Source organism: Sporosarcina saromensis (assembly GCF_054901285.1).
Window position 1 is genome coordinate 775,515 of record NZ_CM142738.1, and the last position, 230,686, is coordinate 1,006,200.

The 230,686-nt window shown below is 43.3% G+C and carries 232 protein-coding genes, 2 riboswitches and 3 other annotated features (2 of these 237 only partly in view); of the genes, 155 read left to right on the forward strand and 77 right to left on the reverse strand.

Annotated features, from left to right (window positions below; all coding sequences use genetic code 11):
* Positions 1 to 251, reverse strand: the beginning of a protein-coding gene (locus tag ACVHUV_RS03710) for a DUF4358 domain-containing protein (protein ID WP_462086152.1). 313 nt of this gene lie to the left of the window's left edge; the window shows 251 of its 564 coding nt (coding positions 1–251); its start codon is at positions 249 to 251; its stop codon lies beyond the left edge, outside the window.
* A 170-nt stretch (positions 252 to 421) separates the two neighbouring features.
* Here ACVHUV_RS03710 and ACVHUV_RS03715 point away from each other — a divergent pair, with 170 nt between their 5' ends.
* Positions 422 to 580: a DUF3784 domain-containing protein gene (locus ACVHUV_RS03715; RefSeq protein WP_462086153.1), complete on the forward strand. Its 159-nt coding sequence runs from the start codon at positions 422 to 424 to the stop codon at positions 578 to 580.
* 192 nt (positions 581 to 772) lie between these two features.
* On the opposite strand, the gene ACVHUV_RS03720 is transcribed toward ACVHUV_RS03715, so the two are convergent.
* Positions 773 to 1,306 carry an ECF transporter S component gene (locus ACVHUV_RS03720; RefSeq protein WP_371390735.1) on the reverse strand — a complete coding sequence of 178 codons (534 nt, stop codon included), beginning with the start codon at positions 1,304 to 1,306 and terminating at the stop codon, positions 773 to 775.
* 512 nt (positions 1,307 to 1,818) lie between these two features.
* Entirely contained in the window at positions 1,819 to 2,403 is a 585-nt protein-coding gene (locus ACVHUV_RS03725) for a LysE family transporter (RefSeq protein WP_462086154.1), read from the reverse strand.
* A gap of 110 nt (positions 2,404 to 2,513) precedes the next feature.
* On the opposite strand from ACVHUV_RS03725, the gene ACVHUV_RS03730 reads away from it, so the two are divergent.
* Complete coding sequence (locus ACVHUV_RS03730; RefSeq protein WP_371390734.1) at positions 2,514 to 3,068, forward strand: helix-turn-helix domain-containing protein; 555 nt, start codon at positions 2,514 to 2,516, stop codon at positions 3,066 to 3,068.
* Positions 3,069 to 3,130: 62 nt separating this feature from the next.
* On the opposite strand, the gene ACVHUV_RS03735 is transcribed toward ACVHUV_RS03730, so the two are convergent.
* Together ACVHUV_RS03735 and ACVHUV_RS03740 are read right to left on the reverse strand one after the other, a co-directional pair.
* Positions 3,131 to 3,775 (reverse strand): VC0807 family protein, encoded by a 645-nt coding sequence (locus ACVHUV_RS03735; protein WP_462086155.1) that lies wholly within the window; start codon positions 3,773 to 3,775, stop codon positions 3,131 to 3,133.
* Positions 3,772 to 4,506: a MerR family transcriptional regulator gene (locus ACVHUV_RS03740; RefSeq protein ID WP_462086156.1), complete on the reverse strand. Its 735-nt coding sequence runs from the start codon at positions 4,504 to 4,506 to the stop codon at positions 3,772 to 3,774. The genes ACVHUV_RS03735 and ACVHUV_RS03740 overlap by 4 nt, the downstream gene beginning before the upstream one ends.
* A gap of 173 nt (positions 4,507 to 4,679) precedes the next feature.
* Between ACVHUV_RS03740 and ACVHUV_RS03745 the strand changes: the two genes are divergently transcribed.
* Positions 4,680 to 4,868, forward strand: coding sequence for a hypothetical protein (locus ACVHUV_RS03745; protein WP_462086157.1), 189 nt, complete (start codon positions 4,680 to 4,682; stop codon positions 4,866 to 4,868).
* 207 nt (positions 4,869 to 5,075) lie between these two features.
* Positions 5,076 to 6,104: a spore photoproduct lyase gene (splB, locus tag ACVHUV_RS03750; RefSeq protein WP_462086158.1), complete on the forward strand. Its 1,029-nt coding sequence runs from the start codon at positions 5,076 to 5,078 to the stop codon at positions 6,102 to 6,104.
* Between the two features lie 51 nt (positions 6,105 to 6,155).
* Here splB and ACVHUV_RS03755 read toward each other — a convergent pair whose 3' ends face one another.
* Entirely contained in the window at positions 6,156 to 6,830 is a 675-nt protein-coding gene (locus tag ACVHUV_RS03755; RefSeq protein ID WP_462086159.1) for a YjjG family noncanonical pyrimidine nucleotidase, read from the reverse strand.
* 33 nt (positions 6,831 to 6,863) lie between these two features.
* The gene (gene ytvA, locus ACVHUV_RS03760) at positions 6,864 to 7,646 is read right to left on the reverse strand and encodes a YtvA family blue-light photoreceptor (protein WP_462086160.1); all 783 of its coding nucleotides are present in this window, start codon (positions 7,644 to 7,646) and stop codon (positions 6,864 to 6,866) included.
* 322 nt (positions 7,647 to 7,968) lie between these two features.
* On the opposite strand from ytvA, the gene ACVHUV_RS03765 reads away from it, so the two are divergent.
* On the forward strand, positions 7,969 to 8,307 hold the full coding sequence (locus ACVHUV_RS03765) for a DUF378 domain-containing protein (protein WP_317943300.1): 339 nt from the start codon (positions 7,969 to 7,971) through the stop codon (positions 8,305 to 8,307).
* Between the two features lie 71 nt (positions 8,308 to 8,378).
* On the opposite strand, the gene ACVHUV_RS03770 is transcribed toward ACVHUV_RS03765, so the two are convergent.
* Positions 8,379 to 8,729 carry a carboxymuconolactone decarboxylase family protein gene (locus tag ACVHUV_RS03770; RefSeq protein WP_317943302.1) on the reverse strand — a complete coding sequence of 117 codons (351 nt, stop codon included), beginning with the start codon at positions 8,727 to 8,729 and terminating at the stop codon, positions 8,379 to 8,381.
* 171 nt (positions 8,730 to 8,900) lie between these two features.
* Positions 8,901 to 9,545 carry a hypothetical protein gene (locus tag ACVHUV_RS03775; protein ID WP_462086161.1) on the reverse strand — a complete coding sequence of 215 codons (645 nt, stop codon included), beginning with the start codon at positions 9,543 to 9,545 and terminating at the stop codon, positions 8,901 to 8,903.
* A 520-nt stretch (positions 9,546 to 10,065) separates the two neighbouring features.
* Here ACVHUV_RS03775 and ACVHUV_RS03780 point away from each other — a divergent pair.
* A complete protein-coding gene (locus ACVHUV_RS03780; protein WP_462086162.1) occupies positions 10,066 to 12,036 on the forward strand; it encodes a methyl-accepting chemotaxis protein in 1,971 nt (656 codons plus the stop codon).
* 54 nt (positions 12,037 to 12,090) lie between these two features.
* On the opposite strand, the gene ACVHUV_RS03785 is transcribed toward ACVHUV_RS03780, so the two are convergent.
* On the reverse strand, positions 12,091 to 12,585 hold the full coding sequence (locus tag ACVHUV_RS03785) for a DUF1648 domain-containing protein (protein WP_462086163.1): 495 nt from the start codon (positions 12,583 to 12,585) through the stop codon (positions 12,091 to 12,093).
* A gap of 138 nt (positions 12,586 to 12,723) precedes the next feature.
* On the opposite strand from ACVHUV_RS03785, the gene ACVHUV_RS03790 reads away from it, so the two are divergent.
* The 4 genes from ACVHUV_RS03790 (at position 12,724) to ACVHUV_RS03805 (ending at position 16,101) form a co-directional block, all read left to right on the forward strand.
* A complete protein-coding gene (locus tag ACVHUV_RS03790; protein WP_462086164.1) occupies positions 12,724 to 13,665 on the forward strand; it encodes a Gfo/Idh/MocA family protein in 942 nt (313 codons plus the stop codon).
* A gap of 189 nt (positions 13,666 to 13,854) precedes the next feature.
* Entirely contained in the window at positions 13,855 to 14,604 is a 750-nt protein-coding gene (locus ACVHUV_RS03795; RefSeq protein ID WP_462086165.1) for a methionine ABC transporter ATP-binding protein, read from the forward strand.
* Entirely contained in the window at positions 14,597 to 15,259 is a 663-nt protein-coding gene (locus ACVHUV_RS03800) for a methionine ABC transporter permease (protein WP_462086166.1), read from the forward strand. Before ACVHUV_RS03795 ends, ACVHUV_RS03800 begins: the two co-directional genes overlap by 8 nt.
* 14 nt (positions 15,260 to 15,273) lie before the next feature.
* Entirely contained in the window at positions 15,274 to 16,101 is an 828-nt protein-coding gene (locus ACVHUV_RS03805; RefSeq protein ID WP_371390721.1) for a MetQ/NlpA family ABC transporter substrate-binding protein, read from the forward strand.
* Between the two features lie 150 nt (positions 16,102 to 16,251).
* Here ACVHUV_RS03805 and ACVHUV_RS03810 read toward each other — a convergent pair whose 3' ends face one another.
* From ACVHUV_RS03810 to ACVHUV_RS03820, 3 genes are all read right to left on the reverse strand, one after another.
* Entirely contained in the window at positions 16,252 to 16,560 is a 309-nt protein-coding gene (locus tag ACVHUV_RS03810; RefSeq protein WP_462086167.1) for a type II toxin-antitoxin system RelE/ParE family toxin, read from the reverse strand.
* Positions 16,550 to 16,837 (reverse strand): type II toxin-antitoxin system Phd/YefM family antitoxin, encoded by a 288-nt coding sequence (locus ACVHUV_RS03815; RefSeq protein WP_462086168.1) that lies wholly within the window; start codon positions 16,835 to 16,837, stop codon positions 16,550 to 16,552. Before ACVHUV_RS03815 ends, ACVHUV_RS03810 begins: the two co-directional genes overlap by 11 nt.
* Positions 16,838 to 17,111: 274 nt before the next feature.
* On the reverse strand, positions 17,112 to 18,305 hold the full coding sequence (locus ACVHUV_RS03820) for a coenzyme F420-0:L-glutamate ligase (protein ID WP_462086169.1): 1,194 nt from the start codon (positions 18,303 to 18,305) through the stop codon (positions 17,112 to 17,114).
* Between the two features lie 108 nt (positions 18,306 to 18,413).
* Between ACVHUV_RS03820 and ACVHUV_RS03825 the strand changes: the two genes are divergently transcribed.
* Complete coding sequence (locus tag ACVHUV_RS03825; RefSeq protein WP_462086170.1) at positions 18,414 to 19,295, forward strand: LysR family transcriptional regulator; 882 nt, start codon at positions 18,414 to 18,416, stop codon at positions 19,293 to 19,295.
* Positions 19,296 to 19,324: 29 nt separating this feature from the next.
* On the forward strand, positions 19,325 to 19,870 hold the full coding sequence (locus tag ACVHUV_RS03830) for a GNAT family N-acetyltransferase (protein ID WP_462086171.1): 546 nt from the start codon (positions 19,325 to 19,327) through the stop codon (positions 19,868 to 19,870).
* A 71-nt stretch (positions 19,871 to 19,941) separates the two neighbouring features.
* Here ACVHUV_RS03830 and ACVHUV_RS03835 read toward each other — a convergent pair whose 3' ends face one another.
* The 3 genes from ACVHUV_RS03835 to ACVHUV_RS03845 form a co-directional block, all read right to left on the reverse strand.
* Complete coding sequence (locus ACVHUV_RS03835) at positions 19,942 to 20,313, reverse strand: cytochrome-c oxidase (RefSeq protein WP_371390718.1); 372 nt, start codon at positions 20,311 to 20,313, stop codon at positions 19,942 to 19,944.
* 136 nt (positions 20,314 to 20,449) lie between these two features.
* Positions 20,450 to 22,123, reverse strand: coding sequence for a ribonuclease J (locus ACVHUV_RS03840; RefSeq protein WP_462086172.1), 1,674 nt, complete (start codon positions 22,121 to 22,123; stop codon positions 20,450 to 20,452).
* A 118-nt stretch (positions 22,124 to 22,241) separates the two neighbouring features.
* Positions 22,242 to 23,912 carry an ABC1 kinase family protein gene (locus tag ACVHUV_RS03845; protein WP_462086173.1) on the reverse strand — a complete coding sequence of 557 codons (1,671 nt, stop codon included), beginning with the start codon at positions 23,910 to 23,912 and terminating at the stop codon, positions 22,242 to 22,244.
* Between the two features lie 160 nt (positions 23,913 to 24,072).
* On the opposite strand from ACVHUV_RS03845, the gene ACVHUV_RS03850 reads away from it, so the two are divergent.
* Positions 24,073 to 24,387: a hypothetical protein gene (locus tag ACVHUV_RS03850; protein WP_462086174.1), complete on the forward strand. Its 315-nt coding sequence runs from the start codon at positions 24,073 to 24,075 to the stop codon at positions 24,385 to 24,387.
* A gap of 19 nt (positions 24,388 to 24,406) precedes the next feature.
* Entirely contained in the window at positions 24,407 to 24,883 is a 477-nt protein-coding gene (locus ACVHUV_RS03855; protein WP_462086175.1) for a hypothetical protein, read from the forward strand.
* Positions 24,884 to 24,932: 49 nt separating this feature from the next.
* Here the strand turns inward: ACVHUV_RS03855 and ACVHUV_RS03860 are convergent, their stop codons facing one another.
* Both ACVHUV_RS03860 and guaC read right to left on the reverse strand, forming a co-directional pair.
* A complete protein-coding gene (locus ACVHUV_RS03860) occupies positions 24,933 to 26,858 on the reverse strand; it encodes a DUF2207 domain-containing protein (protein WP_462086176.1) in 1,926 nt (641 codons plus the stop codon).
* 126 nt (positions 26,859 to 26,984) lie between these two features.
* Positions 26,985 to 27,968: a GMP reductase gene (gene guaC, locus ACVHUV_RS03865; protein ID WP_317943331.1), complete on the reverse strand. Its 984-nt coding sequence runs from the start codon at positions 27,966 to 27,968 to the stop codon at positions 26,985 to 26,987.
* A 208-nt stretch (positions 27,969 to 28,176) separates the two neighbouring features.
* Here guaC and ACVHUV_RS03870 point away from each other — a divergent pair, with 208 nt between their 5' ends.
* Positions 28,177 to 29,754, forward strand: a complete 1,578-nt coding sequence (locus ACVHUV_RS03870; protein ID WP_462086177.1) for a sensor domain-containing diguanylate cyclase — start codon at positions 28,177 to 28,179, stop codon at positions 29,752 to 29,754.
* 53 nt (positions 29,755 to 29,807) lie between these two features.
* Positions 29,808 to 29,984, forward strand: coding sequence for a hypothetical protein (locus tag ACVHUV_RS03875; protein ID WP_317943334.1), 177 nt, complete (start codon positions 29,808 to 29,810; stop codon positions 29,982 to 29,984).
* Positions 29,985 to 30,048: 64 nt separating this feature from the next.
* Here ACVHUV_RS03875 and ACVHUV_RS03880 read toward each other — a convergent pair whose 3' ends face one another.
* The gene (locus tag ACVHUV_RS03880; protein ID WP_462086178.1) at positions 30,049 to 31,008 is read right to left on the reverse strand and encodes a hypothetical protein; all 960 of its coding nucleotides are present in this window, start codon (positions 31,006 to 31,008) and stop codon (positions 30,049 to 30,051) included.
* Positions 31,009 to 31,481: 473 nt separating this feature from the next.
* Between ACVHUV_RS03880 and ACVHUV_RS03885 the strand changes: the two genes are divergently transcribed.
* The 3 genes from ACVHUV_RS03885 to ACVHUV_RS03895 all read left to right on the forward strand — a co-directional run bounded on the left by ACVHUV_RS03885 (position 31,482) and on the right by ACVHUV_RS03895 (position 34,628).
* Positions 31,482 to 32,039: a GNAT family N-acetyltransferase gene (locus ACVHUV_RS03885; RefSeq protein ID WP_462086179.1), complete on the forward strand. Its 558-nt coding sequence runs from the start codon at positions 31,482 to 31,484 to the stop codon at positions 32,037 to 32,039.
* A gap of 221 nt (positions 32,040 to 32,260) precedes the next feature.
* Positions 32,261 to 33,016: an ABC transporter ATP-binding protein gene (locus ACVHUV_RS03890; RefSeq protein WP_462086850.1), complete on the forward strand. Its 756-nt coding sequence runs from the start codon at positions 32,261 to 32,263 to the stop codon at positions 33,014 to 33,016.
* A complete protein-coding gene (locus ACVHUV_RS03895; RefSeq protein ID WP_462086180.1) occupies positions 33,009 to 34,628 on the forward strand; it encodes a hypothetical protein in 1,620 nt (539 codons plus the stop codon). Before ACVHUV_RS03890 ends, ACVHUV_RS03895 begins: the two co-directional genes overlap by 8 nt.
* Positions 34,629 to 34,833: 205 nt before the next feature.
* Here ACVHUV_RS03895 and ACVHUV_RS03900 read toward each other — a convergent pair whose 3' ends face one another.
* The 4 genes from ACVHUV_RS03900 to ACVHUV_RS03915 are packed head-to-tail and all read right to left on the reverse strand — an operon-like array spanning position 34,834 to position 38,299.
* Complete coding sequence (locus ACVHUV_RS03900) at positions 34,834 to 35,712, reverse strand: metal ABC transporter permease (RefSeq protein WP_462086181.1); 879 nt, start codon at positions 35,710 to 35,712, stop codon at positions 34,834 to 34,836.
* Positions 35,709 to 36,626: a metal ABC transporter permease gene (locus ACVHUV_RS03905; RefSeq protein ID WP_462086182.1), complete on the reverse strand. Its 918-nt coding sequence runs from the start codon at positions 36,624 to 36,626 to the stop codon at positions 35,709 to 35,711. Before ACVHUV_RS03905 ends, ACVHUV_RS03900 begins: the two co-directional genes overlap by 4 nt.
* Positions 36,627 to 36,629: 3 nt before the next feature.
* On the reverse strand, positions 36,630 to 37,358 hold the full coding sequence (locus tag ACVHUV_RS03910) for a metal ABC transporter ATP-binding protein (protein ID WP_462086183.1): 729 nt from the start codon (positions 37,356 to 37,358) through the stop codon (positions 36,630 to 36,632).
* On the reverse strand, positions 37,358 to 38,299 hold the full coding sequence (locus ACVHUV_RS03915) for a metal ABC transporter solute-binding protein, Zn/Mn family (protein WP_317943348.1): 942 nt from the start codon (positions 38,297 to 38,299) through the stop codon (positions 37,358 to 37,360). The genes ACVHUV_RS03910 and ACVHUV_RS03915 overlap by 1 nt, the downstream gene beginning before the upstream one ends.
* 725 nt (positions 38,300 to 39,024) lie before the next feature.
* Here ACVHUV_RS03915 and ACVHUV_RS03920 point away from each other — a divergent pair.
* From ACVHUV_RS03920 to ACVHUV_RS03940, 5 genes are all read left to right on the forward strand, one after another.
* On the forward strand, positions 39,025 to 42,126 hold the full coding sequence (locus ACVHUV_RS03920) for a DEAD/DEAH box helicase (RefSeq protein ID WP_462086851.1): 3,102 nt from the start codon (positions 39,025 to 39,027) through the stop codon (positions 42,124 to 42,126).
* An 11-nt stretch (positions 42,127 to 42,137) separates the two neighbouring features.
* Entirely contained in the window at positions 42,138 to 42,602 is a 465-nt protein-coding gene (locus ACVHUV_RS03925; RefSeq protein ID WP_462086184.1) for a hypothetical protein, read from the forward strand.
* A gap of 22 nt (positions 42,603 to 42,624) precedes the next feature.
* On the forward strand, positions 42,625 to 43,026 hold the full coding sequence (locus ACVHUV_RS03930) for a hypothetical protein (protein ID WP_462086185.1): 402 nt from the start codon (positions 42,625 to 42,627) through the stop codon (positions 43,024 to 43,026).
* 315 nt (positions 43,027 to 43,341) lie between these two features.
* Entirely contained in the window at positions 43,342 to 43,761 is a 420-nt protein-coding gene (locus tag ACVHUV_RS03935) for a MarR family winged helix-turn-helix transcriptional regulator (protein WP_462086186.1), read from the forward strand.
* Positions 43,762 to 43,773: 12 nt separating this feature from the next.
* Entirely contained in the window at positions 43,774 to 44,967 is a 1,194-nt protein-coding gene (locus ACVHUV_RS03940; RefSeq protein WP_462086187.1) for an MFS transporter, read from the forward strand.
* 37 nt (positions 44,968 to 45,004) lie between these two features.
* Here ACVHUV_RS03940 and ACVHUV_RS03945 read toward each other — a convergent pair whose 3' ends face one another.
* On the reverse strand, positions 45,005 to 45,232 hold the full coding sequence (locus ACVHUV_RS03945) for a hypothetical protein (protein ID WP_371390704.1): 228 nt from the start codon (positions 45,230 to 45,232) through the stop codon (positions 45,005 to 45,007).
* A gap of 30 nt (positions 45,233 to 45,262) precedes the next feature.
* A complete protein-coding gene (locus ACVHUV_RS03950) occupies positions 45,263 to 45,634 on the reverse strand; it encodes a VOC family protein (RefSeq protein WP_462086188.1) in 372 nt (123 codons plus the stop codon).
* 158 nt (positions 45,635 to 45,792) lie between these two features.
* On the opposite strand from ACVHUV_RS03950, the gene ACVHUV_RS03955 reads away from it, so the two are divergent.
* The 3 genes from ACVHUV_RS03955 to ACVHUV_RS03965 all read left to right on the forward strand — a co-directional run bounded on the left by ACVHUV_RS03955 (position 45,793) and on the right by ACVHUV_RS03965 (position 50,046).
* Positions 45,793 to 48,852: an efflux RND transporter permease subunit gene (locus ACVHUV_RS03955; RefSeq protein ID WP_462086189.1), complete on the forward strand. Its 3,060-nt coding sequence runs from the start codon at positions 45,793 to 45,795 to the stop codon at positions 48,850 to 48,852.
* Between the two features lie 131 nt (positions 48,853 to 48,983).
* Positions 48,984 to 49,325 (forward strand): thioredoxin family protein, encoded by a 342-nt coding sequence (locus ACVHUV_RS03960; protein ID WP_317943362.1) that lies wholly within the window; start codon positions 48,984 to 48,986, stop codon positions 49,323 to 49,325.
* Positions 49,326 to 49,437: 112 nt separating this feature from the next.
* Positions 49,438 to 50,046 (forward strand): class I SAM-dependent methyltransferase, encoded by a 609-nt coding sequence (locus ACVHUV_RS03965; protein WP_462086190.1) that lies wholly within the window; start codon positions 49,438 to 49,440, stop codon positions 50,044 to 50,046.
* Between the two features lie 261 nt (positions 50,047 to 50,307).
* Here ACVHUV_RS03965 and ACVHUV_RS03970 read toward each other — a convergent pair whose 3' ends face one another.
* Both ACVHUV_RS03970 and ACVHUV_RS03975 read right to left on the reverse strand, forming a co-directional pair.
* Positions 50,308 to 52,245, reverse strand: a complete 1,938-nt coding sequence (locus ACVHUV_RS03970; protein ID WP_462086191.1) for a GTP-binding protein — start codon at positions 52,243 to 52,245, stop codon at positions 50,308 to 50,310.
* Between the two features lie 13 nt (positions 52,246 to 52,258).
* Positions 52,259 to 53,569, reverse strand: coding sequence for a uracil/xanthine transporter (locus tag ACVHUV_RS03975; RefSeq protein WP_462086192.1), 1,311 nt, complete (start codon positions 53,567 to 53,569; stop codon positions 52,259 to 52,261).
* Between the two features lie 438 nt (positions 53,570 to 54,007).
* Here ACVHUV_RS03975 and ACVHUV_RS03980 point away from each other — a divergent pair, with 438 nt between their 5' ends.
* Positions 54,008 to 55,231, forward strand: a complete 1,224-nt coding sequence (locus ACVHUV_RS03980) for an MFS transporter (RefSeq protein WP_462086852.1) — start codon at positions 54,008 to 54,010, stop codon at positions 55,229 to 55,231.
* Between the two features lie 93 nt (positions 55,232 to 55,324).
* On the opposite strand, the gene ACVHUV_RS03985 is transcribed toward ACVHUV_RS03980, so the two are convergent.
* Together ACVHUV_RS03985 and ACVHUV_RS03990 are read right to left on the reverse strand one after the other, a co-directional pair.
* Complete coding sequence (locus tag ACVHUV_RS03985; protein ID WP_371390698.1) at positions 55,325 to 55,555, reverse strand: hypothetical protein; 231 nt, start codon at positions 55,553 to 55,555, stop codon at positions 55,325 to 55,327.
* 78 nt (positions 55,556 to 55,633) lie between these two features.
* On the reverse strand, positions 55,634 to 56,263 hold the full coding sequence (locus tag ACVHUV_RS03990) for a CBS domain-containing protein (protein ID WP_462086193.1): 630 nt from the start codon (positions 56,261 to 56,263) through the stop codon (positions 55,634 to 55,636).
* Between the two features lie 178 nt (positions 56,264 to 56,441).
* On the opposite strand from ACVHUV_RS03990, the gene ACVHUV_RS03995 reads away from it, so the two are divergent.
* Both ACVHUV_RS03995 and scpC read left to right on the forward strand, forming a co-directional pair.
* Positions 56,442 to 57,080, forward strand: a complete 639-nt coding sequence (locus ACVHUV_RS03995) for a LytTR family DNA-binding domain-containing protein (protein WP_317943373.1) — start codon at positions 56,442 to 56,444, stop codon at positions 57,078 to 57,080.
* A 136-nt stretch (positions 57,081 to 57,216) separates the two neighbouring features.
* Entirely contained in the window at positions 57,217 to 58,728 is a 1,512-nt protein-coding gene (scpC, locus tag ACVHUV_RS04000; protein WP_462086194.1) for a succinyl-CoA:acetate CoA-transferase ScpC, read from the forward strand.
* Positions 58,729 to 58,817: 89 nt separating this feature from the next.
* Here the strand turns inward: scpC and mgtE are convergent, their stop codons facing one another.
* Positions 58,818 to 60,176, reverse strand: coding sequence for a magnesium transporter (gene mgtE, locus ACVHUV_RS04005; RefSeq protein WP_462086195.1), 1,359 nt, complete (start codon positions 60,174 to 60,176; stop codon positions 58,818 to 58,820).
* 210 nt (positions 60,177 to 60,386) lie between these two features.
* Between mgtE and ACVHUV_RS04010 the strand changes: the two genes are divergently transcribed.
* From ACVHUV_RS04010 to ACVHUV_RS04020, 3 genes are all read left to right on the forward strand, one after another.
* Complete coding sequence (locus ACVHUV_RS04010) at positions 60,387 to 61,202, forward strand: transporter substrate-binding domain-containing protein (RefSeq protein ID WP_317943377.1); 816 nt, start codon at positions 60,387 to 60,389, stop codon at positions 61,200 to 61,202.
* 70 nt (positions 61,203 to 61,272) lie between these two features.
* On the forward strand, positions 61,273 to 61,905 hold the full coding sequence (locus ACVHUV_RS04015) for an amino acid ABC transporter permease (RefSeq protein WP_462086853.1): 633 nt from the start codon (positions 61,273 to 61,275) through the stop codon (positions 61,903 to 61,905).
* 15 nt (positions 61,906 to 61,920) lie between these two features.
* Positions 61,921 to 62,646, forward strand: a complete 726-nt coding sequence (locus ACVHUV_RS04020) for an amino acid ABC transporter ATP-binding protein (RefSeq protein ID WP_317943378.1) — start codon at positions 61,921 to 61,923, stop codon at positions 62,644 to 62,646.
* A gap of 55 nt (positions 62,647 to 62,701) precedes the next feature.
* Here ACVHUV_RS04020 and ACVHUV_RS04025 read toward each other — a convergent pair whose 3' ends face one another.
* From ACVHUV_RS04025 to rluF, 5 genes are all read right to left on the reverse strand, one after another.
* Complete coding sequence (locus ACVHUV_RS04025) at positions 62,702 to 63,013, reverse strand: type II toxin-antitoxin system RelE/ParE family toxin (RefSeq protein ID WP_462086196.1); 312 nt, start codon at positions 63,011 to 63,013, stop codon at positions 62,702 to 62,704.
* The gene (locus tag ACVHUV_RS04030) at positions 63,003 to 63,266 is read right to left on the reverse strand and encodes a type II toxin-antitoxin system Phd/YefM family antitoxin (protein WP_371390691.1); all 264 of its coding nucleotides are present in this window, start codon (positions 63,264 to 63,266) and stop codon (positions 63,003 to 63,005) included. Before ACVHUV_RS04030 ends, ACVHUV_RS04025 begins: the two co-directional genes overlap by 11 nt.
* 313 nt (positions 63,267 to 63,579) lie before the next feature.
* Positions 63,580 to 64,752 carry a methyl-accepting chemotaxis protein gene (locus ACVHUV_RS04035; protein WP_462086854.1) on the reverse strand — a complete coding sequence of 391 codons (1,173 nt, stop codon included), beginning with the start codon at positions 64,750 to 64,752 and terminating at the stop codon, positions 63,580 to 63,582.
* A gap of 4 nt (positions 64,753 to 64,756) precedes the next feature.
* Positions 64,757 to 65,275 carry a CHASE3 domain-containing protein gene (locus ACVHUV_RS04040; RefSeq protein ID WP_462086197.1) on the reverse strand — a complete coding sequence of 173 codons (519 nt, stop codon included), beginning with the start codon at positions 65,273 to 65,275 and terminating at the stop codon, positions 64,757 to 64,759.
* Between the two features lie 570 nt (positions 65,276 to 65,845).
* Positions 65,846 to 66,550: a 23S rRNA pseudouridine(2604) synthase RluF gene (rluF, locus tag ACVHUV_RS04045; protein ID WP_462086198.1), complete on the reverse strand. Its 705-nt coding sequence runs from the start codon at positions 66,548 to 66,550 to the stop codon at positions 65,846 to 65,848.
* A gap of 210 nt (positions 66,551 to 66,760) precedes the next feature.
* Positions 66,761 to 67,003: a binding site (T-box leader), on the forward strand.
* Between the two features lie 136 nt (positions 67,004 to 67,139).
* On the opposite strand from rluF, the gene ACVHUV_RS04050 reads away from it, so the two are divergent.
* The 34 genes from ACVHUV_RS04050 (at position 67,140) to ACVHUV_RS04215 (ending at position 101,043) form a co-directional block, all read left to right on the forward strand.
* Positions 67,140 to 68,666, forward strand: a complete 1,527-nt coding sequence (locus tag ACVHUV_RS04050) for an anthranilate synthase component I family protein (protein WP_462086199.1) — start codon at positions 67,140 to 67,142, stop codon at positions 68,664 to 68,666.
* A gap of 114 nt (positions 68,667 to 68,780) precedes the next feature.
* Entirely contained in the window at positions 68,781 to 69,815 is a 1,035-nt protein-coding gene (gene trpD, locus ACVHUV_RS04055) for an anthranilate phosphoribosyltransferase (RefSeq protein WP_462086200.1), read from the forward strand.
* On the forward strand, positions 69,815 to 70,606 hold the full coding sequence (gene trpC, locus ACVHUV_RS04060; protein ID WP_462086855.1) for an indole-3-glycerol phosphate synthase TrpC: 792 nt from the start codon (positions 69,815 to 69,817) through the stop codon (positions 70,604 to 70,606). Before trpD ends, trpC begins: the two co-directional genes overlap by 1 nt.
* On the forward strand, positions 70,603 to 71,214 hold the full coding sequence (locus tag ACVHUV_RS04065; protein WP_462086201.1) for a phosphoribosylanthranilate isomerase: 612 nt from the start codon (positions 70,603 to 70,605) through the stop codon (positions 71,212 to 71,214). Before trpC ends, ACVHUV_RS04065 begins: the two co-directional genes overlap by 4 nt.
* A gap of 8 nt (positions 71,215 to 71,222) precedes the next feature.
* The gene (gene trpB / locus ACVHUV_RS04070) at positions 71,223 to 72,410 is read left to right on the forward strand and encodes a tryptophan synthase subunit beta (protein ID WP_462086856.1); all 1,188 of its coding nucleotides are present in this window, start codon (positions 71,223 to 71,225) and stop codon (positions 72,408 to 72,410) included.
* Positions 72,407 to 73,192 carry a tryptophan synthase subunit alpha gene (gene trpA / locus ACVHUV_RS04075; protein WP_462086202.1) on the forward strand — a complete coding sequence of 262 codons (786 nt, stop codon included), beginning with the start codon at positions 72,407 to 72,409 and terminating at the stop codon, positions 73,190 to 73,192. Before trpB ends, trpA begins: the two co-directional genes overlap by 4 nt.
* Before the next feature lie 82 nt (positions 73,193 to 73,274).
* Entirely contained in the window at positions 73,275 to 74,249 is a 975-nt protein-coding gene (locus ACVHUV_RS04080; protein WP_462086203.1) for a DUF4003 family protein, read from the forward strand.
* Positions 74,250 to 74,554: 305 nt separating this feature from the next.
* Positions 74,555 to 75,583, forward strand: coding sequence for an ABC transporter ATP-binding protein (locus tag ACVHUV_RS04085; protein ID WP_317943393.1), 1,029 nt, complete (start codon positions 74,555 to 74,557; stop codon positions 75,581 to 75,583).
* Positions 75,561 to 76,487: an ABC transporter ATP-binding protein gene (locus ACVHUV_RS04090; protein ID WP_462086204.1), complete on the forward strand. Its 927-nt coding sequence runs from the start codon at positions 75,561 to 75,563 to the stop codon at positions 76,485 to 76,487. The genes ACVHUV_RS04085 and ACVHUV_RS04090 overlap by 23 nt, the downstream gene beginning before the upstream one ends.
* Before the next feature lie 15 nt (positions 76,488 to 76,502).
* The gene (gene opp4B, locus ACVHUV_RS04095; RefSeq protein WP_462086205.1) at positions 76,503 to 77,471 is read left to right on the forward strand and encodes an oligopeptide ABC transporter permease; all 969 of its coding nucleotides are present in this window, start codon (positions 76,503 to 76,505) and stop codon (positions 77,469 to 77,471) included.
* A gap of 30 nt (positions 77,472 to 77,501) precedes the next feature.
* Complete coding sequence (locus tag ACVHUV_RS04100) at positions 77,502 to 78,416, forward strand: ABC transporter permease (protein ID WP_462086206.1); 915 nt, start codon at positions 77,502 to 77,504, stop codon at positions 78,414 to 78,416.
* A gap of 22 nt (positions 78,417 to 78,438) precedes the next feature.
* Positions 78,439 to 80,271 carry an oligopeptide ABC transporter substrate-binding protein gene (gene opp4A / locus ACVHUV_RS04105; RefSeq protein WP_462086207.1) on the forward strand — a complete coding sequence of 611 codons (1,833 nt, stop codon included), beginning with the start codon at positions 78,439 to 78,441 and terminating at the stop codon, positions 80,269 to 80,271.
* A gap of 172 nt (positions 80,272 to 80,443) precedes the next feature.
* On the forward strand, positions 80,444 to 81,268 hold the full coding sequence (dppA, locus tag ACVHUV_RS04110; protein ID WP_462086208.1) for a D-aminopeptidase DppA: 825 nt from the start codon (positions 80,444 to 80,446) through the stop codon (positions 81,266 to 81,268).
* A gap of 12 nt (positions 81,269 to 81,280) precedes the next feature.
* Positions 81,281 to 82,216, forward strand: coding sequence for an ABC transporter permease (locus ACVHUV_RS04115; protein ID WP_462086209.1), 936 nt, complete (start codon positions 81,281 to 81,283; stop codon positions 82,214 to 82,216).
* The gene (locus ACVHUV_RS04120; RefSeq protein ID WP_462086210.1) at positions 82,216 to 83,154 is read left to right on the forward strand and encodes an ABC transporter permease; all 939 of its coding nucleotides are present in this window, start codon (positions 82,216 to 82,218) and stop codon (positions 83,152 to 83,154) included. The genes ACVHUV_RS04115 and ACVHUV_RS04120 overlap by 1 nt, the downstream gene beginning before the upstream one ends.
* Before the next feature lie 89 nt (positions 83,155 to 83,243).
* Positions 83,244 to 84,224, forward strand: coding sequence for an ABC transporter ATP-binding protein (locus ACVHUV_RS04125; protein WP_462086857.1), 981 nt, complete (start codon positions 83,244 to 83,246; stop codon positions 84,222 to 84,224).
* 179 nt (positions 84,225 to 84,403) lie between these two features.
* The gene (locus ACVHUV_RS04130; RefSeq protein WP_462086211.1) at positions 84,404 to 86,065 is read left to right on the forward strand and encodes a peptide ABC transporter substrate-binding protein; all 1,662 of its coding nucleotides are present in this window, start codon (positions 84,404 to 84,406) and stop codon (positions 86,063 to 86,065) included.
* Positions 86,066 to 86,164: 99 nt separating this feature from the next.
* The gene (locus tag ACVHUV_RS04135; RefSeq protein WP_462086212.1) at positions 86,165 to 87,088 is read left to right on the forward strand and encodes a S66 peptidase family protein; all 924 of its coding nucleotides are present in this window, start codon (positions 86,165 to 86,167) and stop codon (positions 87,086 to 87,088) included.
* Positions 87,089 to 88,195 carry a mandelate racemase/muconate lactonizing enzyme family protein gene (locus tag ACVHUV_RS04140; RefSeq protein ID WP_462086213.1) on the forward strand — a complete coding sequence of 369 codons (1,107 nt, stop codon included), beginning with the start codon at positions 87,089 to 87,091 and terminating at the stop codon, positions 88,193 to 88,195.
* Complete coding sequence (locus tag ACVHUV_RS04145; protein WP_462086214.1) at positions 88,192 to 89,139, forward strand: C40 family peptidase; 948 nt, start codon at positions 88,192 to 88,194, stop codon at positions 89,137 to 89,139. Before ACVHUV_RS04140 ends, ACVHUV_RS04145 begins: the two co-directional genes overlap by 4 nt.
* Positions 89,136 to 90,149, forward strand: a complete 1,014-nt coding sequence (locus tag ACVHUV_RS04150; protein WP_462086215.1) for an ABC transporter ATP-binding protein — start codon at positions 89,136 to 89,138, stop codon at positions 90,147 to 90,149. Before ACVHUV_RS04145 ends, ACVHUV_RS04150 begins: the two co-directional genes overlap by 4 nt.
* A gap of 389 nt (positions 90,150 to 90,538) precedes the next feature.
* Positions 90,539 to 90,841, forward strand: a complete 303-nt coding sequence (gene ureA, locus ACVHUV_RS04155) for an urease subunit gamma (RefSeq protein ID WP_462086216.1) — start codon at positions 90,539 to 90,541, stop codon at positions 90,839 to 90,841.
* A 15-nt stretch (positions 90,842 to 90,856) separates the two neighbouring features.
* Positions 90,857 to 91,222 (forward strand): urease subunit beta, encoded by a 366-nt coding sequence (ureB, locus tag ACVHUV_RS04160; protein ID WP_462086217.1) that lies wholly within the window; start codon positions 90,857 to 90,859, stop codon positions 91,220 to 91,222.
* Positions 91,223 to 92,938 (forward strand): urease subunit alpha, encoded by a 1,716-nt coding sequence (gene ureC / locus ACVHUV_RS04165; protein WP_317943412.1) that lies wholly within the window; start codon positions 91,223 to 91,225, stop codon positions 92,936 to 92,938.
* 111 nt (positions 92,939 to 93,049) lie between these two features.
* Positions 93,050 to 93,496: an urease accessory protein UreE gene (locus tag ACVHUV_RS04170; RefSeq protein ID WP_317943414.1), complete on the forward strand. Its 447-nt coding sequence runs from the start codon at positions 93,050 to 93,052 to the stop codon at positions 93,494 to 93,496.
* The gene (locus ACVHUV_RS04175) at positions 93,438 to 94,178 is read left to right on the forward strand and encodes an urease accessory protein UreF (RefSeq protein ID WP_462086218.1); all 741 of its coding nucleotides are present in this window, start codon (positions 93,438 to 93,440) and stop codon (positions 94,176 to 94,178) included. Before ACVHUV_RS04170 ends, ACVHUV_RS04175 begins: the two co-directional genes overlap by 59 nt.
* 17 nt (positions 94,179 to 94,195) lie before the next feature.
* Entirely contained in the window at positions 94,196 to 94,822 is a 627-nt protein-coding gene (gene ureG, locus ACVHUV_RS04180; protein ID WP_462086219.1) for an urease accessory protein UreG, read from the forward strand.
* The gene (locus ACVHUV_RS04185; RefSeq protein ID WP_462086220.1) at positions 94,812 to 95,621 is read left to right on the forward strand and encodes an urease accessory protein UreD; all 810 of its coding nucleotides are present in this window, start codon (positions 94,812 to 94,814) and stop codon (positions 95,619 to 95,621) included. Before ureG ends, ACVHUV_RS04185 begins: the two co-directional genes overlap by 11 nt.
* Before the next feature lie 17 nt (positions 95,622 to 95,638).
* The gene (locus tag ACVHUV_RS04190) at positions 95,639 to 97,210 is read left to right on the forward strand and encodes an ABC transporter substrate-binding protein (RefSeq protein WP_462086221.1); all 1,572 of its coding nucleotides are present in this window, start codon (positions 95,639 to 95,641) and stop codon (positions 97,208 to 97,210) included.
* Positions 97,200 to 98,171 (forward strand): ABC transporter permease, encoded by a 972-nt coding sequence (locus tag ACVHUV_RS04195; RefSeq protein WP_462086222.1) that lies wholly within the window; start codon positions 97,200 to 97,202, stop codon positions 98,169 to 98,171. The genes ACVHUV_RS04190 and ACVHUV_RS04195 overlap by 11 nt, the downstream gene beginning before the upstream one ends.
* A complete protein-coding gene (locus ACVHUV_RS04200) occupies positions 98,168 to 98,980 on the forward strand; it encodes an ABC transporter permease (protein ID WP_462086223.1) in 813 nt (270 codons plus the stop codon). The genes ACVHUV_RS04195 and ACVHUV_RS04200 overlap by 4 nt, the downstream gene beginning before the upstream one ends.
* Complete coding sequence (locus tag ACVHUV_RS04205; RefSeq protein WP_462086224.1) at positions 98,973 to 99,719, forward strand: ATP-binding cassette domain-containing protein; 747 nt, start codon at positions 98,973 to 98,975, stop codon at positions 99,717 to 99,719. The genes ACVHUV_RS04200 and ACVHUV_RS04205 overlap by 8 nt, the downstream gene beginning before the upstream one ends.
* Before the next feature lie 18 nt (positions 99,720 to 99,737).
* Positions 99,738 to 100,436 carry an ABC transporter ATP-binding protein gene (locus ACVHUV_RS04210; protein ID WP_462086225.1) on the forward strand — a complete coding sequence of 233 codons (699 nt, stop codon included), beginning with the start codon at positions 99,738 to 99,740 and terminating at the stop codon, positions 100,434 to 100,436.
* Between the two features lie 133 nt (positions 100,437 to 100,569).
* Positions 100,570 to 101,043: an acyl-CoA thioesterase gene (locus tag ACVHUV_RS04215; RefSeq protein WP_462086226.1), complete on the forward strand. Its 474-nt coding sequence runs from the start codon at positions 100,570 to 100,572 to the stop codon at positions 101,041 to 101,043.
* Between the two features lie 243 nt (positions 101,044 to 101,286).
* On the opposite strand, the gene ACVHUV_RS04220 is transcribed toward ACVHUV_RS04215, so the two are convergent.
* A complete protein-coding gene (locus ACVHUV_RS04220; RefSeq protein WP_462086227.1) occupies positions 101,287 to 101,736 on the reverse strand; it encodes an SMI1/KNR4 family protein in 450 nt (149 codons plus the stop codon).
* A gap of 115 nt (positions 101,737 to 101,851) precedes the next feature.
* Between ACVHUV_RS04220 and ACVHUV_RS04225 the strand changes: the two genes are divergently transcribed.
* A complete protein-coding gene (locus ACVHUV_RS04225; RefSeq protein WP_317943434.1) occupies positions 101,852 to 102,802 on the forward strand; it encodes a hypothetical protein in 951 nt (316 codons plus the stop codon).
* Between the two features lie 15 nt (positions 102,803 to 102,817).
* Here the strand turns inward: ACVHUV_RS04225 and ACVHUV_RS04230 are convergent, their stop codons facing one another.
* Positions 102,818 to 103,186, reverse strand: a complete 369-nt coding sequence (locus ACVHUV_RS04230; protein ID WP_462086228.1) for a VOC family protein — start codon at positions 103,184 to 103,186, stop codon at positions 102,818 to 102,820.
* Positions 103,187 to 103,605: 419 nt separating this feature from the next.
* On the opposite strand from ACVHUV_RS04230, the gene ACVHUV_RS04235 reads away from it, so the two are divergent.
* The 9 genes from ACVHUV_RS04235 to ACVHUV_RS04275 all read left to right on the forward strand — a co-directional run bounded on the left by ACVHUV_RS04235 (position 103,606) and on the right by ACVHUV_RS04275 (position 112,363).
* Complete coding sequence (locus ACVHUV_RS04235; protein WP_462086229.1) at positions 103,606 to 104,391, forward strand: hypothetical protein; 786 nt, start codon at positions 103,606 to 103,608, stop codon at positions 104,389 to 104,391.
* A gap of 2 nt (positions 104,392 to 104,393) precedes the next feature.
* Complete coding sequence (locus tag ACVHUV_RS04240) at positions 104,394 to 105,086, forward strand: hypothetical protein (RefSeq protein ID WP_462086230.1); 693 nt, start codon at positions 104,394 to 104,396, stop codon at positions 105,084 to 105,086.
* Between the two features lies 1 nt (position 105,087).
* Positions 105,088 to 105,453: a GntR family transcriptional regulator gene (locus ACVHUV_RS04245; protein ID WP_317943439.1), complete on the forward strand. Its 366-nt coding sequence runs from the start codon at positions 105,088 to 105,090 to the stop codon at positions 105,451 to 105,453.
* Complete coding sequence (locus tag ACVHUV_RS04250) at positions 105,450 to 106,154, forward strand: ABC transporter ATP-binding protein (RefSeq protein WP_371390659.1); 705 nt, start codon at positions 105,450 to 105,452, stop codon at positions 106,152 to 106,154. Before ACVHUV_RS04245 ends, ACVHUV_RS04250 begins: the two co-directional genes overlap by 4 nt.
* A 31-nt stretch (positions 106,155 to 106,185) precedes the next feature.
* The gene (locus tag ACVHUV_RS04255) at positions 106,186 to 107,103 is read left to right on the forward strand and encodes an ABC transporter ATP-binding protein (RefSeq protein WP_462086231.1); all 918 of its coding nucleotides are present in this window, start codon (positions 106,186 to 106,188) and stop codon (positions 107,101 to 107,103) included.
* Positions 107,072 to 108,061, forward strand: a complete 990-nt coding sequence (locus ACVHUV_RS04260; protein WP_462086232.1) for a DUF2705 family protein — start codon at positions 107,072 to 107,074, stop codon at positions 108,059 to 108,061. The genes ACVHUV_RS04255 and ACVHUV_RS04260 overlap by 32 nt, the downstream gene beginning before the upstream one ends.
* A 377-nt stretch (positions 108,062 to 108,438) precedes the next feature.
* The gene (locus ACVHUV_RS04265) at positions 108,439 to 109,677 is read left to right on the forward strand and encodes a helix-turn-helix domain-containing protein (RefSeq protein ID WP_462086233.1); all 1,239 of its coding nucleotides are present in this window, start codon (positions 108,439 to 108,441) and stop codon (positions 109,675 to 109,677) included.
* Positions 109,674 to 109,832, forward strand: coding sequence for a hypothetical protein (locus tag ACVHUV_RS04270; protein WP_317943447.1), 159 nt, complete (start codon positions 109,674 to 109,676; stop codon positions 109,830 to 109,832). The genes ACVHUV_RS04265 and ACVHUV_RS04270 overlap by 4 nt, the downstream gene beginning before the upstream one ends.
* A 617-nt stretch (positions 109,833 to 110,449) precedes the next feature.
* Complete coding sequence (locus tag ACVHUV_RS04275) at positions 110,450 to 112,363, forward strand: DUF2207 domain-containing protein (RefSeq protein ID WP_462086234.1); 1,914 nt, start codon at positions 110,450 to 110,452, stop codon at positions 112,361 to 112,363.
* Positions 112,364 to 112,431: 68 nt separating this feature from the next.
* Here ACVHUV_RS04275 and mscL read toward each other — a convergent pair whose 3' ends face one another.
* The gene (gene mscL / locus ACVHUV_RS04280; RefSeq protein ID WP_317943450.1) at positions 112,432 to 112,815 is read right to left on the reverse strand and encodes a large conductance mechanosensitive channel protein MscL; all 384 of its coding nucleotides are present in this window, start codon (positions 112,813 to 112,815) and stop codon (positions 112,432 to 112,434) included.
* A 92-nt stretch (positions 112,816 to 112,907) separates the two neighbouring features.
* On the opposite strand from mscL, the gene ACVHUV_RS04285 reads away from it, so the two are divergent.
* A complete protein-coding gene (locus tag ACVHUV_RS04285) occupies positions 112,908 to 113,129 on the forward strand; it encodes a transcriptional regulator (protein ID WP_462086235.1) in 222 nt (73 codons plus the stop codon).
* Positions 113,130 to 113,325: 196 nt separating this feature from the next.
* On the opposite strand, the gene ACVHUV_RS04290 is transcribed toward ACVHUV_RS04285, so the two are convergent.
* Positions 113,326 to 113,652 carry an MGMT family protein gene (locus ACVHUV_RS04290; protein WP_462086236.1) on the reverse strand — a complete coding sequence of 109 codons (327 nt, stop codon included), beginning with the start codon at positions 113,650 to 113,652 and terminating at the stop codon, positions 113,326 to 113,328.
* Between the two features lie 84 nt (positions 113,653 to 113,736).
* Here ACVHUV_RS04290 and ACVHUV_RS04295 point away from each other — a divergent pair, with 84 nt between their 5' ends.
* A complete protein-coding gene (locus tag ACVHUV_RS04295; RefSeq protein WP_462086237.1) occupies positions 113,737 to 114,282 on the forward strand; it encodes a hypothetical protein in 546 nt (181 codons plus the stop codon).
* A gap of 49 nt (positions 114,283 to 114,331) precedes the next feature.
* Here the strand turns inward: ACVHUV_RS04295 and ACVHUV_RS04300 are convergent, their stop codons facing one another.
* Positions 114,332 to 114,988 (reverse strand): phosphatase PAP2 family protein, encoded by a 657-nt coding sequence (locus tag ACVHUV_RS04300; RefSeq protein WP_462086238.1) that lies wholly within the window; start codon positions 114,986 to 114,988, stop codon positions 114,332 to 114,334.
* A gap of 381 nt (positions 114,989 to 115,369) precedes the next feature.
* Between ACVHUV_RS04300 and ACVHUV_RS04305 the strand changes: the two genes are divergently transcribed.
* From ACVHUV_RS04305 to ACVHUV_RS04365, 13 genes are all read left to right on the forward strand, one after another.
* Positions 115,370 to 115,924: a glycerol-3-phosphate acyltransferase gene (locus tag ACVHUV_RS04305; protein ID WP_462086239.1), complete on the forward strand. Its 555-nt coding sequence runs from the start codon at positions 115,370 to 115,372 to the stop codon at positions 115,922 to 115,924.
* 111 nt (positions 115,925 to 116,035) lie between these two features.
* A complete protein-coding gene (gene ytxJ, locus ACVHUV_RS04310; protein ID WP_462086240.1) occupies positions 116,036 to 116,362 on the forward strand; it encodes a bacillithiol system redox-active protein YtxJ in 327 nt (108 codons plus the stop codon).
* Positions 116,363 to 116,399: 37 nt separating this feature from the next.
* Entirely contained in the window at positions 116,400 to 116,600 is a 201-nt protein-coding gene (locus ACVHUV_RS04315) for a hypothetical protein (RefSeq protein ID WP_317943463.1), read from the forward strand.
* 440 nt (positions 116,601 to 117,040) lie between these two features.
* On the forward strand, positions 117,041 to 118,093 hold the full coding sequence (gene desA, locus ACVHUV_RS04320) for a Delta(5) desaturase DesA (RefSeq protein ID WP_371390335.1): 1,053 nt from the start codon (positions 117,041 to 117,043) through the stop codon (positions 118,091 to 118,093).
* 85 nt (positions 118,094 to 118,178) lie between these two features.
* Positions 118,179 to 119,309 carry a sensor histidine kinase gene (locus ACVHUV_RS04325; protein WP_317943554.1) on the forward strand — a complete coding sequence of 377 codons (1,131 nt, stop codon included), beginning with the start codon at positions 118,179 to 118,181 and terminating at the stop codon, positions 119,307 to 119,309.
* The gene (locus tag ACVHUV_RS04330; RefSeq protein ID WP_462086241.1) at positions 119,306 to 119,911 is read left to right on the forward strand and encodes a response regulator; all 606 of its coding nucleotides are present in this window, start codon (positions 119,306 to 119,308) and stop codon (positions 119,909 to 119,911) included. Before ACVHUV_RS04325 ends, ACVHUV_RS04330 begins: the two co-directional genes overlap by 4 nt.
* A 468-nt stretch (positions 119,912 to 120,379) precedes the next feature.
* A complete protein-coding gene (gene kynU, locus ACVHUV_RS04335; protein WP_462086242.1) occupies positions 120,380 to 121,651 on the forward strand; it encodes a kynureninase in 1,272 nt (423 codons plus the stop codon).
* On the forward strand, positions 121,648 to 122,283 hold the full coding sequence (gene kynB, locus ACVHUV_RS04340) for an arylformamidase (RefSeq protein WP_462086243.1): 636 nt from the start codon (positions 121,648 to 121,650) through the stop codon (positions 122,281 to 122,283). Before kynU ends, kynB begins: the two co-directional genes overlap by 4 nt.
* Positions 122,276 to 123,094: a tryptophan 2,3-dioxygenase gene (kynA, locus tag ACVHUV_RS04345; RefSeq protein WP_317943473.1), complete on the forward strand. Its 819-nt coding sequence runs from the start codon at positions 122,276 to 122,278 to the stop codon at positions 123,092 to 123,094. Before kynB ends, kynA begins: the two co-directional genes overlap by 8 nt.
* A 1,084-nt stretch (positions 123,095 to 124,178) precedes the next feature.
* Complete coding sequence (locus tag ACVHUV_RS04350; protein ID WP_462086244.1) at positions 124,179 to 125,039, forward strand: D-alanyl-D-alanine carboxypeptidase family protein; 861 nt, start codon at positions 124,179 to 124,181, stop codon at positions 125,037 to 125,039.
* Positions 125,040 to 125,100: 61 nt separating this feature from the next.
* Complete coding sequence (dsdA, locus tag ACVHUV_RS04355) at positions 125,101 to 126,405, forward strand: D-serine ammonia-lyase (RefSeq protein ID WP_462086245.1); 1,305 nt, start codon at positions 125,101 to 125,103, stop codon at positions 126,403 to 126,405.
* A 176-nt stretch (positions 126,406 to 126,581) separates the two neighbouring features.
* On the forward strand, positions 126,582 to 126,980 hold the full coding sequence (locus ACVHUV_RS04360) for a hypothetical protein (RefSeq protein ID WP_462086246.1): 399 nt from the start codon (positions 126,582 to 126,584) through the stop codon (positions 126,978 to 126,980).
* Between the two features lie 112 nt (positions 126,981 to 127,092).
* On the forward strand, positions 127,093 to 127,944 hold the full coding sequence (locus tag ACVHUV_RS04365; protein ID WP_462086858.1) for a dimethylarginine dimethylaminohydrolase family protein: 852 nt from the start codon (positions 127,093 to 127,095) through the stop codon (positions 127,942 to 127,944).
* A 72-nt stretch (positions 127,945 to 128,016) separates the two neighbouring features.
* Here ACVHUV_RS04365 and ACVHUV_RS04370 read toward each other — a convergent pair whose 3' ends face one another.
* The 10 genes from ACVHUV_RS04370 to ACVHUV_RS04415 all read right to left on the reverse strand — a co-directional run bounded on the left by ACVHUV_RS04370 (position 128,017) and on the right by ACVHUV_RS04415 (position 136,005).
* The gene (locus ACVHUV_RS04370) at positions 128,017 to 128,397 is read right to left on the reverse strand and encodes a type II toxin-antitoxin system HicA family toxin (RefSeq protein WP_371390344.1); all 381 of its coding nucleotides are present in this window, start codon (positions 128,395 to 128,397) and stop codon (positions 128,017 to 128,019) included.
* Between the two features lie 15 nt (positions 128,398 to 128,412).
* Entirely contained in the window at positions 128,413 to 128,895 is a 483-nt protein-coding gene (locus tag ACVHUV_RS04375) for a hypothetical protein (protein ID WP_462086247.1), read from the reverse strand.
* A 288-nt stretch (positions 128,896 to 129,183) separates the two neighbouring features.
* A complete protein-coding gene (locus tag ACVHUV_RS04380) occupies positions 129,184 to 129,330 on the reverse strand; it encodes a hypothetical protein (RefSeq protein WP_317943484.1) in 147 nt (48 codons plus the stop codon).
* A 61-nt stretch (positions 129,331 to 129,391) separates the two neighbouring features.
* Positions 129,392 to 129,943: a Uma2 family endonuclease gene (locus ACVHUV_RS04385; RefSeq protein ID WP_317943485.1), complete on the reverse strand. Its 552-nt coding sequence runs from the start codon at positions 129,941 to 129,943 to the stop codon at positions 129,392 to 129,394.
* Between the two features lie 118 nt (positions 129,944 to 130,061).
* Positions 130,062 to 130,331: an FmdB family zinc ribbon protein gene (locus ACVHUV_RS04390; protein WP_317943487.1), complete on the reverse strand. Its 270-nt coding sequence runs from the start codon at positions 130,329 to 130,331 to the stop codon at positions 130,062 to 130,064.
* Between the two features lie 20 nt (positions 130,332 to 130,351).
* Positions 130,352 to 131,530 carry a formamidase gene (fmdA, locus tag ACVHUV_RS04395; protein WP_317943489.1) on the reverse strand — a complete coding sequence of 393 codons (1,179 nt, stop codon included), beginning with the start codon at positions 131,528 to 131,530 and terminating at the stop codon, positions 130,352 to 130,354.
* A gap of 436 nt (positions 131,531 to 131,966) precedes the next feature.
* Complete coding sequence (locus ACVHUV_RS04400; RefSeq protein ID WP_462086248.1) at positions 131,967 to 132,710, reverse strand: BglII/BstYI family type II restriction endonuclease; 744 nt, start codon at positions 132,708 to 132,710, stop codon at positions 131,967 to 131,969.
* Between the two features lie 61 nt (positions 132,711 to 132,771).
* A complete protein-coding gene (locus ACVHUV_RS04405) occupies positions 132,772 to 134,169 on the reverse strand; it encodes a Sau3AI family type II restriction endonuclease (RefSeq protein ID WP_462086249.1) in 1,398 nt (465 codons plus the stop codon).
* 63 nt (positions 134,170 to 134,232) lie between these two features.
* Positions 134,233 to 135,492: a DNA (cytosine-5-)-methyltransferase gene (dcm, locus tag ACVHUV_RS04410; RefSeq protein WP_462086250.1), complete on the reverse strand. Its 1,260-nt coding sequence runs from the start codon at positions 135,490 to 135,492 to the stop codon at positions 134,233 to 134,235.
* 81 nt (positions 135,493 to 135,573) lie between these two features.
* The gene (locus ACVHUV_RS04415) at positions 135,574 to 136,005 is read right to left on the reverse strand and encodes a very short patch repair endonuclease (RefSeq protein WP_317943495.1); all 432 of its coding nucleotides are present in this window, start codon (positions 136,003 to 136,005) and stop codon (positions 135,574 to 135,576) included.
* Positions 136,006 to 136,196: 191 nt separating this feature from the next.
* On the opposite strand from ACVHUV_RS04415, the gene ACVHUV_RS04420 reads away from it, so the two are divergent.
* Genes ACVHUV_RS04420 through ACVHUV_RS04430 form a run of 3 tightly spaced genes read left to right on the forward strand, consistent with a single transcriptional unit; the run spans position 136,197 to position 139,725 of the window.
* The gene (locus ACVHUV_RS04420) at positions 136,197 to 138,122 is read left to right on the forward strand and encodes a hypothetical protein (RefSeq protein ID WP_462086251.1); all 1,926 of its coding nucleotides are present in this window, start codon (positions 136,197 to 136,199) and stop codon (positions 138,120 to 138,122) included.
* Positions 138,112 to 138,957, forward strand: a complete 846-nt coding sequence (locus ACVHUV_RS04425; protein WP_462086252.1) for a hypothetical protein — start codon at positions 138,112 to 138,114, stop codon at positions 138,955 to 138,957. Before ACVHUV_RS04420 ends, ACVHUV_RS04425 begins: the two co-directional genes overlap by 11 nt.
* Positions 138,958 to 138,960: 3 nt before the next feature.
* Positions 138,961 to 139,725 (forward strand): DUF6339 family protein, encoded by a 765-nt coding sequence (locus ACVHUV_RS04430; protein ID WP_462086253.1) that lies wholly within the window; start codon positions 138,961 to 138,963, stop codon positions 139,723 to 139,725.
* 667 nt (positions 139,726 to 140,392) lie between these two features.
* On the opposite strand, the gene ACVHUV_RS04435 is transcribed toward ACVHUV_RS04430, so the two are convergent.
* Positions 140,393 to 142,759, reverse strand: a complete 2,367-nt coding sequence (locus ACVHUV_RS04435) for a S8 family peptidase (RefSeq protein ID WP_462086254.1) — start codon at positions 142,757 to 142,759, stop codon at positions 140,393 to 140,395.
* Between the two features lie 339 nt (positions 142,760 to 143,098).
* Between ACVHUV_RS04435 and ACVHUV_RS04440 the strand changes: the two genes are divergently transcribed.
* The 3 genes from ACVHUV_RS04440 to ACVHUV_RS04450 are packed head-to-tail and all read left to right on the forward strand — an operon-like array spanning position 143,099 to position 144,125.
* Positions 143,099 to 143,680 carry a tetratricopeptide repeat protein gene (locus tag ACVHUV_RS04440; protein WP_462086255.1) on the forward strand — a complete coding sequence of 194 codons (582 nt, stop codon included), beginning with the start codon at positions 143,099 to 143,101 and terminating at the stop codon, positions 143,678 to 143,680.
* Positions 143,673 to 143,918, forward strand: coding sequence for a hypothetical protein (locus ACVHUV_RS04445; protein WP_462086256.1), 246 nt, complete (start codon positions 143,673 to 143,675; stop codon positions 143,916 to 143,918). The genes ACVHUV_RS04440 and ACVHUV_RS04445 overlap by 8 nt, the downstream gene beginning before the upstream one ends.
* Positions 143,919 to 143,963: 45 nt before the next feature.
* Positions 143,964 to 144,125 carry a hypothetical protein gene (locus tag ACVHUV_RS04450; RefSeq protein ID WP_462086257.1) on the forward strand — a complete coding sequence of 54 codons (162 nt, stop codon included), beginning with the start codon at positions 143,964 to 143,966 and terminating at the stop codon, positions 144,123 to 144,125.
* 122 nt (positions 144,126 to 144,247) lie between these two features.
* On the opposite strand, the gene ACVHUV_RS04455 is transcribed toward ACVHUV_RS04450, so the two are convergent.
* On the reverse strand, positions 144,248 to 144,952 hold the full coding sequence (locus tag ACVHUV_RS04455) for a methyl-accepting chemotaxis protein (RefSeq protein ID WP_462086258.1): 705 nt from the start codon (positions 144,950 to 144,952) through the stop codon (positions 144,248 to 144,250).
* Positions 144,949 to 145,935, reverse strand: coding sequence for an MCP four helix bundle domain-containing protein (locus tag ACVHUV_RS04460; RefSeq protein ID WP_462086259.1), 987 nt, complete (start codon positions 145,933 to 145,935; stop codon positions 144,949 to 144,951). The genes ACVHUV_RS04455 and ACVHUV_RS04460 overlap by 4 nt, the downstream gene beginning before the upstream one ends.
* Before the next feature lie 214 nt (positions 145,936 to 146,149).
* On the opposite strand from ACVHUV_RS04460, the gene uvsE reads away from it, so the two are divergent.
* Together uvsE and ACVHUV_RS04470 are read left to right on the forward strand one after the other, a co-directional pair.
* On the forward strand, positions 146,150 to 147,115 hold the full coding sequence (gene uvsE, locus ACVHUV_RS04465) for a UV DNA damage repair endonuclease UvsE (protein ID WP_462086260.1): 966 nt from the start codon (positions 146,150 to 146,152) through the stop codon (positions 147,113 to 147,115).
* Between the two features lie 319 nt (positions 147,116 to 147,434).
* The gene (locus tag ACVHUV_RS04470) at positions 147,435 to 147,569 is read left to right on the forward strand and encodes a hypothetical protein (protein ID WP_462086261.1); all 135 of its coding nucleotides are present in this window, start codon (positions 147,435 to 147,437) and stop codon (positions 147,567 to 147,569) included.
* Positions 147,570 to 147,682: 113 nt separating this feature from the next.
* Here ACVHUV_RS04470 and ACVHUV_RS04475 read toward each other — a convergent pair whose 3' ends face one another.
* Complete coding sequence (locus ACVHUV_RS04475; protein ID WP_462086262.1) at positions 147,683 to 147,811, reverse strand: hypothetical protein; 129 nt, start codon at positions 147,809 to 147,811, stop codon at positions 147,683 to 147,685.
* Positions 147,812 to 148,017: 206 nt separating this feature from the next.
* Here ACVHUV_RS04475 and ACVHUV_RS04480 point away from each other — a divergent pair, with 206 nt between their 5' ends.
* Positions 148,018 to 149,292 (forward strand): L-cysteine desulfidase family protein, encoded by a 1,275-nt coding sequence (locus ACVHUV_RS04480; protein WP_462086263.1) that lies wholly within the window; start codon positions 148,018 to 148,020, stop codon positions 149,290 to 149,292.
* 257 nt (positions 149,293 to 149,549) lie between these two features.
* On the opposite strand, the gene ACVHUV_RS04485 is transcribed toward ACVHUV_RS04480, so the two are convergent.
* Together ACVHUV_RS04485 and ACVHUV_RS04490 are read right to left on the reverse strand one after the other, a co-directional pair.
* On the reverse strand, positions 149,550 to 150,743 hold the full coding sequence (locus tag ACVHUV_RS04485) for a chromate transporter (protein ID WP_462086264.1): 1,194 nt from the start codon (positions 150,741 to 150,743) through the stop codon (positions 149,550 to 149,552).
* Between the two features lie 14 nt (positions 150,744 to 150,757).
* On the reverse strand, positions 150,758 to 151,069 hold the full coding sequence (locus ACVHUV_RS04490; RefSeq protein WP_317943522.1) for a PadR family transcriptional regulator: 312 nt from the start codon (positions 151,067 to 151,069) through the stop codon (positions 150,758 to 150,760).
* A 244-nt stretch (positions 151,070 to 151,313) separates the two neighbouring features.
* Between ACVHUV_RS04490 and ACVHUV_RS04495 the strand changes: the two genes are divergently transcribed.
* Positions 151,314 to 152,474, forward strand: coding sequence for an MFS transporter (locus tag ACVHUV_RS04495; protein ID WP_462086265.1), 1,161 nt, complete (start codon positions 151,314 to 151,316; stop codon positions 152,472 to 152,474).
* Positions 152,475 to 152,623: 149 nt separating this feature from the next.
* Here the strand turns inward: ACVHUV_RS04495 and ACVHUV_RS04500 are convergent, their stop codons facing one another.
* Positions 152,624 to 153,556 (reverse strand): NAD(P)/FAD-dependent oxidoreductase, encoded by a 933-nt coding sequence (locus tag ACVHUV_RS04500; protein ID WP_462086266.1) that lies wholly within the window; start codon positions 153,554 to 153,556, stop codon positions 152,624 to 152,626.
* Positions 153,557 to 153,600: 44 nt separating this feature from the next.
* The gene (locus tag ACVHUV_RS04505) at positions 153,601 to 153,831 is read right to left on the reverse strand and encodes a hypothetical protein (protein ID WP_462086267.1); all 231 of its coding nucleotides are present in this window, start codon (positions 153,829 to 153,831) and stop codon (positions 153,601 to 153,603) included.
* Between the two features lie 73 nt (positions 153,832 to 153,904).
* Here ACVHUV_RS04505 and ACVHUV_RS04510 point away from each other — a divergent pair, with 73 nt between their 5' ends.
* Together ACVHUV_RS04510 and ACVHUV_RS04515 are read left to right on the forward strand one after the other, a co-directional pair.
* Entirely contained in the window at positions 153,905 to 154,129 is a 225-nt protein-coding gene (locus tag ACVHUV_RS04510) for a glycosyl-4,4'-diaponeurosporenoate acyltransferase CrtO family protein (RefSeq protein WP_462086268.1), read from the forward strand.
* Between the two features lie 84 nt (positions 154,130 to 154,213).
* Positions 154,214 to 155,671, forward strand: a complete 1,458-nt coding sequence (locus tag ACVHUV_RS04515) for a protein adenylyltransferase SelO (RefSeq protein ID WP_462086269.1) — start codon at positions 154,214 to 154,216, stop codon at positions 155,669 to 155,671.
* A gap of 69 nt (positions 155,672 to 155,740) precedes the next feature.
* Here ACVHUV_RS04515 and ACVHUV_RS04520 read toward each other — a convergent pair whose 3' ends face one another.
* From ACVHUV_RS04520 to ACVHUV_RS04530, 3 genes are all read right to left on the reverse strand, one after another.
* On the reverse strand, positions 155,741 to 156,292 hold the full coding sequence (locus ACVHUV_RS04520; RefSeq protein ID WP_462086270.1) for a DJ-1/PfpI family protein: 552 nt from the start codon (positions 156,290 to 156,292) through the stop codon (positions 155,741 to 155,743).
* 184 nt (positions 156,293 to 156,476) lie between these two features.
* A complete protein-coding gene (gene pgeF, locus ACVHUV_RS04525; RefSeq protein ID WP_462086271.1) occupies positions 156,477 to 157,238 on the reverse strand; it encodes a peptidoglycan editing factor PgeF in 762 nt (253 codons plus the stop codon).
* A 338-nt stretch (positions 157,239 to 157,576) separates the two neighbouring features.
* On the reverse strand, positions 157,577 to 158,125 hold the full coding sequence (locus ACVHUV_RS04530) for a DUF488 domain-containing protein (RefSeq protein ID WP_462086272.1): 549 nt from the start codon (positions 158,123 to 158,125) through the stop codon (positions 157,577 to 157,579).
* Positions 158,126 to 158,247: 122 nt separating this feature from the next.
* Between ACVHUV_RS04530 and ACVHUV_RS04535 the strand changes: the two genes are divergently transcribed.
* From ACVHUV_RS04535 to ACVHUV_RS04545, 3 genes are all read left to right on the forward strand, one after another.
* Positions 158,248 to 158,397, forward strand: a complete 150-nt coding sequence (locus ACVHUV_RS04535) for a hypothetical protein (RefSeq protein WP_462086273.1) — start codon at positions 158,248 to 158,250, stop codon at positions 158,395 to 158,397.
* Positions 158,398 to 158,613: 216 nt separating this feature from the next.
* On the forward strand, positions 158,614 to 159,579 hold the full coding sequence (locus ACVHUV_RS04540) for an alpha/beta hydrolase (RefSeq protein WP_317943789.1): 966 nt from the start codon (positions 158,614 to 158,616) through the stop codon (positions 159,577 to 159,579).
* A gap of 141 nt (positions 159,580 to 159,720) precedes the next feature.
* Positions 159,721 to 160,302 carry a histidine phosphatase family protein gene (locus ACVHUV_RS04545; RefSeq protein ID WP_462086274.1) on the forward strand — a complete coding sequence of 194 codons (582 nt, stop codon included), beginning with the start codon at positions 159,721 to 159,723 and terminating at the stop codon, positions 160,300 to 160,302.
* Positions 160,303 to 160,633: 331 nt separating this feature from the next.
* On the opposite strand, the gene thiW is transcribed toward ACVHUV_RS04545, so the two are convergent.
* Genes thiW through thiM form a run of 4 tightly spaced genes read right to left on the reverse strand, consistent with a single transcriptional unit; the run spans position 160,634 to position 163,368 of the window.
* On the reverse strand, positions 160,634 to 161,140 hold the full coding sequence (gene thiW / locus ACVHUV_RS04550; protein ID WP_462086275.1) for an energy coupling factor transporter S component ThiW: 507 nt from the start codon (positions 161,138 to 161,140) through the stop codon (positions 160,634 to 160,636).
* Positions 161,137 to 161,757 (reverse strand): thiamine phosphate synthase, encoded by a 621-nt coding sequence (gene thiE, locus ACVHUV_RS04555; RefSeq protein ID WP_462086859.1) that lies wholly within the window; start codon positions 161,755 to 161,757, stop codon positions 161,137 to 161,139. The genes thiW and thiE overlap by 4 nt, the downstream gene beginning before the upstream one ends.
* 25 nt (positions 161,758 to 161,782) lie before the next feature.
* Positions 161,783 to 162,613, reverse strand: a complete 831-nt coding sequence (gene thiD, locus ACVHUV_RS04560; protein WP_462086276.1) for a bifunctional hydroxymethylpyrimidine kinase/phosphomethylpyrimidine kinase — start codon at positions 162,611 to 162,613, stop codon at positions 161,783 to 161,785.
* The gene (gene thiM / locus ACVHUV_RS04565; protein ID WP_462086277.1) at positions 162,610 to 163,368 is read right to left on the reverse strand and encodes a hydroxyethylthiazole kinase; all 759 of its coding nucleotides are present in this window, start codon (positions 163,366 to 163,368) and stop codon (positions 162,610 to 162,612) included. The genes thiD and thiM overlap by 4 nt, the downstream gene beginning before the upstream one ends.
* Positions 163,369 to 163,445: 77 nt before the next feature.
* A riboswitch (TPP riboswitch) is annotated at positions 163,446 to 163,664 on the reverse strand.
* 248 nt (positions 163,665 to 163,912) lie between these two features.
* On the opposite strand from thiM, the gene ACVHUV_RS04570 reads away from it, so the two are divergent.
* From ACVHUV_RS04570 to wrbA, 3 genes are all read left to right on the forward strand, one after another.
* Entirely contained in the window at positions 163,913 to 165,109 is a 1,197-nt protein-coding gene (locus tag ACVHUV_RS04570; protein ID WP_371390381.1) for a DUF3238 domain-containing protein, read from the forward strand.
* Positions 165,110 to 165,341: 232 nt separating this feature from the next.
* Positions 165,342 to 165,944, forward strand: coding sequence for an alpha/beta hydrolase (locus tag ACVHUV_RS04575; RefSeq protein WP_462086278.1), 603 nt, complete (start codon positions 165,342 to 165,344; stop codon positions 165,942 to 165,944).
* Positions 165,945 to 165,961: 17 nt separating this feature from the next.
* The gene (gene wrbA, locus ACVHUV_RS04580) at positions 165,962 to 166,567 is read left to right on the forward strand and encodes an NAD(P)H:quinone oxidoreductase (protein ID WP_317943778.1); all 606 of its coding nucleotides are present in this window, start codon (positions 165,962 to 165,964) and stop codon (positions 166,565 to 166,567) included.
* A gap of 317 nt (positions 166,568 to 166,884) precedes the next feature.
* On the opposite strand, the gene ACVHUV_RS04585 is transcribed toward wrbA, so the two are convergent.
* Positions 166,885 to 167,613 carry a hypothetical protein gene (locus tag ACVHUV_RS04585; protein ID WP_462086279.1) on the reverse strand — a complete coding sequence of 243 codons (729 nt, stop codon included), beginning with the start codon at positions 167,611 to 167,613 and terminating at the stop codon, positions 166,885 to 166,887.
* Positions 167,614 to 167,819: 206 nt separating this feature from the next.
* Positions 167,820 to 168,365, reverse strand: a complete 546-nt coding sequence (locus tag ACVHUV_RS04590; RefSeq protein WP_317943775.1) for a hypothetical protein — start codon at positions 168,363 to 168,365, stop codon at positions 167,820 to 167,822.
* Between the two features lie 114 nt (positions 168,366 to 168,479).
* Between ACVHUV_RS04590 and ACVHUV_RS04595 the strand changes: the two genes are divergently transcribed.
* The 3 genes from ACVHUV_RS04595 to ACVHUV_RS04605 all read left to right on the forward strand — a co-directional run bounded on the left by ACVHUV_RS04595 (position 168,480) and on the right by ACVHUV_RS04605 (position 171,243).
* Positions 168,480 to 169,067 (forward strand): TetR/AcrR family transcriptional regulator, encoded by a 588-nt coding sequence (locus ACVHUV_RS04595; protein WP_317943774.1) that lies wholly within the window; start codon positions 168,480 to 168,482, stop codon positions 169,065 to 169,067.
* Between the two features lie 127 nt (positions 169,068 to 169,194).
* Positions 169,195 to 170,646 (forward strand): vWA domain-containing protein, encoded by a 1,452-nt coding sequence (locus ACVHUV_RS04600; RefSeq protein ID WP_462086280.1) that lies wholly within the window; start codon positions 169,195 to 169,197, stop codon positions 170,644 to 170,646.
* A 129-nt stretch (positions 170,647 to 170,775) separates the two neighbouring features.
* Positions 170,776 to 171,243: a hypothetical protein gene (locus ACVHUV_RS04605; protein WP_462086281.1), complete on the forward strand. Its 468-nt coding sequence runs from the start codon at positions 170,776 to 170,778 to the stop codon at positions 171,241 to 171,243.
* 168 nt (positions 171,244 to 171,411) lie between these two features.
* Here ACVHUV_RS04605 and ACVHUV_RS04610 read toward each other — a convergent pair whose 3' ends face one another.
* The 4 genes from ACVHUV_RS04610 to ACVHUV_RS04625 form a co-directional block, all read right to left on the reverse strand.
* The gene (locus tag ACVHUV_RS04610; RefSeq protein ID WP_462086282.1) at positions 171,412 to 171,840 is read right to left on the reverse strand and encodes a hypothetical protein; all 429 of its coding nucleotides are present in this window, start codon (positions 171,838 to 171,840) and stop codon (positions 171,412 to 171,414) included.
* 274 nt (positions 171,841 to 172,114) lie between these two features.
* A complete protein-coding gene (locus ACVHUV_RS04615; RefSeq protein ID WP_462086283.1) occupies positions 172,115 to 173,539 on the reverse strand; it encodes an ATP-binding protein in 1,425 nt (474 codons plus the stop codon).
* Between the two features lies 1 nt (position 173,540).
* Entirely contained in the window at positions 173,541 to 174,236 is a 696-nt protein-coding gene (locus ACVHUV_RS04620; RefSeq protein WP_462086284.1) for a winged helix-turn-helix domain-containing protein, read from the reverse strand.
* Positions 174,237 to 174,326: 90 nt separating this feature from the next.
* Complete coding sequence (locus ACVHUV_RS04625; RefSeq protein WP_462086285.1) at positions 174,327 to 175,481, reverse strand: S1C family serine protease; 1,155 nt, start codon at positions 175,479 to 175,481, stop codon at positions 174,327 to 174,329.
* 663 nt (positions 175,482 to 176,144) lie between these two features.
* Here ACVHUV_RS04625 and adh point away from each other — a divergent pair.
* Both adh and ACVHUV_RS04635 read left to right on the forward strand, forming a co-directional pair.
* Positions 176,145 to 177,686: an aldehyde dehydrogenase gene (gene adh / locus ACVHUV_RS04630; RefSeq protein ID WP_462086286.1), complete on the forward strand. Its 1,542-nt coding sequence runs from the start codon at positions 176,145 to 176,147 to the stop codon at positions 177,684 to 177,686.
* 61 nt (positions 177,687 to 177,747) lie between these two features.
* The gene (locus ACVHUV_RS04635) at positions 177,748 to 178,119 is read left to right on the forward strand and encodes a DUF779 domain-containing protein (protein WP_462086287.1); all 372 of its coding nucleotides are present in this window, start codon (positions 177,748 to 177,750) and stop codon (positions 178,117 to 178,119) included.
* Between the two features lie 114 nt (positions 178,120 to 178,233).
* Here the strand turns inward: ACVHUV_RS04635 and ACVHUV_RS04640 are convergent, their stop codons facing one another.
* Entirely contained in the window at positions 178,234 to 178,626 is a 393-nt protein-coding gene (locus tag ACVHUV_RS04640) for a thiol-disulfide oxidoreductase DCC family protein (protein ID WP_317943759.1), read from the reverse strand.
* 195 nt (positions 178,627 to 178,821) lie between these two features.
* Between ACVHUV_RS04640 and ACVHUV_RS04645 the strand changes: the two genes are divergently transcribed.
* Complete coding sequence (locus ACVHUV_RS04645; protein WP_317943757.1) at positions 178,822 to 179,001, forward strand: hypothetical protein; 180 nt, start codon at positions 178,822 to 178,824, stop codon at positions 178,999 to 179,001.
* A 77-nt stretch (positions 179,002 to 179,078) separates the two neighbouring features.
* Here the strand turns inward: ACVHUV_RS04645 and ACVHUV_RS04650 are convergent, their stop codons facing one another.
* Positions 179,079 to 180,005, reverse strand: a complete 927-nt coding sequence (locus ACVHUV_RS04650) for a MerR family transcriptional regulator (protein ID WP_317943756.1) — start codon at positions 180,003 to 180,005, stop codon at positions 179,079 to 179,081.
* Positions 180,006 to 180,162: 157 nt separating this feature from the next.
* On the opposite strand from ACVHUV_RS04650, the gene ACVHUV_RS04655 reads away from it, so the two are divergent.
* From ACVHUV_RS04655 to ACVHUV_RS04670, 4 genes are all read left to right on the forward strand, one after another.
* Positions 180,163 to 180,606: a hypothetical protein gene (locus ACVHUV_RS04655; protein ID WP_462086288.1), complete on the forward strand. Its 444-nt coding sequence runs from the start codon at positions 180,163 to 180,165 to the stop codon at positions 180,604 to 180,606.
* 176 nt (positions 180,607 to 180,782) lie between these two features.
* Positions 180,783 to 182,012, forward strand: a complete 1,230-nt coding sequence (locus ACVHUV_RS04660) for a protoglobin domain-containing protein (protein WP_462086860.1) — start codon at positions 180,783 to 180,785, stop codon at positions 182,010 to 182,012.
* Positions 182,013 to 182,123: 111 nt separating this feature from the next.
* Entirely contained in the window at positions 182,124 to 183,563 is a 1,440-nt protein-coding gene (locus ACVHUV_RS04665; RefSeq protein WP_462086289.1) for a cryptochrome/photolyase family protein, read from the forward strand.
* A gap of 98 nt (positions 183,564 to 183,661) precedes the next feature.
* Positions 183,662 to 184,045, forward strand: coding sequence for a hypothetical protein (locus ACVHUV_RS04670; protein ID WP_317943751.1), 384 nt, complete (start codon positions 183,662 to 183,664; stop codon positions 184,043 to 184,045).
* 180 nt (positions 184,046 to 184,225) lie between these two features.
* On the opposite strand, the gene metH is transcribed toward ACVHUV_RS04670, so the two are convergent.
* Both metH and ACVHUV_RS04680 read right to left on the reverse strand, forming a co-directional pair.
* Positions 184,226 to 187,663: a methionine synthase gene (gene metH / locus ACVHUV_RS04675; RefSeq protein WP_462086290.1), complete on the reverse strand. Its 3,438-nt coding sequence runs from the start codon at positions 187,661 to 187,663 to the stop codon at positions 184,226 to 184,228.
* Entirely contained in the window at positions 187,656 to 189,503 is a 1,848-nt protein-coding gene (locus tag ACVHUV_RS04680; RefSeq protein WP_462086291.1) for a bifunctional homocysteine S-methyltransferase/methylenetetrahydrofolate reductase, read from the reverse strand. Before ACVHUV_RS04680 ends, metH begins: the two co-directional genes overlap by 8 nt.
* A 96-nt stretch (positions 189,504 to 189,599) precedes the next feature.
* Positions 189,600 to 189,706: riboswitch (SAM riboswitch) on the reverse strand.
* 772 nt (positions 189,707 to 190,478) lie between these two features.
* Here ACVHUV_RS04680 and ACVHUV_RS04685 point away from each other — a divergent pair.
* The 4 genes from ACVHUV_RS04685 (at position 190,479) to ACVHUV_RS04700 (ending at position 194,200) form a co-directional block, all read left to right on the forward strand.
* The gene (locus ACVHUV_RS04685; protein WP_462086292.1) at positions 190,479 to 190,661 is read left to right on the forward strand and encodes a hypothetical protein; all 183 of its coding nucleotides are present in this window, start codon (positions 190,479 to 190,481) and stop codon (positions 190,659 to 190,661) included.
* A 129-nt stretch (positions 190,662 to 190,790) separates the two neighbouring features.
* Positions 190,791 to 191,387, forward strand: a complete 597-nt coding sequence (locus ACVHUV_RS04690) for a biotin transporter BioY (RefSeq protein WP_462086293.1) — start codon at positions 190,791 to 190,793, stop codon at positions 191,385 to 191,387.
* Entirely contained in the window at positions 191,384 to 192,391 is a 1,008-nt protein-coding gene (gene bioB / locus ACVHUV_RS04695; RefSeq protein ID WP_317943743.1) for a biotin synthase BioB, read from the forward strand. Before ACVHUV_RS04690 ends, bioB begins: the two co-directional genes overlap by 4 nt.
* Positions 192,392 to 192,520: 129 nt before the next feature.
* On the forward strand, positions 192,521 to 194,200 hold the full coding sequence (locus tag ACVHUV_RS04700; protein WP_462086294.1) for a hypothetical protein: 1,680 nt from the start codon (positions 192,521 to 192,523) through the stop codon (positions 194,198 to 194,200).
* A 72-nt stretch (positions 194,201 to 194,272) separates the two neighbouring features.
* Here ACVHUV_RS04700 and ACVHUV_RS04705 read toward each other — a convergent pair whose 3' ends face one another.
* Positions 194,273 to 195,802, reverse strand: coding sequence for an AbgT family transporter (locus ACVHUV_RS04705; protein ID WP_462086295.1), 1,530 nt, complete (start codon positions 195,800 to 195,802; stop codon positions 194,273 to 194,275).
* Between the two features lie 608 nt (positions 195,803 to 196,410).
* Between ACVHUV_RS04705 and ACVHUV_RS04710 the strand changes: the two genes are divergently transcribed.
* Positions 196,411 to 196,884 carry a hypothetical protein gene (locus tag ACVHUV_RS04710; RefSeq protein ID WP_462086296.1) on the forward strand — a complete coding sequence of 158 codons (474 nt, stop codon included), beginning with the start codon at positions 196,411 to 196,413 and terminating at the stop codon, positions 196,882 to 196,884.
* A gap of 217 nt (positions 196,885 to 197,101) precedes the next feature.
* On the opposite strand, the gene ACVHUV_RS04715 is transcribed toward ACVHUV_RS04710, so the two are convergent.
* Positions 197,102 to 197,686 (reverse strand): N-acetyltransferase, encoded by a 585-nt coding sequence (locus ACVHUV_RS04715; RefSeq protein WP_317943738.1) that lies wholly within the window; start codon positions 197,684 to 197,686, stop codon positions 197,102 to 197,104.
* A gap of 609 nt (positions 197,687 to 198,295) precedes the next feature.
* On the opposite strand from ACVHUV_RS04715, the gene ACVHUV_RS04720 reads away from it, so the two are divergent.
* From ACVHUV_RS04720 to tuf, 30 genes are all read left to right on the forward strand, one after another.
* Positions 198,296 to 198,757, forward strand: a complete 462-nt coding sequence (locus ACVHUV_RS04720; RefSeq protein WP_317943736.1) for a CtsR family transcriptional regulator — start codon at positions 198,296 to 198,298, stop codon at positions 198,755 to 198,757.
* A gap of 29 nt (positions 198,758 to 198,786) precedes the next feature.
* On the forward strand, positions 198,787 to 199,350 hold the full coding sequence (locus tag ACVHUV_RS04725; RefSeq protein ID WP_317943734.1) for a UvrB/UvrC motif-containing protein: 564 nt from the start codon (positions 198,787 to 198,789) through the stop codon (positions 199,348 to 199,350).
* Positions 199,340 to 200,422 carry a protein-arginine kinase McsB gene (gene mcsB, locus ACVHUV_RS04730; RefSeq protein ID WP_462086297.1) on the forward strand — a complete coding sequence of 361 codons (1,083 nt, stop codon included), beginning with the start codon at positions 199,340 to 199,342 and terminating at the stop codon, positions 200,420 to 200,422. The genes ACVHUV_RS04725 and mcsB overlap by 11 nt, the downstream gene beginning before the upstream one ends.
* 176 nt (positions 200,423 to 200,598) lie before the next feature.
* Positions 200,599 to 203,046 (forward strand): ATP-dependent protease ATP-binding subunit ClpC, encoded by a 2,448-nt coding sequence (clpC, locus tag ACVHUV_RS04735; protein WP_317943732.1) that lies wholly within the window; start codon positions 200,599 to 200,601, stop codon positions 203,044 to 203,046.
* Positions 203,047 to 203,117: 71 nt separating this feature from the next.
* Positions 203,118 to 204,485 (forward strand): DNA repair protein RadA, encoded by a 1,368-nt coding sequence (gene radA, locus ACVHUV_RS04740; protein ID WP_317943731.1) that lies wholly within the window; start codon positions 203,118 to 203,120, stop codon positions 204,483 to 204,485.
* 389 nt (positions 204,486 to 204,874) lie between these two features.
* Positions 204,875 to 205,975 (forward strand): PIN/TRAM domain-containing protein, encoded by a 1,101-nt coding sequence (locus ACVHUV_RS04745; protein ID WP_317943730.1) that lies wholly within the window; start codon positions 204,875 to 204,877, stop codon positions 205,973 to 205,975.
* Positions 205,976 to 205,990: 15 nt separating this feature from the next.
* Positions 205,991 to 206,674 carry a 2-C-methyl-D-erythritol 4-phosphate cytidylyltransferase gene (gene ispD / locus ACVHUV_RS04750; RefSeq protein ID WP_462086298.1) on the forward strand — a complete coding sequence of 228 codons (684 nt, stop codon included), beginning with the start codon at positions 205,991 to 205,993 and terminating at the stop codon, positions 206,672 to 206,674.
* An 11-nt stretch (positions 206,675 to 206,685) separates the two neighbouring features.
* The gene (ispF, locus tag ACVHUV_RS04755; protein WP_317943727.1) at positions 206,686 to 207,165 is read left to right on the forward strand and encodes a 2-C-methyl-D-erythritol 2,4-cyclodiphosphate synthase; all 480 of its coding nucleotides are present in this window, start codon (positions 206,686 to 206,688) and stop codon (positions 207,163 to 207,165) included.
* Positions 207,166 to 207,331: 166 nt separating this feature from the next.
* Positions 207,332 to 208,795 (forward strand): glutamate--tRNA ligase, encoded by a 1,464-nt coding sequence (gene gltX, locus ACVHUV_RS04760; protein ID WP_462086299.1) that lies wholly within the window; start codon positions 207,332 to 207,334, stop codon positions 208,793 to 208,795.
* A 246-nt stretch (positions 208,796 to 209,041) separates the two neighbouring features.
* Positions 209,042 to 209,269: a binding site (T-box leader), on the forward strand.
* A 59-nt stretch (positions 209,270 to 209,328) separates the two neighbouring features.
* Positions 209,329 to 209,997 (forward strand): serine O-acetyltransferase, encoded by a 669-nt coding sequence (gene cysE / locus ACVHUV_RS04765; protein WP_317943724.1) that lies wholly within the window; start codon positions 209,329 to 209,331, stop codon positions 209,995 to 209,997.
* Positions 209,978 to 211,378, forward strand: a complete 1,401-nt coding sequence (gene cysS, locus ACVHUV_RS04770) for a cysteine--tRNA ligase (RefSeq protein ID WP_317943722.1) — start codon at positions 209,978 to 209,980, stop codon at positions 211,376 to 211,378. The genes cysE and cysS overlap by 20 nt, the downstream gene beginning before the upstream one ends.
* Positions 211,379 to 211,383: 5 nt before the next feature.
* A complete protein-coding gene (locus ACVHUV_RS04775) occupies positions 211,384 to 211,806 on the forward strand; it encodes a Mini-ribonuclease 3 (RefSeq protein ID WP_462086861.1) in 423 nt (140 codons plus the stop codon).
* Positions 211,803 to 212,561: a 23S rRNA (guanosine(2251)-2'-O)-methyltransferase RlmB gene (gene rlmB / locus ACVHUV_RS04780; protein ID WP_317943721.1), complete on the forward strand. Its 759-nt coding sequence runs from the start codon at positions 211,803 to 211,805 to the stop codon at positions 212,559 to 212,561. Before ACVHUV_RS04775 ends, rlmB begins: the two co-directional genes overlap by 4 nt.
* Complete coding sequence (locus ACVHUV_RS04785; RefSeq protein ID WP_317943720.1) at positions 212,558 to 213,073, forward strand: NYN domain-containing protein; 516 nt, start codon at positions 212,558 to 212,560, stop codon at positions 213,071 to 213,073. Before rlmB ends, ACVHUV_RS04785 begins: the two co-directional genes overlap by 4 nt.
* A 69-nt stretch (positions 213,074 to 213,142) precedes the next feature.
* Positions 213,143 to 213,793 carry an RNA polymerase sporulation sigma factor SigH gene (gene sigH, locus ACVHUV_RS04790; protein ID WP_371390409.1) on the forward strand — a complete coding sequence of 217 codons (651 nt, stop codon included), beginning with the start codon at positions 213,143 to 213,145 and terminating at the stop codon, positions 213,791 to 213,793.
* Positions 213,794 to 213,988: 195 nt separating this feature from the next.
* Positions 213,989 to 214,126 (forward strand): 50S ribosomal protein L33, encoded by a 138-nt coding sequence (gene rpmG, locus ACVHUV_RS04795; protein WP_462086862.1) that lies wholly within the window; start codon positions 213,989 to 213,991, stop codon positions 214,124 to 214,126.
* Positions 214,127 to 214,172: 46 nt separating this feature from the next.
* Positions 214,173 to 214,358, forward strand: a complete 186-nt coding sequence (gene secE, locus ACVHUV_RS04800; protein ID WP_317943715.1) for a preprotein translocase subunit SecE — start codon at positions 214,173 to 214,175, stop codon at positions 214,356 to 214,358.
* A gap of 150 nt (positions 214,359 to 214,508) precedes the next feature.
* A complete protein-coding gene (nusG, locus tag ACVHUV_RS04805; protein ID WP_317943713.1) occupies positions 214,509 to 215,042 on the forward strand; it encodes a transcription termination/antitermination protein NusG in 534 nt (177 codons plus the stop codon).
* 170 nt (positions 215,043 to 215,212) lie between these two features.
* Positions 215,213 to 215,638 (forward strand): 50S ribosomal protein L11, encoded by a 426-nt coding sequence (gene rplK / locus ACVHUV_RS04810; protein ID WP_060203386.1) that lies wholly within the window; start codon positions 215,213 to 215,215, stop codon positions 215,636 to 215,638.
* A gap of 116 nt (positions 215,639 to 215,754) precedes the next feature.
* Positions 215,755 to 216,453 carry a 50S ribosomal protein L1 gene (gene rplA / locus ACVHUV_RS04815; protein ID WP_317943712.1) on the forward strand — a complete coding sequence of 233 codons (699 nt, stop codon included), beginning with the start codon at positions 215,755 to 215,757 and terminating at the stop codon, positions 216,451 to 216,453.
* Between the two features lie 46 nt (positions 216,454 to 216,499).
* Positions 216,500 to 216,647: a sequence feature (ribosomal protein L10 leader region), on the forward strand.
* A gap of 33 nt (positions 216,648 to 216,680) precedes the next feature.
* Positions 216,681 to 217,181, forward strand: a complete 501-nt coding sequence (gene rplJ, locus ACVHUV_RS04820; RefSeq protein ID WP_317943711.1) for a 50S ribosomal protein L10 — start codon at positions 216,681 to 216,683, stop codon at positions 217,179 to 217,181.
* A gap of 75 nt (positions 217,182 to 217,256) precedes the next feature.
* Entirely contained in the window at positions 217,257 to 217,622 is a 366-nt protein-coding gene (rplL, locus tag ACVHUV_RS04825) for a 50S ribosomal protein L7/L12 (protein ID WP_317943709.1), read from the forward strand.
* Positions 217,623 to 217,849: 227 nt separating this feature from the next.
* The gene (locus tag ACVHUV_RS04830; RefSeq protein ID WP_462086300.1) at positions 217,850 to 218,458 is read left to right on the forward strand and encodes a class I SAM-dependent methyltransferase; all 609 of its coding nucleotides are present in this window, start codon (positions 217,850 to 217,852) and stop codon (positions 218,456 to 218,458) included.
* A gap of 213 nt (positions 218,459 to 218,671) precedes the next feature.
* Positions 218,672 to 222,214 (forward strand): DNA-directed RNA polymerase subunit beta, encoded by a 3,543-nt coding sequence (gene rpoB / locus ACVHUV_RS04835; RefSeq protein WP_371390411.1) that lies wholly within the window; start codon positions 218,672 to 218,674, stop codon positions 222,212 to 222,214.
* A gap of 170 nt (positions 222,215 to 222,384) precedes the next feature.
* Positions 222,385 to 225,978: a DNA-directed RNA polymerase subunit beta' gene (gene rpoC / locus ACVHUV_RS04840; protein WP_317943704.1), complete on the forward strand. Its 3,594-nt coding sequence runs from the start codon at positions 222,385 to 222,387 to the stop codon at positions 225,976 to 225,978.
* A gap of 125 nt (positions 225,979 to 226,103) precedes the next feature.
* Positions 226,104 to 226,352: a ribosomal L7Ae/L30e/S12e/Gadd45 family protein gene (locus ACVHUV_RS04845; RefSeq protein WP_317943703.1), complete on the forward strand. Its 249-nt coding sequence runs from the start codon at positions 226,104 to 226,106 to the stop codon at positions 226,350 to 226,352.
* A 102-nt stretch (positions 226,353 to 226,454) separates the two neighbouring features.
* The gene (gene rpsL, locus ACVHUV_RS04850; protein WP_317943702.1) at positions 226,455 to 226,877 is read left to right on the forward strand and encodes a 30S ribosomal protein S12; all 423 of its coding nucleotides are present in this window, start codon (positions 226,455 to 226,457) and stop codon (positions 226,875 to 226,877) included.
* 41 nt (positions 226,878 to 226,918) lie between these two features.
* Positions 226,919 to 227,389 carry a 30S ribosomal protein S7 gene (gene rpsG / locus ACVHUV_RS04855; protein ID WP_207959161.1) on the forward strand — a complete coding sequence of 157 codons (471 nt, stop codon included), beginning with the start codon at positions 226,919 to 226,921 and terminating at the stop codon, positions 227,387 to 227,389.
* A gap of 51 nt (positions 227,390 to 227,440) precedes the next feature.
* Positions 227,441 to 229,519 carry an elongation factor G gene (gene fusA, locus ACVHUV_RS04860; protein WP_462086301.1) on the forward strand — a complete coding sequence of 693 codons (2,079 nt, stop codon included), beginning with the start codon at positions 227,441 to 227,443 and terminating at the stop codon, positions 229,517 to 229,519.
* Between the two features lie 125 nt (positions 229,520 to 229,644).
* Positions 229,645 to 230,686, forward strand: partial view of an elongation factor Tu gene (gene tuf / locus ACVHUV_RS04865; RefSeq protein WP_317943698.1) — the 5' portion only. The gene runs 146 nt beyond the window's last position; the window shows 1,042 of its 1,188 coding nt (coding positions 1–1,042); its start codon is at positions 229,645 to 229,647; the stop codon falls past the right edge of the window.

Consider the following 230,686-nt stretch of genomic DNA (forward strand, 5'->3'; position numbering starts at 1 on the left):
ACACCAGCATCATCCGTGGAAGCCGTCAAATCTATTTCCATGTAATATGTAAGCTTGCCATCGACAAGTACTTCTTCCTCTACGCCACCATCTTCTTTCAAGTCTTTTGCGATTGCTTCTTTGATGGAAGTTGTCACTTCGTCAAAGGATACGTTCACTTCTTCCGGTTTTTCTGCATCGTTTTTTTGCGAACAACCTGCAGCAAGCACAAGTACGAGCGCAAATAATAGTACTACTTTCAATTTTCCCATGATGTGTTTCCTCCTGAAATCAATTGTTGTTACATGTCATTGGTCGTGTGAGGATGGAGAAAGGTTACAGGGATTAGATAATTTACGTAAGCAACTGGAAAGTAAACGTGGTTACATGGTCTAATTAAGATAATACTTACTACTATGTACGGATTGAGGAAAAAGAGGAGGTGTATGGCTTGCCCAGTATTATAATTAGCCTTAGTGTCTTTTTCTTATTTATAATTTTCGGTATCATTTTCTCGTCAGGAATAGGAGCTTTTTTAATTGCTGGGTATAATACAATGCCAGCTCGAGAAAAGGAAAAATATGATGAAGTAGCTTTATGAAATTCATGGGGAAGATGATGTATAGCTTGTGTTTTTGTTTGCTCATGATTGTGTTGGGTGATTTCAAAATATGATCCTACTCGTAACAGGGATTTTACTATTTGTTAGTGTTGTAGTTTTTACAATCGTATATGGGAATACGGGGAATAGATTTAAAAGAGAGAGCACTTGATGAATAAGCGCTCTCTCTTTTTATTTGAAGAATGGAGTTTTTTTCAGTAAAACACAGACGGGAAGCGCAATGAGTATTCCGACAACGGTTTGTACGAGGTCACCTGGAATTGATGTGAGTGGAATGACCCAGCTTTTGAAAATAACGGCTTCCCACAAATAATAACCTGCCATCATTAGCGGGGTAGAGGCGATGGTTGCTAATAAATTGAAGCGAAAGCTATTGCCGTTTCGTCCGTTCATCCAAGCAATTTTCCCTATAAGATACCCTTGAATCCCACGCGCGACAAAGCTAATTGGTGCCCAGATTGCATAACCAGAAACTAAATCGAACAATCCCATTCCTACAGCCCCGGCGATAGCCCCTTTTTTCGGACCAAATAATATAGATACGATAAAAAGCATCGCTGTTCCAAGATGAACGAGTCCCCCGTTTACCGAAATCGGTAATTTAATGTTCAATAGAAGTGTAGCAACAAAGACAAGTGCAATGAGCATAGATGACAAAATCAAATCAAACGTCCGGGCGTTTGTAATTGTAGTCGCTTTTTGCATAACCGCTGGCCTCCTCATATGTGAAAGTTGTTATGCTAACAGTACCAAACAACTGACACTAGCAAAAGTGCCAAATCACAACAAAACATAGAGGTCAGATGAAAAGGGACAGGCACCCGGACGATTCTGAATTGTTTCGGTGCCTGTCCCCTGAAAAATTCTGAATTGTACCAGCTTGGGAACTGTTAAATTCGAAAATTTTAGTTGCTTGCAGATGTTTAGCGCATTTAACTGGGCACGTATTCTTCATTAGCGAAAGCTGAATTCGTTCGATTTTGGCGAACCGGTGATAAAGTGCTTCGAACCGGTGATAACTGTCGGAGAATCGGTGATAAAGTGCTCAAAGTCGGTGATAACGTCGTTAGAATCGGTGATAACCAGTCCAAAATCGGTGATAACATATCGCAAGCTTTTGAGTGGACCGTCGGCGAGTTGTTTTTATATCCCAGGAAATGAATGCATGGTATAAATTCATATTGAAAATGGACCTGGTACAAAGATTTTCTAAATACTTAACTCCAAATAATCGACAGAGCACTATAAACGAGTAAAACAGCCATCAGCATATTGAATGCCTTTCTGTAACGACGAATATAGTTTTGCAGAATCGATCCAAATAGACTCCAACAAAACGTACTCGCTACACCTATCATGCCAAGAAATAACGATGCAGTAATGTAGCTAAACAAAGACGTGTAATTCGGCAAAATGAAAGTAGAAACAACTGTGAGTCCATATAAAATTCCTTTTGGATTCACAAATTGCAAGAGCATGCCGATGAGGAAAAGGTTTCTGTCATTTTTAGAAGTTTTACTTTCTCCATCTTTGCTCGTCAGAATTTTATACGCCAAATACAGCATGTATCCAACACCTAGAATTGTTAAAGGCAGTTGAATGGCTGGGAGAAGGTTGGTTAGAAAGAGATTAAATGAAATGCATGTTAAGGTGATGATAAAAAAGCCGAAACCAACGCCAAAAGAAAAGGTAGTCGTTTTCTTTAATCCGTACTGATTAGCAAAGGCCATCGCCATAATATTGTTCGGACCTGGTGTGAAGCTGGCAACAAAAACAAATAGTAAAAACGATAGATAGGACATGGTCACCCTCCTTAATGGACGCTATAACGCACGGTTTGTGTTTTATAACGTAATTCTTTATAGTGTACACAAAGAACGTTATATTGTACATAGGGAAGGAGTGATGAAGCATGGAGGAACTTCATCGGACGCTTGCAAGAAATTTAAAGGCTATTCGCGAGAAAGAAAAATTAAGTTTGGAAAAGGTCTCTGAGTTAAGTGGAGTAAGTAAAACAATGATTGGCCAGATTGAAAGAGGAGAGTCCAGCCCGACCCTTACGACCATTTGGAAAATCGCGAATGGTTTAAAGACGTCTTTCACAACTCTCATCAATGACCCACAGCCTGAAGCGAAAGTTGTGTTGCGGGAAGAAATCCAACACTTGTCAGTCGACGACGGGCGGTATCGGGTATATCCTACGTTTCCATTTCAGGATGAAACGCGCTTTGAGCTGTATTTTGTGGAGATTGAGACAGGAGGAAGAGTCGTTTCAGATCCACATAAAGAGGGTACTGAGGAATTCATAACAGTGTTTGAAGGTGAAGTAACTATTTCTGTAAATGAAGAAGTGTATACAATAAAAAATGGGGATTCTATCCGATTTAAGGCAGACAGACCCCATATATATACAAACGAAGGAACTCGATTAGCGCGGATGAATATGACGATTTATTATCCAGCCTGATGAATTTTCTATTGAACAGTAGACAGAGCCATCATGTGGAACTGTCTATTATTTATTTAGGCCTACCTTTGTAATGATGGGCGACTCCCACCAATGTGATTCTGTACATAGCGCTTCACAATGGAACCGATAAAGAAATAGCCAACAGTAATTAATCCACCGAAAACCCATCCACTTATTTTCAAGTAAATCAACATTTTTCCATAACCCTCAACTCCATATGCATTTAATAGACAAGCTTTTAAGGAACTTTGAAAGATGCTCCGGAGACATAGTAAAGCGGTTAAAAGCTGATACCACATAAATATTCCCTTAGTTTTAAATAAAGATTTGCTATTTTCACGTGAATATCCCTGCAAATACATGAAGTCTACCGCAAAATAGAGCGCAAATGGTTTTTGAAATAAAACAGAAAGTCCATAAACAACTGCATATCCGTATCCAAGAAAAACTTGATTCCACAGAAGTTGTTCTGCATTTCCGGATACTAGATTGACAGTCGTGCTTAAAAATAGCGAAAAAATGATGAAAACACCTGCTATGTTAAATTGCCGTTCATTTATAAAACGATAGATTGTATAAATGAATCCTGGAACGGTCGAAAGCAGCATCGCATAATAGTCTCCAAAAGGTTCGCGGCCATATTGCCAAAATAACAGTGGAAGTACTGTATAGAAGAGAATATCAAACAGTATTAATTTCTTCATAGCTCGTTAGCCTCTGTTTCATAATAATGTTGGATTGCTTGTTCAATAAACTTCACAAGTTCTTCTTCAAACTGGTAGAAGCCAACTGTCTTCTCATGTTGACTGGCTTGCCATACTTTATTGGCAAGTGTTGTATTTCCTTGATACATCTCGTCGACAAGTGAAAGCCATCGTTTTGCCAAGTCTTGAGCCATTGCAGAGGATGGATAGTTGTGTAAATTTGCACGAACGTCTTTGAGTAATGAAAGAGTAGCATCGGATTGATCGCCTAATCCACCTAAATTCGGGAGGTCAGTCAATACTGCTACTTCTTCATCGGTAAATTGTTCTGCCCAAAGTGTTTTCATGGCGTCTTTACTGTTTGGAAACGTATAAAACGTCTCAAAGATGGAGGGCCAATCAGTATGTCGTTCAATTTCTGCAAGAGCTAATAATGATTGAATGGATTTTTCCATTGCCATCAATTGTTTCTTTTCCAATTCGATCATTTGCAAGCGCATTGTGAGTACATCTTTGACGTTCCACGTATTGTTAGATACCGCTAATTGTATTTCCGTTAGCGGTAGACCTAAGTTGCGCAAAGTCAATATATAGTGAAGTTTTGAAATGTCTTCATCGTTATAAAAGCGATGCCCGTGCGTGTTCTTTTTTGCAGGCAACAAACCAATTTCATCATAATAACGGAGCGTACGAATAGAAATATTACTCATCGTAGCTACTTTACCGATCAAATGCATACTCTCCTCAACTCCTTATCCTACTCCCATTATAGAACCTACCGTAACGTAAGGGGCAACACTTATTTGAAAATAGAGAATAAAACAGGGGACAGGCACCAAAACAATTCTGAATTGTTTTGGTGCCTGTCCCCAGAAAAATTCTGAATCGTGAAGGCTGAATTGGATTGATTTGGCGAATCGGTGATAAAGTGCTTCGAATCGGTGATAACTGTCGGAGAATCGGTGATAAAGTGCCCAAAGTCGGTGATAACTACGTTAGAATCGGTGATAACCAGTCCAAAATCGGTGATAACATATCGCAAGCACATGAATGCGCAGCGAGTGACCCGTTTTATCTCCTAGTAAATGGGTAAGTGGTGATAAACTTGTGTTAAGCGGTGATAACAGGACGATAAGCGGTGATAAACTCTGTCTGAGCGGTGATAACAGGTCAACAAGCGGTGATAACCATTTTGCCCATCATGCATTTAAAATTCCTCATAATTTTATTTGTTTAAGGCAAGCTATGTAAAAAGGAAAAGGTGAGTGTATGGAGAAATGTGTAGTGGGTAGCGGACGATATGAATAAGCCGTTTGTGCCGCAGTTAGTTTATTTTGAGCCGAATGCGCTTGATTATCCACTTGGGAAGGAACTGAAGGAAAAGTTTGAGAAGATGGGGATTGAAACACGTTTTACGACGTCGCATAACCAAATTCGGGATTTGCCTGGGGAGACGGATGCGCAAAAGTACAGGATTGCGAAGTCGACGTTAGTTGTCGGACTGCGTAAGACGTTAAAATTTGATACGTCAAAGCCTTCGGCGGAGTATGCCATTCCACTTGCGACGGGATGCATGGGGCATTGCCATTATTGTTATTTGCAAACGACGATGGGGACGAAACCGTATATCCGGACGTATGTAAACATAGAGGATATCTTTGAGGCGGCCGATCGGTACATTGAAGAGCGTGCGCCGGAAATCACACGGTTTGAAGCAGCTTGTACATCTGATATTGTCGGAATCGACCATTTAACCCATTCATTAAAACGAGCGATTGAACATATTGGACAAACAGAATTAGGGAGACTTCGTTTTGTAACGAAATTTCACTTTGTTGACCATTTGCTCGATGCCAAACATAACGGCCATACGCGTTTTCGATTCAGTGTGAACGCCGATTATGTCATTAAAAATTTTGAACCAGGGACGTCGCCTTTAGCAAAACGCATCGAGGCGGCTGGGAAAGTGGCGAGAGCGGGCTATCCACTTGGTTTTATTGTTGCACCAATTTACCTTCATGACGGTTGGGAAGAGGGATATCGACACTTGTTCGAGCGACTGGATGAAGAATTGCCTGAGGATGTCCGTGAAGACATTACGTTTGAATTCATTCAACACCGGTTTACAAAGCCTGCCAAGCGGGTTATTGAAAAGAACTATCCAAAGACCAAGTTGGAATTGGATGAAGAAAAACGACGCTATAAATGGGGCAAGTATGGAATTGGTAAGTACATTTATCAAAAAAATGAAGAAGATGAAATAAAAGAACACTTATTTGGCTATGTCGAAAAGTATTTCCCAAAAGCGAAAATTGAATACTTCACATAAAAAGGTGACAGGCACCCAAACAATTGCGAATTGTTCGGGTGCCTGTCCCCTTCAAAAAGTAAATTCATCCCAATGGTGGATTTCGTATGTAGGCTTGGCGGTGGTGTTGTTCGTTTTTCGGTGTGGGTTGTACCAACAAGTATCGATGCCGAAATGATTGCCGCCAAGAATGTCTGATGAAAGGGAATCGCCGATCATGAGTACGCGGGATTTGTCTGTCAGTTGGAGCGCTTGAAAAACATGTTGAAAGATTTCTGCTTGTGGTTTTTGAAAGCCGATTTTTTCTGAAGTGAAAATGGCTTCAAACGTTTTGTTAAGTGGCGAAGCAGCTATACGGGCTAGCTGAACATCATTAAAACCGTTTGTGACAACAGCAACTCGGGCGTCACCTAATCTAGCAAGCATGTCCTCAACGCCTTCAATTACATGCACTTCTTTCCCAAGGTTTTCGAGATACGCTTGTCCAAAAGCAGTTGCGTCCAATTCAATGCTGTGCTGAAGAAATAACCGTTTGAAACGCTCTGTCTTCAAGTCAGCTAGTGTTGTACGTCCTTGCTCCAAGTCTTCCCAAAGAACGGTACTGATTGCGCGGTAACTGTCTCGGTAATCTGTTAAACCATTTGGAAAGCCATTTGCAGCAAATACATTCGTAAATGCAAACTTCTCCGTTTCTGCAAAATCCATTAACGTGTCATCCAAGTCAAATAAATAAACATCATATTTCATTCAAAACATCTCCCGACTACTAAAAACTGAAGCTTAGCCTCTTCTCTTATGAATACTCTTAATGGCGTGGTGTATGTTTGGATAGGTGACTAATCGCTCCGTTGATTCACCTAATGCAGTCAAAGATTGTGCGACGTTAGGTGAGACACCTGTTAGAGACAATTGGGTACCCATCAACTGCAGGACATTTCGAATAGGTTCGAACGTTGTGAGTGGTGATTTATCATCCCACCGAATGCCTGTAATGTCCAAAATAATGTGGTCCACTTGTGTCTCTTGTACAAACTCACTTAAACCGGTTGAAAGTATGGCTAAACGTTCTCTACTCATTTTACCAATTAAGGACACAGCCGCAATATCTTCTTGCACCATTAAGATTGGTAAGATTAACTGCTCAATCTCTCGATCCTTTTCTGTAATGAGATTTCTCTGGTTGCGCTCTAGCGTGACATTTGTTTGTGTACCGATGAAGAATAATTTCCCTTCTACTTCAAGCGGTTTGATCGATAACCGATTCCAAAACATTGAACCATCTTTTTTATAATTTTTTAATGTAATGGAGATTGGTTGCTTTTCCCGTATTGCGGTTCGAATCTTGTTAACTGCCGCTGGATCTGTATCCTTCCCTTGTAAAAACCTACAGTTTCGGCCAAGCGTTTCATCCATTGTATAACCTGTTAACGATTCAAATGTACGATTTGCAAAAATGATTGGATTGTCTTCTTGAGAGGGATCGGTGACGAGTGCAGCAACATGACTCCCATCGAGCATTGCTTCCAATAATTGAACTTGCATCGATGCAGATAAAGATTTCATCCCATTCACTTCCTGTCAGTATGACGTTGTATTGTTTTTCCAATCGTAGCACATAAAACCGTTACATGATACCTTTTAAAGTACTTTCAATTACGACAATACTGTAAAAAACGATCTCTTTTATAAAAGCGAAACTCTCAAGTTATGGTAATGAACTTTACATGTATGAATAAGCGCTTTTAGCAGAAGATAAAAATGAATCCTTGTATCGTTCCTGTAACGGTTGACGTTTGCCCTTCTTCAGTTTGGAACAGCTGTTGATGGATGCATGCGCTTAAGGAAGGGGATTCACACTTTAATCTAAGCTAAGGAGGAATTATGCATGAGTGTACTTTCCAGGATTGCATTAACGCTAGTAATCATTGGGGCACTGAACTGGGGTTTAATTGGATTTTTTCAATTTGACTTAGTTGCTACATTGTTTGGCGGACAAGATGCAGCGTTGTCTCGGATTGTGTATGGACTCGTTGGGTTAAGTGGATTAGTCTGTCTCGGCTTGTTATTTAAGCCCAATGAAGAAGTGGATACAGTGTCGGATCGACATACCCGCTATTCAAACGCAAATTTAGGCACAGAGTTTGGGGAAGAACCGGACTTTAAAAAAGAGCGGGAAGCTGCAAAGAAAAAAGCAGTAAAACGTCAAATGGATGAACTCGATTAACATGTATGAAAAACAGCCACCCGTATAAGGTGGCTGTTTGCGTGTAGACATTTCGCTTTGACGACCAACATTTACTCGGTAAAATCTTCGAGTGCATCTTGCCAAACAGTTACGCCTTGACTCATTGCCGAGCCACCGCCTAATGCTGCAGCAACTCCAATCGCTTCCATCATCTCTTCTTCTGTGCAATCGGCATCCAAGCAACCTTTTGTGTGATAGACAGTACAATATTCGTTATGCGCATACACACTAATGGCTAATGCAATGAGGTGTTTCTGTTTTTGCGACAAAGCGCCATCTTGGAAACAAGCTTCCGTAAATGCATTGAACGTACTCGCCACGTTCGGCAATTTCTCTGCAAATGTGCCCATTCCAACCTTGTATTCCTGCAAGACGACTTCTGTGTACGTTATTTCCTCCATATACATTCCTCCTGTTCGAGGGTAGTATTTGCATACCGAGGAAAGACATGCACTCGTATTGGAATTAATTTAAACAGTGCATTCATTTCAAAATGGCTTCAATCCAAGAACGAACAGCCAATTTAAGCCCAATGCAATTGTCAGCTTCTTATTCATTTCAGCACGGCGCAATTACTGTTTTTTCTTTGCTTCCTTCTCTTTTTCCTTTTCCAACACTTTCTCCTTAAGTTGCTTCATCGTTTCCTCATATTCTTCATCTACTTGTGACGTAGATGGTAAGAAAGGCTCGGTATTATGATCAACTCGTTTACCGTACCGCAACATTTCATAAATAATCATGCCGCTGTTCGGCTTTCCGTTAATCGTAGACATCGGAATGGCGTCAAACAGTACGTAGTAAAAAGAATAGAAGATAAATCGGTTCCAGAAAGTTTTCGTTTCTTCCATAAAACCATTTGCAAGTAAAGCATTAATGAGGAGTGCAATTGATAAATTCATCAGTATTGGGCCAGCAAAAATACAAATATAAGCAAAGTTACTTTTCCTTTTAATACCATCGTAAGAGAACCAGCTATACAAATGATAGTATTTTCGAATGTCGAACATGCCTAATGTAAAAATACGTGGTCCTGACCCAATGGTAATACGAGGGTTCACGACACCAAAAATCCAACTCACGAGTAAATAACCTGTTTCGCGTATGAAAACGACAACAGGCAATATAATGAATGCTGAAATGACGAGAGAAACAAGATCTGCGAATCCAAACAATTTCTTCACATCCCAACAAGTAGTTCCATTCAAAGCTTGAAACATACAATACCCGATTAAATCGTTCCTAACCGTAAAGTTATTCTTTGGATATGTAGAGAATGGGAGCCTAGGTAAAAAACGTGTAATCTGTTTATTGGTTTTCAACGCTATCAATAAACAGCATGATTGTCCTATTAACTACAATTTGAACGTAAAATTTGAAGGCCTAAGACATTGGCCTCTACCTGTAAAAGTCAATTCAATCTAATTAGATAAGTAGAATTGTTTCACAGGCCTTACTCGATACTTTTATACATGAATATTCTTCACCTGTGAGCATTGTGTGACAAGGGACCTTGTCGCTTCCTTTTGTAGGAATAAGTATTTATAATTTAACAGTATTGATTATAGGAGGAAGGTAGTATTTTATGAAAAGAACAAAAAGTATCATTGTTAAACTTTCATTATTAATCATTAGTGTTTTTGTCATACTGTTTGTCTTATTCGCGAGTATCACGAGTTTGTTGTCCATAAAGAAACCGTTCGTAATGCTGAAGATATTTCATTGGCGGATGCTGAACGGGTGGCATTGAGACTAAGTGAACAATTCCGCCAGACAGATGAATCGTTACATACGACAAAGCGCGTGTTGGAGTCGATGAATGCTTCTGAACAATTGACAGCAACAGACATTCTTGATGTGTTACATGCGAATTTGGAAGGAAATCCGAATGCGATCGGCATGGCTGCAATCTTTGAGAAAGGCGTATTGTCAACGGATGATTTGTCTACTGAGCAACAACAGTTGATTGATGCGGAAGGTAGATTCGCCTCATACTTATTAAAAACAAAGACGGGAACGAATATTATACCTGCTTCTGGTTATGAACAAGAAGGAGAAGGCGATTGGTACTTAGTTCCTAAAAGAGAGAAAAAAGCATTTTTCCAAGAACCGATTACATACGAGGAAAATGGCAAGACATCCAGTTTCACGATGCTCTCAGTGCCTTTATTGGCAAAAGACGGGTCATTCATGGGTGTGTTAACAACGAGCATGTCCTTGGACTATTTCGAAGAGCTAACAAAGAAAATTGCACCTAAATCTGGTTATGCTGCGGTTATTACAGACAGCGGTACACTTTTGCAAAACAGCATTAAAAAAGAAATGAACGGTACGAATATGAAAGATGCCATTGATTGGCAGCCAGTGAAAGACCGCCTTATGAAAGGTGAATCGGTTGCAATGTATGTGGACTCACAGAGCTTAGGTGAGCAGGCATATAATTCTTTTGCGCCGATTTTTCTGGAAGGGTTTGAAGAGACGTGGACAGTTCAAACCGTCATCCCACGATCTGAAGTGACGTCACTTTTCTCGGCAATTGTCAAAATCATTATTTGGGCAGGATTCGTAATGATGGTGTTAATGGGACTTGTTACTGCAGGATTCATTTATCGTCAAATCAAGCCCCTCACGACAATTCAACAATCGATGAAACGTGCTGCTTCAGGAGATTTAACTGAGTCGGTAGATGAAAACGGCTTGAAATTGGATGAAATCGGATCTGTCACGCAGTCGTATAATTTCATGTTGCGACAGACGAATGAAGCGCTGTCTGAAGTGCTACAAGCATCACACCAGTTATCTGATTCGTCAAAGCAGGTGAATCATGCATTTGAGGAAATTGTAGCATCGAGTGAAGAAGTTACCGTTGCGACGGAAGAAATTGCGCAGGGGGCTACGAAACAATCCGAAGATACTGAGGAAACAAGTATGCGAATTGGTGAGCTTGCGGATCGGATTAACAAAATCGCCGAGCTATCCGGAAATATTGATACGTTGTCTCGTCAAAGTATTGAATCAACACAAGAAGGAATGGCACAAGTTTCACGTTTGCGAACGGAGAATGGTGTTGCTAACGAATTGAATGCACAAGTTGAAACACAAATGCATATGTTGACAGATAAAATTGCTGGGATCAATAAAATTATTACATCCATTCAAGATATTACAGCGCAGACAAACTTACTTGCGCTCAATGCAAGCATAGAGGCTGCTCGTGCTGGCGAACATGGGAAAGGTTTTGCGGTCGTAGCAGAAGAGGTGCGAAAACTAGCTGAGCAATCCAATCGTGAAACAACGACTATTCAGCAAACCGTGCAGGAGATATTAGAGCAATCTAAAGTGACTGTAGATGTAGTTGGTAAAAATACGCAATCCATGGAAAATCAAAATGAATCGGTTGTAAGCACAGAGCAATCATTCATTCGCAATGCAGCGTTAACAGAGGAAATGAGCCAGGCGATTGAAGAACTTGCAGACAATCTACAAGAGATGATTGCGCAAAAGGAGAAGGCGATTGCGGCAATTCAAAATGTATCAGCCGTCTCCGAAGAAACCGCAGCATCTGCTGAGCAAGTAAGTGCGTCTTCGGTTGCACAACAACAGGAATTAGAAAGGGTAGCAGACTCTGTACAAAGCATGACCCAAATTGCTGTGAAATTGCAACAAGTCGTGGATCGGTTCACGTTAAAAGGAACGGATGAGCCCAACTAAAAAAGCTAAAAGTAACAAGCAGAGATGGTCCTATAAGGCACCGACCTCTGCTTGTTATTTATTTTTCACAGAACGTACAATGAAGAAAGCCATTGAGCCAAAAAGAATACCGAGGTAGATCGGCAAGAAAGCAAATCCGAGAGACGATGCTTTGCCGAGAGCTACTTGAATGGATTGGAAACTAATATATGCAAAAAATAAAAGGGCTTCATTCTTAATGACGTTTAGCAGCATGCGTGAATTTTTGTATTGAAACTCGATGTTCGTCTCAGTCAAGTTTAGATAGTTATGCCACTCAGGATGTTTTTCTAGAAATGCTAAAAATACGGTTAATAAACATGAAATTATTGGAAGTAAAAGTAATTCCCATTTCGAACCCCACCGATCCACAACTCCAGCACTGTCATAATGAGCAGGCACTTCATCAGGCAATTGCCCCCAAACAATAAGTAAGTAACCAATCCAAGCGAGGAAAACAAGTGTCGCTACAAGGTCAAATAGCTTTTCAAATCGGGTTTTTGGAATGTTTAGCTTTGGGCGCTTGTTCAATGTTCGACCTCCTTTACTAGTAGTATTAATCCTAATTATACGATAAAGCAAGCCTACTCAGTTCATATGTGAAGAATTCATTCCCACTATGTCTTCTATTTTCTCTTATAGTACGATAGAAAGAAAGGGGGAATCAGCATGTTAAAGATCGGCATTATTGGTTTAGGGGTGATTGGTCAGCGTCTTCTTTCGCAATTCGAGGAACATCGTGCGGTATCCATTACAGCTGTATGTGATGTATCGGAAGTACTAGCGAAGCAAACGGCCGAAAGACTTGGAGATGTACAGTTTTACACAGATTATCAGCACTTAATTGCAGATGGAAATGTTGAGCTTGTTTATGTGGCGGTTCCTCCAAAATTGCATCATGCAATAGTGATGCATGCTCTGCAAGCCAAGAAACACGTGCTTTGTGAGAAGCCATTAGCCAATTCATTGGAAGAGGCAGAAGAGATGGCGCGAGCGGCGAAAGAAGCAGGTATTGTACACGCGATGAACTTCCCATTAAATTACGGCCAGGCCGCCACGAAATTTGCTGAACTACTAAGCGAAGGGTATATTGGCAAGTTGCGTCGGGTACAACTGACAATGAATTTTCCGCAATGGCCACGCGCTTGGCAACAAAATAACTGGGTTGGTGAGCGAGAGCAAGGCGGTTTTGTCCTTGAAGTCGGTGTGCACTACATCCAACAGATACTAAAATTGTTCGGTGAGATGAACAACATCCACAGTAAACTGGAATTCCCGGATAACCCAATTAGCTGCGAAACAGGTATTCTTGCAACTGCTGAATTGGTGGATGGTACTCCTGTTTTGATTGAGGGATTAAGTCAAATTTCCGGGATAGAATATATTGGATTTACAGCATACGGTTCCGAAGGTGTTCTCTCTATTGAAAATTGGGGCATGTTACGTGGAGGGAAAACGGGAGAAGAACTGGAAGTCCTTTCTCTAGAAGAAACAGTGCCAAGTCGGCTAATTGATGAGTTAGTGAAGGCGGTTAATGGAGAGAAAGCGGAGATTTATGATTTTGAAGTCGGTTACCAAGCTCAAAAAATATTGGAATGTTTACGTGCGTAATGGTACTGTCAGATTGCATTTCTTGATAGCTAACACAGTTATAGGATAGATTAAAGGACTAGTACAGGAAAATCAATCTGTACTAGTCCTTTTCAGATTCTTTTATTTTAAATAATGACAGTGCAGAATCCGTGCGTTATAATGAAAAGCGTTGTTATCACCCTTCGTCTCATGAAAGGGGATTTTTTTATGATTCATTTACACAATGTCAGCAAATCTTTTCACACGTTTCAAGCTGTGCAATCTGTTTCATTGACGATTGAAAAAGGGCAAGTACATGGTATTATCGGAGCGAGCGGTGCGGGAAAGTCGACCTTGCTACGGCTAATCAATTTGTTGGAAATCCCTGATGCAGGTGAAGTAGCCGTCAACGGTCAAAAGCTTACGCAGTTGAATGGGAAAGCGTTGCGAGAAGCGCGCAAGTCCATCGGGATGATTTTTCAGCACTTCAACTTAGTCGCGAATAAAACCATCTATGAAAATGTGGCGGTTTCATTAAGATTGGCAAAGTATCCGAGGCGGCAACGTCGAGAACGGGTAATGGAATGTCTGCAATTTGTCGGCTTGGCTAGTTTCAAGGACAAGTATCCTGCGCAACTTAGTGGCGGTCAAAAACAGCGTGTAGCGATAGCCCGGGCATTGGCGAATTATCCACAAGTGTTGTTGTGTGACGAACCGACGTCTTCCCTTGATCCAAATACGACTGCTGAAATTCTTGGCGTGTTGAAGAATGTCAATGAAACATTTGGCGTGACAATTGTAATGGTCAGTCACGAAATGGACGTGATCAAGAGCATCTGTAACCATGTGACGGTGCTGGCGGATGGTAAAGTGTATGATTCACTTGCTATTGAACCTAAAGGAATTCGTTTGATAGACGATAACCCGGAAAACTTTGTGAAGCAGCTGACAGAGGAAGGTGAAAGTGATCATGCCTGATATATTGCTTCAGTATCAAATGGAGATTTGGCAATCGATTAGAGAGACGTTTGCAATGGTTGGTGTGTCCATTTTAGCTGCTATATTTGTCGGGCTTCCAGTGGGCACGTTGCTGTTCTTTTGTAGAAGAGGACAAATCTATGAGAATCAGCTCGTCTTTTCAGTCGTGAATTTACTTGTAAATATCATTCGTTCGTTCCCGTTTTTATTGTTAGTCGTGTTCTTAATTCCCTTTACGCGAATGGTAATTGGTACGGCAATCGGTACAGCTGCTGCAACGGTTCCATTATCCATCATTGCGATTGCACATTATGCACGTTTGGTTGAACAATCGTTGTTAGACGTGCCAAGAGGTGTGTTGGAAGCAGCAATTTCAATGGGGGCTTCTGTTCGGGATTTGGTGTTTCGGTTTCTGTTCGTAGAAGCTCGTTCTGGGCTTGTCCTCGGATTGACGACGTCCACAATCAGTTTCATTTCGTACTCAACGATCATGGGAGTGGTTGGAGGAGGGGGAATCGGAGACTTCGCCATTCGATACGGTTACCAACAATTCAAGACGGATTTAATGCTCTATATGATACTCATTATGGTCATCCTTGTGCAGTGTATCCAATTTACAGGAACGACTGTCGCACGATGGATTGACAAACGATAATAGGAGGAAATGACATGAAGAAATTAGTATTGCTTGCTGCAATGTTAATGTTGGTATTAGCAGCTTGTGGCAAGGAAAAAGATACGAATGAGGCACCAAAAACAGAAGGTACAGATGAAAAAGTGACATTGAAAGTCGCTTCATTAATTCCACCGATGACAGAAATTCTTGAGTTAGTAAAACCTCAATTGGCTGAAGAAGGCATTGACCTTGAAATGGTCGTCCTTGGCGATAATGTGCAGCCGAACACTGCGTTAGCCGCTAAAGAGGTGGATGCGAACTTCTTCCAACACGTACCGTACATGGAAGAATTCAACCGTAACAACGATGCGAATCTCGTTCCAATTACGCCAATCTATTTTGCAAATTACGGTGTGTATGCAAAAGACTATTCTTCCATGGATGAACTTCCTGAAGGTGCTGTCATTGCAATGGCAAATGACGTTTCAAATATCGATCGTTCTTTGGCGTTGTTAGCGCAACAAGGTGTCATTACGTTAAAAGAGAAAACGGATACCTATTATACAAAAGCGGACATTACGGACAATCCAAAAAACTATACGTTCGAAGAAGTAGATTTGCTGATGCTTGCCCGCATGTACGATGACGCAGATGCTGTCATCATGACACCAGCTTATGCTGCTCCGCTAGGATTGACGCCAAAAAGTGATGCCCTTCTTACGGAAGGTGTTGAAAACGACTTCGCGATTACGTTAATTGCACGCGAAGATAATAAAGACTGGGAACCGATTCAAAAGTTAGCGGAAGCAATGACTAGTCCTGAAGTACGCAAGTTTCTAGAAGAGAATTATGATGAAACAGCCATTCCGGCATTTGAATAAAAATTAAAAGAGGGCCATTCCATTTGTATGTACAAAATGGGTGGCTTTTTTCATTTGAAAAGATTATAAGTTTCTCTAAAGATCTATTTTGTTTTGGTTACAGTTTTAGAAAGACGCATGGAGATTGGTTCATACGCATATCTAATGGTGTTATTTAACGTGCTGGGTGAAATCCCTTCTTCCATATAAAATCCTGTGAATCTCTACTATATCCTTCTTGATAATATAGAAAAGTGCGTAATTTTTTACGGGTAGTAATCGATACTCAAAGTTTAGAGATTTTACAGGTTCATAAACACGTTGTGAATAAGGAAATTGCTGAAGAATTAAAGAGGCCTCTTCTATGGAGCTAATGAAAGTAAGTGCTGCATCTGGAGAAGCTAAATTTATAGATATATAGTCAATAATATCTCTTAAGTCCTCCAATGCAACTGGTAAATAAGTGATTTTATAAATCATAGTTGCTAGCTTTATCAGCTACTCTTGTTCTTAAATCCTTTATTACCTCATCGTGTGAATATCTTTTTTCGGATGATAAAGCTTCCATTTCCGCCTCTTTAAGTTTCAAATAGACTTCTTGCATAGCCATCATTTTTTCGTAGGCTGGAATACTCATGACGACCATATTACCATAGCCATTCTTTGTTAAAAATACAGGATCATTAGTTTCATGGACAATTTTAGCGATCTCAGCAAAGTTATTGCGTAAATCTGAAACGGGTCTAATTTGTGGCAATTTTTTAACCTCCGTTCATTATCGTGATATTATCATAATACTATCATGGTTTTATCATAAAAACAACTTAGTGAATGGAATTTACTTTCATGTTTCAGTGAATATAGTTTGTCGTGCTCTAAAAACCTTACAGCTGCATTTTATCCGCGCACAGATGTCCGTCGCATACCCAATCGTCCCCTCCAGCTCATGAAACCCGCACAAATCGCCAAAGCAAAAAGAAGCTGTCGCAGAAAATCAGTTGCTACTGACTTTCCGGACAGCTCCTACTCAATTACTTCGTATAGTTATCAAAATAGCCTTGAATGAACACGATTGGTGTTCCTTTATCACCACTACCTGATGTCAAATCGGAAAGAGAACCGATAAGGTCAGTCAGTTTACGAGGAGTTGTCCCTTGAGCTTCCATCGCACCTACAAGGTCTTCCTCTTTGTTTTGGATGAAATCATTAATCGCTTTCTTCAAATCGTCGCCACGGAGATCAGCGAAGTTGTTATCTGCCAAGTATTTCAGCTTGATTTCATTTGGCGTACCGTCAAGACCTGCTGTATAAGCTGGAGAAACGACTGGATCCGCAAGTTCCCAAATTTTACCTACAGGATCTTTGAACGCGCCATCACCGTAAATCATAACTTCCACAGTTTTACCCGTTTTTTCTTGCAACATCGCTTGGATCTTGTCAACAACCGGTTGGCAGTTGTGCGGGAAAAGTTTGACGCTATCTTCTGTTGCTTTGTTTGAACCGAGTAAGCCATACGCTTCGTTATATCCACTGCCGTCAACAGATTCAGAAAGAATGTTGTCAAGGCTGTAGATTTTTTCGCCGCCATTTGCTTTTAGAATGCGCTTCGTTCTGAAACGTGTATGGATGTCACATGTAAGTACGTTTTTCGTATAATCTAAAATCGTTTTCGCATTATTGGAGAAGATGACTTCACATTCAACGCCATACTCTTCAATGATGGATTTATAGTAGTCGATGTAATCAACACCTGTAAATGTATGTTTATTGTAACCGAAGTGCTCGCGGAATTGTTGTTCATTCAACACATCTGTCCAAGGGTTAACGCCTTTTTCGTCAAGTGTATCTATATCTACTAAGTGATTACCGACTTCATCGGATGGGTAGCTTAGCATTAAGACAATTTTCTTTGCTGCGCCTTTCGCGATTCCGCGCAGACAGATCGCAAAACGATTTCGGCTTAAGATTGGGAAAATGACACCAATTGTATCTTCGCCAAATTTCGATTGAACATCTTTTGCTATATGATCAATTGTTGCGTAATTTCCTTGAGCGCGTGCAACGATGGATTCAGTGACGGTCACGATATCTCTGTCATTAATTGTAATGCCTTCAACTTCTGAAGCTTTTAATACGCTGTCTACAACGATTTCTTCAATATTGTCCCCTTTATTGATAATTGGGCAACGAAGACCTCTGACAACCGTTCCAACTACTCTTTCCACATGAATCGCTCCTAACGCTTTTTTATTCACTAACTACTTGTACTATACGCTTTTTACATGGTATAAGTAAAATTAATACTTCTAATAATGGGTATAAGGGGTGCTTATATGGTAAGTAAACTGGATTTATATAGGGTTTTCAGTGTCGTTGGGAAAAATGAAAGCTTTTCAAAAGCCGCAAAAGCGCTATTTATGACGCAACCGGCAGTTAGTCAGGCGGTCATGCAGCTTGAGCGGGAATTGGAAACACGTCTATTTAACCGGACGCCAAAAGGTGTGACACCGACAACGGAAGGAAGCCTTCTGTTGGAGTATGTTAATTCTGCCATCAATTTAATCGAAATCGGTGAAGAAAAAATTGCGGAATTTAAAAATTTGACGTCTGGCGAGCTACGAATCGGAGTGGGTGATACGATTTCAAAGTATTTTTTATTGCCACAGCTGGAAGCATTCCGGAATCGTTACCCAAACATTAAACTGAAAATCGAGAATGGCACGACGGATGTACTGATTTCATTCCTCAAATCGGGTGAAGTGGATTTAGGAATTTGTAATTTACCTGTCAATGATGCCACGTTGGATGTACGGCCTTGTTTTGATATCCATGACACATTTGTGTATGGTGATAAATACCGTAAGCTTCTTGCGAAACCGATCGACTTCCATGACCTTGCAAAATTGCCCCTCATTTTTTTAGAGCCGAGTTCAAATTCTCGCAAATATGTCGAAGAATTTTTGTTTTCAAAGGGTGTGAAGATTGCACCTGAATTTGAATTGGGGTCACATGATCTCGTTGTAGAATTTGCGCGCATTAATATGGGGATTGCGTGTGTCACAAGGGAGTTTACGGAGGAGTATTTAGACAGAGGAATTCTACATGAAGTGCAGTTGAAAGAAGAAATACCGCATCGAAGTATCGGGGTCTGTTCATTAAAAAGTGTGCCCCTTTCACCCGCCTCTACTAAATTCGTGGAACTTGTGGTAAGTTGATAGGAAGCTAAAAGGGAAGGGGTATGAAAATGTTTACACATCAAATTGACGAAGATACGGTGATACGTTTATTGGAAATTAGAGATGCTGATCGGTTATTTACGGTGACTGACATTTCAAAAGACAGTTTGCGAGAATGGCTTCCGTGGGTTGACTATACAACGTCGGTAGAAGATTCGAAGAGCTTTATTGCCGGAACGATGCAGAAATTCGCGCGTAATGATGGTTTTGAGGCGGGCATTTGGTATAAAGGGGAACTAGCTGGTGTAATCGGTCTGCACGGCATTAATTGGTCCAACAAGTCGACGTCGATTGGTTACTGGCTTGGACGAGGTTTTGAAGGCAAAGGACTTATGACAAAAGCTTGTGAAGCAGTCATTGCTTATTGTTTTACAGAATTACAGTTGAATCGTGTTGAAATCCGTACAGCTACGGAGAACTATAAGAGCATGGCCATTCCACAAAGGCTCGGCTTTACAAAAGAAGGCTGTCTGAAACAGGCGGAATGGCTGTCGGACAAGTTTGTCGATCATTATGTATTTGGCTTAGTTAAAGAAGATTGGCAAAATCGATAGAACAGCTCGCACATGCACGAACAGACGAAGGGAGAGTGTGCCATCATCTGTTCATGCTGTTCACTGAAAGACTACTTCCTGTCTAATCCGGTTAGGACATTCATGCCAAAGCAAAGAACACCTAGCACAGTCATTGCACCACCTGCAGTCGCCAACATGAACAATATCGGCGGGCCGCCCATAATCGCTGCCGCAATACTTATCATCATCACCGGCAAACCGATGTTATGAAGCCAAAAGTGCGCTTTTGCCAGCCTGGACTTTTCTAAACTAGGATATAGATGATAGAAAATCCCTGCTAACGCCAAAGATACCCAGCCGACCAAATTCAAGTGAACATGCACCGTCGCCATGTTAAATACATGCGTAAACGACATGAATAATCCGAACGAAATGCCAATCATGAAATAGACAACTGAAATCTTCAACAACGTTTTCCCCATTACCTCTCCCCCCTCTCGATTGATCAATCCCATCTATGTAGTATATGCAACACCAACTAGTTCAAATGGGGCATATTTTTGGTGCCAGTCCCCCAAACAATTCAAAATTGTTTTGGGGACTGGCACCATTTTTTTCTTAGATTTCGATGATGAAGGGGATGATCATCGGGCGTCTTTTTGTGCGCGTGTAGAGGAGTTTTTCAACCGATTTCCGGACGGCATGCTTCAAATCGTTGCGACGGTACCGCGTAGAAGGTTTCGCTTCTTTGATGGTCGAAACGACAAGCTGGTTTACTTCTTTGTATAAGTCTTCCGCTTCACGTTCGTAGACAAATCCTCGAGAGATAGTGTCAGGAGCGGACAGCAATCGGTTATCTGCTTTGCTGAGTGAAATCACAATGATAAGCATGCCTTCTTCGGCGAGCACTTTGCGATCTCGCAAGACGACTTTTCCTACGTCACCGATGCCCAATCCATCTACAAATACACTTCCTGCATCGACGCGCCTTGTCTGGCTAGCAACCCCGTTCTGAATATCGACGACATCACCGTTGTTTAAGATAAAAATATTTTTACCGTCCACACCGACCGATTCTGCTAACTTTTTGTGGAGTTGCAACATGCGATATTCACCATGAATCGGGATGAAGTATGTCGGTTTCATTAACGTAAGCATGAGTTTCAGTTCCTCTTGGAATGCGTGTCCTGAAACGTGCATGCCGGATGCGCTACCGGAACCATAAATGACTGTAGAACCGAGTTGAAACAAATTATCGACAATGCGTGAAACACTCTTTTCATTGCCTGGTATCGGACTGGACGCAAGAATGACTGTATCGCCAGGCAGGACGGACACTTGGCGGAATGTATTCGTCGATAACCGGGAGAGGGCGGCCATAGGCTCTCCCTGGCTACCTGTACAAATGATGACGACCTTTTCGGGTTCCAACACATTCACTTGTTGTGCATCTATGAGCATCCCTTCAGGTAGGTGGACGTATCCAAGCTCCTCCGCAACGGAAACGACATTGACCATGCTTCGGCCAAGCAGCGCAACATGGCGATTCGTCATCTGTGCTGCGTCAATGATTTGCTGGATGCGGTGGACGTTTGATGCGAAAGTGGAGATGAAGATTTTCCCGGTTGCTTTCCGGAACGCGTCTGCGATGTTGTCTCCAACTACACGTTCGGACTGTGTAAATCCTGGTCTCTCGGCATTCGTGCTCTCTGACAATAAAAGCAGCACACCTTTTTTCCCGATGTCCGCCATTTTATGAAGATCCGCATATTCTTCATTAACTGGCGTCAAATCGAATTTAAAGTCACCGGTATGGACAACAATTCCTTCTGGAGTTTCGAATGCAATCCCGACACAATCGGGTATACTATGACTGGCTCTGAAGAACGAGGTGCGAATGCTGCCTAGTTCAATCGTCGCGTCAGGGTGAATTAAGTTCAACTCCGTATCTCGAAGGAGGCCATGCTCTTTTAATTTTAACTCAATTAAACCAAGCGTCAGCCGTGTTGCATAAATCGGTACATTCAATTGCTTTAAGAAATATGGGATACCGCCAATGTGATCCTCGTGGCCATGCGTAACGACGAGTGCACGCACTTTGTCCTGATTTTCTAGTAAATACGAGATGTCTTGGATGATCAAGTCGACGCCTAGCAAATTTTCATCAGGAAACGAAGACCCACAATCAATGACAATCATATCCTCCCCATACTGCAACACATACATGTTCTTCCCAATCTCGTTAATGCCTCCTAGGGAAAAAACGGATAACTTACTTCCTGCATCATTCAAAGGAACCCCTCCTATAAGATATGTACGATAAAAAACTATCCATAGGGTGCGCAAAAACGGCAAAAAAAATACGGTGCCAGTCCCCGAAACAATTCCGAATTGTTTGGGGGACTGGCACCTACATTCTACCGGATTTGAAGATGGTGATGATGAGGTAGAGGAACATGAGAGAGGCGACGATGGAGCCGACTTCGATGATGGGGAAGCGCCATAGCATGTTCGTTTGGCCGGCGATGGATGCGCCGACGATGAGCCCTACCATGAGTATGCTGAATGATAAAAGGATGATACTAAATGAGAGTCGGTTGCTGATTCGATCGAGTCTGCGTAGAAAAATCTGCGCTTGTTGGACGTTAATATCCAATTGCAGCTTTCCTTTACGTACAGTTGTTGCGATGGCTTTGAAATCCTTTGGCAGTTGGGAGAGGATTTCAAGGTTCTCCACCGTTTCGTTCCACGACTTTTTCAATACGTTTCGTGGATCATAGCGTTCCATTACGAGCTTTTTGCCATACGGTTCAATCGCTTTCATAATACTCAACTCAGGATCCAACTTCGTAATGAGTCCTTCAAGCGTAAGGATGGCTTTTGATAAGATTGTTAATTCCATCGGTACTTGAATATGATGACGATAAGCGACTTTGAACAATTCCATAAAGATATTGCCTAAACTAATCTCGTTTAATGCGACCTCATAATAGCGACTTTGCAAATCTTCCACGTCGCGTGTAAATAATCGCATATCTGTGTCATCTGTTAAGATGCCCATTGCAGTAAACGTTTTAATTAACCCTTTTGTATGCCCTTTCCGTAAATCAATGAGCAGTGAGGCAAAATGATATTTCATGTCATCCGAAATTCGGCCAACCATCCCGAAATCTAAATAAGAGACGACGTTGCCCGGTAGAATATGAATATTTCCAGGGTGTGGATCTCCGTGGAAAAATCCCTCTTCTAATATTTGATGGAACATGGAGTTAACAATGCGTCCGGCAATCAATTTTCGATCATAACCCGCTTCGTCCAACGAGGAAAAATGGTTTGCTTTAATGCCTGTAACCATTTCCATCGATAACACTTTTTCTGTAGAGTACTCCCATAAGACATTTGGAATATAAACCGTTGTACAGTCTTCAAACTGCTTTCCAATTCGCTCACAGTTTCTTCCTTCTACACGATAATCCAGCTCTTCCCACATCGACCTTGAAAATTCATCAAACAAATCACAAAGTCTGTACGTGCTTGCCCATGTCGTATTCCCTTCTAAATACGATGCAATATCCCGTATAATGGATAGATCTTTTTCGACATTCGTTTCAATGTTTGGACGTTGAACTTTTACTGCAACTTGTTCTCCAGAATGGAGTTGAGCAACGTGCACTTGCCCGATGGATGCTGCAGCTAACGGCTCTTCATCAACATGCATGAAAAACTGGTCTAGCTGACCGTCCAGCTCCTCTTCCAAGATCGCTTTTATCGTTTCAAAAGGTACAGTGGAGACATGATCTTGCAATTTCTCGAGTTCCTTCGCAATTTCCTCCGGCACTAAATCTCGGCGTGAGCTCGCAACTTGTCCGAGTTTAATGAAAGTCGGTCCTAAATCTTGTAATGCATGACGGAGTTTTACCCCGACATCTTGCATGTTCATCCCGCCGGCATCAGCTTTAGATGACTTGCGAGAAGTGAGGCCGAGGCGGAATAACACATGGCTAAGCCCGTGACGTAAAAATGTGTTAATGATTTCTTGAAACCTTCGCGTATGCCGCATTTTTAGTTTATACACTGACATTCCTCTCCTCTTGCACACCATAATCTTTTTGTAATTCTTACATACCCTTTTCGTAGAAAGTTAGCCACGTAATTAGTGTTCTCAATAATTTACAAAATTGTTTGCGATTATTGTATAAAGCGATATAATAGTTAGTAGATTTAGAATTGGAGATGATTTCTTGAAACATATTATACGAGTCAAAGTGTATGACAACACTTCTACATTGGATGAGCAAAACCAAAAGATCTTACAAGTCGCGACGATGAACCTAGTGGCTATGACAAGTGCACTGTTCGTCGGTAGTAAAGGAGAAGGTGGGGAAGGCGTTGCGCTAAATCCTGTGGAGGATTGCTTTTGTGGCATTGAACTACTTTATCAGAAAGCGATTCCTGATGAACTTGCGGAGGAATGTCGTGCTTCACTAGAAAGAAGACTCGTAAACTTTTATAAGATGAGTGATCTGGATATGAAGGTGGAACTAACAGTCGAGTAACAATTCGAGGAGGTGTATCATGAAAGGATGGCAAAAGGTCGGCCTCATACTCTTTTTCCTTATTGCATTCAGCAGTTTTCTAGTCCGTTATGGAGCACAAGAAGAACCAGTCCGAACGTTCAAGATCACGGATAATGTAACATTGGAAATTTATAAAGAAGACGCTAGTTATCTTCCTGTAGTAAAAGAAAAGAAATTCTTGACGACCAAGAAAACTACGCATTCCCCACTCTACCAAAATCATACAGGTGTCTACTTCGACTATAGCTTATTTACAATTGGAGGATTTGATTACATCCTCGGAGCTGTGCAAAATAGTGAGGTTGCGAAAGTGCGAGTAAAAACGTCCGCTGTCCAAGTGGAACATCGTGTAGAAGATGAATTTTTCATACTTGCTATCCCTGATGATGGCGAACCAGGCATCGCCCATCCAACTGTCGAGCTGCAGCAAGGGGAAATCGTTGAGTATCCTTTCACGATTAAACGTACGAAATGAGAACAGCCATCTATCTAAATCTTCGCGATAGATGGCTGTTTGTATGCAATTAAAAGGCTCCGGCTCCACCTCCGCCACCAGATCCGCTGCTACTTCCAGATCCACCCCCCGAACTAGAAGATGACATGTGTGAGTAATAGACCCGATGTGTATAGTGGAACGACGTCAACATTTCTGTGAAACGGATCGTCAATGGTGGCAATGAAGCCAAGTTTTCAGGAATTGTTTTTTCATATTTCAACCGTAATGGAACAAAGAGACGAAGGGCAATTGCATGCGCTTGCCATTTCTCTTCAGAGAGACCGTTTAAACGATCAAACGACCCAGATCGTATGGCTTTTTTGAACGCTTTCGCCGCCTTGTAATAAGGTGCAGCTTTCTTTTTTATATCCATGAGGGGTAACAGCAATCCAGCCACAAAAAACAGAACTGAACTCATTGTAAACAAACTATAGAAGCCTTCCATGGAACGTTCCCAAGTCCATATGAAGCAAAATGCGAAAAATATGGGCAAAGCGGCACGCCAAGATAAATTAAACAATAATAACACGTACGCAAACCACAAAAGGATGGTCATCACGACAACGTCTTGTATGTCTGCGGTCGTCATCCATATGTTCAAGATGGCAACTACAATCCATAGAGGGATTCCGATGCGAACGAGCCATTTGCGTATTGGATTGAGGACACAATACTGTTTCACTTCAGGATCTTTCCGCACGATTTCCTTCCATTTCTTAAATCGTTTCGTCAATCGTTTAGACTGCTGTGCATATTCACTTTCCAACCGCCAATGTTGCTCGCGTTGTTGTTTCGACATGTAAGGGAACTGATCCAGTGAAAAACAGATGTCTCCTGCAGCATTCCGTTCGAATAACCAATCGATCAAGTCCTGTTCAAATTCACTTAACGTACTAAGTTGTTTCACTAACGTAAAGCGAAACGTGTAGTCTGGCGCATTCTCATCACTGCGATAGACCGCATTCGCAGGCACTTTTTCCATATTGACAATTCCTTTTTGCCGCAGTCTCAATAACGCAGCCGAAATGGCGTTCGGTTCAATTTTTCCTTTTCGTTCTATTAACCCTAAAAGAAACGGATCAAAGTCTTCCAATTGTCGAAGCCGAGGCGTAGAGGTGTAAAGTCTGATTAACCGTCGAGGATATAAAATCGTGACAATGAATAATAGGATGGTGCTGAAAAATAAGATGATATTAATAAGTTCCACTGTAGGCATGGCAGACTCTTTTTTTTCTAGCCATTTTACATAAGCGGCTTCCTCTTCCTCAAACTCCGCTAACATCGCTTTATCTTCATCATAAGGCGCATTTTGCAGAAAGGTTTCAGGGAAAAGAAAACGAATTTCCAATGTTTCATACGCTTCCAATAGGTCTGCTGCGTAGAGGAAACCGTAGTCCATCGATTTCTTCAACTCTCCTGCGGTACTATGCAAATACGCCTCCCCGGCTAACGTCGCATCTTTATCGCCGGATAAAATGAGGCGTAAACGAACATTGTGCAAATCAGTCTCGTTCAACTCATCAAAAAAGCGCCAATACAATTGCCCCGTATCACTATATTTTTGTGCAGCTCCGCGAATCAAATACCGATAGAACACTTTCTTCTTTTCATTCTCAGAAGGTGTATGGATCTTAAATGTACGTCCTTCCCGCTCCACTTCCAACCGCGTAAAGGTACTGTTATCATATTGAGAAAGGTCCGTATCCATTGGTGCAAGATACCCTTCAAAGTATTTAACACCTTTATGATTGTCGTCACCGATTATTCGCGTGGTTCCGTTATACGTGCCCGAAAAATTGTATGTGTAAAGTTCTTCGACATATAAATCTCCGTTATCCATAATATACGCCTGAATTTGCACGTCATCTATCGAAAATGATTTGGCTTGTGCGTGATGAACAGGGAATGTAATGGATAAGAGTAGCATGCAAAGTATAAAACGAAGACTTCGCAAAGGAACCCCTCCTCTCATTGTTTTTAATGAGTCAATTATTTTACTGTACGAATAAACCATTTTATAGTTTCATTGTTTTTTGAAATAAGAAAAAGGACCAGCAATGAGTAGCCAGTCCTTTTTATATTAATACACTTTATCGCCATTAAAAATGGAGTTTTTCACAACGACGTAGTCAACTTTACGAATCGCCTCTAACGTCGTGCCTCCTGCATACGAAATCGATGATTGTAGATCTTGCTGCATCTCTGTCAACGTATCTTGAAGCTTTCCTTTGTATTCTACATACATTTTCTTACCTTCGACGTTCTTCTTTTCACCTTTTTGGAACTCTGAAGCGGAACCAAAATACTCTTTGTACACATTGCCGTCCTTCTCAACCGTTTGGCCAGGTGACTCTTCGTGGCCGGCAAATAGTGATCCGATCATGACCATGGAAGCACCAAAACGTACAGATTTCGCGATGTCTCCGTTTGTACGAATCCCGCCGTCTGCAATGATCGGCTTTGTCGCTGCTCGCGCACACCAGCGGACTGCAGCAAGTTGCCATCCACCTGTACCGAAGCCTGTTTTAATTTTTGTAATGCATACTTTACCAGGTCCGATACCGACTTTCGTTGCATCTGCACCTGCATTTTCAAGTTCACGAACGGCTTCAGGTGTACCGACGTTACCAGCAATAACAAATGACTCAGGTAAATGCTTTTTAATATGTTGAATCATGCTGATGACCGCGTTTGAATGACCATGCGCAATATCGATTGTAATGTAATCTGGAACGAGTTGGTCTGCAGCCAGTTGCTCAACAAAACCATATTCCTCTTCTTTTACACCGACGCTGATTGAAGCAATCAACCCACGACCTTGCATGTCTTTAATGAAATCGACACGTTTTTCAGGATCGAAGCGATGCATAATATAAAAGTAACCGTTTTCAGCTAATTGCACTGCAATTTTTTCATCAATAATTGTTTGCATATTTGCAGGAACGACTGGAAGAACAAATTTATGTTTACCTAACGTGACAGACGTATCACACTCTGAACGACTTGTAACGATACATTTGGCAGGAATTAATTGAATATCTTCATAATCAAAAACTGTATCCATTTGTACACACTCCTAAAAGGCGAATATTAATCGCTTATTTATAATTAATGTTCGTACTTTAGTAATGTACAAGATATTTCAATAAACGTCAACCGTTTTAAAGGAAAATATACAAACTCTTGTCGCAAATCGTACTGCGTAGTAGGAAACTAAATGGTATCATGGAAAGAGTGTGTAAATTAATCATTGAAGGAGATAGGTTCTGTTTATGAGACTATCGTTAAAATACTTGATTCTTGGGGTTGCGATGTTGTCGTTGGTTCTTACATTAGTAAGTAGTATTACATCAGGCTATCGGGTCCAAAAGCAATCACTAATCGACAATACATTGGAGACGAATCGAGCGTATGCTGAAAAGCTCTCCAGTACGACAGAGTCTTATTTGGAAATGACACTGCAAACATTGGAAGTAAGTGCAAAAACGCTTGCGCCGCATATGCGGAAGGAAGAGGCGGATAGCTTTTTAATCCCGGAAGCTGATCGTGTGAAGAACCAGACGAATACGTTTAACTCCATTGCCATAGTTGAAAAGGGCGGGGAGATTTTGGCGACCTCTCCACAAACATTGGAGTTGAGGGGGAAAATGCTCACGTCTAAAGGCGGCATGCAAGCATTAGAAGCGCAAAAGCCTTTCATTTCTGAGCCGTACATCGCTTTGACAGGTCGATTAATCATTTTCATTTCTCATCCCGTGTTTGATGAAAATAATAATTATTTAGGGATAATTGGTGGCACAATTTACTTAAAAGAGGAGAATATTTTGCAAGAAGTGCTTGGTGAACATTTCTACCAAGATGGTTCGTATGTCTATGTGGTGGACAAAACGGGTCGAATCATTTATCACCAAGATAAAGAGCGTATAAATGATTTTGCGCCTGAAAACCCTGTCATTCAGGATGTGATAATAGGGAATAGTGGAGCAATGCGCCTGACAAACTCAAAAGAGATTGATATGTTAGCCGGATATGCTTATCTTCCGAATGCAGAGTGGGGCATCGTAACGCAACGATCGACAGAAGCCACATTAGTGCCCGTCAATAATATGATGAAAGAGATGATTGTCAAAGCATTGCCGTTTTTATTCATCTCCATCTTGATCATTTGGTATTTCTCAAAACAGATTGCGCTCCCACTCCAAAAGTTGGCCACTTACGCCGAGTCAAGTACGGAAAGCAATCAGGAAAAGAAAATCTCAACAATTCGAACGTGGTATTATGAAGCCATTCAATTAAAAAAAGCGTTACACTACAGTATGAATTTCTTCCAAGACAGAGTGAACTTCTATCTTCACCAATCGACGACCGATCCATTGACGAAGCTATGGAATCGTCGAGCAATGGATGAGTTCTTAATAGAGCTGACTGACCAGGAAAAAGCTTACGCGGTTGTAATTTTGGATATTGACCGTTTCAAGCGTGTAAATGATACGTACGGACACGCGGTTGGTGATGATGTGTTAAAATTTCTAGCTAACGTTATGCAAGATGTGACGAGGGAACAAGATCGTTGCTGCCGTTTTGGAGGCGAGGAATTTGTAATTGTCTTACCGGAAGCAACAGAAGAAATTGCATTCCAAGTAGCTGAAAGATTGCGTAAGAAAATGGAAGATACGGTCAGTCCTTGCGGTGAAGTCGTAACCGTCTCATTAGGAATTGCGACATCTCCGCATAATGGAACACATCCTAAAGTGATATTGGAAGCGGCGGATGAGAGCCTTTATGAAGCGAAGCGCTCGGGACGTAACCATACAATAATTAGTCAAAACCACAAAAACGCCAATGCATAAAAATGATGCATGTTATGGTAAACTGAGCAAAAAGGTACAAGGAGGAGCCCGTCATGCAATATTCGAAACCGAAGATGGAAATGCTCGTTAAAAATACACCTGAACTGACGCAACGTCTGAAGCAAATTATGAAAGAGCACGACTTGGAAAAGAGTTTTGCACTTAAAGCTTTGTACCATGCCGAAGTGAAAGAGAGCGGCCGATTCATGAAAGACTATCAGCAGCTGTAATGATACGAATAAAAAGCACGTTATCCCGGAGTTTCTCCGTTGATAACGTGCTTTTTTTCAAAGGTTAGCGTACTGTACCGTTAAAGAGTAAGCCGCCTTTTAAGTCAATTACTTTCAAGTGGTTTGTGCGTTTAACAAAGATGGACTTGTAGTGTGGACGATCATTTGCATCTTTTAGTAGAACGATGCGTTTATTGTAGTTATCCTCAACAACTTGTAGGTTAAAGCTGTTCACATCGACAACAGAAGCAAGTGTTGCATACTCGGGAAGAGTGCTATTGCTTGAAGTTGCCGTTGTTTTTGCTGTCGCTTCAGCGTTTACTGCAGTTGCTTTTTCAGGTGCTGGTGAAGCGGTTGTGTTTGTTTCAGATGAAACGACACCGTAGAAGATTTGTCCGCCTCTTGTATCAATGACTTTCAAGCTGTTTGTGTTTTTAACAAAAATTGATTTGTATTGTAGGCGACCAAAGTCATCTGATAAAGTGATTACTCTTTTGTTTGTATTGTCTTCAACGACTTGAAGTTTGTAGTTGTCTACATTGACAACAGAAGCAAGTGTTGCATACTCAGGAAGTGCGCTAATCGCATCTGTTGCAGGTTTCTCTTCAGGTTGAGCCGGTTTTTCTGGAGTCGCATCTTCAGTTGAAATTGTACCGTAGAATATTTGACCGCCACGGAAGTCAACAATTTTCAAGCTTTCTGTCGCTTTGACAAAGATGGATTTGTATTGACCTTGTCCATTTGCCTTGCTGAATACGATAATTCGTTTGTTCGTGTTGTCTTCAGTTACTTTAGCTGTTAAGCCGTCCATGTTAATTTTTGATGCAACTGTAGCATACTCAGGAAGTTGTGTTAATGCTTCAGTTGCAATGTTCAATTGGTAATTCGATCCGTAGTTTGAGTAGGAAGATTCATATTTCGCTTGTGCTGCCTCTACTTTGTCCGGGTGAAGAACGTTTGCTGCTCCAATGCCACCAGTTGTTAATAGTACTGCGCTCAATGTAGTTACGAAAAATTTGTTCATGTTTTTCCTCTCCTTTGTTTTGGTATGATTTCATCTTACGCTCCCTTTTTTAAAGAACTCTGTGAAAAAAATGAGAGATTGATAAGAATGTTCTCATCGTTTGCTAAGGGAACTGTTACCATTGTAGGGTTATTAAGGATTTTTATTATTAGGTGTCGTCCTGCATTTAGATGCGAAGTTTTTAGCTTGTGATACTTGTATAGGTGTGAATAGTATGGATCGTTAAGTTAGTAAACTTCTAACCGTAGTATAATAAATGTATAGAACAAGCAATTTTATAGTTCCTGGACGTGTTTGGAATGGACGCAGGCGACGGTATTCCGTTTTGTATAGTGTGAAGCGGACTAGTTTGCGGAAGTATGTCAACGTTTCTATGAAAGAGCTGGTCCTTGTTGCTTGTTTGCGATTCAAATGAAAACAATTACAATTATACTGCGCGGCGAAAAGGATGGCAGCGGTGAGGGGGAAGGAAGATGACGGGGAAGGTGTTTCCGAGGTTAGAAACGGAACGGTTAGTGTTGCGGGAAGTGAAGGAAGAGGATGCTGGAAGTGTGTTTCATTATCTTTCAGACCCTGAAGTGATGCAGTATTATGGCATGGTGCCGATGGTTGAAGTGCGTGAAGCGGTAGAGGAGATTGATTGGTATCGTCGCATTTTTGACGAAGGGACGGGCATTCGTTGGGGGATTACGTTGAAAGGGACGGATGAAGTCATTGGAAGTTGCGGGTTCCTTGAGTATTCAGGTCGACATGCCCGGACGGAAGTGGGATTGGAGCTTTCCAAGGATTATTGGCGAAGTGGATTGATGACGGAAGCTTTGGCAGCTGTCATACAATATGGATTTACGCATCTAGACCTTATGCGGATGCAAGCGCTCATTGAACCAGAGAATATTGCTTCGCAGAAACTTTTTGAGAAGCTTGGTTTTCTGCAAGAGGGACTATTACGGAAATATGAGAGAACGAATGGATTGTTTGATGATGTGTATATGTATGCGTTGTTGAAAGATGAGTATGTTGTTGAAAGATGAAATATAAACAGTCGTATTCCGTTAGAGGGATGCGGCTGTTTGTGTGTGTATTGCTTCAACAACTGAAGTCTAATTCTTCTTCAATCACTTTGTGATAAAACCAATTAATTGTCAATAAAATGAAAGGTTAGGATCATTTCATGATAGAGTAGTAGTAAGAAACATGTGGGGGTGTTGGAGTGGTTTTGACAGATAAGGTGCTGAGTATAAGGGATTTAACGATGATGTATGGTACGCAACGTGTATTGAATGGGGTGAATTTAGATGTCGAGCGTGGACAGATCATCGGTTACATCGGTCCGAATGGGGCAGGGAAAAGTACGACGGTGAAAATTATGCTCGGATTGGTACAAGGTTATAGAGGGCAAGTGGAAATATTCGGGGAAGATATTGCTTCCGGGGATGTTGCTTATAAACGTCGAATCGGTTATGTGCCGGAGCAAGCAGACTTGTACGAGAACTTGACCGCGATGGAGTATTTGTTATTTACAGGGGAATTGTATGGGTTGGATCGCAAGAATGCGGAGGAAAAGGCGCAGAAGCTTATGGCGGAGTTTGAGCTAAGTGATGTTCTTCATTCACGGATTTCCTCATTTTCAAAAGGGATGAAACAAAAAGTACTCATTATTTCAAGTCTGCTGCATGATCCCGATTTGTTGTTTTTTGATGAACCGTTGAGTGGTTTGGATGCCAACAGTATGATGATTATCCGAGAAATGCTTGCTCAATTGGCGGAGCAAGGTAAAACTATTTTTTATTCCTCACATATTATGGACGTTGTCGAGAAAATCAGCAATCGTATTGTGTTGCTTGTTAACGGGGAAGTTGTGGCGGATGGCAGTTTTGAAGAGTTGCAGAAAATGAGTGAGAAGGAATCGCTTTCGGACATCTTTAATCAGCTAACCGGCTTCACAGATCATGCAAACCGTGCTGAACGGATTCTCGCAATAGTGGAAGGTGGGGAAGTAGGTGAATGAGTTTCGTACACTTGCCTTCATTTCCAAGTTCAACTGGTTGTTTCGTAAAATGGGGATAGATTATACGGCGATGGAAACAATTTTGCGCATGAAGTTGACGATGGATGGTAGAAGAGTGCCAACAATTTTCAATGAAGTGAAAAAGAAAAAGGAAGGCAATCAGTTTTTGAAATCCCTTTGGATATATGGCTTGTATGGTTTAATGTTGCTGCCTTTCTTATTCAATATTGAGCAATATATATTCCAAATGAGTGTGGTTTTTGGGATTACGATGTTTATACTCACAACGACGATGGTTTCGGATTTTTCAGTCGTATTGCTCGATGTACGTGATAGGACCGTCTTGCAAACAAAACCGATTAGTAGTCGAACAATCGCAGCTGCAAAGACGATTCACATTTTAATTTATATGTTTTTTGTAACGAGCGCCTTTATTGCAATTCCATTTATGGTCAGTTTATTTACGAATGGCATTGTTTTCACACTTATTTTCCTCATCGAGTTGCTATTCATGTTAATGTTCATCATTGTGTTCACATCTCTAGTGTATATTACGATCTTAAGATTTTTCGATGGAGAAAAACTGAAAGATATCATCAATTACGTGCAGATTTTATTAACAGTCGGCGTTGTTATTGGCTATCAACTTGTCATTCGTTCCTTTCAAATCATCGACTTTGAATTGACGTACTCGTTTAGTTGGTGGCATCTTTTGTTACCGCCGATGTGGTTTGGCGCACCATTTGATGTCTTGTTGAATAAAGACTTCAACGGGAGCGTGCTTTTATTAGCTGTAATGGCACTCCTAATTCCTATTCTCGCAATGATTGTTTACGTTCGAATGATACCTTCGTTTGAACGGAATATGGAAAAATTGATGAGCGCAACAAAAAGTAAGAAGCAAAAATCAGATAAACTGGATACGTTTTGGCTGAAGCTGTTGTGCCGAAATCGAGAAGAAAAAGTGTTTTTTCGATTTTCAGCATTAATGATGAAACAAGAGCGTGAATTTAAGTTGAAAGTGTACCCAGCTTTAGGTTTTTCATTTATTGTACCGTTTATCTTCATATTCACAGAGTTACAAACACGGTCGCTCGCTGAAATTTCAAAAGGGAATATGTTCTTTTTAATTTATTTTTCAGCTTTGATGATTCCTGTGATTGTAAATATGCTTCGTTATTCAGCAAATTATAAAGGAAGCTGGATTTTCAAAGCGTCGCCCATTCGACATCCGAAGGCAGCATATAGCGGAACATTAAAGGCTTTCTTCGTAAAGCTGTATATACCTGTTTTTCTTCTCTTATCGATAATTTTTGTATCAATTTTTGGTGTTCGGATTGTTCCCCACCTGTTGGCAGTCCTGTTAGGAGCCTTTTTGCAAACTGTCATTACGTATAGAATGATGAGTACAGACCCCTTCCCGTTTATGAATTCGTCAGAGAAGGTTCAAAGTGAAAGCTCGTTACTGATGTTTTTATTGAATTTATTAGCGGTCTTGTTTGTTGTAGTGCATTTAATTGCAAATTCAATTACGGGCGGTATTTATTTTTACTTGGCTTTGTTAGTTGTTACAAATTTCATCGGTTGGCGAATGGTGTTTCGGCGAGGGTAAGTGCGTACTTTCATGCTGATAAGATCGGTCGGGTTATGCGGCGATTGGGGAGAATATGCGGCGTTTTGCGGGGTAATGCGGCGATTGGGGAGAATATGCCGCGTTTGCGGAACTTATGCGGCGTTTTGAAGAATTATGCTGAGAATGACTAATTAAAAAAGAGGCAGCGCTAGCGATTTGCTAGTCGTTGCCTCTTTTGGTTCAGTTATTCTTTCGCCACTGTGAAAGGGCGGGCATAGCGGGAAAGCAAGCCGTGTTTCGGTGAGCCGATGAAGCTTGCGAGGAATAGAATTCCTGTTGCGAATGCCATGGATCCTGATATGGATGTGTCGATCCAAAGGGCGATGTAGTAGCCACTAATTGCAGACAAGACGCCAAACAATGCGCTTAAAACAAGCATGATGGAGAGGCGATCTGTCCATAAATAGGCAGCGGACGCAGGTGTAATGAGCATGGCGACAACCATGATTGCGCCGACCGCGTCAAAGGAAGCGACCGTTGTAATGGAAACGAGTGTCATAAACAAATAGTGCATGAACATGACTGGAATTCCGATGCTGGCAGCGAGTGCCGCATCAAATGTTGTGATTTTCCATTCTTTGTAAAACACCAAAATCATGATGAGCACGACAACAAGGACGATGAATAGTATGAACGTCGCTTGTGGAACTTCACCCAACAAAGGCAAAGTGATTGTGTTCCAAGGTACGAACGTAATCTCTCCCATAAGTGCGTGCTGTACGTCTAAATGCACATTTCCGACTTTCGTTGCAATTAAAATGACACCAACAGCAAATAGTGTTGTAAAAACGACACCGATGGAAGCGTCTTGCTGGACTCCCAGTGAATGGAGCCATTGCACTAAAACAGCTGTCAATAAACCAGCAATGATTGCACCGACAAGCATGTGCATACCGCTTAATTCACGTGTAATTAAATACGCTGTGACGATTCCGAGTAATACTGTATGGCTGATTGCGTCTGCCATCATGGCCATTCTTCTGAGAATAAGGAAAGTACCCATGATGCCACAGGAAAGACCGACCAATGAAGCGGTCAGGAGGATCCAACCTTCATAACTCATTGTAATTCCTCCTTCACTGTGTGCTCCACTGTTGCTTGATGGTATTTACGTTGCATTTTGAATTGAATCGCACGAATTAATAACCCGCGTTGTGCACCGAACACCATGGAAATAATGAAAATGCCAGCTGATGCAATGACGATGAATGGACCTGTTGGCCAGCCTTTGCCCATCGTACTAATTAACGTACCAACCATACCGGAACTTCCTCCGAAAATCGCTGAGAGGATGAGCATCCGTTTAAAGGAATGCGTCCAGTAATGGGCACTGACGGCTGGTATGATTAGTAGAGCAGCCATCAGGATAACACCTACTGCTTGAATACCAATAACAATGACAAGTACGAGCATTGCCAAATAGACACCGTTCATGAAACGGGTGGATAAGCCAAGCCCTTTTGCAAAATTAGGGTCAAACAAAAACAGTTTCCATTCTTTAAAGCCGACGATAACAACTACTATAAGAAGAATCGCGACAATCAGCATGGTATACACATCGGTACGGACCATGGATGCCGCTTGCCCAAATATGAAATTATCAAGTCCGGCTTGATTGCCACCGCCATGTCGACTGACGACTGTAAGGAGCATGACGCCTAATCCGAAAAACACAGATAGGATAATGCCCATCGCTGCATCTTCCTTCACCCTACTGGACGAACGTATCCATTGAATGAGCCATGCACCAATAAAGGAACTGATTGCTGCACCAAGAATCATGACCGGCAAGTTCTTATACCCTAATAGCGAAAAGGCGATGACGACCCCGGGCAAAGCAGCATGGGATAACGCGTCACTCATAAGACTTTGGCGTTTCCAGTAAGCCAGACAACCAATCATACCGGATGCTGTTCCTAAAATTAATGTGCTGAAGAGAACCCATTGTGCGTTTGGTGATAAGAAAACGTCCAGCATGCTTTACGCCTCCTTCATCCAGCGTAACGATCCGCCATATGTTCGTTGTACCTGTTCTTTCGTAAATACGTCTTCCGTTTTCCCGTAATCAATGATTGTTTTATTTAACAGCATGATATGGTCAAAGTAATCTTCAACAGTTAATAAATCGTGGTGAACGACCATAACTGTTTTTCCGTCGGCTTTTAGTTGTTTCAACGTTGCCATAATAGCAGTTTCAGTAGCAGCATCGACGCCGACAAGTGGTTCATCCATGAAATAGAGATCCGCATTTTGAACGAGCGCACGAGCCAAGAAAACACGTTGTTGCTGTCCACCAGACAACTGACTAATTTGTCGGTCAGCATAGTCTGCCATCCCCATTTTTTCCAACGACTGCATCGCTAAGTCTTTGTCTTTTTTATTGGGCCACTTAAACCAACCGATTTTTCCGTACAGTCCCATTAATACAACGTCCAATGCATTCGTCGGGAAATCCCAGTCGACCGATCCACGTTGCGGTACATAACCAACTTTTGTTTTCGTTTTAGCAAGCGTTGACCCGAAAAAAGATACATTTCCGGATAGCTTCGGATGCAATTCCAACATGACTTTTAATAACGTCGACTTACCAGCTCCATTGGGCCCGACAATGCCCGTAAGCGAACCAGGTTTCACATCAAAATTCACATCATATAATACTTTGTTTTTTCTATATGAAGCCGATAAGTTATCGACCTTTAAGACAGACATTATTTAGCCTCCTCAGAAAGTGAATCAAAAATCGTTTTAACATTATGTTTGTACATACCAATATACGTTCCTTCTTCTGTTCCTGCGTCACCCATCGCATCTGAATAGAGTTCGCCACCTAGTTTAACACTCAGGCCTTTCTTTTCAGCACCTTGGATAACCGCTTTGATGGAGTTCTGATTAATACTACTCTCGACAAAAACAGCAGGAATTTTATAATCCATTAAAATGGAAATCGTGTCGTCAATATCAGAAATACCAATTTCATCTTCAGTACTGAGTCCTTGTAGTCCAACAACTGTCATGTCATAAGCACGACCAAAGTAACCAAACGCATCATGTGCTGTAACGAGTACACGTTTTTCATCAGGAATTTGTGTGAGTTTATCTTTAGATTCCGCTAATAAAGCATCTAATTCAGCAAAGTATTTTTCTTTATTCGCATCAAATTCTTCTGCATGGTCAGGTGCGAATTTCTTTAATTCTTCAGTAGCTGTATCTAATGAAATTTTCCACAAATCGATATCAAACCATACGTGTGGATCAATTGCACCGTCTTCATCTTGTAGAAGCTGCTCTTTAGGAATGGACTCTGAAATTCCATTAACAGGTTTCTTAGTACCAATCTTCTCAAAGGCTTCAATCATATTTCCTTCTAAATTTAAACCGCTATATAGCACGATATCGCTACTCTGCAGTTTTGCAATATCGCCTTGTGTCGCTTTATACAAGTGTGGGTCAACGCCTGGTCCCATCAAGCTTTCCACAACGACATGCTCGCCGCCGATAATTGACATTGGTTCAGCAATTTGTGCAATTGTCGTAACGATGTGCACTTTGCCATTCTTGTCTACATCAGATTTCGTCTCTGCACATGCCCCTAACAGCAACAATGACGAGAGTAGAGTATACAAGAACAATTGGGTAAATCTCTTTTTCATTTCTCATTTCCTCCTAAAAGTAGATATCTATCAATTTCGAGTGTTTCCCTCGTGCAACAAAATGTGTAAAAAAAATCAAAATCCCTATATCCTATTTAAAAAAATGCCATCGCACATAAAACGTAATTGCATTTACTATATGTTCGTTATGTAGTCTTGGTGATAAGTTGAACGACTACGGCGGTTAATTTGCTAATGTTATTTTAAGAAACGAGTGAAAGTTTCTCGAGGGAAACTTTATCCGTTACTTAAAGATAATAAACATTAATAGGGTTGTCAATAGCTTTGCACAATAATTTGCATTTGCCTGTTAGAAGGCGCAAGTCCGCACTTTGTCGAAGCCATGAGCGCATCTATCTGTTATTTACCTCCATGTACCTGCAGTATAAACATAGACGACAAGTAACGATTTAGCGGTTTGCGCGACTGACACCATCTTTACTATGTGGATAGTAGTTTGCGGTTTTTTACAATTTATACGTAGTTGACAATTAATTTACTGAATTATTCTAAATCGATAGTCAAGGATTGCGTTGAGAACCGTTTAAGTTGTGATACGTCAGCTGATTATTGCGATACGACCGTTTTACGTTGAGATGCGAGGAAGCTGAGCACTTTCTATCGTGAAGAGTTGGGAAAAGAACGCGTATTCGGTATAATGAAAGGAAAGGACAGGGAGGGGAAGTAACGTGCTCACAGCTATTTCACGGAAGCAAATCGAGGAGATGTGTGGAACTGCCTCATTGAAGCGAGGAGAAGCGTATAACCGTGCAGGTAAGGTGAAGATTGAACAGATGGATTCTGTGCAATGCGAAGCGGTTGTGGCAGGTACTGAAAACTTCCATGTCACTGTTCGTTATGATGAAACAGGTAGTTTAGAAACAACATGTAGTTGTCCGACGCTGCCTTTTTATCCGCATAAATGTCAGCATATCGCAGCTGTTTTGTTAGCGATCATTGAACAAACAACTGATGACGGGGCCTTATCTGACGGGTTTCTTTCTCTTTTTAATGAACGCCCGAGGTCAAGTGGCCATCAGCTTCATTTTGAAAATCGAAAAGTTTTAGCGCTCACGTTTACTGTACAACCTGTGCCTGTAGGGAGAGGGAAGGATATGCTTGCCATTGCAATCCAGGTTGATGGGCATGCGATAAAAAATGTTGGGCAATTTTTGAAATATGTACATGAAGGACGAAGTGTGCAACTGTCTGCAAACTGTTTTTATGATCCTCGTAGTCACTGTTTTACACGGGAAGCGGATGGCATTTTACAGCAACTCATTCAAGGAAAACAACAATCTATTGAACTTGTTAAGGGCAGTGACCTAGGAACAGTTACCATTTCACCAACGACTTGGGACAAGCTCGTTCCCCTCTTGCAAAGTGCGTCTTGCGTTAACGGGCTGCCGTTCATCAAAGGGAATTTACCAATCCAATTTTCATTTGGAAAAAGAGAAGGAAAAGGACATTTCCTGAAAATTGAAGGGTTGCAAGAAGTCCAGGTTTTCCAACAATATCGAACCGTCATGTACGCTAATCGCCTCTATTTAGTCCAAGACGAAGACTGCAAACGTTTGGCAGATCTACAACAAATGGTGCAATCATCGGGTACGAACAACATTCCGATTGCAAATGAACAAATCGGCTTTTTTCTCGAAAAGGTCGTTCTTGGCTTGCGGAAAATCGGCGAAGTGTATCTTGATGAAACGGTAAAAGAAGAGCTTGTCCAATCGCCGTTACAAGCAAAGTTGTATGTGGATCGAGTCCATAATCGCCTGCTTGCGAGTTTGGAATTTCACTATGATCATCTTGTCATCAATCCGTTAGTTGAACAGCAATTACCGGCTGGTTCGATGCTCGTTCGTGATTTGGAAAAAGAGAAAACGATTGTTCAGCTAATGGATGAGGGAGCATTTGCGCAAACAGATGAAGGGTATTGGTTGCAAAACGAGGAATTGGAATATGAATTTCTGCATCGTATCCTTCCGAAACTACAGAAGCTTGTCCGCGTGTATGCGACAACAGCCATTCGAAACCGAGTGTTCAGAGGGAACGCCCGTCCACGCATCCGCGTGAAGACGCAGGAAGAGCGGACAAATTGGCTAGAATTTAAATTTACAATGGATGGTATACCGGACAACCAAATTCAAGGCATCTTAGAAGCGTTGGAGGAAAAAAGGAAATATTATCGCCTGAAGGATGGCGCATTGCTGTCGTTGGAAACAAAGGAATTTGAAGAGATTCAACGTTTTCTGAATGAAGTGCCTGGCGACTTGGATGCGTTGGAAAAAGGGTTAACTGTTCCAGTCGTTCAAGGGCTTCGCTTTTTGGATGCGGCAGAAGACGATGGAATGATTACGATGGAAGAATCGGCTCGACGATTCTTTGAGCGTCTCCGTGCCCCGGCGAGCTTGGAAATTGACGTGCCCCAACAGTTGGCGTCCGTTTTACGCGATTACCAAAAAGAAGGGTTTAAATGGCTGAAGACGCTTGCCAATTATGGACTCGGGGGCGTACTTGCGGATGATATGGGGCTTGGCAAAACGGTGCAAAGCATTGCGTTCATTGTGTCGGAGCTAGCGGTCATTCGTAAAGGAAGTACACCGGTACTGATCGTTTGTCCGTCTTCTGTCACGTATAACTGGTTAAGTGAATTGGCGAAATTTGCGCCGGACATACAGGCATGTGTACTCGATGGATCGAAGAAGGAGCGGGTTATGCGTCAAAGTGAAATAGGCGGTCAAGATGTGGTAATCACTTCTTATCCGTTACTTCGTCGTGATGTTCAGTGGTTTGAGAAACAGCATTTCCATGCGGTGTTCTTTGACGAGGCGCAGGCGTTTAAAAATCCCTATACACAGACAGCGCGGGCAGTGAAAAAAATAGTGGCCGATCATCGGTTTGCGTTGACGGGCACCCCAATCGAGAATTCATTGGAAGAGTTGTGGGCAATATTCCACGTTGTGTTTCCGGAATTGTTCATGGGGTTACGGGAATATAGTGAACTCTCACAGAAAACAATCGCACGGCGTATCCGACCGTTTCTGTTACGTCGAATGAAAGAAGATGTGCTCATTGAACTTCCGGGGAAAATCGAGTCAATGGCATCCTCGGAACTGTTACCGGAACAGAAAGAGCTGTATGCGGCCTATTTAGCAAAGTTGCGGCATGATACGTTGAAGCATTTGGATAAGGATACAATACGGAAGAATAAAATTCGTATATTGGCTGGTCTCACGCGGTTGCGTCAAATCTGTTGCCACCCGGCATTGTTTGTAGAAGGTTATGAAGGTAGCTCAGCAAAGTTTGAGCAGTTGAAGCAATTGATTGAAGAGTCGAAGCGAGCGGGGAGAAGGGTATTGATTTTCTCGCAATTTACGAAGATGCTTGGAATTATCGGCAGAGATTTAGCGATGAATGGGACGCCATTTTTTTATCTGGATGGCGAGACACCTGCGGACGAACGGTTGGCGTTCTGCAACCGGTTTAATGCAGGGGAGCGGGACTTGTTTTTAATTTCATTGAAAGCCGGTGGAACGGGGCTAAACTTGACGGGTGCCGACACGGTCATTTTATATGATTTGTGGTGGAATCCTGCAGTTGAGGAACAAGCGGCGGATCGGGCGCACCGTATCGGCCAGCAGCAAGTTGTAAAAGTGATTAAACTTGTTGCACGTGGAACAATTGAAGAGAAGATGAATGAGCTGCAAGAGAAGAAGCGGAATTTGATAGGAGAAGTGATTGACGCTGATGATTCGGCGATAAATGCGTTGACGGAAGAGGATATTCGGGAACTATTGCGGATAGATGAGGGTCATATTGTATAAGAGTTATTTTAATGGCTGAAACTGACAGGGAAGGAGTGATTGAAATGAAAGCGTTAAAAGTGTTGTTTGGCGCAGTTGTCATTGTTGTCGCAATTGGATTTGCAGTCTATCATTTTGGCACGAAATTTATTGCTGACGAAGTGATGGGCCAAGTGGCAGCGGAACTAGATGCCAGCGGTGAACTGGAAAACATCAAACGTGAAATCCAAAATGATCCTCAGTTACGCGCATTCATTGAAGAAGGGAAAAACGCAGATCCAACGAAACTTCCTTTCCAGACAAAAGAGGAAGCGACCCGCGTTTTGCTGAAAAAGTTTGACCTCAGTGAAATTAACGACATCCAAATTCAAGCAAGGCAAGGCATGACACCCGAAGAACAGCAGGCACTTTTCAATAAAATTGAAAGCAAACTTACTGAAGAAGAAATGCTTGCTCTAAAGGCATTAGCGTATAAGGAATTGTTTAGTGAACGATGACGTCATATAAGGGGTGCAGGGTATGATGAAGACAAGTATAGGGAATATCGTATTGTTTGTAATTAGTGCGTGGTTCGCTATATTTCTTTTCATGTTCACGGTGTTTTTCCGGCTGCTTATTACAGCGGATATTCCAATTGCCTATAGTGAGGGAGAAGCAAAATTCTATATCGTGTTACTTGTTTTGACGACCCTTATGCTATTGTCCATGATTGTTTTCTCGAAGAACTCTATTAAACCCGTCACGTTGACAATAGGAACTATTATGTTACTGTTTTTGGTAAGTGTCATAAGGACTTATTATACTGTTGATGCTGAATATATAGACGTGTTAATAGAATGGAGTTTCTTTGTTGTTTTTATCGTTCCGACAGCTTTAGGGGTTGTGCTTATGAGAAGAAAAAAGAATCTAAGCACCTCTTAGAGAGCTGTTTACTAATTAAAAACCCGCCCCAGTCGAGAAGTGGACTGGGGCGGGTTTTTAGCTGTCGTTTGCAACTGAAATTTTCTCCTAAGGTAGGAGTTATCGATTGAGTTCACAACGTATTCGATTGGATACACGAAGTTATCAATCGTATAACAAAAGATATCACCAAAAAGTGACCTTTTACCTATGTCATAAGCTGAAATGAAGTTGCGTAGTAAAATTAAAACCTCGTCCCTTGACAAAAACTAGGAAACGCTTTAAACTTAAATTAATTAATTAACCTAACTAACTAAAAAGAAAGAGGTCATCACAATGACGATCCACCAAGAATTCTTTAGCCAGTATGCCAAAATCTATCGTCCGCTTTTGAATGAACTAAACGCTGAACTTGGGCAATTTGGCTTGTCGCATTCGCAATGGACGATTATGAAGTTGCTTAAAAGTGAAGGGGCGATGACGCCGGCTGAAATTGCGATTCGGCAGCGGGTGGAGAAGCCGAGCATTACAAAAATCTTGCAACGGTTGGCTGAGTTGGACTATATAGAAGTGACGCCAGGGAAGGACAAGCGTGAGAAGTGGATTCGTTTGACGGATTCTGGTGAAGCTATTTTTTTGAAAGTTACAGAACAATTAAATCGGTTGTATGAGAATTTGTTGCAAAGTGCATCGATAGAGGATTTGCAAACTTCGATTCGTCTCATGGAACGTGTGTATGAAAATTTATCAAAATAAGAGGGTGGACATATGGATGAACAACAGCAAAATTTATGGACGAAGAACTTTATTTTCATATCGGTTATCAATTTCTTTTTAATGCTCGTGATGTACTTGCTCATTGTGACCATTGCGCCGTTTGCGGTGAATGAATATGGGGCTTCCACGAGTATGGCGGGTCTTGTATCAGGGATTTTCATAATCGGGACGTTGATTGCGCGGATTGCAACGGGGCGTATTATTGGGAAAGTTGGAAGTAAGAAGATTCTATTCATCGGCCTTGTCGTGTCTTCCGTTGCGACGGCTTTTTATTTTGCGGCAGGGACGATGCCATTATTGCTTGCGAATCGTCTTTTTCACGGAATGGGACTTGGCATTGCGTCGACGGCTACGGGTACGATGGTGGCGCAAATTATTCCACATTCCCGAAGAGGGGAAGGAATCGGTTATTTCAGTATGAGTACGGTTTTAGCGACAGCAGTCGGACCGTTTCTTGGCATTTATATGAGCCAACATTTTGAGTTTACGATTCTTTTCATGCTTTGCCTTGCTTTAGCGATTGTTGGATTGATCCTGTTTTTCTTTGTAAATGGCAATGAAAAAGTAGTTGAACCTGTTGTGAAAGACAGTGTAAAAAGACGATTCACAGTTTCCAACTACATCGAAGTGAAAGCTTTACCGATTGCGTTCATTACATTGCTTGCAGGGATTGCGTATTCAGGCGTCCTGTCGTTCCTTTCGTTTTACGCGATTGAAGTGCATGTTGTGAAAGCGGCAAGTTTCTTCTTCCTTGTATATGCAGTTGTCGTCTTGTTATCAAGACCGTTTTCAGGTCGTTTATTGGATGAAAAAGGTGCGAACGTCATTGTCTATCCAGCATTACTCGTGTTTGCGGTCGGAATGTTTGTATTGAGTGATGTTCATAGTAGTGTCATGTTATTGGTGGCGGGTGCGTTAATTGGACTTGGTTTCGGGAACTTTCAATCATGTGCACAGGCAATTGCACTAAAAGGAATTCCAGTAGAACGAATTGGTGTGGCAACGTCAACATTTTATATTTTCCTAGATTTTGGATTTGGATTCGGCCCGTACTTTTTAGGGAATATCGCCACAACAATGGGTTACAGCTATATGTATTTGTTACTAATGGGTGTTGTCGTAGTCGCGTTCATTGCATTCGCTTTGTTAGTGGGACGAAAAAACGCGTTGCCTGAAACTGTATAAGGAAGTGGAGAGGGTGTGCCTTTCTCCACTTTTTTACTTACCTAACGATTTTCCGTAGTTCTTCATTTCTACGTTCACGCTCATCCGCTTCCACTAAATCATATTTCTTCAGCAAGTGAAATACCTCATTGAGCGTGTCTTGTTCGACTGTTCCGTCTAGAAAGCGCATCCCGTCTTCATAGATCTCTTTTGGAATGAAAGCCTGCTGTTCGTTTAATTTGCGCACTACATCTTCCACCGAATGATCAATCGTACATCTGCCCATGCGCACACCTCCTAATCATGTATTCCTCTATCAAACTTGTACTTCGCTCATTAATGCATGCGTATTGCCTTCCGTATCTTCAAAAAACACCATCCACGTCTCGGTTTGGCCCATTTTAGCGACCATATGTGGCTCATCGATAAAGACGACACCTTTCGCTTTGAAGGATTCATAGGCTTCTTGAATATGTTCCACGTGAAAATAAAACACCGAACTGGCGTGAGCAAAGTCTTCTTTCTCTGGCAAACTTACTAACAAGCGCAAGCCATTGCAATCGAAAAAAGCCATCGAGTCGGTTTGGAATAAAAGCTCCAGCCCTAGTAGCTCCTTGTAAAAATTGACCGAGCGTTCAAGATCTTTTACAGGTACACTGACTTGTCCGATTTTTGTAATGTTCCCCAATTCCTATCCCTCCAAAATATTTCAGATTAATCAAAGTATATCACTTTCCCTTAAATTCTCCTAACTACATCGCAAGGCTGAGAGAAAATGCGGCTGGGGATTGTTATACATAATGGGAATCGTTGCTATGCTAATGGTAGTGTGAAAGGGGTGTAGGTATGAAAGGTATAGAATTTATTATTAAGAAAAAGGTGTTAATCGGTTTACTGACAGTGTTGATTGTTGCATTGGGGTGTTTCGCTGTCATCAAGTTAGACAAGGAGCTTATGCCATCAGTTGGTATGGACGGTGCATATGTATCCGTCGACGCAGGGGATATGGCGGCTATTGATGTGGAACGTTTCATCACAACGCCGTTGGAACAAAAGCTTCAAGCAATCGATGGCGTTGAAGAGGTGAAGTCAACTACGACGATCGGGAGTAGTGCTGTCGATGTAATCGTCGCACGGGGCCGTGGAGAAGAATTATTCAAGGAAATTGAACGTGCTGCAAATTCGATACAGACACAACATCCAGCGATTCGTGAAGTCGTGTCCGGTCAATACGGTGTGCGGCAAGGATATGAATTTTACATGGATATTTCCGGCGGTGATATAGAAGAGATGACCACCTTTGCAAAGGAAGTACTTGAACCGAGGCTAGAGGCGTTGAAAGAAGTTCGAGATGTTCATTTGTCAGGTGTGCTGGAACAAGAAGTGACCGTTAAGTTAAAACGTGATGAACTTGTAAAGAACGGTTTAGACAGCACACAAGTAATGGGTTTCATTGCGCAAGCGAATTCCGAAACGACAATCGGGGAGTTGCACAATGGGCAAGCAACATCCATATTGCGATGGACGACGAAATTGGAAGATTTGCAATCTGTAAAGCAAATTGAAATTCCTACAGCTAGTGGATCTGTCCCGTTAGAGGAAATCGCCACTGTTTCACTTGCTCCAATGGAAAGCTCTGCGTTTGTTTGGAAAAACGGGACGAAAGATTTAGTGTTTGTGCAAGTAGGGCGTGCCAATCGTGTCAATCAAATCGATATGGCGAATGCAGTCCGAGCAGAAATCCAACAAATCAGGGATGAAGGATTGGTCAGTGGTTTCACGTTGAATGAAATGGTCGCACAGGCAGACTTTGTGGAAGAATCCATTAACGGCGTAACTGGGAACATTCTTATCGGTAGTATCGTAGCAATCGCCATCTTACTGTTATTCCTTCGCAATGTGCGAGCGACGTTGATCATTGGTGTGGCAATTCCAACGTCAGTGCTGCTCACATTTTTAACCGTATATGGTTTAGGATATAGTCTGAATTTATTAACCCTCATCGGGCTCGGCCTTGGCATTGGGATGATGGTTGACTCTTCAATTGTCATCTTGGAATCAATCTACCGGCAAAGGGAATTAGGACTTAATCCTTTGGATGCTGCTCTCGTTGGAACAAAAGAAGTAGCGGGGGCTGTAATTGCTTCCATGCTAACGACCATTGTTGTGTTCTTACCAATCGGTTTTATCGGTGGGGACCTTGGTCAATTCATGATTATTTTATCCATTGTCGTTGCCATTACATTAATGAGCTCAGTTGTTATTGGCTTTACATTAATTCCTGCATTATCTGAGAAATTTTTACGTTATCGAAAAACGGTGGACACGAAGAAAAAAGGAAAAGTTGTTTCTCGTTATAGTGCGATGATTGCATGGATCGTTCAGAAGCGTCGACGAAGTGCATCCGTTATCGTCTTATTTATCGCCCTATTCGTCGGTTCCTTGTTTTTGGTCAATAAAATACCGATGTCCGTTATGCCGGATATGTTCAATCGGTATAGTGAAGTCGTTGTCGAACTTGAACAAGGTGTTGATGCACACGAGAAAGAACAACTTTCTATATTAATGAATGACAAGCTCGCTCGTATTAAAGATGTGGAGTCCAATTATGTTCTGGATAGTGGCAGCTACTTAGTAGCGATTATCAACATGACGAAAGGGAACGCCATTCAGCAAGAACAAAAAATCGTAAATGAAGAAATTATGAGGTCGTTACGCGAACTTCAACAGACGAAACCGATTAAATCGGTACAAAGTATGACGGATGGTGCTAGTGGTTCTCCTGTACAAGTGCTCATTAAAGGGGAAGATTTTGATGAGTTGCGTTCACTGAGCAAGGAGTTTGCGAACAAACTGAAGACAGTCGATGGTGTAGTAGGTGTAACCAATTCGATGGAACGAACGGCTGAGCAAAAACAGATTGTCGTAAACCAACAGGCAATGGACGAGGCTGGATTGACGGAAGCTTCCGTAAAGCATTTCGTTGAAGAAACATTTATGAATAGGCCGGTTGGAGATGTTGTGATTCAAGGCAAGACAGTTCCTCTTACGGTTAGTTGGACGGCCATAACGGATACAGAAGAAACACTGCTGAATGCGATGATTCCGACACACAATGGAGACAAAGCGTTGTCTACATTCATTCAATTAGAAACGGTTCAAACACCAAATGTCATCACGCATGACGCGGGCGAGCGATATGTCGTCGTTTCTGCAGACATGGAAGGTCGTGATTTGGGAGCCATCAATCGAGACGTGCAAAAAATCATTGACGAATTTACTGTGCCGACAGGATATGCAATCGACGTGGGCGGCGATATTGAACAACAACAACAATTACTACTGGAAATGATTTTTGTGCTAGCCATTGCCTTGTTCCTCGTCTATTTTGTCATGGCGGTTCAATTCAACCATCTTGGCCACCCAATACTCGTTATGTCCGTTATTCCGATGGCGATTATCGGAGTGATTGTTGGTTTGTATATTACACAAATGGAACTGAATCTGTTGTCTGGCATGGGAATCATTATGCTCATCGGTATCGTCTTGAACAACGCAATTCTATTGATTGACCGGACGAACCAATTACGCAACGAAGGGATGCGTCTAGAAGAAGCGCTCGTAGAGGCGGGGAGACATAGAATCCGACCGATTTTCATGACAACACTTACGACGGTCGGTGGGATGTTGCCGTTAGCATTGGCTTCTGGAGTCTCCGGGAATTATCAAGCCCCTTTGGCAACCGTGTTGATTTCCGGTTTGCTGTTTGCAACGTTCATCACGCTATTGCTGATCCCGGCTGTCTATCGTTTGTTCTCGAAATCGGATAAAGTACGTGAATCGTTAAAAGCAAGAAGGCGTTTGGCAATTCGAAAGCCGAAACTTGAAATGTCCGGTTCAAAATAATCATGAAAAAGGACGCCTTTGACGCAACCTCTTGTTGATTGCAATCAATCAAGATAAAGTGAGACTAGAGAATTCCGAATAGTTAGGGATGCCTCTATGTTAGCAAGCTCTACTTTAAGGGGGAAAACGAAATGTCATTCGTACAAACAGTTACTAAAGATGATTTCCAAAAAGAAGTGTTAGAATGTGAACTACCAGTATTCGTCGATTTCTTCACAGATGAGTGCGGTCCATGCCAAGCATTCGAACCAGTTCTTGAAGACGTTGCTGAGGAATTAGAAGGTAAAATAAAGTTCGTAAAACATTGGGTAACATACGAAGACTACGAAGCGAAATCAAATCCAGTGCAAATTAAATACGATATTAGTGCTTTTCCTTCTTTATATTTGTTCAATAAAGGGGAAGTCGTTAAAACCTATATCGGTTATTTGAATCGTCAAGACTTCCTTGATTTCTTGGCAGAAGTTCTGTAAGACAATCCACACGGTTTTCCTTGTTCACATTGGGAAAACCGTGTTTTTTTATGCTTGTTTTTCGCACATCTACTCACGTACAATAGAGCAACAACAGAACGGAGGAATACCGGTGACAGAGAAAACATGCGACAATTTACTCCGCATAAAAACAGCAGGTACATTGGAGTTATTGAACCAATCCCCTCATTATAATCGCTATGAAGCAACGCCCTATGAAGCTTTAGACGAACTCTTTACCGAGTATACAATACAATCGACAGACGGATTTGTCGATTTTGGCTGTGGAAAAGCAAGAGTTTCCTTTTACGTCCATCATCACTTTCAAGCATCCGTAACCGGCATCGAGATGAACGGCCAACTGTACCAGGATGCTATTGAAAACCTCGTCCACTATCGACGAAAAAACAAACGAAGTGGCGGTTCAATCCGTTTTGAACGCTGCTACGCAGAAGCCTATGACATAAGTGCGACTGAAAATCGCTTCTACTTTTTCAATCCATTTTCCATTCAAATCTTTATGAAAGTAATCGGAAATATTCTGCTGTCAGCTGAGCGGAATGAACGAGGCGTCGATGTCATTCTGTATTACCCGACAAGCGAATACGTCCAGTTCATTGAACACCAAACCCCGTTTACGTTATGGAAGGAAGTACGCGTCCGTCAACTGTATGAGAAGAACGAAAACGAACGCTTTTTAATCTATCGGTTAGGAGAATGAATCGCGTATAGCGGTTCGCTCCGTGCTCGAAGCAGTTCTTCTCGTGCCAAAAGCGTTACGTCCCGCGCCCACACCGGATCGCCCCAAACGAAGCACTCTTTCATTTTTGTACTTCTATCAATCACTTTCTCGCATCTATCGATCATTTCACGAGTTCTATCAATCACTTTCACAATTCTATCAACCATTTTAGCGCTTTAGACCGACACACACTCTCCGCGTTCTCACCTAAAAAAAGAAGCCTCCGAGGAGACTTCCTTTTTACAACAAGTGCATTGCTGCTTCTGCCTCATCCCACGGCACAGGGTAGCCTTTGCCTTTCGCGCAAAAAATTGAGGTTGACGTGTATTCGGGATCGGCGTCTTTGTTATACCCAATCGCTTCAATGACTTCTTCCGTATTATGGCACTCGTCATACCCGCCGAATTGTAGCGTCAACGCACCTTTTCCGTTTGTGAAGGAGGCGAACGTCGTGCTGTAGTTCATGAACGTTGCAACAGGAACGCGCCCAGTAATGACGGTTTTCGCACCGATCATCTCAGGCGGTTCAAAACTGCCGGACGCTTGCTGGATATCTGAAAGGATGCGACCAATATGCTCCGTATCCACTTTAATCTTCACATCATAATACGGCTCAAGCAGAATGTTATCGGCCTTTTCGAGTCCTTGACGAAGCGCGCGGAATGTCGCTTCTCTAAAATCCCCGCCAGACGTATGTTCAATATGACCTCTACCTGTCAGCAACGTAAATGTCACATCCGTTAACGCCGAGCCGGTCAATAAACCGTGATGTGGCCGTTCAAACAAATGACTTCGTACTAAATTCTGATGCCCGATGGATAAATCATTTGCATGACAAGCATTCACAAAAGCAATGCCGCTATTTCGCATCGAGGGCTCCATTTTCAGATGGACTTCTGCGTAATGCTTCAACGGCTCGAAATGCCCGTAACCCGTAACCGTTGAACGGATCGTCTCTTTGTACAAGATTTTCGGGTCACCGAAAGAAACATCGAATTGGAAGCGATCCATGACAATCTGCTTCAGCACTTCAAGTTGAATGACGCCCATTACATGCACGTGGATTTCTTGAACGTGCTCATCCCAACCCACATGTAGCGAAGGGTCCTCCGCATCAAGCATCATAAAGCTACGAAGTACTTCTTTTACATGGATTGAAGAATCGAAAATCACCTTTGCCTTCAACGTTGGTAGTAAGTCGAACGTCGATTTCTCCGTCAGTGCACCAATTGGATCTCCTGCAGCTGCTTCGGATATCCCCATCACCGCAACAATCTCGCCTGCTTGTGCTGAATCTCTCGAGTCATATTTCGTGCCATTGTAAGAGCGAATTTGCGTAATCTTCTCGACCGTATCTCCATACGTCACTTCATCGCGGACGCGCAACTCGCCTTGCAAAACCTTTACAAACGTGATCCGATGCCCGTTCTCATCATGCCTGATTTTGTAGACACGTGCTGCAAATTCATCGTTATTCGCGTACATCGTCGTTGAAAGTCGATCGAAGCGTTCGAGAAACTCCATCACGCCAATATCCTTCAATGCTGATCCCAATCCATAGGGAAAGACTTCACAGTCGCGAATCATCCGTGTCAATGCATCCAGCCAAACATCAAAATCATATGCACCTTCCATATAGCGTTCAAGCAATGCTTCATCGCGTTCCGCAATAAATTCTATGAGTGTTTCCGTCATGTCGTCTGCTGTCAGTTCAGCTATATTGAATACGTTGTCAGATAAACTGCCTTTCACTTCATTCACAACAGTAGCTGCATCGACACCTTCCCGGTCAATTTTATTCAAAAAGAAGAACGTTGGCACACGATGTTTTTGCAACAGTTGCCACACCGTTTCCGTATGCCCCTCGACGCCATCTGCTGCACTAATGATGATAATTGCATAATCCATCACTTGGATGGCGCGTTCCATCTCAGGGGAGAAATCGACGTGCCCTGGTGTATCGATTAGGGTATACGTCGTACCGTTAAACGTGAAGTTCGCTTGATCCGCAAACACCGTAATGCCACGATTTCGTTCAATTGAATGACTATCAAGGAACGCATCCTGATGATCGACACGACCCCGTTTTCGTATGCTTTGTGTATGAAAAAGAAGTTGTTCAGAGAATGTTGTTTTACCCGCATCGACATGCGCCACAACTCCGATTGTTTTGTACATAGTGCACCTCAATTTATTTCTTTATTGCCAAGCGAGGAATTCGCGGGCCGAACCAATAGAACAATTCCATTAGGAGTACCGCCAGAATGCCCATTAGCAAGCCGTTGGAGAGCAACGGTTGCAGGAGCTCAGGGAGTTCAGAAAAGACTTCTATTGGCACCATCATAATCGATAAGCCGACTAAACTCGGCAACGCAACTCGGTATATTGTTTTCGGATCAAACGAAAGCCCCTCGACATTCCGCAAAGCTGAGCGGAATAACTGCAAGTACGCGACGAACAAAACCGTATTGCCCACGCTTGGTGGAATTGTCGAGAAAAATGCGGTCAGATCGGGCATGAGACCAAGGAAGACGAACAATGCAGATCCTATGAAAAACGGTGCCCGCTCACGAATACCTGTCGATTGCAGAAACCCTAACGATGACGCGTAAGGTGCGTATGGGACAAGTCCAAGCATCCCTGCGATTGTCGTGAAAATACCTGTGATGAAAAAGGAAGAACGGTATTGAAACCGCGTCGTCTCCTTTTCAAATATATCTTCGGCTCCCTTCAACGTAGCGACAGAATTCGTCGTATTCAACAGCCCGGTCACTGTCACCGTAATGACAATGCCCCATTCAAGCGTCGGATTTCCCAACGGAAACCAAGTGCGGAATGGCGTTGTGTGAATCGCCTCGACAGTTTCTCCAGGGAACAGCAGCGCGGCGGCGCACCAACCGACCACCATACCAATCAGTAGATTCATACTGCTTAAAATACGGTTCCCTTTGACATGAACGAGGATCGTGAACGCGGCTAAGGTGAATGAAAAGATCGTCATGCGTAAATCAATGACGTCCCCTGTACTAAGTCCAACCATTCCTTTTAAGAAAATCGAGATTAATTGATTGGCTAACAGTAAGAGAAAGACGAACATGACAGCAGGCGTAAACCACTTTTTCAATATCTCTGCAATGCCGAGCAACCCAAAAACCGCAACGAGTGCTCCGGAAAGCATCGCTCCAACAGCAATACTTCCTCCAACAGCCGTCAGCTCAAGCCCCATTGCACTCGCCGTACTCGCTAAGCTTAAAATGACGCCCCACCATAAACCCGATTGCCCTTCCATCAAAGCAAGACGATGACCGATGAAGCCTTGTAAAATACACGCAACGCCCGTCACAATAAAGGAGCGCTGAATGGCAGAAACAATTTCAACCTGATCCATTTCAAACGCTGCGCCGACCGATATCGGAATGACAACCGTATTGGCAAATAGAAAAAACAACCACTGAAACCCTGCCAACATCGTCACCGACAACCGCATTTTCTTCGCCTCCACCCAATCTCCCCCATCCGACCAACGAACCTAATTTACGCGCAACTATAACATAAAATGGAGGGAAAAGGAAGATGATGGCGGTGTGATGGTGAGGGGGTGTGGGCGGCAACGCAAAGCGGTCGCATCGCAACGCTCGCGCCGTAACACAACATAAACGCTTTGCAACACAACGTAAGCATTTCGTATCACAACATAAAGCGGTCGTATCGCAACGCTCGCGCCGCAACACAACATAAACGCTTTGTAACACAACGTAATCGTCTTGTAACACAACATAAAGTGGTCGCATCGCAACGCCCACCCCTCTATGTTAATGAATAGTAATAATTTGCAAGTTTCACTACTGTTTCTCTGAGAATAATTGTACACTTACTAGTAAGAGAGAAAGGGGTGGGTTGAGTGAAAAAGAGGAAGTATACGAAAACGGAAAATAGCTGGATGTTTTACGACTGGGGGAACTCTGCATATTCAATCATTATTACGACGGCTATATTCCCGATATTCTTTAAATCTGTTGCAACGGACGCGGGCATTGAGTCGAATATGTCCACTGCTTATTTAGGGTATACGGTGGCAATCGCAACATTCATTTTGGCGATGATTGGGCCGATTTTAGGGACGATTGCGGATTACAGAGGATTGAAGAAGAAATTTTTCTTCGCATTTTTCTTTATTGGATCAGCTTCTACCGTGTCGCTAGCTTTTGTACCAGAAGGTTCCTGGTTACCGTTATTAATTATTTATGTAATTACATCTATCGGTTTCCATGGGGCGAATATTTTCTATGATGCTTTTTTAGTTGACGTTACATCGGAAGAGAAGATGAATGAAGTATCGGCACGTGGATTCGGATTAGGGTACATCGGTAGTGTCATTCCATTCGTCATTAGTATCGCGATTATTTTATTGTCGGAAAAAGGTGTGATTCCTCTTCCGATGGCCATTGCTACTAAACTGGCATTTGTCATTACAGGGATATGGTGGTTTACATTCACCATTCCAATGTTGAGAAATGTAGTACAAGTGTATGCGATTGAGCGTGAGCCGAATATAATTGCAGGGAGTTTTAGACGTTTAGGCAATACATTTAAGGAAATTAGGAAGTATCGGACCGTTTTCATTTTCCTACTCGCCTATTTCTTTTATATTGATGGCGTAGGAACAATCATTAGCATGTCCACTGCATATGGGACAGATTTAGGTATTGGGGCGACGGATTTATTAATCGTTTTATTAGTTACACAAATAGTGGCTGCACCATTCTCGATTATTTACGGGAAATTGGCACATAAGTTTTCAATAAAGACGATGTTGTACGTGGGGATTTTTGTATACATTGTCATTTGTATATACGCGTTTTTCTTATCGACAACGCTAGACTTCTGGATTCTCGCCATGCTTGTGGCTACTTCACAAGGTGGTATTCAAGCACTAAGTCGATCCTATTTTGCACAGCTCGTACCAAAAGAAAAATCTAATGAATTCTTTGGTTTTTATAATATTTTTGGTAAGTTTGCGTCTGTAATGGGACCGTTATTAGTAGGAGTTACAGCACAAATGACGGGAAGTTCCGCATACGGGGTATTCAGTCTCGTTATCCTGTTCATCATCGGTGGACTATTACTTCGAATGGTACCTAAACCAGAGAGTCAACTGGTTTAAGGTAGAAATTAATAGTCTTGATAGGTTGGGACGAAATTTCGTTGGTTCAAGCGCTTTAAGCAACGGTTTTGTCCCAACCACATATGTAATTTATTAATGTACTTCCTTATCCGTAAAACGTAATACATTTGTTGCTACAGACAGTACGTCCTCATCATTAAAAATGATATAAGCTTTTCCTCCACTATATTTTTCATTTTCAAATTCACCAAGTACTTTTACATAACCTTTTTCAAAAAAATAAATTCGTTCCTGATCGTGCTCATCAACGGCAGTTAAGTCATTGATGAGAAAGGCGATTCGTGGATTATGATAAAATTGCATTACATTCTCTCCTGCGTTTTATTCACGATATTAACCTAAAAAAACTGCTTCCGAGTCAATCGGAAGCAGTCTTCTCCATTACTTAAAACCAATTCGGTGCATTTGTAAAATACGGAAACCGTTCTTTTCTAGTTTGTCGCGCATTTTTTTCATCTCTTCATCGGATTTTCCATCTTCTAATGTGAGAACGACCCTTCTTGCGAGTGCTGACCCGTTATCCAATGTCAGCATCCCTTCAATATTTTCATCTTTTAAGGTTGTTGTCAGTTTGCGGATCATTCCACGTGCTTCCGTTGACGCGAGGGTGATATTGATGCCACCTGTTTTTAATCCAAACGCATCTTCTAGTACACTTTCAATCTTGTTATGTGTAATGATGCCGAGTAATTTCCCGTTCTCCACAACGCTAATGAATGGCAATGCTTTAATCTTCAACAATGCGCTTAAGAAAGAAGCATCTTCGGCAAGATAGATGTCTTGGTGTTTCAGCAAATGGTTGATAGAATGGGAGTCGTCCCCTTTTTCTTCATACAGGTACGACAACAGGTCGACTTTATAAATCATCCCTTTGTAGTTGTCTTCATCATCTACCGCAGGGATGCAACGAAAACCCGTTTCGTTAATTTTAGCGAGCGTTTCAGCTGCGCTTTGATCGGCCTTTACGGTTGCTACTGCTAATCTTTCTACGATTAAATCTCGAATGTGCATTGTAACTCCCCCTCATTAACTGGAATTTCAGTGTTGTTATAATATTTTGTATTGAATTGACTTTCATTATAATGGAAAAGTTAATAGAAGTACATGAAAACTTCTTCTAGAAGCGTTTACGTACAAAAATGTGTTTATTTGGATAGTAGTTATTCATCAAAAAGGAGTAGTATTCGTTATGTTAAATCTAGATTCTCTATTAAATGTCGTTGGAGAATTGTTTGCAGATGAAATTTCAATTGTCGTGTCGAACACGAAAGAATATATGTATTACCGTCCGAGCAAGCGGATTGATTTGAAAATTAAACCAGGTGACCCTGTAAAAGAAGGTACGATTGCGCACAAAGCGTTGTCGGAAGGGCAGAAAGTATCCGAATTTATTCACCGTGATGTATTTGGGGTGCCTTATCACGGCATGGCGGTTCCATTTTATGACGATGGGGTACTCGATGGTTGTGTCGTTGCCATTTACCCTGCATATACGGAAGGGAAGTCGGTCGTCACCGTAAAAACAATGGACGGATGGATACCGATTCCGTTTTCCGAAGTGAAATACATGGAAGTCCGAGATCGCAAAACAGTTGTTGTGTCTGATCGTATAACTGGTACCCATAAAAATTCGTTACAAAACTTCGAGTTTGTATTGCCACATGAGCAGTTCATTCGATGTCATCGGTCTTTCATTGTTAACGTCAATCATATCTCGGCAATTTACCCAGATACGCATTCGACGTTCATGCTATCAATGAACGACGGGACGAAAATCCCGGTTAGTCAGTCCTACTCGAGCTACTTTCGAAAGCTATTAGGTTTCTAGTAATCGAAAATCTTCTGCTTTAACCATTGCATGAACCGTTCCAATCAAAAATCTTCTGTTGTATTCAATAAACCCCCTTTCATGCTGCTGGATGCGATACGATTATCTAAAAGTTATGAAAAGGGGTAGTTGTTGAATGGGTACAGATATGAATCGCATCAGGATTGAAAAGCTAAGAGATGTCGTCGTGTCTCCTGAAGAGGCTGCGTCTTGGATTAAAGACGGTATGACGCTAGGTCTAAGTGGTTTCACACGTGCGGGCGACGCGAAAGCGGTTCCAATGGCGCTCGTGAAACGTGCAGAAACTGAGAAATTCAAAGTGAATGTATTTACTGGCGCTTCATTAGGCTCAAATATCGATAAATTGTTTGCGGAAGCAGGCATCATCAATAAGCGATTGCCGTTCCAGGCAGAAAAAGCGATGCGTAACGAGATTAATAACGGCGGTCTCCTGTTCGTCGATCATCATTTATCACATACAGCTGAATGGATTCGTACGGGTGTAACGGACTCGATTGACTTTGCGATTTTGGAAGCGGTTTCAGTTACAGAGGATGGTATGATCATTCCTTCAACGTCTGTCGGGAACTCTTACTCGTTTGCGAAGCACGCAAAAAACATCATTATTGAAATAAATACAGCACATACGACGCAATGGGAAGGTGTGCATGACCTTTACGACCCGGGCGTACAAGGTGAACGGAATCCGATCCCGCTCACAAAAGTGGATGATCGTATTGGAACAATTGGTATCCCAATCGATATCGCTAAGGTAAAGGGGATCGTATTTACGCACCAACAAGATTCTGCCTCTACCATTACACAACCTGATCATGACACGGAAGTGATGGCCGAGCATTTACTGTCCTTCCTCCGCTCGGAAGTGGAAGCAGGGAGATTAACGAATCATTTGGCGCCTCTTCAATCAGGCATCGGCTCGCAAGCGAATGCTGTGCTTCACGGTTTATTGAATTCGGAATTCGAAGACCTCGAAGTGTATTCGGAAGTGTTGCAAGACGCCGTTTTTGACTTAATTGACGCAGGGAAAATCCGATCCGCGTCTTGTGCATCGATTACATTGTCGCAGGAGAAAATGGAAAAGGTGTTCAATAACTTAGACCGGTATCGTGATAAATTAATTATGCGACCACAAGAAATTTCCAACCATCCGGAAATTATTCGTCGTCTCGGTTTAATTTCAATTAATACAGCATTGGAACTCGATATTTATGGCAATGTCAATTCGACACATGTGACGGGTACAAAAATGATGAACGGCATTGGCGGTTCAGGTGACTTCGCTAGAAATGCCCGCCTAGCAATTTTCGTAACGAAATCGATTGCCAAAAACGGTGATATTTCCAGTGTCGTTCCTTTTGTCTCACACGTAGACCATACCGAGCATGATGTCGACGTTATCGTCACGGAACATGGCTATGCAGACTTACGAGGACTTGCGCCAAGGGAACGCGTCGGACTCATCATCGGTAACTGTGCACACCCGATGTACCGTGAACAGTTATGGGCCTACTACCATGAAGCATTGGAGAGAGGCGGCCACACGCCACACGTTCTTGAAAAAGCGTTCGCATGGCACACAAACCTCCAACAACACGGCACAATGCTTCAAAAAGTAGAAACTCGATAAAAGTACAAGGAATTCCGGAAAACCGGAAAAATGGGGACAGGCACCTGCACAATTCCGCTAATTCGGAATTGTGTCGGTGCCTGTCCTTTTTACATGAGTTTTTCGATGAAGAGGGTGGCGATGCCGAAATAGATGAGTAGGGATAGGATGTCATTAATCGTCGTAATGAGGGGGCCTGATGCGACGGCCGGGTCGACGTTGAATCGGTTTAGGATTAATGGAATGATTGTACCGGCGAGTGTGCCGATGATTAATGTTGCGATAAGTGATGCGCCGACGACGAGTCCGAGTGTGAAGCTGCCTTGCCAAATGTAGGCGATGATGGAAATGACGGCACCGCAAATAATACCGAGCATGATGCCGACGAGGAGCTCCCGGAGTATGAGCTTGACGGTCTTTTTCGTAGTCAGCTCCTCTTTCACAAGCCCGCGTACGACGACGGCGAGTGATTGGGTGCCGGTATTGCCGGTCATTCCTGCAATCATCGGCATGAAAAAGGCAAGTGCGACGACTGCTTCAAGTGTCGCTTCGAATTTAGCGATGATACTGCCGGAAACAAGTCCGATAAAGAGCAGTAGCACAAGCCATGGTAATCGTTTATAAGTTGCGACGAACGGTTTTGTATGGAAGTCGATTTCCTTCCCTGAAGCGAAAAGCATTTCAATGTCCTCGTTTGCTTCGCGCATGACAATGTCAAGTACGTCGTCAGCAGTGATGATACCGACAAGAATCCCCTCATCGTTGACGACGGGGACAGATAGAAAATCGTGGCTGCCGATCATCTTTGCAACTTCACTCTGTTTCGTCAATTCGTGGACTTTATATATATCTGTTGTCATTACATCGGCAATCGAACAGGGCAAATCGCATAACAGCAAATCGCGGTACGAAGCAACGCCAATCAAACGCTTCTGATCATCAATGACATAGACATAATTCAAGAAATCAGCGTATTTCTTGAAATGCTTCAACTTGGCAATCGTCTTTTCTACTGAATAGGACTGGTGAACCCAAACGTATTGGTCAATCATTGCCCGTCCTGCGGATTTCTTCGGATACTTCATCTTTTTCCGGATTGCTTTCTTTCCTTCAGCCCGCATTTCAGCGATTAACCGCTCCACTTCCTTTTCAGGCAAGTCCGTTAGTAACAATGCCACATCATCACTTTTCATAACATCCAACAGTTCCGTAGCGCGCAAAGGGCCGATGATTTTTAATACTTCAAGTTGCGCAGTTTTTGATAAGTTTTCAAGCAGTGCAACGAGTTCATCGATGTGCAACCATTCTAAAAACAGGGGCTTGCGTTTTTTCGGGAGTGCTCTGTAATGCATGGCTAGTTCATAAGGGGAAAGCTCCTGAATGATTTTTTTGAACGTATCTGGTTGTCCTTCTTTTACTGTATGGATGATTGCTCGTAAAATTTGTTCTTCGCTTTTTACACGTTCCATAAGGATAAAAGTCACCGCCTTTTACATACATATCAAGAATTTCACATACAATTAACAACTTGCTTTCTCCTTATTCCCTAGATTCCTAGATACAAACGAAATAAGATTCTTTTAGAAAAATTATGTTTATTGTAGAAAAAGCAGGGTAAGTGAGTTAGTGAGCCAAAAAAAAGTTGGGGTGAAAGCCGGCTGGGAAAGGGAGTTTGTTAGATGGGAAAATTGAAAACGCTATTATTCTTACTAATGGCAACGATGCTCGTGTTGGCAGCATGTGGGGAGGACAAGAATAATGCTGCAGGTGACAATGAATACGGGCTTGTGAAGAAAGGGAAATTGACTTACGCGGCAAGTGGGGTATATAAGCCGTTCAACTTTGAAGAGAATGGTGAATTGACGGGTTTTGACATGGAAATCGGGGCGGCAATTGCTGAAAAGATGGGCCTTGAACCTAATCCGGTGACCAACCCATTCGAAACGATTCTTCAAGGACTTGTGGCTAATAAATACGACGCGATTATCGGGTCGATGGCTTATACGAAGGAACGTGCCAAACAAGCGGCATTCACGGAACCCTACTATTATTCAGGTGGCATGATTTGGGTCGCGAAAGATAACAATGATATTAAATCACCAGAAGATTTGAAGGGGAAGAAAATTGGCGTAGTCTCTCAATCTACGTATGAAGAGCCTGCAAAAACGTTATCCGATGACATCCAATATTACGCAAGTGATGTCGTCGCGTTGCAAGATCTGACAATCGAGAACCGTTTAGATGCCGTCATTACAGCAGATATCGTTGGTTTTGAGGCAATCGACAATGGATTTGCGATTAAGGAAGTTGGAAATCCGCTGTGGGTAGAACAACCATCGATTGCGGTGAAGAAGGATAACGAAAAGCTCCGTGACGCGATTGACAAAGCGCTTCAAGAAATTATCGATGACGGTACTTATGATGAAATCTCGAAAAAGTGGTTCGATCGCAATCTATTGGACATCGATTTGGAAGATGCGGAGTTGTTGGAATGAGTGCGGATTCTGGTAGAGGAAGAGGGAATGCTGAGTGCCTGACATATTTGTAAAATTAACTGATGTATTTATGAGTACGTATGAAGGTTTCTTAAAAGCGGTACTCGTTACGTTGGAAGTTACAGCTGTTGCGATAGTGTTGGGTACGCTGTTTGGGATCGTCTTTGGGTTAATGAAGATTTCGAAGTCTAAAATCTTGCAGACGATTGCCAATTTGTATATTACGATAATCCGTGGTACGCCGCTGATTGTGCAGATCATGTTTTTATATTTCGGGATTACGTCAATTGTCGTTCTGTCGAATTTCTGGGCGGGAGCAATTGCGCTAGGGGTTCATAATGGTGCGTACATTGCCGAGATTTTCAGAGGTGCCATTCAAGGCATCGATCGCGGGCAACGTGAAGCGAGTCTTGCACTTGGTATGAACCGGACACAAGCGATGCGACGGATCATTTTTCCGCAAGCGTTGCGTCGCGCAATTCCACCGCTCGGAAACCAATTCATCATTACATTGAAAGATTCGTCGTTAGTGTATTTGATCGGGGTTTCCGAACTGTTCGGACGGGCTAACAGGGCTGCCGCTTCTAATTTCATGCAGTTTGAGACGTTCCTTGTCGTCGGTATGTATTATCTAGTGCTCGTCCTCATCTTCACATGGTTGTTGCGGTTGTATGAGAACAAGTTGAATGTGGATGGATCGTAATGGGGAGGAATTCAGATGATTAAAACGACGGATTTGCATAAGTCCTTTGATAGATTGGAAGTGTTGAAGGGAATCGATGTGGACATTCAACGAGGAGAAGTGGTCGTCCTCGTTGGGGTGAGCGGTTCCGGGAAAAGTACGTTGCTCCGCTGCTTGAATTTCCTTGAAGTGGCGGAAACAGGGACGATAACGATTGACGGCCGTGCAATTGATAGGAAGAAGGATGATTTGTCAAAAGTGCGTGCAGAAGTCGGGATGGTATTCCAGCATTTTAATTTGTTCCCGCATAAGACGGTACTTGAGAATATTATGGAAGCGCCGTTAATTGTTAAAAATGAAAGTAAGGCAAAAGCGAAGCAACTGGCGCTTGAGTTGCTGGAAAAAGTCGGGCTGTCCGACAAGGCGAATGTCTATCCGAGCAAATTATCCGGTGGACAGAAGCAACGTGTTGCTATCGCACGGGCACTTGCGATGGAGCCAAAGGCACTTCTATTTGATGAACCGACGTCCGCACTCGATCCAGAATTGGTCGGGGAAGTGCTTCAGGTAATGAAAGACCTTGCAGACGAAGGCATGACAATGGTCGTCGTGACGCATGAGATGAAATTTGCCAAAGAAGTCGCTGACCGGATTATTATGCTCGATGAAGGACGAATCATTGAAGATGCCGATCCTGATACGTTCTTTAATCGTTCCACAAATGAGCGAACGAAACAGTTTTTAGAGATGGTGAATGTGTAAACGAACAGAATGACAAAAGCAGCTTCCTATTTAAAGAGGGGAGGCTGCTTTTCATTCATAAAAATTCGTTGTAGTTTCTTCGTGAATAAAGTATTCGCATCACAATGACTCTCTTATCTTTTTCAATAACAGTATAAAAGATGCTATAGCTTCCCACAACTAGCTTCCTGTAGCCTTTTAGTTGAAGTAGTTCATCTTTCATAAGACTGTAGGCGCATGGAAAATCTTGTAGGCCCAGTATTGAATTTTCGATTCTGTTAAGCAAATCAATCGCTGCTTTATTTGCAACGAGTTGACTGGAGATATAATAATAAATAGCGTCTAAATCAGCAGTAGCTTTCTTTGTGATTTGTACATCATAGCGCATGCTTATTTCTCAACTTGGAGAATACATTTTCCGCGCTTTGTAGAGGCTCTCCGTTTTGCACTTCTATCTCGGCCTCTAAAAGTTTTTGATGTATGTCAATCCGATTAAGTTGCTGTTCATACGTATCCATGCTCATGATGACTAGATCACCATATCCGTTTTTTGTAATGAATACAGGTTCTTGAATGGAGTGACATAGTTCAGAAATCTCCGTTGTATTTCGTAAGTCTTTAATGGGTCTAATTTCAGGCATAGGTTCCCATCCTTTCTTGTGGTATTGTGACATAATTATAGCATATATATGTACGTCATTATGAATTGTTCGGTGATAAAAGTAACAAACCAGCTTCCTATTCCATCAAAGGATGCTACTTTTCAATTAATAACGCCACCAGTGAAGTATTCATAATTATTACTTACACCCATGAAATGCTCTTCCCATGTACCCAATCAGGCACTGAACTTGGTTTGCAGATGGAATACAAAAATAGGAAACCGCATGCAAACGAGTGAGAAAAACACTCTTTGCATGCGGTCTATACGTTTTGCTATCGTAGTTCGTTTTTTTACAACTTAAATTGACGCACCAAACTGTTAAGCTCCTCAGATAGTTTAGCGAGTTCAGCTGAACTGTTTGCTACTTCTTCCATTGAGCTTGCAGATTGTTGAACAGAAGCGGAAGTTTGCTCCACGCCAGCGGCTGATTCTTCAGAAACCGCAGCGATTTCGTCTATGGTTGTATTAATAACAGTTGTGCTTCCGACGATTTCATTCAAGTTGTGACCGACCGACTTAATGTTGGCGTCCATCTCAGAAACGGCTGCACGAATTTGATTGAACGTCTCTTCTGTAGACTTAATCTGTTCTGTCCCTTGTTCTACTTCTTTATAGCCTTCGGCAAGTCCGCTCGATACGCTTCTTGTTTCACCTTGAATGCGATCAACAATACTGGAAATGTCGGTAACCGAGTGGGAGACTTGCTCCGCTAAACTCCGTACTTCATCCGCCACGACTGCGAATCCACGTCCGTGTTCACCAGCTCTTGCTGCCTCGATGGCTGCATTCAATGCTAGCAAGTTCGTTTGCGCTGCAATGTCATTGATGACGGTCACTAATTTAGTGATTTCTTGTGATTGGACATCTAATCCTTCTACCTTTTGTACGGATTCTTGAACGAGTTGATTGATTTTCGCCATTTGGGTTGCGGATGAAGCCATTTTTTCTGCACCATCAGTTGTCATATGGATGACGTCAGTAGAATACTTCTGAACGGCAATACCGTTCTCGTTAGTTTCTGTCACTTTCGCTGCAAATGTGTCCATGATGGAAACAAGATTACTCGTACTCGTTGCCTGTGTTTCTGTTCCTGTAGCGAGCTCTTGCATCGTCATTGCAATTTGATTGGAACCTGCTTTCACTTCGTTAGATGACTGCGTCAATTCTTCACTATGTGCCAACACGGTGTTAGACACTTCATGAATTCGGTTGTGAATTGTATGCATTTTTACTTGCATATCATTTGTGGCTTGGACAAGTTGTCCCACTTCATCTTCTGACTTGGTAACGAGAAGTTCTTGGCTAATGTCTCCATTCGCAATTAACTTCATTCGATAAGCAAAGAAGTTAATAGGTTTTGAAATGACACGTGCTGTTAGCAGGGCAATTAGAATAGAAATAATGGTAACGAAACAAGAGAATATAACACCATTGCGTATTGCCGCTGATCCTTCAGAAATGATTTGGTCACTCTTTTTTTTTCATGGCTTCATGACTTTCATTCGAAAGTTTTTCAAAACCAGCGTGTATTTCTTTGCTTTCATTACTTAGTGCAATTGAGTTCTGTATGGCTAATTGTTTTTTTCCTTTGTCATACACATCAAAGACATCTGTTTTAATGCTGTTGCGCCATGCTTCTGTTCGCTTAATCAATGCCTCGAATTCTTCATTTGAATCAATACTTCGAATCGTCTCTTCATAGTCCATTGCAAGAGTAGTATAGTCCTCGAAAACGCCTTTGAGGGGAGCACTTCCGGATAATAAATAGCCTCTCACTGCTCCAAGTCGTATTGGAAATGAAGCCGATACTTTATCGTATGCGGTTAATAGCTGCAATTCCTCGTTCACCATTTGCTCAATCTCTTTATTTACTTTTTTATTCGTATAGTAAATGAAAGAGCTATAGATTGCAGTGAAAATAATGGAAACTGCAAAACCCAATAGGATTTTCTTTCGAATGCTGTCTAATCTTATAAACTTCTTCAAGTTGCACACCTCTTCTAGTTGATTAGTAGAAATTATACCTTATGAACTAGTTAGCAAGAATTGGTCTATAGTCGTAATTTTAAAACTAAACAACTGTCTTGGGAAAAGAGATATGAAACTAAAGGTTTATATGATGGAGGTTTATGCAGAATCTCTTATGTTTTTATTTTGCACTTCATTAACGCACTTATTGACGTGGGATCTCCAATTCTACAGTCTCCCGCGTCGTTAACATACACATAAACTAAGGCTCTACTCTTTTGTGAACATACGCGTGCCTTAAAAACATGTTATCCGAACGATAGCTTTCTTTTCATAGATGAATCCACTAGTAGAGCGAAATATTTCATTCCATAAGCAATATTGATCACAAACGCAAAAAAGCCCTTCCCAACACAGGTGGGAAAGGGCTTTGCAATCATTCAAGAGTAACGTTCGAGAACTGAGTTGCACGATGCGCGCCTTAAAAATCTTATTTTTTACATGCTTTCATACGTGGGTCCCGTGTAAGCAATCCTGCTAATGTCAATTTCCCCGGAAATCAGTTTCTACAGTAAGTAGAGCCGTACGTTACCGCTTCGGTTCATAATCAAGCATCTGGAACATTTCTTGTCGTTCTTGAGTAGTTAAGTCTCGCCATTGACCGACAGGCAAATTGCCCAAGTGAATATTCATAATGCGCGTACGTTGCAAGCGTCTGACGTTGTAGCCGAGAGCCGAGCACATGCGGCGGATTTGGCGATTTAAGCCTTGTGTTAGTGTGATGTTAAATTTGCGCGGCCCTAATTGTTTTACTTTGCATGGTTTTGTTCTGGTATCTAAGATTTCTACGCCGGCCTCCATCTGTTGAATGAATTCCTTTGTAAGTGGACGGTCGACAGTGACGATATATTCTTTTTCATGACCGTGTTCTTCGCGCAAGATTTCATTCACAATGTCGCCGTCATTCGTGAGAAGCAATAGTCCGTCAGAATCTTTGTCGAGACGGCCAATATGGAAGATGCGAAGTGGGTGATTTACAAAATCGACGACGTTCCCTTCGATATGGCGCTCCGTCGTGCTGGTGATGCCAACAGGTTTGTTGAGCGCGATGTAGACAAGTTGCTCCTCAGTTTTGACGGGCTTGCCATCCACATGCACGGTGTCTCCCTGTTCCACTCGGCTGCCGAGTTCTGCGGGTTGACCATTAATTGTCACACGTCCGTCTTCGATCCATTTATCGGCACCACGTCTTGACACGATACCGGCTTCGCTTAGGTATTTATTAATTCGCATAGATTGTCACCTTTTTCAAGATTGATTTTCTATATTGTACCGCTTGCAGAGGGGTTATACAAAGTCGGGGCATTGCATATCTTATTGGGTGGTTGACAAGTGACTGCGTGAATAGTAAAATAAATACAACTTTTTTGTTCGGGATAGGTAGAGGTGCCGGGAGCGGTGCCGCCTAAGAACAGATGAGCCGAGTTGAGAAGAGCATAGCTGAGAAAATTGTTGAATAAGAGGAGTAGCATCGGATACGCGTATTTAGAGAGTCAGTGGGTGGTGCAAACTGATTCGCGGCCGATGTGAATGGACTTATGAGAGCTGCTTGGAAATTTCTGTTTCCAGGTGGACGCTGTTCCCGCGTTACGGGAAGCGTCTTTTTTAGACGCGCCGAGTGGAAGCTTATTTTCGTATGGCTTCAAATTGAGGTGGCAACGCGGGACTCCGGTCTTCGTCCTCTGCAATTGGACTAATCTGTCCAACTGCAGAGGACTTTTTTGCGTTTAGAGCAACGGTAGAGTCGCCCCGTTTGCATTGGGGAATTGTGTGTGAATTGTGTGGGGGACTGGCACCGATAACGTGGGTGGAGGGACCTAAAATGGTCATTAGAATTGTGAAAGTGATTGATAGAACGAGAAAAGTGATCGATAGACTCCCGGAAGTGATCGATAGAACCTGGGAAATGATCGATAGCAGTCGTTTTCGAGTGCGAAGCCCTGCTGTGATGGGGACTGACACCAAAAATAGGAGAAGAGGAGAGATGAGGATGGAGCAGATGAGTTTGAGAGTGAAGAGGCGGAAGGTTGAGGGGGATTCGTTGACGCCGGTGTTGATTTTTAGGCGGTTGAAGGGGCGTTGCCGGTTTTTGTTGGAGAGTTCTTCGCAGCATGAGGGGGCGGGGCGTTATTCGTTTATTGGGGTTGATCCCGTGAAGGCGTATCGTGGTTCGGCTGTGAAGCTCGAGGAGGTTGTGTATGCGACGGGGAGGACGTATACGCATGAAGGGGATTTGTATACGATGCTCAAACGGTTGATGCCGCGGATTGCGGAAGAGGGTGACTATCCATTTACGGGCGGGGCTGTTGGTTATGTCGGGTATGGCGCGGCACAAGAGATGGATGCAGTTCGTGGGGAGTTGCCGGATGTAAATTTCAATGTTTACGACACGGTCATCATCTTTGATCATTTGTTAAATGAGGTGACGTTGCTGCATACGGAAATTCATGCCGAATATGGCCGGACGGATTTAGAAGCGCTCGAGAAATTGATTACGACGGGCGACGTAGAGGAAGAAAGAGGGGTTTCCGTGTCGGATTATCAGTGCACCCTGTCTCAACAGCAATTTGAGGATCGCGTCCGTCAAGTGCAAGCATATATCGCTGCGGGAACGGTTGAGCAAGTCGTATTGTCGCGCAAGTTGGAAGCGGATATCGAAGGGGATCCATTCGCGCTCTATCGTAAGTTGCGAAAGCAAAATCCTTCGCCATATATGTATTACATGGAATTTGACGATCATGTCGTCATCGGCGCATCGCCCGAAAGTCTTGTGAAGGTGACGAATAATCAAGTGGTGACGAACCCGATTGCAGGGACCCGGAGGCGTGGACGGACAACAGAGGAAGATATTGCACTTGAAGAGGAGTTACGGAACGATCCGAAAGAGTTGTCCGAGCATGACATGTTAGTCGCAGTCAGTGAAAAGGAATTGCAGACAATTTGTGATCCTGCGACTGTCAACGTATCCAACTACTTGCAAACGGTCCGGTATGAACATGTCATGCACCTCGTGTCGGAAGTGGAGGGCACATTAGCACCTGGGCGTCACGCACTCGATGCCCTGAAGGCGACATTGCCGGCAGGAACGGTGACAGGTTCGCCGAAAAAGCTTGCGATGAATATTATTTCACAATTGGAAGAGGAACCGCGTGGCATTTACGGAGGGGCTATCGGCTACATTGGTTTAAACGGCAATATTGATTTTGCGCTGACAATTCGGACGATGCTCGTCAAAGACAAGAAAGCGTTTGTGCAAGCTGGAGCAGGTATCGTAGAAGCGTCAATTCCTTCATTGGAGTATAAAGAAACCGTGAATAAAGCCCGTTCGCTGTTGGAAGTAGTGAAATGAACAAAGGGAACACAATTCGTATATGGACAGTTCTTTAATCGAAGCCCTGCATGAAAATTAATAAAGAAAAGTCTTAAAGAAATGATGCGTCCAGTTTAGAAAAGCAGAGGAGAGATGAGTGTGAAAAAGTATATAGAAATAGTAAATGAAGGTCGAAACTTACTATACGGCGAGATGATAGAAGCGGCGCAACAACTATTTAGTGGAGAAGCAACTGATGAGGATATGACCCGCTTTCTTGTAGGATTAGCGAACAAAGGAGAAACGGCATCGGAAGTGGCGGCACTTGCGACGGTCACGACGTCTCATGCATTGCCAATTGACGTGCCGCAAGCGCGGTATTTGGACAATTGTGGAACGGGAGGCGACGGCTCGAACTCATTTAACATTAGTACAACAGCAGCGTTCGTTCTAGCGGGTGCTGGCGTAAAAGTTGTGAAGCATGGCAACCGTAAGATTTCCAGTGCGGCAGGCAGCCATGATGTACTCGATGCGTTAGGTGTTCACGCGCGTTTTAACACAAGCGAGATGGCGGACTTGCTTGAAGCGGAAGGGATTACGTTTTTATTTGCCCCGGTTGTCCACACGAAGATGAAAAGGATTGGTGAAATTCGAAGACGAATTGGCAAGCCAACGATCTTTAATCTCGTCGGCCCGCTGACAAATCCCGTTTCGTTGCCGACACAATTTACAGGCATTAACCGACCAGACTTCATAATGGACTATGCGTCTGTACTGCGCATGCTTGGCAGGGAACGAGCAATTGTCGTGTCAGGTGCAGGTGGGATGGATGAAGCTTCGCTTGCCGGGCAAAATTCGTTTGTCCTGTTGGATAAAGGCGATTTAATTCCTTTTTCTTTAACCGCAGAGGAGGTTGGATTGAAATACGCACATCCTTCTGCGATTCGCGGAGGAACCGCTGATGAAAATGCAGCGATGATCCGCTCCATACTCCAAGGGGAACGCGGGCCGCGATTTGACACAGTCGTATTGAACGCAGGTTTAGGTCTTTTTGCAAATGGGTTAACCGACACAATCCGTGAAGGGGTGGACGTAGCGATAGATAGCATTGTCAGTGGCCATGCACGACTGAAAATGGAAGCAGTCGTTGCATATAGCGAACAAATCGGACGGGAGGTATCCGTGTGATGACGATATTAGACGAAATATTGAGCGTGAAGCGGCTTGAGGTAAAGCAATTGTTGATGAATGAACAGGATGTTTCCCGTGAAACAATTTTGAAGAGACCATCCCTCTTTAACACATTAAAAGACGCAAAAAAACTTCAAGTTATTGCAGAAATTAAACGCGCTTCCCCGTCGAAAGGCCTCATAGCGGAAGGGGCGAATCCAGTAGCACAAGCGAAGTTGTATGAAGAGGCAGGTGCTGCTTGTATTTCAGTACTCACCGATTCAATGTTCTTTAAAGGTTCTATGAACGACCTGGCTGCAGTTGCTGAAACGGTTAGACTACCACTGCTTTGCAAAGATTTTATCATTCATGAAGTACAAATCGATCGAGCAATTCAAGCAGGCGCATCAGTCGTTTTGCTCATTGTCGCTGCACTTGACGATGTGACGTTACAACGTCTCCACCGTTATGCGGCAGAACGTGGACTCGATGTGTTAGTCGAAGTACATGATGTGCAGGAGTTGCAACGAGCGCTTGCGATAGACGCAAAAATTATTGGCGTTAATAACCGTGATTTGCGGACATTTGAAGTAGAATTAGCAAGGACGGAAGAAGTGGCAAAACAGTTTCCGTTCGATGAAGATCGGGTGTTCATTAGTGAGAGTGGCATCTTTAACGAGGAAGATGCGAGGCGCGTGGCAACAGCAGGTGCGTGTGCGGTTCTAGTGGGTGAATCGTTAATGCGTAGTGTGTCTGTTCAAACATCCATCCAGTCGTTGCAAGTACCGAAAGTAGGTGTGCTGTCATGACGAAAGTGAAAATTTGCGGATTGATGGAAACTGAGCATGTTGAAGCGGCGGTTGAAGCGGGTGTGGATGCGGTCGGATTCGTGTTTGCACCGAGCAGACGCCGTGTCGCGATTGCGCAAGCAAAAGAACTGGCACGATCGGTCCCTGAACATGTGTTGAAAATCGGTGTTTTTGTGAATGCTACCGCGGAAGAGTTGGCGTTTGCGTATCGAGAGGTTCCTTTGGATGTTGTGCAATATCACGGGGAAGAATCTGCCGAATTTATCCAACGTGTAGGACTTCCTTCTATTAAAGTAGTAGCAGTGCGTGGTGCTGAAGATATGATGGATGTGAGGGAAGCTAAAACGGATTTTGTGTTGGTGGATGCGCCGGGTATAGAGTTCAAAGGCGGTAGCGGTAAGGTGTTTGACTGGAGCTTGTTGAAAGGTGAGTTACCGAAGGAACGGATGATTGTGGCGGGCGGTTTACATGCGGGCAATGTCCGGGATGCAATTCGGCAAGTGCGCCCTTTCATGGTGGACGTGTCAAGTGGAGTGGAGAAGGACGGACGAAAAGATGCATCTTTGATACGCGAGTTTATTCGTACAGTGAAAGAGGAGGAGAGTTGAGGATGGTAATGGAGACGAGGAAAGGTAGATATGGAAAGTTTGGCGGGCAGTATGTACCGGAGACGTTAATGACGGCGTTGCTCGAACTGGAGGAAGCGTATGAGGATGCGAAGAAAGATCCACGGTTCCAAAAGGAATTAGACGGTTATTTACGCGATTTCGTTGGACGCGAAAACCCATTGTATTTTGCGGAACGGCTAACAAAATTGGTCGGTGGTGCAAAAATTTTCTTGAAACGTGAGGATTTGAACCATACTGGTGCTCACAAAATCAACAATTCGCTTGGGCAAGCATTGCTTGCAATCCGCATGGGTAAAAAGAAAATCGTTGCAGAAACGGGGGCGGGTCAGCATGGGGTGGCAACTGCGACTGCGTGTGCACTCTTTGGCTTGGATTGTGTCGTCTTCATGGGAAAGGAAGATATTCGGCGACAGGCGTTAAATGTCTTTCGAATGGAGTTGCTCGGGGCGAAGGTCGTATCGGTCGACAAGGGAGCAGGAACGTTGAAGGATGCGGTCAATGAAGCGCTTCGCTATTGGGTAGCAAATGTCGAAGATACGCATTATATATTAGGTTCCGCGCTTGGTCCACATCCGTTTCCTGAAATTGTCCGTGACTTCCAACGAGTGATCGGCGTTGAGACACGAAAGCAAATTGTCGAGAAGGAAGGGCGGTTGCCAGATGCTGTTGTCGCATGCATCGGAGGCGGCAGTAATGCAATTGGCATGTTCCATCCGTTTATTGACGATGAAGAAGTTGCGCTGTATGGAGTGGAAGCTGCAGGAAGCGGGATTGCGAGTGGTATGCACGCGGCTGCCATTGCAGATGGAAAGGAAGGCGTACTGCATGGGGCGTATATGTATGTGCTTCAAGACGATGATGGGTTTATCCAAGAAGCGCATTCGATTTCGGCGGGGCTCGACTATCCTGCGGTTGGACCGGAGCATTGTCATTTGCATGATATAAGACGCGTAACGTATTCAGCTGTAACGGACGTAGAAGCTTTGGAAGGCTTACAAACATTGGCGAAAACTGAAGGGATTATTCCTGCGCTTGAAAGTGCACATGCGGTACAGTTTGCGATTGGTCTAGCCGAAGGGATGGCTAACGATGAAATTGTCGTCATTTGTTTGTCGGGCAGAGGCGATAAAGATATGCAAACAGTGCGTGAAGCATTAGGGGGTGGAGCAAAATGAAGACGTTAGAAAAGCGGATTCGTACAACTGTGCAACAAGGCAATAAAGCGTTCGTGCCCTATATGATGGCGGGTGATGGTGGATTGACCGTGTTGAATGATCGCCTGCTTTTTCTACAAGAAGCGGGTGTGACGGCGATTGAAATCGGCATTCCGTTTTCAGATCCGGTTGCTGATGGCGAGACGATTCAGCAGGCAGGAGAGCGTGCGCTTGCAAATGGGGTCACGTTGCGGAAGGTGTTGGATACACTAGAAACCCGGTCGCACGATGTGCACGTTCCTCTTGTCATCATGACGTATTTGAATCCAATTTTGGCATATGGAATCCGAGAATTTATCGCTCGATGTAGCGAGGTTGGCATTAAAGGATTAATTATTCCGGATTTACCGTTGGAAGAGAACGTTCCGTTTGTGAATGAGTTGAACGAAACGGATATTGCATTGATTCCCCTTGTTTCCCTCACGAGTTCTGCAGATCGGATCGCGAACATCGTTTCACAGGCAGAAGGGTTTGTGTATGCAGTGACCGTAAACGGCATTACGGGTATCCGCAATGCGTACGATGAAACGTTAGTCCAACATTTACAACAATTGAAAGCGTCAAGTCCTGTGCCGGTACTTGCCGGATTTGGCATTTCAACTGCTCGCCAAATTGAAGCATTCGGTGCTTGTACCGATGGCGTCATCGTCGGAAGTGCGATCGTAGAGGCGTTTCATAGAGGCGACGAGCAATTCATAAAAGAGCTTGTACAATCCAGTACTTCAATTCATTCGCTGTCTTGACTGTTTGTAACATAAACGTAATAGTCCGAATTGAAACTTTAGTAGCCTTTGCCACGTACATATAGCAAAGGAGTTGTGCGGCATGAACATGGAGATGATTCGGCATGAAGTGGAAACGACCTATGACAAAGTGAAATCCTTGGCGGGATGGAGTGTTGATAAGAATGTGGTGTTAACAATTACGTCTTATTACGTGACTGCGGGTAGAGAATTCAATGCAATCAATTTCAGCTGTGCACTTGAAGCGTTAAAGTCGAGAGCGGGTTGGTTTTCGCCATTGCGTGGGAATCTCTTGCCGATGATGGCGGCATTTTTAGCTCAATCGGGTCCGTCCATAGAAGAAGAGGCCGACCGGTTGATGGAAAAACAACGTGTGTTGAAGCAAGCAGGCTTCCGTAATACAATCCATTCTTACTTAGCCGCCCTACTGATGGACAATGAGCCGTCGACATTTGCGGAAGAAGCCGAACGGGCAAAGCAATTATATGACGCGATGAAAAAACAGCACTTCTTTCTCACGTCCGATGATGATTATGCGTATGCAATGCTGCTCGGCAAGAAAAAGGAAAGTCCCGAATTACATGCACAGGCGATGCGGGACTATTATGATGCACTTCGTGGGAAAGGCTTTAAAGCGGGGAATGAACTGCAATGGTTATCACAAGTGATGACGTATATGGATATCCAGTTCGATCCGCTTCGCGTGGACAGAGCAAGCACCTTATTTGAAACGCTTCGTAAACAGTTAAAAGCAAAACAGGTTCATTATCCGATGATCGGGTTTCTGACAGTTTTTGAAGTACAAGATGAAAAACTGCAAGAAATTGTTATGCTGGCGAAACAATTGGAGCAGTCGAAGCGTTTCAAATGGAACCGGGAAATGGCGCTATCGGTAGCAATCGGTCATGTGACCCATCAATTGACCGAAGATCCCCAACAAATGAGCATTAGTCTAGCAGCTTCGATCGAAATGATCTTGCAAGCACAACAGGCCGTTATGGCGACGACAGTAGCTGCTGTTGCGGCATCTTCTGCTGCAAGTTCGTCCAACGGATAATTGAAGAAGCACTGTCATTGAACAGGAGGTAGGTCGTTAGTTTGGCTAACGACTTTTCTTCCTGTTTTTAATTGGGAAAAAGGTAAATTAGTGAAAAAATTTTGTTCCAATAAACCTATTAGAAAACGCTTACATATCAACGATTATAATGAGTTTGACACATTGGAAATAAAATAAGATTTTGATATTCTAAAAAAACAGTATTGTCAGCACGATTCTGTTGTAGTATATTAGGTTCAATAACTGTTGATTAAATCTGAAAATTAGTTATTCGCAACTGTGTTTAATTGTAAGGAGGAAGTTCATTGAAAAACCCGGTATTGGAAATAAAAAATCTCCGTACATCATTTAGCATCAAAGGTGATTACTATGCGGCGGTTGACGATGTTTCCATAACAGTTCACGAAAATGAAGTTGTTGCAATTGTAGGGGAATCGGGTTGTGGAAAGAGTGCACTGGCACTTTCAATAATGGGGTTACATAACCTTAAAAATACAAAGCTAGAAGGCGAAGTTAATTTTGGAGGCCGCAATCTCCTGTCGCTCTCCCGTTCTGCTATGGATAAGGTGAGAGGTAAAGACGTCGGGATGATTTTCCAAGACCCGATGACCGCTTTGAATCCGCTTGCAACAATTGGTAGACAGATAGAAGAACCTATGGATTACCATATGAAACTATCTGCTGCAGATAAGAAAAAGCGCACACTTGAACTTCTTCGTCGAGTGGGTATTAAAAACGAACAACGCGTCTATGAGCAATATCCGCATGAATTATCAGGAGGGATGAGACAACGTGTCGTCATCGCCATCGCACTTGCTTGTGACCCTGTATTACTTCTCGCGGATGAGCCGACGACTGCCTTGGACGTTACAATTCAAGCTCAAATTATGGACTTGATGAAAGAGCTCCAGAACCAAATGAAAACAGGCATCATCCTCATTACCCATGACTTAGGAGTCGTTGCTGAGATGGCGGACCGTGTTGTTGTCATGTATGCAGGGGAAGTTGTCGAAATCGCTGACGTAAAGGAATTGTTCTCAAATCCATTACATCCGTATACGCGATCGCTATTAAACTCAATTCCTTCCAATTTGGAGTCGAAAGAGAAATTGCATGTCATCGACGGAATCGTTCCATCCATTCAAAACCTTGACCGTACAGGTTGCCGTTTTGCGCCAAGGATTGCCTGGATTCCTGAAGATGCACATGAAGAAAGACCGGAAATGCATGAAGCGAAGCCGAATCATTTTGTGAGATGCTCATGTTACAAAACGTTCTACTTTCCGGAGGACAGAGTAGGAGAGAGAGAATATGTCGCTACTGAAAGTGAATGATTTAAAAATTCATTACCCGATTAGAGGCGGTTTTTTCCGTCGAGTCGTTGATCACGTAAAAGCAGTCGATGGTATTAGTTTCGAATTGCAACCTGGTGAGACGTATGGCCTAGTAGGAGAATCTGGCTGCGGAAAAACAACTTCAGGTAGAGCAATCATCGGCTTAAACGAAGTGACGGCGGGTGAAATGCTTTTTGAAGGGAAAGACTTGGCAAGTATGGGGCGTATGGAACGCCGTAAATATACGAAAGACATTCAAATGATTTTCCAAGATCCGTATTCTTCTTTGAATGGACGGAAAAACATCTTGAATACGATTGCAGAACCGTTACGAAACTTTGAACGGTTATCGCCTAAAGAGGAATTGTTACGCGTACAAGAACTTGTTGCCCGTGTAGGATTGGCTCCTGAGTCAATCTATAAATACCCCCATCAGTTCTCTGGAGGACAACGGCAACGTATTGGAATTGCACGCGCATTAGCACTCAATCCGAAATTGATCATTGCGGATGAGCCTGTTTCTGCATTGGATGTTTCTGTACAAGCTCAAGTATTGAATTTCATGCAAGAAATTCAAGATGAATTCAATTTGACATATTTATTCATCTCGCATGACTTAGGAATCATCCAGCATATGTGTGACCGAATCGGTATTATGTACCGCGGTCGTTTCGTTGAGGAAGGAACCGCATCAGATATTTACAACAATCCTCAACACGTATATACGAAACGACTCATTGCAGCGATTCCGGAGATGAATCCGGAAAAACGGTTTGAAAAGATGCATTTGCGTCAAGCAATCAATCAAGAATACCAAACAGAATATAGCAATTACTTTGATAATGATGGACGGATGTTCGATTTGAAGAAGATTTCAGATTCACATTCGGTCGCCATGCAGTAAGGGGGATGAAGGTAAATGTTAAAGTTTATTTTACGTAGAACATTGCTCATGATCCCGCAACTCATCCTTCTCAGTATTATTATCTTCATGCTGGCGAAAATGATGCCGGGTGATGCACTAACAGGATCTTTCCAAGGGAATCCGGATGTTTCGCAAGAGCATTTAGAAAAACTTCGTGAAAAAGCGGGGTTAAATGATCCGTGGTACGAACAATACGGAAGATGGCTTGGTAAGGCAGTGACAGGTGATTTAGGCATGTCATACGTTCACTCGCAAAAAGTGACGCAGTTGCTCGCGGGGAAAGTAGAAAATACATTGTTGCTTGCAACGTTCACGTTAATTGTATCTTATTTAATTGCAATCCCGCTTGGAATCGTTGCAGGTCGTTGGACAGATTCATGGGCGGATAAGTCTATTGTCACATATAACTATTTTGCGTTTGCTACGCCGTTATTCGTATTTGCTTTGCTCATGATGTTCTTTTTCAGTTTCGTTCTAGGTTGGCTTCCGTATGGAAATAGCGTAGATGTTCGACTAGAAGCAGGTACGTGGGATTATTACGTGAGCAAAGTGCGACACTTAATCTTACCTGTCTTATCGGGATCATTATTAGCAACTTTTAGTACAATCCAATACTTAAGAAATGACATTATTGATCAAAAATTGAAAGATTATGTAAAAACAGCACGTGCAAAAGGTGTACCAGAAGGAAAAGTATACACACGCCATATTTTACGTAACTCACTATTACCGATTGCAGCTTTTTTAGGTCTTGAAATTACTGGTTTAATATCGGGATCAGTCTTTATCGAAACAATCTATAGTTACCCTGGACTCGGCTATCTTTTCATTCAATCAATTTCAACGCGCGACTTTACCGTTGTTACAGCACTTGTCATGATTTCTGGATCTGCTGTCATCATTGGAACAATGCTTTCAGATATTATCTTAAGCATTGTGGATCCGCGTATTCGTATTGAATAGAAGAAAAGAAGGAAGAGGAGGGGAATGGAAATGAAAGATACAGTCATCTTAGATGAAAAACAGTTGATAGCGAGAGAGAAACAAAATAATCCTTCGTTATTAAAGACGATTTGGCGTGAAATTAAAAATGATAAAATGGCCTTGGGTTCATTAATATTACTAACTATTATTCTATTAGCCGCTTACTCGTCACCATTATTCATCGATCAAACGCTATTAAAACGTGTGAACTTTCTAGCTACTTGGAAAGCACCATCTGTGGAACATTGGCTAGGTACAGATGACGGTGGGCGCGATGTATTTGGGCAGTTGTTGATCGGTACACGGAACTCCTTTACCATCGGTCTTTCCGTGACATTACTGGCAGGGATATTTGGTCTTACGTATGGCTTAGTCGCAGGGTATTATGGCGGCAAAATCGATAATATTATGATGCGGGTTCTAGAGTTTCTAATGGTTCTCCCATCTTTAATGTTTATCATCGTTTTTGTAGTAATTGTACCGAATTACACGGTATTTACATTCATCCTCATTATGGGTGCATTCGCTTGGTTCGGAAAAGCAAGGTTGATCCGTTCCAGAGCATTATCAGAAAGGGAGCTCGACTATATCAATGCTTCCAAGACGTTGGGAACACCTAGTTGGAAAATCATGTTTTTTGAGATGTTTCCAAACTTAAGTTCACTCGTCATTGTCAATATGACACTTACGCTTGCGGGCAATATCGGCTTGGAGACAGGTCTTACTTTCTTAGGATTCGGTCTTCCGACGGGGACGCCTTCGCTTGGCACGCTCATTGCGTACGCGCGAACTCCGGATATTGTGCAAAATAAGTGGTGGGTATGGTTACCTGCAGCATTGCTAATTTTAGTAATGATGCTGTGTATAAATTACATCGGGCAAGCGGTGAAACGCGCGTCGGATGCAAGGCAAAGATTAGCCTAAAAAAAAAGGGGAGGTAATACAAATGGCAAAGAAGCAGTTTTTGCTACTTGCAAGTCTTCTACTAGTACTCAGCGTATTTTTAGCTGCATGTACAGGTAAAGACGAGAAAGATGGTGCTGGAGAAAAAGAGCCAGCAAAACCAAAAGAAGAAGAAACAAATGGTGAAGAGGAAGAGCCAGTAGAAGATCCAAACGCAGGTCTTGACTTCCCGTTAGACGTTTCTAACACTGGTGAAGCGATCGAAGACGGAGAAATGACAGTTGCAATGGTAACGGATACGCCGTTTGAAGGTACACTTAGCCGTGTGTTCTATAAAGGGACATATGATGCTGAAATCATTAGCTACTTCGACGAAAGTCTTTTAGCGACAGATGGTGACTTCTTAATTACGAACGACGGTGCAGCTGAATACGAACTTTCTGAAGATAACAAAACAATTACATTGAAAATTAAAGACGGTGTGAAATGGCATGATGGCGAGCCTGTAAAAGCAAGTGACCTTCTTTACTCTTACCAGTTACTTGGTCACCCTGAATACACAGGAACTCGTTACACATTCATGATTGAAAACGTTGAAGGTATGCCTGCATACCATAACGGTGAAACGAAAGAAATCTCAGGTATTAAAGTTTCTGAAGATGAGAAAGAAATTTCCATTACGTATACAGAAGCAACACCTTCTGTTATGTCTGGTATTTGGGCAGCTCCAACACCAAGACACCATATCGGTGACATAATGACTGGTGAAGTAACAATGGAGGAAATCGTTTCTTCTGACAAAATCCGTGTAAACCCAATCGGTTTCGGTCCTTACAAAGTAGCTAAAATCGTTCCAGGTGAGTCTGTTCTTTATGAGCGTTTTGACGATTACTGGAGAGGCAAGCCTGCACTTAAATCATTGGTATTGAAAGTAGTAAACTCTGCAGCAATTCTTGAAGCATTGAAAAAAGGCGATGTAGACTTAGCTGAAATTCCAGTTGACCAATACGAGAAAGCAAAAGAAATCGGCAACATCGAGCTTCTTGCAGATGTAGATACTGCTTACACGTACATTGGATTCAAACTTGGTAAGTGGGACGATGAAAAGAAAGAAAACGTAACAGATCCAGACGCGAAAATGGCTAACAAGCTTGTTCGTCAAGCAATGTGGTATGCAATGGATAACGAAACAGTGGCAAAAGAATTGTACCACGGTCTTCGTTTCCCTGCGACAACGTTAATTATTCCAGTATTCTCTAGTTTCCATGATTCAAACATTGAAGCACCAAGCTACGATCCTGAAAAAGCAAAAGCTTTGCTTGACGAAGCTGGATATGTAGACGTAGATGGCGACGGCTTCCGTGAAAACGATAAAGGCGAGCCGTTTGTGTTAAACTTCGCTTCCATGTCAGGTGGAGAAATTGCTGAACCACTTGCACAGTACTACATTCAACAATGGGGCGATGTAGGCATTAAAGTTCAACTTCTTGACGGACGTCTACATGAGTTCAACTCTTTCTACGATATGGTAGAAGCGGATGAGCCGAAAATTGACATTTACCAAGGTGCTTGGGGAACTGGTACTGATCCAGATCCATCCGGCCTATATGGTAGAACAGCAGCTTTCAACTACACACGTTACACAAGCGAGAAGAACGACGAGTTGTTAACAGCTGGAACTTCTTTAGAAGCGTTTGATGCGGACTTCCGTAAAGATATTTACAGCCAATGGCAAGAATTGATGGTTGATGAAGTACCGGTTGCACCAACCCTATACCGTTACTACCTAATGGGTGCTAACGAGCGCGTTGTTAACTACTCAATCAAACCAGGTACTGAAAACGCACGTGTATGGAAATGGGGCGTATCTAAGTAATTCTTAGAGAGTCGTATTACAAAACCGTCACCCGGGAAACTGGGTGACGGTTTTTATTATTTTGATATCATATTGTAATATTCACAAAAATTTGATAGAATTAAACTTACGAATTGGTGAATTAGTCTAATAAGTAAGTGCCGCAAAGGGATTACAACATGGGGGAATGAAGATGAAAATTTACGTATCTGTTGATATGGAAGGCATTACAGGGCTGCCAGATTATACGTTTGTTGATTCGAGTCAACATAACTATGAACGAGCACGAAGGATTATGACGGAGGAAGCAAATGCAATTGTTCGTGCTGCGATTGGTGAAGGCGCAAAACACGTGCTTGTCAATGACAGTCATTCAAAGATGAATAATTTGCTTGTGGAAGAATTGCATCCGGAGGCGGAGCTAATTACAGGTGGGATGAAAGCGCTTTCGATGGTGGAGGCGATGGAAGCATCGTTTGACGGCGCAATATTCGCTGGGTACCACGCGAGAGCGGGTCAACCTGGTGTCATGAGCCATTCTATAATTTTCGGTGTTCGCACGATGTACATAAATGATTTGGAAATAGGAGAACTAGGGTTCAATGCATATGTAGCTGGTCATTTTGGGGTACCCGTCATACTGGTCGCGGGTGATGATTGTGCATGCAAAGAAGCGGAGGCGTTAATACCTGGCATTGTTACTGCAGCTGTCAAAGAGTCGATTACGCGATCTGCGGTGAAGACGCTTCATCCTAAAAAGGCGCATGCCTTACTAGAAGCGAAGACAGCAGAAGCAATTGCGAAACGGTCAACAATCCAACCACTTGTCCCTCCAGTCAATCCGACATTGCGCATTGAGTTCACAAACTACGGGCAAGCAGAATGGGCTGCACTTATGCCGGGATGTGAAATTGAACCGGGTACGACGATTGTGAAATTTGAAGCGAAAGATATTTTGGAAGCTTATCGAGCGATGCTCGTCATGATCGAATTGGCTTTACAAACGAAGTTCTGCTAAGGGGGAAGTTGAATGGGGATTTACATCGTTAAGCGATTTGCCATGATGATCGCTACCATATTTATTATTGCAACGTTGACGTTCTTCCTAATGCACGCGATTCCAGGCTCACCATTTGACGAAGAGCGTACATCGAATCCTACGATTCAAGCAAATTTAGAGAAGTTTTATAAGCTGGATGAGCCGGTCATCGTTCAATACGGACATTACTTAAAATCTGTCGCTACATTTGACTTTGGACCATCCATCAAAAAACCAAATGAAACGGTGAATAGTTTGCTTGCAAGGGGGTTCCCGATCTCTGCTGAACTCGGTTTAATTACGATATTAGTAGCCGTATTATCGGGGGTCACATTAGGCACATTAGCAGCACTTCGCCATAATGGCATTATCGATTATATTGCTATGGCCTTTGCGGTAGTCGGCATTTCTGTCCCGAACTTTGTGTTGGCGACGTTATTGATTCAACAACTTGCTGTCACATGGGAGTTGCTACCACCTGCCACGTGGAGCAGTCCGTTGCATATGGTGCTTCCAACATTGGCACTCGCCACGGGGCCAACAGCCATTATCGCTCGTCTCACCCGCTCCAGCATGCTAGAAGTGTTAACGCAGGATTATATGAAAATGGCGAGAGCAAAAGGGTTGTCTCCTGCACGAATTGTTATTAGACACGCACTGCGGAACGCATTAATGCCTGTCGTAACGATTATGGGAACGATGCTAGCGGGAATTTTGACAGGAACGTTCGTTATTGAAAAAATCTTTGCAATTCCGGGTATGGGAAAATACTTTGTAGATAGCATTAATAACCGGGATTATCCGGTCATTATGGGGACGACAGTGTTCTATAGTGCTTTTCTTGTGTTCATGCTATTTCTCGTCGATATTGTGTATGGGTTTCTCGACCCTCGCATCAAGTTGCATAAGAAAGAGGGGGAGGCATAATGGTAAATCATCAGCAACCTATGCATGTGCCAGATGAGTGGTTCAAACCGAAGGAAACGAATAAGGAGCAAGCAGAGTCCGTCGTTCGCCCGTCACTCTCCTACTGGAAGGATGCATGGCGAAGATTACGGAAGAATAAAATGGCGATGGGTGGTTTAATATTTCTTATTCTATTAACCTTGTTCGCCATTTTTGCCCCGATATTATCCCCACACAATATTGAAACAACACAATACGCGAACCAAAATCAGCCACCATCAGCAACCCATTGGTTCGGAACCGACGAGAAAGGGTGGGACGTTTTTACAAGAACTTGGTACGGCGCACGCGTATCGCTATTTGTCGGTGTAGCCGCAGCGTTGATTGATTTCTTTATTGGCATCATTTACGGGGGCATTAGTGGCTATAAAGGCGGTCGAACCGATTCGTTGATGATGCGAATCATTGAAATTTTATATGGACTCCCGCATTTGCTAGTGGTCATTTTGTTGATGGTCATTATGGGTGCCAGTTTGACGACGATTATCATCGCTCTCACAATTACCGGTTGGGTAGGGATGGCTAGGATCGTTAGGGGGCAAGTATTGCAAATTAAAAACTATGAATTTGTGACCGCCTCCAAGTCTTTCGGCGCCAAAACACCTAGAATCATAAGGAAAAATTTATTGCCGAATACAATGGGGCCCATTATCGTCCAAATGACGTTGACTGTTCCGAGTGCTATCTTTGCAGAGGCATTTTTGAGCTTCCTCGGTCTAGGGATCGCGGCACCGTTTGCCAGCTGGGGTGTAATGGCAAATGACGCCTTACCGGTCATCTTGTCCGGTCACTGGTGGAGATTGTTCTTCCCAGCGTTTTTCATATCGATGACAATGTTTGCATTTAACGTCCTCGGAGACGGTATGCAAGATGCGCTTGATCCGAAACTGAGGGGGTGATTCATTTGACTGAACAAAAAACAAATAAGCTAGGATCTACTGCAGTGGCGACAAAGCCACCGAAGAGAAAGAAAGTGTTCACTGAAACGATGCTGTCTGTCCAGGATTTATATGTGTCGTTCAAGACATTCGGCGGTGAAGTACAAGCATTACGAGGTGTCTCTTTCGATTTATACAAAGGGGAGACGCTTGCCATTGTCGGTGAATCAGGGTGTGGGAAAAGTGTAACAGCGAACACAATTATGGGGTTACTTCCTCATCTTGCTGGAAGGATAAAAAACGGCAGTGTCATTTTTAAAGGCCGTGATTTAACAAAATTGGACAAAGCGGGTATGCGTAAAGTGCAAGGTGTCGACATTTCGATGATCTTCCAAGATCCGATGACTGCATTGAACCCGACACTTCAAATTGGCGAACAGTTAACGGAAGGCTTACGTACACATCAGAAAGTAAGTAAGGAAGAAGCACGAAAGCGGGCAATCGAATTGTTGGATGTTGTCGGCATTCCAAATCCCGAGGAACGGCTGAAGCAATACCCGCATCAGTTTTCAGGTGGTATGCGACAGCGAATTGTCATCGCCATCGCGCTTATCTGTGAACCGGAGTTGCTTATCGCCGATGAGCCGACAACTGCATTGGATGTAACAATCCAAGCGCAAATACTCGAGTTGTTCGAAGAAATACAAAGCCGCACGGGGGTATCGATTATCCTCATAACGCATGATCTTGGGGTAGTTGCGAAAATTGCCGATCGGATCGCGGTTATGTATGCAGGAAAGGTCATTGAAATTGGGGAAAAGCGAGAAGTGTTTTATTCTCCACAACATCCGTATACAAAAGGATTGCTCGCTTCGGTACCGAGACTAGATTTAAAAGAAGAGGAATTGCAACCGATTGACGGGACGCCTCCAGATTTGTTTGCACCACCAGTTGGATGTCCGTTTACTGCAAGATGCCCATTTGCGATGGAAGTGTGCGATAAGGTGTATCCACCAACGACTACGCTCTCTGTCACACATCAGGTCGATTGTTGGCTGCAAGATGAACGGGCTAAAAATGTGTTCAGCTAAGGAAGCTGTCTAACAGATAAGAAGGGAAATTCACGTGGGATGGAAGTAGTGACTTGAGCGGCTTGCTATAGGGAATTGATCAGGGATTCCTTGGTCAAAACAGCATAAGCCGTTCTGTAGTAAGGGTTCACGCACATTCGTGCTTAACTATTCATAGACAAACAAAGGGGGCTTTTGTAATGAAAAAGTGGTTAACGTTTTTACTGATGGCGATGCTCGCGCTTGTTCTTGCGGCGTGTACTGCCAATAAGGATGCAGGCAAAGAACCAGATGAAAAGACAGATCCTGCACCTGAATCAGAAGAAGGAAAAGGGAATGAAGAAGCGGGAAGTGGCGAAAAAATCCTCTATTTGAACAATGGAGAAGAACCGACGTCATTTGATCCGTCCATCGGGTTTAACGCTGTATCATGGAGCGCGCTGAACAACATCATGGAAGGCTTGACGCGTTTGGATGAGGATCATAAAGCGGTCGAAGCGACAGCAGAAAAAATTGATATCTCAGATGATGGCTTGACGTATACATTCACAATCCGTGAAAACGCAAAATGGTCAAATGGAGATCCAGTCGTAGCGGGAGATTTCGTCTTTGCATGGAAACACATGTTGAATCCTGAAACAGCATCACCTGCAGCTTTCTTGGCATACTTCATTGAAGGAGCTGAAGCATACAATACTGGGGAAGGTTCAGCAGATGAAATTGCAATTGAAGCAAAAGACGAGAAAACATTCGTTGTTACGCTAACGTCACCGAACGAAGCATTCTTGAACATTATTACAAACCCAAGCTTTTTCCCGATCAATGAAAAAGTGGCAACTGCAGACCCGACTTGGCATACAGAAGCGGCTACATTTGTAGGGAATGGACCGTTCAAATTGTCTGCATGGGATCACGATGTAAGCTTTGAGTTTGAGAAAAACGAACATTATTGGGATGCAGCGGCTGTAAAACTGGATAAAGTCCATTGGGCAATGGTGAATGATTCAACAACCTCTTACCAAATGTACCAATCAAACGAGCTGGATGTATCCGGTGTGCCTTCTGAATTGGCAGATCAGTTGAAAGATAGCGATGAACTCCGTATTGACGACCAAGCAGGTTTATATTTCTACCGCTTCAATACATCGATGGAGCCGTTCCAAAACAAAAAGATCCGTCGTGCATTCGGTCTAGCTGTCGATCGTGATGAAATTGTAAACTTTGTTACGAAAAACGGTGAAAAACCAGCTCGTGGATTTGTCACGTACGGATTTATCGGTCCGGATGGGAAAGAATTCCGTGAATCGGTTGGCGACCTTGTTTCTTACGACCCTGAAGAAGCAAAACGTTTGCTAGAGGAAGGGATGAAAGAAGAAGGCTATACAGAACTACCTGAAATCACACTGTCTTATAACACAAGTGAGTCTCACCAAAACATTGCAATTGCGCTACAATCAAAATTTAAAGAAGTATTAGGTGTAGATGCGAAATTGCAACAAGTGGAAGGTGCGGTATTCCTATCTGAGCAAAAGGAATTCAAATACCAAATGTCCCGTTCTTCTTTCTTGCATGACTATGCTGACCCTGTCAACGCACTTGAGAGCTTCATCACGGGTTCATCGATGAACCGTACGACATGGTCAAATCCAGACTACGACAAGCTCATCACAGATATTAAGAACGAAACAGACGAAAACAAACGATGGGAGCTTTTACAACAAGCAGACAAACTTCTCATGGAAGAAATGCCTGTTTTCCCACTATACTTCTACAACCAGACAACACTTGAAAAGCCGGGCGTATCCGGAATCCTGCGTCACCCTGTTGGCTACGTCGACTTGAAATACGCGGATAAGAATTAATCTTCAGTCGCGGTGTCCGTCATGGCGCCGCGACTTTGCCATTTATGTGAAGAATCGTCAGAATTGTGTTGGTGCCTGTCACCAAAGAAGGAGAGGGTTATGAGAATACGTCCTAAAAGACTTCAAAAAGGAGATACGATTGGTATTGTATCGCCAGCCAGTCCATCTGAGGAAGCTAGTTTACAACGTTCGCTGGAATTTTTGGAACAGCTCGGCTTGCAGTGGAAGTTTGGCAAGCATGTATACAATAAAGATGGGTATTTGGCGGGTTCGGATGACGACCGCCGCAAAGACTTGGAAGACATGTTTGCAGACCCGACGGTTAAAGGCATTATTTGTGCAAGAGGTGGCTATGGAACGGCCCGCTTCACTGATCAGCTCGATTTACAGCTCATCGCGGAAAACCCGAAAATCTTCTGGGGGTACAGTGACATTACGTTTTTGCATACGGCAATCGGTCTGTACTCGAACATCGTCACGTTCCACGGCCCGATGCTTGCATCTTGCGTTGGTAAAGACACATTCCATGAACTGTCCGGCAAAATGTTTCAACAGTTATTTGAACCAATGGAGTTACACTACACCGAAGACATTTCTCCATTAACGACAGTGAGCGGAGGGGTTGCGGAAGGCGAACTCGTTGGCGGGAACTTATCGTTACTCGTCAGTACACTTGGCACGAAATTCGAACTTGAAACGTCCGGTAAACTATTACTCATAGAAGATATCGGAGAAGAACCGTATCGGGTAGACGGTCTCTTAAACCAGCTGCGGATGGCGGGCAAACTGGCAGACGTTGCAGGCATTGTGATTGGTGATTTTGCAAACACGGAGCCGAAAAAACAAACCGCACCTGTATCGCTGGATGCGCTATTTGACCACTATCTCGGAGACTTAGGGAAGCCCGTCGTGAAAGGTTTCAAAATCGGTCATTGCGAACCACACTTTGCTGTTCCGTTAGGCGTCCAAGCTCAACTCGATGCGAATCAGAAAACGTTGACCATCTTGCCGGGGGTGGACTAAATGCACATTCATTCCATCGAAACGCTTCCCGTCGCCGTGCCCTTGACAAAACCATTCAAAACGGCGCTTCGAACCGTAACAACTGCCTACTCCATCTATGTCAAAGTGACATCGGACGACGGCCAGATCGGTTGGGGAGAAGCGCCACCAACCCACGTCATCACAGGTGACTCACTTGGCAGCATCACATACGCCATTCAAGAAGTGATCACCCCTCAACTGCTTGGGAAGGATTTGCGGAATCGCGAGGAGATTTTTCGTTTGCTCACTGGTTCTATCGTCCGCAACACCAGTGCGAAAGCCGCCGTTGATATGGCCATTCATGACCTACTCGGTCAACTTGCAGGACTGCCGCTCTATCAACTACTAGGAGGATTCCGCAACGAACTTGAAACAGATTTCACAGTAAGTGTCAATGATCCGGCAGAAATGGCTGATGATGCTGAAAGATACATCAGCAACGGGTTCAATGTCTTGAAAGTAAAAGTAGGTATCGGTGACATTAGCGAAGACATTGCGCGAATCCGTGCCATCAGAGCGCGTATTGGTGATGGTCCTAAAATTAGGTTAGATGCCAACCAAGGGTGGAAACCGAAAGAAGCTGTCTATGCGATTGGTCAGATGGAAGATGCAGGACTGGCGATCGAATTGATCGAACAACCCGTACATGCTGACGATATCGATGGCCTTACATACGTGACAAATCATACGCTGACACCCATTATGGCGGATGAAAGTGTATTTTCTGCCAAAGATGCAAAACGCGTATTGGAACGAAGGGCAGCCGATTTGATTAACATCAAACTCATGAAATCTGGCGGCATCCATGAGGCGTTAAAAATCAATGCACTCGCTGAATCTTTCGGTGTGCAATGTATGGTTGGCAGTATGATTGAAACGAAGCTCGGCATCACAGCAGCAGCCCATTTAGCGGCGAGTCAACCGAACATTACGCGATACGATTTCGATGCGCCGCTTATGCTTGCAAAAGATATTGTGGGTGGTGGCATCGTCTATGAAGGACGACGGATCCACTTGCCAGAAAGTGCTGGTCTTGGACTACTACAGGCGGAAATGGATTGCATCGGGAAGGAGCAAATACAATGACGGAAATGACGGTGAATATGTATGCGTGCGCAGTTTCTGTTGCAACGGTTTGGACATCACCTGAGTCTGTAAGGGAACTGGACGCAGAAGGGGTATCGAACCCTGTTCAATTAAACAAATGGCTCGAAAAGCTCGTCTATGAACAACGGTTGGATTTATGTAATGCCAACCGAGTACAAACACAATTGTTATACGGTGAACCGGTCATTGTTGACGAAATTGTCGGTGAGTGGGCGAAAATCATTGCTGTTTGGCAACCGTCTCAAAAGGATCCACGTGGCTATCCAGGATGGGTACCTGTTGCACAATTAAAAAAAGCGGAACCACTGGAAGCAGCAGGCGGTTTTATCCGTATTGCCGTGCCGAAAGCGCAATTGTGGAGCTTGGATGGGCTACCTGAACGAATCGTGCCGTTCAACACGATGCTTCCGCTAACGGACGAGCAGGAAGACCATTTTGTCGTGGACACGCCAGATGGAGAAGCGCTTGTTCGGAAAGAAGACATTGTGCGGGCTCCTTCTGTCCATCAATTTCACAAACGTCCAGCTTCAGCAGCTGTGGACGAAGGATTAGCTTATTTGGACTTGCCGTATTTCTGGGGTGGTATGTCACCGTATGGGTATGATTGCTCAGGATTTACGTACAACATGTTGAAAGCTTGCGGCTATTTCATCCCGAGAGATGCGAGTGACCAGGCGGTAACAGGAGAGGAAGTGCCCCTTCATGAGCGAGAACGCTGGGAAAAAGGGGATTTGTTGTTCTTTGCGAACGATGAAGGGAAAGGGAATGTCCGTCACGTCGGGTTTTATTATGGGGACGGTTTGCTGTTACACTCACCTTCAACAGGATATAGCGTTGAAATCGTCCAGTTGGCAGGGTCGAAATTGGAGAAGGAGTTATGCGCAGTTCGCCGGTACGGGACTAGAGAGGGGGCAGATGTATGACAGATGTAATCTTATCCGTCAAAAACTTGAAACGTCATTTCGATATGGGCAAAGGAAAGACGTTGAAGGCAGTTGACGGCATCAGTTTTGATATTTTACGCGGGGAGACATTCGGGCTTGTAGGTGAATCAGGCTGTGGGAAATCGACGGCTGGTCGAACGATTCTTGGCTTATACAATAAAACCGATGGAGAAGTGTTATACGATGGGAAAAGCGTCCATGACATGACGGATAAAGAGCGACAACGGTTTTTGAAAAAGATGCAGATGATTTTCCAAGATCCTTATGCATCTCTAAATCCACGGTCAACCGTCTATGAAATTATTGCGGAGCCGATGCAAATCCATGGGATGTTCAAGACGCAGAAGGAAATGCGTCAACGTGTCATCGAATTGCTGGAAGATGTCGGGTTGAACCGCGATCATGCGAACCGCTATCCGCATGAGTTTTCCGGTGGGCAGCGTCAACGAATCGGTATTGCCCGTTCACTAGCACTCGATCCTGAATTCATCATTGCGGATGAACCGATTTCCGCGTTGGATGTATCGGTGCAAGCGCAAGTCGTCAAATTGCTACAACGTCTCCAAAAGGAGAAGGGGTTGACGTATTTATTTATCGCGCATGACCTATCGATGGTCAAATACATTTCCAGTCGAATTGGTGTCATGTACTTAGGGCAGATGGTAGAGCTGACGACAAGCTCGCAGCTTTATGATAAACCGTTGCATCCTTATACAGAAGCATTGCTTTCTGCCATTCCGATTCCTGATCCGGACATCGAGGAATCACGTGAACGGATTTTATTGGAAGGTGAGTTGCCAAGTCCAATCGATCCACCGTCTGGTTGTGTATTCCGGACGCGTTGTCCGTATGCAATGTCGGTCTGTGCAGACGTCAAGCCGAACTGGTTGGAAAAAGAGGAAGGGCATTTTGTCGCGTGCCATTTGCATGATCCAGAGATGATGAAGCGGTCAGATGCCGTGAAGGTAGCAGTCGGGTCGTCCTACTAATTAGGGCGGCTTTTTTGATTGGGCAAGATGTTGACAATTCCAAAAGAACGCTAGGTCTGTACATGCGGTATCATGGTGATTGCTGGCAACTAGCCCATTCGCGATTCATCAAAACACGCATGGAAGCTTTTTAGAACTATGCTAGATTCTATAACTATTGCCAACCAATTTTTAATATCTTATAATACTTGTGATGAGATTTTCCTCTACTACCTCTTTTGACCTGCATCCCTAGCCAGGTCCCAATCTATCGGACGTCTGTCCAACTTTGCATGTTCATGCAAAACACAAAAAAGCTTTTAAAAATGAATAGTACGTTTGCGCAGGAGGCATACTTGTGTCTCTGGTTTTTTGAAATGCCGAAAAATAATACGTTGGAGGGATGGTTGTTGAAGTTATCACCAGTTGAACAGGAAAAGTTGTTGCTGCATGTTGCGGGAGAGCTTGCGTTGAAGCGAAAGGAGCGAGGCGTGAAGTTAAATTACCCGGAATCCGTAGCGCTTATTAGTCATTTCATCATGGAGGGTGCGCGTGATGGCAAGACGGTTGCGCAGTTAATGAGTGAGGCGAAGCAAGTGCTTACGGTTGAAGATGTCATGGAAGGTGTCGGCGACATGATCAGCGATGTGCAGATCGAGTGCATGTTCCCGGACGGTACAAAACTTGTGACGGTACATAATCCGATTCAATAAAGGGAGGTTTTGTTTGTGATACCAGGAGAAGTGAAGACGGCTGAAGGGTTCATCGAAATTAATGTTGGACGTGAAGTGAAGACGGTGCGTGTGGCAAACACGGGGGATTGCCCAATTCAAGTAGGATCGCATTTCCATTTCATTGAGGTGAATCGATTTCTTGAATTTGATCGTGAGCAAGCAGTTGGGATGCACTTAAATATTCCTTCAGGTACTGCTGTCCGTTTCGAGCCGGGTGAAGAGAAGGAAGTGGAGCTTGTCGAGTTTGGTGGGAAGCGTCACGTCTTCGGCTTAAATCAGTTGACGGAAGGGTCAACGCATCATAAAGCGGAAATTATCGAGAAGGCATCTGATGGTGGGTTTAAAGGAGCTGACAGTTAAATGAAAGTGACACATGAACAATATGCAAAAATGTTCGGACCGACTGTGGGCGATAAAGTCCGTTTAGCGGATACCGATCTATGGATTGAAATCGAAAAGGATTATACGACGTATGGAGATGAAGGCGTTTTTGGCGGTGGGAAATCATTGCGTGTCTCAATGGGGCAGAACGGACAAAAAACGTCTGAGGACGGCGTGTTGGACTCTGTCATTACGAACGTCATGATTATCGATTATACAGGAATCGTCAAAGCGGATATCGGTATAAAGGACGGACGAATTGTCGGGATTGGTAAAGCAGGTAATCCAAATACGATGGACGGTGTCGACCAAGGGATGATTATCGGTGTCGGGACGGAAGTGTATGCAGGAGAAGGGTTAATTGCAACAGCAGGAGCGATTGACACACATATTCACTTCATCAGTCCGCAACAAGTGGATACTGCGTTATTTGCGGGTACGACGACGTTCATTGGTGGGGGGACGGGTCCAGCAGCAGGCTCACGAGCGACGACAGTGACACCGGGCAAGTGGCATTTGCATCGTATGTTACAGGCGATCGAAGACATTCCGATGAATATCGGTCTCTTCGGCAAAGGCAGTGCATCCGTGCCGGAGCCACTTGTTGAACAAGTGCGTGCTGGAGCAATCGGCGTGAAGATTCACGAAGACTGGGGCGCGACACCTTCTGCGTTACATCAAAGTTTGACGGTAGCGGATGAGTACGACATACAAGTGGCGTTGCATTCCGATACATTGAACGAAGCAGGCTTTGTAGAAAGTACGATAGAAGCGATTGGCGACCGTGTCATACACGTTTTCCATACGGAAGGTGCAGGCGGTGGACATGCGCCTGACCAATTGAAGATGGCGTCACTTCCGAATGTTTTGCCGGCATCGACGAATCCGACAAAACCGTTTACGACGAATACGATTGACGAGCATTTGGACATGCTCATGGTTTGTCATCATTTGAAACATGATGTGGCAGAGGATGTTGCATTTGCTGATTCACGGATTCGTCCAGAAACGATTGCGGCCGAAGATATTATGCAAGACTTAGGGATTTTAAGTATTATGTCATCGGACTCGCAAGCAATGGGACGTGTTGGTGAAGTAACGATCCGCACATGGCAGACCGCGAATAAAATGAAACAACAGCGTGGTCCACTTCCGCAAGACGAAGGCAATGATAACGATAACTATCGCGTCAAACGATACGTAGCAAAATATACGATCAATCCTGCAATTGCCCAAGGGATTGCGCATGAAATCGGTTCCTTGGAAGAAGGCAAATTAGCGGACATCATCTTATGGGATCCTGCATTTTTTGGTGTGAAATCAGAGCTCGTCATTAAAGCCGGCGTGGCAGTCTATGCAATTACCGGTGACCCGAACGCTTCCATTCCGACACCACAACCAATGATGGGACGGAGAATGTATGGGTTCCATGGACAAGGTCCTCAAAATGTTGGCATGACATTCTTGCCTAAAATTGCTGTCGAAGAAGGATTACCAGAACAACTCGGCTTGAAGAAGATGATCGGTACGGTGAAGAACTGCCGGAATATCTCTAAAGCAGACATGAAGTTGAACAGTGAAATGCCAGTCATCGATGTCGATTCAGAGACGTATGAAGTGAAAATCGACGGTGAGTTGGCGACGTGCGAGCCGGTAAGTGTTCTTCCGATGGCACAGCGGTATTTCTTGTTTTAATGAACAAGTAAAGATTGAGGCGGTACTGTTGCAGTTCCAGCGGGAGCTCGTTAAAAGATGACCTTCACTGAAATGCGTTCAGTACCAGCTCCATGAAAAGAGGCGAACAACATGTTAATCGAAAAAATAATTGGGAATATCGGCCGCACGGAAGAAATTGCGGGCAAGCAACTTGAGTGGGTAGAACTCGAGTGGGAAGAATTGAGCAAGCGAATTTTGCGTACGGAGACAACTGCAGGAACGGACATCGCATTACGCATCGACCAAGAAGAGCCGTTGCAATACGGTGACGTCCTCTATGAAGATGAAGAGCGTTGTATTGCGATTCGCACGAAGATGGAGCCGGTCATTGTGATACGTCCAAAAGATATGGTGCAAATGGGCAAGACTGCATTTGAACTTGGCAACCGTCATACACCTGCGCTCATTGGTGAAAATGAAATTGTTGTCCGTGCAGATCACACGTTAGCGCCATTATTAGATGAAGTAGGTGTGGACTATGAGACAACCGAGCGTCGATTTACACAGCCATTCAAATACCGTGGGCACGCCCACTGATTTACAACTGCTTCGACTTCTGCAAATCCATGACTCCGCATTTCCAATCGGTTCCTATACGCAATCATTCGGTATGGAGACGTACATCCAGGAAGATTTGATTCGGACAAAAGAACAATTGATCACCTATTGCTCAACATATTTGTACCAAAATCTTGTGTATGGAGATGCACTACTTATTCAAGAAGCCCATTTTGCAGCACTGAATCGGGACACGGAGCGTCTTCTTCATTTGGAACAACTTTGTGGAGCCGTCAAGCTCGCAAAGGAGTCGCGTGATGCAAGTGTCAATATGGGGAGGCAGTTCATCCGAACAATTGCGCCACTCGTCGATGATCCATTTTTTGATGACTGGAAGGAGCGAATCCAGTCGAATGGCATAAAAGGGCATTATGCAATTCTCTATGGCATATACTGTGCGGTAAGTGAAATTGATGTCCATCACGCTGTACTTTCTTATTTATTTGCATCGGTGAACGGTTTGATTCAAAATGCTGTTCGAGCGGTCCCGTTCGGGCAAAATACAGGCGTACAGGCCATGCATGCACTGGCAGAAGAAGTAGTCAAAGCAGCAGCAACTGTTTCGACGTTAACGGAAGCAGATCTATGCAACAATGCGCTTGGCATCGAGTTAGCGTCGATGAAACACGAATATTTATTCTCAAGATTATTTATATCATGATAGCGAGGGATTTTTTTATGAAACCAGTACGAATTGGCATCGGGGGTCCGGTCGGATCAGGAAAAACATCACTAGTCGATCAGTTGACCCGCGCAATGCATACAGAATATAACGTTGCAGTCATTACAAACGACATTTACACACGTGAAGATGCGCAATTTCTTATGCGCAACGGCGTGTTAGAGGAAAACCGGATTATCGGTGTAGAAACAGGCGGATGTCCACATACGGCTATCCGTGAAGATGCGTCCATGAACTTTGCGGCCATCGATGAACTAAAAGAGCGTTTTCCAGACTTGGATATTATTTTTGTTGAAAGTGGCGGCGATAATTTATCAGCAACATTCAGCCCGGAATTAGTCGACGGCTACATTTACGTCATCGATGTGGCAGAAGGACAAGATATCCCGCGTAAAGGCGGTCCAGCTTTAACCCGTTCTGATCTATTATTAATTAATAAAACAAGCCTTGCTCCTCACGTCGGTGTTGACTTGGACGTGATGGACAGTGATGTGAAGAACATGCGGAATGGTCGTCCTTACGTATTTGCGGATGTACGTTCAAAGAAAAATGTCGATCAGATCGTCAATTGGATTAAACATCATATGTTGCTTGAAAACGCAGAGGCGACAAGTGGTAAGTAAAGTTTCACGCATCAATCACCACGGTAAGCTGGAGATGGTGTTTGAACCGAGAAGAGGATTCACCCGCATGCCCCACGTATTTCAACAACCGCCTCTAAAAGCGAGCCGCGAATTGTATGAGGGGCAAAATCCGATGGCGACCGTCTACATTATGGAGTCATCTGGCGGAATGGTAGCGGCCGATCGGAATGACATCTCCTTCGAATTGAAACCGGACAGTTCAGTGAGAATTATCCAACAATCGGCGTTAAAAATTTACCGCTCACATACAGGGGAAACGTGCATTCAGTCTATACGCGTACAAGTTGGAGAGAATGCACGGCTCGAATGGATGCCTGAAGTGATCATTCCATTTGCTGATTCAAAGTTTCAAATGGAGACGACCATTCACGTAGACAAAGGTTCCAAACTGCTTTGGGGAGAAATATTAGCACCAGGCAGAGAAAAGAGAGGGGAAGTATTTGACTTCACTTCTATGCAATCATCGATGAAAATCTATCATGAAAAAGAACTTGTCGCATTTGACGCCATTCATTTCACACCAGAGACGATGCATTATGGACAACTTGGTATGTTGGAAGACGCGTTGTATATCGGCTCCATTTGGCTCGTGTCTGACACGGCAAAGGAGCTTGACTTACGTGCGATTCAAGAAGCAATGCAAGTCGGGGAAGGTTTACGGGCAGGCATTACACGACTAACAGGAAACGCGGTCCATTGCCGCTTCCTCGGCGTCGACCAATGGAAGCTGCAACAAGAAATGAAACGCGTATTTTCTGACCTTGCAGCACGTATGTAGAACTTGTGGAGGATCGAATGAAGAAACAAACTATTGGCATCATCATCACCATCCTAATCGCTATTGCCCTTGTCGGTTGTGGGAAACAGAATGACAACGCGGCTGGCGTAAAAAAGAATCAGCTTATCTATGCTTCGGAATCTGAATTTGATGGTCTAAATCCAGTCCTTGAAGAAACGAATGTGGACGCACTTTTATTTCGCGGACTATTCCGCTTCAATGAAAATAATGAAGCAGTAAAAGACATCGCTGAATCCTACACGATGTCGGAAGATAAGCGTACCTACACGTTCAAATTACGTGAAGGCATCACCTTCCACGACGGTGAACCGCTGACCGCAGAAGACGTCATCTTCACAATCGAAAGCATCTTAGACGATCAAAATGCATCCTTTTTAAAATCCGACTTCACGGAAGTGGATTCCCTAAAGGAAATCGGTGCGTACGAAGTGGAAATGACACTCAAACAGCCTTTCACACCGATTTTGGACAAGTTGACTGTCCCGATTTTACCGAAACATGCTTTTGAAGGACAGGACATGCGAACGGCTTCCTTTACTAGTCATCCAATAGGCGCGGGACCGTATCAGTTCGAGCAGTGGAATCGCGGCGCAAGCTTGACGTTAACAGCGTATCCTGACTATTACGGAACGACTCCATCGATAGAGAAAGTCATTTTTAAATTTATTCCAGATAGTAACGTCCGCGCACTTCAATTGGCATCAGGAGAAGTCGATATCGCTTTACTCGACCCAAATCAAGTGGCTGAAATGGAAAAGAAAGAGCACTTGAACATTTACGATGTCGAAACTGCGGATTATCGGGGCATGTTATTTAATATGAACGAGCCACTTTGGCAAGATCAACGGGTACGACAAGCATTTAGTTATGCAATTGACCGTTCACAAATCGTGAAAGGCATTTTAAAAGGATACGGTGAAGAGGCGTACTCACCTCTTCAAAAACACGCATTTCATAACGAAAGTATTGAGAAATACAGTTACGACATAACAAAAGCGGAAGCATTGCTGGATGAAGCAGGCTGGAAAAAGGGCGACGATGGCGTGCGGCAAAAAGAGGGCGTTGCGCTTGCATTCACCATTACAGCCCCTGCATCTGACGCCGTGCGGGTAAATATGGCGAGTTACATTGCGGAAGACTTCAAGGCGATTGGTGCACAAGTTGAAGTTGTAGCGCTTGACTGGTCTGCCATTACAATTGAAGAGACGGAAGCGTTCATGATTGGTTGGGGAAGTCCATATGATGCGGATCACCATACGTACAGTCTGTTCCATTCAAGTGAATCTCCATTGGCGAGTTCAGGCTACAATTATGGTAGTTATGCGAATCCAGTCGTTGATGAATGGCTTGAAAAAGGCCGATTAGCTACCGATGTGGAGGAGAGGAAAGCGAGTTACAAGGCGTTCCAAGAAGCATTGGCAAACGATCCTGCTTTTGCGTTTATTGCTTATGCTGACGCAGTGTATGGTATGAATAAACAGGTAGAAGGCGTGAAAGAACGGATACTTGGTCATCACGGTTCCGGCTTTTTATGGAACGTCGAGGAGTGGAAGTGGAATGACCGTTAAATGGGTTGGGAAGCGCATGATGTTGGGGATACTCGTCCTCTTCATCTTGAGCTTCCTCTCTTTTTTCATGATGCATGCAGGGCCTGGAAGCTCCGCGACCGCTTATTATGGTGGGAATGCACAAATGCTAAGCGCTGCCGAAAAAGAACGCATCAATCAGGTGTTTGCACTCGATCGACCGTTAATGGTGCAGTATGGTGCGTGGTTGAAAGAAACGGTGCAAGGCAATTTAGGGATGTCTGCCAAGGAAGGTCGGCCAGTCGCTGAAATTCTCGGTGAACGGCTGCCGAATACACTGTTGCTCATTGGCACATCACTCGTGTGCATTGTGAGTTGTTCCATTTGGCTTGGTTTGAAGGCGGGTATGCACCCAGGTTCGTTGTTAGATCGAAGCTTGACGACGTTCAGTATTGCTTCATCTTCCATTCCTGCATTTTGGCTCGGCATTCTGTTCATTTATTTGTTTTCAGTCCAACTCGGCATGCTGCCATCTTCCGGCATGCAAAGTATTGGAGGAAACGGTGGGTTGATTGATAAATTGCAACACCTCATCATGCCAGTCGCTGTTGTCGTGCTGACACATGTCGGCATTTATGCTCGCTTCCTTCAAGATAGTGTGAAGGTGGAGGCAGAAAGTTACTATGTCATGGCGGCAAGAGCGAATGGTGTAGACGAACGGGAGTTGCAAAGAGGGATGATTCGCAATGCACTCATTCCGTATTTGAATTACCTCGCGATGACCATTCCTTCCTTTTTTGGCGGTTCTGTCATCGTAGAGTCGTTATTTTCGTGGGCAGGTCTCGGTCAAATGATGGCCAAATCGGTCATGGTGAAGGACTATCCCGTTTTAATGGGAGGCATTATGCTAACCGGTGTCATTGTCGTTTGCAGTTTAGTCGTTATTGACGTAGTAACGTTCGTCCTTAATCCGAAGCTGCGTAAAGGGGAGTTGGGGACATGAAAAGAAAAAAGACGGTTATTGTATCGTGTTTGCTACTCAGTCTCGTCCTTTTCTGTACCATCTTTTCAAATGTTTTGGCACCGTATGCAGTTAATGAAATGAATTTAGATGAAGTGTATGCATCGCCTGGCGGAGCGCATGTACTCGGGACGGATCATTTAGGAAGAGATGTCTTGTCTCGTCTATTGCACGGTGGAAAGGTGACATTGACCGTCGCTGCGCTATCGGTGTTCCTCTCCTTCCTCATTGGAGTCATTTACGGAGGAATTAGCGGATATGTCGGAGGCTGGTTGGATGCGATCATGATGCGCTTGTTGGAAGCATTCATCGCAATTCCCTCGCTCATTATGGTGCTTGCATTGCAAGCGATCATCCAAGGTGGAATGTGGGGAATGACACTCATCATCGGTGTGACGGGATGGTTTGCGACTGCACGTATCGTTCGGACGGAGTTTATGAGGCTGAAAGATGCTGAGTATGTAAAGATGGCCAAGATGTTTGGCACACCTAGTTGGAAAATCTTCACGGGGCATTTGCTACGAAACAGCCTGACACCATTATTTGTCGTGACGATTTTCAACTTTGCCGGAGCAGTTTTCATTGAAGTGTCGCTCAGTTTTCTTGGGATCGGTATACCGCCTGCGGTGCCGTCTTGGGGAACGATGCTATCCAATGCGCAGAATGATTTATTAATAGGTGCATGGTGGGTCGGTTTGTTCCCGGGATTGCTCATTTTTTTTACGGTGCTATCCATCAACTTCATCGGCGAAGCGTTGAAGGAACCGAAACGGAGGGGAATGCTTGCTTGAGCTGAAACGATTATCGATTGCATTAGATGGTGTGGGTGTCGTGCATGACAGTTCTTTCAAGGTTGAGAAAGGAAAAATTACGGCTTTAATTGGAGAGAGTGGCAGTGGGAAGAGTTTGACGGTTGCTAGTATTTTGCGCTTGTTGCCGAAGAATGCTCACGTTGAAGGGGAAATTATGTATAAAGGTACGAATTTATTGGCGATAGCCGATGAAAATATGGTGAAACTACTTAGAGAGTCGATTTTTACGGTTTTACAAGATGCGTCGAACAGTTTTAATGAACATGTAAAGATGGGGCGGCAACTGTTTGCATTTTCAGCCGGTCGAATCGGAGACGATTGGCAGACATTTGAACGGAAAATGACGCGAATTCTAGAAGGGTTGCGTTTGTCATCAGCGATTTTACATCACTATCCGTTTGAATTGTCAGGTGGCATGTTGCAACGATGCATGATCGCATGTGCAATGTACGTACAGCCTGAGCTTCTCATTGCTGACGAGCCAACATCCGCGCTAGACGCAATTGTGCAAAAGGAGTTTTTAGGGTGGCTCCGTACGTTGAATGAAAACGGAACGACCGTATTGTTAATTACTCATGATCTGGATAGCGTGGCAGACGTAGCGGATGCACTCGTCGTTATGCAGCATGGCCGTGTTGTTGAGCAAGGTTCTGTGAAATCAGTGTTCACGAACCCTGTGCACGACTACACGAAAAGGTTAATTGACAGCCGTTTCTAGGAAGGGAGGAATTCGCATATGCTTCAAGTTGAAGGACTTTCTAAAAGCTATGGCCGTGGCCCGCGCAGAAAATGTGTACTGGATGCTATTCATTTAACGGTTAATGAAGGCGAGCTCGTTGGACTTGTCGGTGAAAGCGGTAGCGGGAAAAGTACGTTGGCACGATTACTCATGCGATTGGAAATGATGGATGCAGGCAAGATTACGGTTGCTGAACAAGGTGCGTTTTACGATACGATTCAAATTGTTTTCCAAAATGCTTCCGCCGCGTTAAATCCTTCCTGGACCGTACAAGCTAGTTTACGCGAGCCTCTCCGTTTGATGAATGGTAATCGCGATGCCTATATACGGGAGATGCTAGAGAAAGTCGGTCTCCATGAAAAGCATTTGACGCGATTACCATCTGAACTGAGTGGCGGAGAAAGACAACGCGTCAATTTGCTCCGTTCCCTCCTCATGCAACCGAAGCTGTTAATTTGCGATGAAATCGTCTCGAGCTTGGATCGATTAATTCAAAAAGAGATTGTGGAACTGTTGAGGCAATTAAATGAAGAAATGGGCATGGCCATGCTTTTCATTTCCCATGACTTGAAAGTTGTCCAATCGTTATGCGACCGTGTGTATGTCATGGAAGACGGTCGCATCGTCGAAGAAAGCGTGAAGCAGGACGGCGTATGGAACTTTTCGCATCCGTATGCTCGCCGATTGTTTGAGTGAGACTGGATGGAGCGGTATACTTGTTGAGGGAATAGCGACTGTCTAGCATGGAGTTGTCATGCGAAGCAAGCGGCTGTCAATAAAAGCAACGGTACCCAAGCAGCTGGATGTAATGGAAAGGAAGATGAACGTAATGAAACAACGCCCGATGAGTCACTCACGGACCATTAGTACAAAACTCGTATTGCCACCCGATACGAATCATATGCAAACAATATTTGGAGGAAAAGTACTTGCGTACATTGATGAAATAGCGGCCATCACCGCAATGAAGCACGCACAAACTGCCGTCGTAACAGCATCAATCGACTCAGTCGATTTTGTCTCTTCTGCGACAGTAGGCGACGTGCTTGAACTCGAAGCCGTCGTCAGTTCGACGGGTAGAACTTCAATGGAAATTTTCGTATCCGTGCACTCGACGGATTTAGAAACAGGCGCAAAAAAGCTCACAACCGAATCGTTTTTAACGTTCGTCGCAATGGATGAAGACAACAAACCTGTTGAAATTGCAGGTGTCTATGGAGAAACGGAAGTTGAGAAACGCCTAATTGAAACAGGGCCTGCTCGCAGAGAACACCGAAAGCTGCGCAGGGAAATGAAGCACTGATTATGCGGCGATTTGGCGGGATATGCTGAGTTCTTAGTGGTTATGCGGCGTTTTGGCGAGATATGCTGCGTTCCAATCGATTATGCCGCGTTCTGCATATGCTGCAAAGGTTACGATGCGAATAGTGCAGGGAAAGTAATAATTCCTACGAGAGGATGCGTTTTACGTGATGCATCCTCTCGTGGGAATTTTTTTGTGTTTGAAGTCATACGTCGCGCCGAATGGGTTTTGACCATTCATCTTTTACTGTATAGACGTTAATTTTTCAACGAATTCAGTGAAGGTGTGAGCGATGACATGGAAATTATGTCCATTCCCATCGTCAGGTTCCACGTAAACAACATGTGGGGTTTCTGGATTTTCGTAATTGAAACCGACCCATGCGTGGCCGCTACCGGCAAAGAGAACGAGTTGTTCAGGAAGTCCCCATTCTTGTATGAAGTAATCACTCATAAGCAGTCCCTCTTCATTTGCTCCCATAATTTCTTCCACATCAATGTAAGGATCTCCACTTTCAATTGGGAAGTCTACAGGAAACCCTCGTTTTTCAGCCTGCACCACGCCTCCATTTGCAATCCGCAACAGCTGTTTGAAGTCCTCTGGAAGTTTTAGGTTAAGTTTTTCCTCTACTTGAAGAATGTCTTGTTCGGTAGCAGGCATACGTTTGTCCTCGTGCGTAAAAAGATGAATCATTGTGATGCAACCCCCTTTTAACATTGAAATACAACAGAATGATTTGACAGTTTGAAACCATTTTACACCATTGTCCGTATGAATAGTAAGTGAACTGGAAAAAGGGGTGGCATGAATGCGAACGGATATACATGAAAGGCAAATGGAGTTGACGTTGCGACGCAATGAGCGTAATCGGATCCGTCGTCGACTTGAAGGGACGGAAGCGCAATACAAGGAAGCAGAGAGATTGAGGGATTCCTTGCACCGTCAGTTGACGAAGGAGCAACAGGATGTCATAAAGTTAGGCAAGTTCTCGTTTGCCAATAAAATAAAGGAATGGACGGGCAAATGGGACGAGCAGATGGAGCGGGAAATCAATGAAGTGGCGGAAGCAGAACTGAAGTACAACGAAGCTGCAAAGACAGTGACCGATTTGCAAGCCGAGTTGAGTCGACTTAAAGAGCAAGCGAAGAACGCGGATGTTCAATATGTCGATGAAGATTGGGAAGATTTTTTACGGGAGAAGGAATCTTGGATTCGGCAGAACGACTCTGTCGCAACCGCTACATTACAAAAAATAGCGGACGATCGAATTCGGATTCGTTCATTGATGCGTGAAATTGACGAAGCGATGGAAGCGGGGAATAAAGCTGTGCGCGCACTGGATGCAGCGCTCGATAAGCTTGGAAATGCAGAAGGATTGTCGATGTGGGATACCTTTTTAGGGGGCGGTCTTGTCGTATCCGCATTAAAGTATTCAGAAATGAATAGTTCAGACGATCTCGTGCACCGCGCGCAACGGGCATTACGCCATTACGAGACGGAATTAATGGACGTTCAAAATGTCGCATCGGAGTCATTTCAAGTGAATCATAATGACTTTTTCACATTCACGGACATCTTCTTTGATAACATCTTTTCGGACTGGATGGTGCATTCGCGTATTACCGATGCAAAAAGCAAATTGAATGTTGTGCTCCGTGATGTACGCCGGGTGCAAGATCGTTTGAAACGTAAACGTGATGAGGCGATTGAAGAAATAAAGCGTTTGGATGAGCAGGAGCAGACGATTATTGTGTCTTAATCGCCTGCTTTGTTGTTAGTTGAATGCCAGGAATTCTATGCGGTTGCCGAAAGGGTCGTGTGTGAAGAAACGCGTACGTCCGTCGATCGGTGGCTCTTCAGAGATCGTGTAACCTGCTTGTTCAAGACGGGACTTTAGTGCAGGAAGTGCATTCACAGTGAAACCGGGATGCGCTTTTTTGGCGGGTGAGAAGTCTGCTTGGATGCCGATATGGACTCCTTGTGTACCGCACTGGAACCAGCAGCCGCCACGTGCCGCAAGATTTTCAGGCTTTGGAATTTCCTCCATGCCGAGCAGCTTGCCGTAAAATTGTCGTGCTTGTTCTTCGGCGTTTGGCGGTGCTGCAATTTGAATATGATCGATGCCTGTTAGGAAATGTGTCATGTTCATCGCTCCTTTGTGTTGATAGCTTAAGTGTAGAGTAGTTTGGCGATTTAGACTATGACTGGAATTGAAACGAAAGAGATCACAATTGCTTATGAGGTTATGAATTTGTAATGCGAGAAGTGAGTTTGTGTTTGAAGTATGTAGGTATTTAGATACAAAATGTTCATTAGAATGGTGAAAGTGATTGATAGAATCTTAGAAGTGATCGATAGAAGCTCGAAAATGAACGATAGACCTCACAAAGTGATCGATAGTATTCCAAGGTGAATCTCTCTGAGAAAGACTGCGACATTAGAAAGCAACTTCCTGACAAGGACTTTTCATTCATTTTACATAAATCATTCAAATCCCTTTACTTAACAGCGTACAGTAGTGTACTATGTAACTAATACACCAATACAGAAGGGGATTTAACAATGAAACAGTGGAATGGGTTGATGGCGAAAGAGTGGATGTTGTGGAAGTGGCAGATTGTCATTGCAATCGGCATTACGGTAATTGGCCTGTTTGCGATACCGTCAATAATGGGACCGCTGACAAAGGATGATCCGAAATTTGTATTTGAGATGACGATGGTTTTCGGTTTCATGGTCATTTTGACAGGCGCAATTATTCCTGCAATTACATTTGCGACGATGTTTAACCGCGACATGAAACAGCCGGATATTTGGTTGCATTCGACAGCGAGTGCATATGTTTTAATTGGCGTGAAATGTGTGGTAGCCGCATGTATTGGAGCGATTGCATTAGTTGTACCTGCGCTCGTTTTGGCAATCCGTTTTGCAATAACGGACAATCTACACGTTACATTTGATGAGTTAGCGTTTTTTGGAAGTTGGTTTATTGTGCTTTTTTTCGCTACTTCTTTAATGATTTTAGCAACAGCGGTGTTTTTTATTGTAATCGATCGTTTGCTGAAACCGTATTTAAAGGGGTTTTCCATTGTTGCGACAGGCATCCTAGTCGTGCTTGCTGTACGTTTATTTGGGGAAATAAAGAGCACTGCTTTTTATGAGCGATTCATTCACAACGGTAATTTTGACTTGCTTGAACTGAAAAATTCTAAGTTGGAAATTAATGAAAACTCTTATGTTTATATGGATTTGACACTATCGATCGGCAATACCCTATTCGACTTGCTGTTGACCGTGTTGTTATTCGTTGTAGCCATCACATTGTTTGAGAAGAGAGTGAGGGTGTGACGATGACTTGGAGATGGCGTGGTTTGATGAAAAAAGAGTGGGTACTGATGCGTTTACAAATGGCTGTATTTCTTCTTACTGCATTACTTATCTGCTTCTTTAGTGTGACACCTGTTTTAGGAGGACGATTTGACTTCCAGCATATCGATCCGGATCGTCTGTACAAGATGCTGCTAACGATTCATTTATTCTCAGGTCCATTGCTGTTGTTGAGTAGTTTGGAAACTGAAAGGAAACGACCAGACGTATGGTTACATTCACCCGCTCCAATGTGGAAAATGATTGGAGTGAAAGTGATCATGGCTCTATTGACAGCTACAGTTTCGATGATTTGTGTGAGTCTAATGATTGGCATCGCCTATTTCCTCGGTGCGACTGAGTCAGTTTCTTTGGAGGCAGCCATTCTTTTTGCTACAAAAGCCATTGTGATAGCAGATATTAATGTTGTATTCAACACGGTGGCAGTTCTTTTTACTTGGAGTCTTTTTGTTTATTTACAAGGATTGTTTGGCAAGTTTGCAGGATTCATCGTGATGATTCCCATCCTGTTCATGGCATTTGTATGGGGTGTGCTAACCGGAGTATTCCTTCAAGATTATATAGTGACCATTACTGGATTTACCGTTATTGGCCTATTTTCCATTTTGTTTTTTAGTGGGGGCACATGGTTGCTCGAGAAGAAAGTGAGGTTCTAAGATGAGCATAGATTTTTTACCAGACAAACCAATTTATCAACAGCTCATCGATCGGATTATGGGGGATATACTGCGAGGTACGTTGTCGACAGGACAAAAGTTGCCATCCGTCCGGGAATACGCGGTGGAAGCGGGCGTCAATGCAAATACGATGCAACGCGTTTATAAGGAGTTGGAGCAAATGGAAATCACGGAGACGCGACGGGGGCAAGGGTCGTTCGTGACGGAGAATGAAGAGAAAATCTTAGCGCTTCGCAATGAAATGAAGGAGCAGCTTGTAACGACGTTCCTTCAAAATGTTGCATCATTCGGTTTTACGACAGATGAAATTGTAAAGTGCTTGCAAGAAAGAGGGGATGAAGCATGATTACACTACAGAATGTTGTCAAAAAGTATGGAGCTAAACGGGCATTGGACAATGTTACACTCTCCATTCCTAGAGGAAAAGTCATTGGACTGGTTGGTGAGAATGGAAGCGGAAAATCGACATTGCTAAAAGCGATTGCTGGTTTATCGTCCATCCATGCTGGAACTGCTTTTTTTGAAGGTGAACCGATTACAAGAAAAATTGCTTCCCGCTTAGCGTATATGTCCGATGCAGATTTGTTCTTTCCGTATTTTACGGTTCGGCAACTAATGGACTTCTATGATTCGCAATTCGAGGATTTTGATTTGATTAAAGCAAAGGAATTAATGAGCTTTTTGAACGTTACGCTGGATGCCAAAATGAGAAATCTTTCTAAAGGGAATCGAGGACGAGTGAAAATCGCTGTTACACTTGCAAGGGAAGCAGATATCTATTTACTCGATGAACCCTTTTCGGGACTGGATCCGATGGTGCGGGAGGATATTGCCAAAGGGCTCATACGTTTTACAGATCCCGAAAATCAAACCGTAATTCTGTCGACACATGAAATTCGTGAAGTGGAGCCGTTGCTTGATGACATTATCGTCATGCAAGGTGGGCGAATCATTGCGCATGAAGCGGTTGATGAAATACGCGATTTCTACGGAATTGATGCAACAAGTTGGATGGTGTCACTGTTTAAGCAGCCGCAAGTGCAATAGGACTATTGGAAATAACAAAGGAGTTGGGAGAATGAAACCCGTTGTAGAACTGAAGAATCTATCGAAAACGATAGGGAAGAAGAAGATTATCGATGACTTGAATTTAGCCATTTACCCTGGAACAATTACCGGTTTTCTTGGACCAAATGGTGCCGGGAAGACAACGACGATTCGGATGATGGTTGGCCTCATGAAGAAAAGTGCGGGGGATGTTGTCATAGATGGTGTATCGCTTCGTGATAATTTTGAAGGGGGCCTTTCACAAGTTGGCGTTATCGTTGAAAATCCTGAAATGTATAAGTTCATGTCGGGGTATAAAAACTTGGTCCATTTCGCGCGTATGCATAAAGGTGTAACAAAAGAACGGATTAACGAAGTGGTAAAGCAAGTCGGCATGCAAAACCGAATTCATGAAAAAGTAAGTACGTACTCCCTTGGAATGCGCCAACGGCTAGGACTTGCGCAAGCATTACTACACCGACCGAAATTCTTGATTTTGGATGAACCAACAAATGGTTTGGATCCTGCAGGCATCCGTGAATTCCGTCAATACTTGCGAAAGATTGCTGAAACTGAAGGGGTCGCTGTTTTTGTATCAAGTCACATGCTTTCAGAAATTGAGCTGATGTGTGATCGGATTGCGGTCATTCAGAATGGTAAACTGATTGATATTCGTGACATGTCCGAGACGAAAGAGTCGTTTTACTATATGGAAGCAACACCGATTAACCAGGCAAAACAGTTGCTTGAACAGGAAGGATTTGCGGTGGAAGGCTTCAAGGATGGCTTACTTGTCAACGCGGAACAAAGCCAAATACCAGGACTTATGGAGCGTTTCATTGCCCAAGGCTTGCAAGTGTTTGCCGTGCAGCCTCACCGAAAAACATTGGAAGATGAATTCCTAGAAATGACAGGAGGTGGCCAAATTGCTGAAACTTATGCAAAATGAGTGGATGAAATTATGGAATAAAAAAGGTACATGGGTCATGATCGGTATTATGCTTCTTTTAACAGGGGCGATGATGGGGGTAATGAAGTTCATTGACACCCAGCAAAGTACGTTTACAGAAGTAGAGAAAAATCCTTCTGCTGAAGTAAGTAATGCACCAAGCTGGAAAGGGCCGATGAATGATGAATTAGCCTACTTGGAAATGCAATTGGCGGATGACACTTTGTCTAAGGCTGAACGAAGAGAATTGGAAGCAGACGCAAAAGTATTGGAGTACCGCTTGGACAATGACATCGAACCCGTCGATTCTTTTAGCAAAGAAGGAATGCTCATGGATCCTTCAGGGATAGGCGGCACCGTTCTATTATTGACTGTCATCGTTGCTGCAGGCATCGTGGCGTCCGAGTTTTCGCAAGGGACCATTAAAATGCTGCTAACACGCCCTGTGAAACGATGGAAAATCCTTACCTCTAAATTTCTTACAGTGAACTTATTCGGCATGTTTTTGATGGTGATAGGCTACATCTTCTACATCTTGTTGGCAATGATTTTATTTAAATCAGGAACGGGACAGGAACTGAGCTGGAATGGTAAAGAAGTCGTAGAAGTGTCCGTTTGGGCGAAGAGTCTCTACATGTTGCTCTTATCTTTCGGATCCGTTTTCGTTATTGCAACGTTTGCATTCACAATCGGTTCTGTTTTCCGCTCCAGCTCGCTTGCGATCGGTTTGTCTTTGTTTATCTATTTCTCAGGAGCGATGGTCACGGCATTGCTTGCAAGATATGAAATTGCAAAGTACTTACTATTTACGCATATGGATTTGACACAATTTGAAACGGGTGTGAAACTCATCGAAGATGTGACGATGCCGTTCTCACTCGCAGTCCTTGCTGTTTATATGATCGTCTTTTTAGTGATCAGCTATTCGACTTTTGTGAAACGAGATGTCACGGCTTAATGGACCTACAGAGTAAGTCAGTTAGTAAATTTTCGAATGTAAGTTGAACACCTTGTTGGACTAAGATTGTCAGCATGCAAGTACGTTGAAGCGAATTGCGTTTTTCATCAACACCGACCAATCATACGGTCGGTGTTTTTATAGGTCTTTTAACTTATGTAGTAAAATAATTAGAGTCTTTCGGGAAATCAATTTTCCCAATATCATCTAGTTGAAATGTCTGTTATAGTAAAGGAGGTAGCGCTACTAAAAGCGCAACCTCCCTAAAATCCCGAATCGAGAAAACAGTCCTCTACTCCCCTGGGACTGTTTTCTCATGTAATTGAGTTGTAAACATGATAGTGTTTGAATAATTAGATAGTTAAGGGGCGATGCGGATGTATGTTGGGTCAATCGTGAAGTATTTCCGAATGAAAAATAATATGACGCAAGGTGAATTAGCTGAGGGGATTTGTTCTGTATCCCATTTAAGTAAGATCGAGTCCAATAAGTATGAACCGCATACGGAGACGATGAACGAGCTTTTCAAACGGATGAACGTTGAGTGGGCAAAGGAAGTTCAGACGTATACGCTATGGAAAGAGAAGTTGGAGAACTTTATTCGGCATTCAATTTACTACAATTGGAAAGCGATGGAGAACCTCTATGAAGAGTTAATTGGCAATGAAGAATACTTACAGTCGACGGACCTGCTCAACCGTTATGAATTGTATACGTTACGTTACAATTTGTACAAGCGTGATATGCCAAAGGCCACTCAGCAAATGACGGTCTTAAGTAAGTTGGAAGCAACATTTGATGATTACGAAAAGGGGATATCTAAAGTCCTTTATTTCATGTACGACATCTTTTCGCAAAAATACGAGCAAGCTGAACGAAGACTCCAGCAAATTGAAGCGTATCGTGAGCGAATCCCGTTCCTGTTTGAAGGTGAGTTATATTATCAAAAAGCGTATCTCTTACATACGCGCGCTCAATACGGTCGTTCTTCCTATTTTGCAGAACTCGCCGTGGAGCATTTCCAAAAAGACTGCAACTACATCCGATTGCTGCATGCTCAATTACTACTAGCAATCACCTACACAAATCGTGACTTGATTCTCCAGGCGGAGGAACTGTTTAAAATTGTGCTGCGCAATTCAAAGATGATGGAACTAGACGAATTGTATCAAGGTGCCTTATACAATTACTCGGAACTACAAAATCGTAGAGGCTTGCACGAGTCGGCATTTGAGTTGTTAATGGAATTGCGCGCGCTTATCGTGCAAGGAACGGATTATTATCAAGCGATCTTAATTCATTTATTGCACACGGCAGTGGAAGAAGATATTGATACTGAAGAGTTGTTAAAGGAATTGGAAGTGATTGCAGCTAGGAAAAACGATGCATATCTTTCCATATTAACTACCTACTTTAGAAAGGCTCAAATTTCCCAACAAGAGCTTTTTGACTATTGTGAAGAAATAGCATTCCCTTTTCTCTCAAAACATGGTTATATAAAGGAAGCAAGAAGCACAGCCTGGAAGTTGGCAAACTATTACCGTTCCATTGGGGATGAAGAGAAAATGGAGAAATATAGTTTGTACTATTATGTCAAAGGAGACGAAGAAACTTGAAAAAGACAGTATCGGTCCTATTATTGACAGCTTTGTTTGCATCATTTGCTGGAGCAGGAAGTGCCATGGCGTTAGAACCTAATGACGCAATGGAGACATTCGCAAAAGGCAGAGACAATTTCGCACCACCGACCATATTACCCCCTCAAACTTAATTTATAAAACAAGGTGTCCCATTGCCGTTTCTGGTCGTGGGACACCTTTATTTTTGTGGATTAAAAAAGCACCTCAACAATCACTTATGATTGTTGAATGTGCTAACAAGACCAAATGTTGTGCCGACAAGGATAAATGCAAACAATGCGTACATGATGTAAATGAACCACATGAAAACTTCACTCCTTTAATCGATAATCCTACCTCCTATTGTAGCATTAGTTGTCCCTGGTGGCAACGAGAGACACCAAGCTGACACAGATCGGTGTTGAATAATTGCTAGTTGGTGAAGTGCTTGCTGCGCGACAGGTTCAAATTTGGAACGACACTTTCCGCCGCGGGATCGGGCGTGTTCTCAGCGGATTCAGAGTCGCGCCAAATGCTTTTGACAAACTATCTGTTTTCATTCGTGGTTCAAAGGTCACGAAATGGCGATAACTTTGTGAATTCGATCGATAACTTTGCTTATATGATTGATAACTCCCCGTATACAATCGAATAAGATGTGAACTTGATCGATACCATTCAAATCCAATCAATAAAACAATTCATCCCTGAAAAACGAAACCATCTGCAGACATTCTGCGTATGTTCTTACAACGAGGGAGGCTGTGAAATGAAGAGACTAACATGTTTTCTTATGATTTTGCTGTTTATCGTCCCGATGAATGTCTCGGCCAAGTCTTTTACGGTAGATTGTGTACAAATTAAAGGCTGGGTGCAACCAAATGGGGATGTACTTGTAAATGAAATCTTTACTTATACGTTGGACGGGGAGTATAAAAATTTTACACGTTCATTCCCAGAAAAACACCTAAACCAAATAATTGATTTTGAAGCATACACAATCACTCGACCCGATCCGATTGTTGGAGAACTGAACAATAAGGATTTAACGCGTGCATCGAGCAAACGAGTAAATGAAACATATAAAATCACGCATACTGGCGGGAGTGGAACGGTCTCTGTACTCTACACGTACACGATGAAAAACGCCGTCATCTCATACGATACATATAGCGATATGGCGATCACATACTTTGAAAGCGGACCAAATCACGACACAGATTTGCACAATGTAACGATATCGTACGTGCTGCCTGGTGACGCGGGAGTTAACAACATCCATGGATTTATGCACGATCGAAAAGGTCAAAAGCCTGCTGTTTATCGCGACGGGATCATCTTTACAACGCCCATTTCGTCCGCAAGTACAGAGACAAGTACCCGTTTACTATTCCCGTCGACTTTAATGACCGAACAGCCAAAAATAGCAGCACCGCTATCACTTTCAGAAGTAGTAGAAAACGAAACGGCGACTATTGAAAAGATGTTATCCAAGCTAGCCGTAATCCCTGTACTGCCAAAAATCGTCGATAATGGAAGTATAGTAATGCTTGTGCTCATCGGTTTGCTTGTCCTATACAAGCAACGCATCTTTTCTTTTTTTGGAAACACTCATCTCATTTTACAAACAGATCCCATCTATTTAATGCATGTTGATCAGAGTGGGAAGTTCAATCGTAAAAGTTTTCTCGCTGGCCTATTTGCGCTCGTTGAGAGAGGCATTCTTGATGTTGAAATGTCGGAATCTGCCTCGCGCTTCAAAGACAGTGAAGGCGCGCCTGACAAAACGCTTGTCTTCCGGCAAGCAAAGAATGTGAACAAAAAAATACTTCCACATGAGCAATATTTACTCACTTGGTTGTTCAAAGGGAGAGCAGGTCATCGAAAATTTCATTTACATGACATTGCGGGGTCTGCAAAGAAAGCTGATCGGAACAATCGAAATGATGTACGAAAGCAAATTCGGTTTCAAGAAAATCACAAAATCTGGCATGAAGATACGCTTCAACTCATGAAAGAGGCTGGGGCACTTTCAACGAATCTGCCAAAAGCGCTCAAAGTGCTCATTTTTGTTGGTTTAATGGGTGTAACGAGTTTCGCGTATTATGTAGATCTTGCTGGGTTCTGGGGTATTTCATTTCCGATCATTGTGGCCGTTATTTGCTATATGCTATATCAATCCAACCCGAAAAAGAAGTGGCCATCCATTGTGTTTTTCATCGGTATGTTTGCTGTTGGCGCGCAAATCGTAAATCCTGAGTTGCAACTAGCCATACTAAACATGGTCGTTGTAAGTGCGGTGTTCTTTTTTCTTCTCCCGATTGCTCTTCCGAGTTCAATCACTGCAATTTATACAAAAATGAGTATTAATAAATTCAGGATGAAAAAGAAAGGGTTGATTTCTGAGTTGTCGCCAGATGAATATGACAGCTGGATAACCCGTACGTATTTATTGAATAGATCCAAGAAAAGACTCCCAAAACTAAAGAATGATCTACCGGCAGCTGCTCCGCTAGCACCGCTTTTCACCTTAGCAGTAGATCCCCTCTACTACACATACTCGACATGGGGACAGTTAAAATCGATAAGTAGTAGTTCCACAACGAAAGGTAGCTCGTATGATGGAGGCGGTGGATATAGTGGTGGAGGAGATGGCGGCGGGGGAGGAGCCGGGGCTGAATAATGTATACACCGATATTAAAACCGCAAGCACCCAGCTAAAAATGGATGCTTGCGGTTTATAGTAATGTGTTAGATTCCGTTCTTTTCCTTTAATAAATCTCGAATTTCCTTTAGCAGTTCCTCTTTTGCGTCGATTGCAGGTGTTTCGTTCTTTGTCGGTTCTTTTTTGCGTTTGAATTTCATAAGTATACGGACGAACAGGAAGATGGAGAACGCAATAATTAAAAAGTCAATGATGGATTGCAAAAATAGACCGTATGTAAAATTTGCGTTGCCAATCTCTACGTGTAACTTCGAAATATCAATTTTTCCTGTCAGCATGCCGATGAACGGTGTAATGATATTTTCAACGAGCGAAGAAACAATTTTTCCGAATGCAGCACCGATGACGACTGCTACCGCTAGATCAATAACATTTCCTTTAAAAGCGAATTCCTTAAAATCTTTCCACATCATACATCTTTCCTTTCGAGTACAAATTGAGTTGTATTTTATTATGTGTTTGCATATAATGAGAACAAATGTTCTTTGTGGGAGGCGTTTGTATGAGGAACCAAGTGTTGAAAATGTATGAGCGTCGTGAAGTAGCTGAAATGATTTATATGTGTGCGGATGGAACATTGACGAAAAGACGACTTAAAATTCTATCGGTCCATCGCGATTCATTTATTGCGTATTGCTACTTACGTAGAGCAAAACGAACATTCAAAGTGGAACGTGTTTTGTCCCTATGGCGCGTCCGACACTATGAATCTGAAGCGATCTGATCAGTCGCGATTAAACAAAAAACGCAAGCAAAGAGCATGATTGGCTACATTAAAATGAATCCTTCTTAAGGGGTTAACCACGAATTTCTGTATATCCCCACACACAGCGAGAGTTTAGCAATTAAACACCTACTCACGCATTACTTTAAAATCCTCTATCCACACTACGAAGCACTATGAATCCCAAAATAAATCCTCAGTTATATTCCTCTTCCGGAAACCATCGATAGCAGTGCAAATCAATTTTTCCGTTGTCTGCAAAAACGATGCCTTCCGCTTCTAGTAAATCACGTTGCCTATTTCCTTTATCCGCCCGGTCGGAAGGTGTAGAAATTCCGCCTTGTGCATTAATGATGCGGTGCCATGGCAAGTTATGTTTCGCGCTCATGGAATGAAGCACACGAACGACTTGCCTTGCGCCTCGTGGGTTGCCAGCAGCTCGCGCGACTTGTCCGTATGTCATGACGTGTCCTGCGGGAATTTCTGAAATAATTTGGACAACTCGTTCTGTGAACGGAACCATTTTATCCTCCTTCTATTGAAACTATTGTGCTAGTTGTATCGTACATTATATAAATCGAAAATTGAAACGAGAGGGGTTGATGACATGCCAAAGCTTTTAGAGAAACAGACTACAATTGGTTATCTGATTAAAATTGCTGGTATTGTTGTGATGGTATGGGGCTTTATTGTCGCAATGTTTTTCCTCGGTGGGGCGGCGCAATTAGGCGGGCAGTTTGTAGATGAATGGGGAGAAATTCAGTATTCAAGCTATCTTGCAGGTGGAGCTTTCTTCGGATTTATTAGTATTCTGGCGAGACATGCGCTGTACGGCATTCTGATCATCGGATTTGGTGAAGTGATTGACTTTTTGCAACGCATTTATTTCCGGTTACATCCCGAAGTTGAGCAGCAATGGCAGAAGGAGAAAGAAGAAAAGGAAGTTGTTCGAAAGGAAGACGTACCGTTTTGGGTAGAAACGGAATTGAAAGGGTACTATGAAGAACAGAATCAAATGTATACATCGATTGAAAAGACAAGTGATGCTTATATATTTAAAGTGGTTGTCGATGATCGGGTGGAGTACGTCGAAGTTGGCAATTTCAAGCCGCGTGTATTGACGGAAGATGAAGCGGAAAAGTATACGGAGTAGGCATTAAACGGCTCCACTCGATTGAGGAGCCGTTGTTTAACCGTTTCGTTTATTGCCCAAATTTTCGTTGCCGGCGTCGTTGAATAAATCCATAAACGGCTGTCGCGACGATGACCCAAAATGCACTTGCCGCTATGCCGCCGACAATGTCACTTGGATAATGCACACCAAGGTAAATACGGCTCGTTCCGATCATTCCGAACATGAAAATGACGAACGTGACAAGGGCAACTTTACTAGTAGCTGTCTGAATGTGACGCCAAACAATGTATGCGCTCACTGCGTACAAACTGAATGCAAGCATCGTATGTCCGCTTGGAAAACTGAAACCTGTTATGTCAATTAATCGATTTGTATCGGGACGTGCCCGTTGAAACGCAAATTTTAAAGATTGGTTTAACAGCCCTGTTCCGGCCATGACGAAGAGGAAGAAAAAAGCTTGCGAACGGTTCCGCAATCCGAAAAACAAAATGGCAAATCCGATAAGAACAAGCAAAATTACGACTTTTGTTGACCCGATGAACGTGAAAGTTTTCATAATCGGAGTGAGCCAATCCGCTTCCCATCCTTGAACGACAGAAATTACGGTGTCGTCAAATTGTGTAATGAGGGTACTGTCAATGTTACTTGCAATAAAAGCAAACGTGCTGCCATAGAGTATACATAATAATAAAGCTAAAAGTAGGCGCGAAGGTAGTCCTTTCAATCCCATTCATCCTTTCTACTGCGCTTTATTGTACAAGAAATGGGTGGAGATTGCACTTCATACATAAGTGTGCGTGTTTTAAGAGAATTTATCTGGCAAGGTATGTCTCAAAAGAGTCATGGTACCTCATTATCAATTGAGTTCACAACGTATTCGATTGGATACGTGAAGTTATCGATTGGATAAGCGAAGTTATCAATCGAATTCACAAAGTTATCGCCATTTCAAGACCTTTGAACTAGTGAGAGAAGAGCAGCAGCATGTCGCACGACGAGAATGTTCCTGGAATTTCCCATATCTCAAGGAACGTTCTTTCATCTTGTCGCACGGAAAAAAGTAATGTCGAAATCTTTACCAGTAAATGTAGAAAGGGGAGCGTGAATGGATGTAGTGCTCGTCATACTGTGCGCCTATGCAGTTGGTAACTTTTTAACGGCATCTGTAGTAGGTAAGCTATTCTATGCAAGAAATATTCGGGTTGAGGGCAGTGGGAATCCTGGTGCACGCAATATGGGGAGGGTGCTTGGTAAGAAAGCGTTTGTGATTACGTTTCTCGGCGATGCAATGAAAGGTGTTGTCGCTGTGTTGCTTGCCAAGTCGCTAGGATTGTCTGAAAGCATGCAACTGATCAGTTTGTTGGCGGCTATGCTTGGACATATTTTTCCCATTGTGACTAAGTTTAAAGGAGGCGAAGGCATTTCGACGTTCATCGGCGGGATGCTAGCATTTAATCCATTTGCAGTGGGCCTTGTTGTCCTTGCTTTTCTCATCCTGCAACCGTTCTTGAAAACCTTTTCGGCAACGGGGTTTATGGCAATTTCCCTTACGCCGTTGTTTTTATTCTTGCTTACAAAGGATTGGGCACAAGTGGGCCTAGCTGCAGTGCTAGTTGCCTTGCTGTTATGTGTTAGAAATCGCCATGAAGCACCTGTGTAAATTGGAAGAAATGAGGATTATTCCTTGGGAAATAGGCAATGCGAGGTAAACGGTTGTGAAGCCGCTGTGCAGTTGTCTATAATGGATGGAAATGGGAGAGGAGCGATTAGAATGAAAGAAATACAATCTATCGAAGAATGGAAAGCTGTACATGAGCAATCAAAGTCGACACCCGTATTCGTCATTAAACATAGCTCGACATGCCCAATTAGTGCAGCTGGCTATCGAGTGTTCGAAGCATTTCGTACATCCATTCCAAAGTATGTCGTCATTGTTCAACGAAGCCGTCCCGTTTCCAATGAAATTGAACGTGATTTAGGGATTCGGCATGAGAGCCCACAACTCTTTCTGTTGAATGAGGGGCAGGTGACCTGGCACGGCAGTCATTATGAAATTAGTGAAATGACCATTCAAACCGCTGTAAATGCCATTCAATAATGCTTTTTGTGTTTCTTGATTGAAAGGGGATGGGATTTTGTATAACGAAATGTACAGTAGCTTTGGTTCTGCTATTATCAGTTTGTTCATTTGGTGGGGACTATTGCTCGTTTTTCAAAGAATTATCTATCGCGATCCGCAAAGAAACAGTTGGAAAAAAGATCTGTTGCTGACGTTTATTCAAAGTGTGGTAGTGTTGCTTTCCCTACCTCTTTTAGCTAGCTTTCTAGGGAAATGAAATGTTTCTGTAGTAAGAGAACGGCTTTCCAAAAAGATCCTCGAGCAGGGTCTTTTTTTGATGAAAAGAATCTTTGTAGAGAACGTAGCTGAAACTGCGGGAGTAATCAATTCAATTGCGAGTTACTGTCGCACAGAAATGCTTTTTGCAATACGTGCTCTGCTGGCAAGGCGGTAAAGTTGATGCGTCAAAGGTTCCGATGTGGCGATAACTTTGTCTATACGATTGATAACTTCAGCTATACAATCGATAACGCATGCTATCCAATCGAATAAATTGTGAACTCGATTGATAACTATCCCCAACACACCATCTTTGTGAAATACTTCACAATAAATGACAGATATCATATGCAAATTCATGACGTTCATCTATTCTGCTCGCCTCGAAAACGCTTTAGTATTGTAAACAAGGAAAAACTTCGAGGAGGCTGTAAAAAAATGAGCAAGGAAAAGACGAAGCAATTGCATAAGAATGTTGCACCTTTTGCCAAATCGGATTTGAAAAAGAGTGTTATTCAGTTAATTAATACGGTGCCGCCCATATTCATTTTGTGGTTTTTGGCGTATCAAAGTTTGTCTGTGTCTATTTGGTTAACAATTGGGATTGCAGTCATTGCAGCGGGGTTTGTTGTTCGGACGTTCATCATTTTCCACGACTGCACGCACGGTTCATTTTTCAAAAATAAAAAAGCCAATGATATTGTCGGGACAATTACAGGGATTTTAACGTTATTCCCGTATGAAAAGTGGAAACGGGAGCATGCCATTCACCATGCATCGAGTTCCAACCTGGATAAGCGCGGTGTCGGTGACATTTGGGTTATGACGATAGAAGAGTACGTGGAAGCGTCGAAATGGGAACGTTGGAAGTATCGTGCATATCGAAATCCACTTGTGATGTTTGGACTTGGACCGTTGTATTTAGTGCTTATTACCGGGCGCATTAACCGGAAAGATGCACGCTCGAAAGAACGTTACAATACGTATTTAACAAATGTCGCGCTTGTCGCACTTTATGCGTTGATGATCTGGCTTGTCGGCTGGCAGGCGTTTTTGATTGTGCAAGGTTCCATCATGTTTGTAGCGGCAGCGCTTGGTATTTGGTTATTCTATATTCAACATACATTCGAGGATTCGTATTTTGAAGAAGAATCGGAGTGGGATTATGTGAAAGCGGCTGTGGAAGGCAGTTCGTATTATAAATTGCCGAAAGTCCTTCAATGGGCGACGGGCAACATCGGCTTCCACCACGTCCATCATTTGGCGCCACGCGTTCCGAACTACAACTTGGAAATGGCGCATGAATCGACACCACCATTACACCAAGCAACAACGATTACGATTAAAACGAGCTTAGAGTCACTTCGTTACAAATTGTATGATCCTGCAAACAAGCGGTTCATTACATTTAAAGAAGTAAAAGAGGCCGTTAAACTGCCGACACCAAAAATTGATTTGAAACCGAAGCGTACGAGCTTTGACAGTAAATAAAACATTACAACCATCTCCGTTGTGGGGTGGTTGTTTCATTATTCGCGTTTTTGATACAATGAATGGAACAAGGGCGGTGAAGTTGATGCAAAAATGGTACAGTATTATCCCGAAAAGTCCGTGGCTTAGTATTTACGCTTGGATCATTTTTTGTCTCCTTCCGTTCTTTTTCATATTCAAATCATGGGCTGCTCTTGATATTTCAGTCGGTATTAGCTTATTGCTACTGTTCTTCATTTCCTATTTCTTTTCATTCAAATCAAAGAGCGGGCTCGTCTATATGTGGCTCAGCTTTGAAATGGCCATCAATGTCGTCATGACGCTGTTGTTTGGTTATGTATATTTCTCCATTTTCACCGCGTTTTTCATCGGGAACATCCGAAATCCTGTAGGCTTTTTCATCATGTACGGCCTACATATTGCGTTTACGATCGGGGCCGTAGTGGCGGGCTTCTTCATTGATCTTAACCTGTTCCTGCCGCAAGTGCATTTTATTATTATCACGATTATCGGGGTCATCTTGTTGCCGTTTAACTTGTACAATCGCAGCAAACGCGAGAACTTGGAAGGACAGCTAGAAGATGCAAAAGATCGTATTTCCGAATTAATCCTGCTAGAAGAGCGTGAGCGGATTGCGCGTGATTTACATGATACACTTGGACAAAAGCTGTCGATGATTGGTTTGAAAAGTGATTTGGCGAAGCGATTGATTCACAAAAATCCTGAGAATGCGGAGAAGGAACTGAATGATATTCGGCAAACTGCGAGTACAGCACTAAAAGAAGTGCGAGAACTTGTAGCGGATATGCGCGCGACGAAGCTTTCGGATGAATTGCTTCGGGTTCGTCAAATCCTCTTAGCTGCAGAAATTGACATGAAATTAGAAGGCAATCCGATTGTCACCTCAATTCCTTCAAACGTAGAGAACGTATTGAGTATGTGTTTGAAAGAGGCCGTCACAAATGTTGTTAAACATAGTGAAGCAACGGAATGTATCATTCATTTCAAGCAAACCGGTGATTCGATTTCAATTATTGTGCATGACAACGGTGTCGGAATGAAAGAGCAGAAATCAGTGAGTAGTGGGTTAAAAGGGATGCGAGAACGATTGGAATTTGTCAATGGTTCATTGCAAACTGAAAATGATCGAGGAACAAAATTGACGATTAATATGCCGGTTGTGATTACTCATCAAGTAGAGGAGGGTTTGTCATGATTCGAATTGTCATCGCGGAAGATCAGGGAATGATGTTGGGCGCACTCGGTTCTTTATTGAACATGGAAGACGATATGGAAGTCGTGGGAATGGCGAAGAACGGCGAGGAAGCTGTTCAACTCGTCAAGGCGCACGCCCCTGATATTTGCATTATGGATATAGAAATGCCTGTGAAAACCGGTCTGGATGCAGCAGAAGAGCTTGTAGGAATGGAATGCAAGATTATTATCCTCACAACGTTTGCTCGAGCTGGATACTTTGAACGCGCACGAAAAGCCGGTGTAAGAGGTTATTTACTAAAAGATAGCCCAATCGAGGAGCTCGTCACTTCCATTCACGCCATTCAAGATGGTCGACGCATCTATGCCCCTGAGCTTGTCGACATCGCCTACGAAGACGACACGGACAATCCACTCACGGATCGCGAAAGCCAAGTACTTGAACTAGTAGCCGAAGGAAAGACGACAAAAGAAATTGCCGGAGAACTGTATTTGACGCAAGGAACCGTGCGGAATTACATTTCGACCATACTCGAGAAATTGGAAGTCGGCAATCGCATTGAAGCAATTTCACGTTTTAAGGAAAAAGGTTGGTTTAAATAATACGTTTTCCTTAACATTCGCTATCCAAATAAACAACCGACTCTTCTAACAACACGTGTGAGAGTAGGTTGTTTTTTCTTTTGTGTATTTCACCCTTTGTTAAGATTTCAGAATTGTTTTGGTGCCTGTCCCCAAAACGATTCTGAATCTTTCACGGGACGTTTGTAGGTTAGTGTTTTTCGGCGAATCGGTGATAACGAGTCAGAAGTCGGTGATAACGGTCGGAGAATCGGTGATAAAGTGCTCAAAGTCGGTGATAACTACGTGAGAATCGGTGATAACGAGTCAAAAGTCGGTGATAACACTTTGAACAACCTACCTGTGCACGAAGAGGTATCTGACTCATTACTCATCAACCGTCTCCAGTAAAGAATCGAAAAAGGCTGGCCGGAACGCTGGTCTTTTTGTGTATCGTGGGCAGGCTGTCATATGCTATGCTTTTCTCAACGAACAGAAAGGGGAATCTGTATGAGACAACACACGCTGTCAACAGCACAACAATGGGATCGGGAAGACAAACTTGCCGCGTATCGGGATGAATTTTACATACTTGAAAATACGATTTACATGGATGGCAATTCACTCGGTTTATTATCCAAACGAGCAGAGCGCACGTTGCTACAGTTGCTCGAATCTTGGAAGACACTCGGCATTGACGGGTGGACGGAAGGGGAGCATCCGTGGTTTTATCTTTCCGAAGAAGTCGGTAAGAAAATGGCACCGCTCGTTGGTGGGAATGCAAACGAAGTGATCGCCACAGGCTCAACGACAACAAACTTGCATCAGCTCGTTGCGACTTTTTATAAGCCGATTGGGAATAAAACAAAGATACTCGCGGATGAATTGAACTTCCCTTCGGATATTTATGCGTTGAAAAGTCAGTTGCAGCTAAAAGGGTACGAGCCGGATGAGCATTTAATCCGCGTGGCTAGCTCGGATGGTCGGTATTTACGAGAAGATGACATCATTGCAGCGATGGCGGAAGAGGTTGCGCTTATCGTTTTACCAGCGGTTTTATATCGCAGCGGCCAAGTGCTGGATATGGAAAAGTTGACAAAAGCCGCAAATGAACGGAACATTCCAATCGGGTTCGACCTTTGTCATTCTGTCGGATCCGTTGAGCATGCTTTGCACGACTGGGGCGTGGACTTCGCATTTTGGTGCACGTATAAGCATTTGAACGGCGGTCCCGGTTCCGTCGGAGGGTTGTTCATTCACGAAAAGCATTTTGGCAAAGCGCCAGGCCTAGCTGGTTGGTTCGGTTCGAAAAAGGCATCACAATTTGATATGGCACATACAATGGATGCGGCTACAGATGTCGGTGCATACCAGATTGGTACCCCTCACGTATTGAGTTTGGCTCCCGTGATCGGTTCGCTTGAAATGTTCGAGGAAATTGGCATCGAAGCAATCCGTGAAAAGTCATTGAAACTGACAAACTATATGTTGGCGTTAATTGAACAAGAATTAGCAGATGCAGGCTTTACGATCGGCAATCCAATCGATGAATCTCGCGGTGGACATCTTTTGCTGGAACATGCAGAAGCAGCGCGGATTTGCAAAGCGTTAAAGAGAGATGGCGTCATCCCGGACTTCCGTGCTCCGAACGGTATCCGGCTAGCACCTGTAGCCTTGTATAACACCTTCGAAGACGTCTGGCACACCGTTCAAAAGTTAAAGGTCATTATGGACGAAAAACGATACGAACAATTTGAAAATAAAAGAGGTGTCGTCGCATGACGGGAAAGTGGATCGATATTTCACAGCCGTTGCATAACGGCATTGCAGAATGGCCAGGGGATACGCCATTTACGTATGAAGTCGCTTTTCCAAAAGCAGTAACCGGTTCGGTCAATATCGGAAAACTGACAACGAGTACGCATATGGGGACGCACATTGATGCGCCGTTCCATTACGATGATCAGGGAAAGAAAGTACATGAATTGCCGCTTGACGTCTATATCGGTCGAGCGAAAATCATTGATGTGACGGGCCTTGAGAGCGTCGGCCGTTCCGATGTGGAAGCGCACGATTTCGGTGGAGCAGAACGAATTTTATTAAAAACAGGAAGTCGACCAGATCCAACTATATTTCCAGAAACATTTACAGTGCTCCGAGCAGATATTGGTCCGTTTCTGAAAGAACGCGGTGTAAAACTCATTGGTGTAGATACGCCATCCGTTGACCCCGAATCGAGCAAGACACTAGACGCGCATCATGCCCTCCATGACAATGGAGTGCTCATTTTGGAAAATATCGTACTCGATACAATCCACCCAGGCTTTTATGAATTAATCGCATTACCATTGCCAATTGCGGGAGCGGATGGAAGTCCAGTGCGCGCTGTTATAAGGAGACTAGACGATGAGTGAAAAAGGAATTCATACAGATTTTAGAGAGAACATGACATACGGCGAGTACTTGCGCCTGGATAAAGTCTTATCGAGCCAAGAACGGTTATCGGGTCATCATGACGAAATGTTGTTCATCGTCATCCACCAAGTGAGCGAACTATGGATGAAGCTCATCTTACATGAACTGAACACGGCAATTGAGTTGATTGAAGAAGATGAACTACCAGAAGCGTTCAAAATGCTCGCCCGGGTTTCAAAAGTGCAATCACAAATCATCCAGGCATGGGATGTCCTTGCGACAATGACGCCAGCTGAATACATGGAATTCCGTGATAGCCTCGGCCGTGCATCAGGTTTTCAATCGTACCAAAACCGTCTCATCGAATTTGCGTTAGGGTATAAACAGCCACATATCTTGAAAATTTACGAGAAAGACCCAGCGCTCGCACGCGAATTAACAGCAGCATATGAAGCACCTGGAATTTATGATGTTGCAATTCGTGCCCTGTCACGAGCAGGCTTTGCGATCAATCCAGACTTGTTGAACCGCGATTTCTCGGTTACATACAAAGGGGATCCAACGGTTGCGGCAGCATGGCTCGACGTATACCGTGATGTCGACACGTACTGGGATTTGTATCAACTCGCCGAAAAACTCGTCGATATCGAAGACAGCCACCAACAATGGCGCTTCCGCCACATGAAGACGGTGGAGCGTATCATCGGATTCAAAGCCGGCACAGGCGGCTCCTCAGGCGTCAATTATTTGAAGTCTGTACTGGATCATCAGTTTTTCCCTGAACTATGGGACGTCCGAACAAAATTATGAGTATCTCAAAGAAGCTGCCGCGCACCATCTCGGCAGCTTTTGTTATGTATGAATAATAGGTAATGATGACAAGAAGATTTCTGTGTTAGAAATTACGTTGAAATAAAGAGAAGTACAGCATTTGCGTTCTATCGATCACTTTCACAATTCTAATAAACAATTTGTTACGAACGGCCTATCCCTCGAAAGCAACCCGTTAAAGTGTGAAAGGCATTTAGCGCGACAAAAACAATTCGGTAGAAGCAATTACCCGCGAAACAAGCAAATTTCATCAAGCTAAGCATAACTCTTTATAACGCCGCAAATTTCTTTCAAACAGCTCATATATCCCCGAAACGTGGCAAACTTCCTCAGAACGCCGCATAACTCCCCGAAACGCGGCAAACTTCCCCAGAACGCCGCATAACTCCCCGAAACGCGGCAAACTTCCCCAGAACGCCGCATATCCCAGCCAAACGCCGCATACCCCACCAAACAAAAAAACTCCACCAACTCACTCCGTTGGCAGAGCCTCGTCTCTTAACATAATTGTCTTACTAAAGATAGCGCAGTTCGCTGTGTGGGCGCTACGAATTACCAATCTACAGAACCACAGCCGGATTGGCCAAAACCTCCATTTTCAGTTTAGTTAGCAATGAACCCGTCGAAATGATTTCTCATCGACTGTAGGAACCCCTCCCCGAACCGTTGTGACTCATTGCCCCAACCTTGGATTGCCCACTATGCACAAAGCCTGCTCGCTCGCACTTACTTCACAAAAAGCAAGGCGAACAATGGACTGCGCCAGTTTGCGGATAAATTCCAACCAGTCTTACTAAATGAGCGTTCCCTACAACCATCTATCAAAAATAAATTGGTCCTCATCACAATATAGTATCGTTTCACCATTATGATGACTGGAAATACTAAATCACCACCATCATTGACGTTGTATACTTAGAATATTCTGCATGAGGCAAGGTGGTGTGTGCACTTAGACTGCATGCATATCAATGAAAATCTTCAGTAATTCTTCAGAAATAAGATGCATAAATCTTCATCTTCATTGTAGACAATAAAAACACTACGAAAAAGGTGGGATTCTATGAAAAAACGAGTACTCATTTTACTAGCCGTTGTGGGAGCGGCATTGTTTTTCTTGAACGATAAAACGTCGAAAAAGGAAGCAGTTCCTTTAAGTTACGATGCAAAGGCTGCAATTGTTATGAATGAATCAGGAAAGGTATTGTATGAAAAAAACAGCAAACAAGCACTTCCTATCGCAAGCATGTCAAAACTGATGACACAATATATTATTTTAGAGGCAATCGCCAATAATGATCTATCTTGGGCTGACAAGTACGAGCCGTCCGCAGTAGCAATGAACCAAGACCGGCATGCCGTGAAATTGGGGATGGACACAAACTCCACATACACCGTGAGAGAATTATTCATAGCAATGACGGTCATTTCCGCAAATGACGCAACAATAGCACTCGCAGAAATGGTTAGCGGCTCTGAAGAAGCATTTGTCGTTGAGATGAACAAGCGTGCCAAGCAGTTAGGTTTAAAAAACACACACTTCGTCAATGCGACAGGGTTGGATGCAGACGAGACCAATCAAGCTACTGCACGAGATGTCGCTGCTATTGCCCGAACAGTACTCAACGAGCATCCGGAGATTCTGGAGTTCACACGTATGACCGATTTCACAACTGATGAAGGTGTAAAGAGATGGTCTACAAACCTCATGCTTCCTGGGATGCCTGAAGCAATGCCGGGTTTGGATGGACTTAAAACAGGTTACACGGAAATTGCCGAATCGTGCTTTGCGAGTACCGGAATATTTAATGGAGAGCGCATTATTACCGTCGTCATCGGTGTCGAAGCGGATGGTAAAGACACGACGACACCCCGATTTTATTTAACACGTGAATTAATTGATTCATATGTGTTGAATAAATAAAAAATTCGCCGCTGCATGCTATACTGAAACAAATCATTCACATAGCAAAGGGGTCGATAACATGCTACAAACCGAACAATGGATTAAGAAATTGCCGCTTCTTCAACAAATCGTCGATAAAAAGGAAGTCCTTTGGGTAAACCCTTTAAACGGAAACAGTGCGAAAGGTATTGAGCAATCCGGCATTTCATTCAAAGACGTCAAAGAGGCAAGTGATCGTTTACAACGGTTTGCCCCCTACATACAAGCGGTTTTTCCTGAAACAACTGAAGCACATGGAATCATTGAATCGCCATTAACGGCAATTCCGGAAATGAAACAAGCGCTAGCCCATACGTATAACACGGATATACCAGGTACGTTACTGATCAAACAAGACAATGCATTGCCTATCTCTGGTTCTATTAAAGCCCGTGGCGGGATTTACGAAGTGTTGAAACATGCTGAAACACTTGCCATAGAACAGGGACTGATCTCACCGGAAGACGATTACGCAAAATTCGCAGAACCCGCATTCCGTAATGTCTTTGCCAAACATAAAATTGCCGTTGGTTCGACAGGTAACCTTGGATTGAGCATCGGTATCATGAGTGCGCAGCTCGGCTTCAATGTCACCGTGCATATGTCCGCAGATGCAAAACAATGGAAGAAGGACTTATTGCGTGAAAAAGGAGTTACAGTTGTCGAATACGCAGACGATTACAGTAAAGCGGTTGAGGAAGGTAGACGCCAAGCGGAATCGGATTCTTTATGTCATTTCGTCGATGATGAGAACTCGCTCGACTTGTTCCTTGGATACGCTGTTGCGGGGGAACGGGTAGCTGCGCAATTAAAAGAACAAGGAAGAGTTGTAGATGCGGATCATCCACTATTCGTCTACTTGCCATGTGGAGTTGGCGGAGGACCTGGAGGCGTTGCCTTCGGATTAAAGCTGCAATTTGGAGACAATGTCCACTGCTTCTTTGCTGAGCCGACAAACGCGCCATGCATGACAATCGGAATGATGACACAGCTTCACGATAAGGTTTCTGTCGCAGATTTCGGATTAGACAATCATACTGCAGCGGATGGACTCGCTGTTGGCACACCGTCAGGATTTGTCGGTAAAAAGATGGAACCGCTGCTCGCAGGTTGCTACACCATTTCAGACGACACCATGTTTAAACTGTTGACAATGACGGCAGACACAGAGGGAATCCGCCTAGAACCTTCTGCATTAGCGGGCATGACAGGTCCTATTCACACAATACAGAACGCATTACCACTTGCAGATTTGTCGTCAGCGACCCATCTCGTATGGGCAACAGGCGGAAGCATGGTCCCAGAAACCGAAATGGATATATACTACGGAATTGGCAGGAAATAATCGCTATTTCCCGGGAAATCGACAAGATAAGGGAAATAATTTACGGAAAACAAAAATTATTGTCTAACAGTGCCATCAGAAGCTCAACTTTCATCTCTTCCAGCAACGTAAAGAATCTGTAACGAAATTCCGCAATCATTCGTCTACTCATAAATACGTATGCTGGAGGTGCACGCATGAAAAATGATGTCTTAGCCATACTTTTGTTAAGCTTATGTCTCTTGTCAGCATGTTCAGATGCAAAAACACAAAAGCTAGAAGCGTTCTTTCAAGACGCAAATATCGAACACGTCGATAAAGTCATCATCCAAGACGGTTCGACGGGCTACTCAAAAGAAATGGTTGACGAACAGCAAATTGATGATTTCTTATCCCGAGTAAAAGATATTGAGTATTCACCTCAAGAAAACCAAGAAGGCAGCGTTGGCTGGCGTTATGCGATTACGCTTATTGACGGTCAAACAGAATTCAAATTTACTTTACATCAAATTGGGGATACCTACTATGACACCAATCCAGACATTCATCCAATCGTAGACACTTACTACAAAGAGTTGGATCTTGAAGAGAAATAAACGCTGAAAGGACCTCTGCTTGGGGTCCTTTTTAAATGGATTCAAAACGTTTACTTCAATCTGGATAGGGAATAACAGTATGGAGAGAAAAATAGATGTGGAGGATGAAACGATGAGCTCCCCAGTGGAAGATAAATCAGCAACCCAATGCAACACAGAGTATGATGCATTAAAGCGAGTGATCATATGCCAACCAAAATACATGGCAATAGAAGACGTCATCAATGACGTACAAGAAAAGTACAAAGACGAAAACATTGACGTCGAAATTGCGATGAAACAACATAAAGAATTTGAAAAACTGTTACGGGAGCATGGCGTGGAAGTCATTACACTGCCCGCATCCGAAAAATTCCCGGAACAAGTATTCACGCGTGATATCGGATTCACAGTCGGTGATGAAGTGTTCGTTGCCGAGATGGCAAGTGACATCCGAAAAGGCGAAGAGGAAGCGTTAGAAGAGTTTCTGGAAGAAGAAAATATTGACTACCAAACAACAGTCGATCGGGTAGAAGGTGGTGATGTGATTGTTGATCGCGACAAGGTGTACGTAGGCATTAGCAGTCGTACATCTGACCAAGCTGTCCGCAATCTACAACGCGATTTGCCCAATCACCAAATTATCCGCGTACCATTTGATGAAAAATACTTGCATCTGGATTGCGTGTTCAACATTCTATCACCAACGACAGCACTCATTTTCCCTGAAGCCTTGCCAGCAGAAATGGTCGAGATGCTTACGGAGAAATACACATGCATTGAAGTGTCAAAAGAGGAACAGTTTACACTCGGTACAAATGTATTATCCATCGGGGACGGCAAAGTGTTTAGCCAGCCTAAAAACAAAGAAGTAAACAAAGCGATGCGCGCTCACGGATTTGAAGTCATCGAAATTGACTTCTCCGAAATCATCAAATCCGGAGGCTCTTTTCGGTGTTGCTCAATGCCGTTAGAACGTGAATGACAAATTAATCAAACTGTAACCCGCGGAAAGTTGTAGCTTCGCGCGGGTTACAGTATGATGGCGATTATTGGTTTACTGCGGAAATGTGTTCGGTATCTTCACAAGTACATAATCACTCGTCCACATTTGAGTCGTGGCGATTAAGCGTTCATCGTCTTTCGTAAAAAATAGACCGCTGCCATCTTTCTCAACGAATTCCCAACCATCTCTTTCAAGCAACACCTTCACCTCTGCATCGACACCGGCCATTCCGTTATCTCCATATCGTGTCATATACCAAAAATTAGCTTCATCCTCACCGACCTTCACCAATCGATCTTCGGAGCGTTCAAGTGCTTCTATAACCTCTTTTCCTTTCGCTCCTTCAAAGGGGAGAGCTGGAAACCGATTCATATACACAACGACACCAATGACGACGGTTATCAGTGCTAACAATAGCACAATCTTTCTCACGATCAGTCACTCCTTTCATTCACGATCCATTGCATCTAACTGTTCTTTCGCTTTCTCGACAATCCTTCTAATGAGTTCATCTTCCGTCAACTTCTCACTATTATCCCCATAACGGTAATCATCTATGAGTTCGCTCAACGCGAACCAAGTAGCAGAATCAGCATCAGGAAAATCATCACGCAAGACTTGATAGAGCGTGTATGCATGGTCAAGTGCTTTCTCTTTTTCTTCAACAACTTTTGATAATAAACAACGCGTAACCTGCATACTGCATGCTTCAATGGAGGGGCGTTGTATCGCTAATTCACGAACAGCCCGATGAAAGTAGTTTTCCACTTCAAACGGATTAAACGGTGTACGTAAAGAAGCGAGCATAAGTAAAGAGGGAGAAGTTTGGTTGTTTTCAAGCAGACCAATTGCCCAACAAACATAATCATTCGGTTCTGCCGTCATTTTATGTATTTTATAAAAAAGTAGGTCTGTATGTATTTTTCTCACGCCTTCTAAAGGAATTCTCTTATAACTAAAACGATTGTTACTTGAAAAATGTTTCATTGGAAAGCGTGATTGGGAACTTTCTAGTCGTTTAGTTGCAATGAAGTACTGTAGGAAGAGGAGCGGGAAAGTTGGTGTAAATGTTCGAATCGGTGGTAAAGGGCGGAGGATCGGTGATAAACGACCAAAAAACGGTGATAACTGTATCCGTACCTGTGATGCGAAAAACGAAACATCGACTTTGCTTGCTGACCAACAAAAAAAGGGCTACCAACTGATAGCCCTTGCTCATTAAACATCCGATTCCACAATATGATTCGTCTCATGCATGGAACTTTCATAGGCGATCAATGTTACGCCCAATTCATCCTCAAAATCACTCAACAATTTCAACTGCTCAGCATTTAACTCTGCAAGCGGCACACGGTCCGGCATCATCATCCACCACTCCTATCCTGTTTACGGTTAGCGTGTCCAGGACGGTATGGACTATACAAGCTCAAGCAAATAAAATACGCTTTAACTCAATTTTTAAATCAGGGAAAAGGAAGGAACGTAATGTATCAGAATGTCCGAAAACTGCACGCTCACGATAACGGCGTTCAGACAGACCATATACTTCAACTGTTTGATTGTGCGCATCGACTATCCAAAACTCTTGGACACCACTACGTTCAAACAACTTGAATTTTTGATTTCGATCTTTGAGCGCCGTAGAAGGTGAAAGAACTTCAACAAGTAGATCAGGACATCCAATTGCCCGATGCTCACAAATTAGTTCCCTCCTGCAAAATACAGATACATCAGGTTGTACGATTGTATAATCATCTGATTTATCCAATTGTACATCAAAAGGAGCGATAAATACTGCGCATCCATCTGTACCGAAATAACTTCGCAAAGCAAAAAACAACTCGCCCACAATCCGTTGATGTGTCGCTGATGGTGCTGGTGTCATATTGAACGGAACACCATCAATCAGTTCCCATTGTCCATCCCAGTGACTGACTTCCTTAATCATGAATTTATGTGTAGAGTCCGTCTCCGTCATCCAATTCACCACCTCAAGTTTGCCTTCATTTTACCACAAACCAAGCAACCTTTCTGAAATAAACAAAAAATCCACAGAAACAAACGAATGCTCCGTGGATTTCCAATAGCTTGTCCAATCAACCCACTTGCCAAGGCCGATTCATCTTTTTCTTCTTTTTAGGCTGCTTAGGGCCTAACTCGTTCCGTGTCATTCGTTGGGGCTCCATTCCTTTTTCAATTCTAGAACTGACGGCTCTAGAAAGTTTGTGGAGATTTGGTGCGAGAAATACGCGTGTCCCAACAGCATGACAATGAGGGCATTCAGCCGTTTCTTTATTGCCAGACATGGATTTAAAGAATAATGTAAAGTCTCCACAGTCCTCGCATCGGAATGTATAACTAGGCAAGGTGAACCCTCCTCATTCAATCACTTAGGTCGAATGTCTTTATCGAAAATTTGTGTAGGAATCGCAATTGTACAGCACGCATTTGGAATATCCACAATCCCATTAATGCGCCCCTCAACAGGTGCGGTACTCAACAACATGTACGCCTGTTCGCCCGTGTACCCGAGCGTTTTTAAATACTCAATGGCGTTTAAACAAGCATTTCGATAAGCAAGATTGGCATCTAAATAATGTTGGCTGCCATCGCGGTCATCTACAGAAATTCCTTGGAAGACAAGGAAATCATTATAATTTGGTTCAACTGGACCAGGCTGGAATACAGGATTCTCTTCAATCTTGTACTTTTCCATGCCACCCTTAATAATATCTACTTTTAGCTCAATCCAACCGGACATCTCGATTCCGCCACAGAACGTAATTTCCCCGTCCCCTTGTGAGAAATGAAGGTCCCCAACAGATAACTTGGCTCCTTCAACGAAAGTCGGGAAGTAAATTCTCGAACCTTTTGATAGGTTTTTAATATCGCAGTTTCCTCCGTTTTCACGAGGCGGCACTGTCCGGGCACCTTCTTTTGCAATTCGATCAAATTCAGCGCCTTTTAAATTTCCGAGTACGACACTTTCAGAAGTAGGTGCGTTTGCTAGAGCAGGAACACGGTTTGGATCTGTATCAATTAACTTCTGCTCACGGTCATTCCACTTCTGCAATAGTTCCATAGAAGGCGCAACCCCAATGAGTCCTGGGTGAATCAACCCTGCAAATTTAACGCCTGGCACATGACGGGAAGTCGTATAAATCCCTTCGAAATCCCAAATCGATTTAGCCGCCTCTGGATAATGATCGACTAAGAAACTACCACCATTCTCCTTTGCGAAAATGCCATTAAACCCCCACTCATACCCCTGATGTGCTCCAATATCCAAAATATCTACAACGAGCAAATCACCAGGCTCTGCACCATTCACATACACCGGACCACTTAATACATGGACACGCGTCAAATTAACGGTTCGTACATCTTCCGCACTATCGTTATTTTGAATTTGTCCATCGGTCCATTCCTTGCAATCCATTCTAAAAGACGTTCCAGGGTCTACAGAAAAAGCTGCGGGTATATCCGGATGCCACCGATTGTGTCCCGGATGTGCCTGCTCCTCCATCGGCTTACTCAAATCCAACGCATACATCGTTTTTGCCATAATCCTTCCCCCAATCCTAGTTTTGAATGCGCTTTCATACTACCAATAACATAGTGATAAGTCAAATAGATAGGAATTTTCCATAATGTCTAATTATGATAGATTTACTCTCTTGTGCACCTGACTCACTTAAGCAACCTATTCAATCAAAGCACTTTTGATATCTTTATCAACATCTTTGACTGCGCATAATTCAACTCTGCATTTGGAATATGAATCGGCATTATGTACTAATCGCGATGCTAATTACTAATGCTAAACCTAAAAACACTTAAGCCTAGAGGGTCCTGAGTTGCTGCAGAAATTTTCATGCTCACTTTATCTAGTTTGCCAAGGACAATTAATGTCGCATTTTTCTAAAGCTGATTGGCCGCTAATTCAGTTCTTTAATTTATAACCAATATAAAAAAGGTGTACCTTATCATGAGAGTGAATTCTAAAGTAATCTTTTATATTTCATTGGCATGAATAATACAGGTGTCAAAGAGCCTTGATAATATCTAAATTTACTTTTTACGACATATTTACCGTTTCTTGTGATTCTTTTTAGTTCAACATTCTTTGGAAGAAGATATATCCTTCCTAATGTTTTATTGACTGATAACTTATATGTTTTTATTTCAAAATTTTTTGGCATTTTCAATCCTATAATGACCAAAGGAGTTGTTAGCTGCACTCTCAATGGTTTTAAATAATCAATATACTTTTCGTAAGTACCGACTGCATTGTCGAACCCACCTACACTTCGCATTTCATCCATTGCACAAATTATTACCCCTATTTTAGTCTGAACTGCTTTTTGCACATGATTCAATTCACTGGCGATAACAGGCTTCATAAGGTTCCATGCTGCGCTCCCAGAGTGATTAAAAGCAACTTCTACTGAAACAGGCTCTTTAGCAAAGTCTAGTCTCCAATTCTTATTCATATATCTGCTGTCATTAAAAATATAAGGTTCTTTCAACCAATTGTTTGCTGAAAATCTTTGTTTAAATAGATAATTTAAAGCCATTGAAATACTCTTTTGCTTGTTGATATATTTAGTGAAATGAAGATTTATAATATCTCTTTCTGTAATACTATCTATAATATCTATTATTTCCTTCCATAATAGAAGACAACTTGCATCATGTTTCATCACCAATAACCCATTTCGATGTGAATAAACATCAAATTCCATTTACATTTCGCCTCTTTCAAGATAGTAAATATATTACAGTTAAGTAATATTATCGAGTGAATCAATAAACTTTCTTTTCCTGATTTATAATTTTTCCGATTAATTCTCTGTCCAACCAAAATGCCTGCTTCGTAATCATTCGACCATCAGGCAGCTGAACTTGATCGTTTCCATCCCTTCCTTTTGGACGGATGTGACATAGCCCGTTAGATTTAGGTTTAGGAAGGTTGTTGTTCACAATTACTCTCTTCTTTTGATGTGTAGGGACAAGTTCAATGCCTTCTCGAATCAAATGTTGAACATGTTCCCAAAACTCTTTAAGTCTACCTTCTATTTCTGCCATGGACATATTCCACAAAGTAATCCCTTTAAAGAAAAGTTTTCTATTCGGATTTTCTTTTTTAGTTTCCTTGTATTGGAAAACCACAAATAGTAGCTTTGTTTCCGTGAAGTATTCTTTGAGCCAGCTATCTTCCCATTCTTCATTAGCCCATTTTATGAAATCGATATTCTTGAAAGACATATGTTCCTTAGGGAGTCCATTAGGTTCCAGTCGAACGGTTTTAAGGTGAATGTTTGCTTTCGCGAATTCTTCAATTTGTTCAAGCTTCGTACCTTTGATACCAAGGAGACTGCTGATAAAGAGTTGCAGAAAACTTTTCGATTTGTGGTTCACATCTATTTGGCTTGATTTTGAAATATCATCCAATGATTTTCCGATGAATGGTTCAAATTTTTCTTCAAGGATCCTCAATAATGTCTTCTTCTTGAGGGCGGCAGGAGATGTGATTCTTACTAAGTCTTCCTCTAAGATTACTTTTCTAATGAGTGCGGTCATATAACTTTGTTTAAGGGAATAAGCACGTTGCATAGCCAGGACGCTATTGTGAGGCTGTTCTCTTAATGAACTCTTATTAGCACCTTTAGTACTCGCAGCAAGGTAATTGGTATCTGCTTCTGACAATTCGTGAGCAAGTCCATTCTTTATCTTTTTGCTAATCAGTGCCCAATCCTGTTTAATAATCTCCAAGTCTTCTTCGCTATATCTATGAAGATGACTTTTAATAATCCTATAATCAGCTCTTTTTAATTCTGGAATCCATTCATAAAACATTAACAATAACTCTTTGTTTTTTCGCCAAAAGCTAGAAGTTTCAAAGGTGGTATTGGATTCCTCCATATAGTTGATAATGTTCAAAACTAATCTCTCTTTTGCAGACAGAGTCCCATTTTTATTTTTCCTGATTGGGGTAACTTTCAACTCAATACCTAATTCTGCAAAATCCGCTTCGCTATTAGAGTTTACCTGATATCCAAAAAAGCTTTCCTCGATAATCTGACCTAAGTGTCCTTTAGAGCGTTCATTTTGAACTCTCCCGCTCTTATCTATTTCACCAAATGTCTTTCCTTCGGCTTGCTGAGCCTTATATAACAATTCTTTTTCACTTTGATATAACAATTCTCATCCCCCCAGTGCTTCTTACCAGTATTCTACCATAAAGAAAAAGCTGATACAGATGTATCAGCTGAAAGAAAAGTTTAATTGTATATCAGTCGGTTGACTTGCTCTTTCAATTTCTTCAATTCGTTGTCCCATAATTTCAATTAAATCTACGACAAGGGCATTCCCCATACAGAAATATCTCATACGATCAGTCATTCCGGCGGTCCAATTGTCTGGGAATCCATTCAGCCTTTCGCATTCGATTGGTGTTAGGAAGCGTTTCTTGCCGTTCACTTCGACAATGTGAGTACTTCTATTGATAGAGCCTTCACTTGTTAACATTGTTCTTCCGGGCTTGTCCAAATCATCAGTAGGAGACATTCCACCTTCGGAGAAGTTATATTTATGACCATCTGCAGACGTTCGCTCAATTTTCTTTGGTCCTCTTAAATACTTGAACTTTTCTTCTTCGGCTGGTGTCAGATAATACTTTTCCTCTACAAGTTCTTCATCAATCAAGATATCCCTCAGCACAGTGGGTTTCTTTTGCATGGGTGCGACATGAGCAGTAAATATCTTGCCATCTCTCATGATTCCGGCTGTATGGAAATTGAATGAAAACTCATCAGAGATTTCAATAATATCTTCTGGAAGGAAGTCTGCAGAAATGCGTTCTTTGTAAGGTTCCACTTCCACTGGGAATGACTTTGCGAAAAATCCTTCCTTGAAAATTATTTCATTTTTGTCCAATTCACGTTGGTTGATGTCAAAAGGGATACCATTTTTATAGGCAAAAATGAAAACTCTTCTTCTTCTTTGTGCTAAACCATATTCAGCTGCATTAATTACTCGCCATTCCACGACATATCCCAAATCACGGAATGTTGCAAGCATGACAGCAAAATCTCTTCCTCGTTGTGAAGATGGAGATTTGAGCAGTCTATCAACGTTTTCCAGAAGTACATATTTAGGATTTCCGTTTTCCAGTATTCTTTTGATTTCCCAAAAGAGCACTCCTTTTTTACCTTGTATTCCTTTTTCTCCAGATAATGTTCTGGCTACAGAGTAGTCTTGGCAAGGAAACCCTCCGACAACTATATCAGGAGAAACGTCTTGAAAAAATTCATTTGGTACTGTTGCTATATCTTGATTGCTGTGTTCACCACTAGAGAAGTTGCCAGCATAACAATTAAATGCATCTTGTGCTTTACGGGAAGGTTCCCATTGATTACCCCAAACGACGTCGAAAAGACGGGAGTTGGCTTGCTCTAATCCTTTTCGAAACCCGCCTACGCCAGCGAATAATTCAATTACCTTTAGAGAATTACTGTCAGACATTTTCGAACACCCTTTCGGTTATTTTCTTTATTATAACCTATTTAGATGAAAAGATCAAGATCTAAATGAAAATATTCCAGATTAAATTGAGTTATTTTCTTGGGATTTTACTGCGTTTATGAATTCCATAGTATTCTGAACTGCTTTATCGATATTTCCTCTAATCTCATGTTCCCATACTCTTTTTACATGCCAGTTCATACTTGAATAATAATCCGAAATTTCCGAATCCCTTTCGACGTTTCGTTTGAATTTCTTGTCCCAAAACTCCTCATTGCTTTTAGGGCGCTTGAAATGTTCTGGACAAACGTGCCAGAAGCAAGAATCGACGAATATGACAATTTTGTATTTCTTTATAGCTATATCGGGTGTTCCTTTCAAAGACCTGACATTACGGCGGAAACGTAGGCCTTTTCTCCATAAGGCACTTGCAAACATATCCTCAAGTTTGGATTTTGCTTTGATTTTACTCATCGTCTTGCTCCGCTGCTCTTTGGACATGATGTCAGCCATGATTTTCATCCTTTTTCTATTAGGATTCCCGATATGGAAGAAAGCAAACAATATGAAGTTCGAATATTTACAAATAATAGAAGTTATTTGGAACTAAAAATACAATACTGTTATAATAAAATTGCACTGGTTAATAAGTATCTAAACTAGCGAATATAAATAGAGACATAACCTGTAAGGGGGATTTTTATATGAATTCATTTTGGAATTTTCCTGCTACTTCAGGGGGATTAATTAATTCAATCAACAATGCGGGTATTGAAACATTTCGTGGTAATGAACTTGATTCATTAACTCGTGAGATTTGTCAAAATTCATTGGATGCATTAAAGGATGAAACAAAGCCTGTAATTATTGAATTCAAAGCTTTTGATATTCCTTCTGAGATGTTTCCGCAGCAGACGGAGTTAGTCGAAGTATATAAAAAATGTGAGCGAACGTGGACTGGTAAAAATGATAAAAGTGAACAATTTATCAAACAAGCACAACAAATTATGGAACAGCCTGAGATTCAATTTTTACGAATTAGTGATTTCAATACAAAAGGATTGGAAGGAGCAAGGCGAGGAGAATTAGGATCGCCTTGGAGCTCACTGATTCGCGAGGCGGGTTCATCCAATAAAGGTGATAGTTCTGGTGGTAGTTTTGGAATTGGAAAATCTGCTCCATTCGCAAATTCAAAGCTTCGCACCCTTTTCTACGAATCTTTAGATTCGACAAACTACAAATCACATATTGGTGTTGCAAACATCATGTCGTTTGAGAAAGAACCGGGGCTAACAACCATAGGTTCCGGCTATTACACAAACGACGAAAATTCCAAAGCAATTCCTGGGTTCTTAAATCTAGACCCAAATTATGAGCGAACAGAAACTGGGACAGATATATATATTGCAGGATTTAAACCAAAACCTAATTGGGTAAATGAGATTCGAAATTCAGTGTTATTCAATTTCTTCATTACTATTCATCAGAAGAAATTGGTTGTAAGAATCGAGGATGAGGTAATCTCTCATGAAAATCTGGGGGAGTTAATTCAATCGCTTGATGAGACAAAGGAAGAATATCGTCACGTGAAATCCTATTATGAGGTTCTTATTTCTGATAAGGCATTAAAAATACCTTCGCCCAAAAGGGAATACAAAACTATTGGGACATTTGAAGAAGGAGAGGCTACCCTTTACATAATGAAAGGTGACGATTTGAATCGACGTGTTCTTATGACTAGAAAAGTGGGAATGCGTCTATTCGAACAAAACCGGATTAGTGGAAGCATTTCATTCACAGGAATTTTAATTATTACCGGTCGACATATGAATCAGGTATTCAAGAAAATGGAAAATCCAGCACATACATTATGGGAACCAAACCGCTATGAACCAAGCCCTAAAGAAGCGGAAAGGGCATTCAGTGATTTGCGAAAGTTCGTGCGGGAAACGGTCCAGCAAACGTTTCAAGTTGAAACTACAGACACAATGGATGCTATTGGCTTAAGCGACTTTTTACCGGATTCACCTATTTTAGGAGAAGGTGAAGAGAAGCGGGAATCACTTACGGTGAAGATTAAAGAATTGAAACAAAAGAAAAAAGCAAAGCAGAAGAAAAAACCAAAGAAAAGAACCGGAGGAGAGAGTTTCTTAGACGAATTAGTATCTGCAGGACTATCTACTGAAGGTGATGAATCAGGTCATTCCCCTGAAATCAAAGGAGACGGCACTGGTCAAGGTGGAGGCTCTGGAAATAACAATGGCCAGCAAGGAAGTGTTGATGAGGGAACCGGTACGGAAAAAGAAGGTAAGGAAAAGAAAGAGAAGAACAGGCCTATTGAAATAGAAACGCGATACATTTGTATGGATAAAGAAGAGGGTTTATATAGGATAAATGTTAAACCAAAGAAAAAATTCGATAGAGGAAGGCTCGAATTTAAAGTGTTAGGGGAGCAAGGCGAGTTTAAACTACCAGTTAAAGACATTGAATCATCCCAAATTGATAACATCACTATCTCGGGCAATATGGTCCGTTTCAAGAATAAAGTCGGCAAAAAGGACATTTTTGTTATGGTGAAAGTTGATTATGAACATTACTGTGTATTGGAGGTGGATTTGTATGAGGTTTAACAGTAGCCTTCCATATCCAGTGCTAAATAAAGAAAATGATAACTATCTAGCTTCTCGATTCGAAGTGGAGGTTAAAGCCGAGAAGTCCTTCGGCCAGGTCAAGCTTGAAATGTTTTGCACATTAGAAAACGAAGGTATCAAAAAGCTGATAGAAGAGGGAAATGCGGCATTTGTAATGCATATTGAATGTCCTCAAACGAGTTATCGTTCTATTGTTAAATCAATTATGCCGAGTTTATCTGCACACATTGACGATCAACGACTGCGGGGGAAGATGGAAATTCGTCCGTTTATCATTGCAACCACTACTATTGAAAACTATACAAATACCCAGCTGAATGACTTTTATCGTGACTTACCATTAACATTTGAAAAGGGTAATATGTTGGCAATTGCAGAAGCGATAGATATTATTTTGCACGAAGAGTCTACAGAGACTCAAAATTTACCATCAATAATAACTGTTCGCCGTGTGGAGAAATCGGAACATATGAACATTCAAATGAGCTCTGATCAAATTCTGATAGAATTGCCAAAAGGAATATATGACAAGTATGCTGAATATGCGGGTTCGAGATTAAAAGACACAATTTTAGCTACTGTCTTCACGCCTTGTTTGGTAGATGTCTTTCACACATTGAAAGAAGATACGTCAGGATATGAAGACTATAAGTGGTACCAAGTTCTTGTACAGATTTTTGATAATAATAATATACCATTTTCACAAGTGTTAGATGGAACCGTCCCTGTTATCCAGGCGGTACAACTTGTCCTAAGAAATCCTCTCGAAAAATCATTTAAAGAAATTGAAAAACTTATCAAAGAGGAGGACTAGTTGATGAAAATTAAATTTTTATCCGAAAATACATTACAAGACTTACGTGTCAATTATGATACTTATAAAGAACATTATTATAGTAAAGATAATGCATGGTTCGATAGTTATTTTGCTCAAGAAGGTGCTACTTTTGAGTCTAACATTGACTACAAGCGACCAAAATTTAATTTTGACAGCGACTATTTGGTGAGCGACTTTGAAAATGTGAAGATTGTGTACGAAGCTTTACAGCACTTGACTGTGGCAGAAGCTACCCATGAACGTTTGTGGGCTGGATTAGCCCATATGCAAATGCGGGAATTTAGCTATTACCGCCTATCTATGGACTTGGAAAAGAAGAATGACAAACGAATTCAATCGGCGCTCTTCTTTACCCATGGTGCAAAACGATCCCTATATGTTCATTTGTTAGCACGTCTATGGTGGGTAGGTTATATGACTTATGATGAAGCAAATAAAGAGGACCCGTACTGGCTAACAGAGTTTTTCTCATCCGCGGATTTTTCAGCTAGGTGCGTTGTCTTTTTCTCTAGTAACTTCACTTCAAATCGTAATATTACAAAAGGAGTTTTACGTGCCCTTATAACACTTAAACAAGAAGGTTTTCAAATCAAACGAGAACATTTTGTAGAGGCGAACCGTTATCTTAACATCTTAGGCGGTGCAATGATTCTTGATGTGCTGAAGGAAGATGAAGTATTAGAGATAATAATGGCTAGGATTAAGAAAGTTTATAATCTTGATAAGGTAGCAGTCTTGATTTGAAAAGAAAAGAAAACAGAATATATCAGCCGGCCTCTGTTAGGCTTAAATCATGAACGGCAGAGCACGAATCTTTGGGGCCCTGCCGTTCATTAAGCTCTTATATTAAAAAGGAGTTTCCTTAAGTATGAATGTTGTTAAAGACTTACGTGCTCGTATTTCTGCGTGTTTTGAATAACTAATGTCATATTTACATTCGCAGCAAGGAAGGCAGTCTAAGAACGCGACATCCTGTCGCAACGACTGCATGACCTGCTTCGTGCAGGCCTCCATATTGTCATTCAACCATAAAAAATAACCTATCCTTGAGTTAGCGGCTCAGTTAGGATAGGTTATTTCCTCATCTGCCGATTCCCTTTTGGGAATCTGCTATTAAATTGACCGTTCAATGTAACAGCATTGGTCGGTCTCTTTTGTTTTGTTCAATACCTATCCTCAGTGTACAGGGCAAACATGATTATTCAAGTCGTTGGAAAGAACTGTTATTCTCAAGATAGTTGTATTTCAATATAGCTAGTTGTTATATATACATACAACGGCATGAGTTTCTTCCTATAAAGAACAGTTCGGAGGAAGAGGTTATTCCTGACATGCCAATCACTTCCGGCGATTGGTAAGAACTATCCAACTTTGAGAATCGACCCGTCTCTCTCAGTTTATACATCTTCCCCTATACCAACAAACTCTCTCCCTGATTCCCCGCAGCATCCACAACCGTTACCCTTACACTTTCCGGCACATCCAACTCAACCTCAAACGTACCGTCTTCATTCAAAAGGAACGGTACAGGCTTACCAAGTTTGCCATCCTTCATCACTTGATAAGACGCATTCAACTTTTCATTTACATCAAATGCTTCATCGCGTTCAGCGAGCGATTTAGCGAAGTCGATGTATGGGTCGGTTACTTGTCCAGTAACTGTCGCTCCTTGAATTGCTCCAGTGATTACAGGCTTTGTCGATTTCACGAAAATCGGCCCGATGCTTGCGGTTAGTGGCTCGGCGTTGGCCATTCCGGTGAAGTCGATGGAATAGATGCCGTCCGCTAGCGTTGCTTCTTCGTTTGTCCAACTGGACGTGTACTTGTGAAGAAGTGGGAATTTGCGTGTGCCTAGGCTTAATCCGTTGTCATAGAACAAGCTGTCTACTGGTGCTTTTGACAAGTAGTCGGTAATTTCTAGGGTTGGGTAGGACAAGTCACTGTTAATGGACAATGTGATTTCAGTTGGAGGTGCTTGTTCTTCATTGCCAAACGATAGATCTTTTTGAGTTATGCTCAGTTCCTCAATGGCTGGCGTGACGGTTGCGCCGTTGCTAAAGTCTGCGGCAAAGGGTAGTGATACGTCCATCGATTGCTCGCGGTCCGTAATATGGATATAGCCTAGAAACTCATCTCGATATTTCGTCTGTTCGTTTTTGGAGGCTGTTAAGGTGACATGGAGCAGTTGCTCGCCGTCTATTGTGAATGTAGGCGGTTCGACGGTTATTGTTGCACCGTCATACGGTTGCGTGACGTGTACGGTGACGTCGTAATTTCCACCAGTTCCTTTTATATCCTTCACAAGCACAGGTTTTGTAAGGGTAAAATTCTCTGATAACGTTACAGCTCCGAACGTCACAGCCCCTTTTTGATTTTCAACGAGTTCTCCCTCGCCGGTTGCATCAATTTCCTCAAGTGCATAAGCGAGAATGGTAGGATGAACAGCTGCGTAAGGACGAACACGGCCAGCCCCTTGGTCGAACACATTGTACACTTTTGTATCGAGTACTTTTGCAGTGTTTGCCATGGCCACTTTAATATCAAATGGCGTCCAATCCGGATGGGCTTGCTTTAAGAGTGCAGCGACGCCAGTGATATAGGGTGCTGCTTGGGATGTGCCTGTCTCGCGTTTATAAGCATCTGTATAATCGTCTGCTTGACGGTATCTTGGCATCGTGGAAAGGATGTCTGTTCCAGGTGCTAAAATATCAGGCTTAATATCAAAATTCGGTCGTGACGGTCCTCGTGAGCTGGAGCTGTCAATTTCGTCATGGATGGTTGAGTTGCCGACTGCGATGCCGAGACGGGCGGTTCCTGGCGCACGTACCGATCCACGGACTGATCCGGTATTGCCGGCTGTACTAATGACAACGACGCCAGCGAGGACTGCGTTGTTTACGGCAATCGACAATGCGTGGTTTTCCATGTCGCTATTATCGCTTAATGAAAGATTGAGTATATCCATTTTTTGTGCGACTGCTTCTTCGATTGCTCGTAAGATGGTTGATGTGTCACCGCTCGTGTAGGATCCAAAAATACGGTAGGCGTACAAGTCGATTTTCGGTGCAACCCCTTTTACGCCAAATGCATTTTTACCTGCAATAATGCCTGCAATGTGCGTTCCGTGATAGGTCTCAAAGCGTGCGCCGGATGTCGATGCTTTTTCAGGAGCGCCGGCTGGACGTTCGTCAGGAGATGTTTCGGAAGGGTCATTTTCATCTCTCGTTCGCTCGTATTTTTCAGGGTCTGATTGATCAACAAAGTTCATCCCGCCACGATAGGCATGTTGAATGGCAGGATGGTGTCTGTCAATCCCTGAATCCAGCACAGCCACTTTGACCCCTTGTCCTTCTATCCCTTCCGCCCAAAGTGCTTTTACTTCTGAATAAATGGCGTCCATTTCATGTTCCGAGGATGACTCTACCTCTGTCGAAGTCGCCCCTGATGCCAAAACCTTGAAGTCTGACTCGATCAATTGAATGTCTTGTATGTTACAAAGTTTCTTTAAATCTTTTGATGGAATGGTTGTCGCAATGGCATTTAACAAGGTGTTAAATGAATGGAACTTTTTAAAGGGAATGTTCATAGACTTCATTGCGTTGAACACTTGCTGTTGTTGGACGTGCACAGTAGCTTCAATTTGCATTGCGTTTTCCGTTGTGAAAGGGGTGCCGTTCATTTCCGCCATCCGTTTTTGTACAACTACGGGTTCTTCCGTTAAGTGAAGAATGATGTCAATTTCTTCGTTATCCAATGCCGTTTCATATAAGTTGTGCATAATCCGCTCTCCTTTTATTCCCGAGACATGGTAATTCGCTACTTGTAACATACGTACTTTTCACATAATTTTCAATGGGATGTGACAATCATGGAGGTTTTTGTGTCTTGGTGGTCAAGGAGTACGTTGAATAGTTCCTGGCAAAGAGATTTTAATTCTAAAAATTCAATTGAATTCCGTTGCATTGTTGGATAAGATTGTATGAAGTGGTATTTCGTGTGGTGAGTCTAAGTGGAGTGATAGAGAGAAATTATGGGGGTATGTCGGTGAATTCATTCAATTTGATTGCCTTGATAGCAAGCGGTTGTCTGCAGACCAACTTGAACGAGGAGAATAAGCATGGATATCCAAACGGTGAAAGAAGAACTTGCTGCGCTAACAGAGACGATTTATTTTGACGAACAGAATTTTTTACGTGAGCAGTCCTCTGATCCGGTACAGTTGCGTCGTGTCATCGACCTTGCAGAACAAGCGGTAAAGTCGAATGAAGATGAACGCTTTTGTCTATACGGAACACTAGGAAACTTATATCGGATACTTGGAGAGCCGAAGATGGCTATTCATTATTTGAAATTGAATCTACGGGATGCTGAGAATTCTCGATCTGCTCGTAGAGAAATCGTCACGTTGATTCGCCTTGGAGAGGCTTTGAAATACGATGGGCGGCATGAGGAAGCAATGGAAATGTTCAATCGTGCATCGTTACGATGTGAAGAAACGGATGATACGATTTATAGGGATTTTGTTTTGCAACATAAAGGCAAGTGCTTGTTGGAAATGCATAAGGTTGACGAAGCGATGGAGTGCTTTCGGCGAGCGTTGACGTTAAGGCTGGAGAAAGGGGATGTGGCTTTGATTCATTCGACGGAGCGGGCATTGGTGTTTGCGAGAAAGTTACTAGCGAGTGATGGGAATGAATAAAGGTAACCATACTGCGCTTCGGCGATTCATTCACTATGGAACAATCATTGGTATCTTTGCATTGATCATTCCTGCTACTTTTAATAATGCGTTTTTCTATCTTATATTCCTGCTCATGGGTGTGAACTTGTTTAATAGTTTTGTTCGGATGGTGAAAGGAAAGTGGATGGTCGTTGGATTAGTTGCTGTAAGTGTGTCGCCGTTAGGCTTGTATGTGTTGATTAGTGGCATGAACTAGCGTGTGTAGTTTCCCAGGAAATGAAGTTGATAAGGAGGGGTTCTCGTGGCGACAATGCTGACATTAGGTGTACTCATCGTAATTAATTTCATCTTATGTAGCTTTATAAGTTTCCTCTTTCGTAAAAGACGTAAGGTGGATTGGGGCATTGCCTTCGTATTCAGTTTTGTCATTTCACTTTTTTCGATTTGGTTATTGGACGGGTGACGGACATTAAACCGAGCAAGGCCAATTTTTAGTGTATAAACGAAAAATAACCCATCGGAGAGTAGCTCTGATGGGTTATTCCGATTACCTCTATTTCTTTTATCCGCTGCCCCTTAGGGAAGTTAAACCGTAAATCTACTCATATCACTTTGCAAGTTCTCGGCCAATTGAGAGAGCGTTTGTGCATTTGAAGAAATTTCTTCATTTGCCGCAAGTTGTTCTTCAGTAGCTGCGCTCGTAGATTGAGCTTCCGCTGCAGCTTGTATAGCAAGTTCTTGCACTTGTTTAGCACCACCGGATACCTCGTCAGTCATCACGCGAATCTGTTCAATCGCAGCAGAAACTGTTGTCACTTTCGTACTCACTTCAGTGGAGGCGCATTCAATTTTCTTAAATACATCTCTGGTCTGTTCTGTCACGACACGACCTGCTTCTACACGTTCATTGCCATCTGTCGTACTTGTCACGACTTTTCCTACGTTTTGAATCATCATGTCAATCACTTGGCCAATTTCGACGGCTGATTGTTTAGATTGCTCTGCAAGGTTCCGAACTTCTTCAGCAACAACAGCAAATCCTTTTCCGTGTTCACCTGCCCGTGCAGCTTCAATTGCCGCATTCAATGCTAGTAAATTCGTTTGTTCTGCGATAGCCGTAATGACAGAGGTTACGCGACGAATTTGCTCTGAGTGAGTCGCCAAGTCACCGATAATTTCCGAGGAATGTTCCATTGATTTGCTAATTAAGAGCATTTGTTCAGAGAAGTCTTTCATTAACGTCGCCCCCTCATGAACGAGCTTCGTAACTTTCTCAGTGGATTGCATCATTTCTGCGTTCTCTTCGTTAATGCGCAAGATCCTGATGTCATTTCTCCCATTGCGGTCGTCGATTCATTAACAATGCTTACTTGCAAATCACTAGCAGTTAAGTTTTTCTCCGCAATTTCAGCAACCATTTCCGAAGCGGCTAGGCTTTCTTCTGAACTCGCTGAAAGTTCCTCAGCTTGAACAGCAAGTTGTGTCGCTGAATTTCGTGTATTTGTAATGATTACACGCAAATCCATTACCATTTCATTAAAAGCGTTGGCCATGTCACCAATCTCATCTCGATTTTTAATCGTGACAGGTTCAATCGCGAAATCCCCGTCTGCAATTTGTCGCAATGAAGTTGTCATCGTACTGACTGGGCGAGCGATACTACGGCTAATGAGACGAGCAATAACGATGCTCAAGATAACAGCAAAAATCATTAATCCTATCGTAATCATTCGGATTGTAGACAATAAGTTCTGTAAATCTTGCTCAGTAACGGCTTGTTGGCTAACTTGATGTTGGATGAGTTCTTCAATATTATTTGAGATCTGATTTTGATAAACCGCAGATTCTTTTGCAATTACCAATGCTTCTTCTTGATTACCATTTTGAAATTCTTGAATCATTCTTTTGGTTGTTTCATTGTAACTTTCTCTACCTTGTACAATCTCGGAAAGTGTGACGCGTGCGGATTCCGTACGGACTAGTTGATCCAGTTCACTTAGAATCTCGTCACCTGTAGTAAGAATCTTATCTTTGCCTTCCAGATACGTTACGTCATCATACAACATGTATGCTCTAAGAAAGCTAGCGATCTGATTTTGATTAGCAGACAATTGTTCAAACAACAGTACCTTTTTTATTTTATCATTAATTAAATATTGGTATTCTTTATCGATAGATGATTGTGCGAATAATCCAGAAATGCCTATCAACATCATGATAACTAAAGTGGATGTGAAGCCAATCCATAATTTTTTTCCTACGTTAAATTTCATAAAATGTAGTATCCTCCTATGATGTTAATGTTTAATCTACTAATTATAGTTTATTATTTAATAGGATAATAGAGGTATTATTTTACAGTAGGTAGAAAGTTGTGTTGAGACTAATCAGTTCATAGATTACTTGTTGTTTTAAATGAGTTGAATTCGTGTACTGCCAATGTCTACTTACTCCGAGTTCGCCCCATACTATCTCTGAGGTGGTCATATGACGATTGTACGACTTGGGTATGTGGCGATGAGCATGGAGTTGAAAAATGCATCACCATCCAAAACAATGACATTTGCGCAGTTTCAAAAAATTGGTGACCGGGAAGCGGCCATTCGCAAATTGGAACGCATTGCGCTCGCAAATTTAGAAAACACACATCGGTTGCTGAAGCATAATGTGTTCAATGCAATTCATTTTTATCGGTTAACTTCTCGGCTCATTCCGTTGGCAAATCATGAGGAGCTGAGCGAGTGGGACTATATGGAGCCGTTAACTGAAAAGTTGGCGGAAATCGGCGAGTTTGTAAAGAAGCACAACATGCGGATCGATTTTCATCCAGACCATTTTGTCGTCCTCAATTCCATGAAAAAAGATGTCTCGCATAATTCCTTAACCACTTTACGGATGCATGAAGAACTGCTTCTAGGAATGAACATTGATGCGACCCATCGTTGTGTCTTACACGTTGGTGGAAATTATAAAGATACGGAAAAGTCGTTGGAGCGTTTCGCTACAAATTGGCATGAAGTCCCGCGTTCTATTCAACAACTCATTATGCTCGAAAATGATGATACATCGTTCACGCTGGAAGATACACTTTACCTTTGTGAGAAGCTCGGCATTCCCCTTGTCTTTGATTACCATCATCATTTGGCGCATCATCGTAACGAAAACTGGGTTGAGGATTGGGGGAGGGTTGTTGCGACTTGGGACACTTCGCCGCTACCCATTAAAATGCACATTTCCAGTCCGAAAAGTGAATCCGCTTTCCGCCACCACGCCGATACGGTGGACGTCGAGATGTTCTTTCAGTTTCTGAATAAAATCAAAGGGACTGTTCCTCAAATAGATTGCATGATTGAAGCAAAATTGAAGGACGCAGCGCTCTTTCAGCTGATGAAGGAAGTAGGGAGGAGAGCGGACGTGGAAGTGATTGATAGCTCGTCGTTTTATTTGAAATAAGTATGTGGAATAAACAAGCGATTTCCTAGTATCGGGAGGTCGTTTTTTGATTGGCGAAAAGAGTGGGGCGGTTTTGCTTTATACAGCGTGAAAGGTTGAATGGGATGAAGTTGGGGAGATGTCTACTTGCATAGAGGCGGATTTGTCGTGATGTTTGCTTATAGTAGGTTGAGTTAATATCCATTATGTGGGTAAGTGGTGATAAAATGAGCGCGAGCGGTGATAAAGTGCGCACGAGCGGTGATAAATGGCGAATAAGCGGTGATAAACTGTAGCTAAGCGGTGATAAACGAAAATCCTGCACGGGTGACCGTTTGGAATGCTAGGGGAAATAGGTGAAAAGGAGCGAATCGGTGGTAAAGTCGATAGAATCGGTGGTATCAGCCTTAAAGTCGGTGGTAAAGTGCTTGGAAACGGTGGTAACCTCCTTCGAATCGGTGGTAAAGTACTCTAAATCGGTGGTAACGCGTCTGGGGCTGTTTGGAATTGTGATAAAGCCGTGGTAACGTCGAAGTTCTACAATGGGACCCGCTGTTTCGCACTTGAGATAATGTACATGTAAAGAATTTAGGCGGAAAAGAGAGAAACGGTGATAAAGTGTCCAGAATCGGTGATAACCTTCTCAGAAACGGTGATAACGGCCAGCGAAACGGTGATAACCTCCTCAGAAACGGTGATAACGCTCTTCGTATTCAATGATACTCCCACTCCTCCTAATCAGTACGCACACAACTACATCTCATTTCTGCCATTTAACCCTCCACCTTGAACCTGAATAGTGCTGAAAAGTGCCAAAATAGCCAGAACGTATTGAGTTCTATGTCTAAAAAAGGTACATTCGCTTCAGTAAATGCTTATCAATTGATAAGACTGAAAATTCTACAATAAAGGTGGTACCCGATATGAAGAACGATAAAATTTCAGCTATATTAGAAAAAGAACTTGTCATTGCACTTGGTTGTACAGAACCTGTTGCGATTGCGTATGCAGCGGCGACTGCGAGAAGTCATGCGATTGGGATGATTGAGGAACTCGTTGTAAGTGCAAGTGGCAATATTATTAAGAACGCGAAGTCCGTTGGGATTCCTGGGATGTCTGGTAAAGGGTTGGATTTCTCTGCTGCGATCGGAGCGGTTGCGGGGAATGCGAGTTATGGCTTGGAAGTGTTGAAAGGGCTTACAGCGGAGGACGAGCGTTTGGCGGAGGAGTTGCTTGAAGCAGGTAAAGTGAAAGCGAGTCAGGCGGATACACCGAAGTTGCTCTATATTGAAGTGATCGTCAAAACGGATCTTCATACAGCGCGTGTTATCATTGCGGATAACCATAGTAATATTACGTTGATTGAAGTGGACGGGGAAGCGGTGTTCAAGGGTGGTTGCGAGAACATCGGCATGAAATCTTCCAAAGAAGAGTTGGATGAATTGTCTATTGACGAGATCTATGACTGGGTTTGTAAAGTCGATATTGAAGAGCTCGGGTTAATTAAGAAAAGTATTGAATTGAATCGCATCATTGGAATTGAAGGGCTTTCAGGGAATTATGGTTTAAATGTCGGGAAGACGATCCGCCAAAATGTGGAGAGAGGTCTGTTATCGGATGATTTGGCAACTGCAGCGATGTCGTTAGCAGCGGCGGGTTCTGACGCGAGGATGGCAGGTTCGACGTTACCGGTAATGGCGAACACAGGTAGTGGGAATCAAGGAATTGCCGTTACATTACCTGTTGTCGGTGTGGCAGAAAAGCTGCAAGTCGCCGATGACAAAATGATCCGTGCAGTGGCGCTTAGTCATTTGGTAACGATTCATATTAAGTCGAAGTTTGGTCGGTTATCAGCATTATGTGGCGTAACAACAGCAGGTATGGGAGCGAGTGCGGCGATTGTGTACTTGTTGGACGGAACGTTAGAGCAAGTGAAAGCGGCAATTCAAAACACGATCGGCAATGTGTCCGGTATGATTTGCGACGGTGCAAAAGCAGGATGCGCCATGAAAGTATCCACGAATTCGAACGTCGCGGTCCAATCTGCATTATTGGCATTGTCCGATCATGGTATTCAATCGACGGATGGCTTCATTCATGATGACGTCGAAAAATCCATTGACGCTTTCTGTACACTTGGCAATGAAGGTACACGCCAAACAGATGAATGGATTTTGAAACTGATGATGGATAAATAAATGCTTGAATAAGGGGACAGGCACCAGAACAATTCCGAATTGTTTTGGTGCCTGTCCCCGTTTTATTTCATATCTTGTCCGCCGTATTAATACAATGTAGAAAGGGTTGGAAAGGATGAGGTGTTGAAGAGAGGGTTATTGTTTGCGGGTGCGATTGTGGTAGGGATGGTTTTAGGGATTCTTGTGACGGTGTTAATGGAGTCGATGTGAATCGTTGAAAAAGCAGAGCCTTTAATAATGAGGACTCTGCTTTTTATTTAAATAAGACCGAGCAGTACGCCGCCAATCGCGCCGGTTACGACAACAATCCAAGGTGGTAGTTTCCAGTACGCCAGCATAGTAAATAATACTGCGGCGAGTGCAAAGTCAATCGGTGCCGCGATGGAACTTGTCCAAATTGGGAAATAGAAAGCGGAAATGAGAATACCAACGACTGCCGCGTTAATACCCATAATTGCTCCTTTAATGTTCGGGTTGGAGCGTAATTGATCCCAAAAAGGCAATGCACCAAGTATAAGTAGGAATGCGGGTAGGAAAATTGCCACTGTGGCAACTAGACCTCCTAACCAGCCATTCATGACCGTTCCTAAGTACGCCGCGAAGGTGAATAAAGGTCCGGGGACGGCCTGTGTTGCACCATAACCCGCTAAAAAGGCTTCTTCGTCGATCCATCCAGTCGGCACGAAGGCTTGTTCAAGTAGTGGTAGTACGACGTGTCCGCCACCGAACACTAATGAGCCGGATCTGTAAAAGCTATCAAACATTGCGACCCAATAGGAACCTGTTAGTTCTCGTATGACCGGCAATGCAAAAAGTAACGTGAAAAAGAGTGCCAAACAGATGGTGGCCACTTTCTTCGATATGGGAAAGTGTGAACTTGTTTCTTGTTCCGCATCGTGCCGTTTGTATAGCATGAAGCCGAGCAGGGCGGCGATTAGGATGACGCCGATTTGAGTCATGGCGGATTGCCAAATGAGTGTCCCGATAAGTGCAAGGAGTGCAATCGTTTTTCGTTTATTGTCAGGAGTCAGGTTTTTAGCCATTCCCATGATTGCGTGGGCAACGACAGCGACAGCGACAATTTTTAATCCATGAATCCATCCTGCATTTGTAGCATCAAATTCATGTAACAGCATGGCGAAAATCATAAGTGCAATTACAGATGGAAGTGTAAACCCGATGAAAGAAACAATCCCACCTAATACACCCGCTCGCATTACCCCAATACCGATGCCGACTTGGCTACTCGCCGGTCCGGGTAAAAATTGTGCGAGGGCGACTAAATCTGCATAGTTTTTTTCGCTCATCCACTTGCGTCTACGGATATACTCTTCGTGGAAATAGCCTAAATGTGCTATCGGTCCACCGAATGAAGTTAAACCAAGTCGAGTTGAAACGAACAGAATTTCTAAAAGTGATCGGAAACCTCTTTTTTCGTTTTGTTGATTCATCATGAACTCCTTTGTTAGTAGTCTTTGATTTCTTTGAACAGCTCGTATGCCTTCACACGGGCTTCAGTTAGAATGTAAGCCCCTTTTTCGGTTGTCGTGTAATATTTTCGGATTTTCCCATCAACATTCCGATCTTCCCGGACGAGCAAACCATCTGCCTCCATTGAATGAAGAATGGGGTAAAGTGTTCCTGAACTGATGGAATACCCATGTTCTTTCAGTTCCTCTACCATCCACGCGCCGTAAACAGGGTGCTCTTTTGCGTGGTGAAGGATATGGATGTGAATGAAACCGAGAAAAAGCTTACGCAATACTTTGTCTTCCACAGTAGACACCTCCTTGATAACGAAAACCGATATTGCGTTACGATACTAAAAATATAACATGATGTAAGTGTGATTTCTGTGAATTTACATATTCTTAACATGGTAGTCGTATCTCTTTGCGGGTGGACGATGCGAAAATGATTACCAAAAATACCCCAAGTTCTCGCGTCTTGTAAGTTCTGATAGGCCTTGGTATGATGTGAAATATTAGAAAGAAGGATTTTGCTTCAGTAGGAGATTACAGATGAAAAAAGAAACAATTACATTGGTGTTATTGTTAACCAATTTGTTTATTGCGTTTTTAGGGATTGGGCTCGTTATTCCGGTGTTGCCAACGTTGATGAATGAACTGGACATATCGGGCTCTGTTGTGGGATACATGGTAGCGTTTTTTGCAATTGCACAGCTTATTGTTTCGCCGATTGCTGGGAAATTGATTGATACAATTGGGCGGAAAATAATGATTGTCATCGGGTTATTCATCTTTAGTGCATCTGAATTGCTGTTTGCAGTTGGACAGGATTTACTTGTGTTGTTTATTTCCCGAATTTTAGGTGGGGTAAGTGCAGCGTTCATTATGCCTGCGGTGACGGCGTTCATTGCAGATGTGACGACCAATGAAACACGTTCGAAAGCGTTAGGGTATATGTCAGCCGCTATCTCTACAGGGTTCATCATCGGACCGGGAATTGGAGGATTTCTTGCAGGTTACGGTACGCGGATGCCGTTCTTCTTCGCGGCTGGGCTTGCCTGTTTTGCGGCGATATTCTCTTTGATTATGCTAAGGGAACCGAAACGGCAATATGAAGAAACAGCGAGTGGAAAGAAGCCAGGGTTCATGCGGATCTTTGCGCCGATGTATTTTATCGTTTTCGTCATTATTTTTGTGCTGTCATTCGGATTGGCTTCGTTTGAAGCGGTGTTCAGTCTATTCGTCGACCACAAGTTCGGCTTTACGCCAACCGATATCGCCATCATCATCACGGGTAGTGGGCTTGTTGGGGCATTGGCACAAGTGTTGTTATTTGATCGGTTAACAAAATTGATGGGTGAAAAGAAATTGATTTTAGTCAGTTTGATATTTTCGTCCGTGATGGTCGGTGCGATGACGCTTGTGAATTCGTACTTTAGCGTGCTTTTTGTAACGATTATCGTTTTTGTCGGCTTTGACCTCATTCGACCAGCGGCAACATCGTATTTATCGAAAATCGCTGGCAACGAACAAGGATTTGTCGGCGGCATGAATTCCATGTTCACGAGTATCGGTACGGTGTTTGGCCCGATTTTAGGTGGGTACTTATTTGACTTCGATGTGGACTACCCGTTCTACTTCGCCACCATCGTCCTGATCGCCGGCTCCGTCCTCACATTCTTCTGGGCCAAAACCAAGCCGGTCCAACCATAACCAAAAGCCAACGAGCAATCCTTCGTTGGCTTTTTGAATATAGCGGGTAATGTTCAGAATTGTTTTGGTGCCTGTCCCCTGATTGATTCTGGCGATTCCCAATTGTTTTGGGGACAGGCACCTACACAATTTAAATAATTCCAAATCATTTAGTCATCATTTCTCTTATATTGTGTTTTATTGCTGAAGTATTCGTTTGTGAGGTCGCCATTTATGCCGATGGCTGCGGCGCTTCCGGTTCCGGCGGCGATAATGAGTTGGGCGGGCACGATGTGGGCTGCATCACCTGCTGCGTACACATTCCAGACAGTTGTTCTTCCGTATGTATCAGTTAGTAGCCCGCCGTTTTCATTGATTTCACAGCCGAGTTCTTTGCCGAATGCATTTGAATGGCTCCAGAGCGGGGTGACAAACCCGCCTGTTCGGGGTACGAGTGTGCCGTCTTCCAACCGGATGCTTTGCAGCTGACCGTTTTCACCTTCCAATCCGGCAATGATGTCTTCGTAAACTTGAATGCCGTGAGCGAGCAACTGGTTACGTTCATCCTCTTCCAACCGTCCTTCACCATTCGTAAAAACGGCTACATCATGGCTCCACGTATACACTTCTTTTGCTAGCTTGTATACATTTTTGTCCGCGATGACCGCGAGTGGTCGGTCTCGCATTTCCCAGCCATCGCAATACGGACAACTGAAGAGGCTTGTGCCGTAAAACCGCTCGATTGAAGGAATGTTTGGTTGAGCATCTTTTAAACCGGTAGCTAATAGGAGTTTGTTGCTAGTAAACAGGGTGCCGTCCTCTGTTGCCAATTCAAAATGGGTTTTATCTTTTTTCCGAATGACTTCGATACGTTCATTTCGAATGTAAACTGAATCGTATTGGGCGAGATCGCGAAGTGCCAGTTGCTTAAACTCTGTTTGTGATATGCCATCTCTCGTAATAAATCCATGGGTTTCCCGAATCACTCGATTTCTCGGTTGATTGTCATCGAAGACTATCACTTTTCTCCGAGCCCTGCCAAGAACAAGCGCCGCACTCAACCCAGCCGGCCCACCACCAATAATTGCACAATCATAGATCATTACTTGCATACATCCTTTTTAACCGTAGTCTACCCGTAATTTCCTCATGTGGAACATCTTTTTTGAAGGGAAATAGCGGTAAACACAAAAAAATGGCTAGCACCAAAAGCCACCCATTTCAATAGTGCAATGATGCCGATGACAATTAAGAACACGATGACCTGAAAAGTCGCCCCTTCAGGAGAATCGTTTGTCATCAGATACACTGCAATGCATATGGGGATTGTTGTAAGTAAGTTCAGTAAAACGAGTAGAATGCTTCCTAACTTCCCCATGATTAACCCCCTAGCGGCCTCCTTGCCAATTGTATGGTAATAAATTCTATCATTTTTGTTCTCTAAGTGACAGATGCAAGGGCGTGATTCCACTTCGCTCAGTTTGTTTTTGCTAGAGTCGCGCCGTGCAGAATTTGTCCATTGGCTCATGATTGTGCCGAGCTTTTTGTTTTTCTTGTGGAATCCACTGTGGGCGGCATGGCTAAATGTCTTGTATGCCGTTCTATTCAATGTGCCCCTCATTATCATCCAACGATACAATCGCCCCCGGCTGGAACGGATTATTTCATCTCAATGAAAACGGTAGAATTGTGAAACGTGAATCCTCGCAAGATGTAGTGTACACTGGAGTGCAACTGGAACACAAAAGGAGCGAGGGAGAATGACGAAGAACGGTAGTGGCTGGCAATTTGACAATAGTTATACGCGCTTACCTGACGTGTTTTACGCAACTGTCCTGCCGGAAAAAGCCCCATCCCCAGCGTTGATTATTTGCAATGACGCGTTGGCGAAATCGATCGGTCTACACGTAGATGCATTGCAAAGCGAACAAGGGATTGACGAGCTTGCGGGCAATAAAATCCCTGACGGCGCACAACCGATTGCACAGGCTTATGCAGGTCATCAGTTCGGACATTTCACGATGCTTGGGGACGGCCGAGCGGTGTTGCTCGGTGAACAGTTGACACCAAAAGGCGAGCGTTTGGATATACAGCTAAAAGGTGGCGGTCCAACGCCATTTTCACGTGGTGGAGATGGTCGTGCAGGACTCGGGCCGATGTTACGGGAATACATTATGAGTGAAGCGATGCATGGGTTAGGCATTCCGACAACACGCAGTTTAGCGGTTGTTGTAACTGGATCGCCCGTATACCGCGAAGAAATTTTGGCAGGTGCTGTGTTGACGAGAGTGGCGGCGAGCCATATCCGAGTCGGCACGTTTCAATATGCAGCGGCAAGGCAAGTTGTGGAAGATTTGCAAGCACTTGCTGATTATACAATTGAGCGGCATTACCCAACTGTTGCAAGTCAGGCGAATCCATACGTTGCGTTTTTTGAAGAAGTGATGGATCGCCAAGCGCAGTTGCTTGCAAAATGGCAATGTGTTGGATTTATTCACGGTGTCATGAATACCGATAACATGGCGGTTAGCGGGGAGACGATTGACTATGGGCCGTGCGCGTTTATGGATATGTATGATCCCGCAACTGTCTTTAGTTCCATTGATCGTCAAAGCCGCTACGCATTTGGCAACCAGCCCGGCATAGCGGAGTGGAATCTCGCACGATTTGCGGAAACGCTCTTGCCACTTTTTGATGCGGACACGGAAAAGGCTGTTGGCATCGCCGAACAGTTGTTGTCCCAATTTGGCGAACGGTTCCATCATTATTGGCTAGCCGGCATGCGAAACAAGCTCGGTTTGTTCAATGAAGAGCAAGCTGACGGCCAACTCATAAAAGAGCTATTGCAACTCATGCAGGCGCACAAAGCGGACTTCACCAATACGTTCCGTGCATTAACACTTGGTGAGTTCAGTGAATTGCAAATGGCGTCAAGTGAAGAATTTAAAACGTGGCACAGTCGTTGGAAAGAAAGACGTGCACGACAAGAGCAATTAGAAGAAGCAGTGTCGCAACTAATGAAAAACAATAACCCAAACATCATCCCGCGAAACCATCGCATGGAAGAAGCATTGGATGCCGCCATAAAAGGCGACTTATCGGTCATGGAACACTTCTTGGCAGCCTTGGAAAATCCATACGCCTACACCGAAGACCAAAAACCATACATCCAACCCGCAGACCCGGAAACTCCCTATTTCACCTACTGCGGCACATAAAATTCACGGTGCCTGTTACCAACACGATTCGGAATTGCCGAAATTGTGTTGGTGACAGGCACCCGTTTTTTAGTCCATAAGTCGCATGAATTCCCGCATGAGCCCTGGCAAATCTGGCCAAGCATGTCCGGAAACGAGATTGCGATCCGTATGAAGGTCTTTTTCGATATACGTTGCACCCGTTGCCGAGACGTCTGGTTTGCAAGCGATGTATGCCGTATACTCGCGATCTTTCATGAGATCTGGCAAGACGGATAACACTTGAGCAGCATGGCAAACGACTGCAACCGGTTTGTCTTCTTCAAAGAAATGACGCACAATGCCCGGCAACGATTCATCCAATCGGATATACTCCGGCGCACGTCCCCCAGGAATGATCAAGCCGTCATAATCAGCAGGATTCACATCCGCAAACGCAACATTTGAATCCAGCCCATACGCAGGTTTTTCTACATACGTCTCCATTCCATCGATAAAGTCATGACTCACCGTCTGTAACTTTTTCACGGAAGGCGAAGCGATCGTCGTCTCAAATCCTGCCTCTAAACAACGATAATACGGATAGAAAATCTCCAAAGCTTCAACTGCATCCCCAGCTACAATCAACACTCTCTTACTCATATCCATTCTCCCTTCAACTGTCTGAATTTACCTACTACTCGCTTCCATTCGACACGAATCGGAAAAATCCTCCTCGCAGCTAAAAAGAGAAGGTGGTGGCGGAATATTCGTAATCTTTTTGGTGCCTGTCCCCAAAAAAATTCAGAAAAATACCGGTTCATCTAATATGAACCGGTAGGTGGTATTATTCTTTTCGCATGATAAAGCTTAAATGGCGACCGGCTTTCTTGTCTTGTCGGTAGGAGAAGCCATCTTCGCTTACGTATGTGCATGTTTGATCGACTGTAATTCGTTCAGCTGGTACGCCTGCAAGCTCCAATTGTTTTTTCACAGTACGCTGATTATCAATATGGTATTTATTTGTAGCATCATTAAAATACATGAATTCATCTGCATAGCCGAGCGCCTGAAATTTACTATACACATCTTCATCCACTTCAAATTTTTCCTGACTAAGTGCCATACCGATGTGTACATGCCAATCTGCAGGGGAACATTGCTCTTCGTTCGCAAGCTGTTCAAGCACTTTTCGTGTAATCTCTTTGACAGTCCCTTGCCAACCTGAGTGAATAACGCCGATGATACCGTTGTTTTCATTGTAGAAAATGACGGGAACACAATCTGCTGTAAACGTACATAGCAACAAATTTGGCTCATCAGTATACAATGCATCGACGTCGGGAATTGCGGTATGTGCTTGCGTAGCGCCGCGGCCTTTGTCTGCGTGCGTCACTTTATAAACGTTCGCGCTATGTGTTTGATGGGCGCAAACAAAATCAGTAAGTGCACAATCCACCTGGGTCGCTAGATTTCCTCGGTTTTCAATTACTGCGTCATGGTTAACACAAGCGTGAAGCGCCATATTATTGTCTTCCGCTTGTCCTCTATCCCGCAATGTCGTCCCTGCGATAATGTTTTCGTTCGTCTTGTATCGTTTCATTTTCATATCATCACCTGCTTTTACTATACGCAACGTTCCGCAGTCTGTATAGGACAACACATAAGTCGCGTTAGCTAATCTTACTGCGCGTTAATAAAACGCAATAGGCACCTATCCTCAGTTTGGTCTTTCTATTAATCACGTTTGCTGTATTAACGATCAGTTTATCCAGTCTACCAATCACTTTTCCAGTCCTATCCATCACTATTCACAATCTATCGATCAATTTCGTCTTATGTGCTCGAAAATTTTTCTCTGTTCGCGAATAAAATATAAAAAAACGACCATAATTATGAAGAGCCATAAACGATTTCGACTCCCCCTGCAATCGTTTGTGGCTTTACCTATTTCTCCGGATAGACCACTGTGCCGTCCAATTGTAATTCAGGAGGCGCACCCCATTTACCTGGTTCGTGTTGTTCGATAAGTGTCTTTCCTATTGCACCGTCTACTATATGGCACACTGTCCAACCGTTCAGAGCGAGCCAATTGCTAATTAACAAACGATGACAACGTGCAGGATGCCGCTCGGAACAGCAAATCGCAACGCGGTTCGTACAAGCGAATTCTTTCAGACAATCAAGCCCTTCTTGAAAAGCCGGTTGCAACGTGTAGTCTGCATAATTGTGGAAAGATTGATTGTTCCACGCGTCATTCACTTCTTCATCAACCTCTTTCGATTTGTTCCGTCGACCACCTAATTTTTTTATATGTACATAGTCTACACCCGCTTTCGGCAACCATTCGCTCATACGATCTTCATGAAAATGCGGAAATTTGCGGCTTCCTGGGAATGCTCGAACATCCGCTACCATCTCAATTTCAGCATCCTTCAACAACTTGATAAATTCTTCTTGTGTGTGTGTAGAGTGCCCGATTGTAAAGAGTTCCATGCGACTCATCCTCTCTTATTGTTTGAGTACCCTAACGATCAAGTTTGATAAACGTAATACCTTTTTGTTTGGATTACTAGCACTCGGGAATACTATACGTAACGGCAAAGGGGTGAAACGGTATGACAAAAAGCTACGCTGGCGATAAAGATGATAATCGTAAAGTGAGCGAAGGAGATTCAGCAGTTGCAAACGATGCTGCAAAACGAGCTGAACAACAAGTTGAAGACATAAAAAAAGAAGCCCAAGACGCAGTAAAAAAACAACAATAGATAATAAACCGTCATCCAACAAGGTTGACGGTTTTTTGGTGCCTGTCCCCAAAACAATTCGCAATTGTTTTGGGGACGGGCACCAGAACTATTCCCATTATTCAATCACTAATTCACTATTCTTATTATTTTTAAAAAATTTCCATACATGTTGCTCTGTTTATCTTGTATACTTGTAGTAGGGTGATGTGCCCGCAGATAGAAGATAAAAGGGGAATGAGTACGATTAAGATTCATTGGAAGAAGTTGTTGGTGCTTTTTTCAGTTGTTTTTCTGGTGATCCAAGTGGCGGGGAGCTTCTTTTTCTATGACTTGGCAGTGAAGCGTGGTCCGAAAGAATACTTGCAAGGCAACGCTGATTTAAAAGTCTCAGAGAAAACGAAGCAACTGTACACGAATGGGCATTGGAAGCAATGGGTCGCTAATCAGGAATTTGAATTAGTGAGCCTAACGTCACGGGATGGACTGCAATTGTCCGGTTATTACTTACCTGCTGCACAGCCAACGGATAAGCTTGTCATTTTGACACATGGCTATTTAGGTCATGCCAAACAGATGGGGCTTTTTGGACAGTATTATCACGAAGAATTGAATTACAACATATTTATGCCCGACGCGAGAGGGCATGGCAAAAGTGAAGGCGATTACTATGGGTTCGGTTGGCCGGATCGTCTTGATTTGATAGACTGGACGGATATGTTTGTCCAAAAACTCGGTCCAAATACGGAAGTGGCCTATCACGGGTTATCGATGGGAGCTGCCACGGTCTTGATGGCAAGCGGGGAAGACGGTTTACCCGCTCAAGTGAAAGCAATCATCGCAGACAGTCCATACAAATCTGTCTATCAACTGTTCACGTACCAAATGAATCGCATGTTTCACTTGCCGGCATTTCCATTATTAGATGGCACAAGTGCGCTCACGAAAATTAGAGCGGGCTATTCATTCCGAGAAGCGAGCGCTTTAAAAGAAGTGCAGAAGACAGAAATCCCGATTTTTTATGTTCATGGAAAAAGTGACACTTTCGTTCCGACCGAAATGGCCGAAGAACTGCACCAGAAAACAGCTAGCGAATCAGAGCTGTTTCTAGTTGCCAACGCCAATCATGGTGAAGCGTATGCACTAGCAGGTGACACGTATCGAAAGAAAATGGGGCATTTTCTCGATCGTTATATGAAATGAACGACCAGTTCCTCCATGCAAGTCGGGGGAACTGGTTTATTCTTTTACACAGCATCAAACGGAATCACCACAAATATGTTTTGTGAAAGGAAGGTTTCTTTTCATCTAGCAAGGGAACTTAATGAGTAGGAGGTGCTTGAAGTGGAAAAAGTGATTTATATTGTTAGACATTGTTCAGCTGAAGGTCAATCACCGCATGCAGATTTGACAGCGGAAGGAATTGTACAGGCGGAGAAGCTGGCAGCATTTTTTGATGAGGTAGAAGTGGACCGTATCGTTACAAGTCCTTTTGTCCGAGCGCGCATGACAGCTGAACCTTTAGCGGAGCGGAAAGGATTGTACTTCGAAGAGGATAGTCGATTGGCGGAACGGACGTTGAGTTCGTATGATTTTGAGGATTGGTTGTTAAAATTAGAGGATTCATTTCTCGATGTCCATTTGAAATATGAAGGTGGCGAGTCATCACACGAAGCGATGGAGCGTGTATGTAATGTGGTCGAAGAGTTGCCAGATGGCTCCAAAACGGTGCTCGTTACACATGGAAATCTGATGACGCTCCTCTTAAGATGTTATGACGAGCACGTCGGATTTGCAGAATGGCAGGCACTGACGAATCCCGATGTGTACCGGGTGCATGTAACTGAAGTGGGTGCAAACGTAGAGCGAATTTGGCGGGAAGAACTTCTAGAAGAGTCTCATTCATCCGACCATGTTTTTGAATGAAATGAACGCATCAAAAAGAGAGTCGTCGAAGTTACATACTTGCCGACCGTACAACTGGATACCATCCCTCTAGCTACCATTGTTGGCGATAATAGCTTCCCTAAAATCATATACCGCTCCTCGCCTAATCGCTGGAGCGGTTTTTACGACTCAAAAAGTTATCGATTGAATAGGCTCGCTTATCAATCGAGTTCACAAAGTTATCGATCGGATACCATGAGTTATCAATCAAGTTCACAAAGTTATCGATCGGATAACTAAAGTTATCACCATATCGGGACTTTAGAACCACGCTCACACTTGAACTAAATTCCTCTGACCAAACGTATTCTTACAATCGCCCACCGACACTTTCGATTTTATGCCACGCTGAAGTTTGCTGCAGCCGGACAACAAGAATTAGCCCAAGCGCCGCGCCACTCACCGTTGAAACCATAAATGGGGGGACGAAAAAGAAGGCAGTGACCGTTGTACCCATTAAAATCTTCGCATAAGGTACTGCCAAAAGTGACGCAATCACGCCTGTACCAATCACTTCACCAATCCCAGCGAGCCACGCTTTACCAAACTGTTTATAAAATAGACCTGCCAATAACGCACCGATCATGCCACCGGGGAATGCGAGTAATGACCCTGTGCCAGTCAATACTCGAATAAGTCCCGTCAAAAATGCAATAACAACTGCGGGAATTGGACCTAACAGAATGGCTGCAACTACGTTCACCGCATGCTGGACTGGATACGCGCGTGCTATGCCTGCGGGGAATGAAACGAATGTCGAGCCGGCAACTGCTATCGCAACAAACATCGTCATGATAACCATTTTTCGCGTGTTCATAAAGGAACCCCTTCTTTCTCTATAGATTCAGCAAACGCTTTAGTCGCCGCATAGACATCCGTTGCTCCAGCAATTGATGAAATGACCGAAACCCCGTTTGCGCCCGCAGCAAACACAGGTGCAAAATTATCGACAGTAATGCCGCCGATGCCGACAATCGGTAAATCAGGGTAAACAGACCTTGTCGTCTGAATGAACTGCGTGCCAGCTACCGGTTTTGCGTCCGGTTTTGAAGTGGTCGTGTAGACAGGGCCCATTCCGATGTAATCAGCACCCGCTTCAATTGCGGCTAGCACTTCATCCGACGTATGTGCAGACACGCCAAGTATTTTCCCAATGCCAAGCCGTTTGCGAACAATCGCTGCCTGTTCATCTTCTTGCCCAACATGTACCCCGTCTGCATCAAGTGCTAAAGCAAGGTCCACATCATCGTTCACGATGAACGGAACACTATATTCCTTGCACAACTCTTGGCATTGTCGAGCAAATTCCAGCAATGCTTCGCCTCTTTTCGCACCCGGCCCTTTTTCTCGTAACTGAAAGCAAGTAATGCCGCCACGCAAAGCGCACTCGAGCACATGTAGAGGGTCCTGCGTTCCTGTATTCGTCGAACCCATTATGAAATAAAGTGCCAGTTGCTCTTTATTCAATTATGACAACCTCCTTTGCATCCTGCTTCAATCGATTATATGCCCAGTGATTCGTTGGCCCGTGACCTCCGCCTAATTGTAAGCCATCCGATATGGCCGCTTGAATAAATACCTTCGCTTCACGCACTGCTTCCTGCAAACTTTTTCCTTGCGCAATGAATGCAGTAATTGCGGCAGAAAACGTGCAACCCGTACCATGCGTATCTTTTGTAGCAATCCGTTCTGATTTTAACGTGAATGAATAGCCGTCTGCCCCGAAGAAAAAGTCTTCCGCAAACTGCGCATCATTGCTATGTCCGCCTTTTAAAATGACCGCTTTTGCCCCTGAACTAAGAATCCGGTTCGCTGCTTCTTCGTAATCAGCTGTCGACTGAATCGTCATATCCGCAAGCACTTCCGCTTCCGGAATATTCGGCGTGACGAGAGTAGCAAGAGGAAGTAAATGTGCTTTCAAAGCAGTAACGGCTTCATCTTTAAGTAAAGATGCGCCACCTTTTGCGATCATCACTGGATCAATCACGAGGGGTGGGCAGCCATTGTGCCTTAATGAAACTGCTACCGCCTCAATAATGTCTGCTGAAAATAGCATCCCTGTCTTCACGGCTCCTACTGAAAAATCGTCCAACACAGCTTGTATTTGAGCAGTTACACCTGCCGCCTCAATCGGGTAGACACCGTGTACGCCTAACGTATTTTGTGCAGTAACAGCCGTTAACGCGGACGTCCCGAATACACCAAGCTCTTGGAACGTCTTCAAATCTGCCTGTATACCAGCCCCCCCGCCACTATCTGAACCTGCAATTGTCAAAGCTACTGAAGTCATCTCAAATCCTCCTCTGTTATTGCATAAAGTGCGTTCAATAAATTCACAGCAAAGTCTCCTGGTCCAGTAGATAGTGCCGCTGCCTGTTCACCTGCTCTTTTATAAATAGCCAAAGCGTTTTCCGCTGCTTCCAACTTGTGATCGTCTGCCACTGCAACAAATGCAGCAACGACCGCACTTAACAGGCAACCTACGCCTGTGACACGTGTCATAAGTGAATGGCCCCCAGCAATTCGCACGACCCTTTTGCCGTCTGTAACAAGATCCTCAACACCGGTCACTGCAACAAGACAGCTGTATCGCGTCGCCACTTCAAGCGCGAGCTGTTCCAAATCTGCCTCTCCATCTCCTGCATCAACCCCTTTTGCTTGCCAATCAATTCCTGCAATTGCTGCAAGTTCCCCAGCGTTGCAACGAATAAGGGACACAGGAACTTTCTCTAAAATCGATAGGACAGCGGCTTTTCGGAATGAGGTCGCTCCAGCACCGACTGGATCGAGGATGACCGGAATGCCATTAGCCGCCGCACGCTCCCCAGCAAGGCACATCGCCTCGACACTGACCGCTTTAAGCGTACCGATATTCAATACGACAGCTGATGAAACAGCCGCCATATCCGCTGCTTCTTCAACCGCATCCGCCATGACAGGGGAAGCTCCTAGTGCAAGCAAGCCATTCGCTTGGAAATTCGCAACAACAATATTCGTAATGCAATGAATCAACGGTTTTTCATCTCGTAGTTTTTGTAAATACATCGTCAACATGCCTCCATATATGCAAAAAAGCCGCTCCTGACAGGGCGTCAAGAAGCGGCTTGCAAATTCAATGGATAGAAGTTGCGCACCCACTTCCCTCCGCTGGTATCAACCAGATCAGGTTCAAAGGGTCCGCGTATTCATACACGTCTCAGCCTAGCGCATTGCATGTTTCATTTGCTATCAGCTCTGTCCGATTTTTAATGTTTCACCATGATATACGCATAGTGAACATGAAATCGGTACGAGTGTTTTGCAAATTTACACACGTGCATAAGGCACCCCTAGTGGCAATTTTACGATTTGTTTTCAAAATTACTATAACATAGTTTCGCAGATTCGCAAGAAGGGCAAGGAAATAGTAATGGGTACATTCAAGCATGTTGATGCATATAAGCATACGCCATGTACGCGGATAGTGACTGGGACGCACAATCGTTAATGGATAGATCGTTCACTTTCGCATAAGCTGTTCAATTGATTGGTACGTTATGTTTAGCGATGTTGAAAGTTCCCCAAAATAGAGGTAAAGGGAGGCGCAAACATGTTATTTGAAATACAGTCTGTAAAGCATGAACATGATTTGATTTCATTCACATGGAATGATGTCGGAGGTTTTTACAACGTGTATAAAGATGGTGAACATGTCTATGAAGGAACCGTGCCGGAATTTCAAGACGGGGATTTCAAACATGGTAAATTCTATCATTACATGGTAGAACGTGTTGAGGATAATCAAGTCGTCGATGTCATTGCATTGCAAACGTCTGCTTTTGCTGAAGAAAAGAACGTCGAGAATCCCTTGCAATCTCTTGTCATGACGACAATCGTAGCGAAAACGCAAATCGCCTTGTCATGGGAAGGTATGAAGGACATAGAAGAATACGGCATTTATCGGAATGGAAAATTTGTAAAGATGGTCAACACAAATTGGTACATCGACCGGGATATTGACATGGACGAATCATACGACTATATGATTCGAGCAAGACGTCCGCTTGAAAAATCAGAGGAGCGTTTGACATCCGTTAAATCGGTTTTGTCTAATGTGTTTGGTTCGCTGCATCCCAATTCATCACGTAAGGAAGCTGCTATTGAAACATTTTCGACCGTCAAGTGGATCGGCAAGCCGCGAGAGCTTTTACAGCCAGTGAATGAAAGGGAAAAGACGTTGCATCCTATAGATCGATGGAAATTACGTTATACAACGTTTCTTGCAGAGGAATGGGTACGGAATCCAAATTTGTTGTCACCCAATCATTATTTCAAAGGAGACGCCCGTGACTTTGATCCGAATGGCGATGGTTTTCGTACGCGTGTCGATATTGAGCTCGCGTACGATGAAAAAGGTGAACCGCTGACGTTTACAAAAGAGGTAGGTCCGTCAATTGCATATGACCATTTAAAAAACTTCCGGGAAAAAGCACGAGCTTCTTCAGACGGGATTACGCTGCAACGCAAAGATCACAAAAAAGGAGAATCCGGATTTCTTCTCGAACATGCAGTAGGCAATCCATTGACAACAGCGCCACTCATTGACTATGAAGTGTCTGCAGTGTTTAAACGGCATGGAACGTTCGATATGTGCGGCTATTTTGACCCAGCACCCCATCATGAAATTTACTTGATGAAGGGGAGAGGGGAAGCTTGGAAGCCAGTGTTACAAGTTGAAAGTAGAGGACTTGCCTTCATGTCGGATGCAATTGCCTATCACTATTGGCGTTGTTCAAACTTTGAGTAATCATTCTGCTGAAATCAATCAACATTTTTGACAACTTAGAATATCTTTGGTACATTTATCTTTAATTCAAGATATCTTAATTCGAGATAATGGTAAGCGGTACTAACAAGAAACGAATGCTACTAGGCTGAATTTTGCAGTGGATAGCTCACTATGAGCAGTTCCTCGACCAATTGGAAGCGTAGATCATACCGTTTCATGTACGAGAAGTAAATCGAAAGGGGGGAGCATGATGAAGCACGTCTTTGAACAAGGAACATCTAAACGGACATTGTTGCTATTGCACGGAACAGGTGGTAACGAACAAGATCTGTTACCGTTAGCAACATTGATAGACCCGGATGCTTCGGTTTTAAGTGTCCGAGGTAATGTATTGGAAAATGGTATGCCGCGTTTTTTCAGAAGACTGGCAGAAGGCGTTTTTGACGAAGAAGATTTAGTGTTCAGAACGAATGAATTACATGCGTTTTTGGATGAAGCAGCTGAGAAATACGGGTTTGATCGATCAGAAGTCGTAGCTGTCGGCTATTCAAATGGTGCGAATATTGCAGGGAGCTTACTATTCCACTATGCTGATTCATTAAAAGGAGCAATCTTGCATCATCCGATGGTACCAAGGCGAGGGATTGAATTACCGGATCTCAGCAAAGTTCCGGTGTTCATTGCCGCAGGGAAAAATGATCCGATTTGTCCGGCGAAAGAAACGTTGGATTTGTTGTCGCTTCTAACAAATGCAGGTGCACGTACAGAAGTCCATTGGGAAATGAACGGCCATGCGTTAACGCAATCAGAAGTGCAGGAAGCAGCAAGTTGGTATAAAGAATTTCTACAATAAGAAAAGGGGTTTTACTCATGACGAACACAGCGATTGTTTACTACAGTTCAGGTGGTACGAATTATCAGTTGGCACAATGGGCAGCAGAAGCAGCGAAGGAAATGGGTTCCGAAGTACGCGTGTTAAAAGCTGCAGAAACAGCTCCTCAAGCCGCAATCGATTCAAATCCGGCATGGAAAGCACATGTGGAAGCGACGAAAGATGTGCCTGAGGTGAAGCCGGAAGACCTCGAATGGGCAGATGCGATCATCTTCAGTGTACCGACGCGTTTCGGCAATATGCCCGGCCAAATGAAGAATTTCTTGGATACGACAGGTGGCCTATGGGCGAAAGGTAAGCTTGCCAATAAAGCGGTCAGTGCAATGTCTTCCGCGCAAAATCCACATGGTGGCCAAGAAGCAACAATCCTCTCGTTGTATACGACGATGTATCACTGGGGTGCAATTGTTGCGGCTCCGGGTTATACGGATCCAGTCACATTCGGTGCGGGTGGAAACCCATATGGCACGAGCGTAACAGTCGGTCAAGATGGCAAAATGATCGAAGACGTGGAAGCAGCAGTAAAGCATCAGGCAAAACGTACGGTGAAAGTAGCCGAAGCGTTGAAGCATTTAGAAATGTAATAGAAGAAAAGCCACTCCTTTATGGATGGCTCTGAGTGTAGACAAAGTCGATTTTACTTTGTCTACACTTTTTTTGATGTGATTTTTGAGAAATTGGCACACGTCTTAGCTTGGCTTGAAAACGCTTGCGAGGTGGAAGGCGATCTGAATTCGGAATGTCTTGTCACGACTACTACATGACCCGCATCGTGTAGGTCGGCTCGACAGCAAGTCAAGCCTCAAATAGAACTAAAGTTCATGAGAGGGCGGGCAAGTCGAGCAACAACGCATAAAAGCGCTTATCAACAGGCTGTACCAATCCATTGGAGGTTGGCATTTTACGTTTTAAATTGCCTTTTGAACGGAAAGTAGCGACTCATCAAAATGAGTCCAATTAGTAATGAGAAAAACGGGAAGATGAATGGGAATACAATGGATGGCATCCAGTTCCAAGCATCTGTATAGTAACCTACAGCAATTGGGGAAGTACCGCTATTCGTTAGCAATAGTGTCTGCAAGGCGTTTCGATCGGTAAAGGTAAACGAGTCGCTTTCTAAGCTTCCCGCTTCGTCCAAGCTGTATAAGCTGTAAGTTAACGAATCAAAAGGGACTGTTCCCAGAACATTTCCGTTCTCAATGATATCTTTTGTTTCCTTCAAAATTATATAAAGCTTCTCATCGTCTTTCTCTTTATCTTTTACAATTATGAAAGAGATGTTTCCATAGTATTTAGCTAATCCCTCGTCTTCAGCCCGTATTGGATAGTTTTCCAGTGTATCTAGTCTTTTTCCGTTTACGATAATCGATAAATTGGCAAATGCGATTTTGTAATTCCAGCGATCCGTATAATTACCTTCGTCTATTATGGTCTCTTCAACTTTTATCTTATGATTTTTATAAGTGAACTCTGATTTGGGTGGAGGATATCTGTTACTAATTTTATGTAACTCATAGCGTGCCAACATTTGATTGGTATGAATTGTTTCCATCGCCATCGTAGCACTCATTGGAAGTGAACTAATGAATAGGATAGCGCCGAGTAAAAATAAAACTATTCTTTTTTTCATTCCCCCTCCACTCCTTTCCTGACATCATACTTTATTGGAGAGCTGTTGCACAACAAAGGGTGAAGGTTCTTTTGTAGAGTGTTATGCGTACTCCATGCACACTTGTTGGTGATTATCAACAGTTGGAGCGATGTATGTTGCTTGTACTGTTCATGCACCTTTGCATAATTTTATGCGCTCCTTATGTAATATGAGCGCTTATGACTCTATGATTTTGTTTTTGCTTGTCGTGGCCATATGAAATAAGAAATAGAAATGACAAAATCAATCCCTAAGATGAGAGACCACAGTTTCAACATACCGGATAAGGCTTCAGTTTGTGTTGGATCGTCGATCAAGTAAATCATGATGAAAAGAAATGCACCACCAATGATGAAGGCTAATACATGTTGAAGCGATCCTTTGAAGGAATGTTTGGCATGATCCCAGCCAGTTTTCCTCATTGGTTTCGGTCCTTGTTTCTTTACATAATAGACAAATCGTTCGTCTGCCCAACGAATCATGCTTTTCCCGAACGCCACGGAGATCCCTAGATAGATAGCGGCGATAGCGTGAACTTGTGTAGCAGTTGCTCCGTTGTACAAGTCGGTTGCTGTAACAATCAGTAAAAGTAAATCGATTACAGGTGTGAGGGCGAGAAAAAATAAACCGAGACGTTTTCTGTTAAATAGATAACGTGTTATTAGTCCTGCAAGGATAACGACCCAAAACCCAATTTCACAAGCTATAATTGCCCAAGCGATAAGATTCAACAACAGCACTCCTTTTATTTAATACATTTGTATTGTTATTTTAAATAATAGCATATTTCGTTTATTTAATACAGCTGTATTGTTAATTTCTCGAAATTATTCTACACTAACAATATGCCGAAAATCGTAAATCATGAAGAGCGAAAGAAACAGATTGCAGAAGCGATGTGGCGAGTCATTTTGGATAAAGGAATGGAAGGGGCAACAGTTAGAAATATTGCGGAAGAGGCGGGGCTATCATTAGGAGCGCTCCGACATTATTTTTCAAACCAAGATGACTTGCTTGTCTATGCGATGACGCTTGTACAGGAAAGGGCGACGGATCGGATTGAGGCTGTCGCGAAACAGAATTTACCTCCGAAGGAAATGGTTTTAGCCGTGCTACTAGAAATTGTGCCAGTGAATCAAGAAACGCTAGCAGAAATGGAAGTGTGGTTTGCATTTATGGCGCATGTGAACCATCGGAGGGAAGAATTGAATATCCCGGACGATGGAATCGTGACAGGGGTACATAAAATCATTGCCTATTTGGATAACGTAGGTTTATTAAAAGAAGGATTAGACTTGGATTTGGAAATGGAGCGGCTCTATGCGATTATTGATGGCATTGCTATTCACGCGCTTTTTGGAGCAGGACGTTTGGAGGCAGAGCGTGTGAAGAAAACGCTACAATATCATATTGATTCAATTTGTGTAGAGTAAGGATTGTCGAGGACTTTTGGTATAGTGTGACATTCGGGACTAATTATTCTTCTTTTCTGTTTTCTATCGTGTTTATTCCTTCGACTTGATAAAATGGCGATAGATTCCAATGAGAGGATGGAAATAAATGAGAAATTGGTCAATTCGTTTAGTAGTCATCACTCTAGTATCGATCGTTTTGATTGGTTGTTCAGAGAAGGAAAAGAAGGAACCTGAAGTGCTTCCGGAAACGTCAGCAGAAGAGACGGAACAGCATGAAACAACTGAAGAAGTGCTAGATGAAGAACTACCTGCTAAAACAAGTGATTTACAGGAAATTGAGGCCGTACAGATTCCAGACTCTGAAGAAACATTCCGCGCGCAACAGCCAGGGCTTTTCACTGCTGAAATCCCATACGAAGAAGAAACGAAACAAGTATGGGGGAGATTCGGGTTAGGAGATTATAAAGAGGCGTTAACCGAAAAATTAGAAGTGCTAGCTGCGCAATCTCAAGACCCGGAGTTGATCTTTAAAGCATTGAACTACTATGTTGGAAGTAATGCGTATGACCAAGTAGCAACCGAGTTGGAAGCGTTCAGTGTAGAATGGTTTGAACCTTATCTTCCAGAGCCTGGAGAGGTTGAGGGAAGTGACGAGGTGGAGCAACAGCCAGGCCAAGCAGTAATTCTCTTGGATGCTAGTTCTAGCATGTTGTTGAATGTTGAAGGAAAGCAGAAGATGACCATTGCAAAGAAGGCGACGTCACGATTTGCAAGTACAATCGGTATGCGTGATGAAGTGTCATTAATTATCTACGGGCATGCCGGGACACAAAATAAGTCGGATAAAGAGCTTTCTTGTACGACAATCGATGAAGTGTATCCGATGGGCAGTTTTAATGCGGAAAAATTTAAGAGTGCTGTCGATGGAGTGGAAGCAAAAGGATGGACACCAATTGCTGAAGCGATTAATTATACACGTGAACAAACGAAGGATGCTTCAGGGAAGTTGACGGTCTATATCGTTAGTGATGGAGCAGAGACTTGCGGCGGAGATCCGGTAGCCGAAGCAAAAGCCTTTGCAGAAGCAAGTCCAGATCGCCAAGTGAATATCATTGGGTTTGACGTAGACCAAGAAGGAGAAAACCAGTTAAAGGCCGTGGCTGAAGCTGGAAAAGGCGAGTATATTTCAGCGAAAACGATTGATGAGCTCGATCAATCGATTACGAAACAATGGCTGCCATCTCTGACAGAGGTTATGAGTGCATCTAATTCTCTACTAAAACATTGGGGGCAAGGTCACAATGAAATGATCGATCGTTCGAATATTTCTTCGCGATTTTATTATGCCTCACTAAACGAAGCTTCTCGTATGCATGAAGCACTTCAAATAATGCGCTCCGAAAACTGGATTACGCAAGAGATGCAAGATGAAGTACGAGCAATGATAAAGGTCAAAGAAGAAGATGCTCTCACAGTAAAGAAGGAAATGGACGAACGAGCAAGAACTCGGATTGAAAATGAACGACAAGAAATCGTGCAACGTGTGAAAGAATGGACAGACAGGATGTTTGAACTTCGAAGGACACAAGGGAAATAATGCTTGAAAGAATCAAAACTTGTCAGGCGTGAGACTGCCAATAAAAAACTGGTGCGAATCCATAATAGCCAGTGATGTGAGAACCTACTCGACCTGTCATCGTCCTATTAAAAAGGGGGGTCGGTAGATATGAAAAAGTTCTTAACAATTGCGATGTGTGTCATCATTGTTGGATTAGTCATTAATCAAATGTTCAACAAAGACATCTGGGATGAAAACCGGAAACTGTTGAAGGAAAATGTACTTGCTACTGAAGCAACAGAAGAACCTGTAAGCCTCTCTTCTCTCACACCCTTCGACTGGGATCGTGTCTACTCAATCGATCCCTATGCTTCAAAAGAGGAGATATACGATGTAGTTGGCTACAAATGGGATAACGTCGAGCAAACGCTAAGCGAGGGAATGAACCAACTCGTATTTATGAAAGAAGATAAAGTTGTCTGCTATGTTTATGGCTATCCTGAAAATAATGGCTTTGGCATTTACTTTGAAGGGACAGAAACAGAAGGAAGAGCAACTGTACTTCATAAAGAAGACGATGTATTGTTTAAGCGTCACACGTTTGACGATACAATCGTGTACATGCAGGTGGAATAAAAGAAGGAAGCCGATAACTAGAGGCTTCCTTTTTTATTTCATCCATAAGGCAGGCATCTTTCATTCTGCTAAACCGTAGAAATCTGAAGAATACGCGTTTTTTGAGCAATAATCAGCCTCTTATTTGGATCGAATTCTCTAACGGTTAACGAGGACATCAATTACTTATCAGTCCAATATATGTACGTCGCCCGTATCCGGATTCACTAATACAGCAATGCTTTGCTGCTCTTTATCAATCCCTTCGAAAACGTATGCTCGATTCGGTTTGAAAGGATTCAGACTCCTTTCCATCGGCACCGATTGTTTCGCTGATATTAGCAAAGGATAGTTTGCTAGCGCTAGTTCTTCAGCTGCTTGTTGCGTCACTTTTGGCAATGAAAGCATCGCACAAACAGCAAACAGACATACAAAGACGACATACCGTATCCGTTGCTTTTGACGCCGCATCAGATGTGCATACATAATAACGTGAAGCGATAGTAAAAGAATGAGCAAATTCAACGGCATGATCCCGCCGTAAATTTTTTGATTCAAGAAAAGCAGTAACATAAGCAAGATTGATGAAATAATTATTCCAGGTACGTATTTAGTCAAGTCATTCACCTGTTCCCATTGTATTAGTTAATCAGCAATTATGTTTAAATTTCCCATAATTTTATTGTAAGGGTAGCGGAAACAAATAGCTATTGCAAATTGGCATCCATGCTTTTGTAACTGTGAAGAGAAGGCGAACTAAGAGCTGGGGAAAACAAAAAAATGCGTGAAGGCAAATTCACCTTCATGCATTTTTCCTTGATTAGGAGTGGGGGGCAGATGGGAGGCCTACGTAAGGTTTTATTCCAGGCACATCAATTGAATGTATAGACGTTTAGCTATCCGCCTCAACCGTAGTACACGGCAATTCAATCCGAAATTTCGTACCGGTCCCTTTTACACTGTCGACAGAGATGCTACCACCGTGTAACGTAACTAGCTGTTTGACGATGGATAACCCTAATCCGAATTCTCCTAATGGATTCGTCGTTCTTGAATCGATTGCTTTGTAAAATCGGTTCCATATTTGCTCAATTTCTTCAGGGTCCATCCCAATTCCGGTATCTTCGATTTCAATAACGGTATAACCCGTCATCAATTCTCCACGCAACCGTATTGTCCCGTTCTCAGTAAATTGAATGCTGTTTTTCGTGATGTTAATCAACACCTGAGTCAATCGATCGTAGTCGGCATGGATTATGACATCGTCCTTTGCCTCAACAATTATTCGATTGCCGCGTTCAGCTGCCACATCCTCTAACTGTTCCTGAATGATTTCAAGCAGTTCCTTCAGTTGAATGTCTTGCTTGAAAAGCGTTACTTGGTTCGAACGGATTTTTTCGTAGTCGAGGTTTTCATTCACCAGCCGGATAAGTCGCATCGTTTCACTACTTGCCAACTGCAATCCACGTTCTTTTTCCGATTCTGAAATCATGTCGTTCCGTAAGCCTTCCAGTATACCGCGGATCGTTGTAAGCGGGGTCCGCAATTCGTGCGAGACATCCGCCATGAATTGTCGTCTACGGTTTTCAAGACTTTCTATTTCATTCATGGACGTCTCGAGTTTTTCCACCATGCCGTTGAAATCACCCGCAAGCTCCCCGATTTCGTCAATGCCTGCAGTCGGAATGCGCACGGAATAATCCCCTTGTGCAACTGTTGAGGTAGCTGCACGTAAACGTTTAATACGCCTGCCGTGAAAAGTGGAAAGGATGCCACTTAACAATAAGGCGATCGCGAGGGCGATGAATGTCGTATATAAGAGGTAATCGTTCATTTGTGAAATGATTTCACGTGAACCTTTAATAGGCGATGTCAATAAAACCCCGCCCACAAACTGATTGCGGTGAAAATACGGCAGTAACACGAATGTAACAGCCTGTTCAAATCGTTTGTATTCCTGTTTCACCGTAATCGTTTTGCCACTTTGCAACGCAGCCCATTCGTCGTTATTCAATTCGATTAAAGGCGTTTTCAAGCCAGTTGAATAAATGATGGCGGATTTTTCGTCGAATAAACTATATTGGATATTTTGCCCTTCCAATACATGCCCGTAAGATTGCAATGTTTGACGAGAATCAATAGATGCATATTCGATATCGCGTAAAATTGAATGGCCGTATGAAGCGAGTTCTTCGGTTTTATTGTCATAAACGAACTGCTCAAAAAAGTGGGACAGCACTAAACTTAAGATTAAGAATGCAATCACAATGACACTTATATGACTGACGAGCTGCTGATAGAAGTATTTAATCTTCATCTTACTTCACCACCGACTCATCGAACCGGTAGCCGACGCCCCATACGGTATGGAAAAACGGTTGCTCATCAGTTGAGACTTTTGACCGCAACCGCTTTATATGCACATCAACTGTCCGATCGTCGCCGTAAAAATCGTACCCCCATACCCGGTCCAACAACTGCTCGCGCGAAAAAACTTGTTTAGGATGTTGAATGAAAAACTGCAATAAATCGAATTCCTTCGGCGTTAGATTCGGAACAGGATTGCCGTCCAAAAGGACTTCTCGTGTATTCATATTCACAATGAAATGGTCCGTCGCCAACACGTTTTCGTCTTGATGAACATCCTTGTTCGCTACATACCGCCGTGTCACAGCGCGGATTCGAGCAAGTAAAGCAAGTGGACTGAACGGCTTCGTCACATAATCATCCGCGCCCATTTCTAGGCCAAGCACCTGATCGGACTCGCTATCTTTCGCCGTCAGCATAATAATGGGGACTTCGATTGCGGCTTGTCGAAGCTTTCGGCAAATCGACACACCGTCCATTCCTGGTAGCATCCAATCGATGATGAGGCAATCCCATTGCTCCGTCTTTGCCCTTTCATATCCAACGAGTCCGTCCTTGACAAATTCCCCTTGAATCTTCTCCTTCTCAAAAAACATTTCGATCATTGACGCGACGCTTTCGTTATCTTCGATGACTAGAATTCGCATGTAGGTGCCTCCTTTGCGAGGTCATTTGTATGGTAAGTATAGCATTAGAAACCCTCTATCGCTTCCGAAACGACAGAGGGTTACGATGATTTATTCTACTGATGAATTGCTCGTCAACGTCAACTCAACAGATCGTTTTTTGCCATCCGTATAGACGGTGAACGTCGCTTTGTCACCAACAGATAGCTTGGAATAGAGGTGTTTCCGTAATTCCATGCTGTTATTGATCGTTTCACCATTGATCGCCGTAATAACGTCTTGTTGCTTCAATCCCGCTTTTCCTGCAGCAGATGAAGGATCGACATTCGTCACCATAACGCCGCCTTTCACTTCTTCAGGAAGATTCTCTACATACATATACGGAATTTCTGCCAAGTCCGCAAGACCGATGCCAATGTAAGGCCGTTCGATTTCACCGTTTTCCATCATTTCCTCAACAAGCGGAATGACATCATTACTCGGAATCGCAAAGCCAAGGCCTTCGATACCGTTTTCCGCGATTTTCAAACTGTTAATGCCAATGAGTTTTCCGTCAGCATTGATGAGTGCACCTCCGCTGTTGCCGGGATTAATGGCTGCGTCAGTTTGGATGACGTTCATCTCCCAGTTGCCTGCAGTCGTTTTTACATCAATGGATCGCGCGGGTGCGCTGATAATCCCTTGCGTTACGGTGCCCGAGAAATCGAGACTGAGTGGATTTCCGATGGCAACAACAGAATCACCCGCACGCAATTTGTCCGAATCACCGAATTCAAGTGCAGTGTCTACGCCTTTGTTTGGTATTTTTAATACCGCCAAATCTGTTAGTGCATCACTTCCAATAAGTTCTGCTTGTACCTTTTCTCCATCATGCAAAGTGACCTCGATTTTATTCGAGCCTTCTATTACGTGGTTGTTTGTCACGATGTAAGCATGTTCATCGCCAATTTGATAAATGACCCCTGAACCTGTTCCGAACTCCGCCAATGATGCATCTCCAGCGAATCGATTGCCGGCATTTTTAAAGTTTGACACGCCAACAATCGCTTTTGACGCATGCTCCACCATATCGGAAAGGTTGGTTATGGATTGATTTGCCGATGTTTGTGTGACATTCGGTTGTGGTGTATTCACCGAGGCAACACCTTCCTCCTGTTTCGTAGATGTTTGCAACAGATCTGTGTTTGCCACAACCCCTAATGTTAAGGCTGACCCTAAAACGCCTGCTCCTACTGTAGACAAGAACCGTGTCGCGAAATTTGCCATGTATAAGACCCCTCTCCTGTTATTGTTACTTTCATTGTAAGAGGAGATTATGAACAAATTATTACGAAGGCATGAACGATTGGTAAACATATTGGAGAGGGGGATATTTGCCGCCTAGAAAATGGATGAGTGGTGATAACTCGGTGGTGAGCGGTGATAAAGGCGTTCCAAGCGGTGATAACGAGTTTAGGTCGGGACTTGACGTGGACTTTGTAGGAAGTCGACCAACTAAATAGGGGAAACGGTGGTAAAGTGGCTTGAAACGGTGATAAACTCCCTAAAGCCGGTGGTAAAGCCGTCTAAATCGGTGGTAAACCCCTTAAAGTCGGTGGTAACGACAAAAAGTGTTTCATCAGCTAGCTAAGAGCCAACTTTTAACTGACGGTTTAGTATGAATGAACTTCTCTACTCGAGCCACGTCCATCATGATTTCCCATTCGCATACACCTTGTTGCTTACACTCTATTTCTTGCAATAGTCAATATAGTTAGATAGAATGAATTTACTGACTTCCAAGAACCTGCGAATTACGAGAGTTTTTTTATTAACATAAAATGAAAGCGTATACATCTAGAATAGTAGCTTGCATCCCTGCATACGTTGGCTTTGTGTGCATTTTTGCACTTTCAATAGCAATCTATAAAGAATAGGGAGGAATCGAACATGGTACAAGCTGTAGAGAATCACGTGTATGCATTTCCGAATACTGAAGGGGCAAAAGTAAATTTTAAGGAGCGCTATGATAATTTTATCGGCGGCAAGTGGACAGCCCCTGTGAATGGGCAGTATTTCGATAATCCTACACCGGTTACGGGCAAGGTGTTTACGCAAGTCGCGCGGTCAACGGCTGAAGATATTGAGCTTGCTCTTGATGCGGCGCATGCAGCGAAGGATGCTTGGGGCAAAACTTCGGTGACGGAACGGGCAAATATTCTACTAAAGATCGCGGACCGAATGGAAAACAATCTTGAAATGCTTGCGGTTGCCGAGACGTGGGAAAACGGTAAAGCGGTTCGTGAGACGTTAAATGCTGATTTGCCGTTGGCGATCGATCATTTCCGTTATTTTGCGTCGGCCATCCGAGCGCAAGAAGGCGGCGTTAGCCAAATTGATAATCATACAGTGGCCTATCATTTCCATGAACCAATCGGAGTAGTAGGTCAGATTATTCCGTGGAACTTCCCATTACTAATGGCAGTTTGGAAGCTCGCACCAGCACTTGCAGCGGGGAATTGTGTCGTCCTGAAACCAGCTGAACAGACACCTGCATCGATCATGGTGTTAGTAGAGCTGATAGAGGATTTATTGCCTGCAGGGGTGCTAAACGTCGTGAACGGTTTCGGTCTGGAAGCTGGTAAGCCGCTTGCTTCTAACCCTCGAATTGGAAAAATTGCATTTACAGGTGAGACGACGACAGGGCGCCTCATTATGCAATACGCATCTCAAAATTTAATCCCAGCTACTTTAGAGCTTGGCGGGAAGTCGCCAAATATTTTCTTTGAAGATGTCATGGCTGAAGACGATGCGTTTTTGGATAAAGCGATTGAAGGGTTTGTCATGTTTGCCCTTAACCAAGGTGAAGTGTGCACGTGCCCTTCCCGCGCATTAATTCAGGAGTCCATTTACGAGAAATTTATGGAGCGTGCATTAGAGCGGGTAAAAGCGATTAAAATCGGCAATCCGCTTGATCCGACAGTCATGATGGGCGCACAAGCATCTACGGAGCAAATGGAGAAAATCCTGTCCTATCTCGATATCGGGAAACAGGAAGGTGCTGAATGTTTGGCGGGCGGAGCGCAAAACAAATTGGAAGGCGATTTGGCTGAAGGGTACTACATCCAACCGACCGTCTTTAAAGGGCATAATAAAATGCGCATTTTCCAAGAAGAGATTTTCGGACCGGTCGTTTCCGTTACAACATTTAAAACGAAAGAAGAAGCACTTGAAATTGCCAATGATACATTATACGGTCTCGGATCAGGTGTATGGACGCGCGATATGAATACTGCGTATCGCTTTGGTCGCGGCATTGAAGCGGGTCGTGTATGGACGAATTGCTATCATGCATACCCTGCGCACGCGGCATTCGGTGGCTACAAGGCATCCGGCATTGGACGCGAAAACCACTTGCAAATGCTTTCTCATTATCAACAGACGAAAAATATGCTCGTCAGCTATAGCGAAGACAAGTTAGGCTTTTTCTAATAAATCCTGCATCATTGGAGAATGTTCCAAACCACTCCAACTACTAAAAGGAGAGATGCCAATGCCTGAACGCGTTCTAGCTACGGACGCTGCTTTAGCGCTAATTACACTTTTAAAAGAAAAGCATGGCCCACTAATGTTCCACCAATCTGGAGGGTGTTGCGACGGCTCTTCTCCAATGTGCTATCCTGCAGGCGACCTGATCATTGGCGATCAGGACGTCTTGCTTGGGCATATCGGTGACGTCCCTTTTTACATGCATAAAAACCAGTACGATTACTGGAAGCATACACAACTCATCATTGACGTTGTGGACGGTAGAGGAGGCATGTTTTCTCTTGAAGGTGTGGAAGGGAAGCGATTTCTTACACGTTCGAGAGCGTTTACGGCAGCTGAAAATGAGCAGATCCAGCAGCAGACTGCCACTAACTAACTACTGAAAAGCCCCTAGGCAATCACACTGATTGTCTAGGGGTTTCTATGTGCACTTTATCTCTCTTCATTGCAAGAATGTCGTTCATCTACAAACAGAATCAAATTTACAGGGTTAAATAAACCTTTTTCTCACTTCAGGTGGTGGCAACATGCAAGACTCCTCGTTGCGCCCGAACCACCGGTGACGGTTGCGAGAGAAATAGTCATAGGCGCCGTCACGGATTTTCTTCGGGACGAGTATGAATAAAAAGAAGAGATGCCAAAGTCCATCCAGTTTCTTTGCGATATGAAGGGCGGCAGAAGATTTCGTATAGGCTTTTCCGTTCTCAATCAACACCACGCTATCGACATCAGCCGGTATTTTATACTGTTTGACGTATTTCTCACCCGTCTCGCTTTGCAAAGAAGAGAAAAGAAAATGTTCAGCAGGATCCCGTTTAATAATAAACTGCACGCTGGAATTGCAAAAATTACATTCCCCATCAAATAACACAACCCGTTTCATGCTTACGTCTCCCTTCTACTTCATAGTATTAAAAGTATAACCGTTTCGATTCAAATGAAACTTCTAACACGCACACTCTGTTTATGGATACGATAGCACAAAGTTGGAAAGGAAGGGTGGCTGGCGACTCAAAACTGTTGTTACGTGTTTCTTGTCACATTTGTTTAAGTGATTACGAGAAGGAGGATGAGTGGGATGGACCGTCAATTTATTGATGCAGATGAAATGCGAAGAAGAAAGGATCCGGACTTTATGGCGTCACTGGATATGCTTGATGAAGGCGCACCTGTCCATTATGCAAAAGAGGAACTAACGAAGCGACGGAAGGAATGGTCAGGCTTCGATGAAAAAGAGTTGCCACAGACGTACCAATAAATGAAGTGCATGAAAAATGGCTGACCTCTGTGAGAGGCAGCCATTTTCTTACGTTTTCCTTGTTCTCTTTCGACTATTCATTCTGGGGATACGATCGGTGAATTATCGAGTATTTCCCAAATATCATCCGTTACATGTATAGCCTTCAAAACGAAAGTGCTTTTTGAAAGGTAGGCGAGAGTACCTTTTCCTCCGAGATAAAAGTCAATATGAGGGTGTCTTTGTGCAAAAGCATCTAACTCTGGTAAAAGGTGAGGCTCTTTTTCAAACGGAATCATTGTAGAAGCGGACAACACAACAACTTTTGGTTTCTGTTTAACAATTAATGCTTCAATCGATCCAGGAGCAGGGAAGGCGCCAATTAAAAATGTCCGCCAGCCTTTCAACATGAATTGTAGTAACACGATGTGTAACGGTACTTCATGGAGCTCATAAGGAAGACATGCAGCGAGAACAAGCGGTGCGTCCATTCTGTACTGATAATTTCTTCGGATTTGCACAAGAAAATCTCGCACCACTAAGCTAGACACGGATTCTTGGTATTCATCCCATTCTTCCTTTTCCCATCGATAGCCTACTTCATTCAAAAATGGAATGACGATCTCCTTCAAGAACGTTGACAATCCCACTTGATGATAAGCTTGCTGAAGGGTAATCATGAGCTCCATCTCATCACAGCGACTGCCCTTCTCAAGTAACTGCAGGACAAAATCGTTTAATTTCTCTTGTTGGATAAACGGCTCTTTTGGAAGAGGAGAAAACGTCTCTACATTTTCTTTATCAACCATTTGAATCGCTTGTCGTATAGGTAAACCTTGTTCTGAAAGCGTTTTGACTTGCAGTAACAAGTTAATATCTTTTTCACTGTATATGCGATAGCCATTTTCCAATCTTTCAGGGTGGACGAGGGCATAGCGTTCTTCCCATTTTCGGATGACTTGTTTAGATAAACCGGTCATATCCGACACCTGCTGTATATAATAACGTCCATTGGATGTAGACAAACCGATTCCTCCTCCTGCGCAACGTTCTGTTTGTAAAGTATATCGAATTCTACAATATTGTACAATCTTTACCGAGTAACATTATACAAAAACTAGCGAACAATACGGATCTTGCTTATAATTGTGGGCATTAACACATTAGAAACGGGGGATTACAATGAGTAGGCGTTCATTGTACAAGGTTAGCATTGTAGGAATAGTAGCCGGCTTACTGTTAGCTTTATTCTTTAAAGTAGTTGAAGAAAGAACGAGTCATAAGGTGTATACGCTATTACTAAACATCGACTACATTCCCGTTCTGAACACAGTTCAGTTTCCCGAAATTGTAGAAGTTGGTTTTCACATCATCATCTCGATAGCGGTCTGTCTATTCCTGTTCTTATTTACCCGGTTTAAAAAAATCACCCAGTCAAGAAGAATCATCCGGTTCTGCGTATTTGTGAATGTGCTCATCGCAATCCTCTACTATCCAACGACTCTGTTATCAGAACGAACACCAGCTTTTACGAACTTGTGGGCATTAGTGTTTTGGATTATCGGACACATTGGATATGGTTGGATTGTAGGTGTTTTATTGACAAAACTATTTAAGAATAAATAATTAAAAGTTGTACAATGTTTATATTTAAAGATTGTACAATCATTTGACAAAAAGTCTTCTTTCTATTCATAATAAAGGTATTGGAGATGTATAGGAGGATAAATAATGTATTTTAAATGGAAGAATCGTGTCGGTGAAGCGGAACAGAAACTGGGAAACCAACTGTAGAAGCAACGATCGACTTACGTACTTATCCTGAATTAGAAAAGCAACTTGAACTAATTAATTTGACCGTGCAAGATTTAACGCGTTTACATACCTATCAACCGATTGTTCAGGAAAAAATCGATGAAATTGTAGCCGTTTTTTACGAAAATGTCCTAACCGTTCCTACGTTGCGAAAAATCATTGAAGAGCGGACGAATCTAGCGTATTTAAAACGTGTGCTAGCTGAATATATTGTTGAAATGTTTCAGCGTTCGATTGATCAAACCTCTATTGATAAAAAAGTTAAAATTGCTCGTATTCACTTTCAGATGGGTGTAGAACCTAAATGGTATATGGGCGTTTTTCAACAAATCCAAGAAGTATTCATCGAACTTATTACAGAAACATTACCATCTTCGCAGGAACGGAAACAGGCCATTGTGGATATTACAAAGTTAATTAATCTAGAAATGCAAATAGTTTTAGAAGAATATGAGAAGCAAAACGAGCGCGAGAAGCAACAACAATATGCAATTGTAAAACAAGAGCTTAAAGAGAAAATTTCATCCATTAGTGAAGATTTAGCGATATTGACAGAAGAAACGAGTACGTCGGTTGGTCATGTCGATGAAAATGCAACAAAAATAAGAGCGAGTATCCATGCAAATGTAGAAGGTGTGCAGGACATTCAATCATTTGCCGTCCTTGGCAATGAAAAAGTACAGCGATTGGAGAAACAAATCGCTTTTATTAATGAAAACACAGAAAAGATGGAGACGTTAATAAAAAACTTAAAGATTTCATCTACTGAGGTAATTGAAATCATCGTAATGGTGAAGAGTATAGCTGAACAAACCAACCTGTTAGCGTTAAATGCCTCAATTGAAGCAGCGAGGGCAGGAGATGCAGGGAAAGGATTTGCGGTGGTCGCACAGGAAGTTCGGAAATTAGCTGAGCAATCAAAACGATCTGTTGAACAAATTACAGAACTTGTTACGACTTCTACGTCTTTGACTGATAAGGCCGTCAATACAATTGAAGAAGTTCGAGAAAGTGTGACGCTTGGCATGAAGGATTCCAAAGAAACGCAAGTGAAATTCACAAAAATCTTGCAGGCAATTGAGAACAATGACCGACATATTCATACGATTGAGATGGATGTAGAGGGGCTTGTAAAAGTTATCCAAGAGATTGGCAATGATACGAAAAAGGTGGCGGCGACTGCTGATAATCTCCATCAAACAGCTTTACAATTATAACCTTTGGGAAACACTACACTTAAATCGTTCTTACATATATAAAAGAACTGAGGTTTGATGTCGCTTGATACGTAAAGGCAACTTGGATGTACTTCAAGGAGGATGAGTACGATGAAACGAACGATTGTCTGGTTTAGAAAGGACCTTCGCCTACACGATAATCCAGCGTTATGGGAGGCTGCAAATGAAGGCATCGTCATTCCGGTTTTTATATGGTCGGAAGAAGATCGACGTGCGTATGCAGCGAGTGAGGCATCTGCATGGTGGCTCTATCATTCACTGAAACAGCTGGAAACGGATCTTTCACAAAATGGTGTACAACTTATTATTAAACAAGGCCCTGATTTTGATGCAATTGTTGACGTGATGGAGCAAGTAGGGGCTGAATCTATTTATTTCAATGAACGGTATGAACCTACTGAGCGTGACCGGCAAATGCGGATTGTTGGACAACTGTCTTCGATTGGTATGGATGTACGAACATTTCATGGCAATCTACTATTCTCTCCAGAACTGCTCAACAAACAAGGAGAGCCATACAAAGTGTTCACCTCTTTTTGGAAGAGAGGTTTGCAAGAAGTTGTTGATCGACCGTTGCCGATACCAGAATTGCAAGGTGTAGAAAACGACATTTCGTCATTAGCAATTGATGCATTAGGTTTGCCTACCGATCTTGGTACCCTCCAAAAGTACTGGCAACCAGGTGAGCGTGCAGGGACCGAGCAATGGGCGTTCTTTGCGGATGATGGAATGCTTCATTACAAAAAGGAACGGGATTTGATTGCAAAAGGAACCTCATCAAGACTGTCACCTTATTTAGCCGCTGGAAATAGCAGTGCCCGTACAATCTGGCATGCAGCGAAGCGCATTAATGAGGAAACGAAAGCTGTAACCGCACACCAATCAATCGAAGCATTTCTTAAACAACTGATGTGGCGGGAATTTGCCTATCACCAGCTCATCCACTTCCCGACGATGACCGACCAACCGTTACGAAAACAATTCAATGATTTTCCGTGGGTTGGGACACCTGAACAATACTACTTATGGAAAGAGGGGAAAACAGGCTATCCGTTAGTCGATGCGGGCATGCGCGAATTAAGAGAGACCGGTATGATGCATAACCGTGTCCGAATGGTTGCAGCCTCTTTTCTGGTCAAACATCTCCTCATTCCATGGCAAGAAGGGTATGCCTGGTTCCAGCATGCACTTGTCGACTTCGATACCGCCAACAATGCGACTGGCTGGCAATGGGTGACAGGATGCGGCATCGATGCAGCACCGTACTTTCGAATTTTCAACCCGTACTTGCAAAGTGAAAAGTTTGATCCGAACGGTGCGTACATTAAACAATGGGTCCCCGAACTCGCCAACTTGCCAGCCAAATATATTCATAAGCCATTCGAAGCGCCTGAAGATATCCTACAGGAAGCAGGTATCCAACTTGGCGAAACGTATCCATATCCGATTGTCGATCACGCAACGGCTAGAAAACGTGCCTTACATGCATACGATACAATCAAAGGTCGCTCAGAAGAAAATAGGCTGTAAGAACAAAACAAATTGTCAACGAATTTCCCGTCCCACTAGTCGCTCGCCCGTCTATCCCTGTCGTTATGACATGTAATAGAGGGAGGGGGTGAGTGAAGATGATGCAACAAGGACAATGGGGTGGGAACCAAATGATGCCGGCAAACCAAATGTCTCGAAATAATCAAATGCAACCAATCGTATGCCCGACACAATGCCGCTACAACGATTCGTTCTTTCCAGTAGAACAACCTTACATCCATCCAATCGTTAACGTTAACCGCCAACATCCTGTTATAACACCTAGACATTACTACACAGAAACTACACAAAACGTGATGGGTGCACCAGTTTACCCTGGCATGGGACCAACTGGAGTTGGCCCGGCAGGAATGGGACCAGGACCAGGTATGGGAGTAGGCCCAGCAGGAATGGGACCAGGCTACGGACCAGGAATGGGACCAGGTTACGGCGGCAGAGGCTGCTGCAGAAAAAGATACTAACATGTAAAGAACTGTCTCCACGTCGACAACTTCGACAGGAGACAGTTTTTTTGCTAATCGCGACAATTCCCTTGTGCGATAATCTTGTCTTCCGCGTGCAAAGTTCTTGTCCTACTTCCCAAGCAACTACCCGCCTACAGAAAAAAGCCGCCTTCCTAAAAAGGAAAGGCAGCCTACACTTCAATCTACATTAAAATACCGAGCATCCGGGTGAGCGAATACCATCGCGGAAACTGACGCTTCAGGCTCCATCATGAACTCTTCCGTCAAATGGACACCAATGTCTTCGGGTTTCAACAAACCGAACAACTTTGCCTGATCTTCAAGATTTGGACAAGCCGGATAGCCGTATGAAAAACGCTGCCCCTGGTACTTGGCTGCAAAACGATCGCGCATCGTGAAGTCCGTTGCGTCCGGGAAGCCCCACTGATCGCGGATTTCCTGATGGACACGCTCCGCAAAGCCTTCTGCAAGCTCAAGAGCTGTTGCTTGGAATGCATGGCTCTCCAAAAACTTACCTTGCGCTTTTAATTCATTTGCATACGCACGAACGCCATGACCCGCAGTCACTTGCATAAACGCCACATAATCCATCTGCCCGCTATCAACCGGCTTCAAAAAATCTGCAAGACAAAGGAAAGGATCTTTGCTCTGTCTTGGGAATGTAAAACGCTCAATTTCTGTTTTCCCGTCAACAGGATCATAGATGATGACGTCATCCCCATCTGCCTGCGCCGGGAAGAATTGATACATACCTGAAGCCGACAATTTCCCGGACTCCAGGAAACCCGTCACCATTTCATGCAACTGAACGGCACGCTCTTCACGATTGGCCAACATTTTATCCACATTTCCGCGCAACCCTAAATGATGGCCGATCAACGTACGCATGTTTACATATGGATACAAATGGGACACCGAGTACTCTTTCATCACACGACGGCGCAAATCAGCCGGCACAAAAACAGGCACATCTTCTCGGACGGTTTTCACAGGCCTTGGCAATACCGCCACCGCCGTATCTCGTGTAGCGCGGACAGCTTCCGACTCCAAACGCTTCTCTTGCTTATCGGAAATCTCGAGCAACAACGCCTCTTTCTCGCCACTTTGTAACCGATTCGCCAAATCCAACCCTTGCATCGCATCTTTGGCATAAATGACTGGTCCTCCATATTCAGGCGCAATCTTCGTCTCCGTGAATCTTCTTGTCAATGCAGCGCCACCAACCATCACCGGTGTGTCAATTCCCGCCGCCTTGAAATCTTGCGCCGTAATGACCATTTGCTGAGCAGATTTTACAAGCAATCCCGACAACCCGATGATATCCGGTTTCTCCTTCCGAATGACGTCAATTAACGTCGCAGGCGTCACCTTAATGCCGATATCGATCACTTTGAACCCATTATTACTCAAAATGATATCGACCAAGTTCTTTCCGATATCATGCACGTCCCCTTTGACCGTCGCGAGCACGATCTTCCCTTTCCCCGAATCGTCCTCTTTCTTCTCCATGAACTGCTCCAAGAAGGAAACGGAAGCCTTCATCACCTCGGCACTTTGCAACACCTCAGCAACAATCAATTGGTTATCATTAAACAACCGACCGACCTCAGCCATTCCTTCCATTAACGGCCCATTAATCACATCGAGCGGCGTGTCATACAACTCTAGCGCTGCCTCCAAATCAGGAATGAGCCCTTCTTTCGTCCCCTCTACTACGTAATACGCTAAACGTTCAGGAACCGTCTTCGGAATATCATCCTCCGTCTTCTCCTTTTTCTTATCCCGGTAGAAATCCGTGAAATCTGCCAACGTCTCATCCGTCGTCGTGAATAAAAGATCATTCGCTAGCTTGATTTCCGCTTCAGGAATGGACGCATAACGCTCCAACTTCTCTGTGTTAACAATCGCGTAATCGAGTCCTGCCTGCGTGCAATGATACAAATACACCGCGTTCAAAACCTCACGCCCAACCGGTGGCAGCCCGAACGACACGTTACTTACCCCAAGCGTCGTTAACGCCCGCGGCATTTTTTCTTTTATTAACCGGATGCCTTCAATCGTCTCAACCGCTGAACCGATATATTGTTCGTCACCCGTACCGACAGGGAAGACGAGTGGATCGAAAATGATGTCTTCAGGTGCCAATCCCCATTTATTCACTAACAGATTATACGACCGCTCAGCAATTTCAAGTTTCCGTTCGCGAGTGACCGCCATACCGATTTCATCGATCGTCCCAACGACGACAGCCGCACCGAACTTTTTGACAAGCGGCATGACCGCATCAAACCGTTCTTCGCCGTCCTCCAAGTTGATGGAGTTAATAATCGCTTTCCCTTGTGAAAACTTCAGCGCTTCTTCGATGACATTTTCATCTGTCGAATCGATGACGAGCGGAACTTTCACCTTCTTTACGACTTCCTGCATGAACTTCTTCATATCCTCCAGCTCATCGCGATCCGGATTTGCCAAACAAATGTCGAGTACATGTGCACCGCCACGTACTTGGGCACGTGCAATTTCAGACGCTTCCTCGAATTTTTCCTCGACAATCAATCGCTTGAACTTCCGTGAACCAATCACATTCGTCCGTTCACCGATCAACAACGGGCGCATAGACGGGTCATAGAGCAATGGTTCGATTCCTGAAACCGCATGATCCCTTGTTACTTCTGGTTTTTGTCGAGGCGTTAATCCATCAACCGTTTCCCGCAATACCCGTATATGATCCGGCGTCGTACCACAACACCCACCTACCATGTTCAACCAACCTTTTTCAGCAAACCCTTTCAGCTTTTGTGATAAAGACTCTGGTGACTCATGGTAATGACCTTCTTCGTCAGGTAAACCAGCATTCGGATAACACGTCACAAAACTCGTCGCCAGCTCCGATAACGAACGTAGGTGATCTGTCATGAATTCAGGGCCAGTTGCACAGTTCAACCCGACAGATAACGGCTTAATATGCTCGATGGAAATGTAAAATGCTTCAATGCTCTGTCCCGCAAGCGTCGTACCCATCGGCTCGATTGTCCCTGAAATCATGATCGGCAACTCGATCCCAGTTTCATCAAACGCCCGTTTAATGCCAATCGTCCCTGCTTTAACGTTCAGCATATCTTGACTCGTTTCCATCAATAACAGATCTGCGCCACCCTCAATCAGAGCTTTTGCCTGTACGTAGAAATCCTCCGATAGCTTATCAAAAGTGATTCCACCGGTGACGGATAACGTCTTCGTTGTCGGTCCAATCGCTCCGGCGACGAAACGCGGCCACTCAGGTGTCGAGTAATCGACCGCACACTTTTTCGCGATTTCCACAGCCTTCTTGTTAATTTCTACTGCACGGTGGCCGAGACTGAACTCATCTAGAACAAGAGGGGTCCCACCAAACGTATTCGTACAAATGACGTCTGCCCCCGCTTCCAAATACCCGCGGTGGATCTTATCCAGGATGTCGGGGCGCAATAGATTCAAGTATTCATTACACCCTTCATATTCCTCGCCACCAAAATCATCAGCAGACAAATCCTCAGCTTGGAGCATCGTGCCCATTGCGCCATCCAAAAGGAGTATTCTTTTCTCAAGTTGTTCTTCGATCAGGTGCTTAGGCATGGACAACATTCCTCTCTTTCTCTGCGTCAAGTTCCTTAATATGTTGAATCAGTTCCAGCGACATATCGTAGCGCAGGAACGGTGTAATAATGTAAATGCCATTAAAGAGCTCTGCTGCTGTATCAATCAGTTCTTTGGCAATCGCGACGCCTTCTCTTGTCGCTTTCTCACGGTCATCCCCGCATGCTCTCATCCGCTCGAGCACGTCTTCTGATAACTTAATCCCTGGCACTTCGTGGTGCAGGAATTCTGCATTCCGTATATTTGTCAAAGGCATAATGCCAATGAAGATTGGGGTTTCCAAATGTTTTGTCGCTTCATAAATGTCCACGATTTTCTCTTTCGTATATACCGGCTGGGTAATGAAATAATCCGCTCCACACTCAATTTTCTTTTCCAATCGTTGAACGGCCCGGTCCAATACGCGGACGTTCGGGTTAAACGCTGCTGCGACGGAGAATTTCGCTTTTTTCCGTAATGGCTTGCCTGTGAATGAAATGCCTTCATTCAATTGCTTAATCAGTTGTAGCAACTCCATGCTGGATACGTCATACACACTTGTTGCACCTGGGAAGTCGCCAACTTTCGTCGGATCGCCAGTGACAGCTAGAATATCGTGGATGCCGAGTGCATCAAGCCCCATCAAATGCGATTGCAAACCGATCAAGTTATGATCACGGCACGTCAGATGAACAAGTGGACGGACGTTATGTTGCATTTTCATAATTGAACCCATCGCCATATTGCTAATCCGTGGAGAGGCAAGTGAATTATCCGCCATCGTCACGGCATCTACACCTGCATCGTATAATTGGTTAGCGCCGATGAAATATTGTTCGGTTTCCAAATGTCTTGGCGTATCAAGCTCAACGATGACAGTTCGAGTCGTTTTTGCTTTTTCATGTAACGGTTCGTATTTAGCAGGGTCCGCTTCCCGAATAACGATCGGTTTTTCAGGGGTAACGACTTTTTTTGTAATAGGTGCAAGCCCACTCAAATGTTTTTTGGCTGCAGCAATATGTTTTGGTGTCGTTCCGCAGCACCCGCCGATGAGACGAACACCTTCTTCACGTAGGAGAGCAGCAGCGCGGCCGAAGTAATCCGCTTCTGATACGTAGACAATGCGGCCGTCTTCCACATCGAGTAAGCTTGCGTTTGGAGCGGCAGAAAGAAACGCTCGTTCAGGCAATGTCACTTTTTCAAATGCTTGGATCGTATGGTAAGGTCCTAAACGACAGTTGACGCCGACAACATCGGCACCGAACGCTTCTAGTTGGTGCAATGCATCATTCAACAGCAAGCCGTTTTGTAAGACACCCGGTTCATCCATAGAAACTTGTGCCACAATCGGTCGATCCGTCATTCTACGAAGTTCTTTAACAACTGTAGAGAGTTCTTCAAAATCGTAATACGTTTCGAGCAGCAAGCCATCAGGATCGCCTGCTAATAATGTATCTGCCTGTTCTCGGACAATCGCTAATACGTCAGCAAGTGAGGCATCACTTTTTCGGATACCACGCAAACCACCGATTGTCCCAAGTACGTATTGGTTGCCTTGTGCAGCTGCACGTTTCGCAATTTGAATGGCTGCCTCGTTAAATTCTTTCACCCGGTTTTCCATACCGTAGCGGGCAAGTTTCAGGGCGTTTGCGCTATATGTATTTGTTTGAATGATATCTGCGCCTGCTGCAATATAGTCAAGGTGGATTTTCTCTATAATTTCAGGTTTCTCAACGTTTAATTCTTCATAGCAAAAATCAATTCCGTGCGAATAAAGCACAGTTCCCATCGCACCATCCGCTACCAATACATTGTTCTTTAGATTCTCAAGTAAGTTCATTGTGAATTCATCCCTTCTTCTAATAAGTCAGACCTGTATGAAAACGAAAAAAGCCTTCTCGAAAAGAAGGCTTTGAAAATGCGATGGCTCGCTACCTTCTCATCTGCCAGGCCGCGAAAGACCTGCTGGAATTAGCACCTGACCGTTAACGGCTGGTTGCTGAAGCTTCTTCGGGCCAGTCCCTCAGCTTCTCTAGATAAGAAAATGATATGCAGTTGTTCGAATAATTTAACACATCATACCGCTAATTACTCAATCCGTCAATAGGGGTTTCGTTTATCGGGTCTGTTGATTAACCACTTTTACAAGTAGACTTCTTTGAACCCGTTGGCTTGCGTTCCGGCGCACGCTTTCCGCGGGGCACGGGTGAGCCAATCGAACAACGAAGAGTTCGATTTGCCTTAATTTCTGCGTACTTTGCAGAAATTAAGGCATCCTTGCTCCCAACGCTACGCTTTTGCTCCCAACGCTACGCTTTTGCTCGCAAAAGCCGTTCTGCGTGACGGCTTTCCCTGCGGGGTCTCACCATTCGTGCTATTCCCCCGCAGGAGTCGGCGCCTGCACTCCAGCCAACTAGTTTGTACCGATAACTTATTTGCCTCTTATCTTTAGAAAACGTTCGCAGGGATTGTAGAAGACGGCGATGTACAAAGGTGAGCTCTCAACGCTAAGCTTTTGTTTGTATAAGTCATACTTCGTTACGGTATTTCCTGCAAGAACAGCGCGAGCTGAAAACCCTGGAATGAGCTAAGTGAAGAAATAAACTGCCGCATTAATTTCTGAAATTAAAGAAATTAAGGTGAAGCTTCCCCTTCACAGTTTCCTTGATTGAAGGTGTGCAAGCGAAACGCGTCCGCTTAGAGAGGAAACTCGATGTTTAATAAGAATTACAAGTGAAATTGTATAGTCTTGTATCCGACAAATTGGCTAATCATGATAGAATGATTGTAGAACAAAGAGTGGAAGGTGAAGGTAGTGAGGGTTTTTAAGTTTGCTGTCCCCATTGCGCTTTTAGTGGCGGGGATCGCATGGTATATGCTACATAAGAATTTTCAAGAAGTACCAGGTACATCACGTGTGTGGATTACAATTGGAGCTGCCATCTTAAGTGGTGTAATAGCACATTTTTTATTCCCGAAAAGCGAAGATGGTCAATAACGAAGTGAAGTCGATGGTTAACTAACCGTCGATTTTTTTATTTAGGTTAACTGATATAAAAAATAGGTTGACACAAAATGTGTTAACTTTTATTCTGAAATAGATAACTTAACTAATAAGAGGTGTACGATGACAACAACTACAGTGAAACCTAAAAGCACAATGAGTGCTCTAAGCCTCGTCTATTGCGGAATGTTTGCGGCATTGATGATGATTGGAGCGAATATTACGTCGTTTGTTCCGTTTTTAGTCGTAGGAGGTGTGCCGATTACGTTACAAACTTTCTTTGCTGTTCTCTCAGGACTCATACTGGGAAGCCGCTTAGGTGCAATTTCTATGACAGTTTACATGTTTGTCGGATTAGCTGGAGCACCTGTGTTTGCGAAATTCAATGGAGGATTTGGAGCAATTTTACTGCCAACTTTTGGTTTTATCCTTTCATATATCCTTGTTGCGTATGTGGTAGGTAAAATTGTTGAGAAGAACGGAAGTTTACGAAGCTACGTTTTCGCTAGTCTTTTTGGAATGACAATCAATTATTTAATCGGTACAAATTGGATGTATGCAGCTTATAAACTTTGGGCGGCTGCTCCTAATGTGTTTACATACAAGGTCGCTTGGGCTTGGATGATTCCACCACTACCGAAAGATATTATATTGTCTGTGCTCGCAGGAATTTTTGGGCACCGCATGTATAAAGTATTGAAAGTGAGGCGTACGACGTGACAAATTATGAGGAATGGGCAGAGCGGGTGTTAGCTGGGGGAACGTTGACGGATGAGGAAGGGCTGGCCATTTTAAACAGTCCGGATGAAGACTTATTGCCGCTTTTACACGCATCGTATAAAATTCGAAAGCACTATTATGGCAACAAAGTGAAGTTAAATATGATTATCAATACAAAATCAGGGCTCTGTCCGGAAAACTGTGGCTATTGTGCGCAGTCGATCGTATCAAAAGCACCGATTGAAAAGTATGCGATGATGAAGCAAGAAGAAATTGTGGCTGGTGCTGAACGTGCAGCTTCTGTCAATGCGGGGACATATTGCATCGTGGCGAGCGGCCGGGGACCGGTAAACCGTGAACTAGAGATTGTCATTGATTCCGTTAAGGAAATTAAAGCGAAGCACCAAGACATGACCGTTTGTGCATGTCTCGGTATTCTAAAGCCGGAGCAGGCAAAACGGCTCAAGGAAGCGGGTGTCGATCGGTATAACCACAACATCAACACATCCGCAGCGCATCATGAAAGCATTACAACTTCGCATACGTATGACGACCGCGTGAATACAGTAGAGTTGGCTAAAGAAGCGGGCATTTCACCGTGTTCAGGTGTCATAGTTGGTATGCGAGAGACAAAGGAAGACGTACTCGCGATGGCGAGAAGTTTGCATGCGATGGACGCAGATTCGATCCCTGTCAACTTCTTGCATGCCGTAGATGGGACGCCGCTTGAAGGGACGAACGAATTGACGCCGCGCTATTGCTTAAAAGTGTTGTGTCTATTCCGTTTCATCAACCCGACAAAAGAGATTCGGATTTCCGGTGGACGTGAAGTGAATTTACGATCACTTCAACCATTTGGTCTCTATCCGGCGAATTCAATTTTCATCGGCGATTACTTGACGACAGCGGGTCAAGAGAGTGATCGTGATCGGCAAATGCTTGAGGATATGGGCTTTGAAATTGATTTGGAACCGTTGAAGAGAGAAGCTGTGGAATTACGTTAATTATTTTGCTATCTGACAGGTGAGAAAATTGCCTGTTCCAGATAGCTTTTTTCATTCGAATGAAACGAAATGGCTATTCATTCGTATAGTAACTTACATACAAATTTATTAAAAGAAGAGAGTGGTTTTATGATCGATTTATTACTATTTTCGATCGCTGCAGGTGTGGCATTTGCGGTCATAGTTGTACCGATCTCTAGTGGATCTTCAGAATCCAATAAAGTTCAATTTAACCGTATCACGGCTATTTTATCTACAACGTTATTACTATCCATACTTACTTTTGGCGTCTATTACCTAACGAATTTGGATCGAAACTGGACGTCGTTATGGGCATTCGTTCTTGTTGCTACACTCGCCGGCGTAGTGTTTGCTACCGGGAAAGAACGGTCTGTCAAAGGTATCTTATTTGTAGGCGCATTGTTAGGAAGTGTGTATATTTTGAGTGCGCCACTTTTTAATGCTGACCAAAAATTTCAAGCGGTAGAGATGGATCAGCAAGTTGAGATTAAGGCATTTGATGAATCAAAGACACCAGCAAGTGTACCACCGAAATTTGCAAGAAATAAAATGAAAAAAGCATTTGGGCAAGTGCCGAATACAAGCTTTTACGAGCTGGGTCATTTGCAAATTCAAAAAGTGAATGGGGAGTTTGTGTACATTGCTCCTGTTGAATTCTCGGGTTTCTTTAAATGGTTGAATGGTAAGACAACACCAGGCTATTTCACAATGAGTGCCACGGATTCAGCTGATAACCCTAAGTTTGTGAAGTCGGAAATGGTCTATACGCCTTCTTCTTTTTTCCACAAACAAGTAGAGCGGCATATGCGGATGGAATTCCCAAATCTCATTTTTTACGGCGATGTACAACTTGAAATTGATGACGAAGGTGAGCCGCATTATATTAGGTCTTACGGAGAATTCATCACAGCAAGGAATGGGTTTGACGTCCACGGGATTGTAATGGTGGACCCTAAAACTGGGGAAGTGGAGCAGTTTGCGTTAAACGATATTCCTGATTACATCGATGGCGCTGTTTCACCAGAAGCAGTCAGTCTGCAAAATAGTTATTTTGGAAAGTATGTTCATGGTTTCTGGAATTCAATTGTCGGGAAAAAAGATGTTAAATTGCCTTCTGATGAAGGAACTGAATCGAATGTCAGTCCGATTTTCGATGAAAATGGTCATATGTATTATTTTACTGATTTCACAAGTCCAAAAGAAGAAGTTGACTCGATGCTCGGCTATGCGTTAACGGATGGACGTACGGGAAAAGCTACTTACTACACTGGTAACCTGGAAGAATCGTATATGGATTCACAAGGCGCACTTCAAATTATTGAGAAGAAATTTATCGAGAAGAAGTGGACGGGTGAAATGCCGGTTCTCTACAATTTTTATGGAGAAGCGAGTTGGTTGACGCCAGTACTTGATTCGAATGGTTTCTTGCAAAATTATTTTATTGTCTCGGCGGCGAATCCGGAAATCTCTGTTTTCGCGAACTCACCGAATGAAGCGTTGAAGCTGTATAAGGCCGCTTTGCAACGTGGAGGCAATTCTGTTGATGGTAGTTCAAGTGCAAAAGAAGAAAAGACGGTTGCAACTGTTTTGCGTGTCTATAAGGAATGTGCGGGAGATTTCACCATCGTATCCATCTTGTCGGATGACGGAACGAACTATGTTGTTTCAACTGAAGTAGTTCCTTTAGCGATATATGTGCAAGAAGGAGATCGATTAGCCATCACGTACTTGGCAACAGGCGAGCTTTTCTTACCAGTCAAAGAGATGACGAACATTACAATCGAGTAATTTGAGATGTGCTTAGTTGGAAGGAAAAGTATACAAAAAGAAGGGTGCTCCATGTGCGGAGCGACCCTTCTTTTATTTCTGTATGAATAATTCGCCTTGAGGTCCTAACGGAATACCGAGTAAATACCAAGCGGCGAAAAGAATGATCCACATGATGGCGAACGCAATGGAGTACGGCAACAGTGAAGTCATGAATGTACCGATTCCGATTTTAGAATCGTATTTCTTCGCAAATGTTAACGCGATTGCAAAATAGGCAAGCATTGGTGTAATCGGATTTGTAATGGAATCACCAATCCGATAAGCAGCTTGTGTTAAAGCTGGACTATAGCCCATGATCATGAACATCGGAACGAAAACAGGTGCAAGGATTGCCCACTTTGCAGACGAACTTGCAACTAAGAAATTGATGAGTGCAGCCACGATGATGAAGCCAATGAACAAAGGAAGTCCTTTTAAGCCGAGTGCTTGAAGGGTTTCTGCGCCTTTAATTGCGACAATTGGACCGAGGTTACTCCAGTTAAAGTACGCAATCATTTGTGCTGCGACAAATGCAATAACGATATACATACCCATGCCAGACATGGCTTTCGCTAAGTGGTCAGCGAAGTCTTTTGAGTTATTGACGGATTTGACGATTTTTCCGTAAATGATGGACGGAACAAGAAATAGTAGCATCATTAGCGGTACGAGGCTATCCATTAAAGGTGAAGTCGTTAAGCTACCTGTTTCTGGATGACGTAACAGTGCATTCTCTGGAAGAGATAGTGCCAACACAGTTCCGATAATGACAAAAACGGAAAACGCTGCCCATTTAAGTCCTCTTTTCTCCAGAGCAGTGACTTCTTCTAATGTTTCGGTGACACCTTCGTATTTTCCGAGTCGAGGCTCTACAATTTTTGTTGTAACCAATACGGCCACTGGTACTAACACTAATGCAGAAACGGCTAAAAAGTAATAGTTCATGCCGGGATTGCCAGAATAGGTCGGGTCATAAATGTGTGCACCAATTTCTGTGAATCCATAAACAAGAGGATCTAATACACTGATAATCAGATTTGCAGAAAAACCGCCTGCAACAGATGCATATGCTGCAGCAAGTCCTGCAATAGGATGTCTTCCAAGCGCAATGAAAATCATCGCAACGATGGGTGGAAGAACAACCATGGCTGCGTCTGCAGTTGCATTCCCCAAAATAGCTACGAGAACGATTGTCGGTAGGATAATCTTTTTAGGGGCATTTAAAATAGTCGTTTTCATGACGGTTCCAATTAGACCTGTCGATTCTGCTAATCCAACGCCTAACATGACGACGAGAACGAGTCCGAGCGGTGGGAAACTCGTAAAATTCTTTACCAAGTTCGTCAAAATCATAATGAGCCCTTCACCGTTTAACAAATTGACGACTTTAATCTCTTCGCCCGTTCCAGGATTCGTCGCACTCGTTCCAAGTGCCCCAAAAATTGCGGAACAAACTAAGATGATACCAGCAATGTAGACGAATAACATGACGGGGTCCGGTAATTTATTCCCGTATTTCTCGATAAAATCTAGAAACCTGTTAAATAACCCCTTTTTCTTTATTTTAGCTGTTTCTGCCATTCTCATTCCCCCTATGTTCAGTGCTTCTTTACTGTAAAGTATTAAAGAATAACATTCATTATGTCATAGATTCTGAGAAATTCAATAACTTTTTGTGGAGAGTGGTTATTGGGTGTCCTCGAGTGAGGGTGGTTATGCGGCGTTTTGGGGAAGAATGCGGCGTTTTGTGAGAATATGCGTTGTTCTGAGGAAGTATGAGGAGTTGTGACGAGATATGAGCCGTTTGCAAGATTTATGCGGAAATGGGATTCGCGGGAGATTAGAGTTAGTTAAGTTGCATGTCGTGCAGAATGCTATTAACAAATTAAGGATAATCTAATGGGGAATAGGTATCTTTTAAATTGAATTTTCAGTATTATTATTGTTGAGTGATCGGTCCATGGATTGAGCGCTAAGTAAACTTTTGCGGAGATTATGCGGCGTTCAAATTTCTGTGTTCCGCGGAGATCTGTTTTTTCTGTATAATTCTTGTCGCGCCAAATGGGTTTTGACACTTTACCTAGTTGGTTATCATGCTATCGTAGTTTGCGAAAAAGAATGCGTGTACATTTATTTTGCCTTTTTTGATTCCAAGAAGTTTTGTAACAACACATTAATGGAGGTGTACAATGGTAGAATTAACAGTTGAAGAAGGATATTCAGTTGGATTCTTTAAGTTTGGAATGAAAGAAGAAGAAGCAGAACGTGTTAATAAATTTTACATTGAAAAATATAATTGCTATGATTACACATTTCATTTTGAATATGATGAAGAGGGAGGAGTGCAATCTATTCATTTGATTGTGAATCATATAAAAAATCATTTTTACTGCAATTTTAAGGGGATTGATATTATTAATACGAAAGCTGAAAAGCTAATAGAACACTTGGATAATATCTCTCCATATATTAGAAATAGTGATTCCAAATTTGGTTTCATGTATGTATTCCCGAAATTAGGTATTACTTTTTGGAGAGGTGATGTATGCACCGAAGGAGATCTTGAAACAGATTGGTTTAAAGAACTTCATCCTGAAATTCAAGAAGACACGAAGAAGTTCATGTACTTTCAAACTGTGAAATTTCATAAGGATTTAGTATGAGAATGATAGTAAATGTCCAGTCAACTTACAAGTAAAATAAAAAAATATAGACTAGCTTATAAAATTGAATTTATATACTCTGCATACTCTTCTCCCTTTCCTAACACACCCATATACTATCAGCTATCGTCAACAACGTTTTAATCGTTTATGAACATTAAAGCAATTTTCATCTACATAGAACAAGCAGCCTCACTGTGGAGAGGCTGCTTGTTCATTATTTTGTTGCTACAAAGGATTCAAGAATGTTTTGTTTGCGTTCTTTTTCAAAAACTAAAACTTTATCGGTCGGGTCGTATTGATCACCGTAAAATGTCTCATCCTTATACGTATGGATTTCTTCATATGTTGTTTTCATCGCTTCGTAGACGGTCTCCTCATCGGCGTCTGTCGGGGACCAGAAAAGGATTTCGAGTTCCGTTTGTTCGCCGGTTGCGAGCGAGCGTCTGCTGTATCCGATTCGTCGCGCGTGATGAAATTGTTCGCGTGCATAAAATTTCAGACGTTTAGCGGTGTCTGTATCTTCGTAATCAACCGGTTCCACTTCTAAAATGATCGGCTTTCCTTTTGCTTTTAAGGATGTCAAAAGCTTTCGTCCGAGACCTGCACCGCGGGATTGAGCGGAGACAAATAAGTAGTCGATGAAAATGAATGTTTCAGTTTCTGCATACATGAGGACATGATGCGGTCCTTCTTCTTTGATGTAGACGTTTTTCTTGTCTTTCAATAGGGCGTCCATATGTTCTTTGGACTTCATTTCTTCGATCGGGAAATACTCACTTAATTTTTCGTACCAGTTCATGCTGAAAATCTCCTCCATTGGTATGGGTGTACCTGGAGCTTTTTGTTTTGGGGTTCGTGAAGAGAGTTTTGCGTGCATTTGACAGAGTGTCTCTAGGTTTTTGTTCTGTCAAATCCAAATCACGCCTCGGTTAGATGCTGTAGAACAGTAGAGGGTTTTGTTCGAGAACACTCGAATTTATGTGTAAATACATCAAGACGCAATTCTATTCAAAAGGACAGATTGCTTCAGGGTGAAGAATTGGGATTGTTTGCAATCGACAGTTCATCAGTCCTCTTGAACGCAACTCTGTGACGAGGAAAAAAGAGGTCAGAAAAAAATCCTCAACTACTTTATTACCCTCTAAAATCTATTATAAACAAGAAAAAAGTATGCATCAACTCTTACGGGGTTTCTAAAAAGAGTTGAAGAGTACTTTGTCAATATATGATGTATTCATTCAAAATGTGACTGTGAATTCTCAGTTTGGGGGATAGTGACTGAATGGAAGAGAGAGTTTGATGGCTGGAAGGTAGCATTTCAATTGCAATTACAAGTTTTATTCGTGTACAATTAAGTCAAAGATAGTCAAAGTCAGTGACTTGTCACCAAGAGGAAAGAGGTGAAAATATGCGAAACATTTCTGACATTATAGAAGGGTATTTGAAGGGTATTATCGAAAAAGAAGATAGTGGAACAATTGAGATTAAACGAAGCGAAGTAGCTGAGAAATTTCAATGTGTTCCTTCCCAAATCAATTACGTCATTAACACACGGTTTACAGTAGAACGTGGGTACGCTGTCGAGTCCAAACGAGGTGGTGGCGGGTATATACGAATTTACCGCGTTCAAACAAACTCGCACAAAGAATTGATTGAACATATTTTAGAGAGCATCCATCAAGGTGTCACGTATACGATGGCGGAAGATGTAGTGCTCAGGATGCTCGAGGAGAAAGCTATTTCTGAGCGAGAAGCGAGAATTATCTTAGCGGCTGTAGATCGGAATACGCTCCATTTCCCATTGCCGGAGCGGGACATCATACGGGCACGGGTTTTACAATCGGTATTAATGACACTCTTATACAAATGACAAGCGTAGCATGACGAAGAGGTGAGATGATGAATTGTGATAACTGTAAAGAACGGCAGGCTTCCGTAATTTTTACACAGGAAAATGCGAATGGGACAACCGAACGTCATTTGTGTGACAAATGCGCATTCCAATCGCAAATGTTTCACTTGGATCCGAACCAGGAACCGCTTTCGATTCAACAGTTCCTCTCCCATTGGTTTGGCGGTACGGACTCAGTTCAACCTTTCCAACAAACGAGGGATAGCTTACCGGAGGGGCCAAAGTGTCCTGATTGTCAATTGACGTTTAGACGGTTTTTAGACGTTGGGAAGTTTGGATGCCCTACTTGTTATACGACGTTCAAAGAGCGATTGCCACGTGTTTTGAGCAAACTCCATAATGGCCATACGACACACGTTGGGAAAATTCCTGTTTCATTCAATGAATTGTTCGCTTTGAAGAAGAAAATAGAGGAAATTCGAATGGAAATGCAACAAGCGATTGAGGCGGAGCGGTTTGAGGATGCGGCCACATTGAGGGACGAGGCGAATGCATTGAAACTTCGCTTGGCGCAATGTGCGGACGGAGGTGATGTTGGCGATGTCAATTGATAAATTCATGGAGGATGCGGTTACTGGTTGGATGAAATCGAGTGGCGAGCATGCAGATATCGTCATGTCGACAAGAATCCGGTTAGCTCGAAATTTAAAGGGGTATCGCTTCCCAATTGCATTCACTGCTGAAGAAGCTCACAAAATCGATGAAGCAGTTTCAACTGCATTGCTTAATTCTGGAGAAAAAGGGTATGCCTATATGAAGATGTCTGAGCTAACGTTACTCGATCGACAAGTTCTTGTCGAAAAACATCTCGTCAGCCCTCAACTGACAGATTCAAAACGGCACGGTGCAGTCCTCTTATCAGAAGACGAAACGATTAGCATAATGGTGAATGAGGAAGACCATATCCGAATTCAATGTATCTATCCGGGGTTCCAACTTGAAAATGCCTATGAGCAGGCGGATACAGTTGATAATTATTTGGAAGGCCAATTGCCATACGCTTTTGATGAAGCGTTCGGGTACTTGACGAGTTGCCCGTCAAATACGGGTACGGGCATGCGAGCATCCGTCATGATGCATTTACCGGCTTTGACGATTACAAAACAAATCGATCGAATTATTCCTGCAATCACCCGACTAGGGATGGTTGTAAGAGGGAGCTATGGTGAAGGCAGTGAAGCGCCAGGGAATATTTATCAAGTTTCAAATCAGACGACTTTAGGGAAAACGGAGAAAGAGATTTTAGCGGACTTGAAAAATGTGGCATTACGATTAATTGCCCATGAACGTCGTTCGCGGGAACTGCTGCTCTCCAAGTCACGCGTCGCGTTGGAAAACAAATTATTTAGATCACTCGGCATCATCACGTACGCTCGACTACTACCATCTGGGGAAGCTGCACGTTGCCTGTCGGATGTCCGTCTCGGTATTGATTTAAATATTATCGAAGACATTGATATGTCTATATTGAATGAGTTGATGGTTTTCATGCAACCGGGCTTTTTACAGCAATATGCGAAAGCAGAGTTAACTGCAGAAGAACGGGATATTTTCAGAGCGAATTTATTCAGGGAACGGTTGCGACCAGATCGACAACAAGAAGAAAATAATAAAGAAAAGTAAGCAAGTATTTTGCAAGGGACTTTTCTTTTTATTATAATTAAGTCAAAGATAGTCAAAGTCAATTTAGTGGAATTGGGTTGCTTGATGGCCTGATTGAATAGAGTAAAAGAGATGTATTTTTCGTGAGCGTCATGCGAAAAACAGTTTAGATGGTAAATAAAAGGAGTGGAATGCATATGATGTTCAATCGTTTTACACAGCGTGCACAAAAAGTGTTGCAACTTGCACAAGAAGAAGCGATCCGAATGAAACATGAATCAATAGGCACAGAACATATTTTATTAGGACTTATACGTGAAGGTGGCGGCATTGCTGCAAAAGCATTGGAAGCGATCGACGTCAGCTTTGAAACAATCGAAAAAGGCGTCGAAAGCCTTGTTGGATCAGGTTCTAAGGAAGTTGGTCCAATCGTTCATTACACACCGAGAGCGAAAAAAGTCATTGAGTTGTCTGTCGATGAATCGCGTAAATTAGGACACTCTTACATTGGTACGGAGCATATTCTGTTAGCGCTTATCCGCGAAGGGGAAGGCGTTGCTGCACGCGTGTTAAATAATGCGGGTGTTAGCTTGAACAGAGCGAGACAACAGGTTCTTCAATTGTTAGGCAGTAATGATACAGCTGTCGGTTCTCAAAGTTCATCCGCATCTGCCTCAACGCCTACATTAGATAGTCTGGCGCGCGACTTAACGGAAGTCGCTCGTGAAGGTTCTTTAGATCCAGTCATCGGTCGTAGCAAGGAAATCACCCGTGTTATCGAAGTGCTTGCTCGCCGCACGAAAAATAATCCGGTCTTAATCGGTGAGCCGGGTGTGGGTAAGACCGCAATTGCAGAAGGGCTTGCGTTGCAAATTGTTAACAATGAAGTACCTGAAATCTTGCGAGATAAGCGTGTCATGACGCTTGATATGGGTACAGTTGTTGCAGGTACAAAATATCGTGGTGAGTTTGAAGACCGGATGAAAAAAGTGATGGAGGAAATTCGTCAAGCCGGTAATATCATTCTATTTATAGACGAGTTGCATACATTGATTGGTGCAGGTGGTGCTGAAGGGGCGATTGATGCGTCCAATATTTTGAAACCATCGTTAGCACGTGGTGAATTGCAATGTATCGGTGCGACAACACTTGACGAATACCGAAAATACATCGAAAAAGATGCGGCGCTTGAAAGACGTTTCCAGCCAATTCAAGTAGATGAACCAACAGTGGAAGAGACGATCCTAATTATTAACGGTTTGCGTGATCGTTATGAAGCGCATCATCGTGTGAAAATTACGGATGAGGCAATTGAAGCTGCGGCGAAGATGTCCGATCGATACATTTCCGATCGCTTCTTGCCGGACAAAGCGATTGACTTGATAGATGAAGCCGGTTCTAAAGTCCGTTTACGTTCGTATACGACGCCACCGAATTTGAAAGAACTGGAATCTAAATTGGAAGCGATTCGCCATGAAAAGAATGCCGCGGTGCAAAGCCAGGAATTTGAAAAGGCTGCATCATTCCGCGATAAAGAACAAAAAATGAAAGAAGAACTCGAAAAGACGAAAACGGCTTGGAAAGAGAAACAAGGGAAAAAAGAGTCTGAAGTGACGGTGAATGACATTGCGGAAGTCGTCGCGATGTGGACAGGGGTTCCGGTAGCGAAAATTGCTGAAACGGAAACTGCAAAACTGTTGAACATGGAAGAGTTGCTTCATGAGCGTGTCATCGGTCAAAGTGAAGCTGTAATGGCAATTTCCCGGGCAATCCGAAGAGCGCGTGCAGGATTGAAAGATCCGAAGCGTCCAATCGGTTCGTTCATTTTCCTCGGACCGACGGGTGTAGGTAAAACCGAACTTGCAAGAGCGCTAGCGGAAGCGATGTTTGGTGATGAAGATGCGATGATTCGAATTGACATGTCCGAGTATATGGAGAAGCATGCGACGTCCCGACTTGTTGGTTCACCTCCAGGTTACGTAGGATACGATGAGGGCGGCCAGTTAACGGAAAAAGTGCGTAGAAAGCCGTATTCGGTTGTCTTACTGGATGAGATTGAAAAAGCGCATCCGGATGTATTCAACATCTTATTGCAAGTGTTGGAGGATGGAAGATTGACGGATTCGAAAGGACGTACGGTCGACTTCCGGAACACAGTCGTTATTATGACGTCTAACGTCGGAGCAGATGCGTTGAAGCAAAATCGGTATGTCGGTTTTAATCTTCAAGATGGTGAACAAGACTACGAAGGCATGAAGTCCAAGATGTTGGATGCGCTGAAAAAAGCGTTCCGTCCGGAATTCTTGAACCGTGTCGATGAAATGATTGTATTCCATTCACTTGAAAAAGATCACTTGCGTGAAATTGTGACGCTGATGTCTAATGAGTTGACGAAACGCTTGGCTGAACAAGATATTACGCTTGAATTGACAGATGAAGCAAAAACGAAGATTGCGTCAGAAGGGTATGACCCGGATTATGGCGCGCGTCCGTTGAGACGTGCACTTCAAAAACATGTCGAGGATCGCTTATCGGAGGAACTGTTGAAAGGCACGGTTCTGACAGGTGGTAAAGTGGTTGTCGATGTGGAAGATGACAAGTTCGTCGTGAAGACGGAACGCGAAGCAGTGGCGGAAAATCAATAATTGGATGGCCCTTCCGTAGAATTCGCATTTCTACGGAATCGGGCCGTCTTTTTTCATAGATGGAGGGTACTATGGCAAAACGAAAGACGAAATTCATGTGTAGGGATTGTGGATATGAATCGCCAAAATGGATGGGAAGATGTCCGGGTTGTGGCCAATGGAACACGATGGACGAGGAAGTTGAAATTGTAAGTAAAGGTCCTCGTGGTGCATTCCAGCATACAGAAACCGTTCATCAAAAGGCCCAACCAATCAATTCCATTCAGACGGCAGAGGAACCGAGGGTGAAAACGGAGCTAGGCGAATTGAATCGTGTGTTAGGTGGCGGAATTGTACCAGGCTCCCTTGTGCTCATAGGTGGCGATCCAGGAATAGGGAAATCAACGTTACTACTTCAAGTTTCTTCTCTTCTTGCGAACCAACAACAGCGAGTATTGTACATATCAGGAGAGGAATCCATTCGACAAACAAAATTGCGTGCAGAACGGCTTGGTGTTACGTCGGATGAATTGTATATCTATGCAGAAACAGACTTGTCCAAGATTCATGAAACGATTAATGACGTTCAACCGAAGTTTGTCATTGCGGATTCCATTCAAACGATTCATCATCCGGAAGTAACGTCAGCTCCAGGAAGTGTCTCGCAAGTGCGGGAATGTACTGCGGAATTAATGCGCATAGCAAAGACGCAAAATATCGCGATCTTCATCGTCGGACATGTAACAAAAGATGGACAGATTGCAGGTCCGCGGCTACTGGAACATATGGTGGATACGGTTCTGTATTTTGAAGGGGAGCGTCACCATACGTATCGGATTTTGCGCAGTGTGAAAAACCGATTCGGGTCGACAAATGAAATTGCTATTTTTGAGATGTTGCAGTCTGGTTTAAAAGAAGTGTTGAATCCATCAGAATTATTTTTGCGAGAACGATCCCAAGGCGGAGCGGGTTCGACTGTCGTGGCATCCATGGAAGGAACCCGTCCAATTCTTGTTGAAATCCAAGCGCTTGTGACGCCTTCGAGTTTTAATTATCCAAAACGGATGGCGACAGGTATTGATCAAAACCGTGTGTCATTGCTCATGGCTGTTCTGGAAAAGAGAATGGGGATGCTGCTGCAAGCGCAAGATGCGTATATAAAAGTTGCGGGTGGTGTAAAACTGGATGAACCGGCGATCGATTTAGCAGTGCTAGTCAGCATCGTCTCTAGTTACCGCGATGCGGCTGCGGGGGCGACAGATTGTTTCATAGGCGAAGTCGGTTTGACAGGAGAAGTTCGCCGCGTTTCCCGTATTGAACAACGCGTCATCGAAGCAGCCAAACTAGGCTTCGAACGAGTCTTCATCCCAGCCTCCAACATCGGCGGATGGGACTTCCCAAAAGGAATAGAAGTCATAGGCGTCGAAACAGTAAGCCAAGCATTAAAAACAGTGTTTTAATAACCAAAAGCGGAGAACGTCGTTTAGGCGCGACAGGCGCTGGAAGACTAGACCAGAAGGCGCTCTTTGCCTTATGCGTCTAGGCTGAAGCGACCCGAGGGCCTGACGTTCGGAGCTGGATGTCACCAAAAGCGTAGAACGTCGTTTAGGCGCGACAGGCGCTGGAAGGCAAGACCAGAAGGCACTCTTTGCCTTATGCGTCTAGGCTGAAGCGACCCGAGGGCCTGACGTTCTGTAAATAAGAGGGGGATGCATAAGGGGGGCAGGAACTTTGACGGGTGTTTGAGAGTCCTAACCATAGTAGGAAATCAAGTGATGTCAATGGTTCAGAACAGCGAATGCGCTAAAAAACATGTATAGTATTGAATAATGAAATGGAGGTGTTGTGCATGTTGAAAAGAGTGGTGCAAATTGGATTGCTCCTTGTAGGAGGGACACTCGGCGTATTATTTTTACCGTATTTATTTACTTTATCTTCTTTTACTTCTCAGCCGATGATTGACAATCCATATGTAGCTGCAGTTTTAGGGGCAATTGTATTATATTTACTAGGTCTGTTCATCGCAGATCCGATCGTCAATTTTATTAAGTGGATGGAAGATTTGTTGTTGAAAGCGCCAATTTTTGACTTGCTATTTGGGACAATCGGGTTGATTGTCGGATTAAGTGTTGCGTTTTTAGTCAGTTTCGGATTAAGTAGTATTGAAATCCCGATTATTACTTCCATTCTTCCGATATTGCTTTCAATCTTGCTTGGGTATCTTGGCTTCCAAGTAGGGTTCAAGAAACGAGAAGAATTTTTGCATGCTTTATTTGCGATGCGAACTAGTAGCCAAAAGAAGAAGGATGGGTCGGATGCTTCTGTTCAATCAGAAGCAAAAGTCAATAAGATTCTCGATACGAGTGTCATTATAGACGGGCGTATTGCTGATATTGCAGCGACTGGGTTTCTTGAAGGTGTGCTCGTTGTTCCGCAGTTCATGCTGACAGAGCTTCAGCATATTGCTGATTCGTCGGATTCGTTGAAACGGACGAAGGGTAGAAGAGGGCTTGATGTGTTGAAAAGGTTGCAAACGGAAGACGGCCCGAGTGTTTTGATTACCGATGAAGATTTTAATGATGTTGCGGAAGTGGACTTGAAACTTGTGCGACTTGCTAAAAGTATGAATGGTCTTGTTGTGACGAACGATTTTAATTTGAATAAAGTAGCTGATTTACACGGTGTCGATGTGTTGAATATAAATGACTTGGCAAACGCTGTGAAACCGGTCGTCATTCCAGGTGAAGAGATGCATGTCGTTGTCATCAAGGACGGTAAAGAGCATAACCAAGGAGTTGCATACTTGGATGATGGAACGATGATCGTCATTGAAGAAGGTAGATCGCATATTGGGAACACAATAGATGTTGTCGTTACGAGTGTGTTGCAAACTTCTGCTGGACGAATGATTTTTGCGAAACCGAAGAATGGGAAATCGGCAAAATCGTAAGGAAGAGGCTTGTTGATGGAGACTTATACTGTAATGCTCCCTGCTGCAGGAAGTGGGCGCCGCATGGGAGCGGGGTTCAATAAATTATTTTTGGAGTTGGCGGGAAAGCCGATTCTCATGCATACATTGGATGTGTTTGAGCGGGATCACAACTGTGAAGGAATGATTTTATCCGTCAAACCGGAAGAGCGACCGACGATTGAACAGATGCTCCAGGCATACGGCATAACGAAAGTAAAGGCGATGGTTCCTGGTGGTGCGGAGCGGCAACAAAGTGTAGCTGCTTGCATTCAAGCTCATCAAGATGGCGGAGTTGTGCTCGTGCATGATGCAGCACGTCCGTTCATTCACCAAGATGTCATTCGTAAACTCGTTGAGGTGGCAAGTGAGTACGGCGCAGCCATTGCGGGAGTGCCTGTTAAGGATACGATTAAAGTGACTGTCGATGGTGTAGTGGAACAGACGGTAGACCGCTCAAAATTGTGGTCCATTCAGACACCACAAGCTTTTCGTTATGAACTTCTAAAGGAAGCTTCTGAAAAGGCGGAAGCAGATGGTTTTTTAGGGACGGACGAATCGATGATTGTGGAACGGCTTGGTGTGCCTGTTCGCATCGTTGAAAGTACGTACGATAATGTGAAAATGACGACGAGTGAGGACTTGCTATTTGGTGAAGTCCTCTTGAAACGTAGACAGTAGGAGGGGTTTGGATGATTCGAGTTGGACAAGGGTTTGATGTGCATGAGTTTGCAGAAGGACGTCCATTAATAATTGGTGGGATTACCATTCCGTATGATAAAGGGCTGATCGGCCATTCAGATGCGGATGTATTGTTACATACGGTGACGGACGCTGCTTTAGGGGCGATTGGTGAAGGGGATATAGGCAGACATTTTCCGGATACGGATGCTGCTTTTAAAGATGCTGATTCAGCGGTTCTGCTTGAAAAAGTGTGGAGCATTGTTGAACAGAAAGGTTATCGGTTAGGCAATATCGATTGTACGATTATGGCGCAGAAACCTAAAATGGCGCCTCATATCGAGACAATCCGTGCGCGTATTGCAGAACTGTTGCATGCAGATGTATCGCAAGTGAACGTGAAAGCGACAACGACTGAAAAGTTAGGGTTTGTCGGTAGAGAAGAAGGAATTGCTTCGATGGCGACAATTCTTCTTTTGAAAAACGAATAAATGCTGTAAGGGCCATGGACCGCGAGTCAAAACGTGTTGTCCAATTAAGCAAGGGAATAGTGCTTCATTGGCAATGATAGACGAGCGATACGTTCATCGCCCTTTTAAATCAGCTTCAGCAGTGATAAAATGACACTTGAATCAAACATGAACGGAGATGCTTTTAATGACAACAGAAGTACGTGTACGTTATGCGCCAAGTCCGACTGGCCATTTACATATCGGTGGTGCCCGGACGGCATTATTCAATTACTTATTCGCAAAACATCACGGCGGGAAATTCATTATCCGAATTGAGGATACCGATATTGCCCGTAATATTGAAGCGGGTGAATTATCACAACTTGATAATTTGAAGTGGCTTGGCGTCGAGTACGACGAATCGGTAGACATCGGTGGGGACTATGGTCCGTATCGCCAAATGGAACGTCTGGAACTCTATACGAAATATGCGCAAGAGTTGCTTGATGGCGGTCATGCGTATAAATGTTTCTGTACAACAGAAGAGTTGGAAGCTGAGCGCGAGAAGCAAAAAAGTGCTGGAATTGCTGCGCCGATGTATGCGGGCACTTGCAGAAATCTGACTGCTGAAGAGGTTGCTGAAAAAGAAGCGGCAGGTATGCCGTATACAATCCGTATGCGCGTGCCTGAAAACGTGACGTATAAAGTGGATGACCTTGTTCGTGGAGAAGTTGTATTTGAATCAGAAGATGTTGGTGATTGGGTAGTTGTGAAAGCGAACGGTATCCCGACGTATAACTTTGCGGTCGTCATTGATGACCATTTGATGAAAATTTCACATGTTTTCCGTGGAGAAGAGCATTTGACGAATACGCCGAAGCAATTAATGATTTATGATGTGTTCGGATGGGACTATCCACGTTTTGGTCATATGACGTTAATTGTCAATGAGGATCGGAAAAAGCTATCTAAACGTGATGAGTCGATTATTCAGTTCATTTCCCAATATAAGGACCTAGGTTATTTACCGGAAGCGATGTTTAATTTCTTTGCGTTGCTCGGTTGGTCTCCAGTTGGAGAAGAGGAGATCTTTACGAAGAATCAACTCATTGAGTTGTTTGATGAAAGTCGTCTATCTAAGTCTCCATCTATGTTTGATAAACAAAAATTGACGTGGATGAATAACCAGTACGTTAAAAAATTAAGTTTGGATGAAGTCGTCGAGTTGACGTTACCACATTTGCAAGCGGCAGGTCGTGTGAACGAGGAGATGACGGAAGAGGAGCGCAAGTGGGTTCATGATTTGATTGCTTTGTACCAAGCGCAACTAAGTTATGGAGCTGAAATTGTTGAGTTGACCGCCCAATTCTTCACGGATCATATTGAATATGATGAACAATCTAAAGAAATCTTGGCGGGCGAACAAGTGCCAGAAGTAATGGCTGCTTTCCAACGTCAATTGGAGGAGTTGGAATCGTTTGATCCGACTTCCATCAAGGCAGCAATTAAAAATGTGCAAAAGGAAACAGGCCATAAAGGAAAGAATTTGTTTATGCCGATTCGTGTAGTAGCGACGGGTCAAGCGCACGGACCGGAGTTGCCGGATTCCATTGCGTTGATTGGCAAGGAAACGACGATTGAGCGCGTTTCGAAGTATGCGAAAGCTTGAGTTGATTTGGAGTTATGCGGCGTTTTGAGGAGATATGCCGTGATTTGAGGAGTTATGCGGCGTTCTGAGGAGATATGCTGTGATTTGAGGAGTTATGCGGCGTTCTGAAGAGATATGCCGGGATTCAAGTTGTTCTGCTTTGTTCTAAGTAGTTCTGAGGATTGCGGCGTTTTAGAGTTGCAAGGGTGTGCGTCTTCGTGCATAATCGAAGTACGTCGTTCGTATAGTCAATTATAGATTTGGATATAGAAAGCTTTGATAAGGAGAAGTACGTATTGCATGCGCTTCAGAGAGGATCATCGTCGGCTGGAAGTGATCTGTGCCTCTGTAATACGGAAATGCCCCTTTGAGTGCCGTGCCGAAAAGTGAAGTAGGCTGGACGCTTCGCCAGCGTTAATAGGCGATAAGCGGGAAGTGGCCAGGTGACTGGTTTCTTCCAAGCGGAGTGGAACCGCGCATATATGCGTCTCTGTCTATTTATGGACAGGGGCGTTTTTTGTGTTTTGAAAAGAAGTGAGATAGGAGGAAGTGGCGTGATACGTAGGATGAGGGAAGACATTAGATGCATATTTGAACAGGATCCTGCAGCACGGAGCACTTTCGAAGTGGTGTTGACGTATTCAGGGCTTCATGCGATTTGGGCGCATCGGCTTGCGCATGCGTTGTATAAACGGAATCTGTCCTTTCTAGCGCGATTCATCTCACAGATCAGTCGGTTTTTTACGGGGATTGAAATACATCCAGGTGCGACGATTGGTCGCCGGTTGTTCATTGACCATGGCATGGGGATTGTTATCGGTGAGACGTGTGAAATTGGAGATGATGTCACGTTGTATCAAGGGGTTACACTTGGTGGGACTGGGAAAGAGAAAGGCAAACGTCATCCGACGCTAGGGAACAATGTGCTAGTCGCTTCAGGGGCGAAAGTGTTAGGCTCTATTACAATCGGAGACAATAGTAAAGTGGGCGCAGGTTCTGTCGTGTTAAAAGATGTACCTGCGGATTCGACGGTTGTCGGCATACCGGGGAAGGTCGTCATGACAAACGGCGTACGTGTGAAGGATAAACACGATCACCGGAATATGCCGGATCCGGTTACTGATACGTGTAACCAATTGGAAAATGAAATCGCAATGCTGAAAAAACGAATAGAAGAATTAGAAAAGAAAGAGGGGAATCTTGATGGGCATTCAAATTTTTAACTCATTGACGCGAAAGAAAGAGCCTTTTATTCCTTTGGAAGAAGGTAAGGTGAAGATGTATGTGTGCGGACCGACTGTCTACAACTACATCCATATTGGAAATGCAAGGCCGGTTATTGTGTTTGATACGGTACGAAAATATTTGGAGTATCGTGGCTATGAAGTGAATTTTGTTTCGAACTTCACAGATGTGGACGATAAGATCATAAAGACGGCAAATGAGCTCGGTGAAGAGGTTGGGGAGCTAACAGATCGTTTCATTAACGCGTATTTCGAAGATGTTGGTGCACTTGGTTGCACAAAAGCGAATGCCCATCCGCGAGTGACGGAGCATATTGACGATATTGTGGAATTTATTCAAGTGTTGATTGACAAAGGGTATGCGTATGAAGCGCAAGGAGATGTGTATTTCCGTACGCGCAGTTTTGATGGGTATGGCAAGCTGTCACATCAATCAATCGATGAGTTGAAAGTCGGAGCGCGCATTGAGGATAGTGGGATTAAAGAGAATCCGCTAGACTTTGCATTATGGAAATCTGCCAAAGAAGGAGAAATCGCTTGGAGCAGTCCTTGGGGGCATGGTCGTCCTGGGTGGCATATTGAATGTTCTGTTATGGCAAGAGAGCATTTGGGCGATACGATTGATATCCATGCGGGTGGTCAGGATTTGACATTCCCACACCATGAAAATGAAATTGCGCAATCCGAAGCGATGACAGGGAAGCAATTTGCGCGCTATTGGATGCATAATGGCTATATTAATATTGATAATGAAAAGATGTCGAAATCACTAGGGAACTTTATTCTTGTGCATGATATCCGCCAAAAAATTAGTCCGAGAGTGCTTAGGTTCTTCATGCTGTCTGTTCAATACCGTCATCCAGTGAATTTTTCACAAGAACTAGTGGAAAGTGCCGCAAATGGGTTGGAGCGCATTCAAACAGCGTACACCAATTTGCAACACCGTTTGGATTTGTCGGCAGACCTTGGCGACCAGCAAGACATTTGGACGTACAAAGTGGATGAAGTGGTCCGCCAGTTTGAAGAGGCGATGGACGATGACTTTAATACGGCAAATGCCATTGCGGCGATTTTTGAACTTGCAAAGACGGCGAATGTTTATCTGAAGGAGAAAAATACACAAACGACTGTATTAACATACTTCATCGAGACATTTGATCGTTTAATGGGTGTGCTTGGGTTGCCATTTGAACAAGAGCAGGACTTGTTGGATGAAGACGTTGAACAGCTTATTGAAGAACGGCTGACTGCGCGTCGTGAGAAGAACTTCCAACGTGCAGACGAAATTCGTGATGTATTAAAACAACAAGGTATTATTTTGGAAGACACTGCACAAGGTACGCGGTGGAAGAGAGGGTGAGTGACGTGTATACATTGCGCGATATAGACGTCAAGCAATTAAATGCGTTGGCACTTGCCTATATGGGGGATGCTGTTTATGAACAGGCAATTCGGGAGCATCTATTGCGCTCGGGTCGTGTGAAACCGAATATTCTCCATAAAGAAGCGACGAAGTACGTTTCCGCAAAAGCACAAGCTGCGAGTGTGAAAATGATGCAACAGGACGGTTTCCTCACGGAGGAGGAGGAAGCCGTGTTGCGTCGCGGTCGGAACGCGAAGTCTGGTTCCGTTCCTAAAAACACAGATGTTGTAACGTATAATCATAGCTCGGGGTTTGAGGCGGTTCTTGGCTACTTGTATTTACTTGGGAAGCACGAGCGAGTGGAAGAAATTATTACGAAAACAGTGCAATTCATTGAAAAGCCTAATGAGGAGGGTGCATCATGACAAATCAGGAATCGGAATTGATTGGTGGTAAAAATCCAGTAGTGGAGGCCCTCCGATCAGGTAGAGAGTTAAACAAGATCTGGATCGCTGAAGGGTTGAATAAAAAAAGCATAGGGGAGATTCTTTCGCTTGCAAAACAAGCAGGTGTGCTTGTACAAGCTGTGCCGAAACAGAAACTGGATGGCATGCTCGATGTGAATCATCAAGGGGTCATTGCTTCAGTTGCGGCGTATGCATACGCAGAATTGGATGATTTGTTTGCGATAGCGGAGCGTCGAGGAGAAGATCCTCTGTTTCTAATCCTAGATGAACTGGAAGATCCACATAACTTAGGTTCTATACTTCGTACGGCGGATGCAACGGGTGTGCATGGCGTCATTATTCCGAAGCGTCGTTCTGTCGGTTTGACGGGTGTAGTTGCGAAGGCGTCGACGGGGGCTATCGAGCATATTCCTGTCGTTCGTGTCAATAATTTATCTCAAACAGTGGAAGATTTGAAAAAAAGAAATGTGTGGATAGCAGGCACGGATGCAAAAGGCTCTCAAGACTATCGAAAAATGGATGCGACGTTACCGCTAGCGATCATTATTGGTAGTGAAGGGAAAGGGATGTCTCGCATTTTGAAAGAAAAATGTGATTTTCTCTATCATTTGCCGATGGTTGGACAAGTTACATCTTTAAACGCATCTGTTGCTGCGGCATTGCTCATGTATGAAGTGTTCCGTAAACGCGATTGTCATCGTTCTGAGTCATGAAACAGGAAATTTTACTTGTCGATGGCTACAACGTGATTGGAGCTTGGCCTGAGTTGAGAACTCTAAAATCAGACAGCCTTGCAGATGCGCGAGACCGTTTAATCGAACGGATGGCAGAATACAAAGCGCATATGGGTTGGCGGGTTGTCGTGATTTTTGACGCACATTTAATGCCGGGCATTGAAAAGAAAAATTTAAAACATCAAGTGGAAGTCGTTTTTACGCGAGAAAATGAAACAGCGGATGAGCGGATTGAAAAAATGGTTGCTGAACTGAGTGGGCGTCGTGTACAAATTCATGTAGCGACGTCTGATTTAACGGAGCAGTGGGTCATTTTTGCGCAAGGTGCGTTAAGGAAGTCTGCGAGAGAACTAGAAATCGAGATGAATGAAATTGATCAAATCATCTCAAAGAAAGTGAAAGTGATCCAAGAGCAACGCCCGTTTTCCAAGATTCAACTGTCTGATGATGTTGCTGAAATATTTGAAAAATGGCGCCGTGGAATGAAATGAACGGTTGACGCAAAATTTTTCCATACGGTATACTAGTTGAAATGGCAATAACGAATCGGGGTGTGGCGATTGGTGGGAAAGACATACGTTCATGGGGGCACTACTGACTTCACGGGACTTTCCGATGAAGAGCTTATCATCTGTGTTCAAAGGGGGAGCGCGGACGCACTTGATTTTCTTATTACCAAATATCAATCTTTTGTCAAAATGAAAGCGCGCTCTTATTTCATGATGGGGGGAGACCGCGAAGATATTATTCAAGAGGGAATGATTGGTCTTTATAAAGCGATCCGTGATTTCCGTGATGATCGATTGAGTTCATTCAAAGCGTTCGCTGAATTGTGCATTACACGGCAAATTATTACGGCGATTAAGACCGCTACTCGACAGAAGCATATTCCATTGAATACTTCCGTCTCTTTGGACAAGCCAGTGTATGATGAAGAATCGGAGCGGACATTATTAGATGTCATCGCTAGTTCTGATCTTGATGATCCTCAGGACTTAATGATTTTCAAGGAAGATTATGTCCATATGGAAGGTGAAATCAATAAAGTTCTTAGTGGACTCGAAAAGCAAGTGTTGTCGCTGTATTTGGATGGCCAGTCTTATCAAGAAATATCAGATGAGTTGAATCGACAAGTAAAGTCAGTGGATAATGCATTACAACGGATTAAACGTAAATTGGAACGTCATATGCAAATAGATGCTGTATATTAATTTGTCCCAAAATAGCTTTAGAGAATGGTAATGTTTGATGCATCCAAAAGGCAATTGTGGCGATTACCAAGCATTTTCCATTGTGTTGACATCGTGTAGGTAAGATGGTACTCTTTAGCAAGACAATGACGATGTACTTAAACTATTTACAACATTTGCATGACACGAGTTTAGGGTGAGAAAATGTCTAAAAAGATGATTTTGTGCTGTGAGCGTTGCGGGTCGAGGAATTATGTAATTCCGGCCGGCAATAAACAAACAACAGAACGATTTACAGTGAAGAAGTTTTGCAATCATTGCAATACACATACAGAACATAAGCAGACAATCTGATTGCAATATGCAGTAATCTATATAATATTCGGAGGTCTACGAGTGCATGGGGAAATTAACCGGTTTCTTGAAAAATGTCGTCTCTGAAATGAGGAAGGTCAGCTGGCCAAAGCGTAAAGAATTAACACGTTATACAATTGTTGTAATCTTTACAGTCATCTTTATGGCGGTATACTTTGGTTTAGTGGATTTAGGCATTTCAGAAGTAATGGAATGGTATATTGCGTTATAATAAGGCAGCATGAATATCCTTGTCGAAAATATCCCGTCTTGTACTATGTACGGGTTTTTTCTTTTCTTTGGAAATAGCGCATTACGGGTTGAAAAAAATGTTATTTATTTTTTAAAAGGAGGGACGGACACAGTCCTTGTCATTATGGAAATGGAGAAAAATTGGTACGTTGTCCACACGTATTCAGGGTATGAAAATAAGGTAAAGGCAAACCTTGAAAAACGTGTAGAGACAATGGGTATGCAAGATAAAATATTCCGTGTCGTCATTCCTGAAGAGCAAGAAACGGATTTTAAAGACGGAAAGAAAAAAACGGTTATGAAAAAAACTTTCCCAGGATATGTCCTCGTGGAAATTATTATGACGGATGATTCTTGGTATGTCGTTCGAAACACACCTGGAGTGACGGGATTTATCGGTTCATCCGGTGGGGGAGCGAAACCGACGCCTCTTTTACCTGAGGAAGTGGATTTCATCTTGAAGCAAATGGGCATGAAAGAGCCTAAAACTGAAGTCGATTTTGAAGTCGGCGAAATGATTGAAGTGTTAGAAGGACCATTCGCGCATTTCCAAGGGAAAGTAGAAGAAATCGATCAGGACAAAGGGAAAGTGCGTGTTACTGTCGATATGTTTGGACGCGAAACAATTATGGAACTCGACTTTGCACAAGTTGAAAAAATATAAGTGAATACCACTTGCAAGATAGGCAGAATAATGGTATCATTTCAAAGGTCAGACTGTAATCTGAACAGTCTGGACGGATTAACCAAATTCTACCGGGAAAACCGGCAGACACATATTGAGTGGGAGGGGCAACCCAATTACCACATCACGGACTTAAGGAGGTGTGTCTCGTGGCTAAAAAAGTTACCAAAATTGTGAAATTGCAAATCCCTGCAGGTAAAGCAAACCCAGCACCACCAGTTGGACCAGCACTAGGTCAAGCAGGTGTTAACATCATGGGATTCTGTAAAGATTTCAATGCACGTACAGCAGATCAAGCAGGCTTAATCATTCCTGTTGAAATAACTGTATTTGAGGACCGTTCATTCACTTTTATTACAAAAACTCCACCAGCAGCAGTGTTGTTGAAAGTTGCAGCTAATCTTCAAAAAGGTTCAGGAGAGCCTAACAAAAAGAAGGTTGCTACTGTAAAACGTGATAAAGTTCGCGAAATTGCAGAACAAAAGATGCAGGATCTAAACGCAGCATCAGTTGAAGCAGCGATGGCAATGGTTGAAGGTACTGCGCGCAGTATGGGAATCACGATCGAAGACTGATTCGTGTGACCGTAACGTGTTTCTTTGTAGTGGGGGTTGCGCTTGTCGTTAGGACACGCAACCCTTATTCGTGGGAGGTTCAATCCGTTAAAACCACAATGAGGAGGAAATAGCAAATGGCTAAAAGAGGTAAAAAATTCACTGAAGCAGCGAAACTTGTTGACCGTACACAAGCGTATGAATTGTCACAAGCGATTGAGCTTGCTAAAAAAACAAGCACAGTAAACTTTGATGCTACTGTTGAAGTTGCATTCCGTCTTGGAATCGACACTCGTAAAAACGACCAGCAAATCCGTGGGGCAGTTGTGCTTCCAAACGGAACTGGTAAAACTCAACGCGTACTCGTTTTCGCTAAAGGCGAAAAGTTGAAAGAAGCGGAAGCTGCTGGTGCAGACTTCGTAGGTGATGCAGAGTACATCACTAAAATCCAACAAGGCTGGTTCGATTTCGACGTTATCGTTGCAACTCCGGACATGATGGGCGAAGTTGGTAAAATCGGTCGTGTACTAGGACCAAAAGGCTTAATGCCAAACCCTAAAACAGGTACAGTAACATTTGATGTTGCGAAAGCTGTTGCAGAAATCAAAGCAGGTAAAGTTGAATACCGTGCGGACAAAGCTGGTATTATCCATGCGCCAATCGGAAAAGCTTCTTTCGATAACGAAAAGCTTGAAGAAAACTTCAAAACTGTATTTGAAACTGTTCAAAAAGCGAAACCAGCTGCAGCGAAAGGGACATACATGAAGTCTGTAAACATTACGACTACAATGGGTCCTGCGGTCAAAGTTGATCCTTCTTCTGTAGTTATTAAATAAAAACCATTGACAAGTTTGAAATCTTGTAGTAAGATTTCGTTTGTTGTGAACTAAATCATTTGTACCGTAGACAGCAGGTGCGATTACTCGCTTAATTTCCTGCCGAGGACAAGACGCTCTTTCACGTTAAAGATGACGACTTTTCTGCCCTCGTGTTCTACTTTGTAGAGCCCGAGGGCTTTTCATATCGGTATGAATGACCCCGAATTCTTATAGGAGGTGTCAAGATGAGCAAAGTAATTGAAGCTAAACAAGCAGTTGTTGAAGAGATTTCAGGTAAATTGAAATCAGCAGTTTCTGTTGTCGTTGTTGACTATCGTGGTCTAAACGTCAGCCAAGTAACTGAACTTCGTAAGCAACTTCGTGAAGCAGGTATTGACTTCAAAGTTTACAAAAACTCAATGTCTCGCCGTGCTGCTGAAGCTGCAGGACTTGAAGGTTTGAACGAACATCTTGTGGGACCGAATGCAATTGCATTCTCTAACGAAGATGTAGTCGCTCCTGCGAAAATCCTTAACGATTTCGCTAAGAAGAACGACAAACTTGAAATCAAAGCAGGTGTAATCGAAGGTGCGGTTGCTTCTGTAGAAGATGTTAAGGCATTGGCAGAACTTCCATCACGCGAAGGTCTACTTTCTATGCTACTCAGCGTTCTACAAGCTCCAATGCGCAACTTCGCGCTTGCAACAAAAGCTGTTGCAGAGCAAAAAGAGGAACAAGGCGCTTAATCACCATCAAGTTGCCTGAACGACAATATGCGGGTTAAACCCGACAAAACAAAACCTATTTAGGAGGAACATATAATGACTAAAGAACAAATCCTTGACGCGATTAAAGAAATGACAGTTCTTGAATTAAACGACCTAGTAAAAGCAATCGAAGAAGAATTCGGCGTAACTGCTGCAGCTCCAGTTGCAATGGTTGGCGGTGCAGGTGCTGGTGAAGCGGCTGCTGAGCAAACTGAATTCGACGTAGTTCTTGCTTCTGCAGGAGACCAAAAAATCAAGGTTATCAAAGTTGTACGTGAACTTACTGGCCTTGGCTTGAAAGAAGCGAAAGAAGTAGTTGATAACGCTCCTAAAGCAATCAAAGAAGGCGTTTCTAAAGAAGAAGCTGAAGAAATGAAAGCGAAACTTGAAGAAGTTGGCGCTGGAATCGAAATCAAGTAATTTTTCTATACGGGAGAAAGGCTCGTCGGTTGACGGGCTTTTCTTCGTTTTTTTATCTCTGCTCAAAAAAGTTTGTAGCATGAGGCTTGAGAATTTAGTTGAATGAAGGATTTTTCTAAAGCAAGTGCTGTATCACTTGTGTACTGAAGAAACGTTTCATTTACTTTGTGCATGACGATATATTTAAAGAAATTTGGATAACCTTTCGTTAGGAAGGGAGGAACGAAATGGCAGATCATTATTATTCTAAAAATCCTACCGTGAAAAGCGATCCGAAAGAATGGAGTGCGACGGTCCGTGGCGTTCAACTTCGTTTTAAAACGGATGCTGGTGTATTCAGTAAGGGAGAAGTGGATTTTGGCTCGCGCTTGCTTGCGGATGCATTTCGGATGAATGAAACCGAAGGGAATTTGCTTGATGTTGGTTGTGGGTATGGCCCAATCGGTTTATCGGTTGCCGCATCTTTTCCGGATCGGACAGTTCACATGGTAGATGTGAATGAGCGAGCGATGGCGTTAGCGAAAGAAAATGCGGAAATGAATGGCATACAAAACGTCGAAATCTATCCGAGTGATGCACTGTCTTCTGTAGAAATGGAAGGCTTTTCTGCTATTTTGACAAATCCGCCAATCCGGGCAGGAAAAGAGACGGTATTCAGCATCTACGACGGCGCTTTTTCAAAGTTGGCGAATGGCGGAGAGTTGTGGGTTGTTATTCAAAAGAAGCAAGGTGCTCCTTCTACAATCGCACATTTAGAAGACCTTTTTGGTAATGTGAAAACGGTCGAAAAGAAAAAAGGGTACTTTATTCTGAAAGCCCAAAAAATGTTGACGTAAGGCTAACGTTGTGGTAGTATTGTAAAATGCATAAATAATATAATGCGGTCGTGTGCCCTTTTGCATAAGTTTTGGTAAACTAAGGCATACTGGCAATGGATAAAAGATTGTTAAACCGAAAATGAGCTCTTGCCGGAACTCGTTTTCTTTTTGTTTTTTCGATATCATACACTATTTTTATGATTTCGCAAAGGACTAATATTGTTTTGAGGGGTGAAAGAGTTGACAGGTCATTTAGTTCAGTATGGTCAACACCGTCAGCGCAGAAGTTTCGCGCGGATCAATGAAGTTCTCGAGCTGCCGAATTTGATTGAAATCCAGACGGCATCTTATGAGTGGTTCTTAGAAGAAGGACTACGTGAAATGTTTCGAGACATTTCACCGATTCAGGATTTCACAGGTAATCTTTCATTGGAGTTCATTGATTATCAGCTTGGTGAACCGAAATACCCTGTTGATGAGTCGAAGGAACGTGATGTTACGTACGCTGCGCCATTGCGTGTGAAAGTACGTTTGCACAACAAAGAAACCGAAGAAGTGAAAGAGCAGGACGTTTTCATGGGTGATTTCCCACTTATGACAGAAAACGGAACGTTCATCATCAACGGTGCGGAAAGGGTTATCGTATCCCAGCTTGTTCGTTCTCCAAGTGTCTATTTCAATGATAAGACAGATAAGAACGGTAAGCGTGGCTTTGCGGCAACGGTTATTCCGAATCGTGGAGCTTGGTTAGAGTACGAAACGGATGCGAAAGATGTCGTTCATGTCCGTATCGATCGTACACGTAAATTACCAATTACAGTTCTTCTTCGCGCGCTTGGTTTCTCGACAGACCAAGAAATTATCGACTTGATTGGCGATAATGAATACTTACGGAATACGTTGGAAAAGGACAATACGGAAAACTCCGAAAAAGCGTTGCTTGAAATTTATGAGCGTTTACGTCCTGGTGAACCACCAACGTTGGAAAGCGCTAGAAGCTTACTTTACTCCCGCTTCTTCGATCCAAAACGCTATGATTTGGCGAACGTAGGTCGTTACAAGATGAACAAAAAACTTCATTTGCAAAACCGCCTTTTCAATCAAACACTTGCTGAGACGCTTGTGGATCCTGAAACAGGTGAAATCCTACTTGAAAAAGACCAGCTTATTGACCGCCGGACTTTAGATCGTATACTCCCTCATCTTGAAAAAGGTGTCGGTATTGAAGAGATTTCTCACGTAGGTGGAGTTCTTGAAGATGACATAACGATTCAGACGATAAAAATCTACGCACCTAAGAGTGAAGAAAAACAAGTGATTAACGTCATCTCCAATGCGAGCATTGATGAATCCATCAAAAATGTTACGCCAGCGGATATCGTTGCGTCCATCAGTTATTTCTTCAACTTGCTACATGGTGTAGGGAACACGGATGACATCGATCACCTTGGTAACCGTCGTCTTCGTTCTGTAGGTGAACTCCTACAAAACCAATTCCGTATTGGTTTGTCCCGTATGGAACGTGTTGTAAAAGAACGTATGTCCATTAACGATACACAATCAATCGTTCCTCAACAGTTAATCAACATCCGTCCAGTTATTGCGTCAATTAAAGAGTTCTTCGGTAGCTCTCAGCTATCACAGTTCATGGATCAGACGAACCCGCTTGCAGAATTGACACATAAACGTAGATTGTCTGCACTCGGACCAGGTGGATTGACGAGGGAACGTGCGGGAATGGAAGTGCGTGACGTTCACTACTCTCACTATGGCCGTATGTGTCCAATTGAAACGCCGGAAGGTCCGAACATCGGATTGATCAACTCCTTATCTACATTTGCGCGAGTGAACAAATTCGGTTTCATTGAAACACCTTATCGGAAAGTGGATCCTGAAACGAATCGTGTTACACAACAAATCGATTATTTGACTGCAGATATCGAAGATAATTACGTTGTAGCACAAGCGAACGCTCTGTTAAACGACGATGGTTCATACGTCAATGAAGAAGTTGTTGGCCGTTTCCAAGGTGACAACACAGTCTTCAAACGTGAACAGATCGATTACATGGATGTATCGCCTAAGCAAGTCGTGTCTGCTGCGACAGCTTGTATTCCATTCTTGGAAAACGATGACTCCAACCGTGCACTCATGGGAGCGAACATGCAACGTCAAGCTGTTCCTTTATTAAACCCTGAGGCGCCTTTCGTAGGTACAGGTATGGAGCACGTATCAGCGCGTGATTCTGGAGCTGCCGTTATTGCAAAATATCACGGAATTGTCGAGCATGTGGAAGCGAAAGAAATCCGCATTCGCCGTATTGAAACGGTTGACGGCAAAGAAGTGAAAGGCGACCTCACAATTTATAAGCTTGAAAACTTCATCCGATCTAACCAAGGGACGTGCTATAACCAACGACCGATTGTTAGCGTAGGAGATCGTGTAAAACCACGTGACATCCTAGCAGATGGTCCTTCCATGGATAGCGGAGAGCTTGCTTTAGGGCGTAACGTCCTCACTGCCTTCATGACATGGGATGGTTACAACTATGAAGATGCGATCATTATGAGCGAACGTCTTGTAAAAGATGATGTCTTCACTTCAATTCATATTGAAGAATACGAGTCAGAAGCACGTGATACGAAACTCGGACCTGAGGAAATCACGAGAGATATTCCAAACGTTGGTGAAGAAGCGCTTCGCAATCTTGACGACCGTGGAATTATCCGCGTCGGTGCAGAAGTACGCGATGGAGACATTCTCGTTGGTAAAGTAACCCCTAAAGGAGTTACGGAACTTACTGCAGAAGAAAGACTTCTTCATGCTATTTTTGGTGAAAAAGCGCGTGAAGTCCGTGATACATCCCTACGTGTGCCACATGGTGCAGGTGGAATTGTACTAGACGTAAAAGTGTTTAATCGTGAAGATGGTGACGAACTGCCACCAGGCGTTAACCAGCTCGTCCGTGCGTACATCGTTCAAAAACGTAAAATCTCCGTTGGGGATAAAATGGCCGGACGTCATGGTAACAAAGGGGTAATCTCCCGTATCTTGCCTGAATCGGATATGCCATACCTTCCAGATGGTACACCGATTGATGTCATGTTGAACCCACTAGGCGTTCCATCACGTATGAATATCGGACAGGTATTGGAAATGCACTTAGGAATGGCAGCACGTAACCTAGGTGTCCATATGGCTTCTCCAGTATTTGACGGAGCGAACGAAGAAGATGTGTGGTCTACAATGGAAGAAGCGGGCATGAACCGTGATGGGAAAACGATCCTTTATGACGGACGCTCTGGTGAACCGTTTGACAATCGTGTTTCGGTCGGTGTCATGTACCTCATTAAACTTGCGCACATGGTAGACGATAAATTGCATGCTCGTTCTACAGGTCCTTACTCACTCGTTACGCAACAACCACTTGGCGGTAAAGCTCAGTTCGGTGGACAGCGTTTCGGAGAGATGGAAGTATGGGCGCTTGAAGCGTATGGGGCTGCTTATACATTGCAAGAAATTCTAACAGTCAAGTCGGATGACGTTGTCGGACGTGTGAAAACTTATGAAGCGATCGTCAAAGGACAAAGCGTACCTCAACCAGGTGTTCCTGAATCATTCAAAGTATTGATCAAGGAACTTCAAAGTCTTGGTTTGGACGTGAAAATGCTGACAGAAGAATTCGAGGAAATCGAAATGCGTGATCTTGATGACGACGACGATATGCAACCAACTGACGCATTGAATCTCATGGCTGAAGATCAAACTGTATAAGTCACTGCAGCAGATGGTCAAAGAATGAAATCCTACAGAATCGCAAGTAGGATAGATGCTTAGATAATAGTAACCAGAATTGGATAGGGGAGTTTTGAAGAAGACTCCCCTATTTTAACGATATTGATGAGAATCCATCGCGGAGATAAGATAAGAGGGAGGTAGGCTCCTTGATAGATGTAAACAATTTTGAGTATATGAAAATCGGCCTTGCTTCACCTGACAAGATTCGTTCTTGGTCATATGGTGAAGTGAAAAAACCAGAAACAATTAACTACCGTACACTGAAACCGGAGAAAGACGGTTTATTCTGTGAGCGGATTTTTGGTCCTACAAAGGACTGGGAATGTCATTGCGGTAAGTATAAGCGTGTACGTTACAAAGGCGTTGTCTGTGATCGTTGTGGCGTTGAAGTGACGCGACAAAAGGTACGTCGTGAACGTATGGGACATATCGAACTTGCAGCTCCAGTTACACATATCTGGTACTTCAAAGGAATTCCAAGCAGAATGGGTCTCATCTTAGACATGACGCCACGTGCTTTGGAAGAGATTATTTATTTTGCTTCATATGTAGTTGTCGATCCAGCAGATACACCACTTGAACGCAAACAACTGCTTTCTGAAAAGGAATATAGACTATACCGTGAAAAGTACGGCTCGAAATTCCAAGCGGCTATGGGTGCAGAAGCAATCGAACAACTTTTGATGGCGATTGACTTGGATAAGGAAACAGAAATGCTGAAAGAAGAATTGAAGACTGTACAAGGTCAACGACGTACACGTGCGATTCGTCGCTTGGAAGTCGTCGAGTCTTTCCGTAACTCTGGAAACCGTCCTGAATGGATGGTTCTTGAAGTACTACCTGTCATCCCGCCAGAACTTCGCCCGATGGTACAGTTGGACGGTGGTCGTTTCGCAACTTCTGACTTGAACGATCTTTACCGAAGAGTCATTAACCGAAACAACCGGTTAAAACGTCTACTTGATTTAGGTGCTCCTGGTATTATCGTGCAGAACGAAAAACGTATGTTGCAAGAAGCTGTCGATGCGTTAGTCGATAATGGTCGTCGTGGCCGTCCGGTAACAGGACCAGGTAACCGTCCATTGAAGTCTCTTTCTCATATGTTGAAAGGGAAACAAGGTCGCTTCCGTCAAAACCTATTAGGAAAACGTGTTGACTACTCTGGCCGTTCGGTAATTGTCGTTGGACCTAACTTGAAAATGTACCAATGTGGACTTCCGAAAGAAATGGCAATCGAATTGTTCAAGCCTTTCGTCATGAAAGAGTTGGTTGAACGTGGTCTTGCGCATAACATTAAAAGTGCGAAGCGTAAAATCGAACGATTACATTCTGAAGTATGGGACGTACTCGAAGAAGTCATTAAAGAGCATCCGGTCTTATTGAACCGCGCCCCTACTCTTCACAGACTTGGGATTCAAGCATTCGAACCAATGTTGGTTGAAGGGCGTGCTATTCAACTTCACCCGCTCGTATGTACAGCGTATAACGCTGACTTCGACGGTGACCAAATGGCTGTTCACGTGCCGCTTTCTGCAGAGGCACAAGCTGAAGCACGTTTGCTCATGCTTGCAGCGCAAAACATCTTGAACCCGAAAGACGGAAAACCTGTCGTTACACCTTCCCAAGACATGGTATTAGGGAACTACTACTTGACATTGGAAAGAGCAGGTTCCATCGGTGAAGGTTCAATCTTCAGCAATATGAATGAGGCATTGATTGCATACCAAACAGGTCATGTACATCTTCACTCAAGAATTGCTATTCATGCCGGATCATTGAACAACCCGACATTTACAGAAGCTCAAAATAATAAATTCCTATTGACGACAGTAGGGAAGCTCATTTTCAATGAAATTCTTCCTGAAACATTCCCGTACATCAATGAACCGACGAATCATAACTTGCAAATCGAAACGCCGGATCGCTATTTCATCGATGGGACTGTCAATGTGAAGGAACATATTCAAAATAGTGAACTTGTCCTTCCGTTCCGTAAAAAAATTCTAGGAAACATCATCGCGGAAATCTTCAAGAAGTTCCATATTACGGAAACTTCTCGTATGCTAGACCGTATGAAGAACCTTGGATTTAAATATTCAACTCGTGCTGGAATTACAGTTGGTATTTCCGACATCGTCGTTTTGCCGAATAAGGATGAGATTTTACAAGAAGCACAAAGTAAAGTGGATAAAGTGACGCAACAATTCCGTCGTGGTCTCATCACGGAAGAAGAGCGTTATGATCGCGTCATTTCTTATTGGAGTAATGCGAAAGACGTCATCCAGGACAAACTGATGGACTCTCTTGAAAATACAAATCCGATTTACATGATGAGTGACTCAGGAGCCCGTGGTAATGCGTCAAACTTTACACAGCTCGCAGGAATGCGGGGATTGATGGCCAACCCGGCTGGTCGTATTATCGAACTACCGATCAAGTCATCATTCCGTGAAGGTCTGACGGTTCTCGAGTACTTCATCTCTACACACGGTGCGCGTAAAGGTCTTGCCGATACAGCACTGAAAACTGCCGATTCCGGTTACTTGACGCGTCGTCTAGTTGACGTTGCACAAGACGTAATTGTGCGTGAAGATGATTGTGGTACAGATCGTGGCTTAGAAGTAAGTGCACTTAAAGAGGGAACAGAAATTATCGAAACCCTCGAAGAACGTATCGAAGGCCGTCATACGAAGAAAACAATCCGTCACCCTGAAACAGGTGAAGTGATTGTAGCGAAAGACGGACTCATTACAGCTGACCTTGCAAATGCAATTATCGATGCTGGAATTGAAAAACTTACAATCCGTTCTGCATTTACATGTAATACAAAACATGGTGTTTGTAAGAAATGTTACGGCATTAACCTTGCGACAGGTGAAACGGTTGAAGTCGGTGAGGCAGTTGGTATTATCGCTGCCCAGTCAATCGGAGAACCAGGTACACAGCTTACAATGCGTACTTTCCATACAGGTGGGGTTGCCGGGGACGATATTACATCCGGTCTTCCACGTATCCAAGAGATTTTCGAATCGCGTAATCCGAAAGGGCAAGCAGTCATTTCAGAAATTAAAGGTGAAGTCACTGAGATTGATGAAATCCGCGAAGGCCAAAAAGAGATTACCATTCAAGGTGAAGTGGAGACACGTAAGTATCTCGCTCCATACAATGCCCGCTTGAAAGTTGCAGTCGGCGATATGATCGATCGAGGAGATAGCATCACCGAAGGTTCTATCGATCCGAAAGAATTGATTATTGTTAAAGATGTTGCAACTGTTCAAGAGTATCTTCTTAAAGAAGTACAAAAAGTTTACCGTATGCAAGGTGTTGAAATCGGTGATAAGCACGTAGAAGTAATGGTTCGCCAAATGCTCCGTAAAGTTCGTGTAATTGAAGCAGGCGACACAGATTTACTTCCAGGCTCATTGCTTGATATTCATCAGTTCGCAGAAGCGAATGCTGAAGTGTTAAAGAACGGCAAAGCTCCAGCAACTTCAAGACCAGTTATCCTTGGTATTACAAAAGCTTCGCTTGAGACGGAATCATTCCTATCGGCAGCTTCGTTCCAAGAAACAACGCGCGTCTTGACAGATGCAGCGATTAAAGGTAAAACAGATGAATTGCTCGGATTGAAAGAGAATGTCATCATCGGTAAACTCGTACCAGCTGGAACAGGGATGCAGCGTTATCGCCAAATCCAAATGGAACAAGGTGACGATTTAGCAGTCGCAACCGAAAATTAATGTTACGAAAACGGGGAGAAAAAACTCCTCCCCGTTTTTCTTCTTTATTGTTGACACAGCTATTGATAGATGATAATATACAAAAGGTTGATAGTTGAATGTCTGTACTTTGGAGGATGTACGTTATGTCTTACGAAAAAGTCGAACAGGCAAAGAAGACGATCATCGGTACAAAGCAAACGGTTAAAGCGATAAAGACAGGCGTAGTAAAAGAAGTCGTTATTGCCAAAGATGCTGAAGAGAAACTCGTTGCTTCTGTCCTAGAAGAAGCGAAACTCCGAGGTGTCCAAGTGAATTATGTCGACTCAAGGGAAAAGCTTGGTCGAACATGCGGCATTCAAGTCGGTACGGCTGTAGTCGCCATTACTGTATAGTAGTTTTTGTGTTGTTAGAAACACAAAGACTTTGTTTTTACCCCAAAAATGAACCACCTGGATGTGTGGTCTTACAAAAGCACAGTGAAAGGAGGAAATCCAATGCCTACAATTAATCAATTAGTCCGCAAACCTCGTAAATCGAAATCGGACAATTCAAAGGCTCCAGCTCTAGGAAAAAGCTATAACAGCTTCAAAAAGTCGATGACAAACGTCAACTCGCCACAAAAAAGAGGTGTTTGTACTCGTGTGGGTACAATGACTCCGAAGAAACCAAACTCGGCTCTTCGTAAATATGCGCGTGTTCGTTTGACAAACACTTTGGAAGTTAACGCATATATCCCTGGTGAAGGACACAACCTTCAAGAGCACAGCGTTGTTCTTATCCGTGGAGGACGTGTAAAAGACTTACCGGGTGTTCGTTACCATATCGTACGTGGTGCGCTTGATACTGCTGGTGTTACTGGCCGTATGCAAAGCCGTTCTCTATATGGAGCAAAACGCCCTAAAGAAAAGAAAAACTAATGATACTTACGAAATGAATATTTCGAAAGGAGGAAAACAATATGCCTCGTAAAGGTCCTGTTGCAAAACGTGACGTATTACCAGATCCGATTTACAATTCCAAGCTTGTAACTCGTCTTATCAACAAAATGATGGTAGACGGTAAAAAAGGTACATCCCAAAAAATCCTCTATGGTGCGTTCGAACTTGTTAAAGAACGTTCTGGAAAAGATCCAATTGAAGTATTTGAAGCTGCTTTGAACAACGTTATGCCTGTACTTGAAGTACGTGCTCGCCGTGTCGGTGGTGCTAACTATCAAGTTCCGGTTGAAGTTCGTCCTGAGCGCCGTACGACTCTCGGATTACGTTACCTTGTGAACTACTCTCGCACACGCGGTGAGAAAACAATGGAAGAACGTCTTGCGAATGAAATCCTTGACGCTTCTAACAACACAGGTGCATCCGTGAAACGCCGTGAAGAAATGCATAAAATGGCTGAAGCCAACAAAGCATTCGCTCACTATCGCTGGTAAGATCGGATGGTCTCTTAACACCTTAATCCGAAACGGAAGGAGTTATACAAAATGGCTAGAGAGTTCTCCCTTGAGAATACTCGTAACATTGGTATCATGGCTCACATCGACGCTGGTAAGACAACAACGACTGAGCGGATCCTTTATTACACAGGTAAGATCCATAAAATTGGAGAAACACACGAAGGTGCTTCCCAAATGGACTGGATGGAGCAGGAGCAGGAGCGTGGAATCACAATCACATCTGCTGCGACAACAGCTAGTTGGAAAGGTCATCGCGTAAACATCATCGATACTCCGGGTCACGTTGACTTCACAGTTGAAGTTGAACGTTCTCTACGTGTATTGGATGGTGCTGTAACGGTACTTGACGCTCAATCGGGTGTTGAACCGCAAACAGAAACAGTATGGCGTCAAGCGACAAACTATGGCGTACCACGTCTAGTTTTCGTAAACAAAATGGACAAGACAGGTGCGGATTTCCTTTACTCTGTAAGCACTCTACATGATCGCTTGCAAGCAAATGCACATCCAATCCAACTTCCAATCGGTTCAGAAGATACATTCTCTGGAATTATCGACTTGATCGAAATGAAAGCAAACTTCTATCCGGATGATACGGGTATGAACGTTGAAGTGGGCGATATTCCTGAAGAATATCAAGCACAAGCTGAAGAGTACCGTGAGAAGTTAATTGAAGCAGTTGTTGACTTCGATGAAGATCTTATGGAAAAATACCTTGGCGGCGAAACGCTTTCAGTAGAAGAAATCAAAACTGCAATCCGTAAAGCGACTCTAGCGGTAGAATTCTATCCAGTAGTTTGCGGTACTGCATTCAAAAATAAAGGTGTTCAACTAGTACTTGACGCTGTTGTCGATTACTTACCAGCACCAACTGATATCCTTTCAATGCAAGGTATCAACCCTGATACTGAAGAAGAAGAAGAGCGTCATGCTAGCGATGAAGAGCCATTCTCTGCATTGGCATTCAAAGTTATGACAGACCCTTACGTTGGTAAGCTTACATTCTTCCGCGTATACTCTGGTGTTCTTCAATCAGGTTCTTATGTAAAGAACTCTACAAAAGGTAAGCGTGAGCGTGTAGGACGTATCCTTCAAATGCACGCAAACCACCGTGAAGAGATCGCTGAAGTACATGCTGGTGAAATTGCAGCTGCAGTCGGCTTAAAAGATACTGGAACGGGTGACACACTTTGTGACGACAAAGCACCAATCATCCTTGAGTCCATGGAATTCCCAGAGCCGGTTATCTCTGTTGCAATCGAACCAAAAACAAAAGGTGACCAAGACAAGATGGGTAATGCTCTTGCAAAACTGCAAGAAGAAGATCCAACTTTCCGTGCGCACACTGACCAAGAAACAGGCGAAGTAATCATCGCTGGTATGGGTGAACTTCACCTTGATATCATCGTTGACCGTCTACGTCGTGAGTTCAAAGTCGAAGCAAACGTTGGTGCACCACAAGTTTCTTATCGTGAAACATTCCGTAGCGCTGCGGAAGTTGAAGGTAAGTTCGTACGTCAATCAGGTGGTCGTGGTCAATTCGGACACGTTTGGATTGAATTCTCTCCAAACGAAGAAGGAAAAGGCTTCGAATTCACGAACGGTATCGTCGGTGGGGTTGTTCCTCGTGAATACATTCCTTCCGTTGAAGCTGGTCTTCGTGACTCACTAAACAATGGTGTTCTTGCTGGTTATCCGTTAATCGATGTAAAAGCTCGTCTTTTCGATGGTTCTTACCACGATGTCGATTCCAACGAGATGGCGTTCAAGATTGCTGCTTCCATGGCACTTAAAAATGCCGCTGCAAAATGTAACCCAGTTCTTCTCGAGCCAATGATGAAAGTAGAAGTAATCATTCCGGAAGAATACTTGGGCGACATCATGGGTGACATCACGTCACGCCGTGGTCGCGTGGAAGGTATGGACGCTCGTGGTAACGCACAAGTTGTTCGTGCAATGGTTCCACTTGCAGAGATGTTCGGTTATGCAACAGCTCTTCGTTCAAACACGCAAGGTCGTGGAGTATTCTCCATGTCATTCGATCACTACGAAGATGTACCGAAATCAATTGCAGAAGAAGTTATCAAGAAAAATAAAGGTGCTTAATAACAATTCATCCTTGTTTCTCTAGATGATTACTTGTAAGATATGGATAGTTGAAGGGAATTTTCTCTTCAGCTTCCATACCAATAAAGCTAAAAACATTCATATTTTTAAGGAGGAATTCCATAATGGGTAAAGAAAAATTCGATCGTTCCAAACAGCATGCTAACGTCGGAACAATTGGTCACGTTGACCATGGTAAAACAACTTTGACTGCTGCAATCGCAACAGTTCTTTCAAAAAGAATGGGTGGAGAAGCGAAATCATACGCTGACGTAGACAACGCTCCAGAAGAAAAAGAGCGTGGTATTACAATCAATACTTCACACATCGAGTACGAAACTGAAACTCGTCACTACGCACACGTTGACTGCCCAGGTCACGCTGACTATGTTAAAAACATGATCACTGGTGCAGCACAAATGGACGGCGGAATCCTAGTTGTATCTGCAGCTGACGGCCCAATGCCACAAACTCGTGAGCACATCCTTCTTTCACGTCAAGTAGGTGTTCCTTACCTTGTTGTATTCATGAACAAATGTGACATGGTAGACGACGAAGAACTTCTTGAACTAGTTGAAATGGAAATCCGTGACCTTCTTTCTGAGTACGAGTTCCCTGGCGATGACCTACCAGTTATCAAAGGTTCTGCTCTTAAAGCTCTTGAAGGTGAGCCTGAGTGGGAAGAGAAAATCGTTGAGCTTATGAACGCTGTTGACGAGTACATCCCAACACCACCACGTGACACTGAAAAACCATTCATGATGCCAGTTGAGGACGTATTCTCAATCACTGGTCGTGGTACAGTTGCTACTGGACGTGTAGAGCGTGGAGTAGTTAAAGTCGGCGATGTAGTTGAAATCATCGGTTTGACTGAAGAGCCAAAATCAACAACTGTAACAGGTGTTGAAATGTTCCGTAAGCTTCTTGACTATGCAGAAGCTGGAGACAACATCGGTGCACTTCTTCGTGGTGTAGCACGTGAAGACATCGAGCGTGGTCAAGTACTTGCTAAACCAGGTACAATCACACCACACACTAAATTCAAATCAGAAGTATACGTTCTATCAAAAGAAGAAGGTGGACGTCACACTCCATTCTTCTCTAACTACCGCCCTCAGTTCTACTTCCGTACAACTGACGTAACTGGTATCATCCAACTTCCAGAAG

Coding starts and splice junctions, on each gene's coding strand:
- rluF (WP_462086198.1), bottom strand. CDS start 66,550: ATGCGAATTAATAAATACCTAAGCGAAGCCGGTATCGTGTCAAGACGT.
- ACVHUV_RS04665 (WP_462086289.1), top strand. CDS start 182,124: ATGAAACGAACGATTGTCTGGTTTAGAAAGGACCTTCGCCTACACGAT.
- ACVHUV_RS04025 (WP_462086196.1), bottom strand. CDS start 63,013: ATGCGCTATGATGTACAAATCACAAAGAAAGCTACTGCTGATTTAGAC.
- ACVHUV_RS04420 (WP_462086251.1), top strand. CDS start 136,197: ATGAATTCATTTTGGAATTTTCCTGCTACTTCAGGGGGATTAATTAAT.
- ACVHUV_RS04235 (WP_462086229.1), top strand. CDS start 103,606: ATGAAACAGTGGAATGGGTTGATGGCGAAAGAGTGGATGTTGTGGAAG.
- ACVHUV_RS04680 (WP_462086291.1), bottom strand. CDS start 189,503: ATGAACTTACTTGAGAATCTAAAGAACAATGTATTGGTAGCGGATGGT.
- ACVHUV_RS04020 (WP_317943378.1), top strand. CDS start 61,921: ATGATTAAAACGACGGATTTGCATAAGTCCTTTGATAGATTGGAAGTG.
- secE (WP_317943715.1), top strand. CDS start 214,173: ATGGGGAAATTAACCGGTTTCTTGAAAAATGTCGTCTCTGAAATGAGG.
- ACVHUV_RS03845 (WP_462086173.1), bottom strand. CDS start 23,912: ATGTCAGTGTATAAACTAAAAATGCGGCATACGCGAAGGTTTCAAGAA.
- ACVHUV_RS03825 (WP_462086170.1), top strand. CDS start 18,414: ATGGTAAGTAAACTGGATTTATATAGGGTTTTCAGTGTCGTTGGGAAA.
- thiD (WP_462086276.1), bottom strand. CDS start 162,613: ATGACTTCAGTAGCTTTGACAATTGCAGGTTCAGATAGTGGCGGGGGG.
- ytxJ (WP_462086240.1), top strand. CDS start 116,036: ATGAAAGAAATACAATCTATCGAAGAATGGAAAGCTGTACATGAGCAA.
- ACVHUV_RS04440 (WP_462086255.1), top strand. CDS start 143,099: ATGGATATCCAAACGGTGAAAGAAGAACTTGCTGCGCTAACAGAGACG.
- ACVHUV_RS04575 (WP_462086278.1), top strand. CDS start 165,342: ATGAAGCACGTCTTTGAACAAGGAACATCTAAACGGACATTGTTGCTA.
- ACVHUV_RS04330 (WP_462086241.1), top strand. CDS start 119,306: ATGATTCGAATTGTCATCGCGGAAGATCAGGGAATGATGTTGGGCGCA.
- dppA (WP_462086208.1), top strand. CDS start 80,444: ATGAAAATTTACGTATCTGTTGATATGGAAGGCATTACAGGGCTGCCA.
- cysS (WP_317943722.1), top strand. CDS start 209,978: ATGGGCATTCAAATTTTTAACTCATTGACGCGAAAGAAAGAGCCTTTT.
- ispD (WP_462086298.1), top strand. CDS start 205,991: ATGGAGACTTATACTGTAATGCTCCCTGCTGCAGGAAGTGGGCGCCGC.
- ACVHUV_RS04530 (WP_462086272.1), bottom strand. CDS start 158,125: ATGGAACTCTTTACAATCGGGCACTCTACACACACACAAGAAGAATTT.
- rlmB (WP_317943721.1), top strand. CDS start 211,803: ATGACAAATCAGGAATCGGAATTGATTGGTGGTAAAAATCCAGTAGTG.
- ACVHUV_RS03905 (WP_462086182.1), bottom strand. CDS start 36,626: ATGCTGGACGTTTTCTTATCACCAAACGCACAATGGGTTCTCTTCAGC.
- ACVHUV_RS04265 (WP_462086233.1), top strand. CDS start 108,439: ATGTATGTTGGGTCAATCGTGAAGTATTTCCGAATGAAAAATAATATG.
- ACVHUV_RS04215 (WP_462086226.1), top strand. CDS start 100,570: ATGAAACAACGCCCGATGAGTCACTCACGGACCATTAGTACAAAACTC.
- ACVHUV_RS04210 (WP_462086225.1), top strand. CDS start 99,738: ATGCTTCAAGTTGAAGGACTTTCTAAAAGCTATGGCCGTGGCCCGCGC.
- ACVHUV_RS04570 (WP_371390381.1), top strand. CDS start 163,913: ATGTTATTTGAAATACAGTCTGTAAAGCATGAACATGATTTGATTTCA.
- ACVHUV_RS04655 (WP_462086288.1), top strand. CDS start 180,163: ATGAGTAGGCGTTCATTGTACAAGGTTAGCATTGTAGGAATAGTAGCC.
- ACVHUV_RS03775 (WP_462086161.1), bottom strand. CDS start 9,545: ATGTTTCAAGCTTTGAATGGAACTACTTGTTGGGATGTGAAGAAATTG.
- ACVHUV_RS04725 (WP_317943734.1), top strand. CDS start 198,787: ATGAATTGTGATAACTGTAAAGAACGGCAGGCTTCCGTAATTTTTACA.
- rplJ (WP_317943711.1), top strand. CDS start 216,681: ATGAGCAAAGTAATTGAAGCTAAACAAGCAGTTGTTGAAGAGATTTCA.
- thiM (WP_462086277.1), bottom strand. CDS start 163,368: ATGTATTTACAAAAACTACGAGATGAAAAACCGTTGATTCATTGCATT.
- rpsG (WP_207959161.1), top strand. CDS start 226,919: ATGCCTCGTAAAGGTCCTGTTGCAAAACGTGACGTATTACCAGATCCG.
- pgeF (WP_462086271.1), bottom strand. CDS start 157,238: ATGAAAATGAAACGATACAAGACGAACGAAAACATTATCGCAGGGACG.
- ACVHUV_RS04295 (WP_462086237.1), top strand. CDS start 113,737: ATGCCAAAGCTTTTAGAGAAACAGACTACAATTGGTTATCTGATTAAA.
- ACVHUV_RS04100 (WP_462086206.1), top strand. CDS start 77,502: ATGAAAGATACAGTCATCTTAGATGAAAAACAGTTGATAGCGAGAGAG.
- rpmG (WP_462086862.1), top strand. CDS start 213,989: ATGATTTTGTGCTGTGAGCGTTGCGGGTCGAGGAATTATGTAATTCCG.
- mcsB (WP_462086297.1), top strand. CDS start 199,340: ATGTCAATTGATAAATTCATGGAGGATGCGGTTACTGGTTGGATGAAA.
- mscL (WP_317943450.1), bottom strand. CDS start 112,815: ATGTGGAAAGATTTTAAGGAATTCGCTTTTAAAGGAAATGTTATTGAT.
- ACVHUV_RS04585 (WP_462086279.1), bottom strand. CDS start 167,613: ATGAAAAAAAGAATAGTTTTATTTTTACTCGGCGCTATCCTATTCATT.
- radA (WP_317943731.1), top strand. CDS start 203,118: ATGGCAAAACGAAAGACGAAATTCATGTGTAGGGATTGTGGATATGAA.
- ACVHUV_RS04520 (WP_462086270.1), bottom strand. CDS start 156,292: ATGAGTAAGAGAGTGTTGATTGTAGCTGGGGATGCAGTTGAAGCTTTG.
- ureC (WP_317943412.1), top strand. CDS start 91,223: ATGAAAGTGACACATGAACAATATGCAAAAATGTTCGGACCGACTGTG.
- rplL (WP_317943709.1), top strand. CDS start 217,257: ATGACTAAAGAACAAATCCTTGACGCGATTAAAGAAATGACAGTTCTT.
- ACVHUV_RS03935 (WP_462086186.1), top strand. CDS start 43,342: ATGACGATCCACCAAGAATTCTTTAGCCAGTATGCCAAAATCTATCGT.
- ACVHUV_RS04785 (WP_317943720.1), top strand. CDS start 212,558: ATGAAACAGGAAATTTTACTTGTCGATGGCTACAACGTGATTGGAGCT.
- ACVHUV_RS04050 (WP_462086199.1), top strand. CDS start 67,140: ATGGTCATTAGAATTGTGAAAGTGATTGATAGAACGAGAAAAGTGATC.
- ACVHUV_RS04170 (WP_317943414.1), top strand. CDS start 93,050: ATGTTAATCGAAAAAATAATTGGGAATATCGGCCGCACGGAAGAAATT.
- trpC (WP_462086855.1), top strand. CDS start 69,815: ATGACGATATTAGACGAAATATTGAGCGTGAAGCGGCTTGAGGTAAAG.
- ACVHUV_RS03770 (WP_317943302.1), bottom strand. CDS start 8,729: ATGGAGGAAATAACGTACACAGAAGTCGTCTTGCAGGAATACAAGGTT.
- ACVHUV_RS04325 (WP_317943554.1), top strand. CDS start 118,179: ATGCAAAAATGGTACAGTATTATCCCGAAAAGTCCGTGGCTTAGTATT.
- trpB (WP_462086856.1), top strand. CDS start 71,223: ATGGAGACGAGGAAAGGTAGATATGGAAAGTTTGGCGGGCAGTATGTA.
- ACVHUV_RS03995 (WP_317943373.1), top strand. CDS start 56,442: ATGTTAAATCTAGATTCTCTATTAAATGTCGTTGGAGAATTGTTTGCA.
- ACVHUV_RS04200 (WP_462086223.1), top strand. CDS start 98,168: ATGAAAAGAAAAAAGACGGTTATTGTATCGTGTTTGCTACTCAGTCTC.
- ACVHUV_RS03870 (WP_462086177.1), top strand. CDS start 28,177: ATGAGACTATCGTTAAAATACTTGATTCTTGGGGTTGCGATGTTGTCG.
- ACVHUV_RS04830 (WP_462086300.1), top strand. CDS start 217,850: ATGGCAGATCATTATTATTCTAAAAATCCTACCGTGAAAAGCGATCCG.
- ACVHUV_RS04150 (WP_462086215.1), top strand. CDS start 89,136: ATGACAGATGTAATCTTATCCGTCAAAAACTTGAAACGTCATTTCGAT.
- ACVHUV_RS04430 (WP_462086253.1), top strand. CDS start 138,961: ATGAAAATTAAATTTTTATCCGAAAATACATTACAAGACTTACGTGTC.
- desA (WP_371390335.1), top strand. CDS start 117,041: ATGAGCAAGGAAAAGACGAAGCAATTGCATAAGAATGTTGCACCTTTT.
- scpC (WP_462086194.1), top strand. CDS start 57,217: ATGGGTACAGATATGAATCGCATCAGGATTGAAAAGCTAAGAGATGTC.
- ACVHUV_RS04495 (WP_462086265.1), top strand. CDS start 151,314: ATGAAAAAAGAAACAATTACATTGGTGTTATTGTTAACCAATTTGTTT.
- fusA (WP_462086301.1), top strand. CDS start 227,441: ATGGCTAGAGAGTTCTCCCTTGAGAATACTCGTAACATTGGTATCATG.
- ACVHUV_RS04710 (WP_462086296.1), top strand. CDS start 196,411: ATGGTAGAATTAACAGTTGAAGAAGGATATTCAGTTGGATTCTTTAAG.
- ACVHUV_RS04240 (WP_462086230.1), top strand. CDS start 104,394: ATGACTTGGAGATGGCGTGGTTTGATGAAAAAAGAGTGGGTACTGATG.
- ACVHUV_RS04690 (WP_462086293.1), top strand. CDS start 190,791: ATGACAACAACTACAGTGAAACCTAAAAGCACAATGAGTGCTCTAAGC.
- ACVHUV_RS04645 (WP_317943757.1), top strand. CDS start 178,822: ATGGACCGTCAATTTATTGATGCAGATGAAATGCGAAGAAGAAAGGAT.
- ACVHUV_RS04090 (WP_462086204.1), top strand. CDS start 75,561: ATGTCGCTACTGAAAGTGAATGATTTAAAAATTCATTACCCGATTAGA.
- ACVHUV_RS04245 (WP_317943439.1), top strand. CDS start 105,088: ATGAGCATAGATTTTTTACCAGACAAACCAATTTATCAACAGCTCATC.
- ACVHUV_RS04030 (WP_371390691.1), bottom strand. CDS start 63,266: ATGCCTGAAATTAGACCCATTAAAGACTTACGAAATACAACGGAGATT.
- ACVHUV_RS04275 (WP_462086234.1), top strand. CDS start 110,450: ATGAAGAGACTAACATGTTTTCTTATGATTTTGCTGTTTATCGTCCCG.
- ACVHUV_RS04135 (WP_462086212.1), top strand. CDS start 86,165: ATGAGAATACGTCCTAAAAGACTTCAAAAAGGAGATACGATTGGTATT.
- kynA (WP_317943473.1), top strand. CDS start 122,276: ATGAGTGAAAAAGGAATTCATACAGATTTTAGAGAGAACATGACATAC.
- ACVHUV_RS04620 (WP_462086284.1), bottom strand. CDS start 174,236: ATGCGAATTCTAGTCATCGAAGATAACGAAAGCGTCGCGTCAATGATC.
- ACVHUV_RS04455 (WP_462086258.1), bottom strand. CDS start 144,952: ATGATGCAATCCACTGAGAAAGTTACGAAGCTCGTTCATGAGGGGGCG.
- ACVHUV_RS04255 (WP_462086231.1), top strand. CDS start 106,186: ATGAAACCCGTTGTAGAACTGAAGAATCTATCGAAAACGATAGGGAAG.
- ACVHUV_RS03805 (WP_371390721.1), top strand. CDS start 15,274: ATGAAGAAATTAGTATTGCTTGCTGCAATGTTAATGTTGGTATTAGCA.
- kynU (WP_462086242.1), top strand. CDS start 120,380: ATGAGACAACACACGCTGTCAACAGCACAACAATGGGATCGGGAAGAC.
- ACVHUV_RS04485 (WP_462086264.1), bottom strand. CDS start 150,743: ATGAATCAACAAAACGAAAAAAGAGGTTTCCGATCACTTTTAGAAATT.
- ACVHUV_RS04625 (WP_462086285.1), bottom strand. CDS start 175,481: ATGGCAAATTTCGCGACACGGTTCTTGTCTACAGTAGGAGCAGGCGTT.
- gltX (WP_462086299.1), top strand. CDS start 207,332: ATGACAACAGAAGTACGTGTACGTTATGCGCCAAGTCCGACTGGCCAT.
- ACVHUV_RS04445 (WP_462086256.1), top strand. CDS start 143,673: ATGAATAAAGGTAACCATACTGCGCTTCGGCGATTCATTCACTATGGA.
- rplA (WP_317943712.1), top strand. CDS start 215,755: ATGGCTAAAAGAGGTAAAAAATTCACTGAAGCAGCGAAACTTGTTGAC.
- ACVHUV_RS03720 (WP_371390735.1), bottom strand. CDS start 1,306: ATGCAAAAAGCGACTACAATTACAAACGCCCGGACGTTTGATTTGATT.
- ACVHUV_RS04635 (WP_462086287.1), top strand. CDS start 177,748: ATGCCTGAACGCGTTCTAGCTACGGACGCTGCTTTAGCGCTAATTACA.
- ACVHUV_RS03925 (WP_462086184.1), top strand. CDS start 42,138: ATGGCTGAAACTGACAGGGAAGGAGTGATTGAAATGAAAGCGTTAAAA.
- ACVHUV_RS04535 (WP_462086273.1), top strand. CDS start 158,248: ATGACAAAAAGCTACGCTGGCGATAAAGATGATAATCGTAAAGTGAGC.
- opp4B (WP_462086205.1), top strand. CDS start 76,503: ATGTTAAAGTTTATTTTACGTAGAACATTGCTCATGATCCCGCAACTC.
- ACVHUV_RS04365 (WP_462086858.1), top strand. CDS start 127,093: ATGAGCTCCCCAGTGGAAGATAAATCAGCAACCCAATGCAACACAGAG.
- ACVHUV_RS04515 (WP_462086269.1), top strand. CDS start 154,214: ATGACGAAGAACGGTAGTGGCTGGCAATTTGACAATAGTTATACGCGC.
- ACVHUV_RS04600 (WP_462086280.1), top strand. CDS start 169,195: ATGAGAAATTGGTCAATTCGTTTAGTAGTCATCACTCTAGTATCGATC.
- wrbA (WP_317943778.1), top strand. CDS start 165,962: ATGACGAACACAGCGATTGTTTACTACAGTTCAGGTGGTACGAATTAT.
- fmdA (WP_317943489.1), bottom strand. CDS start 131,530: ATGGCAAAAACGATGTATGCGTTGGATTTGAGTAAGCCGATGGAGGAG.
- ACVHUV_RS04435 (WP_462086254.1), bottom strand. CDS start 142,759: ATGCACAACTTATATGAAACGGCATTGGATAACGAAGAAATTGACATC.
- opp4A (WP_462086207.1), top strand. CDS start 78,439: ATGGCAAAGAAGCAGTTTTTGCTACTTGCAAGTCTTCTACTAGTACTC.
- ACVHUV_RS03725 (WP_462086154.1), bottom strand. CDS start 2,403: ATGTCCTATCTATCGTTTTTACTATTTGTTTTTGTTGCCAGCTTCACA.
- ACVHUV_RS04470 (WP_462086261.1), top strand. CDS start 147,435: ATGCTAGGGGAAATAGGTGAAAAGGAGCGAATCGGTGGTAAAGTCGAT.
- ACVHUV_RS03940 (WP_462086187.1), top strand. CDS start 43,774: ATGGATGAACAACAGCAAAATTTATGGACGAAGAACTTTATTTTCATA.
- ACVHUV_RS04290 (WP_462086236.1), bottom strand. CDS start 113,652: ATGGTTCCGTTCACAGAACGAGTTGTCCAAATTATTTCAGAAATTCCC.
- ACVHUV_RS03990 (WP_462086193.1), bottom strand. CDS start 56,263: ATGCACATTCGAGATTTAATCGTAGAAAGATTAGCAGTAGCAACCGTA.
- ACVHUV_RS03915 (WP_317943348.1), bottom strand. CDS start 38,299: ATGAAAAAGAGATTTACCCAATTGTTCTTGTATACTCTACTCTCGTCA.
- ispF (WP_317943727.1), top strand. CDS start 206,686: ATGATTCGAGTTGGACAAGGGTTTGATGTGCATGAGTTTGCAGAAGGA.
- ACVHUV_RS04415 (WP_317943495.1), bottom strand. CDS start 136,005: ATGGCTGACATCATGTCCAAAGAGCAGCGGAGCAAGACGATGAGTAAA.
- ACVHUV_RS04305 (WP_462086239.1), top strand. CDS start 115,370: ATGGATGTAGTGCTCGTCATACTGTGCGCCTATGCAGTTGGTAACTTT.
- ACVHUV_RS03765 (WP_317943300.1), top strand. CDS start 7,969: ATGAGTGTACTTTCCAGGATTGCATTAACGCTAGTAATCATTGGGGCA.
- ureG (WP_462086219.1), top strand. CDS start 94,196: ATGAAACCAGTACGAATTGGCATCGGGGGTCCGGTCGGATCAGGAAAA.
- guaC (WP_317943331.1), bottom strand. CDS start 27,968: ATGGATACAGTTTTTGATTATGAAGATATTCAATTAATTCCTGCCAAA.
- ACVHUV_RS04595 (WP_317943774.1), top strand. CDS start 168,480: ATGCCGAAAATCGTAAATCATGAAGAGCGAAAGAAACAGATTGCAGAA.
- ACVHUV_RS03730 (WP_371390734.1), top strand. CDS start 2,514: ATGGAGGAACTTCATCGGACGCTTGCAAGAAATTTAAAGGCTATTCGC.
- ACVHUV_RS04615 (WP_462086283.1), bottom strand. CDS start 173,539: ATGAAGATTAAATACTTCTATCAGCAGCTCGTCAGTCATATAAGTGTC.
- ACVHUV_RS04140 (WP_462086213.1), top strand. CDS start 87,089: ATGCACATTCATTCCATCGAAACGCTTCCCGTCGCCGTGCCCTTGACA.
- nusG (WP_317943713.1), top strand. CDS start 214,509: ATGGAGAAAAATTGGTACGTTGTCCACACGTATTCAGGGTATGAAAAT.
- ACVHUV_RS04700 (WP_462086294.1), top strand. CDS start 192,521: ATGATCGATTTATTACTATTTTCGATCGCTGCAGGTGTGGCATTTGCG.
- ACVHUV_RS04115 (WP_462086209.1), top strand. CDS start 81,281: ATGGGGATTTACATCGTTAAGCGATTTGCCATGATGATCGCTACCATA.
- ACVHUV_RS03800 (WP_462086166.1), top strand. CDS start 14,597: ATGCCTGATATATTGCTTCAGTATCAAATGGAGATTTGGCAATCGATT.
- ACVHUV_RS04705 (WP_462086295.1), bottom strand. CDS start 195,802: ATGGCAGAAACAGCTAAAATAAAGAAAAAGGGGTTATTTAACAGGTTT.
- ACVHUV_RS03930 (WP_462086185.1), top strand. CDS start 42,625: ATGATGAAGACAAGTATAGGGAATATCGTATTGTTTGTAATTAGTGCG.
- ACVHUV_RS04640 (WP_317943759.1), bottom strand. CDS start 178,626: ATGAAACGGGTTGTGTTATTTGATGGGGAATGTAATTTTTGCAATTCC.
- ACVHUV_RS03830 (WP_462086171.1), top strand. CDS start 19,325: ATGTTTACACATCAAATTGACGAAGATACGGTGATACGTTTATTGGAA.
- ACVHUV_RS04670 (WP_317943751.1), top strand. CDS start 183,662: ATGATGCAACAAGGACAATGGGGTGGGAACCAAATGATGCCGGCAAAC.
- ACVHUV_RS03755 (WP_462086159.1), bottom strand. CDS start 6,830: ATGAAATATGATGTTTATTTATTTGACTTGGATGACACGTTAATGGAT.
- ACVHUV_RS04480 (WP_462086263.1), top strand. CDS start 148,018: ATGAAGAACGATAAAATTTCAGCTATATTAGAAAAAGAACTTGTCATT.
- metH (WP_462086290.1), bottom strand. CDS start 187,663: ATGCCTAAGCACCTGATCGAAGAACAACTTGAGAAAAGAATACTCCTT.
- ACVHUV_RS03920 (WP_462086851.1), top strand. CDS start 39,025: ATGTGTGGAACTGCCTCATTGAAGCGAGGAGAAGCGTATAACCGTGCA.
- mgtE (WP_462086195.1), bottom strand. CDS start 60,176: ATGGAACGTGTAAAAAGCGAAGAACAAATTTTACGAGCAATCATCCAT.
- ACVHUV_RS03735 (WP_462086155.1), bottom strand. CDS start 3,775: ATGAAGAAATTAATACTGTTTGATATTCTCTTCTATACAGTACTTCCA.
- ACVHUV_RS03890 (WP_462086850.1), top strand. CDS start 32,261: ATGATGTATGGTACGCAACGTGTATTGAATGGGGTGAATTTAGATGTC.
- ACVHUV_RS03880 (WP_462086178.1), bottom strand. CDS start 31,008: ATGAACAAATTTTTCGTAACTACATTGAGCGCAGTACTATTAACAACT.
- ACVHUV_RS03855 (WP_462086175.1), top strand. CDS start 24,407: ATGAAAGGATGGCAAAAGGTCGGCCTCATACTCTTTTTCCTTATTGCA.
- ACVHUV_RS04125 (WP_462086857.1), top strand. CDS start 83,244: ATGCTGTCTGTCCAGGATTTATATGTGTCGTTCAAGACATTCGGCGGT.
- ACVHUV_RS04715 (WP_317943738.1), bottom strand. CDS start 197,686: ATGAACTGGTACGAAAAATTAAGTGAGTATTTCCCGATCGAAGAAATG.
- ACVHUV_RS04285 (WP_462086235.1), top strand. CDS start 112,908: ATGAGGAACCAAGTGTTGAAAATGTATGAGCGTCGTGAAGTAGCTGAA.
- ACVHUV_RS03790 (WP_462086164.1), top strand. CDS start 12,724: ATGTTAAAGATCGGCATTATTGGTTTAGGGGTGATTGGTCAGCGTCTT.
- ACVHUV_RS04745 (WP_317943730.1), top strand. CDS start 204,875: ATGTTGAAAAGAGTGGTGCAAATTGGATTGCTCCTTGTAGGAGGGACA.
- ACVHUV_RS03985 (WP_371390698.1), bottom strand. CDS start 55,555: ATGCAATTTTATCATAATCCACGAATCGCCTTTCTCATCAATGACTTA.
- uvsE (WP_462086260.1), top strand. CDS start 146,150: ATGACGATTGTACGACTTGGGTATGTGGCGATGAGCATGGAGTTGAAA.
- ACVHUV_RS03835 (WP_371390718.1), bottom strand. CDS start 20,313: ATGGGGAAAACGTTGTTGAAGATTTCAGTTGTCTATTTCATGATTGGC.
- ACVHUV_RS04500 (WP_462086266.1), bottom strand. CDS start 153,556: ATGATCTATGATTGTGCAATTATTGGTGGTGGGCCGGCTGGGTTGAGT.
- thiE (WP_462086859.1), bottom strand. CDS start 161,757: ATGGGTTCGACGAATACAGGAACGCAGGACCCTCTACATGTGCTCGAG.
- ACVHUV_RS03955 (WP_462086189.1), top strand. CDS start 45,793: ATGAAAGGTATAGAATTTATTATTAAGAAAAAGGTGTTAATCGGTTTA.
- ACVHUV_RS03970 (WP_462086191.1), bottom strand. CDS start 52,245: ATGTACAAAACAATCGGAGTTGTGGCGCATGTCGATGCGGGTAAAACA.
- ACVHUV_RS03875 (WP_317943334.1), top strand. CDS start 29,808: ATGCAATATTCGAAACCGAAGATGGAAATGCTCGTTAAAAATACACCT.
- ACVHUV_RS04190 (WP_462086221.1), top strand. CDS start 95,639: ATGAAGAAACAAACTATTGGCATCATCATCACCATCCTAATCGCTATT.
- adh (WP_462086286.1), top strand. CDS start 176,145: ATGGTACAAGCTGTAGAGAATCACGTGTATGCATTTCCGAATACTGAA.
- ACVHUV_RS03900 (WP_462086181.1), bottom strand. CDS start 35,712: ATGAGTTATGAAGGTTGGATCCTCCTGACCGCTTCATTGGTCGGTCTT.
- ACVHUV_RS04380 (WP_317943484.1), bottom strand. CDS start 129,330: ATGATGCCGGACCGTGTGCCGCTTGCAGAGTTAAATGCTGAGCAGTTG.
- ACVHUV_RS04120 (WP_462086210.1), top strand. CDS start 82,216: ATGGTAAATCATCAGCAACCTATGCATGTGCCAGATGAGTGGTTCAAA.
- ACVHUV_RS03910 (WP_462086183.1), bottom strand. CDS start 37,358: ATGTCTGTCTTAAAGGTCGATAACTTATCGGCTTCATATAGAAAAAAC.
- ACVHUV_RS04540 (WP_317943789.1), top strand. CDS start 158,614: ATGAGTACGATTAAGATTCATTGGAAGAAGTTGTTGGTGCTTTTTTCA.
- ACVHUV_RS04350 (WP_462086244.1), top strand. CDS start 124,179: ATGAAAAAACGAGTACTCATTTTACTAGCCGTTGTGGGAGCGGCATTG.
- splB (WP_462086158.1), top strand. CDS start 5,076: ATGAATAAGCCGTTTGTGCCGCAGTTAGTTTATTTTGAGCCGAATGCG.
- ACVHUV_RS04845 (WP_317943703.1), top strand. CDS start 226,104: ATGTCTTACGAAAAAGTCGAACAGGCAAAGAAGACGATCATCGGTACA.
- ACVHUV_RS04175 (WP_462086218.1), top strand. CDS start 93,438: ATGAGACAACCGAGCGTCGATTTACACAGCCATTCAAATACCGTGGGC.
- ACVHUV_RS04130 (WP_462086211.1), top strand. CDS start 84,404: ATGAAAAAGTGGTTAACGTTTTTACTGATGGCGATGCTCGCGCTTGTT.
- ACVHUV_RS03885 (WP_462086179.1), top strand. CDS start 31,482: ATGACGGGGAAGGTGTTTCCGAGGTTAGAAACGGAACGGTTAGTGTTG.
- ACVHUV_RS03960 (WP_317943362.1), top strand. CDS start 48,984: ATGTCATTCGTACAAACAGTTACTAAAGATGATTTCCAAAAAGAAGTG.
- ACVHUV_RS04720 (WP_317943736.1), top strand. CDS start 198,296: ATGCGAAACATTTCTGACATTATAGAAGGGTATTTGAAGGGTATTATC.
- ACVHUV_RS04220 (WP_462086227.1), bottom strand. CDS start 101,736: ATGATTCATCTTTTTACGCACGAGGACAAACGTATGCCTGCTACCGAA.
- ACVHUV_RS03795 (WP_462086165.1), top strand. CDS start 13,855: ATGATTCATTTACACAATGTCAGCAAATCTTTTCACACGTTTCAAGCT.
- ACVHUV_RS04360 (WP_462086246.1), top strand. CDS start 126,582: ATGAAAAATGATGTCTTAGCCATACTTTTGTTAAGCTTATGTCTCTTG.
- ytvA (WP_462086160.1), bottom strand. CDS start 7,646: ATGAAATCTTTATCTGCATCGATGCAAGTTCAATTATTGGAAGCAATG.
- dsdA (WP_462086245.1), top strand. CDS start 125,101: ATGCTACAAACCGAACAATGGATTAAGAAATTGCCGCTTCTTCAACAA.
- clpC (WP_317943732.1), top strand. CDS start 200,599: ATGATGTTCAATCGTTTTACACAGCGTGCACAAAAAGTGTTGCAACTT.
- ACVHUV_RS04225 (WP_317943434.1), top strand. CDS start 101,852: ATGCGAACGGATATACATGAAAGGCAAATGGAGTTGACGTTGCGACGC.
- ACVHUV_RS04195 (WP_462086222.1), top strand. CDS start 97,200: ATGACCGTTAAATGGGTTGGGAAGCGCATGATGTTGGGGATACTCGTC.
- trpA (WP_462086202.1), top strand. CDS start 72,407: ATGAAGACGTTAGAAAAGCGGATTCGTACAACTGTGCAACAAGGCAAT.
- ACVHUV_RS04400 (WP_462086248.1), bottom strand. CDS start 132,710: ATGGAATTTGATGTTTATTCACATCGAAATGGGTTATTGGTGATGAAA.
- ACVHUV_RS04015 (WP_462086853.1), top strand. CDS start 61,273: ATGAGTACGTATGAAGGTTTCTTAAAAGCGGTACTCGTTACGTTGGAA.
- ACVHUV_RS04425 (WP_462086252.1), top strand. CDS start 138,112: ATGAGGTTTAACAGTAGCCTTCCATATCCAGTGCTAAATAAAGAAAAT.
- ACVHUV_RS04460 (WP_462086259.1), bottom strand. CDS start 145,935: ATGAAATTTAACGTAGGAAAAAAATTATGGATTGGCTTCACATCCACT.
- thiW (WP_462086275.1), bottom strand. CDS start 161,140: ATGAACACGCGAAAAATGGTTATCATGACGATGTTTGTTGCGATAGCA.
- rpsL (WP_317943702.1), top strand. CDS start 226,455: ATGCCTACAATTAATCAATTAGTCCGCAAACCTCGTAAATCGAAATCG.
- trpD (WP_462086200.1), top strand. CDS start 68,781: ATGAGTGTGAAAAAGTATATAGAAATAGTAAATGAAGGTCGAAACTTA.
- ACVHUV_RS03980 (WP_462086852.1), top strand. CDS start 54,008: ATGTTTTACGACTGGGGGAACTCTGCATATTCAATCATTATTACGACG.
- ACVHUV_RS04230 (WP_462086228.1), bottom strand. CDS start 103,186: ATGACACATTTCCTAACAGGCATCGATCATATTCAAATTGCAGCACCG.
- ACVHUV_RS04385 (WP_317943485.1), bottom strand. CDS start 129,943: ATGACGGAGACGGACTCTACACATAAATTCATGATTAAGGAAGTCAGT.
- kynB (WP_462086243.1), top strand. CDS start 121,648: ATGACGGGAAAGTGGATCGATATTTCACAGCCGTTGCATAACGGCATT.
- ACVHUV_RS04010 (WP_317943377.1), top strand. CDS start 60,387: ATGGGAAAATTGAAAACGCTATTATTCTTACTAATGGCAACGATGCTC.
- ACVHUV_RS04505 (WP_462086267.1), bottom strand. CDS start 153,831: ATGGGGAAGTTAGGAAGCATTCTACTCGTTTTACTGAACTTACTTACA.
- ACVHUV_RS04510 (WP_462086268.1), top strand. CDS start 153,905: ATGCAAGGGCGTGATTCCACTTCGCTCAGTTTGTTTTTGCTAGAGTCG.
- ACVHUV_RS04080 (WP_462086203.1), top strand. CDS start 73,275: ATGAACATGGAGATGATTCGGCATGAAGTGGAAACGACCTATGACAAA.
- ACVHUV_RS03945 (WP_371390704.1), bottom strand. CDS start 45,232: ATGGGCAGATGTACGATTGATCATTCGGTGGAAGATGTAGTGCGCAAA.
- ACVHUV_RS03810 (WP_462086167.1), bottom strand. CDS start 16,560: ATGATTTATAAAATCACTTATTTACCAGTTGCATTGGAGGACTTAAGA.
- ACVHUV_RS04250 (WP_371390659.1), top strand. CDS start 105,450: ATGATTACACTACAGAATGTTGTCAAAAAGTATGGAGCTAAACGGGCA.
- dcm (WP_462086250.1), bottom strand. CDS start 135,492: ATGTCTGACAGTAATTCTCTAAAGGTAATTGAATTATTCGCTGGCGTA.
- ACVHUV_RS04065 (WP_462086201.1), top strand. CDS start 70,603: ATGACGAAAGTGAAAATTTGCGGATTGATGGAAACTGAGCATGTTGAA.
- ACVHUV_RS04145 (WP_462086214.1), top strand. CDS start 88,192: ATGACGGAAATGACGGTGAATATGTATGCGTGCGCAGTTTCTGTTGCA.
- ACVHUV_RS04605 (WP_462086281.1), top strand. CDS start 170,776: ATGAAAAAGTTCTTAACAATTGCGATGTGTGTCATCATTGTTGGATTA.